At 40.4% G+C, this 230,686-nt stretch carries 212 protein-coding genes, 1 tRNA gene, 6 pseudogenes and 1 riboswitch (2 of these 220 only partly in view); of the genes and pseudogenes, 30 read left to right on the forward strand and 189 right to left on the reverse strand.

Going from position 1 to position 230,686, the window contains the following annotated elements; translation table 11 throughout:
• The 7 genes in view from ACQRBH_RS00260 to pap are tightly spaced (at most 47 nt apart) and all read right to left on the reverse strand, a layout consistent with a single transcriptional unit that may run on beyond the window.
• Positions 1-333 carry the start of a nucleoside kinase gene (locus ACQRBH_RS00260; protein ID WP_427742217.1) on the reverse strand. It extends 1,335 nt beyond the left edge of the window, so only the first 333 of its 1,668 coding nucleotides appear in the window; the start codon lies at positions 331-333; its stop codon lies beyond the left edge, outside the window.
• Between the two features lie 28 nt (positions 334-361).
• On the reverse strand, positions 362-1,150 hold the full coding sequence (locus tag ACQRBH_RS00265; RefSeq protein ID WP_235231868.1) for a Nif3-like dinuclear metal center hexameric protein: 789 nt from the start codon (positions 1,148-1,150) through the stop codon (positions 362-364).
• A gap of 26 nt (positions 1,151-1,176) precedes the next feature.
• Complete coding sequence (locus ACQRBH_RS00270; protein WP_235231867.1) at positions 1,177-1,881, reverse strand: tRNA (adenine(22)-N(1))-methyltransferase; 705 nt, start codon at positions 1,879-1,881, stop codon at positions 1,177-1,179.
• 13 nt (positions 1,882-1,894) lie between these two features.
• Positions 1,895-3,010 (reverse strand): RNA polymerase sigma factor RpoD, encoded by a 1,116-nt coding sequence (gene rpoD, locus ACQRBH_RS00275; RefSeq protein WP_235231866.1) that lies wholly within the window; start codon positions 3,008-3,010, stop codon positions 1,895-1,897.
• A gap of 39 nt (positions 3,011-3,049) precedes the next feature.
• Positions 3,050-4,825 (reverse strand): DNA primase, encoded by a 1,776-nt coding sequence (gene dnaG, locus ACQRBH_RS00280; RefSeq protein WP_235231865.1) that lies wholly within the window; start codon positions 4,823-4,825, stop codon positions 3,050-3,052.
• 47 nt (positions 4,826-4,872) lie between these two features.
• The gene (locus ACQRBH_RS00285) at positions 4,873-5,880 is read right to left on the reverse strand and encodes a deoxyguanosinetriphosphate triphosphohydrolase (RefSeq protein ID WP_235231864.1); all 1,008 of its coding nucleotides are present in this window, start codon (positions 5,878-5,880) and stop codon (positions 4,873-4,875) included.
• 15 nt (positions 5,881-5,895) lie between these two features.
• On the reverse strand, positions 5,896-7,413 hold the full coding sequence (gene pap / locus ACQRBH_RS00290) for a polyphosphate:AMP phosphotransferase (RefSeq protein WP_427760561.1): 1,518 nt from the start codon (positions 7,411-7,413) through the stop codon (positions 5,896-5,898).
• Positions 7,414-7,575: 162 nt separating this feature from the next.
• Between pap and ACQRBH_RS00295 the strand changes: the two genes are divergently transcribed.
• Positions 7,576-8,970: an MATE family efflux transporter gene (locus ACQRBH_RS00295; RefSeq protein WP_427760563.1), complete on the forward strand. Its 1,395-nt coding sequence runs from the start codon at positions 7,576-7,578 to the stop codon at positions 8,968-8,970.
• Positions 8,971-9,054: 84 nt separating this feature from the next.
• Here ACQRBH_RS00295 and ACQRBH_RS00300 read toward each other — a convergent pair.
• The 5 genes from ACQRBH_RS00300 to ACQRBH_RS00320 all read right to left on the reverse strand — a co-directional run bounded on the left by ACQRBH_RS00300 (position 9,055) and on the right by ACQRBH_RS00320 (position 13,162).
• A tRNA-Leu gene (locus ACQRBH_RS00300) sits at positions 9,055-9,139 on the reverse strand.
• Positions 9,140-9,207: 68 nt separating this feature from the next.
• Positions 9,208-9,750, reverse strand: coding sequence for a DUF5662 family protein (locus ACQRBH_RS00305; protein ID WP_427742223.1), 543 nt, complete (start codon positions 9,748-9,750; stop codon positions 9,208-9,210).
• 24 nt (positions 9,751-9,774) lie between these two features.
• Positions 9,775-10,434, reverse strand: a complete 660-nt coding sequence (locus ACQRBH_RS00310) for a TraX family protein (RefSeq protein WP_427742225.1) — start codon at positions 10,432-10,434, stop codon at positions 9,775-9,777.
• A gap of 1 nt (position 10,435) precedes the next feature.
• Positions 10,436-12,130 carry an alpha-amylase family glycosyl hydrolase gene (locus ACQRBH_RS00315; RefSeq protein WP_427760565.1) on the reverse strand — a complete coding sequence of 565 codons (1,695 nt, stop codon included), beginning with the start codon at positions 12,128-12,130 and terminating at the stop codon, positions 10,436-10,438.
• Between the two features lie 27 nt (positions 12,131-12,157).
• The gene (locus tag ACQRBH_RS00320; RefSeq protein WP_427760567.1) at positions 12,158-13,162 is read right to left on the reverse strand and encodes a sugar ABC transporter substrate-binding protein; all 1,005 of its coding nucleotides are present in this window, start codon (positions 13,160-13,162) and stop codon (positions 12,158-12,160) included.
• Between the two features lie 212 nt (positions 13,163-13,374).
• Between ACQRBH_RS00320 and ACQRBH_RS00325 the strand changes: the two genes are divergently transcribed.
• Positions 13,375-14,304 (forward strand): DDE-type integrase/transposase/recombinase, encoded by a 930-nt coding sequence (locus ACQRBH_RS00325; protein ID WP_427760569.1) that lies wholly within the window; start codon positions 13,375-13,377, stop codon positions 14,302-14,304.
• A 247-nt stretch (positions 14,305-14,551) separates the two neighbouring features.
• Positions 14,552-14,842 carry a DUF1292 domain-containing protein gene (locus ACQRBH_RS00330; RefSeq protein ID WP_427742228.1) on the forward strand — a complete coding sequence of 97 codons (291 nt, stop codon included), beginning with the start codon at positions 14,552-14,554 and terminating at the stop codon, positions 14,840-14,842.
• On the opposite strand, the gene ACQRBH_RS00335 is transcribed toward ACQRBH_RS00330, so the two are convergent.
• From ACQRBH_RS00335 to purF, 17 genes are all read right to left on the reverse strand, one after another.
• Positions 14,825-16,666 carry an ATP-dependent helicase gene (locus tag ACQRBH_RS00335; protein ID WP_427760571.1) on the reverse strand — a complete coding sequence of 614 codons (1,842 nt, stop codon included), beginning with the start codon at positions 16,664-16,666 and terminating at the stop codon, positions 14,825-14,827. The genes ACQRBH_RS00330 and ACQRBH_RS00335 overlap by 18 nt on opposite strands.
• Positions 16,667-16,675: 9 nt before the next feature.
• Positions 16,676-18,136, reverse strand: coding sequence for a glutamate--tRNA ligase (gltX, locus tag ACQRBH_RS00340; protein ID WP_427760572.1), 1,461 nt, complete (start codon positions 18,134-18,136; stop codon positions 16,676-16,678).
• 2 nt (positions 18,137-18,138) lie between these two features.
• On the reverse strand, positions 18,139-18,879 hold the full coding sequence (locus tag ACQRBH_RS00345; protein ID WP_427742235.1) for an SIR2 family NAD-dependent protein deacylase: 741 nt from the start codon (positions 18,877-18,879) through the stop codon (positions 18,139-18,141).
• A 69-nt stretch (positions 18,880-18,948) separates the two neighbouring features.
• Entirely contained in the window at positions 18,949-19,413 is a 465-nt protein-coding gene (locus tag ACQRBH_RS00350; RefSeq protein WP_427742236.1) for a threonine/serine exporter family protein, read from the reverse strand.
• Entirely contained in the window at positions 19,413-20,645 is a 1,233-nt protein-coding gene (locus ACQRBH_RS00355; RefSeq protein WP_427760574.1) for a GNAT family N-acetyltransferase, read from the reverse strand. Before ACQRBH_RS00355 ends, ACQRBH_RS00350 begins: the two co-directional genes overlap by 1 nt.
• Before the next feature lie 120 nt (positions 20,646-20,765).
• On the reverse strand, positions 20,766-21,515 hold the full coding sequence (locus ACQRBH_RS00360; protein WP_427742240.1) for a hypothetical protein: 750 nt from the start codon (positions 21,513-21,515) through the stop codon (positions 20,766-20,768).
• A 91-nt stretch (positions 21,516-21,606) separates the two neighbouring features.
• Positions 21,607-22,761, reverse strand: coding sequence for a glycine/sarcosine/betaine reductase complex component C subunit alpha (gene grdD / locus ACQRBH_RS00365; RefSeq protein WP_235231850.1), 1,155 nt, complete (start codon positions 22,759-22,761; stop codon positions 21,607-21,609).
• 12 nt (positions 22,762-22,773) lie between these two features.
• Positions 22,774-24,312, reverse strand: coding sequence for a glycine/sarcosine/betaine reductase complex component C subunit beta (gene grdC / locus ACQRBH_RS00370; protein WP_347375862.1), 1,539 nt, complete (start codon positions 24,310-24,312; stop codon positions 22,774-22,776).
• Positions 24,313-24,414: 102 nt separating this feature from the next.
• The gene (grdA, locus tag ACQRBH_RS00375; RefSeq protein ID WP_235231848.1) at positions 24,415-24,876 is read right to left on the reverse strand and encodes a glycine/sarcosine/betaine reductase complex selenoprotein A; all 462 of its coding nucleotides are present in this window, start codon (positions 24,874-24,876) and stop codon (positions 24,415-24,417) included.
• Positions 24,877-24,936: 60 nt separating this feature from the next.
• A complete protein-coding gene (trxA, locus tag ACQRBH_RS00380; RefSeq protein ID WP_235231847.1) occupies positions 24,937-25,254 on the reverse strand; it encodes a thioredoxin TrxA in 318 nt (105 codons plus the stop codon).
• A 117-nt stretch (positions 25,255-25,371) separates the two neighbouring features.
• Entirely contained in the window at positions 25,372-26,316 is a 945-nt protein-coding gene (trxB, locus tag ACQRBH_RS00385) for a thioredoxin-disulfide reductase (RefSeq protein WP_235231846.1), read from the reverse strand.
• A 32-nt stretch (positions 26,317-26,348) separates the two neighbouring features.
• The gene (gene grdB, locus ACQRBH_RS00390; protein WP_427742241.1) at positions 26,349-27,659 is read right to left on the reverse strand and encodes a glycine reductase complex selenoprotein B; all 1,311 of its coding nucleotides are present in this window, start codon (positions 27,657-27,659) and stop codon (positions 26,349-26,351) included.
• Positions 27,660-27,676: 17 nt separating this feature from the next.
• Entirely contained in the window at positions 27,677-28,957 is a 1,281-nt protein-coding gene (locus tag ACQRBH_RS00395; protein ID WP_235231844.1) for a glycine/sarcosine/betaine reductase component B subunit, read from the reverse strand.
• A gap of 72 nt (positions 28,958-29,029) precedes the next feature.
• Positions 29,030-29,416, reverse strand: a complete 387-nt coding sequence (locus ACQRBH_RS00400; RefSeq protein WP_235231843.1) for a GrdX family protein — start codon at positions 29,414-29,416, stop codon at positions 29,030-29,032.
• A 178-nt stretch (positions 29,417-29,594) separates the two neighbouring features.
• Positions 29,595-29,706, reverse strand: a riboswitch (glycine riboswitch).
• Between the two features lie 272 nt (positions 29,707-29,978).
• Entirely contained in the window at positions 29,979-31,343 is a 1,365-nt protein-coding gene (locus tag ACQRBH_RS00405) for an alanine/glycine:cation symporter family protein (RefSeq protein WP_427760576.1), read from the reverse strand.
• Positions 31,344-31,576: 233 nt separating this feature from the next.
• On the reverse strand, positions 31,577-33,010 hold the full coding sequence (purB, locus tag ACQRBH_RS00410) for an adenylosuccinate lyase (protein ID WP_427742244.1): 1,434 nt from the start codon (positions 33,008-33,010) through the stop codon (positions 31,577-31,579).
• 39 nt (positions 33,011-33,049) lie between these two features.
• On the reverse strand, positions 33,050-34,477 hold the full coding sequence (gene purF / locus ACQRBH_RS00415) for an amidophosphoribosyltransferase (RefSeq protein WP_427760578.1): 1,428 nt from the start codon (positions 34,475-34,477) through the stop codon (positions 33,050-33,052).
• Positions 34,478-34,686: 209 nt separating this feature from the next.
• On the opposite strand from purF, the gene ACQRBH_RS00420 reads away from it, so the two are divergent.
• The 3 genes from ACQRBH_RS00420 (at position 34,687) to ACQRBH_RS00430 (ending at position 37,087) form a co-directional block, all read left to right on the forward strand.
• Positions 34,687-35,502: a transporter substrate-binding domain-containing protein gene (locus ACQRBH_RS00420; protein ID WP_235231839.1), complete on the forward strand. Its 816-nt coding sequence runs from the start codon at positions 34,687-34,689 to the stop codon at positions 35,500-35,502.
• A 97-nt stretch (positions 35,503-35,599) separates the two neighbouring features.
• On the forward strand, positions 35,600-36,286 hold the full coding sequence (locus tag ACQRBH_RS00425; RefSeq protein ID WP_235231838.1) for an amino acid ABC transporter permease: 687 nt from the start codon (positions 35,600-35,602) through the stop codon (positions 36,284-36,286).
• A gap of 15 nt (positions 36,287-36,301) precedes the next feature.
• Positions 36,302-37,087 (forward strand): amino acid ABC transporter ATP-binding protein, encoded by a 786-nt coding sequence (locus ACQRBH_RS00430; RefSeq protein WP_235231837.1) that lies wholly within the window; start codon positions 36,302-36,304, stop codon positions 37,085-37,087.
• 34 nt (positions 37,088-37,121) lie between these two features.
• Here the strand turns inward: ACQRBH_RS00430 and ACQRBH_RS00435 are convergent, their stop codons facing one another.
• From ACQRBH_RS00435 to ACQRBH_RS00445, 3 genes are read right to left on the reverse strand one after another with little or no spacing between them, the layout of a single operon-like run.
• On the reverse strand, positions 37,122-37,898 hold the full coding sequence (locus tag ACQRBH_RS00435) for a hypothetical protein (RefSeq protein WP_235231835.1): 777 nt from the start codon (positions 37,896-37,898) through the stop codon (positions 37,122-37,124).
• Positions 37,873-39,156, reverse strand: a complete 1,284-nt coding sequence (locus ACQRBH_RS00440; RefSeq protein WP_427742248.1) for a DUF5716 family protein — start codon at positions 39,154-39,156, stop codon at positions 37,873-37,875. Before ACQRBH_RS00440 ends, ACQRBH_RS00435 begins: the two co-directional genes overlap by 26 nt.
• A gap of 19 nt (positions 39,157-39,175) precedes the next feature.
• Positions 39,176-42,466 (reverse strand): DUF5717 family protein, encoded by a 3,291-nt coding sequence (locus tag ACQRBH_RS00445; protein WP_427760580.1) that lies wholly within the window; start codon positions 42,464-42,466, stop codon positions 39,176-39,178.
• Between the two features lie 130 nt (positions 42,467-42,596).
• Between ACQRBH_RS00445 and ACQRBH_RS00450 the strand changes: the two genes are divergently transcribed.
• Complete coding sequence (locus ACQRBH_RS00450) at positions 42,597-43,694, forward strand: pyridoxal phosphate-dependent aminotransferase (RefSeq protein ID WP_235231828.1); 1,098 nt, start codon at positions 42,597-42,599, stop codon at positions 43,692-43,694.
• 78 nt (positions 43,695-43,772) lie between these two features.
• On the opposite strand, the gene ACQRBH_RS00455 is transcribed toward ACQRBH_RS00450, so the two are convergent.
• From ACQRBH_RS00455 to ACQRBH_RS00495, 9 genes are all read right to left on the reverse strand, one after another.
• Positions 43,773-44,117: a cupin domain-containing protein gene (locus ACQRBH_RS00455; RefSeq protein WP_235231827.1), complete on the reverse strand. Its 345-nt coding sequence runs from the start codon at positions 44,115-44,117 to the stop codon at positions 43,773-43,775.
• Positions 44,118-44,211: 94 nt separating this feature from the next.
• Positions 44,212-46,197: an FtsX-like permease family protein gene (locus tag ACQRBH_RS00460; protein WP_427760582.1), complete on the reverse strand. Its 1,986-nt coding sequence runs from the start codon at positions 46,195-46,197 to the stop codon at positions 44,212-44,214.
• On the reverse strand, positions 46,190-46,957 hold the full coding sequence (locus ACQRBH_RS00465) for an ABC transporter ATP-binding protein (protein ID WP_427760584.1): 768 nt from the start codon (positions 46,955-46,957) through the stop codon (positions 46,190-46,192). The genes ACQRBH_RS00460 and ACQRBH_RS00465 overlap by 8 nt, the downstream gene beginning before the upstream one ends.
• Before the next feature lie 119 nt (positions 46,958-47,076).
• On the reverse strand, positions 47,077-48,084 hold the full coding sequence (locus tag ACQRBH_RS00470) for a sensor histidine kinase (RefSeq protein WP_427760586.1): 1,008 nt from the start codon (positions 48,082-48,084) through the stop codon (positions 47,077-47,079).
• 8 nt (positions 48,085-48,092) lie between these two features.
• Complete coding sequence (locus tag ACQRBH_RS00475; protein ID WP_427760588.1) at positions 48,093-48,758, reverse strand: winged helix-turn-helix domain-containing protein; 666 nt, start codon at positions 48,756-48,758, stop codon at positions 48,093-48,095.
• A 160-nt stretch (positions 48,759-48,918) separates the two neighbouring features.
• Positions 48,919-49,542 (reverse strand): cell wall hydrolase, encoded by a 624-nt coding sequence (locus tag ACQRBH_RS00480; protein ID WP_235231822.1) that lies wholly within the window; start codon positions 49,540-49,542, stop codon positions 48,919-48,921.
• Positions 49,543-49,754: 212 nt separating this feature from the next.
• A complete protein-coding gene (gene carB / locus ACQRBH_RS00485; RefSeq protein ID WP_235231821.1) occupies positions 49,755-52,952 on the reverse strand; it encodes a carbamoyl-phosphate synthase large subunit in 3,198 nt (1,065 codons plus the stop codon).
• A complete protein-coding gene (locus tag ACQRBH_RS00490; RefSeq protein ID WP_235231820.1) occupies positions 52,952-54,022 on the reverse strand; it encodes a carbamoyl phosphate synthase small subunit in 1,071 nt (356 codons plus the stop codon). Before ACQRBH_RS00490 ends, carB begins: the two co-directional genes overlap by 1 nt.
• Before the next feature lie 201 nt (positions 54,023-54,223).
• Positions 54,224-55,423 carry a transglutaminase domain-containing protein gene (locus tag ACQRBH_RS00495; protein ID WP_235231819.1) on the reverse strand — a complete coding sequence of 400 codons (1,200 nt, stop codon included), beginning with the start codon at positions 55,421-55,423 and terminating at the stop codon, positions 54,224-54,226.
• Between the two features lie 129 nt (positions 55,424-55,552).
• On the opposite strand from ACQRBH_RS00495, the gene ACQRBH_RS00500 reads away from it, so the two are divergent.
• A complete protein-coding gene (locus ACQRBH_RS00500) occupies positions 55,553-56,818 on the forward strand; it encodes a peptidoglycan-binding protein (RefSeq protein ID WP_235231818.1) in 1,266 nt (421 codons plus the stop codon).
• A gap of 162 nt (positions 56,819-56,980) precedes the next feature.
• On the forward strand, positions 56,981-57,787 hold the full coding sequence (locus ACQRBH_RS00505; protein ID WP_235231817.1) for an IclR family transcriptional regulator: 807 nt from the start codon (positions 56,981-56,983) through the stop codon (positions 57,785-57,787).
• 231 nt (positions 57,788-58,018) lie between these two features.
• On the opposite strand, the gene ACQRBH_RS00510 is transcribed toward ACQRBH_RS00505, so the two are convergent.
• The 12 genes from ACQRBH_RS00510 to ACQRBH_RS00565 all read right to left on the reverse strand — a co-directional run bounded on the left by ACQRBH_RS00510 (position 58,019) and on the right by ACQRBH_RS00565 (position 69,048).
• On the reverse strand, positions 58,019-58,603 hold the full coding sequence (locus ACQRBH_RS00510) for a methyltransferase domain-containing protein (RefSeq protein WP_235231815.1): 585 nt from the start codon (positions 58,601-58,603) through the stop codon (positions 58,019-58,021).
• Between the two features lie 821 nt (positions 58,604-59,424).
• Entirely contained in the window at positions 59,425-60,279 is an 855-nt protein-coding gene (locus ACQRBH_RS00515) for a DMT family transporter (RefSeq protein ID WP_235234326.1), read from the reverse strand.
• Positions 60,280-61,155: 876 nt separating this feature from the next.
• Positions 61,156-62,187, reverse strand: a complete 1,032-nt coding sequence (rseP, locus tag ACQRBH_RS00520; RefSeq protein ID WP_427760592.1) for an RIP metalloprotease RseP — start codon at positions 62,185-62,187, stop codon at positions 61,156-61,158.
• 8 nt (positions 62,188-62,195) lie between these two features.
• On the reverse strand, positions 62,196-63,338 hold the full coding sequence (locus tag ACQRBH_RS00525) for a 1-deoxy-D-xylulose-5-phosphate reductoisomerase (protein ID WP_427742265.1): 1,143 nt from the start codon (positions 63,336-63,338) through the stop codon (positions 62,196-62,198).
• Positions 63,339-63,390: 52 nt separating this feature from the next.
• A complete protein-coding gene (locus tag ACQRBH_RS00530; protein WP_347375868.1) occupies positions 63,391-64,197 on the reverse strand; it encodes a phosphatidate cytidylyltransferase in 807 nt (268 codons plus the stop codon).
• Positions 64,190-64,912 carry an isoprenyl transferase gene (locus ACQRBH_RS00535; RefSeq protein ID WP_235233115.1) on the reverse strand — a complete coding sequence of 241 codons (723 nt, stop codon included), beginning with the start codon at positions 64,910-64,912 and terminating at the stop codon, positions 64,190-64,192. Before ACQRBH_RS00535 ends, ACQRBH_RS00530 begins: the two co-directional genes overlap by 8 nt.
• A 120-nt stretch (positions 64,913-65,032) precedes the next feature.
• Complete coding sequence (gene frr / locus ACQRBH_RS00540) at positions 65,033-65,584, reverse strand: ribosome recycling factor (RefSeq protein WP_427742266.1); 552 nt, start codon at positions 65,582-65,584, stop codon at positions 65,033-65,035.
• Positions 65,585-65,602: 18 nt separating this feature from the next.
• The gene (gene pyrH, locus ACQRBH_RS00545) at positions 65,603-66,298 is read right to left on the reverse strand and encodes a UMP kinase (RefSeq protein ID WP_427742268.1); all 696 of its coding nucleotides are present in this window, start codon (positions 66,296-66,298) and stop codon (positions 65,603-65,605) included.
• Between the two features lie 87 nt (positions 66,299-66,385).
• Positions 66,386-67,729 (reverse strand): MATE family efflux transporter, encoded by a 1,344-nt coding sequence (locus tag ACQRBH_RS00550; protein ID WP_427760594.1) that lies wholly within the window; start codon positions 67,727-67,729, stop codon positions 66,386-66,388.
• Between the two features lie 144 nt (positions 67,730-67,873).
• Positions 67,874-68,128, reverse strand: coding sequence for a hypothetical protein (locus tag ACQRBH_RS00555; RefSeq protein WP_235233111.1), 255 nt, complete (start codon positions 68,126-68,128; stop codon positions 67,874-67,876).
• A gap of 61 nt (positions 68,129-68,189) precedes the next feature.
• The gene (locus ACQRBH_RS00560; protein ID WP_427760596.1) at positions 68,190-68,672 is read right to left on the reverse strand and encodes a GNAT family N-acetyltransferase; all 483 of its coding nucleotides are present in this window, start codon (positions 68,670-68,672) and stop codon (positions 68,190-68,192) included.
• A 13-nt stretch (positions 68,673-68,685) separates the two neighbouring features.
• Positions 68,686-69,048, reverse strand: a complete 363-nt coding sequence (locus ACQRBH_RS00565) for a VOC family protein (protein WP_235233124.1) — start codon at positions 69,046-69,048, stop codon at positions 68,686-68,688.
• Positions 69,049-69,147: 99 nt separating this feature from the next.
• Between ACQRBH_RS00565 and ACQRBH_RS00570 the strand changes: the two genes are divergently transcribed.
• Positions 69,148-70,269: a glycerate kinase gene (locus ACQRBH_RS00570; RefSeq protein WP_427760598.1), complete on the forward strand. Its 1,122-nt coding sequence runs from the start codon at positions 69,148-69,150 to the stop codon at positions 70,267-70,269.
• A gap of 66 nt (positions 70,270-70,335) precedes the next feature.
• Here the strand turns inward: ACQRBH_RS00570 and ACQRBH_RS00575 are convergent, their stop codons facing one another.
• A complete protein-coding gene (locus ACQRBH_RS00575; protein ID WP_427760600.1) occupies positions 70,336-71,223 on the reverse strand; it encodes a YitT family protein in 888 nt (295 codons plus the stop codon).
• Between the two features lie 354 nt (positions 71,224-71,577).
• On the opposite strand from ACQRBH_RS00575, the gene ACQRBH_RS00580 reads away from it, so the two are divergent.
• Entirely contained in the window at positions 71,578-72,084 is a 507-nt protein-coding gene (locus tag ACQRBH_RS00580; RefSeq protein WP_427760602.1) for a hypothetical protein, read from the forward strand.
• 58 nt (positions 72,085-72,142) lie between these two features.
• Here ACQRBH_RS00580 and ACQRBH_RS00585 read toward each other — a convergent pair whose 3' ends face one another.
• From ACQRBH_RS00585 to ACQRBH_RS00675, 19 genes and pseudogenes are all read right to left on the reverse strand, one after another.
• Entirely contained in the window at positions 72,143-72,466 is a 324-nt protein-coding gene (locus ACQRBH_RS00585; RefSeq protein ID WP_427760604.1) for a hypothetical protein, read from the reverse strand.
• A 31-nt stretch (positions 72,467-72,497) separates the two neighbouring features.
• Complete coding sequence (locus tag ACQRBH_RS00590; RefSeq protein WP_427760606.1) at positions 72,498-73,061, reverse strand: N-acetyltransferase family protein; 564 nt, start codon at positions 73,059-73,061, stop codon at positions 72,498-72,500.
• 18 nt (positions 73,062-73,079) lie between these two features.
• Positions 73,080-73,337, reverse strand: coding sequence for a TfoX/Sxy family protein (locus tag ACQRBH_RS00595; protein WP_427760738.1), 258 nt, complete (start codon positions 73,335-73,337; stop codon positions 73,080-73,082).
• Between the two features lie 46 nt (positions 73,338-73,383).
• Positions 73,384-73,734: a desulfoferrodoxin family protein gene (locus tag ACQRBH_RS00600; RefSeq protein ID WP_427760608.1), complete on the reverse strand. Its 351-nt coding sequence runs from the start codon at positions 73,732-73,734 to the stop codon at positions 73,384-73,386.
• Between the two features lie 148 nt (positions 73,735-73,882).
• The gene (locus ACQRBH_RS00605) at positions 73,883-75,496 is read right to left on the reverse strand and encodes a recombinase family protein (protein WP_002323152.1); all 1,614 of its coding nucleotides are present in this window, start codon (positions 75,494-75,496) and stop codon (positions 73,883-73,885) included.
• Positions 75,497-75,607: 111 nt separating this feature from the next.
• Positions 75,608-75,817, reverse strand: coding sequence for a hypothetical protein (locus ACQRBH_RS00610; RefSeq protein ID WP_002303258.1), 210 nt, complete (start codon positions 75,815-75,817; stop codon positions 75,608-75,610).
• A 988-nt stretch (positions 75,818-76,805) separates the two neighbouring features.
• Positions 76,806-78,020, reverse strand: a complete 1,215-nt coding sequence (locus ACQRBH_RS00615) for an XRE family transcriptional regulator (protein WP_002323151.1) — start codon at positions 78,018-78,020, stop codon at positions 76,806-76,808.
• A gap of 127 nt (positions 78,021-78,147) precedes the next feature.
• On the reverse strand, positions 78,148-78,618 hold the full coding sequence (locus ACQRBH_RS00620) for a GyrI-like domain-containing protein (protein WP_002303261.1): 471 nt from the start codon (positions 78,616-78,618) through the stop codon (positions 78,148-78,150).
• Positions 78,615-78,857: a DUF3781 domain-containing protein gene (locus tag ACQRBH_RS00625; RefSeq protein WP_002587847.1), complete on the reverse strand. Its 243-nt coding sequence runs from the start codon at positions 78,855-78,857 to the stop codon at positions 78,615-78,617. The genes ACQRBH_RS00620 and ACQRBH_RS00625 overlap by 4 nt, the downstream gene beginning before the upstream one ends.
• A gap of 545 nt (positions 78,858-79,402) precedes the next feature.
• Positions 79,403-79,933 (reverse strand): dihydrofolate reductase family protein, encoded by a 531-nt coding sequence (locus ACQRBH_RS00630; protein ID WP_002303421.1) that lies wholly within the window; start codon positions 79,931-79,933, stop codon positions 79,403-79,405.
• Between the two features lie 181 nt (positions 79,934-80,114).
• Positions 80,115-80,771, reverse strand: coding sequence for a hypothetical protein (locus tag ACQRBH_RS00635; RefSeq protein WP_002303420.1), 657 nt, complete (start codon positions 80,769-80,771; stop codon positions 80,115-80,117).
• 260 nt (positions 80,772-81,031) lie between these two features.
• A pseudogene (gene dfrF / locus ACQRBH_RS00640) lies at positions 81,032-81,527 on the reverse strand (trimethoprim-resistant dihydrofolate reductase DfrF).
• 394 nt (positions 81,528-81,921) lie between these two features.
• A complete protein-coding gene (locus tag ACQRBH_RS00645; protein WP_427760610.1) occupies positions 81,922-82,065 on the reverse strand; it encodes a helix-turn-helix transcriptional regulator in 144 nt (47 codons plus the stop codon).
• An 83-nt stretch (positions 82,066-82,148) separates the two neighbouring features.
• Positions 82,149-82,964, reverse strand: coding sequence for an MBL fold metallo-hydrolase (locus tag ACQRBH_RS00650; protein ID WP_427760612.1), 816 nt, complete (start codon positions 82,962-82,964; stop codon positions 82,149-82,151).
• A 16-nt stretch (positions 82,965-82,980) separates the two neighbouring features.
• The gene (locus ACQRBH_RS00655; protein WP_427760614.1) at positions 82,981-83,526 is read right to left on the reverse strand and encodes a DUF2812 domain-containing protein; all 546 of its coding nucleotides are present in this window, start codon (positions 83,524-83,526) and stop codon (positions 82,981-82,983) included.
• Positions 83,516-83,842 (reverse strand): PadR family transcriptional regulator, encoded by a 327-nt coding sequence (locus ACQRBH_RS00660; protein ID WP_235233100.1) that lies wholly within the window; start codon positions 83,840-83,842, stop codon positions 83,516-83,518. The genes ACQRBH_RS00655 and ACQRBH_RS00660 overlap by 11 nt, the downstream gene beginning before the upstream one ends.
• Positions 83,843-84,048: 206 nt before the next feature.
• A complete protein-coding gene (locus ACQRBH_RS00665; protein WP_427760616.1) occupies positions 84,049-85,707 on the reverse strand; it encodes a glycoside hydrolase family 13 protein in 1,659 nt (552 codons plus the stop codon).
• Between the two features lie 12 nt (positions 85,708-85,719).
• Positions 85,720-86,685, reverse strand: a complete 966-nt coding sequence (locus tag ACQRBH_RS00670; protein ID WP_427760618.1) for an aldo/keto reductase — start codon at positions 86,683-86,685, stop codon at positions 85,720-85,722.
• Positions 86,682-88,652 (reverse strand): glycoside hydrolase family 127 protein, encoded by a 1,971-nt coding sequence (locus tag ACQRBH_RS00675; protein ID WP_427760620.1) that lies wholly within the window; start codon positions 88,650-88,652, stop codon positions 86,682-86,684. Before ACQRBH_RS00675 ends, ACQRBH_RS00670 begins: the two co-directional genes overlap by 4 nt.
• A 75-nt stretch (positions 88,653-88,727) precedes the next feature.
• Between ACQRBH_RS00675 and ACQRBH_RS00680 the strand changes: the two genes are divergently transcribed.
• Positions 88,728-89,408 (forward strand): YesL family protein, encoded by a 681-nt coding sequence (locus ACQRBH_RS00680; RefSeq protein WP_427760622.1) that lies wholly within the window; start codon positions 88,728-88,730, stop codon positions 89,406-89,408.
• On the opposite strand, the gene yicI is transcribed toward ACQRBH_RS00680, so the two are convergent.
• From yicI to ACQRBH_RS00710, 6 genes are all read right to left on the reverse strand, one after another.
• Complete coding sequence (gene yicI / locus ACQRBH_RS00685; RefSeq protein ID WP_427760624.1) at positions 89,405-91,762, reverse strand: alpha-xylosidase; 2,358 nt, start codon at positions 91,760-91,762, stop codon at positions 89,405-89,407. The two genes, ACQRBH_RS00680 and yicI, sit on opposite strands and share 4 nt — an antisense overlap.
• 124 nt (positions 91,763-91,886) lie before the next feature.
• Positions 91,887-93,173: an ABC transporter substrate-binding protein gene (locus tag ACQRBH_RS00690; RefSeq protein WP_235233094.1), complete on the reverse strand. Its 1,287-nt coding sequence runs from the start codon at positions 93,171-93,173 to the stop codon at positions 91,887-91,889.
• Between the two features lie 22 nt (positions 93,174-93,195).
• Positions 93,196-94,035: a carbohydrate ABC transporter permease gene (locus ACQRBH_RS00695; RefSeq protein WP_235233093.1), complete on the reverse strand. Its 840-nt coding sequence runs from the start codon at positions 94,033-94,035 to the stop codon at positions 93,196-93,198.
• Positions 94,035-94,913, reverse strand: coding sequence for a carbohydrate ABC transporter permease (locus tag ACQRBH_RS00700; RefSeq protein ID WP_235233092.1), 879 nt, complete (start codon positions 94,911-94,913; stop codon positions 94,035-94,037). Before ACQRBH_RS00700 ends, ACQRBH_RS00695 begins: the two co-directional genes overlap by 1 nt.
• Before the next feature lie 236 nt (positions 94,914-95,149).
• The gene (locus tag ACQRBH_RS00705) at positions 95,150-97,255 is read right to left on the reverse strand and encodes a glycoside hydrolase family 36 protein (protein ID WP_427760627.1); all 2,106 of its coding nucleotides are present in this window, start codon (positions 97,253-97,255) and stop codon (positions 95,150-95,152) included.
• Positions 97,242-98,288: a LacI family DNA-binding transcriptional regulator gene (locus ACQRBH_RS00710; protein ID WP_427760629.1), complete on the reverse strand. Its 1,047-nt coding sequence runs from the start codon at positions 98,286-98,288 to the stop codon at positions 97,242-97,244. The genes ACQRBH_RS00705 and ACQRBH_RS00710 overlap by 14 nt, the downstream gene beginning before the upstream one ends.
• Positions 98,289-98,613: 325 nt before the next feature.
• Between ACQRBH_RS00710 and ACQRBH_RS00715 the strand changes: the two genes are divergently transcribed.
• The gene (locus ACQRBH_RS00715; protein WP_427760631.1) at positions 98,614-99,528 is read left to right on the forward strand and encodes an AraC family transcriptional regulator; all 915 of its coding nucleotides are present in this window, start codon (positions 98,614-98,616) and stop codon (positions 99,526-99,528) included.
• A gap of 75 nt (positions 99,529-99,603) precedes the next feature.
• On the opposite strand, the gene ACQRBH_RS00720 is transcribed toward ACQRBH_RS00715, so the two are convergent.
• The 19 genes and pseudogenes from ACQRBH_RS00720 to ACQRBH_RS00810 all read right to left on the reverse strand — a co-directional run bounded on the left by ACQRBH_RS00720 (position 99,604) and on the right by ACQRBH_RS00810 (position 116,277).
• Positions 99,604-100,338: an ABC transporter ATP-binding protein gene (locus ACQRBH_RS00720; RefSeq protein ID WP_427760633.1), complete on the reverse strand. Its 735-nt coding sequence runs from the start codon at positions 100,336-100,338 to the stop codon at positions 99,604-99,606.
• A gap of 6 nt (positions 100,339-100,344) precedes the next feature.
• Positions 100,345-102,594, reverse strand: coding sequence for an FtsX-like permease family protein (locus ACQRBH_RS00725; RefSeq protein WP_427760635.1), 2,250 nt, complete (start codon positions 102,592-102,594; stop codon positions 100,345-100,347).
• Positions 102,569-103,849: an MFS transporter gene (locus ACQRBH_RS00730; RefSeq protein ID WP_427760637.1), complete on the reverse strand. Its 1,281-nt coding sequence runs from the start codon at positions 103,847-103,849 to the stop codon at positions 102,569-102,571. The genes ACQRBH_RS00725 and ACQRBH_RS00730 overlap by 26 nt, the downstream gene beginning before the upstream one ends.
• An 89-nt stretch (positions 103,850-103,938) precedes the next feature.
• Entirely contained in the window at positions 103,939-104,565 is a 627-nt protein-coding gene (locus tag ACQRBH_RS00735) for a TetR/AcrR family transcriptional regulator (protein WP_427760639.1), read from the reverse strand.
• Positions 104,566-104,639: 74 nt separating this feature from the next.
• Positions 104,640-106,696, reverse strand: a pseudogene (locus ACQRBH_RS00740) (ATP-binding cassette domain-containing protein).
• Positions 106,671-107,555 carry a MerR family transcriptional regulator gene (locus ACQRBH_RS00745; RefSeq protein ID WP_427760641.1) on the reverse strand — a complete coding sequence of 295 codons (885 nt, stop codon included), beginning with the start codon at positions 107,553-107,555 and terminating at the stop codon, positions 106,671-106,673. Before ACQRBH_RS00745 ends, ACQRBH_RS00740 begins: the two are co-directional and overlap by 26 nt.
• A 95-nt stretch (positions 107,556-107,650) precedes the next feature.
• Positions 107,651-108,556 (reverse strand): ABC transporter permease, encoded by a 906-nt coding sequence (locus ACQRBH_RS00750; protein WP_427760643.1) that lies wholly within the window; start codon positions 108,554-108,556, stop codon positions 107,651-107,653.
• Positions 108,499-108,880 (reverse strand): annotated as a pseudogene (locus ACQRBH_RS00755) (hypothetical protein); the annotation flags it as partial. The gene ACQRBH_RS00750 and the pseudogene ACQRBH_RS00755, both read right to left, overlap by 58 nt.
• Positions 108,873-109,106, reverse strand: coding sequence for a hypothetical protein (locus tag ACQRBH_RS00760; protein ID WP_347375891.1), 234 nt, complete (start codon positions 109,104-109,106; stop codon positions 108,873-108,875). The pseudogene ACQRBH_RS00755 and the gene ACQRBH_RS00760, both read right to left, overlap by 8 nt.
• Entirely contained in the window at positions 109,096-109,641 is a 546-nt protein-coding gene (locus tag ACQRBH_RS00765) for a GNAT family N-acetyltransferase (protein WP_427760645.1), read from the reverse strand. The genes ACQRBH_RS00760 and ACQRBH_RS00765 overlap by 11 nt, the downstream gene beginning before the upstream one ends.
• 66 nt (positions 109,642-109,707) lie before the next feature.
• Positions 109,708-110,265, reverse strand: a complete 558-nt coding sequence (locus ACQRBH_RS00770) for a flavodoxin domain-containing protein (RefSeq protein WP_427760647.1) — start codon at positions 110,263-110,265, stop codon at positions 109,708-109,710.
• Positions 110,266-110,428: 163 nt separating this feature from the next.
• Entirely contained in the window at positions 110,429-111,367 is a 939-nt protein-coding gene (locus ACQRBH_RS00775; protein WP_427760649.1) for a DMT family transporter, read from the reverse strand.
• A gap of 25 nt (positions 111,368-111,392) precedes the next feature.
• On the reverse strand, positions 111,393-112,490 hold the full coding sequence (locus tag ACQRBH_RS00780; RefSeq protein ID WP_427760651.1) for a radical SAM protein: 1,098 nt from the start codon (positions 112,488-112,490) through the stop codon (positions 111,393-111,395).
• A 19-nt stretch (positions 112,491-112,509) separates the two neighbouring features.
• The gene (locus tag ACQRBH_RS00785; RefSeq protein ID WP_427760653.1) at positions 112,510-113,133 is read right to left on the reverse strand and encodes a TetR/AcrR family transcriptional regulator; all 624 of its coding nucleotides are present in this window, start codon (positions 113,131-113,133) and stop codon (positions 112,510-112,512) included.
• Positions 113,134-113,348: 215 nt separating this feature from the next.
• Positions 113,349-114,362, reverse strand: coding sequence for a permease (locus ACQRBH_RS00790; protein ID WP_427744208.1), 1,014 nt, complete (start codon positions 114,360-114,362; stop codon positions 113,349-113,351).
• A gap of 51 nt (positions 114,363-114,413) precedes the next feature.
• On the reverse strand, positions 114,414-114,626 hold the full coding sequence (locus tag ACQRBH_RS00795; protein ID WP_235233073.1) for a (2Fe-2S)-binding protein: 213 nt from the start codon (positions 114,624-114,626) through the stop codon (positions 114,414-114,416).
• Positions 114,627-114,700: 74 nt separating this feature from the next.
• Positions 114,701-114,931 carry a thioredoxin family protein gene (locus tag ACQRBH_RS00800; RefSeq protein ID WP_427760655.1) on the reverse strand — a complete coding sequence of 77 codons (231 nt, stop codon included), beginning with the start codon at positions 114,929-114,931 and terminating at the stop codon, positions 114,701-114,703.
• 9 nt (positions 114,932-114,940) lie between these two features.
• Positions 114,941-115,879, reverse strand: coding sequence for a CobW family GTP-binding protein (locus ACQRBH_RS00805; protein WP_427760657.1), 939 nt, complete (start codon positions 115,877-115,879; stop codon positions 114,941-114,943).
• An 80-nt stretch (positions 115,880-115,959) separates the two neighbouring features.
• Positions 115,960-116,277, reverse strand: a complete 318-nt coding sequence (locus ACQRBH_RS00810) for an ArsR/SmtB family transcription factor (RefSeq protein ID WP_235233070.1) — start codon at positions 116,275-116,277, stop codon at positions 115,960-115,962.
• 176 nt (positions 116,278-116,453) lie between these two features.
• Between ACQRBH_RS00810 and ACQRBH_RS00815 the strand changes: the two genes are divergently transcribed.
• From ACQRBH_RS00815 to ACQRBH_RS00825, 3 genes are all read left to right on the forward strand, one after another.
• Positions 116,454-116,777: an ArsR/SmtB family transcription factor gene (locus tag ACQRBH_RS00815; protein WP_427744202.1), complete on the forward strand. Its 324-nt coding sequence runs from the start codon at positions 116,454-116,456 to the stop codon at positions 116,775-116,777.
• Positions 116,778-116,870: 93 nt separating this feature from the next.
• Positions 116,871-117,923, forward strand: coding sequence for an ACR3 family arsenite efflux transporter (gene arsB, locus ACQRBH_RS00820; RefSeq protein WP_427760659.1), 1,053 nt, complete (start codon positions 116,871-116,873; stop codon positions 117,921-117,923).
• Between the two features lie 66 nt (positions 117,924-117,989).
• Entirely contained in the window at positions 117,990-118,370 is a 381-nt protein-coding gene (locus ACQRBH_RS00825; protein WP_427760739.1) for a hypothetical protein, read from the forward strand.
• Positions 118,371-118,380: 10 nt separating this feature from the next.
• On the opposite strand, the gene ACQRBH_RS00830 is transcribed toward ACQRBH_RS00825, so the two are convergent.
• From ACQRBH_RS00830 to ACQRBH_RS00960, 27 genes are all read right to left on the reverse strand, one after another.
• Positions 118,381-118,905 carry a YgjV family protein gene (locus tag ACQRBH_RS00830; RefSeq protein ID WP_427760661.1) on the reverse strand — a complete coding sequence of 175 codons (525 nt, stop codon included), beginning with the start codon at positions 118,903-118,905 and terminating at the stop codon, positions 118,381-118,383.
• Between the two features lie 292 nt (positions 118,906-119,197).
• On the reverse strand, positions 119,198-121,030 hold the full coding sequence (locus tag ACQRBH_RS00835) for an ABC transporter permease (RefSeq protein ID WP_427760663.1): 1,833 nt from the start codon (positions 121,028-121,030) through the stop codon (positions 119,198-119,200).
• A gap of 15 nt (positions 121,031-121,045) precedes the next feature.
• Positions 121,046-121,531 carry a hypothetical protein gene (locus tag ACQRBH_RS00840; protein ID WP_427760665.1) on the reverse strand — a complete coding sequence of 162 codons (486 nt, stop codon included), beginning with the start codon at positions 121,529-121,531 and terminating at the stop codon, positions 121,046-121,048.
• Positions 121,494-121,709 carry a response regulator transcription factor gene (locus ACQRBH_RS00845; RefSeq protein WP_427760667.1) on the reverse strand — a complete coding sequence of 72 codons (216 nt, stop codon included), beginning with the start codon at positions 121,707-121,709 and terminating at the stop codon, positions 121,494-121,496. The genes ACQRBH_RS00840 and ACQRBH_RS00845 overlap by 38 nt, the downstream gene beginning before the upstream one ends.
• A gap of 203 nt (positions 121,710-121,912) precedes the next feature.
• A complete protein-coding gene (locus ACQRBH_RS00850; protein ID WP_427760669.1) occupies positions 121,913-122,104 on the reverse strand; it encodes a hypothetical protein in 192 nt (63 codons plus the stop codon).
• A 10-nt stretch (positions 122,105-122,114) separates the two neighbouring features.
• Entirely contained in the window at positions 122,115-123,494 is a 1,380-nt protein-coding gene (locus ACQRBH_RS00855) for a sensor histidine kinase (protein ID WP_427760671.1), read from the reverse strand.
• On the reverse strand, positions 123,482-124,144 hold the full coding sequence (locus tag ACQRBH_RS00860) for a response regulator transcription factor (RefSeq protein WP_427760673.1): 663 nt from the start codon (positions 124,142-124,144) through the stop codon (positions 123,482-123,484). Before ACQRBH_RS00860 ends, ACQRBH_RS00855 begins: the two co-directional genes overlap by 13 nt.
• A gap of 9 nt (positions 124,145-124,153) precedes the next feature.
• On the reverse strand, positions 124,154-124,897 hold the full coding sequence (locus ACQRBH_RS00865; RefSeq protein WP_427760675.1) for a lantibiotic immunity ABC transporter MutG family permease subunit: 744 nt from the start codon (positions 124,895-124,897) through the stop codon (positions 124,154-124,156).
• Positions 124,898-125,069: 172 nt separating this feature from the next.
• Complete coding sequence (locus ACQRBH_RS00870; RefSeq protein ID WP_427760677.1) at positions 125,070-125,630, reverse strand: ABC transporter permease; 561 nt, start codon at positions 125,628-125,630, stop codon at positions 125,070-125,072.
• Complete coding sequence (locus ACQRBH_RS00875) at positions 125,623-126,336, reverse strand: lantibiotic protection ABC transporter ATP-binding protein (protein ID WP_427760679.1); 714 nt, start codon at positions 126,334-126,336, stop codon at positions 125,623-125,625. The genes ACQRBH_RS00870 and ACQRBH_RS00875 overlap by 8 nt, the downstream gene beginning before the upstream one ends.
• A 103-nt stretch (positions 126,337-126,439) precedes the next feature.
• Positions 126,440-127,186: a GNAT family N-acetyltransferase gene (locus ACQRBH_RS00880; protein ID WP_427760681.1), complete on the reverse strand. Its 747-nt coding sequence runs from the start codon at positions 127,184-127,186 to the stop codon at positions 126,440-126,442.
• Positions 127,187-127,234: 48 nt separating this feature from the next.
• Entirely contained in the window at positions 127,235-127,873 is a 639-nt protein-coding gene (locus tag ACQRBH_RS00885; protein WP_427760683.1) for a GyrI-like domain-containing protein, read from the reverse strand.
• A gap of 7 nt (positions 127,874-127,880) precedes the next feature.
• Entirely contained in the window at positions 127,881-128,231 is a 351-nt protein-coding gene (locus ACQRBH_RS00890; RefSeq protein ID WP_235233058.1) for a TIGR04076 family protein, read from the reverse strand.
• Between the two features lie 34 nt (positions 128,232-128,265).
• Complete coding sequence (locus tag ACQRBH_RS00895) at positions 128,266-128,697, reverse strand: DJ-1/PfpI family protein (RefSeq protein ID WP_427760685.1); 432 nt, start codon at positions 128,695-128,697, stop codon at positions 128,266-128,268.
• Complete coding sequence (locus ACQRBH_RS00900) at positions 128,694-129,614, reverse strand: helix-turn-helix transcriptional regulator (protein WP_427760687.1); 921 nt, start codon at positions 129,612-129,614, stop codon at positions 128,694-128,696. Before ACQRBH_RS00900 ends, ACQRBH_RS00895 begins: the two co-directional genes overlap by 4 nt.
• 117 nt (positions 129,615-129,731) lie before the next feature.
• Positions 129,732-130,364 (reverse strand): GNAT family N-acetyltransferase, encoded by a 633-nt coding sequence (locus ACQRBH_RS00905; protein ID WP_427760689.1) that lies wholly within the window; start codon positions 130,362-130,364, stop codon positions 129,732-129,734.
• 7 nt (positions 130,365-130,371) lie between these two features.
• Positions 130,372-131,220 carry a GTPase RsgA gene (gene rsgA, locus ACQRBH_RS00910; RefSeq protein WP_427760691.1) on the reverse strand — a complete coding sequence of 283 codons (849 nt, stop codon included), beginning with the start codon at positions 131,218-131,220 and terminating at the stop codon, positions 130,372-130,374.
• Position 131,221: 1 nt separating this feature from the next.
• A complete protein-coding gene (locus ACQRBH_RS00915) occupies positions 131,222-131,854 on the reverse strand; it encodes a TetR/AcrR family transcriptional regulator (RefSeq protein ID WP_427760693.1) in 633 nt (210 codons plus the stop codon).
• A 211-nt stretch (positions 131,855-132,065) separates the two neighbouring features.
• On the reverse strand, positions 132,066-132,338 hold the full coding sequence (locus ACQRBH_RS00920) for a hypothetical protein (RefSeq protein WP_427760695.1): 273 nt from the start codon (positions 132,336-132,338) through the stop codon (positions 132,066-132,068).
• Positions 132,339-132,353: 15 nt separating this feature from the next.
• Entirely contained in the window at positions 132,354-132,509 is a 156-nt protein-coding gene (locus ACQRBH_RS00925; RefSeq protein WP_427760697.1) for a hypothetical protein, read from the reverse strand.
• Between the two features lie 727 nt (positions 132,510-133,236).
• A complete protein-coding gene (gene tsf, locus ACQRBH_RS00930; protein ID WP_347376641.1) occupies positions 133,237-134,169 on the reverse strand; it encodes a translation elongation factor Ts in 933 nt (310 codons plus the stop codon).
• Positions 134,170-134,227: 58 nt separating this feature from the next.
• Positions 134,228-134,974, reverse strand: a complete 747-nt coding sequence (gene rpsB, locus ACQRBH_RS00935) for a 30S ribosomal protein S2 (RefSeq protein WP_347376642.1) — start codon at positions 134,972-134,974, stop codon at positions 134,228-134,230.
• Between the two features lie 198 nt (positions 134,975-135,172).
• Positions 135,173-136,390 carry an NlpC/P60 family protein gene (locus ACQRBH_RS00940; protein ID WP_427760700.1) on the reverse strand — a complete coding sequence of 406 codons (1,218 nt, stop codon included), beginning with the start codon at positions 136,388-136,390 and terminating at the stop codon, positions 135,173-135,175.
• Between the two features lie 196 nt (positions 136,391-136,586).
• Complete coding sequence (locus tag ACQRBH_RS00945) at positions 136,587-137,660, reverse strand: coiled-coil domain-containing protein (protein ID WP_427760701.1); 1,074 nt, start codon at positions 137,658-137,660, stop codon at positions 136,587-136,589.
• Positions 137,661-137,821: 161 nt separating this feature from the next.
• Positions 137,822-139,321 (reverse strand): glutamate synthase subunit beta, encoded by a 1,500-nt coding sequence (locus ACQRBH_RS00950; protein WP_427760702.1) that lies wholly within the window; start codon positions 139,319-139,321, stop codon positions 137,822-137,824.
• 12 nt (positions 139,322-139,333) lie between these two features.
• Positions 139,334-143,869: a glutamate synthase large subunit gene (gene gltB, locus ACQRBH_RS00955; protein ID WP_427760703.1), complete on the reverse strand. Its 4,536-nt coding sequence runs from the start codon at positions 143,867-143,869 to the stop codon at positions 139,334-139,336.
• Between the two features lie 128 nt (positions 143,870-143,997).
• Positions 143,998-144,939: a CPBP family intramembrane glutamic endopeptidase gene (locus tag ACQRBH_RS00960; RefSeq protein WP_427743945.1), complete on the reverse strand. Its 942-nt coding sequence runs from the start codon at positions 144,937-144,939 to the stop codon at positions 143,998-144,000.
• Positions 144,940-144,986: 47 nt separating this feature from the next.
• Between ACQRBH_RS00960 and ACQRBH_RS00965 the strand changes: the two are divergent.
• Positions 144,987-145,211: pseudogene (locus ACQRBH_RS00965) on the forward strand (hypothetical protein); the annotation flags it as partial.
• On the opposite strand, the gene ACQRBH_RS00970 reads toward ACQRBH_RS00965, so the two are convergent.
• The 8 genes from ACQRBH_RS00970 to ACQRBH_RS01005 form a co-directional block, all read right to left on the reverse strand.
• Complete coding sequence (locus tag ACQRBH_RS00970) at positions 145,109-145,600, reverse strand: prolyl-tRNA synthetase associated domain-containing protein (protein ID WP_235232890.1); 492 nt, start codon at positions 145,598-145,600, stop codon at positions 145,109-145,111. The pseudogene ACQRBH_RS00965 and the gene ACQRBH_RS00970 overlap by 103 nt on opposite strands.
• Positions 145,601-145,616: 16 nt before the next feature.
• Positions 145,617-146,171 carry a helix-turn-helix domain-containing protein gene (locus tag ACQRBH_RS00975; protein ID WP_235232884.1) on the reverse strand — a complete coding sequence of 185 codons (555 nt, stop codon included), beginning with the start codon at positions 146,169-146,171 and terminating at the stop codon, positions 145,617-145,619.
• Positions 146,172-146,249: 78 nt separating this feature from the next.
• Complete coding sequence (locus ACQRBH_RS00980) at positions 146,250-147,167, reverse strand: tRNA dihydrouridine synthase (protein ID WP_427743958.1); 918 nt, start codon at positions 147,165-147,167, stop codon at positions 146,250-146,252.
• Positions 147,168-147,238: 71 nt separating this feature from the next.
• Positions 147,239-148,471 carry a [Fe-Fe] hydrogenase large subunit C-terminal domain-containing protein gene (locus tag ACQRBH_RS00985; protein WP_427760704.1) on the reverse strand — a complete coding sequence of 411 codons (1,233 nt, stop codon included), beginning with the start codon at positions 148,469-148,471 and terminating at the stop codon, positions 147,239-147,241.
• Positions 148,468-149,127, reverse strand: a complete 660-nt coding sequence (locus ACQRBH_RS00990) for an ABC transporter ATP-binding protein (protein WP_347376646.1) — start codon at positions 149,125-149,127, stop codon at positions 148,468-148,470. The genes ACQRBH_RS00985 and ACQRBH_RS00990 overlap by 4 nt, the downstream gene beginning before the upstream one ends.
• Before the next feature lie 13 nt (positions 149,128-149,140).
• On the reverse strand, positions 149,141-150,640 hold the full coding sequence (locus ACQRBH_RS00995; RefSeq protein ID WP_427743943.1) for an FtsX-like permease family protein: 1,500 nt from the start codon (positions 150,638-150,640) through the stop codon (positions 149,141-149,143).
• Positions 150,641-150,684: 44 nt separating this feature from the next.
• On the reverse strand, positions 150,685-151,464 hold the full coding sequence (locus tag ACQRBH_RS01000; protein ID WP_427743942.1) for a zf-HC2 domain-containing protein: 780 nt from the start codon (positions 151,462-151,464) through the stop codon (positions 150,685-150,687).
• Entirely contained in the window at positions 151,464-151,943 is a 480-nt protein-coding gene (locus ACQRBH_RS01005) for an RNA polymerase sigma factor (protein ID WP_427760705.1), read from the reverse strand. Before ACQRBH_RS01005 ends, ACQRBH_RS01000 begins: the two co-directional genes overlap by 1 nt.
• A gap of 206 nt (positions 151,944-152,149) precedes the next feature.
• Here ACQRBH_RS01005 and ACQRBH_RS01010 point away from each other — a divergent pair, with 206 nt between their 5' ends.
• From ACQRBH_RS01010 to folK, 5 genes are all read left to right on the forward strand, one after another.
• On the forward strand, positions 152,150-153,490 hold the full coding sequence (locus tag ACQRBH_RS01010; RefSeq protein WP_427741788.1) for a bifunctional folylpolyglutamate synthase/dihydrofolate synthase: 1,341 nt from the start codon (positions 152,150-152,152) through the stop codon (positions 153,488-153,490).
• Positions 153,491-153,506: 16 nt separating this feature from the next.
• Positions 153,507-154,064, forward strand: coding sequence for a GTP cyclohydrolase I FolE (gene folE, locus ACQRBH_RS01015; protein WP_427741790.1), 558 nt, complete (start codon positions 153,507-153,509; stop codon positions 154,062-154,064).
• Positions 154,065-154,129: 65 nt separating this feature from the next.
• Entirely contained in the window at positions 154,130-154,621 is a 492-nt protein-coding gene (locus ACQRBH_RS01020) for an HD domain-containing protein (RefSeq protein ID WP_427741966.1), read from the forward strand.
• Positions 154,618-155,439 (forward strand): dihydropteroate synthase, encoded by an 822-nt coding sequence (gene folP / locus ACQRBH_RS01025; protein ID WP_427760706.1) that lies wholly within the window; start codon positions 154,618-154,620, stop codon positions 155,437-155,439. The genes ACQRBH_RS01020 and folP overlap by 4 nt, the downstream gene beginning before the upstream one ends.
• Positions 155,432-156,247: a 2-amino-4-hydroxy-6-hydroxymethyldihydropteridine diphosphokinase gene (gene folK / locus ACQRBH_RS01030; RefSeq protein ID WP_427741791.1), complete on the forward strand. Its 816-nt coding sequence runs from the start codon at positions 155,432-155,434 to the stop codon at positions 156,245-156,247. The genes folP and folK overlap by 8 nt, the downstream gene beginning before the upstream one ends.
• Here the strand turns inward: folK and ACQRBH_RS01035 are convergent.
• The 15 genes from ACQRBH_RS01035 to ACQRBH_RS01105 all read right to left on the reverse strand — a co-directional run bounded on the left by ACQRBH_RS01035 (position 156,242) and on the right by ACQRBH_RS01105 (position 169,767).
• The gene (locus ACQRBH_RS01035; RefSeq protein ID WP_427741792.1) at positions 156,242-157,585 is read right to left on the reverse strand and encodes an MATE family efflux transporter; all 1,344 of its coding nucleotides are present in this window, start codon (positions 157,583-157,585) and stop codon (positions 156,242-156,244) included. The two genes, folK and ACQRBH_RS01035, sit on opposite strands and share 6 nt — an antisense overlap.
• Before the next feature lie 115 nt (positions 157,586-157,700).
• The gene (locus ACQRBH_RS01040; protein WP_427741967.1) at positions 157,701-158,693 is read right to left on the reverse strand and encodes a LacI family DNA-binding transcriptional regulator; all 993 of its coding nucleotides are present in this window, start codon (positions 158,691-158,693) and stop codon (positions 157,701-157,703) included.
• Positions 158,587-158,823, reverse strand: coding sequence for a hypothetical protein (locus tag ACQRBH_RS01045; RefSeq protein WP_347376658.1), 237 nt, complete (start codon positions 158,821-158,823; stop codon positions 158,587-158,589). Before ACQRBH_RS01045 ends, ACQRBH_RS01040 begins: the two co-directional genes overlap by 107 nt.
• The gene (locus ACQRBH_RS01050; RefSeq protein WP_427760707.1) at positions 158,813-160,081 is read right to left on the reverse strand and encodes a DNA repair protein; all 1,269 of its coding nucleotides are present in this window, start codon (positions 160,079-160,081) and stop codon (positions 158,813-158,815) included. The genes ACQRBH_RS01045 and ACQRBH_RS01050 overlap by 11 nt, the downstream gene beginning before the upstream one ends.
• Positions 160,082-160,212: 131 nt before the next feature.
• Positions 160,213-160,833, reverse strand: a complete 621-nt coding sequence (locus tag ACQRBH_RS01055) for a metallophosphoesterase family protein (RefSeq protein ID WP_235232869.1) — start codon at positions 160,831-160,833, stop codon at positions 160,213-160,215.
• Between the two features lie 6 nt (positions 160,834-160,839).
• On the reverse strand, positions 160,840-162,750 hold the full coding sequence (locus ACQRBH_RS01060) for a BMP family ABC transporter substrate-binding protein (protein ID WP_427760708.1): 1,911 nt from the start codon (positions 162,748-162,750) through the stop codon (positions 160,840-160,842).
• Between the two features lie 126 nt (positions 162,751-162,876).
• Positions 162,877-163,323, reverse strand: coding sequence for an Rrf2 family transcriptional regulator (locus tag ACQRBH_RS01065; RefSeq protein ID WP_347376746.1), 447 nt, complete (start codon positions 163,321-163,323; stop codon positions 162,877-162,879).
• 30 nt (positions 163,324-163,353) lie between these two features.
• Positions 163,354-164,286, reverse strand: a complete 933-nt coding sequence (gene cysK / locus ACQRBH_RS01070; RefSeq protein WP_427741796.1) for a cysteine synthase A — start codon at positions 164,284-164,286, stop codon at positions 163,354-163,356.
• 166 nt (positions 164,287-164,452) lie between these two features.
• A complete protein-coding gene (pdxT, locus tag ACQRBH_RS01075) occupies positions 164,453-165,013 on the reverse strand; it encodes a pyridoxal 5'-phosphate synthase glutaminase subunit PdxT (RefSeq protein WP_347376748.1) in 561 nt (186 codons plus the stop codon).
• Between the two features lies 1 nt (position 165,014).
• Positions 165,015-165,890 carry a pyridoxal 5'-phosphate synthase lyase subunit PdxS gene (gene pdxS, locus ACQRBH_RS01080; protein ID WP_427741799.1) on the reverse strand — a complete coding sequence of 292 codons (876 nt, stop codon included), beginning with the start codon at positions 165,888-165,890 and terminating at the stop codon, positions 165,015-165,017.
• A gap of 119 nt (positions 165,891-166,009) precedes the next feature.
• Positions 166,010-166,423 (reverse strand): RrF2 family transcriptional regulator, encoded by a 414-nt coding sequence (locus ACQRBH_RS01085; protein ID WP_235232863.1) that lies wholly within the window; start codon positions 166,421-166,423, stop codon positions 166,010-166,012.
• 11 nt (positions 166,424-166,434) lie between these two features.
• Entirely contained in the window at positions 166,435-166,947 is a 513-nt protein-coding gene (locus ACQRBH_RS01090) for a GNAT family N-acetyltransferase (RefSeq protein ID WP_235232862.1), read from the reverse strand.
• 30 nt (positions 166,948-166,977) lie between these two features.
• Positions 166,978-167,667, reverse strand: coding sequence for a tRNA (N6-threonylcarbamoyladenosine(37)-N6)-methyltransferase TrmO (gene tsaA / locus ACQRBH_RS01095; RefSeq protein ID WP_427760709.1), 690 nt, complete (start codon positions 167,665-167,667; stop codon positions 166,978-166,980).
• A 4-nt stretch (positions 167,668-167,671) separates the two neighbouring features.
• Positions 167,672-168,502, reverse strand: a complete 831-nt coding sequence (locus ACQRBH_RS01100) for a deoxyribonuclease IV (protein WP_235232860.1) — start codon at positions 168,500-168,502, stop codon at positions 167,672-167,674.
• Positions 168,503-168,531: 29 nt separating this feature from the next.
• A complete protein-coding gene (locus tag ACQRBH_RS01105; RefSeq protein ID WP_235232859.1) occupies positions 168,532-169,767 on the reverse strand; it encodes a threonine/serine ThrE exporter family protein in 1,236 nt (411 codons plus the stop codon).
• A gap of 205 nt (positions 169,768-169,972) precedes the next feature.
• On the opposite strand from ACQRBH_RS01105, the gene ACQRBH_RS01110 reads away from it, so the two are divergent.
• A complete protein-coding gene (locus tag ACQRBH_RS01110) occupies positions 169,973-170,359 on the forward strand; it encodes a BlaI/MecI/CopY family transcriptional regulator (RefSeq protein ID WP_427760710.1) in 387 nt (128 codons plus the stop codon).
• Between the two features lies 1 nt (position 170,360).
• Entirely contained in the window at positions 170,361-172,154 is a 1,794-nt protein-coding gene (locus tag ACQRBH_RS01115) for a BlaR1 family beta-lactam sensor/signal transducer (RefSeq protein WP_427760740.1), read from the forward strand.
• Between the two features lie 30 nt (positions 172,155-172,184).
• Here the strand turns inward: ACQRBH_RS01115 and ACQRBH_RS01120 are convergent, their stop codons facing one another.
• Both ACQRBH_RS01120 and ACQRBH_RS01125 read right to left on the reverse strand, forming a co-directional pair.
• Positions 172,185-174,383: a DUF6070 family protein gene (locus ACQRBH_RS01120; RefSeq protein WP_427760711.1), complete on the reverse strand. Its 2,199-nt coding sequence runs from the start codon at positions 174,381-174,383 to the stop codon at positions 172,185-172,187.
• A complete protein-coding gene (locus ACQRBH_RS01125; RefSeq protein WP_427760712.1) occupies positions 174,334-176,370 on the reverse strand; it encodes a penicillin-binding transpeptidase domain-containing protein in 2,037 nt (678 codons plus the stop codon). Before ACQRBH_RS01125 ends, ACQRBH_RS01120 begins: the two co-directional genes overlap by 50 nt.
• 204 nt (positions 176,371-176,574) lie before the next feature.
• Here ACQRBH_RS01125 and ACQRBH_RS01130 point away from each other — a divergent pair, with 204 nt between their 5' ends.
• Complete coding sequence (locus ACQRBH_RS01130) at positions 176,575-177,813, forward strand: amidohydrolase family protein (protein ID WP_427760713.1); 1,239 nt, start codon at positions 176,575-176,577, stop codon at positions 177,811-177,813.
• A 59-nt stretch (positions 177,814-177,872) separates the two neighbouring features.
• Here the strand turns inward: ACQRBH_RS01130 and ACQRBH_RS01135 are convergent, their stop codons facing one another.
• The 18 genes and pseudogenes from ACQRBH_RS01135 to ACQRBH_RS01220 form a co-directional block, all read right to left on the reverse strand.
• Positions 177,873-179,411, reverse strand: coding sequence for an alanine/glycine:cation symporter family protein (locus tag ACQRBH_RS01135; RefSeq protein WP_427760714.1), 1,539 nt, complete (start codon positions 179,409-179,411; stop codon positions 177,873-177,875).
• 75 nt (positions 179,412-179,486) lie between these two features.
• The gene (locus ACQRBH_RS01140) at positions 179,487-180,476 is read right to left on the reverse strand and encodes a sugar phosphate isomerase/epimerase family protein (RefSeq protein ID WP_427760715.1); all 990 of its coding nucleotides are present in this window, start codon (positions 180,474-180,476) and stop codon (positions 179,487-179,489) included.
• Between the two features lie 45 nt (positions 180,477-180,521).
• Complete coding sequence (locus ACQRBH_RS01145; protein WP_427760716.1) at positions 180,522-181,664, reverse strand: Gfo/Idh/MocA family protein; 1,143 nt, start codon at positions 181,662-181,664, stop codon at positions 180,522-180,524.
• A 17-nt stretch (positions 181,665-181,681) separates the two neighbouring features.
• Positions 181,682-182,626 carry an ABC transporter permease gene (locus tag ACQRBH_RS01150; protein ID WP_427760717.1) on the reverse strand — a complete coding sequence of 315 codons (945 nt, stop codon included), beginning with the start codon at positions 182,624-182,626 and terminating at the stop codon, positions 181,682-181,684.
• 31 nt (positions 182,627-182,657) lie between these two features.
• Positions 182,658-184,175: a sugar ABC transporter ATP-binding protein gene (locus ACQRBH_RS01155; RefSeq protein WP_427741809.1), complete on the reverse strand. Its 1,518-nt coding sequence runs from the start codon at positions 184,173-184,175 to the stop codon at positions 182,658-182,660.
• 68 nt (positions 184,176-184,243) lie between these two features.
• Positions 184,244-184,981 carry a sugar ABC transporter substrate-binding protein gene (locus ACQRBH_RS01160; protein WP_427760718.1) on the reverse strand — a complete coding sequence of 246 codons (738 nt, stop codon included), beginning with the start codon at positions 184,979-184,981 and terminating at the stop codon, positions 184,244-184,246.
• A gap of 5 nt (positions 184,982-184,986) precedes the next feature.
• A pseudogene (locus tag ACQRBH_RS01165) lies at positions 184,987-185,133 on the reverse strand (ABC transporter ATP-binding protein); the annotation flags it as partial.
• A gap of 282 nt (positions 185,134-185,415) precedes the next feature.
• Positions 185,416-186,873 carry an AAA family ATPase gene (locus ACQRBH_RS01170; protein WP_427760719.1) on the reverse strand — a complete coding sequence of 486 codons (1,458 nt, stop codon included), beginning with the start codon at positions 186,871-186,873 and terminating at the stop codon, positions 185,416-185,418.
• A complete protein-coding gene (locus tag ACQRBH_RS01175; RefSeq protein ID WP_427760720.1) occupies positions 186,870-187,877 on the reverse strand; it encodes a hypothetical protein in 1,008 nt (335 codons plus the stop codon). The genes ACQRBH_RS01170 and ACQRBH_RS01175 overlap by 4 nt, the downstream gene beginning before the upstream one ends.
• A gap of 49 nt (positions 187,878-187,926) precedes the next feature.
• Positions 187,927-188,145 carry a helix-turn-helix domain-containing protein gene (locus tag ACQRBH_RS01180; protein WP_039909435.1) on the reverse strand — a complete coding sequence of 73 codons (219 nt, stop codon included), beginning with the start codon at positions 188,143-188,145 and terminating at the stop codon, positions 187,927-187,929.
• Between the two features lie 144 nt (positions 188,146-188,289).
• Entirely contained in the window at positions 188,290-189,870 is a 1,581-nt protein-coding gene (locus tag ACQRBH_RS01185; RefSeq protein WP_427760721.1) for a recombinase family protein, read from the reverse strand.
• A 217-nt stretch (positions 189,871-190,087) separates the two neighbouring features.
• Positions 190,088-190,867: an ATP-binding protein gene (locus tag ACQRBH_RS01190; RefSeq protein ID WP_427741837.1), complete on the reverse strand. Its 780-nt coding sequence runs from the start codon at positions 190,865-190,867 to the stop codon at positions 190,088-190,090.
• A 13-nt stretch (positions 190,868-190,880) separates the two neighbouring features.
• Complete coding sequence (locus tag ACQRBH_RS01195; protein WP_427760722.1) at positions 190,881-191,480, reverse strand: Mu transposase domain-containing protein; 600 nt, start codon at positions 191,478-191,480, stop codon at positions 190,881-190,883.
• Positions 191,481-192,301: 821 nt separating this feature from the next.
• Positions 192,302-192,688 (reverse strand): IS66 family insertion sequence element accessory protein TnpA, encoded by a 387-nt coding sequence (tnpA, locus tag ACQRBH_RS01200; RefSeq protein ID WP_427741839.1) that lies wholly within the window; start codon positions 192,686-192,688, stop codon positions 192,302-192,304.
• A gap of 387 nt (positions 192,689-193,075) precedes the next feature.
• On the reverse strand, positions 193,076-193,396 hold the full coding sequence (locus ACQRBH_RS01205; protein WP_427760723.1) for a hypothetical protein: 321 nt from the start codon (positions 193,394-193,396) through the stop codon (positions 193,076-193,078).
• A gap of 16 nt (positions 193,397-193,412) precedes the next feature.
• Positions 193,413-194,249, reverse strand: a complete 837-nt coding sequence (locus ACQRBH_RS01210) for a hypothetical protein (protein ID WP_427760724.1) — start codon at positions 194,247-194,249, stop codon at positions 193,413-193,415.
• A gap of 31 nt (positions 194,250-194,280) precedes the next feature.
• The gene (locus tag ACQRBH_RS01215) at positions 194,281-194,931 is read right to left on the reverse strand and encodes an ABC-2 transporter permease (protein WP_427741841.1); all 651 of its coding nucleotides are present in this window, start codon (positions 194,929-194,931) and stop codon (positions 194,281-194,283) included.
• On the reverse strand, positions 194,928-195,632 hold the full coding sequence (locus tag ACQRBH_RS01220; protein ID WP_427741842.1) for an ABC transporter ATP-binding protein: 705 nt from the start codon (positions 195,630-195,632) through the stop codon (positions 194,928-194,930). Before ACQRBH_RS01220 ends, ACQRBH_RS01215 begins: the two co-directional genes overlap by 4 nt.
• A gap of 332 nt (positions 195,633-195,964) precedes the next feature.
• Here ACQRBH_RS01220 and ACQRBH_RS01225 point away from each other — a divergent pair, with 332 nt between their 5' ends.
• Positions 195,965-196,291 (forward strand): helix-turn-helix domain-containing protein, encoded by a 327-nt coding sequence (locus ACQRBH_RS01225; protein ID WP_427741843.1) that lies wholly within the window; start codon positions 195,965-195,967, stop codon positions 196,289-196,291.
• Between the two features lie 177 nt (positions 196,292-196,468).
• On the opposite strand, the pseudogene ACQRBH_RS01230 reads toward ACQRBH_RS01225, so the two are convergent.
• From ACQRBH_RS01230 to ACQRBH_RS01255, 6 genes and pseudogenes are all read right to left on the reverse strand, one after another.
• Positions 196,469-197,072, reverse strand: a pseudogene (locus ACQRBH_RS01230) (CHAP domain-containing protein); the annotation flags it as partial.
• Positions 197,073-197,159: 87 nt separating this feature from the next.
• Complete coding sequence (locus ACQRBH_RS01235) at positions 197,160-197,405, reverse strand: response regulator (protein WP_427741970.1); 246 nt, start codon at positions 197,403-197,405, stop codon at positions 197,160-197,162.
• A 426-nt stretch (positions 197,406-197,831) separates the two neighbouring features.
• Positions 197,832-198,161: a DUF1648 domain-containing protein gene (locus ACQRBH_RS01240; protein ID WP_427741844.1), complete on the reverse strand. Its 330-nt coding sequence runs from the start codon at positions 198,159-198,161 to the stop codon at positions 197,832-197,834.
• A 48-nt stretch (positions 198,162-198,209) separates the two neighbouring features.
• Positions 198,210-198,866 (reverse strand): DUF1648 domain-containing protein, encoded by a 657-nt coding sequence (locus tag ACQRBH_RS01245; protein ID WP_427741845.1) that lies wholly within the window; start codon positions 198,864-198,866, stop codon positions 198,210-198,212.
• Positions 198,856-199,134, reverse strand: a complete 279-nt coding sequence (locus tag ACQRBH_RS01250) for a metalloregulator ArsR/SmtB family transcription factor (protein ID WP_427741846.1) — start codon at positions 199,132-199,134, stop codon at positions 198,856-198,858. The genes ACQRBH_RS01245 and ACQRBH_RS01250 overlap by 11 nt, the downstream gene beginning before the upstream one ends.
• A 118-nt stretch (positions 199,135-199,252) precedes the next feature.
• Complete coding sequence (locus ACQRBH_RS01255) at positions 199,253-199,579, reverse strand: helix-turn-helix domain-containing protein (protein ID WP_427741971.1); 327 nt, start codon at positions 199,577-199,579, stop codon at positions 199,253-199,255.
• Between ACQRBH_RS01255 and ACQRBH_RS01260 the strand changes: the two genes are divergently transcribed.
• A complete protein-coding gene (locus ACQRBH_RS01260; RefSeq protein ID WP_427741976.1) occupies positions 199,520-199,648 on the forward strand; it encodes a hypothetical protein in 129 nt (42 codons plus the stop codon). The genes ACQRBH_RS01255 and ACQRBH_RS01260 overlap by 60 nt on opposite strands.
• Positions 199,649-199,819: 171 nt before the next feature.
• Here the strand turns inward: ACQRBH_RS01260 and ACQRBH_RS01265 are convergent, their stop codons facing one another.
• From ACQRBH_RS01265 to ACQRBH_RS01330, 14 genes are all read right to left on the reverse strand, one after another.
• A complete protein-coding gene (locus tag ACQRBH_RS01265) occupies positions 199,820-200,692 on the reverse strand; it encodes an ATP-binding cassette domain-containing protein (protein ID WP_427760725.1) in 873 nt (290 codons plus the stop codon).
• 4 nt (positions 200,693-200,696) lie between these two features.
• The gene (locus tag ACQRBH_RS01270; protein WP_427741849.1) at positions 200,697-201,368 is read right to left on the reverse strand and encodes a hypothetical protein; all 672 of its coding nucleotides are present in this window, start codon (positions 201,366-201,368) and stop codon (positions 200,697-200,699) included.
• Entirely contained in the window at positions 201,368-202,432 is a 1,065-nt protein-coding gene (locus ACQRBH_RS01275) for an ABC transporter permease (RefSeq protein WP_427760726.1), read from the reverse strand. Before ACQRBH_RS01275 ends, ACQRBH_RS01270 begins: the two co-directional genes overlap by 1 nt.
• A gap of 96 nt (positions 202,433-202,528) precedes the next feature.
• On the reverse strand, positions 202,529-203,719 hold the full coding sequence (locus tag ACQRBH_RS01280; protein WP_427760727.1) for an ATP-binding protein: 1,191 nt from the start codon (positions 203,717-203,719) through the stop codon (positions 202,529-202,531).
• On the reverse strand, positions 203,707-204,381 hold the full coding sequence (locus ACQRBH_RS01285; protein WP_427760728.1) for a response regulator transcription factor: 675 nt from the start codon (positions 204,379-204,381) through the stop codon (positions 203,707-203,709). The genes ACQRBH_RS01280 and ACQRBH_RS01285 overlap by 13 nt, the downstream gene beginning before the upstream one ends.
• A gap of 418 nt (positions 204,382-204,799) precedes the next feature.
• Positions 204,800-205,084, reverse strand: coding sequence for a helix-turn-helix domain-containing protein (locus tag ACQRBH_RS01290; RefSeq protein ID WP_427760729.1), 285 nt, complete (start codon positions 205,082-205,084; stop codon positions 204,800-204,802).
• A gap of 155 nt (positions 205,085-205,239) precedes the next feature.
• A complete protein-coding gene (locus ACQRBH_RS01295; protein ID WP_427760730.1) occupies positions 205,240-206,151 on the reverse strand; it encodes a glycosyltransferase family A protein in 912 nt (303 codons plus the stop codon).
• Positions 206,152-206,275: 124 nt separating this feature from the next.
• Positions 206,276-206,605, reverse strand: a complete 330-nt coding sequence (locus tag ACQRBH_RS01300; RefSeq protein WP_427760731.1) for a hypothetical protein — start codon at positions 206,603-206,605, stop codon at positions 206,276-206,278.
• 155 nt (positions 206,606-206,760) lie between these two features.
• Entirely contained in the window at positions 206,761-207,933 is a 1,173-nt protein-coding gene (gene rlmD / locus ACQRBH_RS01305) for a 23S rRNA (uracil(1939)-C(5))-methyltransferase RlmD (protein WP_427760732.1), read from the reverse strand.
• Positions 207,934-207,957: 24 nt separating this feature from the next.
• The gene (gene rsmH / locus ACQRBH_RS01310; RefSeq protein WP_347376760.1) at positions 207,958-209,007 is read right to left on the reverse strand and encodes a 16S rRNA (cytosine(1402)-N(4))-methyltransferase RsmH; all 1,050 of its coding nucleotides are present in this window, start codon (positions 209,005-209,007) and stop codon (positions 207,958-207,960) included.
• Between the two features lie 42 nt (positions 209,008-209,049).
• A complete protein-coding gene (locus tag ACQRBH_RS01315) occupies positions 209,050-210,420 on the reverse strand; it encodes an MATE family efflux transporter (protein ID WP_427741860.1) in 1,371 nt (456 codons plus the stop codon).
• Positions 210,421-210,457: 37 nt separating this feature from the next.
• Entirely contained in the window at positions 210,458-211,321 is an 864-nt protein-coding gene (locus ACQRBH_RS01320) for an EamA family transporter (protein ID WP_427760733.1), read from the reverse strand.
• 61 nt (positions 211,322-211,382) lie between these two features.
• The gene (gene metF / locus ACQRBH_RS01325; protein ID WP_427741863.1) at positions 211,383-212,243 is read right to left on the reverse strand and encodes a methylenetetrahydrofolate reductase [NAD(P)H]; all 861 of its coding nucleotides are present in this window, start codon (positions 212,241-212,243) and stop codon (positions 211,383-211,385) included.
• A complete protein-coding gene (locus tag ACQRBH_RS01330) occupies positions 212,240-212,452 on the reverse strand; it encodes a hypothetical protein (RefSeq protein ID WP_427741865.1) in 213 nt (70 codons plus the stop codon). Before ACQRBH_RS01330 ends, metF begins: the two co-directional genes overlap by 4 nt.
• A gap of 324 nt (positions 212,453-212,776) precedes the next feature.
• On the opposite strand from ACQRBH_RS01330, the gene ACQRBH_RS01335 reads away from it, so the two are divergent.
• The 3 genes from ACQRBH_RS01335 to ACQRBH_RS01345 all read left to right on the forward strand — a co-directional run bounded on the left by ACQRBH_RS01335 (position 212,777) and on the right by ACQRBH_RS01345 (position 216,622).
• Positions 212,777-214,558 carry an ABC transporter ATP-binding protein gene (locus tag ACQRBH_RS01335; protein WP_427760734.1) on the forward strand — a complete coding sequence of 594 codons (1,782 nt, stop codon included), beginning with the start codon at positions 212,777-212,779 and terminating at the stop codon, positions 214,556-214,558.
• A 48-nt stretch (positions 214,559-214,606) separates the two neighbouring features.
• Positions 214,607-215,107, forward strand: coding sequence for a methylated-DNA--[protein]-cysteine S-methyltransferase (locus ACQRBH_RS01340; protein WP_427760735.1), 501 nt, complete (start codon positions 214,607-214,609; stop codon positions 215,105-215,107).
• A 66-nt stretch (positions 215,108-215,173) separates the two neighbouring features.
• The gene (locus tag ACQRBH_RS01345) at positions 215,174-216,622 is read left to right on the forward strand and encodes an aminoacyl-histidine dipeptidase (protein WP_427741868.1); all 1,449 of its coding nucleotides are present in this window, start codon (positions 215,174-215,176) and stop codon (positions 216,620-216,622) included.
• 398 nt (positions 216,623-217,020) lie between these two features.
• On the opposite strand, the gene ACQRBH_RS01350 is transcribed toward ACQRBH_RS01345, so the two are convergent.
• A protein-coding gene (locus ACQRBH_RS01350) for an InlB B-repeat-containing protein (RefSeq protein WP_427760736.1) crosses the window boundary here: on the reverse strand, positions 217,021-230,686 show its 3' portion. Its footprint extends 10,235 nt past the window's final position; 13,666 of the gene's 23,901 nt are visible here — the last part of the coding sequence; the start codon falls outside the window, past its right edge; it ends in the stop codon at positions 217,021-217,023.

The following is a 230,686-nucleotide window of genomic DNA, read 5'->3' on the forward strand; positions in this document are numbered from 1 at the left end:
CGTACAATAATACCCTTTGCTGACAGAATAGTGAATCCTTACTTTTTTTATTGTGTCCACCTCTGCTACATCATAGATGGCTTTCACCAGCATTAAACTCATACTTCTCTTATACGTCTTGTGTCCAATAGGGTCTCCAGTCGTCTCAAATCGTATGATGCAGTCTTCTTTCAGCGTTTTGAAAAGTTCCTGCAATCTTCCGTTCACAAACACAAGAACAATATCATTCTCATATTGCTCCTGCCATTCTTCCGCAATCTGCCGATAAGTCGTCCCAGACTCATACTGCCGGATTTCATCTCCAATCTGAACGTTATACATTTCCTTTTCCATTGCGCGCCTCCTTTTTGCTCACTAAGCTCTATACCATTTGAAAAGGATGCCGGACAGGTGCGGCTATCACTTCCACTCCCTCCAGATTCTTTTCCAGATATTGTTTCATATCCTCTATAAATATATGTTCTATTCCATAATGTCCAGCATCAATCACAGCAAGTCCCTGTGCATTTGCGTCAATTCCCTCATGATGTCCAATATCACCAGTAATCAATACATCTGCATTTCTTTTCAACGCTTCTGGAATTACACTTTTTCCTGAGCCCGGACAAATAGCAATTCTCTGCACCTTCTGTCCAAGCTCTCCAAATACTTTCACTTCGTTTAACTGAAAAGCTTCTTTCACTTTCTGGCAACAAACCTGCAAAGTAATTGGAGATGTAAGTTCTGTAATTCTTCCAATTCCTTCCAGCAGATTTGTTTCAGGGTCTTCTGCCGTAACTTCCAGAACTTCTGCCTCTTTAAACTGCATTTTTTCTCCAGATAACGCTGCCATTCCCTTTACATCATAATTCGTATGCATCGCATAATAGGATATGTCATTCTGAATTAATTTTATGATACGTCTTCCAATAAAATCTTGATTATTGATTCTCTTCAAGCCACTAAAAATTAACGGATGGTGGGTTATCAACATATCTGCATGGTATGCAGAAGCCGCATCAATCACTTCATCTGTTGCATCCAGCGCCACATAGATACGCTGTACTTCCTTGTCATCTCTGCCAGCCAAAAGTCCCACATTGTCCCATTCCAGTGCATACGCTCTGGAATAAGCATTTTCAATGATTTTTATAATCTCTTTGCAAATCATCGTTGTATCTGCCCCTCCTTGAATAATCACTTTTTTTCGCGAAAATATCCCAGCGCCTGATCAATCAGGATAATTTCTTTTCGCATCTCTTCCATTCGAGCGGCTGCACTCTCACTGTTTTTTCTTTTTTCCAACTGACGAAATATACTTTCTCTGATTGCCATCTCCCTGTGAAGGTATTTTTCCAAGACAGGATGTCTCTGCTGCAGCAAGCATCTTCCATAAAGACATTCACACCTAGTGTAAGGCTGAACTTCCCCATGAACCACCTTCATCATAGGGTAGAACTTTCCATCTTCCTCCACCATATCTTCCGCAATAATCTTAAGATGGTTCGTGGCCAGATATTCTCGAACCCTCTGTATCTCAGACTGTGGCTGAAGAATACAAGTATATAGTTGATCAACAACATCTTTTCCTTCTTCCAGGATCTTAATCACAAGTCCTCCACCCATGCCAGCCGCTATCATAGTATCAACTTCACCTGGATCTACCGCTTTAAGTCCATCTGATAATCTTGTCTCGATCTGATCTTTCAATCCATGCCCAATAATATGCATCCTTGCCCGTTCCAATGGACCTTTGTTAATATCCAATGCTATCACTTTTGATGCAATCTTTTGCTCAGTCAAATAAATAGGAATATAACCATGATCAGTTCCAATATCTGCAACAGAGGCGCCCTCTGTCACAAGACTTGCAACTGCATAAAGTCTTTTTGATAGTTCCATAGGCGCCTCTTTCTTAATCCAAATAATCTCTTAATTTTCTGCTGCGGCTTGGATGACGCAATTTGCGAAGTGCTTTTGCCTCAATCTGACGAATACGTTCACGAGTAACATCAAATTCTTTTCCTACTTCCTCCAATGTACGTGCACGTCCATCATTCATACCAAACCGTAATCTCAATACCTTTTGCTCTCTTTCTGTCAGCGTAGAAAGTACTTCATCCAACTGTTCTTTTAACAGAGTCTGTGCTGCCGCCTCCGCAGGTACTGGCACATTGTCATCCTGGATAAAATCTCCCAGATGACTGTCTTCTTCCTCTCCAATCGGAGTTTCAAGAGAAACTGGCTCCTGCGAAATCTTCAGAATCTCACGAACTCTTTCTACAGGCATGTCCAACTCAGCTGCTATCTCTTCCGGCGTAGGTTCACGTCCTAATTCCTGCAGCAACTGTCTGGACACACGGATTAATTTGTTAATAGTCTCTACCATGTGAACAGGAATACGAATTGTTCTTGCCTGATCGGCAATTGCTCTGGTAATTGCCTGACGAATCCACCAGGTCGCATAAGTACTGAACTTAAATCCCTTCTGATAATCAAACTTTTCGACAGCCTTGATCAGTCCAAGATTTCCTTCCTGAATCAAATCAAGGAATAACATTCCACGTCCAACGTATCGCTTGGCAATACTTACGACCAATCTAAGATTCGCCTCTGCAAGGCGCTTTTTGGCATCTTCATCTCCATCTGCCATTCTTCTTGCCAGCTCTACCTCTTCTTCCGCAGTCAGAAGCGGCACCTTTCCAATCTCTTTCAAATACATACGTACTGGGTCTTCAATACTGATTCCGTCCGGAACAGACAGATCAATCTTCTCGACATCCACATCATCCTCTTCCGAAATCAGAAGATCCACATCATCAATATCATCGTCATCATCGCCACTGATACGCAAAACATCAATATTATTTGCTTCCAGATATTCAAATATCTTCTCCATCTGTTCGGATTCAAGATCCATATCCGAGAAGAAATCATTAATTTCCTGCACTTCCAGAATACTCTTCTTCTTTTTTCCCAGCGCTACCAGCTCTTTGAGTTTCTCTTCAAATTTTGCTATATTTTCTTCCATGTAGTGCCCATCCTCTCATTGCTTGTTTATATTTTATCCTTAATTAATAGAAATATGCAGTTTTTGGAGGTCCTGCAGTTCCCTTTTCGCATCCATCAACCGTTGTAATCCCTTGATATCCGTAGGGTCAAGCTTTTTTGTTGCTTCCTCAATACTATGGTTCTTCACCCGAACAACGGTTTCCTGCAACGCTTTTTCCTGCTCTTTTACGGTTGTCAATTCCTTAATCTTCGTATGGAATAGACTTGCAACCTCCCGGTGTTCTTCTTCATCCGTAAAATGATTCATAATCTTTGCCGGATTTACATCCTGATCTTCATATTGCTGATAAAGGAGTTCTGCCACCGTTCTATATATATCTCCGGTAAAATCTTCCGGAGTTATATACTTTTTAATCTGTTGAAATATAGATTCATCCTCAATCAACCACGTCAGAAGAATCTTCTGTGACTTGACAATTCCATTTTCCTTACCTTTTTCACGATTCTGTGAAGACTTCGGCCGCTCCACCGGTTTGGCAAGTCCTGTCTGAATTGCCATCTTTCCGACCAGTTTCCGCAAATCTTCAAAACCTACATGATAAGCTTTTGCTACCGCTTCTATGTAATTGTTCCGCTCGATCTCTTCATCAAATTCCGTCAGCTTTTTAGCTGCTTCCTTCATAAAATCTGTCTTTCCCTCTGGAGAATTCATATCATAATTTTTTTCCAGAACTTCCAGGCTGAACATGAATCCATTTCTTGCCTTTTGAATCCGTTCTTCAAAAGCCTCTGCTCCAAGATTTTTAATAAATTCATCTGGATCTTTATATGGCTCCATCCGAATAATTCTGGCTGTAATTCCTACATCCCTTAGAATTGGCACTGCACGAAGCGCAGCCTTTGTTCCAGCTTCATCACTGTCATAAGTAAGGTATACCTCCTGCACATACCGCTTAATCAATGATGCATGTCCCGGAGTCAATGCAGTTCCAAGCGACGCCACTGCATTCGAAAAGCCAGCCTGATGAAGAGAAATCACATCCATATATCCTTCACAGAGCAGAAAATATGGCTTTTTGGAACTTCTGGCCCGATTCAAGCCATATAGATTACGGCTCTTATCAAAAATCATCGTCTCCGGCGAATTCAGATACTTCGGCTTCGCGTCTCCCATGACTCTGCCGCCAAATCCAATAACTCGATTGTTGACATCCATAATCGGAAACATTACCCGATTCCAGAACTTATCATAAACGCCCTGCCTTTCGTCAACACTGATCAAACCTGCTTTCGCAATCATCTCTGTCTGATAGCCCTTTGATCTTAAATATCGATAAAGATCATCACTATATTTGTTGGAATATCCCAGTCCAAAAGCCTTAATAGTATCATCACTTAACTTTCTTTTCTTCAGATAATCGAGTGCCTGCGCCCCCTGACTATTCTTCAGCTGAACATAATAATACTGCGCTGCCGCTTTATTGATCTCCAGCAAAATCGCCTTTGTGTCAGCACGTTCTCTTGCCTCTTTGGAATATTCCTGCTCAGGCAGTTCTACTCCTGCCCGGTCTGCCAGATATTTCAATGCTTCTACAAAAGAATAATTTTCATACTCCATTAGAAATGTAAATACGTTCCCTCCGGCGCCACATCCAAAGCAATAATACATCTGCTTCTGTCTGCTTACCGAAAAAGACGGTGATTTTTCATTGTGAAAAGGACAAAGCCCAAAGTATGAACTACCTTTTTTCTGTAGCTTCACATAACTGGAAATTACATCTACAATATCATTTTTTGATCTTACTTCTTCAATTAGTTCATCGGAATAATACATAATTTAAGCCCTCATATATAATATTCGACAAAAGCATCCGATTTCCTTTAAAATTTCCAAGATTCCGGTACAAAATATTCTTCAAATTTTTTAACTGCATATGTATCAGTCATTCCTGCTATATAATCACAGACTACCTGTTCCTCTCCCGCCTCGCCTTTTTCAAGCATATCCAAAAACTGCAGTGGCAAAAGTTCCAAATGGTGAATGTAATATTCATACAGATCCTCCACCATACGAATCGCCTTCTCTTCTTCTCCTTTGGCCTTTGAATTCAAATATACATGCTCAAACATGAATTTACGCAGCCCATTTGACGCTTCCTGAATCTCTTCAGACATACAGATCCTTGGCTGATCCATACTATTGGTAATCACATCATGAATCATTGTATTCAATCGTTTTTTTGTAGTTGCACCCAGAATTTTACGATATTTTTCCGGAATATCTTCTTCTCTTAAAATATTTCCCCGTATCGCATCATCAATGTCATGATTAATATACGCAATCTTATCAGACAACCGTACAATCTGTCCCTCTAGTGTATGCGGTGTTCCACTGGTTTTGTGATTGCGGATTCCATCCCTCACTTCCCAGGTCAGGTTCAGTCCCTGTCCCTCTTTTTCAAGTATTTCTACAACCCGAACGCTCTGCTCCTGATGTTGAAACCCCAAAGAGCAGACCTGATTCAATGCGCGTTCTCCGGCATGACCAAATGGTGTATGGCCCAGATCATGTCCAAGCGCAATTGCTTCTACCAGATCTTCGTTCAGACGAAGTGCTTTTGCAATCGTTCTTGCATTCTGCGAAACCTCCAGCGTATGAGTAAGTCTGGTTCGATAATGATCTCCTTTGGGAAGAAGAAATACTTGTGTCTTTTGTTTTAATCGACGAAACGATTTGCAATGCAGAATCCGATCACGATCTCGTTGAAATACCGGACGAATATCACATTCTTGTTCCGGTCTGTCTCTCCCCACAGAATCCTTACTTAAGGCCGCATATGGGCTCAAATATTCTATTTCCCGAAGTTCTAACTGTTCCCTGATCGTCATGTATCTGCCACCTCTTTATCTCTTTTTTTCCTTTAATCGAGTTTCAATTGCATTCACCACAGTTTCTAATACTTTAATTCTTGCATAATATTTACAATTTCCTTCTACTACAATCCAAGGTGCATTGGGTGTGGAAGTACGAATCAACATTTCATTTACAGCTTCTTCATACTGACTCCATTTTTCTCTGTTACGCCAATCTTCATCCGTTATTTTCCATTGCTTTTCTGGATTCGCCTGTCTTGCTTTAAACCTTCTCTCTTGTTCATCCTTATCAATCTGCATCCAGAATTTTAAGACAATTGCACCTGAATTCGTAAGATCCAATTCCATATCATTTATTTCTTTATAAGCCCTCTGCCATTCCTGTTTTGTGCAGAACCCTTCAATTCGCTCCACCATAACTCTTCCATACCAGGTCCGGTCAAATATCGTTATATGTCCTGCCTTTGGCATATCCGTCCAAAAACGCCATAGATAATGATGTGCTTTTTCTATATCATTTGGAGATGCGGTTGGATGAACCACATATCCTCTTGGATCCATTTTTTCTGTCAGGCGCTTGATTGCCCCTCCCTTTCCTCCAGCATCCCAGCCTTCAAATGCAAGTACTACCGGAATTCTTCTGCGATATAACTCACTGTGAAGCTTTTCTATCTTCTTCTGTAGTTTTTCCAGGCGCTTTTTATACTCCTCTTTTGTATAAGAAAGGCTTAAATCTGCTTTTGCTAGAATTGATTCCTTTAATTTTTTATCTTTTTCCGATTCATTAACCCGGAATTCCTCTTTTTGTCCCCTTTCTTCTGTTTCCTTTTTCACTTTCTGTTCTTTGATTCTTTCTTCCAAAGTCTGGATTACAATTGCATAAATCTTTGCTGTTGCAAACTTCCGATCAGTTGCTTCAACAATGTGCCATGGCGCATATTCTGTATCTGTGCGCATTAGCATCTCCTCATTCATTTTCTGATATTTTTCAAATTCTTTATTTCTCTTTAAATCTCCTTTGCTCACACGCCATGAAGTCTCTTCTGAACTCAACAATTTATCGAATCTTTTTTTCTGCTCCTTTTTCCCAATTGCCAGAAAAATTTTAATAATTACCATTCCATCTGCAGTTAATTGTTCTTCGAATGAACAAATCGAATGATATGCATCCTCAATTTCTTTTTTCTTCATTTTTTTGTCAAAGCGATCCACCAAAACCTTTCGATACCAGCTGCTGTCATAGATTGCAATTCTGCCCTTCGCCGGCATCTTTGTCCAGAACCTCCATAAAAAAGGATGCATACGTTCTTCTTCTGTCTCATTCTTCACAGCATATACTTCAAATCCTCTTGGATCAAGTGCCTGAATCAATTGCGCTATCTGCACTCCTTTTCCAGATGCTCCATACCCTTCAAAGGCAATCATAACGGGAATCCCTAACTCTTTGCATTCCCGCTGTAATTTCCCAAGTTTCGATTCATATCCCAACATCTTTTCTTTATATTCCGTCTTACTAAGACTCTTCGTCAAATCTATTTTTTCCAACATATTTTCTCCTCCTTGCACAACCAAGAATGCCAATATTTCTAAGATTTCTAATTCTTTTATTATTATACACTATTTGCCAAATATATATTGGTTTTTCGCAAAATATGGATGTTGTTTTTCTTTTATAATGCTATAATTTTCCTATAAAGGAGTGTTTATATCATGTCAAAAACAAATTTGGGGAAAAATCAGATAACAGAAGGGATTATCTGGAAACAACTATTAATCTTTTTCGTTCCTATTGCAGTTGGAACGTTGTTTCAACAATTATATAATACTGTGGACGCCATCATTGTGGGTAGATTTGTAGGAAAAGAAGCTTTGGCTAGTGTCGGAGGATCAGCTTCGGTCATCTCTTATCAGGTGGTTGCATTTTTTACTGCTCTATCTACTGGTGCAACCGTAATCATCTCACAATTCTATGGTGCATGTGATTCCAGGAATCTTCACAAAGGCTTACATACTTCATACGCCTTTGCAATTATTGTAAGTATCATAATCTCTATTGTCGGATGGTTTTCTACTCCATGGCTCTTAGGAATTATGAACACCCCATCAGATACAATGGACGATTCTGTTTTATATTTAAGAATTTATTTTCTTGGAATTATTGCTACACTAATATACAACATGGGATCTAGTATTATGCGGGCTATTGGTGATTCCAGACGGCCTTTATATTATCTGATCATCTGCTGCGTCCTGAATATAACAATGGATCTTCTTTTTGTGGTTGTATTGAAAATGGGGATTGCTGGTGCCGCTATTGCCACTATCTTGTCTCAGGGGACAAGTGCAATTCTGGTAACGAGATCACTCATGACTTCTTACAATATGCTGAAATTAGAACTTCGTTCCATCCGTCCCACTCTATCAATCCTAAAATCAGAACTTCGCATTGGACTTCCGGGAGGACTTCAGGCTTGCACTTATGGACTTACAAACATGATCATTCAATCTGCCATCAATGGTTTCGGCACCGATACCACTGCTGCATGGGCGGCTTTCGGAAAAATGGATCTCATTTTCTGGGCAATCAGCGGAGCACTGGGCACTTCCGTTACCACCTTCTCCGGACAGAATTATGGTGCAGGGAAAATGAACCGTGTATACAAAAGTGTACGCATAAGCCTTGGAATGTCCCTGGCCATCTGCGGAACAATCCTGGCATGTCTGATGATATTCGCCCGCCCATTATTCCATCTCTTTACCACAGATGAGAATGTCATTGAGATTGGAGTATATATGTTGCTCTATATTGTTCCAAGCTACAGCATCTATATATTTGTAGAGATAATATCCGGTGCCCTTCGCGGTATGGGAGATGTACTGATTCCATCTCTGATAACAATTGGCGGTGTCTGCGGCGTAAGATTGCCTTGGATTTTAATCATGACACCAATCCATCATAGTATATCCACCATTCTGATCAGTTATCCTCTCGCTTGGGCATCCAAAGCACTTTTGCTGATTCCCTACTATTTCTATCGCAAGCGGAAGATGAGGTGCAAGACATCCGGGGGATGTCTGCTCTGCGCCGACCGGAGCAAAGCGTAGATCTTGAACCTCGGGTTCAAGGGAGGCTTCGGCTCCTAATACAAAAAGGTCCAACCCATAGGGTTGAACCTTTTTGTATTAAGATGCGGAAGATGGGACTTGAACCCACACGACTGCAATAGTCACAAGATCCTTAGTCTTGCTCGTCTGCCAGTTCCGACACTTCCGCAAGTAGCGTCTTTATCAACTGCCCGAAGATTATAATACTACACTATACTACAAAAGTCAACAACTAATTTAACTTTTTTTCTTTAACACATGATGTCTTATGTAATAGAATGTTTTTTCTTCTCCTTCATCTGCCAACATCCTCAATAATGAATGTAACAATCTTGCTGTCTCAGGATGGATCATCTTACCTAGTCTCGCAGCACCTTTCTCATAATACTCCAACGGATGCGAATCCTTATAATTCTCGCCCTGATAAGTCTTAGACGCTGCAATCCTGTCTACAAACATTTCTACTACATACTTCACAGGCATCTTAAGCCCAACAATACCTTCTTCTGGATTCACGCTATAATCAATCCAATATTCGTAATGATGTTTATTTCTTCCCTTGTGATGGAGCCATGCCTGCGAATATCCGGTTGCTTCCCGTTCTGCATTATTAGGGCTTCGATTTCCTTGATAATACCAACATCCTACCAAAAATTCTGTTGGCGTATATTTGGACAGATCATGGAGTAATCCTTGTTTATAGAGTCCTACTTTAAAACAACCTTTCATAACCAGCCATTTATGGTGATTAATCGTCTTCAAATGTTGCAAAGCTTTCATATCTCTTTACTTCTCTTTCTTTCATCATCCAATCAATCTTTTCATCAAAAATAACAGGAACAAGTGCATTGGATAGAAAATGTAAAAAAAGTATTTTATTCCTTTTCCTCGTTCTCCATTATATAATGCAATAGGAAACATCGCAATAGCTCCATATTTCTGCAAGTTCCCTTTCCAGAGAAAGTTCCACAAAATTCCCCCTGCCAGTTTCAATCTTTTATTCTGACGAAACAAATAAAAAACCAAAATCAAAAGAATTCCCTTAAAACTATAATCTGTCTTCAAACATACAGCCGCCCACATCACCAATAATACTTCAACCACTTTCGTCGGCCATTCACCTGCCATTTGCAGCACATACATCATAAGCACGCCTAAAAGTAAAGTAAAAAAAACATTCTGATGAGTGAATTCCAATATTGTTTCACGAAAAGCAAGATCATAGGGAATCTCCGAGATTACAGCAAAAGTTCCAAGCCTTATCATATATTGATATAAGTCATGCGTATGAAAAAACCCTTCCACTAACAAAAAGCAAAATATTGGAAAGGACACTCTTCCTATCTCCCTCATCAACATACATTCTGGAAAAAGGACTGCACCCGTATGGTCTATGACCATTGTAATAATTGCAATCCATTTTAATTGATAAGATGTGAGTCTAATTTTCTGTACCAATCTCATGCTATTTCCTGCCTATAACCAGCATAATAGTCCTTTCTGCTACTTCGACCAGTCTCTGATTATCCAAAAGTTCTGGTTCTTCTAAAACTCCTTCACTGGTTGAAGCTATTTTATACCATTTCTTTCCTGACGACAATGCCGGTAAAGCAAATGGATGTTCCTGCCAATGCATATTGTATGCCACAAAGCAGTCTTCTCCTCCGACAGCAGCGCCACTATAATAAACTCCTAATTGCCTGCTGGAAACCTCCGACGGAACTCTCCATGCACTCTCACCATGATAAGATACATCAGGGACTCCACAACTGACTTGATCAATTCCCCGCATTTCTTCTTCCGGCCAGAACGCTGGATATGCTTTCCGTATTTCGATCAATTTCTTTACAAAATCGTGCAATTCTTTTTTCTTTTCTAACTTACTCCAATCTAACCATCCCACTGGATTATCCTGACAATACACATTATTATTGCCTTTTTGTGTATTTTCAAATTCGTCGCCCGCCAGAATACAAGGTGTTCCTTGTGCAAAGAGCAACAAGAAAAATGCATTTTTTATTTGTTGCTGACGTAATTCCAGAACAGCCTTTTTACGAGTCACACCTTCCACACCACAATTCCAACTGTAATTGTATTCCGGACCGTCCTGATTATTTTCTCCATTCGCTTCATTATGTTTTCCATCATAGGATACCAGATCATACAAAGTAAATCCGTTCTGATTCGTAATATAATTATAAGTTCTGTCTCCCAGAGAATTATGCCGCAGCCAATACATAACTTCAGGAATCATTCCTTCATCACTTTTCAAGAATCGTCGCATCACCGTCTGAAATCCGGTCTGATGTACCATAATCTTTGTTTTCTTCAAAATCGGATCCGCACAGATACCCTCCATGGGTGCCGAAGATGGATTTAGTATGAATCCATCTACATGATATTCCATCATATAATATCTTAGACATTCTTCCATCATCTGTTTTGGAACATTACCAGAAAACGGCATTTCCAACACAACTTCTATTCCTTCTCTATGGCAGGATTTGACCATATCTTTTAATTCATTTACAGCATCTTTTGAATAGGCATAAGCACCCTTTGGTGCAAAACAATAAGCATCCCCATATCCCCAGTAATTACAATATTGAAGATTTTCTTCAAAATCATATACCGGCATACACTGAATCTGGTTGATTCCAAGTTCTTTCAGATAAGGTATTTTTTCAATCACTCCCCGAAATGTCCCTTTGGCCTTTACCTTAGATGAAGAATGTTTTGTAAATCCTCTTACATGCAGGCTATATGCAATAATACTATGATACGGAAGCTGCAAAGGCGCATCACCTTCCCAGTCATATTCTTTGATATCCAGCTTTCCTCGCACTTCATGCATCTGAACATCTCTTGCCTGCCCCCATTTTTCGCGTCCTGCCAACGCTTTTACATATGGATCAACAACAATCTCCCCATCCATCTCATAATTATATTCATATTCAGATGGGTCAATATCTTCCAGCGCAATATATCTTACTTCCCCAATCGATTTCTTCATTCCAAAAGACATACAGGGTTTCTTTTCTCCTGCATGGTATAACAATAACTGACACTCCTTCTCCTGTGGTACTGCCACCGAAAAATTCATGGTATTTCCTATCATCGTAACTCCTAGTGGTAAAGGTCTTCCCTGTATCTCTTTCATGCTTTATCCTTCCTGTCGTCTATATTTTTACTGCCACCCATCTACGCCATACATATCAACGTTATCTTTATCAATCATAAATACATCTTCATAGGTCTCTTCTTCGTATTCATTTCCTTCTAATATGTCAATTCCAACCTGAGCTGCTGTTTTTCCCATATTAATAGGAGATTGTGCTGCTGTTCCTGCTATCTGACTTTCTGATTTCTTCAGCTCCTTCTTTATGTCAGGAGAACCATCTACACCATAGATGATTACCTTGTCAAGTCCCGCCAGATTCACAGCCGTCTTCGCTGCAACTGCCAATTGATCATTTCCACACATAATAGCCATTACATCAGGATATTCATCTACAATCTTTTCCGCAGCATCCAAGGCCTTTTCAAATTCTCCATTCGTATCGGCTCTGGCAACAACTTCAAATCCCTTCTCGGCTTTTGCGATTGCTTCTTCAAATCCTGTAATTCTATCATTAATTGAATTCTGTGTCGGACATTCTAAAATAGCAACTTTTCCTCCATCCGGGCATCTTTCGATCAGATCTTCCCCGCAAATATATCCCGCTTTTTCATTATCCGACCCTACATATGCGTCTACATAATCCATCTCTTTTACTTGTGTGTCAACATTAATGATTTTGACATCTGCATCTTTCAGCTTTTCCAAAGATGGAGTAATCGCTTCCCAATCCACTGGGCAAAGGAAAATAGCATCAATGCCTTCCTCTATCATCTCTTCAATCTGGGTTGCCTGAAGTTCTGGATCCGATCCCGGGTCTTTCGTGATTAACTGATATCCTTCATCTTCAATTGCTTCTCTCATTGCTGCCTCCAGCGTTATAAAATATGGATTTTCCATATCGATTGCCGTAAAGCCAAATACATATGTATCTTCTTCTGTCTCTTCACTATCCTGTGTCTCTTCCGTAACAGCATTGTCCTCCGGAGTACCTACATTCTTCTTGCAGGCGGACAATGCGAAAATGCATATGAGCATCACTGATAATACTCTTAACATTCTCTTTCTCATCATAATAGTTTTCCTCCTTATGCATATGTTCGCATATTTAATATACATTTTACAACATTTTTACTTGTTTGGCTACTGTTTTCATTTTCTTGTATTTCCTCCAAAACTGTTGGGATACAATAGATAGGTAACAAATAAAAAACAAGGATTCACTTCGATATGATATATTGGAGTTGACGAAAAACCAATGATCTTAACGAAAGGGGAATCCTTGTATGTCAAGTTTATCACACTCAAAATATCATCGTCAACGTATTGTTAAATATGCGCAGAAACATTCTGTAACAGAAACGGCAATCCGTTACCGTGTGAGCCGTAAAACGGTTTATAAATGGATTTCACGGTACGACGGAACCTTAGCAAGCCTGGAGGATCGAAGTCACAGACCCAAGACTTCTCCAGGAAGTCATACGGAACAGGAGCTTCGCCAAATCCGGCGCCGACTGAAAAAATACAAATGGACAGATCTGCTTCTGGCATATCAGGATTTAATAGAGAAAGATGGATATACCCGAAGCTATGGAGGTTTCAAACGAGTTGTAAGGCGTTTAAAGGCTTTAAAACCAGACAAAAAGAAGAAAAAGAAACGCAAACTGAAACCGTATCAACGAGCCGATTATCCAGGGCAGAAAATACAGATAGATGTAAAATATGTGCCATCTTACTGTGTGACAGATGGAAGAAAGTATTACCAGTATACGGCAGTAGATGAGTGTAGCAGATGGACATACCGAGAGATGTATGATGAGCATAGTACCTATAGTTCAAAAGATTTTTTACTCAAACTAATACAGCACGCACCGTTTCCGATTCGAGAAGTTCAGACGGATAATGGATGTGAATTCACAAATCGGCTGTTGGTGATTAAGAGCAAACACCTCACCATGTTTGAGAAAGCGTTGGAGGAACTGGGAATCTTATATCACCGGATCCAGATAGCAACCCCAAGACATAATGGGAAAGTGGAGAGACAGCATCGTCAGGATGAAGCACGGTTTTATAAGCAAATGCGGATGTATAATCTGGAAGATGGACGAAAACAGCTTGCAGTATATCAGAAGAAATCAAACAACTATATAAAAACGTGTTTAGGAATGAGAAGTCCGAATACCGTTGTAAGAATGTATCAAAATGTTATGTTTTAGAGTAGCCAAGGGCGACAGCATAGAGTGCTGCCGCCGTGAACCAGTATATCATGAAGGATAATGTCAAGGTCAGGTAGTATTCCCTTTGGGAATCTCCACCTTTCCCTTGACATTATCTGAGGGGTGAAGTGTTACCAATCATTGACACCTATACATTTCATTTTCTTGTATTTCCTCCAAAACATCCTTGCATTTTGTATGCTCCTTTGGTACAGTTAAAGTATCTATAAATAAAGGAGATTATGCTATGGATGAATACATGACAGTTGAGCTTACTCTCGACAACGATGAAGTCGTTGAATGTGCCATTCTAACATTATTTGAAGCGAGCGGCAAAGAATACATCGCTCTTCTTCCTCTTAATGAAAATGGCGAGACAGAAAACGGCGATGTATATCTTTACCGTTATATTGAAAACGAAAGCGGCGAACCAGAGCTTGAGAATATCGAAGATGATGACGAATATGAAATTGCTGCTGACGCTTTTGACGAATGGATGGATACACAGGAATTTGAAGAGTTAGACGACGAGGAGTAGTTCCTCGACAAAACGGGAAGGATTGATATCCTTTCCGTTTTTTTCTTTTACATAACTAATAATCAGCTTTCTTTTGGCACGTGTCATAGCTACATAAAATAATCTTCGTTCTTCTTCTATATCATCAGGAGTCTTTGCTTTCTTATATGGTATACTTCCTTCATTACTTTCAATAATAAAAACAGAGTCATACTCCAGCCCTTTGGCCCCATGGATTGTCATGAGAGCAACACCCTCTTTACTCTCCTTTTTTTCTCTCTGCTTTTCCAACATCTCCCGATAATTATCTACATGAACAAACCATTCTCTGATAGTCTGAAACTCTCTGGAATTCTGTTGTATCTCATCCAGAACAGTCATGATTTCCTCTAAGGATATCTTTCTATATGCGGCGTATTCTTTTAAGAATTCATCATATCCCATACTTTTTCGAATATATTGAATCGCAGCAAATGGCGTCTTATTCTGAATCATCTTCATATCCCATTCCAACTGGTCAATTCGATCCATCATCCAATCCTTATCACAATAGAAATTTCGTAATGATTCATAACTAATTTTATCCCCACTTAAGCTGTCACGACCAATATAACGTTTTGGACGGTTGGCAACCTGAAGAAAATATTTTCGGTCATAATCTCCTTGTGACAAATGGAAATAACTACTGATATCGATCCCTACAAAATGATCATAAATATTATTCAGATATTCTTTCATCGTAAAAGGTATCTGATACTCCATCAGTGTTTCAGAAAGCGCCCTTGCATCTAAATTCGTCCGATACAACACAGCAATCTGATGATAAGGAATCCCCTGGGCAACATACTCTTTTATCTTCTCCAACACATATTTACTCTCTTCAACCGGATCTTTTACCTCCTGAACATGTATAGTCTCTCCCGGTTTTTTCTTGGAAATGATTTCTTTCTCATAACGTTCCTGATTATGTGCAATAACGCGCAATGCACCTCTTACGATATGCGCGGTTGAACGATAATTAATATTTAAAAGGATTTGTTTCGATTCTGGATAATTTTTTCGGAATTCCATCATGATACCAGGTTTTGCACCTCTGAATCCATAGATAGACTGGTCATCGTCGCCTACCACAAACAAATTATTTTCCGGTTCAGCAAGCATCCTGACAACATCGTACTGTGCCTGATTTACATCTTGAAATTCATCCACAAGAATATAACGGAATTTTTTCTGCCATTTTTCTAAGATATCTGGCCGACTTCGAAAAAGATCCCGACACATCACCAGCATATCTTCAAAATCAATTTTTCTTAATTTTCTTTTTTCTTTCTCATATGACTGATACAGTTCCCGAAATCTGTTTGTCCCATAACGAGAAGATTCATAGGATTGAATATCATAACAATTATTTTTCACATTTCCTATTTCTATTGCCAATTCTTCAAGAATATCTTTCTCCTCTTCCGCATCTGATATTTCTCCCCAATCCATAGATACCGCAATTTGCTTAATGAGCTGAATCTTTTCTTCCTCCAACAATAAATTAGCCTGATTCAGTCCATAGGCCCACTTCAAAATTCCGTAATAAATCCCATGAAATGTACCAAAAGTCACCGGTACCCCTGATGTTCCTATAATTTGTCGGAAACGGTTCTTCATCTCATTTGCAGCATACTTTGTAAAGGTAATGACCAGAATTTCTTCTGGTCTTACCTTATACTTTGTAATCAGATATTCTATTCTTTTCGCTATGGTAAGAGTTTTCCCGGAACCGGGACCGGCAAGAACCATACATGGTCCATTCTTATGGGCGACCGCCTCAGCCTGAGCCTGATTTAAACTCATAGATTCACCTTATTTGCTTAATAACTCAATTCCTTTCCTGATTCTCTTAAGAGATTCTTCTTTTCCAAGGATTTCCATAATCTCTGTTGCTCCGCCAGGAGTACTCTGCTTTCCAGATACTGCCGTTCTGACCGGCCACATCACAAAACCTGTCTTCACACCTTTTTCATCCACATAACCTTTTAATGTGGCAAAGAGAGCATCATTGCTAAAGTCCTCCTGCTCTTCAAGAATTGGAAGAATCTCCTGAAGGACCTCAAGTGAATTTTCTTCATTGGTTTTCATCTTTTTATGGCAATACATAGTAGTGTCATAATCCGGCAACTCTTCAAAGAAGTCAATCTGTTCTTTAATATCTGGGAAAATTTCGATTCTAGTCTTTACCAGAGCTGCTATTTTCTTCAGATCATAATCTTTTGTCACAACTTCTCTGATATATGGTTCTGCCATATGATAAAATTTATCAAAATCCATGGATTTTAAATATTCACCATTCATCCATTTTAATTTCACGATATCAAACACCGCCGGCGACTTACTCATATGATGATAATCGAATTCCTTCACCAATTCTTCCAACGAGAATATCTCCTGATTGCCAGATGGACACCATCCCAACAATGCAACATAATTCACAACTGCTTCTGTAACAAATCCCTGATTGATCAAATCCTCATATGAAGAATGTCCACAACGCTTGCTCAGTTTTTTATGATTCTCATCAGTAATTAATGGACAATGTACATATGTTGGAATCTCCCATCCAAACGCCTCATAAATCTTGTTATATTTCGGCGCAGATGACAAATATTCATTTCCACGTACAACATGCGTAATTCCCATCAAATGATCATCAATAACATTAGCAAAATTATATGTCGGATAGCCGTCTGATTTGATCAAGATCAAATCTTCTAATTCCTCATTTGGAACTGTAATGTCACCATAAATATCATCATGGAAAGTTGTTGTCCCCTCCGTCGGCATATTAAACCGTATAACGTACGGCTTACCGGCTGCCAGATTCGCTTCTACTTCCTCCTTGCTTAATCCCAGACAATGCTTATCATATACAACAATTTCTGTTCCACCATCAGCAGAAACACTGCTCTTTAATAAATCCAGTCTCTCTTTGTCACAAAAGCAATAATATGCATCTCCCTGTTCGATCAACTGCTTGGCATATTTCAGATAAAGACCTGATGCATTACGTTCACTCTGCACATATGGACCTACTCCTCCATCTTTATCCGGGCCCTCATCATGAATCAAGCCTGTCTCCGCTAATGTATGATAAATGATCTCCAGCGCACCGTCTACAAAACGCTCCTGATCCGTATCTTCAATCCTCAGCATGAAATCTCCACCTTCATGCTTTGCAATCAAATAAGCGTATAGCGCTGTTCTTAAATTTCCTACATGCATTCTCCCTGTAGGACTTGGTGCAAATCTTGTTCTTACTTTACTCATGATTATCTTCCTAATTCCTTTCGTATTTTTTCTAATGTATCATCTACTCTTGCATGAATTACAATATCTGCATATTTATCAGAAAAATGAGGCTCTTCATTTACTAAAATCAGCTTACTTCCATCGTAATAATCTATCAGCTGACTACAGAGATATGAATTGAGATTCGTTCCAAGCACCAGCAATACATCTGCTTTCTGAATCTCTTCTGCCGCTTTTGTAATAACTGCATTGTCTACCATCTCACCGAACAAACATACCTTAGGACGAATTGGCGTATTACAATGCTCACACAACGGAACTCTGGCAGAATCTCTGACATATTCCATAGAATACTTGCGTCCACAATGCGGACAATAATTATCATATACACTACCATGCAGATTAATTACATTCTTACAACCAGCTCTTCCAGGAAGGCCAAAAATACGCCTGGTAATAATTGACTGAAACAAACCTGCTTTTTCCAATTCCGCCATCTCATAAAACCCTTTTCCTGGCGGTTTATCTAAATGACTTAACAACTCATTTCGATAAAACTCAAAAAATTGATCTTTTCGGGTGGAGTAAAATGCGCTCGAAAACAATTCTTCACAAGAATATCCGTATTTTAACTCAATATCATAAGACTCATCTCCGTCTCGAATTGCCGGATAATCACTCTCGATCAACATACCAAAACCACTTAAAACAGTAGTATACTTGCTTTCTTGCAATATCTTCAGTAAAGTTCTTTCCAACATGTAGCATCCCTCCCTCTTATTACATAACCTGGAATACATATTTATTGTAGCACAACCCTTTAACTTCCATCAACCTTTTCTAAGCCGTCTGAATTTTCTTTCTCTCCAATAATTCGCCTGAAATACTTCTCGTGGTATAGATACAATCAAGACAATTCCCAGTACCATGGCAAATGCAATTTTCAAAGATTCCATCCCCTTCTGTACTGCCAGTCCCAACTGATTAGTTACCAAATAATAAGCTGTAAAATATACTCCTGCTCCAGGTACCATTGGAAAAATTCCTGATACAAGAAATATCGTAATTGGACATTTCATCTTGACTGTCAGCATTCTCGAAATCAAGACTACCACCAGTGTTCCAAAAAACGAAGCTACTGCCGGAGAAGAAAATTCATGAACAATCAGATACATAAGCCACCCGGCAGCTCCCGTCATTCCGCAGCATAGATAAAAACGCTTGGGAACATTAAACAATATAGCATATCCAATAGTACCCATAAAAGCACACAATATATTAATCAGAATTCCCATTATATCATAAGTCCTCCTCCCATGTTATTGTAAATACTGAGCGTCAATCCTACACCTACTGCTATATAAACAAACGTAAGCAACGCATCAATCATACGCACTGTTCCGGACAGAAAATCACTGTCCGCTATGTCTCGTATTGCATTCACAAATGCCAGTCCCGGAACCAACGGCATGATTGAACCGATAATCATTCCTTCCAATCTGACTCCCCCTAGAAAAGGAAGATGAATCGCAATGATTGCCATCAAAGTAATAATCGCTCCTCCCACAATATTCACGATCATCTTAGACATATTATGTTTCTTTCCAACCAATACCCATAAATACAACAGACATCCAATGCAGAACGCAATCACACTCTCTCGCAGCGTAGCTCCTAATAAATATCCAAAAAATCCACTGCCCATACCAGCCGCAAGCACTTGAAAATACCACTTCTTAGCAGGCATTTTATCAATCACTTTCAAACGTTCAGATGCTTCATCTATTCCTACATTCCCAGCAGTAATCTCTCGAGACAAATCATTAACTTCTGCCACAATTCCAAGATGCGAAGCAGACAAAGGTACCTGCTTTACCTTTGTATATGCCTCTTCCATATCATTTTCCGCAGTGACAAAGATTGCATGGCTCAAGGTAAAAATATCAACTTGATCAACATGAAAACGATTACAGATTCTGGTAATTGTCTCTTCCACACGAAATATCTCCGCTCCATTTTTCAAAAGAATTCTTCCAGCTTCCAGAGCAAGATCGACAACTTTCTTAACATTTACTTCCGACTCAAGCTGCTTCTTCAAATAAATCATATCTGTGAGCATAATACCATCTTCATAAATCGGTTTTTTATAATTCTTTACAAAAAAATCAACAATAATATGGGAATTAACAAATCCACATTTTTTATAAAAATCTAACGTCTTCTGACAATTACCTGTTCCTACATACATAGTATCGCACTGTGAACTATAATGCTCACACAGAAAAAGTATCATATTTTTTCCATAGCCTTTTCCTTGGTCTTCTTCTCTGGTCGCTATGTTCTTCAATTCACATTTACGATTTTTCAACAGCATTACCACACAGACTGTCTTGACCTCCCCATACTCCTTCAATATAAACATCTCGCCCTCATCCAGATACTTCTCGATCATCTGTTCTTCCGGGTCAGCCATCAGCAACATATCCATGTATTTTTTCTTATTGTCTACAACCTGTTGAATATTCATTTTTGCACCTCTATCAATTAATCCAACTTATTATAGCACCTACATTCTGAAAATTATAGTATAATTTTACATAGTTTTAGGGATGCTTTCTGAGTTCTTCTCAAAAAACATCCCTAATCTCTATCTTCCTGCCGGATAACAGAATACTTCTCCTGTTTTCAAATATAAGATTCCGCAAGAACTATAATAATTTGGATTTCCTTCTGCTACTTCTATGTAGAATAGTGACGTTAGATTATCAAATGCACCTGGTTCTATGTAAGTAATATTCCCCGGAATATAGATTTCCATTGTCTCTGCTTCCAATCCTTCGGCCACAGATTTCGCAATTCCAGTACATTTATTGTTATTTGGAAATGCCAAAACTCCATCGGCAACCGGCATATCTTCGTACCCAACAATCAAGCCATTCTCATCACACAAAAACCCATTAATATTGATGTAACTGTTACTTACGTCCACCTCTTCTTCTGGTATTTCATCCAAAATTCCCACTGGAAGAGCTTCATCTGGCAGTGATTCCTGATAGCTTTTTTCAACAGGATCCGTCGATATTGCAGTGGGTTTTACTGATATTTTAGGTATTTCACTAATATTCAGATTTACCACATCGGCAAATCTTGGCGAACCAGTGTGTGTCTGTTCTCTGATAACCATTGAAATTTTATTCGTTGACATTGCATCTACAGCATGCGTCATCGTACTATTCATTCCTTCGACCGTTGGAAGCTCTGCGCAGACTTGTGCCTGATTCATTACCCCAACAGTTAAAGCACTCCAAAATAAAATACTGATAATTGCACTTATTATTCTCTTCCATGGAACATAAATATGAATGCCTGGATATCTTAATTTCAAAACCGCTTCCATAACTATTAACACCTCACGGTTTTATTATAAATCCATCTGTTCCTAAAAAGAAAGTGGCATCTTGACACATCAAGATGCCACAATACAATTATTATTGAATATATCCAGCTTTTTTAAGCTCTTCTTCTGCCTTTGCAAGATTTGCATCAGACACTCGAATGATTGGTCCGGTACATCCCATTCCACTCTCTGCATAGATATTGATCTTCCACAATGCTTTCACTGCATCTTCCAGATCCATAACCTCAATTCCAGGTATCTGTGCTGTTACGATCTCTTTTGGTGGTTCTTTGACTTCTTCTGCTGCTCCTGCCGGTTTCTGAGATGCTTTTAATGCATCCAGGATGTCCTTTAATCCAGCCTTCTGAGCTGCCGCAAATTCTTCTTTTGCTACTTCAAAGACTTTTCCTCTTACCAGCTGTGCTGCATATCGGATCGCATTTGCAATGACCGGTGCTCCACTGGCTCTGGATACGATCATGACTAACTGTTCATATCCTTCTCCAATGCCTGGCCCATAGCCATATCCTGTTGCTTCAAAGCTTCCGCCTGTATTTGCAGATGAAAGCATCTTCACAAGGATATTTCCTGTCAGGGAATCCGTTACCATGATGTCCGGTGATGCCTGAAGCACATCATTTCCTCTCATCACACATCCGCCATCTGCTCTGGATGACTCTGCAAATGTAATGTCATATCCCTGTTCTTTTAACTGTTTCAGGGCTTTCTCTGTCTGACGTGCGCCGTCTACATTCAGGATTCCTACTGACGGAGCGGCATTTCCACATGCTTTTGCAGTAATGATTCCATAGATTGCATTCTTGATCATACCTTCAATACGGTCTGTACTGGAAGTTCCGGTCGTGTTCGCAATATACATCTCTTTTCCCATCGCTGGTGTTACACAGCGTCCAACCGTTGATACACCGATCGGGAATGGGAAGTGCATGGTCACTGCAGCATCCACTTCTTTATTCTTCAGCATCTCTTCCATCTTATCATGGCCTTCTTCATCATTCGCCACTTTGACGGTCGTTACGCCTTCTGCCTCTAATGTACCAATGTAATATACATCGATTCCATCTTTTGCTGCCGCCACTGCTGCAGCCATGGAGTTCTCTTCTCCGTGCTCGCTTCCCATTCCTGTGAGGGCAACCTTTGGTCTCTTGCCAAAGCTTCCTGTTTCCAGTCCCTGTGCCATCTCCATGAATGTCTCAGCGATCATCTTTTCAATATTTTTTGCCATATCAAAGCCCCCCTATTCTGCCATCAGGGTAGCTGCAAAGTCTTTCATTGCTTTTGCGATCAGTCCCTTAACCTCTTCTTCGGATACACCTGCAGCAGCTTCTTCTTCTGCCTTTGTATTTCCGTGAATTACGAAGGATACACCGTCAAATAAGTTTGTCATACGTCCAAGGAACAGACTTCCTTTTCCGATGATCATTGCATTCTTAATCTTTCCTTCCAGGATATCTTCACGTGCAAATCCTACATATGGTACTCCTGAAGGAATATGGCCCTGGGTAGGAGCCCATCCGGTAAGACCATGGTCTTTTGTAAAGGATGCCAGTTCTTTTCTGTCAAGCTCGCCTCTCTTTACTGCCAAAGCTGCGATCATCTTGTAGTTTGCAAGCGGAACATCTCCTGCTCCTGCCGGTTTTGTGATGTCCGGATTCTGCATCTCTGGTGAGAATTTATCGATATCTGTAATCTTCATTCCAACTCTGTCAAGTGGATCAGCTACCAGACTTCCGATTACGTTCTGTGGTGCGGAACCTGTTCCCACACTGTGACGTCCAAGCATTCCAAGGTCGATTTCTGGGTTTACACCATCATTTTCAGAAATGACAACTGCAAATCCTCCCAGGCAGTCCTCAAGGATCGGAAGACCTTTCTTCACATGGTCTTTTCCATTCATACCAAGTTTTGCTGTACATCCGCCAGCAGTAACTACTACCGTCTTGTATGCACCGGATTTTACAAGTGCTGCTGCTTCAATCAATGCATGCGTCGGAGCTGCACAGAATCCTCTTGCGTCAGAACCTGTTGCATTCACAAGACCTGCAACTTCAGCTGCAGCCTTTGCAAAGTTACCGCCACCGCGCTGATTCATATCACCACATGCCTCTTCCGCACAGTCGATTACATACTCTACATCTGCTTTGTCAATTCCTGCATTACGTACTGCATAGAGAAGTGCCAGTACACTGGATGCCTTGCTCATCAGGTTCTCATGCATTACGTGTGATGACAAGTTCACATCGATATCATGAGCAGGCTTGATACATCCAACCAGTTTGTTTTCAAAATATAATGCTTCTGCATGGTCATCATTGATCAATGCTTCGATCTCTGCGATCTCCACACCTTCCTCGATCTTCTCTACGATATCATCAGAGATGATCGGGTCTGCTGCAAATGCATCTTTATATTTTGCAACGAATTCTTTGTCAAGTTTTACAACTTCGAACATATCACATGCCTGAACAAGGAACAGGAATTCTTCCTCTGGCATGATCTCGCCATATTTTCCGTAGCGCTCTGCGCCTTCTTTTTTCTTATCATAATATGGGAACTCTACCTCAGCCAGCTCATCTGGATGTACATTTCCAATATATGTCTGGTTTGGCCAGTAAGAAACTGCATCCTCATAAGAGCGGAGATGTCCTGGGAGTTCTTTTAAATATTCAGACTCTGGATTTACGATTCTCTCGGTTGTCTGAGTTGTTCCGTTATATAAAACCATATCAGGAGTATGTGCCAATACATAGCTTGCTCCTTTGATTACACTATTCATGGGTTTTCCACCTTTCTTTTTTCTTGCTTTGACGAAATTCATAGAAAAAAGAGGCAGTACCCTAGTGGGTACACACCGGGTCTGCCCCTTTTTAAGCATCGATTAAGCCTGTTCTCTGATAGCTTCCATCTCACTAACGATGTCGTCTACGTCAAGAACCATTTCCATCATACCAACCTGCTCGTCATATACTGCTTCATCAAATTCTTCTTTGATTTCAGGTTCACATACGTGATATACCGTGAGTCCAAGCTGGACCCCTGTCAATGGACCTGCAAAAGTAGGATCGCCTAATGTTACAGTCTCAGCTGCAAGACCTGCAGCTTCGCCTTCAGCTGCTCCAAGAACTACTACTAAGTTCTCTGCGCCGTATTCTTCAGCGAATTCCTTTACTCTCTTCTGATTCTCTAAGTCCATTGCGCCTGCGCTCGTTCAGACGAAACATTCCGTTGATGAAAATACGATCTCAGCACCAGCAGTCTTTACGCATTCAGCGATAGCTGGTCCCGGAATTCCATCACGGTCTCCGATAATTATTGCTTTTTTCCCTTCTAAAATAGCCATAATTATGCTTTCTCCTTTCTTAAGTGGTAAAAAACATGTTATATGATCAAGAAATATCTCTTAGATATATTTCTGAATCATCGCTTCAATACTTTCCGGTGTTGCTTCTTCCTTTACAACTTCGTCGATCTTCTCTCCGTCTTTGTAAATAGCCATAACCGGAAGGCCAAGAATCTTCTGACTGATTGCCAGACGACGTGCCTTTGTTGTGTTCAGAGATGTGAATTTTAATTTATCTCCATATGTTTCAGCAAACTCGTGTACCTTTGGCATCAGAGCCTGGCATGGAACACATCCATCTCCATAAAAATCTACAAATACATAACCTTCTGCCTCTAATACTTCAGCCTGAAAGTTTGTCTTATCCAAATCTAACATTGGTATCATCCTCCTTTTATTATGTTGCTTTTTATATAACCCGGAAGAACCAAAAGGCGTCACTATATGACCATGCGCCGCTTCGCACCGCGATTTACTTTTCTCCGGCTATATAATCTAGAAGTAATCAGACATGCTTCTTTCTACCTGAACAGCTGCGATTGCTCCATCAGCTGCTGCAGTTACAACCTGTCTTAAACTCTTGACACGAACATCACCTGCTGCATATACACCTGGGATGTTTGTATGCATATCAGCATCCGTCTTGATATATCCACGTTCATCCATGTCAATGATTCCTTCAAATGGTTTGGTATTCGGAACAGTACCGATAAATCCAAACACACCGAACATTCCGTCTTCTTCATCAGCTTCTACTGTAGTGATCTCGCCAGTCTTTACATTCTTCACTTTCATCCACTGAAGGATATCATCTCCTCCAACTTCTTCAACTACAGAATCCCACATAAAGTTAAGTTTTGGATTCTTGAATGCTTTTTCCTGAATAGATTTTGCAGCACGAAGTTCATTACGTCTGTGAATGATCGTAACTTTTCTTGCAAATTTTGTAAGATACATAGCTTCTTCTACAGCGGAATCTCCACCACCTACTACATATACTTCAAAATCTTCGAAGAAGTTTGCATCACATGTAGCGCAATAGGAAACACCTTTTCCTGTGAATTCAGCTTCACCTTTACATCCGATCGGACGTGCATGAGCACCGGTAGCAATGATTACATTTCTTCCTTTGTACTCTTCTTTTGCGCTCTTCAGGACTTTGATCTCGCCCTCAAGTTCTACTTCTTTGATTGTATCAGACACACGCTCTGCTCCAAATTTTGCAGCCTGCTCTGTCATTCTTGCAATCAAGGATGGACCTGATTCGCCTTCTACGATCTGTCCCGGATAGTTTTCTATCTCATCTGTAATTGCAATCTGTCCGCCATCCTGACCTTTTTCAATAATCAGAACAGAAAGACGGCTTCTTCCTGCATACAGTCCTGCTGCTAAACCAGCAGGACCTGCACCCAGGACAATAACATCATAAATCTTATCCATTTTTGTTATTCTCCTTTAATATAAGGTAACACCTAGTCGAAAATTGTCTGATCGTCTACTTCTGTTGTAAGAGCATTCAAAGCTTTTTCAACAATACGACGACGAAGTGCTTTTTCCTCATCTTTATCCAGTGCTGGATTTCCAAGAGGATGTGGAATTGCGATAGCCGGAACGATTCTGTTCGCACCAACTGTCATAGAAATAGGAGTTACTGTACAGATATGTACAACTGGGATACCAGCTCTCTCTATCTCTTTAACCATCGTTGCACCGCAACGAGTACAGGTACCTCAAGTAGAGGTAAGGATTACTGCGTCTACACCGTCAGCCAGTAATTTCTGAGAAAATTCTGCTGCAAATGCTTTTGCTGAAGCAACGGCTGTACCATTTCCTGTTGTTGTGTAGAACAGGTGATGCAGTTCTCCAATAATTCCTTCTTTTTCCATGTCACGAAGTACATCAACCGGCAATACACGGTCAGAGTCTTCGTTTGCATATACTGGGTCATATCCACCATGAGCGGTTTCATATGTCTCTTCGGTAAGATCCATAACACCAGCGATATCATACTCACCATAGTGAGATGCACTTGAACTTTCAATATGATCTGGATTTCCTTTTGGTACAATACCACCAGAAGTAACCAGAGCGATCTTAGCATGAGCAAGATCTTTTACTGCCGGATTCGGAGCTACTCTATCGAAGTCAGGCATTGGATATTCTGTAACAAACGGTTTGTCAGCCAATTTCTTGATAAGCATCTTAACAGCTCTCTGAGATCCTCTTTCTTTTTCAAAGAAGTTCACACGAACACCATTTGGAATATATCCTTCTTCACAAGAAGCGCCAATCGGCTCACCTTTTCCAACTTTTAATGCAAGAGGAGCTAATTTTTTAATAGCATCTCTCATACCTGCTGCACTGTTCTTTGTAGATACAATATATACCTTATCTTTGAACATATCAGCACCTGGATTTTCAACATACATACCAGTTACAGCCGGAATTCCAAGTTCTTCCTGAACTGCTGCTGCGATAGTTCCGCAAGCAACACCATAACGTCCAGCGTTAAATGCAGGACCAGCAACGAATACATCTGGATTCTGCTCTTTTACCATAGCGAGGATATCAGCTTTTGCTTTATCAAGGTTCTCATTAAAGTAAGAGTCACCACAAACGATTGTAGCAATAATCTCTGCTTCATCCCCAAAATTCTGTGTCAATGCCATACCCGGTCCAACGATCTCGCCAACACGAATCTCAGCCGGATAATCTGCTTTCTCTTCTCCACCAATCTGTGCAAAGAACTGATTGATGTAATGAACAACTTTTAATTTAGCCATTATATTATCCTCCCTTCCTATCTTGCGCTCAGCTTATTGAAACCGGTCTCATTAGTTGCACCTGTGAGTACCTGAAGCTCAACTTCCAGAGATCCATCTTCGCGAAGTGTCTCTTCACTTGCTCCGGCAATCTTGGTTACATAATCCAAAGTTCCAATTACTTTATCAAGTTTTGGCAGGATAATTACCTGGTTTGCATTTCCGCCAGTTACTACTGCATCTGCAGCTGCATCAGCATCAGCCAATGACTGAGACTTTCCATCACGTCCAGCATATTCATCTGTAATGATTACAGTTTTAACACCTTCAGCTTCGATCTTCTTACAGTTCATGATAAGGTCTGTATCTGGGTTACCAAATCCTTCCTGAGATACAATAACGCCATCCAGATCCAACATCTTACACAGCTTAGCTGTCCAATCAGAAGAACGCTGTTTATCTGCCAGGTATACATTTTCATTTGTGATGATCTGGCATACAAAGTTTAATGTTTTTCCGTGCTGTTCAAACAGATCATGTACAACTGGATTGTTCAAGTGTACATATGTAGGGTTTTTATCACAAGCAGACACACAGTTACCAGATACGATTGCACCGTCCATAATCTCTGTTGGGCTTAAGATTGTAGGAACGATTTTCTTTGCATCCACACCATATACATATGTGTCATGTAATAATCCCTGACTCTGAAGCATCTGAACATATGCAACTCTTGGAAGATCTGGATATTTTTCCATACCTTCTTTAATTGTGCATGTCTCATATACTTTTGTCTCATCAGGTGTCAAGTCACGAGCTAATTCCCCAATATAAACTGCAACTCTGAATCCTGCGAAACGAACAGCCTTCTCATAATCATGCTGTTTGATTCCATCAACTGGTTCACATACCATTACCAGGTTCAAGGTCTTTGAGAAAGGTGTATAGTCAGCTCCCGGACCTGTCATATCAATGATACCTTCCTGGAAACCAACGATCTTACCTGCTGTTACTACAGCCATTCCTTTTAATGCATAAGTTTTTCCTTCACCAACTGTATCAACCTTAGAGATAACGCCTGGGAAGATTCCCCCTCTTCCTTCAACTTTAACTCTTGGTTCGATTACGTCTTTAACTGGTGTAATTCTTACTGACTCACCTGGTTTTGCAATGTCAAATGATACGCTCTTAATCTTCTCATCCTCAAGAGCGACAGCCTTAACGGCTTCTTCGGATACATAAAGGATTCCGTCTTCAATCTTAGACTCAGCTGCGAACTGAATATCCTTAATGTAAATGTGTCCCATTTCTAATCTCACTTGTAGTTCCCTCCTTCAAGAAATTTGATATTATTGTGTAAGCTTTAACGCTTTTACAACCTCACTTATGACCTACCACGCATCAGCCGATGCCATTCCACTTTCCAGCAAGGTCCAGTCAATCAACTGAAAATCGTCATATACCGAAGCTTTATATTTGTCTGATTTAAACTCAAACTTCTGGCACGCTTGTATGGCGTTTTCAATCAACGTAAGAGACCTCTCGTCGATCTCCCCCTTTCCCTCCGTAATCATTATGGATTTGTATGGTGTTTCATTAGGCTTCACGCTCCCCGACAATGGATGCGTCAGAAGCAAATGACCTTCGTGGATTCTGTCTCTGACTTCTTTTAGAATCTCTTCGTAAGAAATCTCCTTGTATTCTACGTTGTGCGTCTCCTTAAGCTTATCAAAAACCAGTGGATTATTCGTTATAATGATGTATTTCTTTTGATTCACGTTCCACTTTCTCCTTTCAGTCAATCTGCCAGCCCATATGAAAAATCATACTAAATGCATAGCAATTAAAAAAGGACGATTCAAACACAACCATGTGCGTAATCGTCCTTTTCTGTCTTTTGCCCTGATAATGTATTCCTTATAAAGCTTTATCATACAGCACAAGATTCAGAATGTGGTACATTCTCCAGTCCTTTTGCCTGAAAGTTTCGCCTCATATACATTCACCACTTTATATAAGGTTTGCCTCTTCGGCGGTCAAAAACCTGACTCTCTCTTGGAAAATATCATCCCACTCTTATATTTTATGTATAGACATTTTCAATATATTCTCATTCAATACTCGACATGATTTATCGAATTCCTGAATATATTCAATTGCCTATATCTATAATAGCGTATTGTTATTTTTTTTGCAACCGCTATCTTAAAATTAAATTATTTTATGCACATTGCACCAATATTTACTTCTTTTTTTGTTGATTTTGTCCTTTGCAATTATTGAAGCTTTCTATTCTTATCAACAAAAATTCTCATTACTTTCTATAGAAATAACGAATAGTTATTTATTCTTTTTATTTTTAAAGTAATCATTATGCACTTCTTTAATCACTCCGCTAAGTGCAAACAGTGCAAGAATGTTCGGAATAACCATCAGGGAGTTGAAACAATCCTGCATTGTCCATACAAGCTCAACCTCTGCAAGTGATCCAAGGAACACGCAAACCGCCACAACCACAGAATACACTTTTACTGCTTTTGCTCCAAAAAGATACTTGATATTGGCCTGTCCAAAGAAATACCATCCAAGGATAGTAGAAAAAGCAAAGAACAACATACATACAGCAATAAAGATATCTCCACCTTTTCCATATAATGTTGAGAATGCATACTGGCTTAACTCTGCTCCGGTAAGTCCAGTCGGAATAGAATGTGTTGTAATAATTACGAGAGCTGTCAGGTTCAGAATTATGAATGTATCAATAAACACACCGATCATAGCCACAAACCCCTGCTCTACCGGATGATTTACTTTTGCCACGGCATGAGCATGAGGTGTTGAACCCATACCAGCCTCATTAGAGAACAAACCTCTTGCAACACCCTTTGTCAGTGCAAGCTTGATTGTTGCACCAGCCGCACCACCGACAACCGCAGACGGTGCAAACGCACCTACAATAATAGATTTGAACGCATAAGGAATCTCTTTAAAATTATAGATAATGACAATCAATGAACCTATAATATAAAGTGCTGCCATAGCCGGAACAATCATCTCAGTAATCTTAGCAATACGTCCCATGCCTCCAACAAACACAAACAGAGCTACAACTGCAAGAATAGCACCCATAACCCATTTTGGGATTCCAAATGCTGTATTCCATGCTGCCGCAATAGAATTGGACTGCACAGCATTACCCATGAAACCAAGCGCAAGCACAATCAGGATTGCAAATGCACCTGCAAGGAACTTGCCAAATGGTCCTTGAAATGCTGCACGAATATAGTAAACAGGACCACCTGTCACAACTCCGTCATCACCAATCTTCTTATATTTCTGTGCCATAACTGCCTCTGCATAGATTGTTGCCATTCCAAGGAATGCTGCAATCCACATCCAGAAGATTGCTCCCGGTCCACCGACTGCAAGCGCCGTTGCCGCACCGGCGATATTACCAGTACCTACCTGAGCCGCAATGGCTGTAGCCAGTGCCTGGAAAGAAGACATACCATCATTTCCTGCCTCACCTTTTTTACCGAAAAGTCCACCAAATGTTCTTCTCATTCCCTCGCCGAAGCCCTTTATCTGAATGAATCCGAGCTTCACAGTAAACCAGATACCGCCACCCAAAAGTGCTACGATCAGAATGTAGTTTGAAAGATAACTGCCAATAGTTGAAAAAATGTTATTTAATGCTGCCTCCACAACATGACCCCCTTCATTGTATTGATATTTTGAATAACATTATTCGATGTGTCTATAATATCACTCACCTCTTTTTTCTTCAATAATTGCAGAGAATTTTGAAGAATTTTCGTCACTTTTGCCATTTTATGACTTTCGTCAGTCATTACCCAACAAAAAAACGGCGTAAACACGCCGTTTACGCCATTTAAGATTTTTCAAAAAAACACTTGATTTTTTATTTTTTGGTAATATTAAACATTGATTTCCGCAGTCATACCAAGGACATCCTCATTGGCATCCAGAACCGGTTTCACAACATTTTCAAGGAACGCTTCTACCTGCACAGATGCACGACCTGTATATTTTGCCGGATCCATTGTTTTCTTCAGCTCATCCAATGTCAGATTGAATGCCGGATCAGCCGCAATCAGTTCGAGAAGATTATTATCCAGCCCTTTTTCTTTCACATTACGGCCTGCTTCCATTGACAACTCACGAATTCTTTCATGAAGTTCCTGTCTGTCGCCACCAGCTTTCACAGCATCCATCATAATATTCTCTGTTGCCATAAACGGGAGTTCAGACATAAGTCGTTTCTCAATCACCTTTGGATATACCACCAAACCATCTACTACATTCAGGCACAGATCAAGAATACCATCAATTGCAAGAAAACCTTCCGGTACGCTGAGACGCTTATTAGCAGAATCATCCAGAGTTCTTTCAAACCACTGTGTTGCGGAAGTGACAGCCGGATTCAGTGCATCAATCATAACATATCTCGAAAGCGAAGCAATTCTTTCACTTCTCATTGGATTTCTCTTATATGCCATTGCAGAAGATCCTATCTGTGTCTTCTCAAATGGTTCTTCCACTTCTTTCAAATGCTGAAGAAGTCGGATATCATTCGAGAACTTGTGTGCACTTGCCGCAATGCCTGCAAGAACGTTTAATACTCTGGTATCTACCTTACGAGAATATGTTTGTCCGGATACTGGGTAGCACGCTTTAAATCCCATCTTCTCTGCGATCATCGGATCAATTTTATCAATCGTCTCCTGGTCGCCATCAAACAATTCCAAGAAACTTGCCTGTGTTCCAGTGGTTCCTTTAGAGCCCAGTAATTTAAGACTTCCTTTTACATATTCCAAATCTTCAAGATCCATCATAAACTCTTGCATCCAAAGTGTTGCACGTTTTCCAACAGTTGTCGGCTGAGCCGGCTGAAAATGTGTAAATGCCAGAGTCGGAAGGTTCTTATATTCATCAGCAAATTTCGCAAGTTCTGCTATTACATTAATCAGCTTTGTTCTCACCAATTCCAAAGCATCAGACATTAAAATGACATCTGTATTATCGCCAACATAACAAGAAGTAGCACCCAAATGAATGATCCCCTTTGCTTTAGGACACTGCTGTCCATACGCATATACATGCGACATAACATCATGACGCACAATTTTCTCTCTTTCTTTTGCTACATCATAGTTGATATCATCTGCATGAGCTTTTAATTCTTCAATCTGTTCTTCTGTAATTGGCAGTCCCAATTCCTTTTCTGTTTCTGCAAGAGCGATCCAAAGTCGTCTCCATGTTCTGAACTTTTTATCTGGCGAAAAGATGTATTGCATCTCCTTACTAGCATAACGCTCAGAAAGCGGGCTTTGATATCTGTCATTACTCATAATCTGATTCTCCTTTTCTTTTTCCTTGTTACAGATCTACTACTCAAATGCCAGGGAAACATCTTTCCCCGGTACTTTTACTGGATATTTGCCGGTAAAACAAGCATCACAATAGCTCAGATTCCCTACCATATCCTTTAATTTGTCAATCTCCATATATCCCAGTGAATCCGCCCCTATCATCTCACGAATCTGTTCTGTCGTATGTGAATGGGCAATCAGCTGTTCATTAGATGGTACATCGGTACCAAAATAGCAAGGATACAAGAATGGCGGCGAACTGATCCTGACATGAACTTCTTTCGCCCCTGCTTTCTTCAACATTTTAATAATATTGGCACTGGTAGTTCCTCTTACAATAGAATCATCTACCATAACAATTCTTTTCCCCTTGACTACTTCTTCGATAACATTCAGCTTGATTTTGACACTGCTGACTCTCTCACTTTGTTTTGGTTTAATAAAAGTCCTGCCGACATAACTGTTTTTATGAAATGCCATTCCGTAGGGAATTCCAGACTGTTCCGAATATCCTTTTGCAGCTACCAGACCAGAATCTGGCACACCAACTACCAGATCCGCATCCACAGGATAAGACTCTGCCAATGCTTTTCCCGCAACAATTCTCGAATGATAAACATTTACGCCATCCATACAGCTATCTGTTCTGGCAAAATAAATATATTCAAAGATACATCTTGCCTGTTTCGCAGGATGAATTGCCATCGACATGTCGGATTTGATTCCTTTTTTCGTAATGCTTACGATTTCACCCGGTTCCACATCTCTGACAAATTCGGCCCCAACTGCCGCAATCGCGCAACTTTCAGAAGCCAAAAAATAAGTATTATCTCTTTTTCCGATACAAAGAGGTTTGAAACCATATGGATCTCTTGCACCAATCATCTTTCTCGGAGAACTTACTACCAATGCATAAGCACCTTCTATTTTTTTCATGGCCTTTTTTACTGCATCTTCGGCATTCTTCGTCTTCAGACGTTCTCTTGCAATATGATATGCAATCACTTCAGAATCAATGGTTGTCTGGAAAATAGCCCCCGTATATTCCAATTCATGCCGAAGTTCCACTGCATTCGTCAAATTACCATTATGTGCAATCACCAAAGTTCCTTTTACATAATTCAAAACCAGCGGCATAGCATTCTCTGCCCTTGTACCTCCAGCTGTTGAATAGCGGACATGACCAACCCCAAGATTACCATGTAATGCTTCCAATGATTCGGCATCAAAAACATCATTTACCAGACCAAGTCCTTTTTTAAAATGTACTTTTCTTTCCCCATAAGTATCCGTCACAGCAATACCACAGCTTTCCTGTCCTCTGTGCTGCAACGCAAAAAGCCCATAGTATACATCAGAAGCAACATCGCTTCCGTCCATATCATAGGCTCCAAAAACTCCACATTCCTCTCCCATACCTGTCGTAACTTTTTCAAAGTTATCCATGAATGTAAGCTCCTTACTTATTCTTTTTTTATACCCAAATCATACAAAGTACTGTATCAATGCACTTGACATGCAATACCAGTATAATACAAGGTGTTCAGAAAAGCAATCTCTCTTCTTTAAAAATCCTGTTGACTTTAGTCTGCTAACTTGATAATATTGTAACGTAAAAGAAATATAATTTAACAATAATATTGAGGAGATGTACTATGAAAAAATTTATTGCATTCACGTTATCATTAATCATGGTTCTGTCCTTGGCAGCTTGTGGTTCTTCTGATTCTAAAGAAGACAGCAAGGAGTCAACAGAAAGCCAAAGCGATTCTGATTACGTAAAAGAAAAGGGAACATTGGTCGTAGGTATTACAAATTTTGAACCAATGGATTACAAAGAAGAAGGCAGCGATGAATGGGTTGGTTTTGACGCTGACATGGCAAAAGCATTTGCAGACAGCCTTGGAGTTGATGTTGAATTTGTTGAAATCGACTGGGATAACAAGATTATGGAGCTTGATGGCAAGACCATTGACTGCGTATGGAACGGTATGACATTAACAGACGAAGTTACAAGTGCAATGGAATGCTCCAATGCATACTGCAAAAACGCACAGGTTGTTGTAGTTCCTTCTGATAAGGCAGATCAATATCAGGATACCGACAGTCTTGCTGATCTCGCTTTCGCAGTTGAAACAGGAAGTGCCGGTGAAGAAGAAGTTAGTGCTTTGAATCTTGAGTATACAGCAGTTGCATCTCAGGCAGATGCTCTGATGGAAGTATCTGCAGGAACATCTGATGCTGCTGTTATCGATTTACTTATGGCAGCTGCTATGATCGGAGAAGGAACAAGTTACGAATCCTTAACTCATACAGTAGAACTGAACAGTGAAGAATACGGTGTTGGTTTCCGTAAAGGATCTGATCTGGCAGAAGCACTGAATGAATTCTTCGCTTCCAGCTATGCAGATGGCAGCATGATGGAATGTGCTGAGAAATATGGTGTAAAGGATGCCATTCTTGAACAATAATCAAAATAATAATGTAATGTATATTCATAGAGGGCGGTTTTCCCCGCTCTCTATTTTTCACTAGAATCATTACATAAAGAGAAAGCAGGATAATCCTATGGAACATATAATGGAACAGATGCCGGTTGTCATCAACTCACTAAACATCGGCTTTTTACAAACTTTAAAACTTTTCTTTGTAACATTGATCGGGGCATTTCCTCTGGGTCTGATTATTTCTTTTGGCTCTATGTCCCATTTTAAACCTTTGAGTTATCTTACAAAGTTGATTGTCTGGATCGTACGTGGTACTCCACTTATGATTCAGTTGCTTATAATATATTATTTTCCTGGACTTGTATTACACAATCCAATCTGGGGCAGTGGTGAAACCGGCCGTTTTCTCGCTGCATCCGTTTCTTTCATTATAAACTATGCTTGTTATTTTTCCGAAATATATCGCGGCGGTATACAAGGTGTTCCTGTAGGCCAGGAAGAAGCCGGTCTTGTACTTGGAATGACTAAAACTCAGATTTTCTTCAAAGTAAAGTTATTACAGATGATCAAACATATTGTTCCGCCAATGTCCAATGAAATCATTACTTTGGTAAAAGACACTTCACTGGCCCGAATCATTGCATTGCAAGAGATCATCTGGGCTGGCCAGGCCTTTATGAAAGGCTCACAAGGAATTTCTGGTGTTATTTGGCCATTGTTCTTCACAGCTGTCTACTATCTGATTTTCAACGGCGTTCTTACTGTTTTGCTTGGGCGTCTGGAAAAGAAACTGGACTATTTTAGATAAAAGGGAGGTCATACAATGGCTATTTTAGAAGTTGAACATATTTGCAAATCTTTTAATAACACAGAAGTATTGAAGGACATCAGTTTTTCTCTGGAAAAGGGGCAAGTCGTATCCATCATTGGTTCATCCGGCAGCGGTAAGACCACTCTTCTGCGTTGTCTGAACTTTTTAGAACAACCAGACAAAGGTATTATCCGTGTAAATGGAGAAACATTATTTGACTATGCGGATCCATCTACACAAAAAGAAACCGCAATTCGAAAAAAACGGCTTCATTTTGGTCTTGTTTTTCAGTCATTCAATCTCTTTCCACAGTACACTGCTCTGGAAAATGTTATGCTGGCCAAAGAATTATTAGCCAAAGAGCAGCCTGATTACAAAGCAAAGAAAAAGGAAATCCACGAAGAGATCAAATCACAGGCCGAAAACCTTCTCATTCAAATGGGTCTGGAAAATCGTATGGATAATTATCCTCATCAATTGTCCGGAGGACAATGCCAGCGTGTCGCAATTGCCCGCGCATTAGCACTTCAGCCTGATATTCTCTGCTTTGATGAACCAACTTCCGCACTGGATCCAGAGCTTACCGGAGAGGTATTGAAAGTAATCAAAGAACTTGCAGACAAGAACACTACAATGATTATTGTCACACATGAAATGGCATTTGCAAGAGATGTTGCCAATCAGGTGATTTTCATGGACGATGGATACATTCTCGAACAGGGAGATCCTTACGAAGTATTCGAACACCCTAAAGAAGAACGTACAAAACAATTCCTGTCTCGATTTACACAAGGATAACACAACAGGCACCTTTTTCAGGTGCCTGTTAATTTTATACTGTTTTCTTATCCGTTCTGCGATATTCCTTTTTCCACTGTACCAGCTGTTCTTCCGGCATATCTATATCAATTTCCTTTTGCACTTCTTTCATCTCGTCTCTCAAAAGAGAATTCACACTCAGGTAAATAGGATTTCCTGATAACATTTTCACATATTGATCTTCCGGCATAAAACGATAACAGCAATAAAGATATGCCTTCAACAGATCTGATTCCTCGCATATTCGATAGGCTTCCTGATACATCCTGGCAGCTTCCTCATATAAAAACAGATGTCCATAAGCCGCTCCCAGACATGCATACACCTTACCATAAAACATCTTGGGCACAGAATCATCCCACTCCTGATTGATGATAGACTGATATACCAGTATCGCAGTTTCATATTCTCCACTATTTTGCAAACTGTCTGCTTTATACTTTGTTCGTTCTACATCTTTCTGGTTCTGAAGATGTTCTAACAAACTCTGGATCTTATTAATATCCGCCGCTGCATAAATCGTTGATTCTCTCAAAATTGTCAACACAAATTGCTCCATCGAACAGTTCTGCCTCAATTCTTCGCGCAGCTTATCAGCCAGCTCTTTCATATCTAATTCAGTGTCAATCCAATTACAAAGCTGTCTGTTTATAATCGTATAATCAATCAGATACAGATTGTTGCATATATAATAGCACAGTTCCTCTATCGTATAGATTCTCATATGAACTCTGGATATCTCGTATGGTTGTTTTGCTTTTTTTCTATGACATAGAATTAAACTGCCCATTGATTCCTCCTAAATGTAATATCTTCTCTACCTGAAAACCGGACGACAGGAAAAATTCTCCAAATCCGACATCTTTAAATGTGAGCTTACAGGTACGTTCATCCATAAACATTGCTTCAATCTGAATTCTCAGAGAATAATCTCTTCTTTCAGGGAGACCTTCCAGCGAAACCGTTTCAACCTGAAGTTCTTCTCCTGCCAATGTCTCTACGTGAATTTCGATATCTGAGGTATCTTCCAGGATCACATCCCATTGTCCATCTGCTTCATACCAATGGGTTCCCCATGAGACAATTGGATACCAGCCTTCCTGACCATTCACCCGCATACGCAGACATATCTGCTCCGTCATCTTGGTTTCATCCAGATAGACCGGTCCCTCATCATAATCAAGACATTTTCGGATTGATGTATAGCACGCTCCTTTACTGTACAAATTATTGCCTAGGAAAGCTCTCCTTCCATTACAAAGTACTTTCAAAGAATTCGGATACCAATTATTCTCAAATCCCTCTCCCGTCAAATATACGGAAGATACTACCTTTTTCTCAAATACGCTCTGAATAAATGTCTTAAATCGCTCATCCGCATCTTTTGCTTTATCAACATTTAGTACCGGATAGATTGCTTCCAGCTCCTTCATACGCGCATTTGCCACTTCATCAACTGTCACGAACATATCTTTTCCTCTGCCACTGATTGCATTCAGTTTCCGCAGCATATAAGCCCGTATCTCATGCGCATCACAATAGAATAATGCTGATTCATACTGCCACAACTCTTTTGGTTGATAAAACATATAATGACAAAAACTCTCTTTATAATCCTGAACACATACTTTTTCTTTCGGAACGCCAAGATGCTGACCAATTCCTTTCATCATTTTTGACATATCAATATTCGTAAACGGAACTGTAAACGTTATAAATTTGATATCTTCAAATTCTTCCAGTGTCAGACTAACAAACTTGGCGAGGAGCCATACTGCATCGTGATTACGTGCACCAACTCTTACTTTTTCTCGATGTACCGCCTTATTATAAAGATCGGTTATCGTACATCCCTCATTGATTGCCGCAAGCCTCTTCGCCTCTTTTCCATAAACCCAATGTTCTTTATAATATCCTAATACCAGAGGAATCTGATAATTATCTACGGAAACTTCCAGTGTCTCAGGTTCTTCTTTGTTCTCGTCGTAATAACTGATCTGGCAATTCTTTTCATTTAGATCATAGCCCAGAATACTGCCTTTTTTCATTATCATATCCTCCTCTCTCCTAATAAATCTTAAATAAATGTTCTGCCATAATTTCTTCTTCCTGGTACTCTATCATCGCTTTTCTGCGCGATGCAGGCGCCATCTTAGTCATATCATTTAACTTTCCATATTTTCCAGAGCCTGCAATTTGATTCTCATTTTTCAACACAGATTTCTCTGTAGTGATATCCTCTTTTTCCCTGCTTTCCGCGAAATAATAACTCACGGATTCATCGTCGTACAGGACAAATTGTTTTACATACAAATTCTCATATACCGGCATCATGGCTTCACTTTGATACCCCAATCCATCACGGTTCCCTTGTTTTACTTTGTAATACAAAGTAACTCTGCTTCCTGGCGCTGACTGATAAGAAATCATTGTCTTATCATACAATTGTACTTCTCTAAGCCATTCTTTCTTATATTGCAGATAAAACGGGAAAACAATCTGTTTCTCGCACATCTCTCTCAATACTTGATGAAGGATTACTTCCAAAGCTGCAGTATAATCTCGTCCGGAATAATACTTTAAAAGCGCAACTTTACAGATATCCGGTAATTCTTCTTTTTTATCACATTCATTTGCAATCATATCAAATACACAGGATTTCAAACTTCGTCCATATACCACATATTCTCTGGATACATAGGCCAGATACGCCTGTTTCAAACGAAAATAGACATTATCAGACATATAGTAATCTTCAAATATCTCTTCTTCCTGAAACAGATTTTCAGAAAATAGCATCTGGGTAATTATACGCTCTCCGACTTTGAATGCAGGGATTCCATATTCCCGTAATACTTTCCAGAGTTTTTTCATATCTCTGGTCGCACCGCAGTAATAATTCGCAAGATACATCAGAGTCACCTTATCATACTGCTGTCTTTTGAACAATTCAATACAAAGATAATTTAAGAACTCATCTTCTTCATAATTATCCTCACGAATCCGTTTACTGCACATGCGAAATACGTCTTTTTCATCAAATGCATTGATTCCTTTAACTTTTATTTTTTCAAACGTCGGCTCTTCCTTTTCATTTTCCTGCTTCCAGATTCCCGTTGATGCTGCATACTTACGACACATATCAAGGAAACGCGGTTCATAAAAGAGCCGTCTTGTCTCATATGCAATAGAATCCGTATAATGACGTCCTTCTACAGATTCCCATACAATCCTTGATTCTTTATCATACAGGAAAATAATTGCACCATCTTCATCGTATGGAACTCTCTGCCGGATTGCTCCATCTTTCTCAATTACAAGAACACAATTCATGTTTGGAACTTTCGTCTTGATCTCATAAGAATAACAGATGTCCCGCATGGCTTCCATCAGTTCTGCCGTCATCTCTTCTTCCTGGCAGAATCTCTTATATAATATTCGAAGAGACTCTGTAATATGGCGCTTCATCAATTGATCCCATGTAAACGCCACCATCTGTTCCCTATAATTCAAGTATAAATCTCCAGCCGTTTCTTCATAGGTTATCAGATTGGCATAAAGAAAAGCTGCCTTTTTATAATTCAGCGAATTCCCATGCATAAAATACAATAGAATTGTCTTTGGAAGTGGTCCTCTGGCATTGTCTTCATCAAGAGTCATCATATAATACTCGTACAACTGCGCGATCTTTAATTCCGCATCAACTGCACGCTGATACCACACAAAATAACGCTTCTGTGTCTTATTTCCTTTAATCAGAAGGGTACAGATAGTATTCAGAATCATTGGCTCATTGTACATCTTATATATACGCTCCAAAATCCGGAACATAGAATCACTGTAGTTCTTCTGCTGACTGGCAAAATTCGACACGTACAATGCTAATTCCTTCGTCATTAAACGGTATTTGGATGCAAAGTTCAGAACCTGCATCTCAAATGTTCCAAGTTTTTTCAACAGTGTCGGCTTCTCCTGATAGCACAAATATGCTTCCAGATAGAATAATACACCGTGTATTCCGTATTCGAACTGTTGCTCTAATACTTCAATTCTTTTATATGCATTCTTATATCTAGGATCAAGATCTAACAACATGCTCAGAAGGACCCATGAATCTTGATGACGCATATAAGTCTTGCCAATCTCATCAAGTACACGCTCTACATGATTCCCCTTACCTCTGACAAGCGCTGTCAGATAAAGATAATAACAATTTGTCACAGGATCCTTTCCGATTGCAAATCTATTATAATTATAATTTTCAAGAATCCATTTTGCTTCTTCTACTTTATTACCCGCAAGATAAATCTGAGCCTGCATCAACTGATAGAGTTCACTCTGCGGCTCTAACTTTCGAAGTGCAGTCATCTTCTCAACTGCACTGTCGATCCAATTTTCCAGCTTAATCCTTCCGCCAATATACCCAACATATTCTTTCAATATCTGCGCAAGCAGAAGTTCCGGTACTCTGTGATTTTCATGATATTCCTGATTCTGCAGAACTTCAATCTCATATTTCAAGGTCTCATAAGGTGTAACAAACTTAAGCGCACCATAATTACGTCCAGCATGCAAACGCTCCGGACGGACTACATATTCAATCTCATGCGCATTCCCCACAAAATCTTCGGTGCTGATTTCCGGCCGGGATACTCGAATAAACCCACCTTCAGTCTCAATATGAATCGGCATATATCCCCAGGTATTCTTCATCAGCGTCAAAGTTCCCTTGGTAGGTTCCGAAATATCCTCAAACAACATACCTTCTCCCGGCAAAGTCAGAAAGATACACTCTTTCTGTTTTATTCCTACCAGGAATTCTTCCATCGCCTGTTCACCAAGTGACCATTTCCGCATATTATCATAAAGATAAAATGTTCTCTCATTTTCATATTTTAATATCTCATAGAATTCTTTGGAACGGAATAATCTTCCCGCCTCAGAAAAATCCTTAATGGCAAGCTTGCGAAAATCATCCGTACTCTGCACTTTACCATAAGACGTCATCACATAAGGCTTCTCAATAATTGCAGTAAATGACAGTTCATACTCTCCGCCGCTGCACACAACTGTGAATTTTCCTTCTTCTACATGTCCGGGACGCAATCCTCTTCCATCATAAGTAAATTCTATTTTTGCAGGATTCCCCTCGAATCCCTGGTCTTTAAAATGAACGCGAAAAGAAGACGGGTAGACCAACCCCCGTATTGTTCCCTCACTATTCGCCTTAATTGTAAAACTCCCCCGATATACTTCCCCTTCTCCTATAATGAGAACCAGATTTGTTTCATCAAATATGACATCAGGTTGTTTGAGCTGAAAGTCTCCTTTGGAAAATTTCTGGATTTTATTTTTCAAGTCTGACACCTGCTTCTTTCGTTGCATTTTTCTAAAAACATACTATAATAAATTATAGCATTGATTGATAAGTAAAGGCAATGCCAGAAACACAAAATCATGAAATTATTATAGAATAGGATGCATAGATATGGAAAAGAAACCAGAATTTCACGGAAGTGATTTAGAAAAGATTGCAGAATATTACCACATTTCCGCCGAAGGAATCGTTAAATTCGGCGCAAATGTCAATCCACTTGGATTATCAGAGACAGTAAAAAAGAAACTGGCCGGTAATCTGGACATCATCAGCAGCTATCCAGACCGAAATTACACCAGTCTCAAAAAAAACATAGGTTCCTACTGTAATGCAGATCCACGGCATATTGTAGTCGGGAATGGTTCTACCGAACTAATCTCCCTTCTGATCAGTCAGCGTGCTCCTCGAAAAGCCCTTGTACTCGGACCTACCTATTCAGAATACGCACGAGAACTTTCCCTGGTCGGTGGAACTCTGGAATACTATCATCTAAAGGAAGAGGATAACTTTTGTCTAAATATTTCAGATTTTTTAAATAATTTAACAAAAGAAATCGATCTTGTAATCATCTGTAATCCAAACAATCCTACTTCTTCTGCTATCAGCATAAATGATATGGAACAGATCATCCACTGCTGCAAAGAGCTCGATATTTTCGTCATGATCGACGAGACTTACGTGGAATTTGCCCCTGAAGGAACCGAAATCAGTTCTATCCCTCTTGTTCCAAAATACGACAACTTCATGGTCATCCGTGGTGTCTCCAAATTCTTCGCCGCTCCAGGGCTGCGTTTTGGTTATGGGCTTACAAGTAACGAAGCATTTCTTCAGGCTCTGATTACCCATCAAAATCCATGGAGTCTGAACAGTATCGGCGCTTTTGCAGGCGAACTTATGTTAAATGACAAAGAATACATCCATGCTACCTATCAGCTGATTGACTCTGAACGTACCAGACTCTACACAGAGTTGAAAAAGCTAGAAGCCCAAGGCACATTAAAAATCTATAATCCCTATGCGAACTTTATCCTGATTCGAATTCTTAAAACAGGTATTACTTCATTTGATGTATTTGAAGCCGCAATCCGCGAACGTATGATGATCCGTGATTGTTCCTCTTTTGAAAGTCTTGAGGGAGAATATGTGCGATTTTGTATCATGATGCCAAAAGACAATGACCGGCTTATGGATATTTTCCGAAATCTATAATTATATATTTAACTTTTGAAGGGAGTAAGTCCTCCGACAACTTACTCCCTTTCACTTAGTCTATGAAAACTACCCATATTATTTTTTAAGTATCAATGCCATAAATGTAAGTTCTTCTGTTCCAGTATTCTTCAGCCCATGTCCATCTCCGTCTTTACACAGGAATAAGTCCCCCGGTTCAGCTGGATACGCTTTACCATTATCATCATACATTCCATGTCCAGACAATATAAAATACGATTCCGTCTCTCCATGATGCTCATGATATCCAATCTCACAGTTCGGAAGAACCGATATCTTCGCATACATCCTACAAGCTTCTCCGACTTCCTCAGAAGAAACCAACTGCTCTCTTGTGATGAACCCTGCTCCTCCATTCACATGCTCTACTTTTACTAATTCTCTTTCTCCGGCTTTTGTCATACTACATGCTCCTCCTTATCGCTATCATCCTAGTTCATTGATGATATGTTCTATATACACAATACAACCTAAGAAAGGGATGTGTCAACAACATCTATTTAACAATTTTGTAGTATTCTCTGGTAGTAATCGTGAATACTCCTGCATAGAATGCAGCGAATACTGCAACGGTAGCGACTGTGCAATGTCGGAATAATTCGACATTGACGAGGTTTAATACTGCCAGTAATTTTGTAATCACACCAAACGCTACAGTGATGTGTATAACTGCCATTACCAGTGGAAGAAAGAATACGATAAGTACCTGACTTCGGATAGAACGTTTGACTTCTGCTTTACTCATTCCTACATTTTGCATAATCTGATAACGTTTGCGGTCATCGTATCCTTCGGAAATCTGTTTGTAATAGATGATAAGTACGGTTGCCATCAGAAACATGATTCCAAGATAGACTCCGATAAAAAACAGTCCGCCGTATAAACCGTAAAAGCTTTTGCGGCTTAATTCACGGCTTTCACAGGATGCATTCGGAATTTCATTTTCAATCCGGCTCTTGATAACATTCATTGCATCTTTGCAATTTTGTTTTTTCCCCTTCAGGTCAAATGATATATCGTAAGAAATGCTGCTTTTCTTGGCAATCCAGTCTGCATCCATTGTACTATCCTGATATACATGATTTAGCACATCCTGAATCTGATCTATATCTGGGAATATCACATAATAGGTTTCATATATCCCGGACTGGTTTTTTGGTTCTACTTTCATGTGTTCCAGTTCTTCTGCTACATGATACTCTTTGTCACCAATTTTAATCGTATCTTTCCCATATATTCCTTTTACATTGTATACAAGGACTTCATCTTTCATGAGACTCCTCTTTTGATTTTCCATCTGATTGAAGTCTTCCAGCGGAATCAGATTTATTTCGCAAGTATTAGCAACCGCATAATTTCCAAATTCTCTCAACTGAAATTCATCGTCTGATCTTGATGCCATTAATTCTTCATTATGATATTGAAGAATATTTTCCAGGCTAACGTCTGCTTTTTTGGTTTCTTCTTCAATAATCTGATCTGCCATATGCTCATTTTCAGGATTGGCAGTCTCGATACTCACTTTACATTCTTTCGGGAATCGTATATGTAAGATATCATCCATTCCTGCATACAGAGATACTGTGGTTGATATCATGACCAGAACCATCGTACTGAGGATACAGATATTGGCCAGTCCGACTGCATTCTGTTTCATACGGTAAATCATGCCGGATACTGCCGTAAAATGTCTGGTCTGATAATAAAATTTTTTATTTTTGCGAAGCATTTTAAGTAATGCAATGCTGCCTGCCACAAACAATGCGTATGTTCCTAAGATTACGCATACAACCGCTGCAAAAAAATTAGTGAGAGCCGTCAATGGTTCTTTTGTTATAATAGCAATATAATATCCAATTCCAAGTGATATCACGCCAAATATTGTCAATAGTAATTTTGTCTTTGGCTCTTTTTCACCCTGCTCACTTCCAAGAAGCAGTTCTATTGGATTCGACAGTTTAATCTGAAGCAGGTTATATCCCAATGTCAGCAAAAATATTCCGACAAAGAGGATTAATGTATTGCGAAGTGAATCTACTGATAAATTGAATTTCATTCCAATGTCGTAGTGCAGGATTTTCAAAAAAATCAGATACATCAATTTGCTGAAAATAATTCCACAGATCATCCCTGCGCCAATGCTGAACACTGCTGTAATCATCGTTTCAATTGTAAGCATCCTTGCTATATGGGGCTTTCCCATGCCCAGTATATTGTACACGCCGATTTCTTTTTTCCGTCTCTTGATCAGGAAACTATTTGTATAGAACAGAAAAATAATTGTAAAAATTATAATAACCCAAACTGCACAATCCAATACTGATTTCAGACTTCCATCTCCAATTTCCGGGTTTTTGGAAAGAGCATCCATAATATAGTACATCATAACCGTCAGAATAGCCGTCAGGATATACGGAACATAGGTCTTTCGGTTATTTTTAATATTTGTCACAGCCAGCCTGGAATAAATGGAGCTACTCATGCCTCTCACCTCCCGTTGTTAACACGGTCAGTGTATCTGAGATCTTTTGATACATTTCCTCATTGGTAAGACTGCCGCGATACAGCTGATGGAACACTTCGCCATCTTTGATGAACAACACCCGTTTTGCGTTGCTTGCCGCCTTCACACTATGAGTGACCATTACGATTGTCTGTCCGTCCTGATGAATGGTCGTAAAAAGATTCATCAGATCATCTGCTGCCCTGGAATCCAACGCTCCTGTAGGCTCATCTGCCAGAATCAACTGCGGCCTGGTAATCAGCGCTCTTGCTACCGCTGCCCTTTGCTTCTGTCCGCCAGACACTTCATAAGGATATTTGTCCAATATTCCCTGAATACCAAGTTTTTCTGCAATCGGCCTTAATCGCTTTTCCATCTCTTCGTACTTTTTGCCAGAAAGTACCAGAGGCAAAAAGATATTATCTTTGAGAGGAAACGTATCCAGAAGATGAAAGTCCTGAAACACGAACCCCAGATTTTGACGTCTGAATGTTGCAATTTCTTTCTCTCTAAGACTTCCAAGATCTCTGCCTTTCAAATATACTTTTCCTCTGGAAGGCTTATCCAGTGCCGCAAGAATATTCAAAAGAGTCGTCTTTCCCGATCCTGATTCTCCCATGATTGCAACATACTCTCTTGGTTCCACAGAAAAATTCACATTCTTAAGTGCCTCCACCTGATTGCCCCCAAAACGAGTCGTATATATTTTCTTTACATTTTTCACTTCCAACAGTGCCATAATCTATCCATCCTTTCTTTGTTCTCTACAAATCTTATTATAAAAAACGGGAAAATGTCCTTCCATCGAATTGAATTACATTTTCCCTGTATAAACTTACATCTTTGTAAGAATGGATTCTATTCGAAGTAGCCTTCATCTCTGGAAAGGCATAGAAACACCTTGGTTCCCTGGTCAACCTCTGATTCGATCCATATGCTGTGCCGAAGCCTGTCCATAACCACTTTACACAGGTACAGACCAATCCCAGTAGACTTTTTATCTGTCCTGCCATTATATCCTGTAAATCCCTTTTCAAACACACGCGGCAAATCTTCTGGCTGAATACCAATTCCAGTATCTTCTATCACAAGGCACTTTCCTTGCTTTGTCTCTTCCATATAAATGGCAATACTCCCCATACTTTTGGTATATTTCAATGCATTTGACAGAATCTGTTCAATAACAAAGAGAAGCCATTTTTCATCTGTAAGAACTTGAATATCTATTGTAGTATAATTTAACTTAATCTTTTTCAAAATAAATGGCTGTGAATATTTACGGACTGCATGTTTCACGATATCATCCAAATCATATGTTTTCAGAGACAAATCCGACGACATATCCTCTACTCTAAGATAAGTAAGGACCATCTCTACATACTGTTCAATCTTGAAAAGTTCCATTTTTATATTTTTAGTCAGAATCTGATCAACTACATCTCCATTTTCATAGGATTGCAGTAAGACATGCATTGCCGCAATCGGTGTCTTGATCTGATGTATCCACATTCCATAATAATCTTCCATCTCCCGCTTGGAAATACGAGCTGTCGATTCCATATCTCTGATCAGATTATCAGAAAGTCGTACAATTCTCTGATAATCATCTTCCAGCATACCTTCCGGCTGTGGCAGATCATCCAGACATTTTCCGTGACTCCTTTCCACCTTTAAAAGTGCCTCATGACGCCTCCGATATCGGAAAAATCCGATTGCTCCACAGAAAACTCCCCACAAAATCATCAATAACACAATATATTGAACCGCATCCAACGGAACATTATATAAGAATAACATTACAATAAATATTCCGACCAGCCCCATATACAAGCATATCTCTCTGGTCCGCTCTCGCAAAAATGACATCACTATCCTCATTGCTCCACCATATATCCTATCCCTTTTTTTGTGCGGATCATATCATCCAGCTCTAATTTCTTCCGAAGCCTGGCAATATTGACCGTCAAAGTATTGTCATCGATAAACTCATCGCTCTCCCAGAGTCTCGTAATCAGATCATCTCGCGAGACGATCTTTCCCCGATTCTCCAGCAGCATCTGCAAAATGCGAAATTCATTTTTTGTCAATTCTAATTCCCGATTCCGATAACTGATCACCGCATCGTTCAAATGCAATACCGCCCCACGATATTCCATCACATTGACCGAACCCTGGAAAGAATACGCCCTTCGCAAGATAGCCTGAACCTTCGCCGTCACTACATTCAGATCAAACGGCTTCTCAATATACTCATCTCCACCCATATTCATAGCCATCACAATGTTCATATTGTCATTGGCTGAAGACAGAAAAATAATCGGCACCTTCGATATCTTTCGAATCTCCTGGCACCAGTGAAATCCATTAAAAAACGGAAGCATAACATCCAAAAGCACCAACTGCGGATCATACTCCAGAAAAACCTCTGTTACATACTTAAAATCCTCCGCACACCGCGTTTCATAATCCCATCTTTCCAAATGATTAGCAAGCGCATGCGCAATCGTCATATCATCCTCAATAATTAAAATCCTGTACATCGTTGTCTTCACTCCTTATCAAACAACAGTGTACAGGATTTTAATATTCTTGTGTATATTTCACATAAAAATTCATAAAATCTTAATTTGGGTACAGGGCATTTTTAAAATGGGGACGTAGTAAAATTGCATTTTACTACGTCCCCATTTTAACATTTTACTAATGAAAGTAATGATCTCCGATTTTGGTTCCACATCCGCCTTTGTCGAAGTACAGGCACCCGCCAACTGGGTTGGCTCCTGCCAGTGCATCTGCTGCAGCCTGTAGGGCTGTTGCGGTGTAACCGCCGGAATTTCTGACTTGGTTGAGCCATCCTGTGGATGCCGGACCGAACTGGCCTGGCTGATAGATGACTTCTTCTATGCTATTGGGATAGCTTCCGCTGTTCACGCGGTTTAGAACAACAGCTCCTACCGCCACTTGTCCTTCGTATGGCTGATTTCCTGCCTCGCAAAATATGATAGATGCCAGAAGTTCTTGCTTCTGCTGCAATTCTTTCGCAGCCTGTGCCTCTCTTTCTGCCTGTTCTTTTGCTTCTTGTTCTCTTCTGGCTGTTTCTTCAGCTGCCATTTGCTGACCCTCTGCTGTAACTTCACTGGCGGAAGCCACGAATTCTTCAGATATTGTCTGCATCGCTGTAGTCTGTATGTCAGCTGTCTCTATCCCTGTTGTATGGTTTGTCTCAGACTGTAAAGAGGCTGCCTGGCTGGTAAACCCCGTTGCCATCAGTGAACATGCTGCCAAAAACACGAACATCGAACTCAGTCTCTTATTTTTTATCATAAATTTATACCCTCCTATTTTGCAATGTATGAACATTGTTTTAATAAAGTATATTCATTTCTTTAAACTTTATTACAATTATTACAAATTTGTTACATAACACAACGTGAGATATATTATCATATTCAAAATAATCTGTCAACAAAAAAGTTGCTTTTACTAAAAAAAGGAACATGCATATCTGCACATTCCTTTTCTTCAAAGCAACCATATTATATTGTCGCAATGTCTATTAATGTCAATTTTTTGATATCTGTATTCTCTAGACTAGTAATCAACGCCTCCGCTGTGTCAATAGCCGTCAGGACGTTGACACCTGTCTCAATCGCATTTCTTCGAATGATAAATCCATCTCTGGAGCGATCAGCACCCTGTGGCGGCGTATCAATGACAAGGTCTATCTTGTGTCCAAGGATAAGGTCCATAAGATTTGGTGATTCCTGTTCAATCTTATTAACTGCATTGGCTCTTACACCAGCTTCTTTCAATGCATCCGCCGTTCCCTTTGTTGCAAAAATCTTATATCCTATCTTTTCAAATCTGCGTCCGATTTCCACAGCTTCTTCTTTGTCGTCATCACGCACTGTAATGATCATATTCTTATGCTTCGGCAATTTAATACCAGCTCCAAGAAATGCCTTATACAATGCCTCGTCAAATGTCTTGGCAATGCCAAGACACTCACCGGTGGATTTCATCTCTGGTCCAAGGCTGATATCTGCACCGCGGATCTTCTCAAAGGAGAATACCGGCATCTTTACTGCAAAATAATCCGCCTCCGGCTGAAGCCCCGGCGTATATCCCAGATCTCTGATCTTATTTCCAATAATCACCTTTGTAGCCAACGGTACGATTGGAATTCCAGTCACCTTACTAATGTAAGGAACGGTACGGCTGGAACGGGGATTCACTTCAATGACATAGACATCCTCTCCCACCACAATGAACTGAATATTAATCAATCCAATTACATGAAGTGATTGCGCAAGCTTCTTCGTATAATCCTCAATCGTACGCTTTGTCTTATCGGAAATGCTCTGTGCCGGATATACGGAGATACTATCGCCAGAATGGATTCCGGCACGCTCGATATGCTCCATAATACCAGGAATCAAGATATCTTCACCGTCACATACTGCATCAACCTCAATCTCTTTGCCCTGTAGATACTTATCTACCAGAATTGGATGATCTTGGGCGATTCGGTTGATAATACCAATAAATTCATCAATATCGTGGTCATTAATTGCAATTTGCATTCCTTGTCCACCAAGTACATAAGAAGGTCTTACCAATACCGGATAGCCCAGTCTGTTTGCAACCTCTTTGGCTTCCTCCGCAGTAAATACAGTTCCACCTGTCGGTCTTGGAATTCCACATTTTTCAAGAATCTCATCAAACAACTCACGGTCTTCTGCAGCGTCTACATTTTCAGCAGATGTTCCTAAAATCGGAACGCCCATCTTCATCAAAGATTCCGTCAGTTTAATAGCTGTCTGTCCGCCAAACTGTACCACTGCTCCATCTGGTTTCTCCAGATCAACGATACTTTCCACATCTTCCGGTGTCAATGGTTCAAAATACAATTTATCCGCAATATCAAAGTCGGTACTAACCGTCTCTGGGTTGTTATTTACAATAATCGTCTCATAACCTTCTTTTGCAAATGCCCACGTACAGTGTACAGAGCAGAAGTCAAACTCAATACCCTGACCGATACGGATCGGACCAGAACCAAGCACCAGAACCTTCTTCTTGCCGGTTGTCTCTTCTACTTCATTCTCACTTCCGTATACGGAATAATAATATGGTGTCTCAGCCGCAAATTCTGCCGCACAGGTATCAACCATCTTATAAGAAGCCGTAATTCCATATTCATGACGCATATCGTGAATCTGACGCTCTGTATTACCGGTCAGTCTTGCAATCACATTATCTGGGAACTCCATACGCTTTGCTTCTCTTAAGGTCTCAGCATCAAGTGTACTGTTCTGCAGTTTCTGTTCCATTTCAACCAGAATCGCAATCTTGTCAATGAACCACTTATCAATCTTGGTAATCGCATGAATCTCATCATAGGTGATTCCCTGACGAATCGCCTCTGCAATCTTCCAGATGCGGCGATCATCCACCACCTCCAGCTCTTCCAGCAATTCCTCTCTGGATAAATGAGAGAAGTCATAAGACATCAGACTGTCAACATGCTGCTCCAGAGAACGGATGGCCTTCATAAGGGCACCTTCAAAATTATCACAGATACTCATGACCTCTCCGGTTGCCTTCATCTGAGTCGTCAGTGTACGTTTTGCACTGATAAATTTATCAAATGGAAGTCTTGGAATCTTTACTACACAGTAGTCAAGCATAGGCTCAAAGCTTGCGTAAGTCTTCTTCGTAACCGCATTCTTAATCTCATCCAAAGTATAACCAAGTGCAATCTTAGCCGCAACCTTGGCAATCGGATATCCTGTTGCCTTAGATGCAAGTGCCGAAGAACGGCTGACACGAGGATTCACCTCGATAACACAGTACTCAAATGTCTCTGGATGCAATGCATACTGTACGTTACATCCTCCTGTAATATTCAGCTCACTGATAATATTCAATGCCGAAGTACGAAGCATCTGATACTCTTTATCTCCCAACGTCTGAGAAGGTGCTACAACGATACTGTCACCGGTATGAACGCCGACCGGATCAATATTTTCCATATTACATACAGTAATACAGTTACCATTGCTGTCACGCATCACCTCATACTCGATCTCTTTCCATCCGGCGATACAACGCTCAACCAGAACCTGACCAACACGAGAAAGACGAAGTCCATTTTCCAGAATCTCTACCAGCTGCGTTCTGTCGTGTGCGATACCGCCGCCGCTTCCTCCCAATGTATAGGCCGGACGCAGAACGACCGGATAACCAATTTCTTCTGCAAATTTAATACCAGACTCCACATCTTCTACGACCAGAGATGCTGCACAAGGCTCCCCAATCTTTTCCATGGTAGCCTTAAATTCCAGACGGTCTTCCGCCTTTTTTATAGTCTCCGATGTTGTTCCAATCAGACGAACCCCATGCTCCTTTAAAAAGCCTGATTCTTCCAGCTCCATTGCAAGATTCAATCCTGCCTGTCCTCCCAGAGTCGGAAGCACACTATCTGGCTTTTCCTTCAAGATCAATTGTTCCACTACCTCTGGAGTCAACGGCTCAATGTATACACGATCTGCAATATCTTTATCTGTCATAATCGTTGCCGGATTAGAGTTCAAAAGAACAACTTCCAGGCCTTCCTCTTTTAATGAACGGCAGGCCTGTGTACCTGCATAGTCAAACTCTGCTGCCTGTCCAATAATAATAGGACCGGAGCCAATCACCAATACTTTTTTTATATCTTTATTTTTAGGCATTATTTTGCTCCTTTCATCATATCCATAAACCGGTCAAACAAATAACCCGAATCCTGAGGACCAGGGCATGCTTCCGGATGGAACTGTACGGTAAAGATATTCTTCCCAACATATGAAAGTCCTTCGTTGGTTCCATCATTGACATTGATAAATGCTTCTTCTGCAACCGACGGATCCAGGCTTGAGCCATCTACTGCATATCCATGGTTCTGTGAAGAAATATACACACGATTATTACTTAGATCCTTCACCGGATGATTGCCACCACGATGTCCATATTTCAACTTATAGGTTTTCCCACCATTTGCCAGAGCCATTAACTGATGTCCCAGACAAATTGCAAAAATTGGAATCTCTGAATCATATAATTTTTTGATTTCTTTGATAATAGATACGCAGGTAGCCGGGTCTCCAGGCCCATTCGATAACATGATTCCATCCGGTTGCGATTCTATGATCTCTTCTGCAGAAGTGTCTGCCGGATATACTGTCACCTCACATCCCCGCTTATTTAAAGACTTGGCAATGTTATTCTTCGCGCCAAAATCCATCAGCGCAACTTTCGGTCCATCACCTTCTAAGACATATTTTTCCTTACATGTGACTTTTGATACTACGTCCCCTACCACATAAGCTTTTAACTTCGGGATGATTTCTTCCAGATCATAATTCTCATTCGTAGTGATCATTCCATTCATGGTACCTTTTTCACGCAATATCTTCGTCAGTGCCCGGGTATCAACTCCCGCGATTCCCGGTATATCCTGTTCTTTCAGGAAATCTTGAATGCTGCCTTCACATCGGAAGTTACTTGGCATTCTGGATAATTCTCTTACGATATACCCGTCCGGCCATGCCTTTTTCGATTCCATATCCGGCGTAATTCCATAATTGCCAATTAATGGATAGGTCATTACAACGGCCTGTCCGGCGTAAGAAGGGTCAGTTAACACCTCAAGATAACCTGTCATTGAAGTATTAAATACTATCTCGCTAATCATGTCTCTTGTTGAACCTATGCTGGTTCCGGTAAAGACGGTCCCGTCTTCCAATATAAGAAATGCTTTCATATATTCACCTTTTCCCTTCCTTAATTTATGCAGGACGAACATCCCTCCGAAACAGCTATAATTCCAAAAAATAAGGCAGTTTGTGCAAGCACAAAACCGCCTTGTTTTATTCTATCACTCTTCGACAATCCTCGTCTCCACAAATTGTAAAAATTATACTACAAATAGATTCATTTTTCAACCACTAATTCTTCTTAAATCTTACTCATACTGCCAATAAATCGTAATCTTATTCAGCTCCGGTTCATCCATATATTGATACTTCACTTCTGTCAGCCCATACCAGGATGCCAGATTCTGCGCTGCCTTGTGAATAATATTTTGAAAAATGTCATCATGTGCCTGACCATATACTCCACTGTCTTTAAATTTCAACACCACTGGATTTCCTTTGGACGAGATGATATCATTCATCTTTTGAAGTATGATTTCCCCATCATAAGAATCATAATACATTCCATTCATCACATAGTAATTACAGTCCATTCTTGTACAAGATGGAAGTTCCACGTCATTATCCGGCGTATGATTTTTCAAAAGTTCCGTATCATCACAACACATATAGTCATAACTAATATTCTGCAGCTGGTTCACTTCTTCACCCTCCGCTGCCTGAAACACTGGATCTCCCCATGTCGTATCCACATAATAATACTCTCCGTTACAACGCACCAGGTTCCATGCATGACTCTGCCCCCCTGTCGTCGTTCCAGTCACATAAGTACAGAATACCCCCAATTTTTCCAACAGATATTGTGTCGCCTTGGAATACCCGGCACACACAGAACGATGGTGCGCAAAAACACTGTAAATATTCTGATTATCAGAAGCTTCTTGATCATAATCCACTGTATTAACAATATATTCATAGACATACAGTATCTTCTGATATTCTGATTCCTCTGCAGATATTCCCGAGAGACAGTCCAACACTGTATCTTCAATCTCCTCTTTCATAACAGTCTTTTCTTCATTATTATATATATAATCCGGCCGCAATATAGTATAGGACTCTTCCTCCTCATACGCAGTTGCTGTTGCCGTCCCATCACACCAGAATATATCAGGATAATCTTTTAAAACATATTGAAATAACTGAATCGTTCTGTCCGCATCTGACCCATGCGTATAAATTTCATCTACATTCTCCTTGATTCCCTGTAGAATTTCCTGATAGATTGCTTGTTCCTCAGCTCCAATTTGCTGATAATAATACTTTTCTCCCAAGCTTTCTTCCAATTCTGCGTCTATCTCCTGATATGGTATAGATACGGTTTTTTTTGCTTCTTTTTGAATATTTAATTTTTCACCTGTTACATATATAATGAACAGCAACATACAAAATACACCGACCACCGTCGTCAATGCATATAGGCATCCTCGCTTCTTTCTTCTTCTCATTCATCCTCCTCAGTCTTACCAATATTCTATTCACATTATATTCATTCTCACAAAAATGTACAATACAAGTAACGCTTTCTTCTCTGATTTCATATGCTAATTGTAATAGATTCTCTATGAGGTACTTTTATGAATGCAATGAATCCCAATCAGTTGGATACACCTGATAAAGGAAAACTACAGATTAATATTACATCTGAAATTAATGCATATCCGATTGCAGATGCCACCATATCCATTTCATATACTGGTGTTCCAGAAAGTCAATTAGAACAATTAAAAACAGATTCCTCCGGTCAGACAGAAGTCATCGAACTAAATACTCCTCCTTTAGAGTATAGTACAAATCCTGCGATTGAAGAACAACCTTATGCAGAATATACATTCCAAGTAGAGGCTCCCGGATACGAACCTGTCAGCATTGCCGGCGCCGAACTGCTTCCAGACGTTACCGCAATTCAAAACATCTCTCTTCGCCCAACTGATACCCCAGAACCATCAGAAGAAGTTTTTGTCATCCCTGCACACACATTATATGGAACATATCCCGCTAAAATACCGGAAGATGAGATCAAACCTATGAATGAAACCGGCGAAATCGTTCTAAGCCGCGTCGTTGTCCCCGAATACATTGTCGTTCATGATGGAAGTCCAAGAGATTCTACTGCACAAAATTATTATGTGAAATACAAGGATTATATCAAAAATGTTGCCTCCAGTGAAATCTATGCCACATGGCCGGCAAATACTATCCGGGCAAATGTTCTGGCAATTATGTCCTTCACTCTGAATCGAGTATATACTGAATGGTACCGAAATCAAGGCTATGACTTCACCATAACTTCATCTACAGCATTTGACCACAAATGGATCCCAGAGAGGAATGTATTTGACACCATCTCCGTAATCGTAGATGAACTTTTTGCTGATTATCTGTCACGTCCAAATGTACGCCAGCCGATTCTGACCCAGTATTGTGACGGAAGGCGTGTTCAATGTCCAAACTGGATGACACAATGGGGTTCGATGTCTCTGGGAGAACAGGGATATACCCCTATTGAAATCCTGCGCTACTATTACGGTGACGACATGTACATTAATACCGCCGAAGCCATCTCAGGCATCCCTTCTTCCTGGCCAGGATATAATCTGGAGCAAGGTTCTTCTGGCCCCAAAGTCCGCCAGATGCAAGAACAACTCAATACCATTGCCAGTGCATACCCTGCAATTCCCAAGGTCACCGCTGATGGCATCTACGGTCCAGCTACCGCTGCTGCCGTACAAAAATTCCAATCCGTCTTCGGATTGCCGGCCACCGGTGTTGTTGATTACAGCACCTGGTATAAAATCTCCGAGGTATATGTAGGCGTATCCAGAATTGCTGAACTTGTATAAAATTGTAATTTATCTATGGAAAACCATCCAATTTTTATTCTATTTTCAGATGCCATATAGTTGACTTTTCACAAAATACAGCATATATTTAAGTTAGATATTCTATATCATGTGTTTCATTACGCATAAGGACACAAGAAGAGGTCGAAAGGAGTTATATCTATGGAAGAGAGAGAGCAAAAAAATACCGAAACGATCAAAATGGTGGAACGTGCCCTGCAAGTATTGGATTTATTAAGAACTTCTAAGTCACCACTTGGTGTTAATGAAATTGCAAAAACATGTAAGCTAAACCCCTCCACTACGTTTCGTATTTTAAAAACATTAGAATTATCGGGGTGGGTATTTCAATTGAATGACAGTCGTTACATAACTGGTCAAAAGATTAGTTTTGTAACAGAGCGCAATAATCTATATATCGCACTGCAAGACGTTGCATCTCTGATCATGCAGCATTATACCAATGAATATAATATGGCAATGAACTTATTGATCCGCAAAGGGACTTCCTGTATTATTCTTCAGCAATCCAGGACGAATAAAATTGTTGATTACGTTCCTCCCATCTATTCTGAACTTCCAATTTATGCCTGTGCAGGAGGAAAGGTTTTCCTTTCAGAACTTCCTATTTCCCATGCCGAAGCAATTATTGAGGCAAGCAATCTAGTTCCTTTGACCAGCCATACAATCACAGACCCGAATCTATTCTGGCAAGAACTTCGCATTACAGCAAAGCGCGGTTATGCTTTTGATAATCATGAGTCTACAGAAGGAGGAAGCTGTGTTGCTGTTCCAGTAAGGGATATTGAAGGAACCGTAATTGCCGCTCTTTCGTTCAGCGGATTTATCGGTGTAGAAGATGTGAGTGAATTAGAAAAATATGTCCCTGCACTTAAAGAAGCATCAAGTTGGATCACTCGTTCCTTATTCTCGTTCGGACCACAGGGAAAATTCATGGAAATACAGTAATAACCAAAGGAAGCCATTCGTATCTATGGCTTCCTTTGGCTATTATTGTTATAGAATCTCAGGTTTTCGCCCTGTCACAGAAGATGACATAATGTATTCTCCTATTGACAGGCTCCGCCCCCAGCGTTGTTCATATTCTTTTGAGACAGGCTTCGTCGTAATCTCCACCTGCTCAAATCCGGCAAACTTTACAATCTTTTCCAATTCTTCAACTGAAGAAGCGCCAGACACTCAGCATGAGTGCATGGCTTCATCTTCCTGCATTTCTTTTGTTAGCTCCTTCATGATCACAATATCACAGATTGATATTCTTCCACCGGGCTTCAATGCACGGAATATCTCCTTATAAACTCGCAGTTTATTATCAGACATATTAATCACGCAATTCGAGATACAGACATCTGCCGTATTATCTGCAACCGGCAGATTTTCAATCTCTCCAAGACGAAATTCCACATTACGAATCTTATTTTCTTTTGCAATAGTTCTGGCACGTGATAACATCTCTGGAGTCATATCCACTCCAATCGCACGTCCTCTTCTTCCCACGATCTTTCCGGCAATAAAGCAATCCAATCCTGCTCCGCTTCCCAGATCCAGTACGATCTCCCCAGGCTGAATCTGCGCTTTTCGATGAGGATTTCCACAACCAAGTCCCATATTCGCTCCCTCGGGAGCCATCGCTAATTCCTCGAATGTATATCCTACATTTTCAGACATATTCTCTGGCGAAATTGTCTCAGTCAGAACAGATTCCCCATACAACTCCAAAGCTATTTTCCCATACTCTTTTCGCACATTATCATGAACAGACACTTTGTATTCCCCTCTCCGCCAGGATCTGTTCCATCCCAACTTAATTACTCTTATCGAATGTATGGTAACACAATATAAAAACGGATGCAAATATCTTTCACTTCGCATCCGCCTTTATATTGACTCATTATCCAATGGTCTGTACCTCTTACTTTCTTTAATTTTTAAAATTCAGTTTACGTTTTTGGTGGCTTGTACCTTCCTTTCATAAACTTCTCTTCCCGATACTTAGCGCCTTATTTTCTCGGAAATCTTTTTTCAACATTGATGTTGATTTTAATAACAAATGATTGTTTACAGCTCGCGTCTGTCTTACAATTCCGATTTGTTATTTTATGATTATATATTATCACCCAAATCAATATTTGTCAATATATTTTTAGTGTTTCCATGTATTTTTTTATTATTTTTCTTTATATGTCGAATTCACTGACAATTAACCCGTTTTACTTTTATATTTCCTCACAAAATAAGAACGGATGCAAAAAACAATTACTTCGCATCCGTTCTTATTTTGACTCACTATCCAATGGTCTATACCTCTTACTTTCTTTAAATTATAAGATTTAGTTTACGTTTTTGGTGGCTTGTACCTTCCTTTCATAAACTTTTTCCGATACTTAGCGCCTTATTTCTCGGAACTTTTTCAACATTGCTGTTGATTCTGATAACAAATGATTTTTATCTGTTTTATAAATCAATTTTGTTATTTTGTAATTAGATATTAACACTAATTGGTATATTTGTCAATATATATTTCAAATTTATTATTAATATTTCTATCCTCATCTAATATTAATATATTTTCTGATATTTCATTGTTAATTATTCTTTTGTATAGAACAGAAAAGTGCGACACCTAGAATCATCATTCCTCCTATTACTTCTCGTATGGTTGGAATTTCTCCCAAAAAGATTAAGGCATATAATATTCCATACACCGTTTCCATTCCTGATATAAGTCCCGCCGTCTGCGCTTTTACTTTCTTTTGTGCATCTACATATAATGTATATGCAAATGCCGTGCACACAAATCCAATAAATGCTACACCTACTATATCTTGCCTCCTCCAGTGTACATTTAACAAAAATAAGGCCGGAATTAACACAATTGCAGCTGTTCCTTGCTCATAAAAACATATTAGTTTACCATCATATTTATCTGAAAAATAACGATTTGCCAAGGTCAAGAATGCATATGTCAAACTACAGATCATTCCCCAGATGATTCCAACTGTCGTCTGATTTCCTATGGAAAATTCAGGAATTGTTATAAATACACCTATCATCAACAGCATTGCTCCAATAACACTCTGTTTATAAAGCTTCTCATGAAAGACTAACGGTTCAAGAAAAGTCAAAAACAGTGGAAATGTCGAGAAAGTAATCGTTCCAATCGCTACAGAAGATACTTGTATTGACTGAAAAAACGTAGTCCAGTGTACTGCCAATATCATACCCGTTACAATTATCAATACATAATCTTTCTTCTCCTTCAACCTCAACGGCTCTCTTTTCATTCGCATCATTAACAATAACAAAACCGAAGAACATGCCACCCTCCCAAAAGCAACCATAACCGAAGGTATCTCTACAAACTGACCAATTACACCTGATAGTCCAAACATCATTACTGCTATATGTAGATTCAAAATTGCTCTCTTATTCGTTTTCATCTTGTCATCCTCCAGAGTCGAATTGTTATGCTCAAAACATCGCAATATTTATATATTATAATGAATAAATATGCATTTTTCAATCTTTATGGGAATTTAGATGAGTTAGTTGGTAATTGGGTGTGTACGGCGCAAGGGAGCTGGATAGGCTGGTCTGTTTCCGGTATCCTTCGCTGAGAATCCATAACAGAAAAAAGAGTTGCAATTTCGTGACCGGACTGATTCACCGAGAAATTTGGATAATTTCTCGATTCAGCAGTCCTTTCGAATTTGGCTGGATGTCAAATTCTCACACGGAATTGCAACTCTTTTTTATGTAACGGATTCTATCGCTTGGCTAGACGGATACAGACCAGCCTATCCAACTCCCTTGCGCCTGACATTCCCAATTACTGAACAAACTCATCTGGAGGAATTTCTAGCGCGAAGCGCAATGGGGAGCGTTGTTTTTATACTATTTATCATTATTTCAATGGAAGAATCAGTTAGTTATTCTGCCAGTTTTTTGACAATATCTTTACTATGATTTTTCCCTCTGCATGACGCGCAGGAATTCTCCCAGATGAGGAAGTTGCGGATTTGGAGTGATGTCAGGCGAGAAGATGGATGGGATGGTTGCCATTCGTTGGACAAGCGATAGAATCCGTTACAGGAAAAGAAGCAGATATTTTGTGCGAAGATTTGGCTTCAAGCCAGATCTGAGAAGGCTGCTGAGCCTCGAAATCATCAAGATTTCGGGGTGAATCAGCCTTGTCACAAAATATCTGCTTCTTTTCCTGTTATGGATTCTTAGCGAAGGACTCCGCAATGGCAACCATCCCATCCATCCTCTCGCCGTACACACCCAATTACCAACTAACTCAACTAAATTCCCACTTAAAAGAACACTCTCCTGATATCATTGAACATTACAAATACCATTAGCACCATCAATAATGCAATCCCGACCAGATGTACATATCCTTCTTTTTCTGGTGGTATTCTTTTTCTTCTGATTGCTTCAACAAACAGGAATACAAGACGTCCGCCATCCAGTGCCGGTAATGGGAGCAGATTCATAACTCCCAGATTCGCAGATAGGAGAATCGCAATATTCAACATCTGAGCAATTACAATAAAGAGGCCATAAGATTTACTCTGCTGATATGTGTTATCCACTACGCTGACTATTCCGACAGGACCAGACAATTGATCCGCTCCAATCTGTCCTGTAATCAGCATCTTTAAGCTTTCAAGAGTCGTACATATCCAGAATTTCACTTCATACACACCATATTGAATCGAAGTAAATATATTTGCCTTTGTATTTCCAGATCCTGTAATTCCTATACGCGTATAACCAGATTCCTCATCCATTTTTGGTGTCAATGTAACGGTCTGCTTCTTTCCATCATGAATATAAGTAATCTCTACATCCTCACCTTGATGAAACTGATTATAGATACTGATTTCTCGGTAGATATTGATTTTTTTGTTGCCCATCTTTACAATGATATCGCCTTTTTGAATTCCTGCTTCTGCCGCGGGATATCCTTGCTCCACTTCTCTGACAACTGGTGGATCATACCCTACCATAGCTGTTAATATTACAGCAAATACAAAAGCAAGAATAAAATTAAAGATCGGCCCTGCTGCAATAACAGAGATTCGTGCCCATACGGATTTATTATTAAAATTATTCGGTGAATCTGTTGCTGCCTCATCTTCTCCCATAGCACAATAACCGCCAATTGGGAAAAGTCTGATTGCATACTTTGTTCCTTTATATTCTTTAGAACACAAAGCAGGTCCCATTCCAATGGCAAACTCTTCTACATCAATTCCATTCTTTTTCGCCAATATAAAATGCCCAAATTCATGAAAGAACACAATGAAACTAAAGATTATAATCGCTAATATAATACCCAAGTTATGAATTACCTCCTGCTGTTAATTCTCTCGTAAGTTGCTGCTTCTGTATCTAATATCTGCTCAAGCGTAGGATTCTCAATATTTTTATGAGTACGCATACAGTCTTCAATAATCTCAATGATCTCGAGATACTTAATCTCACGTTTTAAGAACTGACTGACTGCAAGTTCGTTAGCCGCGTTAAATACAGTCGGAAGAGAGCCACCTTTTCTCCCCGCCTCATATGCCAACTGCAATCCATAGAAGGTATCCATATCCGGTTTTTCAAAGTCTAATTTTCCTAAATTCCAGAAATCAACTCGCTCACCCGGAAGATATCTTCTCTCTGGATAATACAGTGCATATTGAATCGGAAGCTTCATATCTGGCGTCCCAAGTTCTGCCATTATGGCACCATCTACATACTCTACCATAGAATGAATGATGCTCTGTGGCTGTACGACTACCTGTACCTGATCTACATCTACATGAAAGAGCCACTTTGCTTCGATAACTTCTAATCCTTTATTTACCATAGTAGAAGAATCAATCGTAATCTTTTGTCCCATAGACCAATTCGGGTGCTTCAATGCATCCTCTACTTTTATTTCCAACAGATCTTCTTGTTTTTTTCCTCTGAACGGTCCACCGGAAGCTGTCAGCAGAATCTTATGGATTGCCTTATGGTCATTACCTTGCAAAGACTGAAAGATTGCACTGTGCTCACTGTCCACCGGGAGAATCGACACATGCTTTTCTGCCGCCAACGGCATAATAATATGACCCGCCGTTACTAATGTCTCTTTGTTAGCAAGCGCAATATCTTTTCCGGCTTTAATCGCCTCTATGGTAGGGCGAATGCCAATCATGCCTACGATCGCTGTCACTAGTATTTCCATCTCTGATATTGTTGATACTTCAATCAATCCATCCATTCCCGATACAATTCTGGTATTCATATCTGAGACACGCGTACGGAGCTCCTGTGCCTTTTCTTCTGACCAGACCGCAGCAAGTCTTGGATGAAATTCACGAATCTGTGCTTCCAGAAGTTGAATATTGTTTCCCGCTGCCAGGCCAAGGACTTCAATATCTCCATTTTCTCTGACAACTTCCAGTGTCTGGGTTCCAATTGACCCTGTAGATCCTAATATGGCTATTTTTTTCATAGATATCCTCTCTTAATCATTATATGGTAACTTCCATCTTAACAGTATTTTTTTAGATATTTCCAGCAAGAAATGTTGCCAGATAATAAATGACAGGCGCCGTAAAGATTACACTGTCAAAACGATCCAGAATTCCACCATGTCCTGGAATTAATTTTCCATAATCTTTAATGTCATGATTACGTTTAATTGCGGAAGCAGCAAGATCTCCTACTTGTGAGATCATTCCTCCAACTGCACAGATAACCGCATAATGTATCGGATTAGCCTGAGCGCCTCCCCACTGGTTCATCGCCAGGGCAAAAAGAACTCCCAGCAGTGCTGCACCAACAATTCCTCCAATTCCTCCTTCCACAGATTTCTTTGGGCTCAGCTTCGGAGCCATCTTATGCTTACCAATCAACATTCCAACACAGTATGCACAAGTATCACAACCCCAGGAGCTTAAGAATATCAACCAGACCACGACACCTCCATCTGGGAGCATTCTAGTCTGATATACATAAGACAACATAACAGCAACATAGAACAGACCAAAGAAAACTGTCATTACTTGCTCTGCCCTGAAAGTAGGAAATGAAAATACATACACTGCCATTACCAGAACCAGGAAAAGAATGGTAAGCAACATCACATATTGCATATTTCCAGTAAGCAGCATTGCATAATAAGCAGCTGCAGCCAGATATCCAACAAATCCTAATATCTTATTCTGCACATCTACAACTTTATACAATTCTGACAATCCAATCAGACTGATGATTCCCAGAAATGCGAATAACAGATTGCCACCATATCCAACCGTAATAAGTAATACAATTACTAATACGATACCACTTAACAGTCTTGTCTTAAACATCTTCCTTCTGTTCCTCCTTTATTCCTCCATAACGCCGATCTCTGGCATTATATTGTTCAATCGCTTTTTCTAATTCTCTTTTTGAAAAATCCGGCCACGGGACATCTGTAAAATAAAATTCCGTATACGCAAGCTGCCACAACAGATAATTAGAAAGTCTCAATTCTCCGCTTGTACGGATTAAAAGATCGGGATCTGGGATATCATGTGTATCAAGATAGTTTTCAAAGGTCTTCTCCTCAATCTGATCAGGATGTACTTTTCCATCTACACAGTCTCTGGCAAGTTTTCTGACGGCTCGGATAATTTCATCTCTGCTTCCATAATTGATTGCAATCTGGAAATTCAATCCTCCGTTATTCTTTGTTGCTTCTTCCAACTCTTCAATTCTAGTGCGGATATCATCATCCAACCTTGTAATATCTCCAATGACACGAATCTTCATATCATTCTTTGCTGCTGTTTTCAGACAAGTCTTCATATAATTTCTCAGTAGCTTCATCAACGCATCAACTTCATCCTGTGGGCGGTTCCAATTTTCTGTGGAAAATGCATACACAGTCAGATATTTAATTCCCATGCGATATGCCTCTTCACAGATACGCTCAACATTTTTACTGCCCTGCGCATGTCCATAATTCCGTGGCATTCCCTTCGACTTTGCCCAACGTCCATTTCCATCTAAAATAATCGCAACATGCTGCGGTATATTCATAAGATTATTCTCCTTCCACACAAAAAGCGCGCATAGCGGCGCTCTTGCTGATACTTTATATGAATTGAGGGACAGACCCTCTATGCACAGGCTTCGGTTCTGTCCCACTCTCAACTCTTATTAAACAGTCATTACTTCTTTGGATTTTACTTCTACTGCTTTATCTACTTCTTTTACAAACTTATCCGTCAGTTTCTGCAGATCTTCTTCCATATCTTTAATCTCATCCTCAGATACATCAGAACCCTTCAGCTTTTTAAATGCGTCATTTCCATCACGACGGATATTACGGATTGCGACTTTGGAAGCTTCACCTTTTTTCTTAACATCCTTAACCAGTTCTTTTCTTCTTTCCTCTGTTAATTCAGGGAACACAAGACGAATGCAAGTTCCGTCATTTGTTGGATTGATTCCAAGATCAGATACCAGAATCGCTTTTTCAATGACTTTCAGCATGTTCTTCTCCCATGGCTGGATCTGAATCATACGAGCTTCTGGTACAGATACATTGGCTACCTGCTGAATCGGAGTAGGAGAGCCATAGTAATCAACGACGATTTTATTCAACACATTTGGATTGGCACGTCCTGCACGAATAGCTCCCAATTCCCCTTCAAGGTTAGCCATCGTTTTCTTCATCTTATCCTCGTAAACTTTTAATCTTTCATTCATATTGATATCCTCCTATTTTTATACAGTCACTTTCGTTCCTGTAAATGTTCCTTTCATAGTTTCTACGATACTGTTCTCCTCATTCAGTCCAAATACCAGCATCGGCATCTTATTCTCCAGACACATAATAGATGCTGTCAAATCTACTGCCATCAGTTTCTTGTCAATAATCTCCTGAATGGAAATCTCATCATACTTCTTTGCCTGCGGATTGACCTTCGGATCGCTGTCATAGATTCCATCAATCGCCTTAGCCAGCAGCATTGCGTCCGCTTCTATTTCAATTGCATGAAGTACAGCTCCTGTATCCGTTGAGAAATAAGGATGTCCAGTTCCACCAGCGAAAAAAATCACCTTTCCTTCATTCAAAGCTTCTACTGCTGCATCCTTAGAAAACAGTGTCGTGAATGCACCACATACAAATGGAGTGAACACTTCTGTCTTCATTCCGGCATAACGGAAAATATCTGAAACATAAATACAGTTCATAACGGTAGCCAGCATACCAATCTGATCTGCCTTCACACGGTCAATCGTCTCACTGGTTCTGCCTCTCCAGAAATTACCACCACCAGTAACGATCGCAACCTGAATACCATCATCTACCAGCTGCTTGACTTGCTTTGCTACCCCCATACAAGTAGCTTCATCAAATCCCGTCTTTTTATCCCCTGCGAGTGCTTCCCCGCTGAGTTTCAACAATACTCTTTTCATAAGTCTGTGCTCCTTACTTTCAGTTCTGTTATTGCTTTCGCATAATTATATTAAATTATATCATAGGAAGAAAAAAAAAGGAATATGCTACGGCAACATTCCCTTTAATTTGTACTGCTTCATAATCCAAAAATACATAACAATGAGCAATATAGCTGCCAATATCCAGGCAACAGGGCTTGCCAGGCAGATCCCAATATAGCTCTGCCAATGGGATGCTACGCCTGCTGCTATGCTTCTTCCAATCAGTTCTGCAATTCCTGCTGTCATCGGTAATAATCCATAGCCCATTCCCTGAATTCCATTGCGATAGAGATTAACATACACCAGCGGGACAAACGACACCCCGACACATTTTAGATATATATCTACATATCCCATAATTTCGTTCAGGTTCTCCGATACAAAGAGAACCGTCATGTATTTCCCAGCGAAAAACATGAGTGCACCTGTCGCTATGGCATATCCGATGCCCATCCATGTTCCTGACCAGAATCCCTTACGAATTCGAAGAATCTTACCCGCGCCGACATTCTGAGCACAGTAATTGGCCATCGTAGTTCCCAGCGCAATGTAAGCCTGTGTTACAATCTGCTCAATCTTAACCGCTGCTGCAAATCCAGCCGCTGCTACTGATCCAAGACTATTCAGAGCTGTCTGAACGACAATTGTTCCAATAGCCGTAATAGAATATTGAAAAGCCATTGGGAATCCAATCTTCATCTGCCATTTTGCAAGGTCTGTATTCCATCTCCAATCATCCCTACACAGATGCAAAATCGGTACCTTCTTCTTAATATACACAAGACACAAAAGTCCTGACACCCCCTGTGCAATTACAGTTGCATAAGCAGCACCGCCGGCACTCATATGGAACACAATAATAAACACCAGATCTAATACAATATTCAGTCCTGCTGCCAGAATCAAAAAATATAATGGTCTCTTACTGTCTCCAACTGCCCTTAAAATACTTGATAACAGATTATACAATACCTGCGCTACAATTCCGCCACAGATTACCATAATATATTCATATGCCTGATCATACATATCAGATGGCGTATTCATCCAGCGCAGAACATCTTGCATCATTACCATACTAATAATGGTAAGAATTACAGATACAACTGCCGACAATACAGAAGCGGTCACCACTGATTGGCGCATTGCTCTCATATTGCCCGCACCAAAATGCTGCGCCGTAATGACCGTAAAACCAGCCGTCAATCCCTGTAGAAAGCCAATAATCAAAAATACCAGTGTTCCGCAGGAACCAACTGCCGCTAATGCTGCATTTCCAACGAATTTACCAACGATAATGGTATCTGCCATACTATAAAACTGCTGAAATATGTTTCCTATAAAAATCGGCATCGTAAAATTCACAATAATCTTTGCAGGATTTCCTGTTGTCATATCTCTCTTCATAGTCTGCATCCTTCCAAAGTAATCTTATTTTCTCAAAACTCACATCATTATAAAGAATGAAAAAAACGAATGCAATACTATATATCAACAAAAAACTTTGCAAAATCAAGCCGGTTCATCAGCACTTTTTACACTATATACACCTTAATCAAAATCCACATGATATACTTTATCGCTATCATGAATATCTACATAATGTAGATCGAATTGTTCATCCATAATCTCCATGCATCCCTGATAATAGATGGAATCGCTTTTCTTGATCATAAAAATATATGTGCCGTTCTCCTGCGAATCTGCTTCATCGCTGACTTCATCATAAAACTCTCTTCCATCAATCTCTCCCGGATATCCCGCTTTCTTTATCTTTTCTTCAATCAATCTGTATAATTCTTCCATATTTCGCCTCATCCAATCTCTATCACTTAATATCATAAATATCAATGGCTCCAGATATCCTTTAAAACGTCAGTCGCATCTGATACCACACTACATTTCCGTGTACAGATGCAGAGACACCTTCATTTTCAAAGCCAAACTTTGCATAATAACGAATCAGCCTGTCTTTGCAAGTAAGCACCAGTCCCTTTCTTCCCTGTTCTTTCGCATCCTCGATCGCCTGTCTGATCAATACTGCTGCACAGCCTTGATTGCGATATTCTGTGATCGTATTTACTCCAAAGATCATCTGCCAATCACCTGACTCATCATGCATAGAAGCATCTTCATACATCTCATCTGTAAGATCGGGTTCATTCGTCACCATCCCATTGACAAATCCGACCATCTTATCTTCATCAAATAACAGCCAGAAATGATCAGGATAAACTTCCAGGCGGTCTTTTAGATCTTTTTCTGTTGCTGCTTCTGCCGCCGGAAAACATTCTGCTTCTACAGCAGCAATCTTACTCAAATCACTCATTGTTGCATTTCTAATATTCATCGTTTTTCTCTCCTTACATCGGTGTCCCAACTTCTATCAGATTACCGTCCGGATCATAAAATCGAATCACTTTTTGTCCCCAAGTATGCTCCATTAATGGATTTACATACTGTATGGGTTCTTTGTAGTTTTCTAATTTTTCAACAAATCCTTCTATATCTGTCTCCTCAAAATAAAGTTCTGTAGCGTGATTTTTCGGAATGATCTCTTTCTGAATAAATTGCTTCCACACCGATGCATCCTGTAATACCAACCCCTCTGTCAGGATTACATTGCCATCCTGATCCAGAATAACATCCAGGCCAAATAAATCTTTATAAAATTCTATTGATCGTTGAATATCATTTACTACGATTAATACATTCCTAAGCTTCAACTTTATCACCAACACCTTTCTGTCTATTGCATCCCTTTAACCAAAATTGTATAATAAACAACAAAAAAAGTACACCCTTATATGATCGGAGGATATAATATGAAAGTCGTAGTCGCAATTGATTCTCTGAAAGGAAGCCTGACATCTATGGAAGCAGGAATATCCATCAAAGCTGGAATTCTTGCTGCAAAACCAGATGCCAAAGTAGTTGTGAAGCCTCTTGCTGATGGTGGTGAAGGTACTACAGATGCTCTAATTGAAGGATTGAACGGCGAGCGGATCGATGTCACAGTGACCGGACCTCTTGGTAATCCTGTTTCCTGCCACTACGGATATCTGAAAGAGACAAATACCGCCATTATTGAAATGGCATCTGCGGCCGGAATCACCCTTACTGATAAAAAAGACCCTCTACATGCAACAACTTATGGAGTCGGTGAGATGATTAATGATGCTATTACAAAAGGATGCCGGAACTTTATTATCGGAATTGGCGGAAGTGCCACGAACGATGGCGGAATCGGAATGTTAAAAGCACTTGGCTTTGTATTTCTTGATGAAAAGGGAAACGATGTGGGTGAAGGTGGGCAGGCACTTGGCAAAGTTCATACCATTAATATCCAGAATAAAAATCCCCATTTAACAGACTGCCATTTTCAGGTTGCCTGTGATGTAACGAATCCTCTCTGCGGAAACAATGGAGCCACTTATATCTATGGACCACAAAAAGGTGTTACCGATAACATCAAAGAAGAACTGGACCAGGCAATGGCTCATTATGCAGCAGTTACTCGTGTAGCCCTTGGATGTGATTATGAGAAAGCAGAAGGTGCAGGCGCTGCAGGAGGTCTTGGCTTTGCACTGCTAAGCTACCTTCACGCCAAACTCACACCCGGAATCGACTTAATCCTCAATGCCGTAGAATTAGAAAAAGAACTAAAAGATGCAGATATTGTTGTCACCGGCGAAGGTCGTCTGGACCACCAGACAGCTATGGGGAAAGCACCTGTCGGCGTTGCGAAACTTGCAAAAAAATATGACGCCAAAGTCATTGCATTTGCCGGAAGTGTCACTCCTGAAGCAACCGCTTGCAACGAGGCCGGAATCGATGCATTTTTCCCAATTGTACGAGGAATTACAACCCTGAAAGAAGCTATGGATCCAGACTGTGCGAAAGCAAATATGCAGGCAGCTGTTGAACAGGTATTTCGTCTCCTATAATTGCATTCTCCATTATTGCCCCTCTAAATATGTCCCCGTTCTATTAAACAGAACGGGGGCAATAATTTATAATCTCTTTTCAAAATTTCCATCTACAGAGCATCCCTCTGTAAATATCATAAATGCATTAGGGTCAATGCTATGTACGATTTTCTTTATCTGTGCCACTTCATACTTGGATATCATAACAAACAAAATATAGGATGTCTTATTCGTGTATGCACCTTCGCCATCCCAATTCGTAACACCTCGTCCCATTTGCTCCATAATTGCTTTTGAGATACCAACCTTTTTGGTAAATATCATGACACTGGTATTAATATTCTGAATATGTACCCGATCAACGGCCAGAGAAGATACGGTTGCAAATATCAGTGAATAGATGACAATCTCAATGTTAAATAAAAACATACAGATTCCATATACAAAGATATTCATAATGATTGTGACTTTACCAACACTGAAATTCTTATATTTCTTCGAACAGCATAATCCTATGATATCCTGTCCTCCTGCTGATGATCTTCCACGAAGCACAAGTCCACAGCCTACTCCACACACAATTCCTCCGATAATACAGGCTGTGAGATAGTCCTCTACGATAGGAGTCTCAGGAATCGGGATTACAACAAGGAAGGCACTCATCATCCCTACCATAATCATCGTTTTTACAGCAAACTCTTTGCCCAGAATTCGATATCCCATGTACAAAAGCGGTACATTAATTGCAAAATATATGATACCAGTAAGGTTCGCCTGCGGCGGAATCGGAATATGCAATCCTTTCGTAAGGAGCAATCCAAATAACTGCGAGACACCCATAAAGCCTCCGCTATACAATCCCATTGGCACGATCAACATATTAAATCCAAAGCAATAGATCAGATTTCCTATAATGGAATACATATTCTGTATGATGATTTCTCTCTTTTTTGCATCTTGCAGATAGTTCATCTTTTGTTCCCCCTTTTGCATTTATTTTCTGTTCTTAAAATCTTTTTATCTTCATTTGCCATAAGAGCACCTCCTACACATAATTTACCTTAGAATTTTCTGTCAGGCAATGAGACTGTTTTATTTTTTTCATATTTTATTGAAAAATTTTACTTGCAGCGCAAAATTATTTGAGATAAAATAAAAAAGCCGTGTAGCTTAAATTAATGTATGCAAAGCGTGTGAACTTCTTATAAGAAGTCACGCGCTTTTTTTATTCTGTTATAGGGAACTTTTGTTTCCGCAGAATTCTATATTATTCTAAGCAATACATAATTATAGTTCTTACACAATAACCAAAATGGAGGAATCAATATGCCAAGAAACAAAAAACAAGGAATTATCTTTGGAATCATCATGTCCTATGCCATGGCATACGGCATGGAAATCTACAACATCGCCATCAAACAGGGAATCAACCTGACTGCCGGAGGTTTCAGTAACATGACGAATCTCGTTTTCTGGGATGCATTAAAAGAAGCTGCCTACATGGGATTATTCGTCTTCATCTTCTCTAATCTCTGGGGCAATCGTATAGGAGCAGCCTGTGCCGCCAGACATTGTGATCCAAGTAAAGATAACCCCTATATCTGCCAACTGCTTCGCCAGGCAGGAACTGTTGCCATTATGTGTCCGACCATGAGCCTCGTAGCATCTATTCTGTTCAACATTATCCTTGCAGGAGCACCGATTTACCAACTGCCTGCCATCTGGGTCGGAACCTTTTTTAAGAACTTTCCGATGGCATTCTTCTGGAACATGTTTGCAGCGGCACCATTTACACACTGGATTTTTGGGAAATTATTCCCCAACAATTCATAAATCAGCTTTTTACAGGGGCATCATCTGCCCCTGTGTTTCTCTTTTCGTTTCTGTTGCTTCAATTCAAACTTTCATGCTCTACAATATTCCTCAATTCATCCAGTGTTCTTTTACCTAAAAGCAGATTTATATCTAACATAATTATGTTATGAACATCTGCACTTTTCGGATCACTCCTGTCATCAGATGGCAAGCAAGTAGGCATTGCCACAAAATCTCCCCTTGCATTGGCGCCAAATAACGGAAGCCATCCTTCCTTTTCATCCAGAATAGCTATATACACCTTGTCCTCTTCAACGACTACACGGTATTCCATGTCCAGAATGTCCAGATTCCATCCGACAATCGTCTTCTTTCTATTGGAAACGATACTTGTGCACATATAATCTTCCTCCCTTTACTGCTTTTCCTTCTCAGATTCTGCCTCTGATTTCCGCAAAAGTTTTTATTGGCAAAGGATGTGCCGGATGTTCCAAGATGCATTTTTCCATCCACACCATATTATACCATCGTCCAAATTTATATCCGCATTTGTAGAATTCTCCAACCCAGCGATAACCCATATGCTCATGATACTGAACACTGTTCTTCGTAAGATATTCATCTTCTTCGACCGGATATCCGATACAGGCATTTAGATTCACAATATTCTGTAAAGCCAGCACATGTTCCAACGCTTCGTACAATTCTCTGCCAATTCCCTGTTTTCTTGCATCTTTGGAAACATAGACTGTTGTTTCTACTGCCCAGTCGTAGGCTCTTCTCTCCTTAAATGGACCTGCATATGTATATCCCACAATGGTTCCGTTATGCTCAGCAACCAGATAAGGATATCTGCAAAGTGTCTTGCGAATCCGCTCACGGAATACTTCTGCAGAAGGAACTTCATATTCAAAAGTAATGGCAGTATTCTCTACATAATAAGCATAGATTTCCAGTAATTCTTCCGCATCATTTTCCGTTGCAATCCTGATCATGTTATCTACCTCCACTGATTATTGTTTATGCCACTGATAGAATTCCTTTAATTCTGCCTTCTTTTCATCCGATAACTGGGTCTTCTTTACCCCCAGAATTGCTCCTTCCAATGCCATAAGTCTATGTATACAGGCCGATTCATCTATCTGCTGAATTTTCAGCCATGCCTGCTTCGCACCTACAGACTTCAACTCTTCTTCCGTAAAAATCCCCACTTGATTCAACTGTTCTTCAACGACTTTTCCTATATTCGGTAATTTCGATAATTCTCCCATATCGTCATCTCCTATAATACCAACAATTTTCATCTTATTTCTCTTCTTATATTACCATCCTGAACATACCATGCCTGTTACAATAACCATATAAAAGTCCATGCCCTTTCTTACGAAATCTTATGGAAATGTCTTGCTCCGGATATAACTTTACAATTTCTGCTCCTGCCGATGTCACATAAGCGACAAAAGAAATATAATGTCTCTTTGTCATCGGATGGTTCAATGTTACAAGATACTCCTGATCCACCGTCTCCAGATTGATCATATAATCTTCATCACAATTTTCACATTCCTGCTCTGGCAAAGTAATTCCACAGCAGGAAAAAGAGCCTTGTCCGACGGATGTAATGATATTACCACAGACCGGGCATACATAAAAATGCATCTTTTTCATATTTCCTGCTGGATTTTCATTCTTTCTCAAATCTCCTGTTAGCAATTCTGCAATGGATGTCCCCAGTGCCTTTGCCAGATCCTCAATAATCGCAATATCAGGAAGCCCCTTGCCGGTTTCCCTTAGTTAAAAATATTACTCTTGTTGATTACTCAACTTTTCCAATAAATCGGTAATATATCTCAATTTCCTGTATTCTTTCGTTATCCTCATTCGTTGTTGCTTCATGTATGAGGATTTTTTCTATCATGGCATTTAATAATGGTGCTGTCAGTTCCTTTGGTACGGAATATTCCTTGATTAACTCAATCCACTTTTCAGCACCTATCATATCCTGTTCCATTTTACTTAGTTCTTCTCTTAGGCTTGTTATCTGCTGTTCCAGTTCTATCTGTTCTTTTTGGTACTTGCTGGACAACATCACAAAATTTCGCTCTGTTATCTTCTCACAGGCTCTATCTTCATACATTTTCGCAAATAAACGGTCAATCTCATTTTGTCTGTTCTCGGCTTTCTTCAATGTACTTGCCTTTTTCTTCTTTTCCCGTATTCTCTCTGCATTGCCAGCTTTCTGTATCTTGTTCAATACCTTTTCTTCGTCCTGCTGTACTGCCTTAGCCCAATACTGCAAGCGTTCCAATACGGCTTGATACAGCACATCATAACGAATGTAGTGCATAGAACAATTACCTTTGCCAAACTGCCCGTAGTAACTGCAAGCATAATAACTGTAAGGCGTTTTATTTGTCTTATTCGTTCCAAATCTCATAGACCAACCACAATCCGCACACTTGACAAGCCCTGCAAAAATCGGCGTTGCCTTTTCCTTTGTCTGTCTGCGTCTTGATTTTATCTGCTCCTGCACACGATAGAACACTTCCTTGTCAATAATCGGCTCGTGAGTGTTTTCTACTCGAAACCATTCACTTTCGGGCTTACGCACTTTCTTTTTGCTCTTGAACGATACCGTAGACTGCATATTGTGAACACTGTTTCCGATATAAACCTCACTTTTCAATATCGCCTTGACATGAGCAATCGTCCACTCATAACGCTTACTTTCGGGTTTTCCCTCAAAGATATGTGCAAAAGTACCGTATCTTGTAAAATTTAGCCATGACGCTGTCGGAACTTTTTCTGCTCTTAACTGCTTTGTGATTTTTGCACTTCCGTAACCTTGATAGGCTAGGGAAAAGATTTTTTCAATAATCCATTTTGTTTCATCATCAACCAACAGTTTTCCTTTGATGTCAGGGTGTTTCTTATATCCTAACGGAGCATAAGCACCGTAATGAGCCCCCTCCGCAAACTTTGTCTTAAATGCTGATTTGACTTTACGGCTTGTATCTCTTGCCACCCATTCATTGATGATGTTCTTAAATGGTGCAATCTCACTTTCGCCTTTTTCGCTGTCTACACCGTCATCAATCGCTATGTAGCGGACATTATGACTAGGGAAATACAATTCTGTATATTGTCCTGTCATAATATAATTTCTGCCAAGACGGGAAAGGTCTTTCGTTACAACACAGTTGATTTTTCCTGCCTCTATATCCTCAATCATTCTTTGAAAACTCGGTCTGTCAAAATTTGTTCCCGACCAGCCGTCATCAATATATTCATCAATGACATTCAAATGATGTTCTTTTGCATATAAACGCAACATACTTCTCTGTGTGGTAATGCTGGAACTTTCGCCCTGTAATTCATCATCTCGGCTTAACCTAAGATAAAGTGCAGTATTGTAAATCTGTTGTTTCATTGTCAGTTATCCTCCTTTATAACTAACCCGTGTTTACAATACCTGCTTGCAAGTAAAGTATAACACGGGTACTTTTTGTCATTCAATCTATTTCTTACAACTGCACCGATTTTATGCGATTGTCTGCTTTGCTTTTTCCAGCATGACATCAGTTAGAAGTTCTTCCATTGTTTTGCCCTTTTCGGAAAAATGCTCTTTTACTACAATCTTTGTCTTTCCTCTGTTGCCAATGCCACACTTGCCATTTTTCTTTTGAATTGTTTTTACAGCATTATCAATAACACATACCCCCTTTCTGTAAAATCTTTCTAAGCAATTCAACGGCTTTTGTCATAGCCCACAGGAGTTCCACCTCTGCATAGTTCTTATGTAGCCGTACCCATTGCGTGCGACGCTCTTAATGCTCAAGCTGTGGCTGTACGGGAGTATCATTATCTGACAGTACAGGTCATGGCGATAAAAGAGGACAAATCTTTTACAAGAACACAAATAGGTTTTCGCTCGCTCTTGCAGGGGAAAGGTCGTGGCGTATTTGTTTCAACGGCTAGCTGTCTGTCAAACGTATTGAATTACTTTATTCAGTTGTCAAAGAACGATTGAAAGAAAAAAATCGTCTTTCCTATATATCGCGTTGGAAAAGAGGAGAAACGTAACCAAAATCCAAAACTTTTTCCATTATTAGTACAAATGGAACGGTTCATTTTGGCAATCAACGGTTGATTTTCTCCTTTTTCACTACTATCTGTACAGCAAACGTCCATTTGCTAAGTTTAAATGGAAAAATTTTAACTTCTTTTCATGCACCATATAGGGATAGAAAATGTCATTTTGCTAAGTTGATGATGAAAAAAGAATATTTTCCTTTTCACACCCTAACTACCCAAACCATACCGTTACTGCCAACAATAGAATGAAATATTTTCTTTGCACCATATAGGGAACGGAAACCTTAAATTGTTAAGTTGAGAACAAAGTATTTTCATCTTTTCACATCAACACTCAACTGCTAATGCCTGTTTGAATACAAAATGATGATGTTTTTCCTCTTTTCACAGAAGACTGTCCACTAATCACGAATTTCCGTCATTTTTTCAAAACTTTTTTCTTCTTTCACTTCATATAGGGACAGCAAGCCCCGATTTAATGACCTATTTTCAAAAAAAGTTTAGATTTCCTTTTCTCGCACCATATCTGTACGCAAGTAGCCATTTTGTTGCAGATTTAATAAAAAATTTATTTTTCTTCTTTCACTTCACATAGGGAATGAAAACAGCTCTTTGCTGACTAAATCTGAAATTTTTCAATTACATTAAAAAATACCGTCATTCTCTTGTGGAACAGCGGTATCTATACGTTCTTCTATGGTTGATTTCTCTAATTGTAATAAATGTTTATGCTTGTCTTTTAGTTCTGCCTGCTCAATCATATCTTTCAGTATCGTTGTACGATTTTCTCTGTCTAATGCCTGTACCATTTTTATGGTTGGTGCGACTTGTCTTTGTAGCCAATGCAACGCTTTTTGTAAAGTGTAAGGCTCTGGCTTTGTGGTTAAGCGTATCGGCTCTCTGTTTTCCCCTACAAACCATGCCCAATCATCATTTGTTATCCATTGACTTTTTGGCTTGTCGTCCTCTCTGTCAACAAAGCGGACATAATGATTGATGATAGAAAAAGCGGTGCGTTCAGCGTCCCGATAGGTCAGTAAATCTACAACCGCATAATAGGCTCGTTCGTTCTTCATGCGTATTTCAAAACGGTTCTTAATCTCCGTATCTTCAATTTCTGTGCCATTCTTGACATACTGCTCATAATTTTTCTGATAAGCACACATATATAATTCGCTACTTGTTGAACCGAGATATAAGGTTTCTCCTGTATTCTTTGGTAAATCGCTACCGCATTTTTCTGTACCGCTGTAATCTTTCTGCATACGGAAGTAGGAGATACATTCGCCAGCCTTGTATTTTTCCTTTAACTTTGGAATATCCAATATTCCTGCTTTATCATTGATAGCCAAATCAAGCCGTTTCATCACACCACCAGCCGTCATACAATCCAGCATGAAGTCATACCATGAGCGTTCCTGTGCCAGTAGATAACATTCCATTTGCCGACAGCCTTTGCCTTTCAGTTCCAATAAAACACCTAAATGCTCCTGCATGGAACACATGATATTGATGTCGCCAAGTACATATTTGCTTTCATATCCGTATTTTCCATAATCTTCATAAAGCATGTAATTAGATTTCAGTTGTAATACATCACGGATAATCGCCAATGCGTCCGTAGTAGGAAAGCGGACACGAAAGTAATCAATCAATAAGAATAGTGGTTCTTGCGGATTGAAACGCTCAATCTGTTTTTCTATGATTTCTCTTAATTCGTCATTCAATGGCTGTTTTCCTTTTTCAATGCGGTTGTAATATTCACGGCTGATACCACAGGCAACAGCAAGCCTTGTTTGTGTTACTCCGTATTCCTCACGCTTTTGTCTTAGTTCTTCAATAAAGTTTTTATCATTCATTCTTCAATTCCTCCAATCAAAAAAGGCAACTACCATAATTGATAATTGCCTGTCATTAAAAATCTGTATAGAAAAAGCAGTCAATCCTAAGACTAACTGCTTTGTGTGTATGGATATAAAATTGCTTCTAATCTTGAATAGGTATCCAAATTTCAATAACTGAATTATCACTATTCCAATGAAAACGATAATCGTATTTTTCAAAGTGTAGGATAATATCTTTTATAGGAATATACGATGTACTAGGAATAATTTCTTCATAAATCTTGCCATAAGTTTCATATATTTTATCCATAGCACCAATATGCTCCACAACCAAATATTTATAAGACGGTATTTCTTTATACAGAAAGCCCTCTGGGGTAATGGTTCTTTGGGGAATAGAACAGAAATAATAAAGTTTTCCATTTCTTCTTTCCATAAAAGCATATTTTACCCAATTTCCTGATTGTGAAAGATACGCTTTTTTCAAACTACTGTTAAACTTTCTCCAAAACTGTGTACTAATCTGAATATTCTTTTTTTGATAATTAGTCAGTTCTACTTCCTGCCCAATAACTGCAAATGCGTTTAATTCCTTTATAGAAAAATTTATCATTTTACCTTGTGAGAAGTGATAACGGTATAACTGTACGCATTTACCGTTATAATACAATTATCAATCGTTATATACCAGTTTTTTCCTTTTCTTGTGATTTCCGCATTAGAAAGGCTAATTTTTTCTTTGCACCATTCAATTACATTTTCTACATTCAAAGATAAGTTCTTTTTAATTCTAATAACGCCAAGTTCAGTTGTGTGAAGTCTTCCTAAGTTTTCCAGTAATTCATTTTCCATATTTTGATACCTCATTTTTCAGCAAATTTATTTGTATGTTTTATACCCCAATTATAACATTCTCATATCAGCACTACAATAAAAATAATTAAGCACCAATAATCTTATTGAACATCTCCAACCGTAAATCTTTCACACCATCAGTGATAAACACTGAGCTGACAGCAATTACGACAACTACCATAATTGCCTGCACTTAAATTTCTGCAAAAGAAAACGACAATCAATTTCTTATTTTTTGAAATCAACTGTCTTTCTCATATTTACTATTCAATTTTCATAGTGATATAGGTACAATTTATATCACTACTGTAAAAATGGGGTTTTGCCTTATAAATACAGCGTTTTCCGCTTGTTAGTGTATAGTGTTTCTTGTTTTTTGTGCCCCCCTTGTTAGATAACGGGGGCTTTGAACGGCTCGCAAGCTCGCCGAACCGCCGAAGCGAACCGCCCCCTTGCAAGCATGGCGGAAAAATCTTAAGGATTTTCCCGCCAACGTGGTCGGATCGCTCCGTCGGTTTAACAGCTTTTCTGTTTCTCTCTAGTTATCTACGCATATAAATCAAATCGGTTATTCCGTTATAAGTCTGTGTTTTACAAAGCCTTAACTTTATTTCCCTGTCTATGTTGCCCAAAAGACGAACCCCATTTCCTAACAGAGTAGGAATAACAGAAATGTAATATTTATCAATCATATTTTTGCTTACCAACTGCTGAACAAGATTTGCTCCGCCACAAATCCAAATATCCTTTCCTGCTTCTTGTTTTAGCCGTTCCAATAATAAAACAGGATTTTCACTTGTAAAATGAATTTGTTGGGAAGAATTGCACTCTTTATGTGTTAATACATAAGTTGTAAATTTATTATATACCCATTCTTGCGGAGAAAGTTCAGTAACAACCTGATGAGAAGTATTCCACCCCATTAAGACAGTATCTATATCTTTGGTAAATTCTGTATAAGTGTCGATGTTTTCATTGTCATTTCCATGACCATTTAGCCAAGCTACTCCACCATTACCGTCCGCAATATATCCGTCAAGGCTCATGGCAATAAATAAAACTACTTTTCTCATTTTTTCTCTTTTATAAATACAAACAGGAATTTATTTCTCTTTTTTACTCATAAGGGAACAACTGATTGCTACAAATAAACCCATTAAAATCCATGGAAATGCTGCTCTTATAAAATCACTAACCATACTTTATTCCTCCTTAAATTCCAATTTCCTTAGTTCTACAAACTGAAATTTTTGCCTATGAATGTATCTTGTTCTTTATACGCAAACAGGCTTCTGTGTGCATAATCCAATGTCTTGAAAACGGCATTTGAATTAGTCCACAAATATCTTTATTACACCAATAATCAATCAGCCAAATTGCTTTTTCATTGTCGTTTACTACATTCAACGATTCTAAGTATCCTTTTCTTTCTTTCGGTATTTTTCTTTTCAATTCATCATAAGATAACCGTTCAAGCATTTTCTCAGTGCTTTCCCATACTTCGAAAATATATAAATATAATTCTTCCAGATTAAGCTGTTTTGAAAAGTCTGCAATCTGCTGTTTCATGAGTTCATTTCCTGTTGTAATGATAGGTGAATTGATACGCTCTTGATAATTGCCTGCAAAAAATACTTGTTCATCTTCATTTATCACTGTATGCACAACTATATCTTCAATGCGGAAAATATGCCAAATAGAATAAGCAATCGTCTTACTATGATAACCATCAGCGTTTATGAAGGGGATTGAGTTAAAATCTTCTCTGCATAATTCTTCTTTGAAAGATACTAAGGTTTGTATTAACTGACTTCGTAAAGTAAGTAAAGTATCAATACCCCTCTTATAAGTATCTTTCTTTTTTATTTGTGCCTGCATTGTTTTATTAAGTTCAGACCATTCCTTATTCATATTCAATACTCTCTCAAATTCTGATTTTATCGCCCCATACAAATTATTTCGTAAACAATCGGCGTCAGGACAGAGGAAAAAGCAGACTACATTTAGAATGTATCTGCCCATTCCTCTGGACTGCACACCGATTTTTACCAATTGAACCAAATCGCTGCGCCACAGCCTTGGCAGGCCATCGCGCAGCGATTTGGTTCAACTGGAATTTGTCTTACAACAATTTATATATGCATAAAAAGCAATATATTTATGAAAACACCCTAAATCCAAAATTTACTCAATTCATTTTTTCCTTACATAAAATGTTCTCGTATATTTCACTTCCTCACCAAGTGTTTCCCCTATCAAAACTTCAAAATCATTGATATCAAATTCTGGAAAGAATGTATCTCCATCTTCAATATTTAAATCTACTTCTGTGATATACATTTTATCTACTATTTGCAAAGCTTCCTTAAATAGTCCATATCCACCAGATATGTATACATCTCGTCCTTTAGCCAATAATAATGCATCTTCTAATGATTTAACTGAAACTAAATTATCTCCTTGATACTCTGTTGTGGTGGAAACAACAATATTCATTCTATTAGGCAACGGATGACCGATTTCTTCATAAGACTTTCGCCCCATAATAACCACATTACCCGTTGTTAACTCTCTAAATTGCTTTTGTTCTCCCTTTATTTTCCATGGTATATTACCATTCTTGCCTATAACATTATTCTTTGACCTCGCAACAATCAAACCTATCATCTATTTCATCCTCCATAATATGATGTCGTACCTGTGATTCCATCAAGTGCACCACATCTTAACAAACTCAAAATTATCTCGAACTAACCAGCTCGACAAATTCCTTTTTTGTCTTCATCTGCATTATATCATATTGTTATAAGCATTGCCATTTCTTTTCTGCTTTTGAAAAGTTACTTATCAGCCTATGTTTTGTAAAGGGTGATATTCAGCATTTCTCACGCAACAAGCCCTTGACAAACCATAGACTAATAAGTTTTAAGGTAATCAAGCAGAAATGAAATAGTCTGCTGTTTCACGGCAACAAAAAAGAGATACCAACACACTTATGTAGTATCTCTTAGTCTAGTAGCAATATTCTTTTGTTTGCAAGCAGGTAAACATGGGCTGTTTCTTAATATCTTTTTGTTTGGGAAACACCTGTCTCCCATTTTGAGACCGTCTTATCACTTACATTAATTTTATCTGCAAGTTCTTTCTGTGTGATATTTTGCTTTTCTCTTATCTCTTTAATAACCATTCCAGTCACATAACTCATAATAGATCCCTCTTTTCATTTATTATGAGTTCATTGTAAATAATTGCCTTACACATTACAACCTACGATACGTAGAGTTCATTCTACAACCACTCCATCTCAAGCCCAACCTTCAGCTGATGTACCATATCCCCCAGTTCTTCTTTCAGAATCTCGAAGGAATGTTCCCCTGTGCAGTGCCCGGTATAGATCTCTTTCACACCGGTATTCTTAATATGCTGTGCAAGCCTTCGGACTTCTGCCTCTTTTTTGCCAAAGATATGAAATCCTCCGACCAGCGCGCAGATTGTTTTTCCCGGATATGTCGCTTTGATTTCATGAATGATATTCGCAGCTCCTCCATGAGAACAACTGTTAAAGATGACTAAGCCCTGGTCTGTATCGAACACCAGGCTTTGCTCGTGCGAGAAATCATCTGCAGCCCATCCACCATCTGTACGGATGTACATATGATTTTCTCTTCCAATCTCATCCAATCCAGCTGTCTTATGCGGAATCAATGATACACCCTGAAAAAGAGAAGTATCTCCTTCTGCAAAAATGATTCTTTCCTTTTGCTTCTCAAGAATTCCCTTCGGCAACCCTATATATTTATGAAAAATCCATTTCTTCCCATAGCAATTCTCTTTGCTGCCTTTTCTTAGATAGAAACTCGCTTTTTCATTATGTTTAAAAAAAGCGTCCATCCCATCCGAATGATCATAATGAGCATGAGATAAGACTGCATAATCTACATCCTCAATTTCCTTTCCAAGTTCCTTTGCATTTTTCAGGAACAAGTCTGAAGCTCCTGTATCAAGAAGGATGTTTTTCCCCCCATATTCAATATAGATGCTTAAGCCCCATTCCCCACAAAGTCCACCATTTGAAATATTATCTACTAATACTGTTGCTTTCATTTTCCTCTTTCCCTCATTACTTTTTTAAATTCTTCTGATATTCCCAGAAGCGATATCCAAAATAAGCAAACATTCCAAGATAAAGAACGAACAACGCTATATACATTCCAACCACCACTCGATTGCCCAGACCTCTTTGTAAAAACAACTGCGGAAGAATGATCAGAAAAAATATAATAAGCAGCGGAATGATTCTTCCCCGGAAAACTCGCTTCATCATCTCTGTTCTGGAGGCATCGTCACAGAAGATCTCTTCTTCACCATTCATCTTGGCAACCGGTTTACGAAAATAGCTATATCCAAAGAAATCCTGCAGGTATTCCCATCCACAATCCCGGAACATCTGAATATATTCCTCCTTGTGGGCAATCCCTTCTTGATTGTAATCCAGCTGATACACAACATCCTCCGGCTCACACTTCTCAAAATGATATCTTCCAAGTCCCGTCACTTTAATAAACTTCCACCCATTTTTGTGCTGTTCCTGCAGATATCTCTGCTCCCTCTCCCATTCAGGCACTGTAAAATACCGAAACTCCGTCTTCATATTCTTATCTTCCATTCTTCCGCACCTCCATCATATTACGATATAATCTCTCAATTCGCTTCATCTCTAGATCTAATACTTGCTGTCCCAGATCTGTAATAATATAAATCTTTCGCTTCTCTTCTTCTCTTACGAATCGAATCAAACCATCTTTCTCCATCTTAGAAAGACTTCCGTACATGGTACCAGGACTTAACTTCAGTTCCCCAGCAGTCATCTCTTCTACTTTTTGGACAATACCATAACCATGCGACTCTTCTCGAAGACAAAGCAATATATAAAATCCCGTCTCTGTCATCGGTACATATACCTTCCTGATATGAGAATCCATAACACCCTCCATTCCAGTGCGATGTATCGCACTTCGTTATATATTATATATAGCACTGCGATACATATTTGTCAAGAGGGAATTAGTAATTGGTGAGACAAAAGGGAGAAGGTGGGTGTCAGGCGCGAAGAGTCAGAATGGCTAATTGGATATCCAATTAGCCATTCTGACTCCTCGCACCGTACGCTTCCTAACAACAAAACCTACTAAGCCAACAGTACCACTCTTGCCTCGTAAGGTCTTAATAATCCTTCTTTGTGTTGTTTATAGTTTGAAATCAACTCTTTTCCATCTTCTGTGTTCTCGAATAAATCACAGGCAACTTCCTTGTCTGTGAAGTTACAAGCAACGATCATTCTCTGATTTCCAAGTATTCTTTCGTACGCATAGATCTCTTCGCTTTCGTCCAAGAGACTTCCGAATTTACCATATACGATAATCTCATATTTTTTACGAAGAGCAATCAGCTTCTTATAGTAATGGAAGACACTGTTTGGGTCTTTCATCTCATCTTCTGCATTGATCAGCATGTAATTTGGATTTACCTTAAGCCATGGAATTCCGGTGGTAAATCCGGCATTTGGACTCTTATCCCACTGCATTGGAGTTCTGGCATTATCACGTCCGATATTCTTAATGCATTCCATCATCTCTTCTTCTGTGACCAGACCGTTTTCTGTCAGTTCATAAAATGCATTGATGGTCTCGATATCTCTGTAATCTTCCAGATTATCATAATATGCATTGGTCATACCCAGTTCCTCTCCCTGGAATACATATGGAGTACCTTTCATCATATGCAGGCAGGTAGCAAGCATTTTTGCAGAAACTACACGGAACATCGGGCTGTCATTTCCAAATCTGGACACGGCCCTTGGCTGATCATGATTATCCAGATACAGACTGTTCCATGCCTTTCCTTCGAATTCAATCTGCCATTTATTCAACGTATCTTTTAATTCTCTTAACGGAACCTTTTTGTTGGTCCATTTTCCAACGATTGTTTCACCCAGCGATACATGTTCAAAATGAAAGACCATATTTAATTCGTTGGTATCTTCACCGGCATACTGCATTGCATGATCAATTTTGGTATTCAACGCCTCTCCCACCGTCATAATATCATACTTTTGAAGTACCTTCTGATTCATTTCTTTCAGATACTCATGAATTCTTGGTCCATCACATACGAACGGCTGATGATTGCCATATAAGCCATCATCGACTGTTCCATCCGGGAATGACTGATCCTTTGATATCATGTTAATGACATCCATACGGAATCCATCAATGCCCTTCTCGCACCACCAGGTCATCATATCATAGACTTCTTCTCTGACCTTTTCATTTTCCCAGTTCAGATCTGGCTGCTTTTTGGAGAAGCAATGCAGATAATACATATCCGTTGCCTCATCGTACTGCCATGCGGAGCCACCGAAATTAGATCCCCAGTTATTTGGTTCTTTGCCATCTTTTCCTTCTTTCCAGATATAATAATCACGGTATGGATTGTCTTTTGATTTTCTGCTTTCTACAAACCATGCATGTTCATCAGATGTATGGTTTACCACCAGATCCATGACAATCTTAATACCACGTTTATGGGCTTCCTGAAGCATCCGGTCGAAATCATCCATGGTTCCGAATTCTTTCATGATCGCACGATAATCTGAGATATCATATCCATTGTCATCATTCGGGGACTGATATACCGGAGAAAGCCAGATAACGTCTATGCCAAGCTCTTTCAGATAATCCAGATGTTCTGTAATTCCGTTCAGATCTCCGATTCCATCTCCATTACTGTCCGCAAAACTTCTCGGATAAATCTGATAAATAACACTCTCTTTCCACCACTGTTTCATACTCTTTTCCTCCTACAGACTATATTTTTCTATCACATCTTTTTCTAGCTTCAAACTGCTTGCAACAACAAAATCATCCAATTGCTCTGGCCGGGAGACAGCTGCCACCGGCAACGTCTGGAACGGCTGATTCGTAAGCCATGCAATGGAAAGAGCATATAATGATACCCCTGTCTCTTTCCGTAATTTGCACAATGTCTGATACATCTCCAGATTATCCTGGTTCATATAGGCCCTTTTCATATCTTCCGCCATCTTCAACTTTCGGTCTAGTTTATCAAAAAAGCCATGGGCACTGGAAGAAAATGGAATAATCGGCATCTTGCTGCGCTTATGCCATTGATAATAATCTGAATCCATCAACACAAGTGACGGATCCTGATTCATATTTCCTCCCGGATTCACTCTAGCCATACTCCACTGGTTTGACACAGCAGTAAATCCCTGGAGCCCCTTTTCTTCTGCATATGATACAGCCTGCTCAATTCGATATTGCTTATAATTTGAAGCACCATAATATCGAATCTTCCCCTCTTTTACCAGCGATTCCATAATATCGACGATCTCTGTAATATCTACAGATTCATCATCTCTGTGAAGCCAGTAAAAATCAATATGATCAACTCCCAACGTCTGAAGACTTTCCTCCAGATCTGCACGAATTGTCTCTTCTCTTACTCTGGAGATTTCCGGTGCTTTAAAATCGTAATGACCTCCCTTGGTAGCGATGACAATCTTATTATAAGCCTTTCGATCCCGCAGCCAACTTCCAAGATACTGTTCACTGCAATTACCAAGTTCTTCAATCCATTTACAATATACATTGGCAGAATCTATAAAATTGCCACCTACCGCAACATAAGTGTCAAGAATCTCATAGGCCTGCTCTTTCGTCAATTTCTCACCAAAATTAGCTGTTCCGAGGCAGACATTACTGAGATCCAGATCTGTTTCTTTTAAAATTAATTTCTTCATCATCTTCCTACCCTCATCCATACCTGCATCTCTCCATCACTGCGATTATTCCAAAGGAAATACGGCACAGCAGTTACCATGATTTCTTCTCTTTCTTCATGATATACATGATAAAGGGATTCTTCATCTGTCTGAGATTGTTCACGCCATCCCTTTCCTTCAAGAATCAAGCTCTTTCCTCCCAGAGTTCCTTCTGTTACCTTCCACTCACTCTTGGCATCTACTAAGATCTGGTTCAGATATTTCCCGTTATCTGCTTCTTCCAGACAATATACTACTGGTCCACATACTAACGCGGCACGGCCGCCATTATAATGAATCTTACGATTAGCCTGCACCAGTTTCGGCTCCATTTTAAGTTCCAGAGTAATCTGATGATTACCTTTCCAGTTTCTTTTTATGTGTACATAACCATTTTTTTCTGCACAGATATCTTGGCAGACACCATCCACACAGATACTATACTTGTCTTCACTCCATGTTGGAATACGCAATGCGACTGTCATCGGCTCTTCGGTATCCGCACTGATTTCAAGTACCACTTTCCCACTCCACGGGTAATCCGTTGTCTGTCTGATGCGCAACGTATTGCCAGTCAATTGAATCTCCGACTCATTTCCTATATATAGATGGACATAAGTAGTATCTTCATCTGCAGTGTAAATATACTGCCACAGACTCGCTATTGTACGAGCAATATTCGGAGGGCAGCATGCACAGGAAAACCATTTCTGGCGAACCGTTTTTACATGATTACGCTCTGTATTGCCAAGACAAGTCTCTGGGACAACTTCCAATGGATTTACATAGAAGAATCTGTTCCCTTCATAATTCATACCACCAAGAATCGTATTATAAAGTGCCTGCTCCATCACATCTCCATATGTTCTGTCCACTTCATTTTTCAGCATCTTCTGTGCAAAAAACACCAGTCCAATGGACGCGCATGTCTCCGAATAATTCGTATCATTCGGAAGATCATATGCCACCGTGAAAGCTTCTCCAGAATGAGTTGCGCCGATTCCTCCAGTAATATACAACTGTTTTTTTACAATGTTATTCCATATATTTTTACAGGCATCAAAAAGCTCTTTTTCCTTTGTTCTGGATGCAATATCAGCCATCGCGGTATACATATAGACACCTCGCACCGCATGTCCGACTGCTTCCTTCTGCTTACGCACCGGCAGATGGAACTGATTATAATAACTATAAGGGAACTGATTGTACCAGCGATTTGGCTCCTCTACCTTGGCCTGTGTCCACTGGCAGACATGATCTCGCTTCTCAAATTCTTCCTCAAAAAACTGATTCGTACCTCTGGTGTCAATAAAATACTGTGCCAGTTCAAAATACTTCTCATTGCCAGTTACATCATATAACTTTAACAAAGCAATCTCTATCTCCTGATGTCCCGGATAACCGTGCAGCTTTCCTTCTTCTTTTCCAAACATCTCATAGAGATAATCCGCAAGTTTTACCGCCACATCAAACACCTTTTTCTTGCCGGTCGCAAGATAATAGGAGACAGCTCCTTCGATAAAATGTCCTGCACAGTATAACTCATGACACTCCAATATATTGGTCCATTTTTTCTCCGGTGCTTCAATCAGAAAGTAGGTGTCAAGATATCCGCTTTCATCCTGCGCTCTTGCAATAATATCAATCACACTGTCCGCCTGCTCTTCCAGTTTCTCATCCTTGGAAAGCATTAATATATTACCAACAGCTTCCAGCCATTTTGATACATCGCTATCCTGAAATACTTCGCCATAAAAATGTCCCTCTATATCCCCGGCAGCAATGCGGAAATTGTCGATTGCATGACTCGGTTCTGCATCCTCAATACGGTCATTTAATATCTCCCACTGATAGGGAATGACTTTTTCTCTCACTAAATCTATATAATAACTCCAAAATGAGTCCTTGATTTCACATTCATCTTTCTTGAGCAAACGATATTCGCTCATGTCTAAAACCCCCTTCTTGCTTGCATTTCACTCTATCTTTTAGTATAATACCTCACATACAAAGGAGGTATTTTTATGAGTTTTTTCAACATGGACGGCCCGGTATTCCGTTTCTTAAATAAGATGGCAGATCTTTGCATATTAAACCTGATATTCTTACTCTGCTGTCTCCCAGTCATCACGATTGGTGCTTCTTTAACCGCGTTGTATTCTGTAACACTTAAAATGTCTCGTGATCAGGAAGGATATATAGCGCGTAGCTTTTTCAAAGCTTTTAAAGCGAATTTTAAGCAGGCAACTTCTATCTGGATACCGTCTCTTCTTCTGTTATTTATCATGCTTGCAGATATACGTATCTACAGTTCGTCTAATGCAGGAAAATACCAGCCGCTTTTAATTGGAGCATATTTGATATTTATATTAATAACCTTTATGCTCATCTTCGCCTTTCCTGTTCTGGCAAAATTTAAGAACACAACTGGTAATATCATTAAGAATGCCTTTTTAATGGGAATCGGAAGTTTTCAGTGGACACTTTGTATCTTAGTTATCCTGATCGTTCCTGCCGTTCTGACACTGATGATTCCTGCAAACCTCAGCTTTATCTATATGCTTTGGCTGTTATTCGGTTTTGCTTTGATTGCATTGTGCACATCCTATATTTTTGATTATAAGATTTTTCCAAAATATATAAAAGTAGAGCCTTCCGAGTCTTCCGAAGAAGACCCGGATTCTCCTGATATAACTGAAAATTAAAGCTCAACTACTACTTCTTTACTTTCCGGTGTTAATACGATACCTTTTTCTGTGGTCTCTGCTTTTGCACCGGAAATATTTTTTGCTTCTTTTACATTGACAAGAAGATATGTCATACCTTCTGTGATCTCAGATACAGTAACTGTAATCTTATTTCCAGTTCTAGAAGCCTTCGCTGTTAAAACAATATTTCCCTTCAGATCCGTGATCTCACAATCAGCTTCACATCCATCTTTCAATGCATAGAGTTGCAACTGTACATTCTTTGTATAATCATAGTCCGGGCGGTCTTCCTCTGCACCCATGGCAAGGAGTGTATTCTCTCTTACATATACTGGCAGTGAGAAGTAATCGTATGTATCATTCTGCCATGTGCCGCCTTCTCTTGTCTCTCCAGATAACAGATGTGTCCATGTTCCCTTTGGAAGGTAATAGTCAACATTGCCATCTTCACGGAAGATTGGTGCAACAAGAACACTGTCACCAAGCATATACTGCATATCCAGATATCTGACTGCCGGATCATTATCGAATTCCAGAACCATCGGTCTCATAGATGGTACACCAGTCTCATGTGAGTTTACTGCAATACGATAAATATATGGCATCAACCTTGCTTTCAGTTTTGTAAATGCACGGCATACATCTACGGATTCTTCATCAAACAACCATGGTACTCTGTAACTCTTTGATCCATGTAATCTGCTGTGTGTAGATAACAGACCGAACTGCAGCCAACGTTTATATACATCAGGAGTTGCTGTCATCTCAAATCCACCCATGTCGTGGCTCCAGAATGAGAAGCCGGATAATACGAAGGAAAGTCCTCCACGAAGGCTTTCTGCCATAGATGGATATGTTGCTGAGCAGTCACCGCCCCAGTGAATCGGGAACTGCTGTCCGCCAACAGTAGCACTTCTTGCGAAAAGAACTGCCTCGCCTTCTCCACGCTCCTGCTCCAGAAGCTTGAAGACACATCTGTTGTAAAGATTCGTATAATAGTTATGCATGCTCTTCGGATCTGAACCATCGAAGTACTTCACATCAATTGGAATTCTTTCACCAAAATCAGTCTTGAAGCAGTCAACTCCCATATCCAGCAATGTCTTCAATTTTCCAGTATACCATGCAACTGCATCAGGATTTGTGAAGTCTACAAGACCCATTCCCGGCTGCCAGTTATCAATCTGCTTAATACCTTTTCCGTCAGCTCTCTGCACCAGATATCCCTTTTCCATTCCTTCATGGAAGAATGCGGTTCCCTGTGCAATATATGGATTAATCCATACACAGATCTTAAGTCCTTTCTTCTTATAGCGGTCAAGCATACCCTTTACATCCGGGAAGGTTCTTTCATCCCACTCAAAATCACACCAGTGGAATTCCTTCATCCAGAAACAATCAAAGTGGAACACACGAAGCGGAATATCACGCTCTGCCATTCCATTGATGAAAGAACTTGTGGTTTCTTCATCATAATTTGTGGTAAATGATGTTGTAAGCCACAGGCCAAAAGACCAGGCCGGTGGAAGTGCTGGTTTACCTGTAAGATCTGTATAAGTCTCCAGTACATTCTTCATGGTTTTTCCATAGATAATATGATAACGGATTTCTTCTCCCTCTACAGAAAATCCGACATTTTCAACTTTTTCACTTGCAATCTCGAAAGAAACATTGTCACTGTGATCTACATATACCCCATAATTTTTGCTTGTCACATAGAAAGGAACGTTTTTATAAGAAATCTGTGAAGAAGTTCCTCCGTCTTCATTCCAGCAATCTACAACCTGCCCATTCTTAACAAAAGCTGTAAAGCGCTCGCCAAGACCATATACACATTCTCCTGCATCAAGAGAAAGCTCTGTCATCATATATGGTTTATAATCAGCTGCCATATAATTGTCTTCTGGAAATTTTGTCAATGTCTTTCTGTCATACTGCATATATCCAAGGTTACGGAAACCAATACTTGTCAGTACCTTTCCATCTGCCTCAAATGTTACTTTAAAATCTTCACGGTTAACCCTTACTGCCACATTTCCTGCTGTCATTACCGCTTCTTTTTCATTAATCTCTACTTCTGTATCCTGATAATCTTCAAATAGTTCATAACGTGGCTCTTTTTTATCATATCCTTCATAATGATAACTTCTCACGCTGATAATATCTTTTCTGATAGACGTAAATTCTGTTGTAATCGTAGATACATCCAATGCCCCTGCACGATCAGTAATCACTCTTGTCGGAGCTACAACTTTCATACCATGTGGTATTTTTTCTACAATAAACGCCTGTGCGGCATGTATTGCATTTGCTCTTTCATTTTTCTCCCAATAACCTTCTGTAAATTTCATATTAGGCCTCCTAAATAAACTATTTTGTTTAGAAACAAAGTTCCCTATAGTATAAAAAAACAGGGGAAAGCAAAGCTTTCCCCCCTAAAGCAAATTTGATAATTTATTTAATTATTGCTTTTGATTAGTTTCCAGAGCCGTCGATTTCAACCCATTTTTCTTCGATTGTCTTCATCGTCTCTTCTCTTGTAGCCTGTCCGCCTACATATGCCTGCATAGCTTCACCAAATGCAGTATGGAAGCTGTCTGTTGAGTAGATAACTCCAAGTGGAGCACTTCCTTTTTCTTCTACAGATGCATTACCCTGATTGATTACAGCATAATCAGATTCACCATCTACTTCGATTGGAGGAACAACGCCTGCAACGTCTGTGAACCAAGCTTTGCCATAATCAGATGTATACCACCAGTTGATGAAATCAAGAACTGCATCTAAGTTCTCAGAATCTTTGCTGATGCGAAGAGCCTGGTCAGAACCTGTGATAACCTGGCAGTCTGCCGGATCATCAGATACTGGATAACCAGAGAATCCAATGTTGATATCTGGATTAATCTGTTTCACATCTTCTTCAACCCATGCGCCCTGTCCAATCATGATAGCAGCTTCGCCGTTTGCAAATGCAGCCTCTTCTGCACTCAGGTCAGATTCCAGAGGTTTAGCATCTCCGTTTTCTGTAACAAGATCAATAAAGTCAAAGTAGTTCTCAGCAATAATTGGATAATCTTCTAATTTTGCTTCACCATTTTCCATAGCTTCTACAAATGCTGGATAGTCTTCAACAGCAGCGCCTGCAAAGTGCTGGAAGATATGTTTGAATACCCACCACTCAGCATAACCATCTGTAAATGCTGTGATTCCTGCATCATTTAACTTAGCTACACAGTCTTCCAGTTCGGAAACTGTTTCTGGCATCTTCTCAACTCCTGCTTCTTCAAGAAGATCCATGTTGTAAAGTAATCCAAAGTAGTTACCTTTGATTGCGATACCATATACGCCTTCGCCGTTAGCATCTTTCATAGTATCTGCTACAGCTGGAAGCATTGAATCCATCAATGGCTGATCAGACAAATCATAAGAGTACTCTTTGTAAACTTCGATTTCTTTTCCTGATGTTGAAGAAAAGATATCCGGTGTATCACCAGAGTTTAATTTTGCCTTTAACAGTGTCGGGTAATCATTCTGAGTTGTCTCATAGTTGATTGTAACATCTGGCTCAACCGTCTTATACTCTTCAATCAGAGTATTGATAGCGTCAGCATACTCTGGCTGAGAAATGAACATGTAGATCTCTCCTGAGCTTCCGCTTCCGCCTTCGTCACTGCTGTCAGCTTCTTTTTTGCCGCCACAGCCTGCTAACATTGTAGCAACCATAGCAACACACAATAATGCGCTTACAAGTTTCTTTTTCATAATTTTCTCTCCTTTTCTTTTTTTATCCTTTAACAGCACCCGCAACAACACCTTCTACAATATACTTCTGCAGGAATATAAAGATAATGATAGAAGGTAATATTGTAAGTACCATCGCAGCCATCGCATAATGCCACTGTGTATTAAACTGTCCTACGAATGTATAAGCAGCCAATACAAGAGTCTTAGTCTCATTAGAGCTGTTAACCATCAATAATGGTAACAGGAAGTCATTCCAAATCCACATAACATCCAGTACAATTACTGTAAATGTTACTGACTTCAGCAATGGAAAGATAATAGAACGGAATGTTCTGAATGTTCCGGCACCATCAATAAATGCACTTTCATCGATCTCTTTTGGGATCGTTGCCATAAAGTTACTGTAAATAAATGCAGCCATCGGAATACCAAATCCCCAGTACTGAATACCAAGACCAACTCTGCTGTTAGAAAGATGAATTACATTCATAACCTTCAGCAATGTGATCATGATTGTCTGGAATGGAATCAACATAGGTGTTGTGATTAACAATGAAGCAACTGCTGTGTATTTATTCTTTCTTCTGTTTAAAATATAAGCGGCTGAAGAAGCAAATATAATAATACCAACAATACCAATCACTGTGATCATAACGTTGTTAAAGAACAACTTACCATACTGCATCTTATCAATAACGTATGAATAGTTCGCCCATTCAATCTTACTTGGTAACGCAATTACGTCTGACACGACTTCGCCAAATGGTTTTACAGAGTTAATAAACATAAGGAAAACAGGATAAATGTAGCAAACTGCTGCAACCGCCATAAGAATTGTAAGGAGGATTAATTTTAATTTCTTTTTCTGTGATAAACTCATTATAAATCAACCTCCCTGCTTTTCATAATCTTCATAGCCAGCTGTGTAAGTACCAGTACTATCACAAAGAATACCAGTGATTTTGCAGAACCCAGACCATAATTGTTATTCTGGAAAGCTTCACGATAAATATCAAGTGTAGCACTGTATGTAGATCCACCAGGACCGCCTTTTGTCAATGCCAGGATAATATCAAATACCTTTAACGCATTTGTCAGCGACATAAATACACATGTTGTGATAGAAGGTCCAAGCAATGGAAGTGTTACTTTAAAGAATCTCTTCCATGATGTTGCGCCGTCTACTGTTGCCGCTTCAAGTACGTCTGTAGGTACTGCCTGAAGACCTGCAATATAGAGTACAATATAGAAGCCCAATGATTGCCATACACCAACCATTACTATTGCCACGAAAGCCAGATTACTTTCTCCCAGCCAGCTCCAATTGAGGAATCCCCATCCCGTCATTTCGAATAATACTTCGAATCCTTGAGAAAAGATGAATTTCCAAATGAAACCAACGATAATCATACTCATTATGTAAGGTACAAAGAACATACCTCTCATGAGGTTTGCAAATCTGATCTTCTGTACAAGAGCTACTGCAATCGCAAGTGCAAGTACATTAGAGAAAATCATAAAAAGTATAGTATACTTTCCTGTAAAGATCAGACTCTTTATAAACTCCGAAGAACCACTGAAAACTTTCTTGAAGTTATCGAGTCCGATAAATACTGGTTCCTTTGCTATACCATTCCATTCTGTCAATGAATAATAACCACTCATTACAAATGGAATATAGATAGTAATCGTAACCAGAATAATTGCCGGAATTGTGTACAGGACACTCTCCCAGAACTGTTTCTTTTTACGTCCCATTCCAACGTATTCCTCCTCTCTTTGTTTCCTTTGTAACTCTATATCCAATTATACGATTCAACCCTTGGTGTGTCAATAGGTTTTTTAGCAAACCTAACTAAGAATTCGCTTTTTTAGCCTCATTTTATATTCCTTTTGTATACAAAAATATTTATTTTTTTATTATTTTTTTACAAAAAAAGGCACTATTTCGAAGCATTTCGACCCGAAATAGTGTCACTTTTCACGAAATTTTATCAACTTTTCAGTTCAAAAACTCTTGCCGAAGGAACCGCCGGAAGCATCACTGTCAAGATGCCTGTCTGTGCATTCCAATGATAATCGCAATCGCTTTTCATCGGATATGCGCATCTAACTTCCACTTCTCTTCCCTTTAAATGAGCAATAGGAAGCTTCAGATATGATCCGCCGCCTCTGCGCCACACAGACAGATATGTAGCTCTCTCTCCCTTCAGTCCCAGGCTTACCCAGTCATCTGCAAAAGATGAGAAGCCAGTTGGCCAGAATGGAACTGAACATTTAATATCTGAACGGATCTCCTTATAATAATCAAGTCCTTCTTTAACTAAAGCCTTGCGTTCCGGTGCAATATCCACCATATGACCACTCTGATGCACACGCATCAGCATGGCATTGACCATATTGAAGACAGTCTCTTCTTCGTCGCCTTCTATTCTGGGATAAGACCATATCGCAGATTGTTCCATGGTAACACCAAGCGGAGAATTAGCCGCAATCGTTGCATAATTCAGGTATCCTTCCTGATCACTGGTAGACTGAATACTATGCCTCTGAAGCATCGCATAATCCATACGCAGTCCACCGCTGGAACAATTTTCAATAATCAATTGCGGATATTTTTCAAAAATTCCATCCAACCACTGGAGATATGCTCTTTCATGACCAAGCAGTCCATCTCCGACGCTATCCGCATCTATCTCGGTTCCCAGTCCGGGCTCAATATTGTAATCCATCTTAATATAACCAACACCATAGTCATTGACCAGACGATCTATCACTTGCGTTGCATGTTCTCTGACAGCCGGATGTCTGAAATCCAGCTGATATCTGCTTCTATCATATACTCTTTTTCCATGTCTGTGGAAAAAGCAGTCTTCCGGCATATCTTTTACCTTTGGACAATGGATTCCCATAACCTCAAGTTCCAACCATAGTCCGGGAATCATTCCTTTCGTTCGAATATAATCAATGACCTCTTTGATACCATTCGGAAAACGCTTGTCAGACGGGAGCCACTCTCCCACCTCATCCCACCAGTATCCATCTGCATACCAGCCTGCATCAATACAATAATATTCACAACCGATTTCCGCTGCTGCATCAATCAAAGGAATCTCTTTTTCCGTTGTTGGTTCCGCCCACAGACAATTCATATAATCATTAAAGATAACAGCAAGCTTCTCATTATCTTCATTCTCTCTTCTGATTCGACGGCGATATCTCGTAAGTTCCTCTGCCATCTCTTCATTTCCGCCAAGGACTGCTCCAACAGCGGCCGGTACAGATTCAAACTTTTCGCCCGGTTTCAGACACTTGAACCAGTGAGACTGATTTTCTGTTGGGCCGGACAACTGAAGATACAGATGATTCGTCTGATCACTGATCTCCCAATGCCAGGAACCATTCTGTTCAATCTGCCAGAACAGTCTGCTTCCAGTCTCCTCATTGGATACACATCCCATAGGAAGATATTCCTTTGCAGACCAGTTTCCAGTATTCGACACACCAAATGCTTTTGATGAACGAAGTGCCAGATCCGGTTGGGACTGCTCAATACCAAGCTGTGGCAATGTGTATTCCTTCCATTGCACTTCTCTCTGCCAGGAATTATGGATCACTGCTACTTTCATCTTCAGATCTCTCGGCAAAATTCCTTCTTTTTCAAGTCCATTTAGATTAAAAGAAGTCACATATTCCAGAATCTGTTCATCTGTTCCTCGATTTTCAACAACGCTATAACATCTCACCATAGCAATGCCATCGTAGAATTGAAAATGGCTTGTCACATAGATACCTGTCTCTTCATCACATGTAACAAATTCCAGCTTACGCCCGAATATGTTACGTTCATCCTTGTGTGAAACGTATTTCATACGATATCCCGGTGCTGTCACCGTATACTTAGAGCCATGTCTTTCTTCTGGACGGTCAAGTCCTGCAAGTTCTATCTCAACAAGCCGGAATCCCGTCTTCTCATAGTCATCTCTGATAAGCTCTTCCTGAAATGGAAGCTGTGAAAAATGGAGAAACTTTACTTCGTTCTGATCCGTTATCTCAAACACCATATTCAGTCCATTCTCACTAATGTTAATTCTCTGCATTCATCTTATCCTTTCCATTAATAAAAACGCTGTCTCTCTCTATCAGGCAGGTATTAACCTTAATTTCTTTTTCTTCAATTATCTTTCCCTCAAGCAATGAAAGCATGACTTCTGCTGCGATCTCAGCTTTCCTTACACTGTCAATTTTAACAGTGGTTAGCTTAGGTACACTAAGTCTTGCAAACACATCATCGTCACATCCGACAATCGAAATATCTTCCGGAATCCGAATATTCTTTCTATTAAAATATCCCATTGCCTCTGCCGCATTAAAATCTGTGGAAAAGAAAAGTGCTGCATGATGCCCAACATACTTTTCTAATTCCTGGTATGTCGCAATCCTTTCTTCACAAGTCGTTCCCAGCATTACCTCTTCCAGTTCTGCCGTCTCACCAAGAGCTGATTTATATGCTTTCAACGCACCTTGATAGCGCCGGTAATCCGCACCTTTTTTTGCATTGGCGATATAAATAATCTTTCGGATATTTTGCTCCAACAAGTATTCAACAACTTTTTCTCCGCATACCTCATCTGTAGAAGTAATATTATAGCATCCTGTTGTGTAAGGGGTATCTACATCCATATCAATTGATACTACCGGTTTTCCTGTGATTTCTTTAATCTCCTGGTAATATTTGGGGGGCAGGGATATGGAAACCACTCCATCAACGTTCCATCCAAGAATCATTCTCATAACTTCTTGCATATTCTTCGAAGAGCATATCATAATATAATAGCCTTTCTCTCTGAACGCACTTTCCAGTGTACCAATAACAGTTCCGTAAAATGGTCTTTCATAGGGTGACCTCTCCACGAATTCAGGGGTACTGATCAATACTCCTATCATCTTAGACTTTCGGTTTGTCAAAGCATTCAGACCAAATCTTGGCACATAATTTTTTTCCTCCAAAAGATCCTGAATCTTCTTGATCATTTCCGGTGAAACTTTTTTTGTTCTGCCGTGCAACACATTTGAGACCGTTGTTGCACTGACACCTGCTTCTTCTGCTATTTCCTTAATTGTAATCATCATTCTCGCTCCCCGACAAAAAACTATATTAATTATAGTACAAAAAAAACTTCTTGGAAACATTTCTTGCAAACATTTTCATCAGTCGAGAAATATATCATCATGTACAGCAAACCAAAATACAAAGAGTTACGGGACGTTTTTTATTAGATAGAGTTACTGTTTGCTGCACCACTGCAGAAAACTGCTTTGGCATCTGACAAGTTCAGTATACTCTCACGGCATCTGAGCGCAAATGTAATATGGTGATATATTTTTGTACAATAGCGACTTTAAACTTGAGAGTTCTCCCACAATATGTTATAAACAATATAAGGGGGGAAAAGACATGAATACATTTTTTTCTTTAAAAACCGATATTCTTCCACACGTTACTTATCTTGGGCAAACAGTTACACCTGATAACTGGAAGCATTTTCATCGAACAAATTCAGAATATATTCTGTATATTATTGCATCAGGGGAAATGTATCTAAAAGAAAATGGAACTGAATATCCATTAAAGCAAGGAGATATTCTGCTTCTCGAACCCGGCTGCAAACATGCAGGATATAAATTCGCAGGAAGCACTTATTACTTCGTACATTTCAATCCGTCAACTTTCGTAAAGCATGAAAATGCACCAAAAGAGGATATGCAAAACATCATCAAGACATCACTGTACCGTAATTACAATGAGTCCTCAATCTCCGAAGCCCACTATAACGATACGTCCATTATGATCCCTAAATACATGCATATAGAGAATTCGCAGGTATTTTCTCAAATTGTACAACAGGTGATATCTGCCATTCAAAAAGAACAGACTCGTCATATGTATTACAAATCACTTTCTTCCGGGCACATTGTGGAGATGCTGACTCTGTATTCCAGCACATGGATGTTCAACGCATATGGTCATTCACAGTCCAGTATCAGCACTTCTATGTATGACAAAATCAATGAACTGCTGGATTATCTGCATTCTTCCTACAACACAAAAATCACCAGCAGCTCTATTGAACAGCTTCTCTCTGTTAATTTTGATTATCTGAACCGCATCTTTAAGAAACAGACCGGAACTACCATATTCGCCTATCTGAATCAGCACAGACTGGAGCATGCAATGCAGCTGCTTCTGACAACCACTTTGCCGCTGAATGAGATTGCAGAATTGACCGGCTTCTCAGATGAATATTACTTTAACCGGTTCTTCAAGAAGCGTGTCGGGATTACTCCTGCAAAATACAGAAAGGCAGGATAGTCCCCATTCCTGCTTAATCATACAGGATTCGCCAACTTCAATCATTTATTGAAAATGTATAGAAGAAAGCGAAGACTACCACCCCATACCGGCAAGCCATGTTCCAACTCTGTCTTCTCTTTCCTTCCCATAAAGCATCTCTGCAAGTACCAGTTCCCCCTGGATTCTTCCGTCCAACAGATAGAGAATCCTGCCGCACCTTGCTGCGACCTTGCTGTCATGGGTCACCATAAGAATCGTCATACCTTCCCGGTTCAGTCTACAGAACTCTCCCATAACCTCCTGACTTGCACTCTGATTCAATGCCCCTGTAGGTTCGTCTGCATACAAGATCTTCGGTTGATTCATGAGGCTTCGACAGATACATGCTCTCTGAAGCTGTCCGCCGGATACCTCATGGATCCTGCGGTCTGCAAGCTCACAGATTCCCATTTTTTCCAGCAGCAGTTTTGCTCTCTTCTCTGCTTCCTTTTCAGAGTGTTTTCCTCTCCGGAGACGAGTTGCCGGCAGCATGATATTATCGATCAGGTTCAGATTCTTTAACATATTCATCTGCTGAAAGACAAAACCCATTTTCTCCAGGCGAAGTTGTGCCCTTTCATCCTCAGATAGCAAGCCTATCTGTGTTCCGTCAAGCCACACTTCCCCACTATCAAAGCTGTCCATCCCGGATACCTGATAAAGCAAGGTTGATTTTCCAGACCCTGATGGCCCCATGATTGCTACCATTTCTCCATCTTTTATCGTAAAATCTACATCCTTTAGAATTCCATTTTTGCATAAGCCCTTTACAGTTAATATTTCTGGCATGATTCTCTACTCCTTTCCAACACAACACTCATAAGCCTTGATATATTTCACCTCTGACAATCCAATTAAGATCGCACACAGAACTGCAGCCACTGTAAAGCCAGGAATGCATCCACAGACAATCCAAGGGTCAATCTGAAAATGAAATCCTGTCGCTCCCAGAGACTTTAACAATATGCCGGCCACATATTCACCCAGCAGATTCCCGGACAGAACCCCTGCCACAATTCCAATGAACACCACCGGTATATAATGAATGACATAAGATGTTCGGATTACCCTGGCAGCAATTCCAATCGCTTTTTGTAAAGAAATATCATAGCGGTCTCTTGCTATGAAAAGTCGGGTAAATAATATTACCACCACAACAATCACAAGAATTGCCATCAGTATTGCCATCCTTGCTGCCATGCGCACTTCCCGGATCGTCTGTCCATAAGTATCTTCCACATATTCCTGGATATCCACGGTCTGTGCACTAATACCCTGATCCGATGCAATATCCGTATATTCCAGGATCCAGGATTCCTTCTCTACTTGATCTTCCAATGACACATAACAGATGCCCCACATCAGTTCTCCCTCTTTTGGAAGAACGGCCACCTTCGCTGTCTTTCCCCCATTGGTGATATCCGAATAGATGCCACAGATCCGATATTCCCATTTATCATCTTCCACAGACAAAGCAAGCATGTCTCCTACAGACATTCCCAATTCCTCTGCGCAAAGATAAGATAATGCAATCTCCCCTTTTTTCCGTGGTGCTGACCCTTCTGCATAAGTCACTGGGAATATCGTATGATCTCCCTGTTCCACATTCATGTTCTCAGAAGAACCATCCGGCAAAGTAATCCTGCACGTACTTGTATGTAGCGTAACAAAGCGTTTCACCCTCTCATCTTCAGATAAGATTCTCTCTATTTGCTCTGTTTTTCCGGCAATATCGTCTGTCTGTCGGATATCCATACGGATATCTGCATCTCCGATTCCCATATAAGTTACAAAAGCAGAAGAAGAAATGGTACTTAGCAGATTCTGAGGCAATATCATCAGAAATACTCCTAATCCAATCACCAGTACTACGATCAGATTTTGTCCGATCTTTCGCCTTTCCTGCTGTCCAATCAAAGCTTCCACAGCAGATAATCTTTCTATATGTTTTAAAGTTCTTCTGATTGAAAAGAGAATGATTCCTTCTGTCAATAGTATCCCTGTAGAAGCAACCAAAAGTGGAATAACTGTATGTTGGGATGGCCCGTATAACTCTTGCATATGCGACGATACCACCTTTTCTGTCAGAGCTGCAAAAGCCAGCCCCGTCACAGCTCCCAGTCCTGATAAGCCAAGAAATTTTATAAAATAAATCCGTCGGATATCTCTTTTCGAAATTCCAATTGCCTTCAACATTCCAATCTCTTTTCGGTCTTTCTCCAACTGTGTAAGCAGTGTAAAACGAATACAAAGAACAGCAATCAAGACTAGCACAACACTGGCAAGAAGTATGACCAGAATCATCAGTCCATCCGAAAGTGCATTCATCATAAAGATCAAAGGTCTTGTAATTGCCGGACCGTTTGCCTGTAATCCTGCATCTGTATATTCTGTTGCAAAGACTCCCACATCTGCTCCATCTTCCAGAAGGAATTCTATCAGATATTCTTCACTTCCTTTTTTCTGTAATCGCATATAATCCGCTTCACTCACAAGAAAACGTTTCGAAGATGCCATCTTAGAATTCATCTGTGAATCTCTGAGAAAACCTGCAATCTCAAAAGAAGTATCTCCAATCTCCACTCTGTCACCTGTGTGAAGATCATATTCTTGGCGATAGCAGACCGGAACATAGATCTCGCCGTCAGAGACTTCCATCACCTGATTCTCAAGATTCAGCAGAAAATCAAACTTTTTGCTCTGTACACATACACCATTATCCTGTGTACTGTCACTCAAAGACTGGCCGTTTAAAAAAATAGTTCCGTTTTCCAGATTTAGAAAGCGTAACACCTGAAACGCATGGACATCCGGATTCGTTTCTGCAAACCGGGTCAGCTCTTCTTCCGAAATCTCTCCTGTATGCATCTGAAGAAAATCCGGTGTCTGCGCCTCTTCCATGAGTGTATTTACAGAACCCAGCAGGGTAACAGATAAAAAGCAGGTTAGTCCGAACAAGAACGCACTGGCAGCCATAAAGACCCATGTCGTAACAGAAAGTAATCGATTTCCCATAATATCATTCCATATCATTCTTTTTCTCATAACACATTCCTCCTTCTGCCTGCATACCGGCATCTTCCAGCAGACGTACATCCCTGACCGGATATATGGCTAATGCCAGAATACTAAGCATCACCCCCGATATCATGATAACGGCTGCGGCTCCTCGTCCTACACCAATGTTCATCTGCTCTCCAATTCCATCCGCAAGGATCCCGGCGATTCCATAAGCGACTACATATCCGATCTGTGAAAGGAATCCGATCAGGCCCCAGGCTCTTCCTTGCAGCTCATCTTCGATATTCGTGCGCACAAGATAATCCAGACAATTATTGGCGAATGGAAGCATAGCGAAAAACAAGAATCCTGACCCACAGATCAGATAGATATTTTCTTTTATTCCAAAAATTACCATTGAAATCCCTGCAATTACCAGAGAAGCGGACAATACTTTGACATATCCTCTTCTTATCCCACATATTCCCAGAAACAGACTGGAAACCAGCATACCGCTGGCACAGACAGTCTCTCCAACTCCTAATGTTGCACTGTCTGCAAAATCCAGAATTAAGGGTTCTGCCAGAATCTGAAAAGCACCCATAAAACAAGTCATGACAGAAGCCACAAAAATCAAGATCAGAACACCTCTTTTCTCTGCAACTGCTTTCCATCCTATTTTAAACTCCTCAAAAAACGGAGCCCGATTCTCTATAACTGTTCTTTCGATTGCCCTGCGTACCACTCCAGTACAAATAACCGTCAAAAAGAACGTACAGATATCAAGCACTAATAAAATCCGAATGTCCGATACTGCCAGAAGTGCACCAGCAAAAATTGGGGAGATGAGGTATCGTGCACTCCCGGCAAGCCCTACAAGTCCGCTGGCTCTGGAATATTCTTCGGCATCCAGAAGATCTGTAATCGTTGCCCGGTAAGAAGGTTCCAAAAGTGATGCAAATACCGAACTTATTGCTATTCCGATACAGATTTCCGTAAGTCTTGCTCCGCCTCTTTGTATGCAGAAAAAGATATACAAAATTCCAAACGCAGAACATCCGTCACCTATCATCATAAGAAGTCTCCTATCGTACCGGTCCGCCAGCACACCGGCAGGTACACTTAAAATCAATGTCGGCAGAAAGGCAAGCAAGGTAACAATCGCCATCGACGCTGCACTTTTCGTCTGTTGAAATACATAGACTCCCAGACCGAAACTGGTAAGCCCTCCCCCGATAGATGACAGCAATTCTCCTGCCCACAATAATAAGAATCGCTTAAAATTACTTTTCTTTTCCATTAAAAATTCCTCTCTTTATTTCCCTTTACAGACCGACAATCTGTCTATACAGATTTAAAAAAGAAGGAGAACTCACATAATACGCTCTCCTAAAAAACTTTCCTTATGGTATCTTGAAGGCTTCCTTCTTCCATTCCCATCAGGCGTTCCATATTATATATAAAACCATCAATCTTCTGCTCTCTTTTCTCCTGACTTAAACCTTCCATGTTAAGCTCATCAAATGCGGTATTGGCGTAAATCAGGGTCATCTCCACAACCTCTCCGGGATAATCAGTATGACAGATTCCCTGACGCACACCCTCTTCAACCAGTTCAGAAAACAAAGGGGTAATCCCGTCCAGAAGCTGCTGCTGCATCTTCTGATGCATGAGTGCATTCTGCGGACGATGCACCTGTTCCATTACTTCATGACCAATCTCCGATTCCACATTCAATGCCAATATCGCCTTCGTCAGCCGTTCCAAAACAGGCAGCTCTGTGTCTCGGATCACCTTTCCCGCATCTAACATCAGACGATTGGATATCCGCTCAATGACACCGTCCAGGATCTCTTCTTTTGATTTAAAATGATAATAAAGCGTACCTCTGGCAATGCCCACTGCCTCCAGAATATCATTCGTACTGGTATGGTCAAATCCTTTGGTACCAAACAGCTTTTCAGCTGCGTCCAGAATCTCTTCTTTTCTTTCCTCTGCTTCCTTCACTATCCGCATATGACTTCTTCTCTCCTACAGCCTAAGAACCGACTATCTGTCGGTTCTTAGTATACACAGGAAAACTGGATTTGTCAATCTCGTATATATCTCGCAGTAATCGTCTGTCCCTCTTCCATCATCCGAGCAGGTGTCCCTGTAAAAACGACTTCACCTCCCAGTGTTCCTCCATCCGGCCCGATATCAATGATATAGTCTGCCATCTTCATGACATCCGTATTGTGCTCAATGACAATCACGGTATTGCCACGCCGGATCATACAATCAAATAATGCCATAAGTTTCTGAATATCTGAGGCATGAAGTCCAGTCGTCGGTTCATCCAGCACATAGACATTTCCCTTACCGCGCAGTTCCTTTGCCAGTTTCACTCTCTGGCGTTCTCCTCCGCTTAACGTTGACAATGGCTGCCCAAGCGACAGATAAGGAAGCCCTACTTCTAAAAGTGCTTCCAGCTGTTTACGGATCTTCACATGATCTGCGAAAAATTCTGCTGCATCCTCCACACTCATATCCAGCACTTCTACGATATTTTTCTCTTTATACCTGCAATTCAGCGCCTCGTCACTATAGCGCTTTCCCCCACAGCTTTCGCAGACTGTCGTTACCGGATCCATGAATACAAGCTCTGTAGTGATTGTTCCTCTTCCTTTGCATGCAGGACACGCTCCTTTACTGTTGAATGAAAACAGCCCCACATCCTTCTGGCAGGCTTTTGCAAATACTCTGCGGATTTCATCAAAAAAGCCAAGATAAGTACAGGCGGTAGACCTGCCGGTCGCAGTAATTGCACTTTGATCGACTAATACCACCTGTTCTTTATATTGTTTTGCAAAAACATCCCGGATCAGTGAGGATTTGCCAGAACCCGCAACCCCGGTCACGACCGTGAGTACTCCAAGCGGAATATCCACATCCACATGCTTCAGATTATGAACAGACGCGTCACGGATTGGCAGCCATCCGGTCGGTTCCTTTGGATTGATCTTCACAGGAATCTTCTCTTTCATAGCATCTCCTGTTAATGTTCCAGATAAAAGCAATGCTTCATAGCTTCCCTGGAACAAGATCTGTCCTCCTGCTTTACCTGCGAGCGGACCTACATCGATCACCTCATCTGCAATACGGATGATATCCTTATCATGTTCTACCACAAGAACTGTATTTCCCTTATCTCTGAGGCTCTTAAGCAGCCGGATCATACGATGCACATCCCGCGGATGCATCCTCGTACTTGGCTCGTCAAAGATATAGATCATGCCGGTCAGTGAGCTTCCCATATAACGAACCAGTTTTAACCGCTGCGCCTCCCCACCGGATAAGGTAGAAGATTCCCGGTTCATACTAAGATATGGCAACCCTATGTCGATCATACGCCCCAGGGCATCTGTAAATGATCTTACAATGGATTCTGCTCTTGGATCTGTAATCTTCTTTAATTCCTCATAAAGCTGTGAAAACTCCATCTCACACATATCAGCAATATTATATCCGTTGATACGACAGGACAATGCCTCTGGATTCAATCTGGCTCCTTTACAGTCTGGACATACGATCTCATCCATGAATTGATTAATCTTTCTCAGGGTATAGTCATTCTGTTCTTCAGGTCCCTTCATCAGACACAATCGTTTAAATTGATTGTAGACACCTTCCAGCTTTTTATCGATTCGTTCTCCATCTTTTGTACGGCTGCCATATAATAGAAGATTCTGCTCTTCCTCAGAAAGTTCTTTCCATTTCTTATTGACATCAAACAAATCTGGTCTGCGATACAGCTTCCAGTAATATTTTCCCGGTCCGAAAGCCGGCAGATGAAAGATGCCTTCATCATAGGTCTTTTCTTCATTGATCAGCTTATGGATATCCAGTTCCATGATCTTTCCGATACCGGCACAGGTCTTGCACATTCCGTTCGGATTATTAAAAGAAAAGTACGATGCCGGGCCGATATTGGGCATTCCGACATCTGCCGATGGCTCTCTGCGGCAATCGTGTCGAACACGATGCTGGATTTGCCGGAACCAGACACACCGGTAAATACTACAATCTTATTCTTGGGAATCTCCAGTGATACGTTTTTCAGATTGTTCTGCTTCAACCCTTTAATCAAAATATGATCTGCCTGCATAATACTCTTCTCCTGTCTTTTTTACCGGAATCTGTATTTCTGAGAGCCAGTCATTTTCTGTATCCTTATTCCAGACACCATCAATATATTTTTCACGGATATTTCCACAGATTTCGTATCCATTTTCTTCAATGTACTGTAGGATCACTGCATAAGTATGCGGGAATTCATTATAAGAGCCTTTATGATAGATACAGGCTGCCTGGATCTCCGGAAACTCCCTAAACTTCACATAGTCAGTATCCGCCTTTTTCTCTGTGACTGCCTCGCACACCTCGATCAGAATCTGTTCTTCTTTATATCCTGGTTCCAGATAATGGGTAAAGCAGTATTCCGGGAGAGCACATTCACATCCAAGTTCCTCCATCTGTGCTCCCAGAGCTGGCATCAGATCAAACAACGCGTCATAAGATTCCACACGACTCTCCATAGTCGCAGCCACGACCGCCGGAATCTTCTTAATCAGAACCGGTGATTGCAGCGCATCATCATCTCCTGTCAGATATCCGTCTATCATAGCCATCTGCATCGTCAGTTCTGCAATCTTCGACATAATCTCAGCTTTTTTCCGATTTAAGAACGAGACCGTATCAGAACTGTCACCCAATTTTCTAATATCCTCAATGGTAAATCCCGCCTGTTTTAATGCCGTGATTCGGTGCAGAACAGCCATCTGATCCATCGTATAATAACGATATCCGTTTTCTCCATCGACATACGCAGGTGTGAGAAGTCCCTGCTCCTCATAGAAGCGAAGTGTCTTGATGGTAACGTGATTCATCTGTGCAAACATCCCAATCTTATACAGATGACTATTTACTTCCTTTTCTTCACAGTTATGTTCTTTCCGCATTCTCATAATAAATAATTCCTCCTTCAACTTGTTCTGGAATTATTGTACAGTCTCCCCATATGGGGAGAGTCAAGGCCCTTCTTTATCTTTTATGAATCATATTATCCCTTTCTTTTTCCTGCAAGCAGTACATTCATTGCCACATAGATCACTATGGCAATCACAATGGCACTGATCAGGATCACATACATATTGCTTAACGCTACTTTATCACCAAAAAAGTATAGATTACAATTTACGCTGTCACGGATAGCTTCCACTATTTCATCCGGAAATCCCTGATTGCCCATTTCTTCAAACACTCCACGCAAAGCATGGTTACGCAACAGGCTGGTTCCGTATGTACCCGGCAGAAAAGAAATTACTTTCTGCAGCCCTTCCGGAAATTGAGAGATTGGCATATAGGCACCACAGACAAATCCATATCCTGCACGAACGATTGTTCCTACTGCAGAAGCCTGCCCCTGGGTAGATAGTGGGAAATTCACACAGGAAGACAGTGCTGTACCAAATAGTACCAGTAAAACTACATCCAAAAACAGCTTCGCAATATCACCAGCAGTCAGATACCATCCCACATATGACAGATACCCTAGACATACACCTGTAGCAATAAAACAGATCAGCATCGTGGAGATCAAAGTAGACAGATAATAACTCAGAGCCAGCGTGCTGGGTTTTACAGGTGCGATCGTTATATCTCTTCTGGCACCGGTGATCTTATCCTGCACCATAAGAAGGTTAGAACAAAATGCTACTGTCACACAGCTCACAGCCAGCAGGGATGAGACCAGTTCTCCACCGACACAGCCGCCGATCAGTTTATCGGACACAGTAGTTCCTGCCGCTTCCAGGGCACTGCGGAATGTGTCCTCATAGACATTGCTCAAAAATGTGCCATACAGCACCAAAAGAATCAAAGGCGTGATCAGAGAAGTAAAAAACATCCCTTTATCTTTAAACCAATTCCAAAAGTCATGATCCCATATACTTCCGCTTTCCTGCATGCACTAAGTATGCTTCGGATATTCTCTTCTGTATCATTAATGAACGGCAGAATCGGTGTCATCCGTCAGGCAAAGCTCTTTCTCCAGATGAAGATATAGATCACTCATGGCCCCTGTCCCTATCATACACTTTTTCCTTTTTCTGCGAAGGGCCTGTTCTAAAAGTTCCGGTGCATTCACCTTTACAGCAATGTCTTCAAACGCATGATCCATCTGATAACAGGTACTTCTGGCATCGCAATAGATGCAGCCATGAGTACACCCTCTGTATATGTTCATCCCATTCTGGGCAGAAAGGATTCCTTTTGCCTTCACTTCATGCATATTTTTCTCCTTTTCTCTCACAGGGACGTGGTCTGTTACGCTTTGCATGGTGGGCTCTGCATTCATTGCATCTTCCGTGACGGATACATTTTGTTTTGGAGCATGGACAGTTTGCATTTATTTCCATTCTGTATTCCATCGGTATATACTGAATGTCTCCATCGTTCTGCATCTTTCCTGTAATCACAAAACCTAGTTTCCTATGACTTAATCTCTTAATTTTCATCAGCTGACCACTGCTCCTTTGTGATATATGTGAAATGTTCTGTCCGAATATCCCCCATCAATTCGCAGTGTTTATTCTCTTCTGTATGATGGTAGATAAATCCGCACTTTTCCTGACAACGTCTTGACCTCTCATTGCCTTCATAATAACCACACCACATTGCCTTACATCCCAGGCCTTCAAAAGCATGCCGCTGTAATCTTTTTACTGCTTCAGGAATGTAACCATTTCCCCAGAAAGGAACTCCAATCCAATATCCTACTTCGATCTCATCTTCTGCAGCAACTGTATGGGACTGCATTGGTGGTATAAGACCAATGCTGCCAATTGCTTTATTATCTTCCTTCAGGCACACAGCATATGTCTCTGGCGCCGATAAGACAGTTCTTATTATATCAAGGCTGTTTTCAACACTGGTATGGACCGGCCATCCTGCAATTGGACCAACTCTGGGATCTTTTGCATACTCATACAGACTCTCTGCATCTGTATCCTCCCAGGGACGTAAGATTAATCTTTCTGTTATAAATTCCATGCTTCCACTTCCTTCCCCTATGGTTCACTCTCTCTAGATCAATACCAGAACATTTCTTCCAACCTTTTACTTGAATAAACTTTGTTCTATGATATCCAACTTCTTAAAATCCACAAAATCCACTTGCTTTCCATATGTCTCGATCATCGCTCTGACTTCTGCATTCTTTTTATCCTCCGGCAGATTCTTAGCCTTTGTGTAAAGCAGCTTCATCATCGTCTTATGCAGAAAACTCAACTTACTATAATCAATTCCGCCTCTTAAGTGATATAGTTCCGCCTTCTCATACACTTCAGAAGAAAGCTGGTTTTGTAAGGCATTGTGGATATTATTAATATTCTCCACATCTTCTACATCCGCAAGACCGACTGTAACGATAACGAATCTTTTATACGCTGTCTTGCAAATTGCCGGCAGTGTCTCCTTTAATCCTTTTACCCCACCTGCATATAACCCGCCAAGGTAAACGATGACCTCACAATCTTTTGGTATATCAACCTTATCATAAGAAGCCGCCAAAATATCCGTCCTTTTAGACAATTCCTCTGCATACCTTCTGGTTGTTCCATAGTTTGATCCATATATAATGATAGCTTTTGACATCTCATCCACTCCTACTTTCATTTTTCTCTTAATCCCAATCTATGAGCTAATCATCCTCTTAACAATATTGTAACAGATATGCTCTTCCAGAGATATCACACTAATACAGATAATTGTGTCAATTATATAGATATTCTGTTAATATTAACTGGCCTGTTTCTCAAAATGGGCACTGATGAAATAATCATTCACTACGATTCACAATCAGAATTCCACTACAAACAAGGAGCAAAGCTAACAATCCCCTCAAAGTAAAAGCCTGATTTTTTTCACCTAACAATATAGCAGAAAGAATCACTCCAAACATGGGGTTGCTGAATCCAAATACTGCCACTTTACCGACCGGATTATATTTCAGCAGAAGGCTCCATAAGGAATATGCTACTGAAGATATAAGACCTAAATATCCTAATAATAAAGTCGAAGCCGGTGTAAAACCTGTTACATTCCCGCCATTCAGCAGTCCGATTAAAGTCAAAACAATTCCACCAATCAGAAATTGATAACCGCAGAGCGTGAAAGTCTCTTCTTTTTCCGAATACTGCTTTATTAACACGGAAGAAAGTGCCGCTGCGAATGCCGATACGAACATCGCCCCTTCTCCGGTTAAAGACACCTGAAGATCTAATCCTCCACCTTCCAGATTAATAAAAATAACACCTATGAATCCAAGCAGGCAACCGACGAACTTATGAATTGACAATTTCTCAGAAAAAATAAGCGCTGACAGAAAAATCGCAATAAAGACATTGGATGCAGTTATAATAGAAGCTTTTACTCCCGATGTATGTGCCAGTCCCATATAAAAAAACACATATTGCAAAACCGTCTGAACAGACCCAAGTTTTATTACCATCGGCCACGAAGATTTCCTTGGATAAAGGAATTCTCTCTTTATGAAACTTCCTATCAAGATGACCATAATTCCTGCCAGTGTAAATCGATAACCGGCAAATAACAGTTGGGACATTGCATCTGCATCCGATATTTGAAAAAGGCGATATCCAATCTTAATACTCGGGAATGCACTTCCCCAAAGGAAACAACAAATCAGTGCAAATATGCAGACCAAATAGGGCTTTGTAAATATTTGTGACGTATCATTCCATTTTTTCATTTTCATTAACTCTCTCTTTGATATATTTTGATTATAAATCACGATCGAAGTATCTTTCCACCTTCTCTCGATTCTCATACAAAACGCAACCACCAACATGATCATCCAACAATGTTCCATTGCTTTGTAATTCCCTGAATAGACCAGAGTGCAGTGCATCCTTCAAAGATGTGTCTCTTACATTCACATCCGAATATGGGGAAAATGGACATGGTTCTGCGCCTCCATGAGAATTAATATGGAAAAATCCTCTTCCTGCCGCAATACAGCCGCCGGATGATTTTTCATCTCCAGGGAAAGACAAAAAAATCATATCCTGATACTTTTCTCTGATTTCTACAAGACGCTGATTCATATACTCCCGTTCTACATCTCCCGGCGCTAACTCCTTAAGCTCCGGTGACATCGGCACAAATTCTACAAAAAATAAAGCTTTACAATCTCGTTCTTCCAGTTTTTTTATAAATGCATCAGACGTTACCTCTTCCAGATTATCTTTTGTAACCGTTACAGAAGAGCCAAACAGCAGTTTCTCTTTCTGCATTTCTTCCATGGCAGAGAGAACCTTCTCATATACACCTTCCCCTCTTCTGGCATCCGTCTGTTTTTCTCTACCTTCAATACTGAATATTGGAACCAGATTCCTGCATTTTTTTAACATTTTGAAATATGTATCATTCATAAGTGTTCCGTTTGTAAAAATCGGAAATAAAATATTCTGTCTGTCTCCTGCCTTCTCTATAACATCCCTTCGAATCATCGGTTCTCCGCCAGCCAGAAGGATAAAGCTGATTCCCATCTCTTCTGCCTGCTCAAAAATATGATCCCACTCCTGTGTAGAAAGCTGTTCTACGGGTTCCGTATCTGCACAGGAATGAGCCGCCCGGGCATAGCAGCCTGCACAATGCAGATTACAACTGCTCGTTATACTGGCAATCAGAAAAGCAGGAATATGTTCTCCTTCCTTTTCAGACATCGCCCGTTTTCTGGATGCTGCTTTCGCCGCCACTGCAAACCTAGTCATAAAAATACTCTGTGCCGGATTAGTCAAAGTAACTTTTACTGCATTTTTCATGATGTTTTCAACACCAGCTGTCATATATTCCTGTAGATCCATCTTTCCTTCCATCTTTATGTTCCTCCACTTCCTAATCCTTCTTCCGATAGATTCGGAAAAATTCTTCTATCTGCCGGTCAAGTATTTCAAGAGCTTCTTCCTTGTGTTCCGGTTGATTATTGTACATGGACAAAAGTAAATAAATTGGAGAATAGAAATTGAGCGCCGCTGCTTTTGCATCTCCCCGATAGAATACGCCCTGTTCCATCATCTCCTCAAACAACCTTTCCTGATAGGAAATCGCATTTTCCATAAATATCTTCCTGAATATCGTATAGATCTTGGGATTTGTATATTGCTCCATATGGGCAATCCTCCAGAACTTAGAAATATATGAATCAGTAAGATAAAAGACAAATACCTCCCTCGAAAGGTTCTTGAGTCCTTCAAGATCCAATTTTTCATAAAACACAGAAGCGGATGTATATCCGTTATCGTACTGAGGCATTCCCAATGTCTCCGAAAGACCTGATATATGTTCCAAAATCAGCTCCACAATAGAATCAAAGATCTCCTGCTTACTCTTAAAATGGTTATATAACGAAGCATCTTTAATCCCGACTGCATCGGCAATATTCTTTACACTTGTTCCTTTATAACCCTTTTCTGCAAAGAGGGTTAAGGCTTCTTCCGTAATCCTTTCCTTAGTTGTCATCGCTTTCCTCCTGTCTCATAATTCATCGCAAGAAAAAACTAGTAATCACTAGTCCATTTATATTCTAGACTAGTGATTACTAGTTGTCAAGTATTCTACATAAGTTTTTAGTATATCATCTTAGAAGAAATTTTTCCGCCTCACTAATATCCAAGTTTGTGAAACAGTTTTTCTACATCTGATACTTCATACTTTTTCATATCTTAATCCCCGTATTATATCAATAGATATTGAAATATATTGAACAAATATCCAACCACAATAATGCCACCTGTACAAATTCCAACAAACAAGCCTAATAATCTTGGTTTTACCGCCTTTTTAAGCATAATGATGGAAGGAAGGCTAAGTGTCGTAACCGCCATCATAAAACTAAGAATTGTTCCAAGCTGAGCTCCTTTTGCCAGTAATGCCTCTGCAACCGGGATTGTTCCAAATATATCTGCATACATTGGAACACCAACTAACACAGCCAGAATGACTCCAAATGGATTATTACTTCCAAGAACAGTCTGAATGATATGTTCCGGTATCCAGTTATGGATCACGGCACCGACTCCCACACCTACAAGAATATATGGAAATACTTTCCGAAACGTGTCGGTCATCTGCTCTTTTGCATAAATCAATCGATCCTTAACTGTTAAATCCGGTGCTTCAATATCTACTGCACTTGCAGTACGGATAAATTCTTCCACATATTTTTCCATGCGCATTTTTTCAATTAATGTACCGCCAATAACAGCAATAATCAGTCCTACAATCACATAAACAACAGCAACCTTTGCCCCAAAAATGCTCATAAGAAGTACTAAACTTCCCAGATCGACCATTGGTGAAGAGATCAAAAAGGAAAAAGTAACTCCTAAAGGAAGTCCTGCACTTGTAAAACCAATAAATAATGGAATCGAAGAGCAAGAGCAAAATGGTGTTACTGTTCCGAGAAGCGCAGCAATCATATTCGCCCCTATCCCATGAAAACGCCCCAGAATTCTCTTACTTCGTTCCGGCGGAAAATAACTTTGAATGTAAGAAATTACAAAAATCAAAAAGCACAATAACACAGTAATCTTAATTACATCATAGATGAAAAACTGTACACTGCCACCTGCCTTTGTTGAAACATCTACTCCTATCGCAGATAAACTGTTACGAATCACCACATTTAGCCATTTCATTCCCAATACCTGATCTTGAATAAATAGCCCTATCGTTTTTATAGCTTCCATTATTTCCTCTGCCATTTATTTCATCTCACATTCCTCAATTTTATAATCAGCCTATTTTTTACTCAATAAATATTCTCTCATTACAAGTGCAATGTCTTGTGCACAACATTTACCGCTAGGATTCAACTCAGAACATTTACAACTGCAACACGCACCTGTCATTCTTTTGATATCAGCAAGTGTTTTTGCTCCTTGATCCATAGCTGCAATTATCTCTCCCTTAGTCACATTATCGCAATAGCATATAAGTTCGTTATTTTCCATAATCTACTCCATTTCTTATCCTATATAGTATCACTTGAACCATAAGTATTAGTAAATTCAGATTGTAAAAATCCTTATTTCATTATCTTTACTAATTCATCTGGCTTAGCGACCCTGCCTGATACTACTAATTTCCCATCAATCATCACTGACGGTGATGTCATAACCCCCAGTTTTACAATTTCCATTAAGTCTTCTATTTTTTCAACCTCAGCAACACATCCGGTTATCTTTAAAGCCTCTTGTACATTTGCATAGAGCCTATCACATTTTTCACATCCTGTACCAATTACTTTGATATTCATTGTTTCCTCCTAATTTCGCAACTTCATTTCTAAACCAACCTTATCTTCCCACGCCGCAAATATTTTCTTAATAATCGCCGGACCAATTTTAGATATAAATACCAACTGTGATTTTTCACAACTGTCACATTCTTTGAAATCAATTTTACTGCCCACAACATCTACCTGACTCCAGCCTTGTCCTTCGATTTTGAAAAATCCTTTGATGCGATAAACATCTGGAATCATTTCATTCAAAAACGAAACAAGCACATCCTTTTTGATTTCACCTTCAAAGTCCATAAACAGTGTTTTCGGCTTTGTCTCTTCGGAATTGGTGGTTTCTTCTCCTTCTGCCCATTGATAAAGAAGTAAGTCTTCCCTTAAAAATCCATAATCCAGTTCCCCCATATTGCTGATTTCAATTTTGCAAACCGGATTAATTTCTCTGATTTTCTTCCTGAGTTCCTGAATTCTGTCATTATCAACAAGATCTGATTTTGTAATAACAGACAGATGACAATGCTTTAACTGACGATACACTGTCTCCAGATCATCCAATTGCTCCATAAAATTCACAGCATCAATCAAACAGATAACTCCTTTAAAATCATATTCTTTCCCCGAAACTGCCTGTGCTGCCTGAAGTATCTCCTCCACATTAGATGGATCTCCGAGACCGGAACTTTCCACAAATAAATATTCAAAATCCTGTTGTGCCATTTCACTCAGTGCATTTACGAAGTTAAGTTTCAGGCAGGAACAGAAAATCGAACCTCTGTTAATCTCCACCATCTGAATATCATCATTACGCAGAATAGTTCCATCTATTCCCAATTTTCCAAATTCATTCTGAATAATTCCTACCCTGTGTCCTTTTAATTGTTCTAGAATTTTCAAAAGAACCGTTGTTTTTCCTGCACCCAGAAAACCTGTCAATACATATAATTGTGTGTTTGCAGATTCCATTCTTTTTCCTCCTTACATTCATACATTCGAATCTTTCTATTTATTTTATATTTTTTTACCGGCATAAAGCCGGTTATTATCTATTTATTACAATCACAATCTACAATTTTCTGAAATTCATCTGGCACCATTAACTTGCCTATCACTTTATAAATTTCATTCATTTTTTCCAAATTCAAAGAGTAATGCATCCACTTTCCTTCTTTTCGTGAGATAACAACTCCTACATCACAAAGCAGTTTCATATCATGTGATAAAGTCGGCTGTGTAATCTGAAATTCTTCTTGTATTTTACACGCACATAATTCTCCGTTAGACAACATATCAATGATCTTAAGTCTCTTTGGATCAGAAAAAACTTTAAAAATTTTCGAATACTGTATATAATCTATATCCATAATCTTTTCCCTTTTTTAATACATCGAACATCTTCTATGTATGATCATAATATTACTTACAAAGATATTTGTCAATACAAATATAGAATTTTTTCAATTTGATATTGACCTGTTCTAAATAAGGGCATATAATAACAAATAGAAATATTTCTATGATTAAGTAAGGGGTAAGCAATTTGGAACAAAAATATAAAGAATTAGGTAAGATTTTAAAAGCCATTTCAGATCCTAAACGTCTAAAAATTGTTGACATGTTATCATGTGGAGAATTGTGTGCATGCAAAATTCTGGAAGAATTCCATATCACTCAGCCTACGTTGTCTCATGATATGAGAGTATTGATTGAGGCAAATATTATAACGGATCGAAGAGATGGGAAAAATACTTACTACTCCCTGAACAAAGAACAGTTGGATTCATTTTACCAGACTCTCGGACACATTTTTTCAGACAAGGCTGACTGTATATGCCATAAAATCAGTCATTGTGATTGCGATTGAAGCCGATGCTTTTTTTAAGAAACAATCAGCATCGGTTTTCATATAATCATCAAATAGAATAATTTCTATAATTCAATTTAAGGAGGAATGAATATGATAAAAGAAGAAAAAAATACAGATATTAATTTTTTCCAGCGATTCCTGACAGTGTGGGTATTCCTATGCATGATTGTTGGTGTCCTGCTAGGACATTTTGCTCCTGCACTTCCGACACTTTTGAACAAATTTGAATATGCCCGGATTTCTATCCCAATGGCTATACTTATCTGGGTTATGATCTATCCAATGATGCTGAAAGTAGATTTTCAGAGCATACAAAATGTCGGCAAAAATCCAAAAGGTCTATTTGTCACATGGATTGTCAACTGGCTTGTTAAGCCATTTACCATGTATGGATTTGCATCCTTGTTCTTTTTTATAATTTTTAAAGGATTTATCACACCAGAACTGGCAACCGAGTATCTGGCAGGAGCAGTTTTGCTCGGAGCGGCACCTTGTACTGCTATGGTCTTTGTATGGAGTACACTGACACATGGAAATCCGGCTTACACAGTCGTTCAAGTGGCAACAAATGATCTGATTATTTTGATTGCTTTTGTTCCTATTGTAAAGTTCTTGTTAGGTGTATCGAACGTAACAGTTCCTTTTGATACGTTAATCCTCAGTGTTGTGTTATTTGTAGTTATTCCACTAGCCGGAGGTATCCTCACCCGGATATTGATAACAAAAAACAAAGGTAAAGACTATTTTGAAAATATATTTATCCACAAATTTGATTCAGCAACAACCATTGGATTATTACTCACACTCATATTGATTTTTATGGGTCAGAGCGAAGTGATACTTGAAAATCCATTTCATATCGTGCTGATTGCAATACCACTGATTTTACAGACATTTTTCATTTTCTTTATTGCCTATGGAGCCTGCAAGTTACTGAAACTACCACATAACATAGCATCTCCAGCCGGAATGATTGGAGCATCCAATTTCTTTGAATTGGCGGTTGCAGTCGCTGTTGCATTGTTTGGTACAACCAGCCCTGCCGCACTCGCCACAACAGTCGGCGTATTGACAGAAGTTCCTGTAATGTTAACTCTGGTAAAAATTGCGAACAATACTACGCACTGGTTTCCCCAAAAGTAATCTTATGTTTATGGTTTCGCATGAATCACCGGTATTGGAACGCTCGGCAAGTATTCCATCAGGCAGATTGTACCTTTTAAGACGGCATCTGTAATCATCGGCAGTGTCTGGTTTTTATATCATGCCCCTGTGATTCTTTTTTCGAACTATAACAAGGGAAACATCCCCTATTCTTTGCTATGCTTCTTTCTCATAGTAATGGGATTTACGATTACAGCAAATTATCTATGTTTAAAAGCACCGAGTTTTTGGCCCGCAGTATTGATTCATGCCAGTCATAATGTATTTGTGCAGTCTGTGCAGTCAATTTTTGATTCTATAACAGTAACCGGAAAATATACAAATTATTTTACCTCCGAGTTTGGAATAGGGCTTGCAGTCGCATATATAGGAGCAGCAATCGCAGGACTCCTCATCCTCCATATGAAGGAATATTATCATAAATAATAATCAGAGGTTATTCATTAACTTTGTCAAGATTTTTCCATCCATAACGAACAATTGAGATGATCATTGAGCCTTCACTGAAAATCTCATCTAGAATTCCTGCCCATGAACCAACTATGATATCGTATATGATCCACAGAGGAGAATTTACAAACATACCTGCAATTCGTATTTTGCGTGCGTTATATGTATATCCTCCGATGGTTGATGCAATATTTGCTGCAACTAGCAAGAGAGATATCCACCCTGACCAAGTAATAATAAGTGCTGCAATCTGCAATGTACAAATAATCATGCACATTTTTTTGCTACGTGCGAATTCTATCTTACTTCCAAGACAAAATGAACGGAAAGTATTTAAAATATAGCTTATTCCGCCTGTAATCGCTCCTAATAAAAGAAGGTGAGTGGTATAGCACAAATATGATAAAAACTGCACTCTAAACAAATTCTTGTTGGTTTTACATTGGAAAGACATAAAAAACAGCACCGTACCAGCCAGTCCAATCGCCTGTATCCCCACATTACTTTCCATCTGCCGTTTCTCCTTCCGATTAGTTGTTCCAGTTTTTCACAAAATAATCTCATTTGCTCTTATGAAATATTATAATTCAATCCTATATTTTCATCAACATATTAAACAACTCAGAGCAATTGATCCGCCAACTTTTCAAAAATCTCGGACAGACCATACTGTTTCATTTTAATCTCGTTTCTCATATCACTCTTTTCTCCACCTTTCTTCCAATCATTTTCTTATATTATCACCGAACGAAAAAAACAGGCCTTCATCACACGGATTTCGACCTGTTTTACACGGAATTATCTTAATTGGCAAATCGTATTCTGTCGATCAGCGATTCCTTCTTCACCGATTTTTCAATTACAACTACCAGGATGATCTGCACAAATATAAGCAGGGCAACCATAATAAGGGTTACTTCCAGAGGATAATGATAATTTCTGATACTGAACATTCCATGTTCTCTTGCCCATAAGAAAACCGGGTATCCTGCCAGACTTCCGCCGCCGACTGCGACGATCAGAGTTCCAACTGTATAAAATAAGCCTTCGAACTGCAGCATTTTCAAAAGCTGCGAGTCTGTCATACCGACCGCCTGCAGCATACCGATTTCTTTTTTCCTGACATGGACGCTATGAATCATCGTATTGATCATATTCATGATGCAGATCGCACCCAGGATTCCAAGAAATGCATAGCATGCACCTCTTGTCAAAGTCATCGAAGACTTCCACTCATCATAATAGGATTTCCAGGTCTCCATCTGAATTCTTCCATTTTCTTCAATAATCGTCTTCAGCTTTGCTTCTACATCTGCATCATATTTTTTGTTTGCAAAGATACGGTAATACATATTCAGATTATACCCGCTGAAGGAGTGAAGCCCCTCCTCTGCCATGATGAGATAGTTATACCTTGTAAATCCCAGATCATAGTCTCCGATCGCTACAATCTCCAATTGTTTCCGACACTTCTCGCCACCGTCCCAGGTTACGACATCGATAACATCTCCTATGCTCAGGTCCGGATACCAGTGGAGCAGATTCTTATCTATGATTACTTTATTTCCACTCTTTAGCTCCTCGTAAGTGGCATTTCCTTCTATGATACCATCTTCCAGTAACTCTTTCCCGCTTTCAGGAACTCCGAGCATTCCTTCTCTGTTGCCATCAAATGCATCCGATTCCGCATCATTTCCCAGATAACATTCCACAGAATCGATTCCGTCAATCTGTAAAATCTGTTCTCTTAATTCTTCCGTAAGCGGATTGTTTTGCTGCACCTGACTCCACTCCAGTTCCGGATGCTCTTTGTCGTTGTTATCTATGATCGGAGCAATCTGATATTCTCCCATGACTGAATGATCTGCCGCTTCATTTGGATCGGCGCATGACAATACCGTTGCAACCACCATACATAATAATCCTGTAATGGCCATAGAACAGATCGTAATCAAGCTCTTTTTCTTATTACCCGCAAGACAAATCATGGCAAGACGAGTGACGGTAATATCAGAGTATCCTTTTCTGATTTTTTTCTTTGTCTGTTCACTCCGGTATCGCATAGCTTCCACTTCAGAGACCTTCGCAGCGATTCCCATAGGGCGAAGTAGTGACAGGAAAACCGTAAGCATCGCAACTCCGATTGCGAGCAGATAGATCCACAGAACAATCAGCTTAATTTCTCCTCTTTGAATCAGTTCCTGAATCGTAGACATCATCATATTCTCATTCTGGTACAACTTGAAAATACATCCAAATACGTATCGGGCTAACAGAGAACCCGTCAAAAGTCCGAGTGGAACTGCGATTGCGGCAACAAGAAATCCTTCCAGCAAAACGATTCTTCTCAACTGTCCTGTCGTTGCACCGATTGCTTTTATCTTTCCCAACTCCTGCACACGATCCCCCATGGTGATATAGTAAATACTGTAAATCGTAATCATCCCCGCCAGGATAATAATCAGCATAATGCCAACCATAATCGGCAGAAAAGAAGGATCTACGTAATTCGCCCACAAATAATCCTGATTGATTCTGTAATCCTGTTCAGATACATCAAACTGCTCTGCTAACTGTTTGATACTATCTTCGATTTTCTCTGTATCTTTTGCATACTCTGTATCAATCTGAAACAAAAACCGATAACCGATCTAGTTTGACGGTATTTCTTTCTTCAGAAATGCTTTTGAAACCAGCGCTGAATAAGCATTCTGTTCCTTGTTCATTTCTGTATCCGGTAAAAAACCACAAATCACAAAATCCTTTTTCTGTATGAAATCCAGGCTTCCATTGCGATACACCTGATATGGAATGGTAACAGTATCACCGATTTCTCCAGACAGGGAAAGTGCCTCTAATATTCCTTTCGAGACAACAATCTCATTTTCCGCATCCGGCAGCCTTCCTTCCGAAAGTTCCAGCTTATACATATCAATCGCTTCTTCATCCATATAGAGCATGTCAATCTTTGCATCATCAGACGCCATATATCCAAGATCGCTTCTCAGGCCATATCTTTCTACCGAATGATGTGATGCCAGTTTTGCCGCAGTATCTTCCGACACATTTCGAAACAAGGCATGCCACGTAGGATACAGCTCATTGACTGCTGCCTTTTGGCTGTTGATCAAATCCATTTCCATCCGGCAAAGTAATATCACTAATGACAAGGTCGATATTTTCTTTGTTGAATATTGATTGTGCTTCCGATATCGAATAAGTAGAAAACACATGATATCCTTCCTTGCTGAGTTTCAGACTGATTCCCCTGTTTAAGTTTTCATCATCTTCAAGTAATAAAATATTTTTCATCATACTTCCCCATTTATTTTTTCATTCTTTATACTTTCTTTTCTTCTGAACTGCGTTCAGGCACAGTGCAATGCAATTGAGTCCCAGTGCCATCGGCAAATACCAATTGGCTTCGCCCCCGGTAAAACAGTGAGCATGGACCGCACAAGAAAAAACATTTTCACCGTATCAGTTCTACCAATCTCTGAATATGTACTTCCATTATATCAATACAAAAAATATTTCTCCATTGTAAAGATTGTCCCCAGAAGCCCAACACGATGATAACCTCTTGAATAAGCATATTCTGCTACTGTCTCCAGAATACCTCCTTCTCTGCTATACCATATTTTAAAAAAATATTTTAATTGTGTATAGGTAATTATTCCATCCATATGTGTCAATTCTTCAGATATCATTTTTTACTTCTTATTTTGGACAGTAAAGAGGGAAGCAAATCTCCACTTTTGCTCCGCCGGTTTTTTTCGAATTTGTGAGTAATATCCTTCCACCATGGCTCCCGGCGATTGATTTTGCAGAAAATAATCCAATGCCATAATGCACACCGCCGCTTCTGCTTGCATCATCCATAAAAAACTGTTCTGTTCCGTGCAGCAGTGCTTCTTTTGTAAAACCACTGCCGGTATCTTCCACTGTAAATATTAACTCTCCACTCTGCTCTTCGATATAAATATTTATTATTCCGCCTTTCGGTGTATGTTCTGCTGCATTTTTGATAATATTCATAACAGCTCTCACAACCTGGTCGTAAACAATATTTACTGTTTCACTGATATATTGTTCTTCCCAGTTAATGTTCAGATTGAAAACTTCAGAGAGTCCTAATGTTTGTTTTTTGATGTCACCAAGTACATCTTCTGTCCTTATTTTTTCGAATCTATATTGATAACCATCTACGGATTTTGTTACTTCTATTATTGTCTGCACATAGTTTTGTATCTGCAATACACTGCTCGTGATATAATCCATATATTTTTTCTGTTCTTCTGTCATTTCCATTTCAGAAAGAAGTTCTGCATTGCCTCTTATGACCGTAAGCGGGGTTTTTATGTCATGCGCCAATGCAGACATTTGTCTGTTTTTTTCCTGCTCCGTCTTCCATTGTCGTTCTAGGGAATCCTTCAATGCATTTCTCATCTCATCTATAGATGACAGGCAATCATCAATCTCTTTCACCCCGGAATAAGACACCTCATATTCAAGATTCTGATTCTTGATTCTCTCTACCGCATTCATGACCGGTTGCATTTTTCGTTTCATCTTTTTTCCGAAGCTTAGAGATGGTAACAATATCATTGTAATTCCGCTCAGAATAACTATAATCGTCATCAGATTCTGTGGTTCGATAAAATGTTCTCTGAGAAACGCAGACTGATACTGTGGCGTCAGGCTGTACTGCAGAACAACAGATTCGTCCGAACGCGGAATCACCTTATAAAAATAGTCTCCTGATGCGGTTCCATGATTTGCAACGTTCCACGCAATTTTCACCGAATCTTCCGCCATATTTCCTCCAAGTACCTCGCCGTCCTCAGAAAAAATGACATAACGGCAAAGAACCGGTATCATCTCCTCCGTCACTTCATCTGCATTCTGAATCGTATCATAAGCTTCATTGATTTTTCTTTCTGCGTAATTAGCCGGATAAATACCTCCCAGGTTCACAAGAATATTAAATATAAGAGCTGTACATATCCCCAAAGTTAACAAAAGTCCAAGCATAGCCAGTACATACCTCAGAAAGATTCCACTAAGTGTACTGCTTCTTCTCTTTTCTACTCTTCCCATTTATATCCAATCCCCCAGACTGTTTTGATCGGCATGCAAGGAAATTCTGAGAGCTTTGTTCTTATATTTTTAATATGAGTCGTAATTGTACTTTCATTGCTCTCGCTGTCAAATCCAAATACCTGCTCCAGAATCTGTTCTTTTGAAAAAACCTGTCCACGGTTTCTTGCAAGGAACTCACAGATTTCATACTCCGCCTTTGTAAGCGGAATTTCCTTATCATCAACCATCATCTGTTTGAAAGATAGACGAAAGCAGACATGCCCAACGACCATTCTGACAGAATGTTCCCGGTGTTCTCTCCTAAGATGCGCAGCAACTCTCGCCCGAAGTTCCATAACCCCAAAGGGCTTACAGATATAGTCATCTGCTCCCAATGACAAACCATTTACCAGACTGCTTTCTTCTGTCTTTGCTGTAAGAAACAAAATGGGACAGTCAACAAGCTGCCTGATTCTTGAACACAATACGAATCCGTCCATTCCGGGCATCATAATATCCAGCAAAATCAGATCATAAAGATTCACTTTTTCCATATTTATCTCAAGCGGATTGCTTACTTTTGTGACCAGATGTCCATCCTTAATTAGAATTGTTCCTATCACATCAAGGATTGCTGTATCATCATCAACTACTAATATTTTCGCCATATTATCCCTCTATTCTGATATTTTACTTCCTTCCCAGTGGGATGCCCAGAATAAATAATATACCATAGTAATCACTGTAAATACGCAAAATACTGGTATTACAGACTTCATTTCATCGATTGCTCCCGGTTCTCCGAAAGCAGTCTGTAAATATGTGTATGGTAATCTTCCGGTCCATGAAACAGGTATATACTTCCAGACATACATTCCAAGATTCGTGAGCATTAATGCACTGACAAGTCCGGAAATAATTCCTACGCCAATGGACACGCCTTTTCCGAATCGGAAGGCCAAAAGCATTTGCCAGATATATAATGGAATACTGCCACACCACATAACAAATACTGTCATCATATATGTCCCTGTACTTACTGTACTACACCCAAGGATTTTATGAAACCCGAAGCAAAAGATTCCTGCTGCTAAAAATACAGAAAACAGGCTGAATATAAGCAAAAGTATCACCTTAGACAAAAATGCTGTTGTCTTTTTTCGTAAGGTGAGCAGATTCTGGTATGCTCCGGCATTTTGCTCCTGTTCCATGATACATGCAGTAAATATTCCGATCAGAACAGGAAATCCTGCTCCAACTGCCTGGTAGAAAGCAATGATTTTTGTATTCTCATTCCAGGCAGAGACAGCATAATACGCCAGAAACACCCCACTCGTTATAACAGGAATTAAAATATGCGCAAGCGTAATGGACAGCCCTTTCATTTTCAGCAAGTCCGCATGGAGGTTTCTTCTAAGCATTTCTATTTCCCCTCTCTCTTATCAAACCAGTTTAAGAACAAAAAAGTTGCAGCAATGAACCAGATAATGGATATGCAAATCCCCGGGAAAACGGCTCCCGCATCCAAAAGCGGATTGCCTTCTTCTGCTCTGATTCCATTTGGTAATATATGAAGGAGTGGGCAAAGAATCCTCATCGGGATGGATGAAACAAAAAATACCATTTTCCTGTCGGCGCTATGATAACGCCTCCAACCGTGAGAACCAAACATACCAGTAATTCCACAATCATTCCAAAGCGTTCACTTAAAAATAAAAGCAACGGTATCTCCCATAGCTGCGTAATCGTAAGAACCAATACTGCAGCCAAAGCTCCTCCGAACGGAACACAGGTGGCCAATAGAAATCCTCCGAAAGTGGCACCCACAAATATAATCATATCAGACACCAGAATCACACAGCCCATATAGATTATTTTACCCATCACTAATTTTCTTTTGCTGATAGAAAGCGTCATGAGATGATAGTATCTTGTTTTTTTCTCCCGTGTTATGGAAAGATAGCAGATAATGGCAAGCATTCCGGGCAGCAGCAGTGTATACCACCAATTCCAGACACTCTCTGCATATGCATTTGTCATTCCTAATGTAAGTACAAATGCCAAAGCAAATGTAATAATTGGAAATCCCCAGATCAGTACCCGTCCCATTGACTTTCTTGTTTTCAGATATTCTGCTCTCACAATACTAAGCACGACCTTCACCAGCCTTTCTGTTTTCTCTTACAACATTCATAAAGAGTTCTTCCAGATTCTCCCCCTGTTCCACTGGTCCTTCATATCCTAAAATACCATCTGAAATAATTCCCACATGATCGGCTAATAATTGTACTTCCGAGAGAATATGGCTGGAAAGTATGACCGTAATTCCCTGTACCGGGAAGGATTGTATCAGCACTCTGAGTTCTTCGATTCCGATGGGATCTAACCCATTCGTGGGTTCATCTAATATTAGAAGCTTTGGCTCGCCCAGTAACGCCATTGCAATGCCAAGCCTCTGCTTCATTCCCAGAGAAAACTGCCCGACCTTCTTTTTTCCTGTATTTGCAAGAGAGACAATCTTAAGTACCTTATCAATCCTTTTTTCATCCACACCAAGCAGTAATGACCGGACTTTCAGATTTTCCCGTACAGACAAATTCTCATAGACTGGTGGATTCTCGATCAATGCCCCAATTTCAGACAACGACTCCCTGCGCCATGGTTTTCCATCGAAATAAATCTCACCTGCTGTCGGTTTTAAAACACCGGTAATCATTTTCAGAGTAGTTGATTTCCCGGCCCCATTCGGTCCAAGAAGCCCATAGACTTTTCCCTTTTCAATATTTAGCGAGACTTTATTTACAGCCTTCTGTTTCTTAAATGACTTACAAAGATCTTTCGTTTGAAGCATCATTTCCATACTTATACCTTCTTTCTCTCATTTCTATAGAAAGAGGATAACAGAAAAAAATAAAGATTTAATAAAGAACTCCATACCATTCTCGGTATAGAGTTCCTAACTATTATTTTGATAATAATTTTAAAAATCTCTTATCATTCATCTGCTCATTTGTAATATACTCACCATCACAGAACAACGCATAGGTTGTAATCGGTGTTGGTGCATTCTGAGCTTTTTCTCTGCTCTTTATATGAATCGCCTTAAATCTGATATCTTTTTCTTTTGCAAGATTCCCTAAAGCAGGAACATACTTTGCATTATAAGGACACTGATATGTGTAGAAAAGAACATAGCCTTTTTCATCGATATGCGGATGCCTGGCATTTTCCTTAAACTTTGGCGGCTCTGCTTCTTTTTCAAATGGCAGATACCAGAGCTGTACTCCATTGTCTGCTTCATCACAGGGGTCAAATCCTTTATATTTCAAGAACTTAGGATCTGAAAGAAACGGTTTCTTTTTCGCACACGATAATATGCAAAGTCCTTTCTTTCCTTTCTGTTTACTATCTTCCATACAATAATTGAGCAGTTCGTTTGCGTACCCATGTCCCTTGAAAGAACCTGCAACCCACAAACAATCAATATACATATATCCTTTGGCATCAATTGGGTTCCACGCATACTCTGCAGGAATATATTCGATAAAACATTTTCCTCTCTCTTCACTTTTCAAGAAAACCAAGCCTTCATCAAATCGTTCCGAAAGCCATGATTTTTTCGATGTAACCTGTACATCCTTATTATTTGAGATTGCACAGCAGATGTGCTCTTTTTCCAAATTATCTTTTGTAACTTGGATAAATTCCATTTGAAATTCCCTCCCTCAACGCTCTTCAAGTGTCTATATTATTCTATATTAGAATGATTTTTTACATATTGGATGCCTGATTACAGTCTTCCACTTTTCAGGAGCAACCTTTCTTGCATCAGACATATATATCTCATGGTGAAACCTGTCATCGCTAAAGTCATTGCGGTATCCATGATCTTTCAGATATTGATCCATAATTGCAACAGTTGCGGGCTCATCATCAAAAGGTCCGTGATGCATAATCTGAACACACAAACCCTCATCAACTGTAAGGAATTCGGCTCTGGAACAGTCCATTTTCTTCTTCGCAGATGCAGTCTCCACCGCCCAATCAAAATCCTTTTTTGTCACAAAATCCGGAAGTCTTATTACTGATATCCAGTTAAATTCAGCTTTTATACTGTAATCACAGCCATCCACTCCGTCCTGCCACCAAAAACCTTCCAGTGGCGGTACTACATACTCGAAAAATCCTTCTATCTTATAATCTGACTTATAGCTCATCTTCAAAGTATATGCTATCGCATATAATATGCCTACCGCCTGCTTGTACTCGCCACCTTCTTCGTTCGGATTACCTTTTCCTCTTACAGCGATGTAATTTGCCTTCGGAACAGTCACTATTTCCGGCTTGTTCTTTGGCATGTAAAATTCTTTAAATTCTTTCTTGAAATCAAATGCCATTTTCTCTCTACTCCTGATAATATTTACCTTTGTAAAAATTCTCTGCGCCTGTCTTTTCGACTGTCATTCGAAAGCATACACATCCGTCCGGACAAACATATTCCTTCACATTTGCTTCAATTCCTCCAATAAGTGTTAAATCTCCGCCACTTCTAACAGCCTGCATATCACCGTAAAGGATCTGCATCATTTTAGAACATATTCCATAGCCCTGCTCATTCACAGGACAGCCGTAGGTACAGGTGTATTTATCACCTATTTCTTCACCGTTCCTGCATAGGTGTTCTGTATGGTCGCCTCGCAGAAAACCTGTTACCTCTATTGAAAATCTATATTCTTCATCATACCATTTCTTCATTACCTTAGTCCCCCTTATTTCTGCAGACTCTGCATCATAGCAAAAAATTCATCTGCGTTGCCTGTACTGAAATACGCATACCAGTGTTCCAATGTATCTGCCGCAAATAAATCCAGGTATTTGCCAGTGCTACGGTAGCTCCACATATTGCAGCAACCAGTCCTCCGGCTTCCAGGAATTGCTTAACAATCCCAAGAATCGGGGAGTTTTCGGATTCACTCCATCTGTCTGATCCGGGAAGAATCAGCACATTATCTTTATTTGCCTGGACATCCTTTATCGTCAGGTCCGGAACAATCGTAAGACCTCCCATGGATTTCACCGGCTCCTTTGAAAGAGATACTGTTTTCACCGAAATCTCTCTGGCGTCCTTCCTGAAAAACCTTTTTGAATGAAGTTCCGCAAGACAGTAGCCAATTTCCCAATCAGCCATTGTATTCATTACATAAACATATACCGTTGTCATTTTTGACCTTCTTTCCTGTATTTTTCTGCAAGTTCAGAAGCGATACGAAACAGTTTCTCCCTTATAGATTCTGGTTCAAGAACAGTGACCATGTCCCTACATGAAAGTATCCAGGACAACAGCCCCTCATCATCCGCATAATCATGTTCAAATAGAAGATTTCCATCCGGCATCTCTGCAAATGACTCTATACCATATTCTTCAATAAGATGCCATTTCATTGACGGATGAAAAACTGCTTTTACTTTTGCCTGTGGCGGAAACATCTTCTCATTTGATAAATCTGGCATTGGCACTGCACTTCTTTTTTCAAAATTTCTGCCATGCTTAAGCTCTGCCATTCGATTCAGTTTGAACATTCGATAATCGTTCCTTAGCAGACAATATCCATAGATGTACCAGCTTGACCATTTGAAGATCAGAAAATACGGTTCCCTTTCCCTCTCCGTATTACCGCCCGGAGCATAATACTTAAACCTTAAGGTCTTCCCAAGCTCGATAGCATCCTGAATCAGCTCAATCTTTGGTGACAGAGAATCCTTATTCCATGATGACAGGTCGATAAGAACAGACTCATTTCCACTGACAAAATCAGATGATCCAGCCTTGAGCTTTTCCATAAGCCTAACATAATAATGGCTGCCACTTACGCTATCAAGACTTCGAAGACCTGCCATGATCATCTGCATATCCTTCGATGACAGAATCGTTCGATCCATCTTATAACCTTCCATTATGCTGATACCACCGCCTGCACCCTGTGATGTAAAAATCGGAATACCAGCTTTGCATAAATCTTCAATATCTCTGTTTATTGTTCTTCTTGAAACCTCAAATCTTTCTGCCAATTCCGGAGCAGTTATTTTCTCTTCCTGTAAAAGAATAGAAAGAATACCGATAAGCCTATCTATTTTCATATCACTTTCACTTCCTGATTCATCATACCACCTATAACACGACATCTATATGTCATGTTCAATTTATATTATACACAAAAAATAAGGTGTTACATTCAAAATCCTATCTTTTGAAAACTACTCCTGAAATAATTGACCCGGGAGTTTCAATTTTTCTTTTACCGGAAACTCCTTATCAAATGTTTCCACCTCAGCTTTATCCACAAAATATCCCTGTGGTGTCGCATACTCACCTGTAATCCCATCTAAATATCCCGGAATCAATTCCTTACACAAAAAGAAGGAGGCATCTTCGCTTTCCGGCAAACCATGATAACGAATGCCAAATTCACTGGCATAAGTAAAACCACTCTTTCCATAAAAATCAATGTTTCCTTCAAAGCAAACAGCGCCACAGCCAAGCTCCTTCGCTTTTTCCAGAGAGTAATCCAATAAAATCTTTCCATACCCTTTTCTTTTCAGTTCAGGGGTAATGCAGATCGGTCCCATCGTCATGATGGGGATAGTCTTGCCATCATCAGCTTTGATATTTGCTCTCATAAACATGTTCTGGCCGATCATCTTGCCATCCTGTTCCACGATAAAATCAAGTTCCGGAACAAAAGCCGGATCATCTCGCAGCTGATTTAACACATAATGCTCAAAGCATCCCGGACGATATACATTCCAGAAGCTTTCTCTTACCAGATTTTCTACTTCCCGATATTCTTCTTTTTTCTCTAAACGAATAATAATGTTGCCTGTATTCATTTTTTCTTTATCCTTTCCTATTCCTTTTATTGATCTTTGCAATGTTCTTAAATTTTTGCCTTTTCTCAGCCAAATAACCTTGTGTATCTTTCACATACCGATTCTCATTCATCAGTTTCTGATAAGAGCGAAGTCGATCGATCGGTAATTCACCACGCTCTACCGCCTCTTGTACTGCACACCCTGGCTCACTGCCGGAATGAGTGCAATCACGAAAGCGACACTTTTGTGCCAGCTTCTCAATATCCGAAAAAGTCTGATCGATTCCGTCTCCGGCATCCCACATCCCCAGTTCACGCATCCCCGGTGTATCAATCACCATACCGCCGGATGGCAAAAGAGTCAGTTCACGAGAGGATACTTCAATCAGTTTACTATCTGGATTCTCGCACAAATCTCCTTTTGTCAGGACGACAACGGGCACTGCACCACTGTTCCAGGCAATCGCGACATAGCGCTCTAAACGCCTTAGATTAAAATCGTTATTCAAGGACATACACAAAAATACAGTATCAATATTGGCGGCAACGACCTGCTCCTCGTTTTTTTCACCGGCAGCTTTTCGGATAAAGGAGCTTTTTCGCGGAAGGACATAATGAATCACTGCGTTTCCGCCACTTTTGTTCCAGTCAACCATAACAAAATCACCTACTGCCGGATAATCTGATTTTGCCTGTACGTCATAATGGTATCTGCCCGATATTTCTCCCCATTTTTCTCCCTGGGAAGAAATCAGCCGATATACTCCTTTTTCCTGTGAAAGAATTCTCGAAACAGTCAAATCCGCAAAACGTTCGGCCAACTTTTCAACTGTCTCAGACAGACCATATTGTCTCATAATAATCTCATTTCCCATATTACTCTTGTTCCTCTCCTGAATCCTTAACGTGATTCTCAGTAAAGTGTTTTACATGATTGCTGAGAATTGTAGCATAATCCTCACCTTCTCCGCTTTTATCGTACATACTGATAAGAAGAAAAAGTGGGGCGAAATATTCTACTGCAAGCTGTCTGGGATTTTCCTCTTTCAATACCTCTTTCTGAATCAGTTCACGGAACAGATCTTCCATATAGGCAACCGGTCCTTCGACAATACACTGGCTGTAAAGTTCTGCCATTTCTTTATTCCGGTATTGTTCCAAAGTTAACATTTTACGAAAGTAGGATGCAAACTCATCTTCTGTCCAGAACCTAAATTGTTCAACGGTATACTTTTGAATACTCTGCAAAGTAGTATTTTCATAAACATCCGGCTTAGTATCATATGCCTCATCCGGCATATGGTATTCCCTTGCTCTTTGAGCATCAATCTGTATCATTCTTTCTACAATGCAATCAAAGATATCACGCTTGTTTTTATAATGCCTGTATAAAGCACCTTTCGTCATATCGAGTTCCTCTGCAATGGTTCTAACAGAAACAGCTTCATACCCATCTTTTGCAAATAACTGTAATGCTGTCATTAATATCTTTTCCCTCGTATCCACCATATTATATCCCTCCACAATATAGTAACTGAATTCCCTTCTTCGTTGTAGTGAACGGTCGTTTACATTCATTTTAGTGAACGGTCGTTTATTTGTCAAGTATATTATCCCTAAAGAATTTGAATCTGATTTAACAGTACCCATCCTTATTTTCATCTAATCTTAGCATCCTGTTTTGGCAGGAAAGGAGACGGAGTTCCTGTATAGAAAAGTGTCAGTTTATGCATAGCTCTTCCAGCTTTTCGTGCACTTCTACGGCAAATACCCCGGTTCGATCTGTCTGATTCAACAACCATTCATTTTGAAGTTTTTCATGGCTATCCATCTCATTACGATAATCTGCCATGTATCTCTTTGCATCTCTATACTCCTGATCTAACCGCAGGACATCTTCCCTGGCTTTCGTCAATGCGGTATCTATGATTTTCAACGTATGATCAAGATGCTTAAGTTCATCCAGAAATGGTATCGTATCCTGATGTTTCATATATATCCCCACTTTCTAATATCCTTTTTGCGCATATCGGATAAAGAATACCACCAACGTAACCCAATCAGTTTCCTCTATTCCTTCATATATACCATCTTCCACTTCTGATAAATCTACAATTGCAACTTCATCCAGTCTTTTATAGGTCTGATCGATCTGATGACGCATAAATAAACTGATTCCAATAACCATCCTTCCCCAAAAGGGTAATATTGAATAAAAATGTAGAATATCCTAAAATACTATCATAAAATTATGAAGCTGTTGAAATTCTTTTTCTAAAAGGAATGTATTCTTATCAATAAAAAAATACATCTCACTATTTCTCAACTTGTTTAGTAGTGATAAGGAGTTTTTTTACAGATGTACACCTTTCTTGACATAGTATTCTGAAAATAAATCATTTGTTATATCAATCATTTTATTAAATTCTATCGAAAAAACTTCCTCATAGTTTGCTCATCTAAACTGCTAAAATAAACATTTTAATCTTTGGAATTATAAAAATCTCTTACTGGCTGTCCATCCTGATTACACCCCTATTTGATTTTTATATAATTCATTTATTTACCTCATTTTGTAATAAGGTAGTGTCAAAAACTATCTTCTCTAAATACTCCGAAAAGTAAAAAGGATGACTGGGTAGCCATCCTCTTACTATTTTTTCACAGTTTATTCTGCGATGGAATGGGTTTTCAGTCTCCATCCCGACCGCTGAGACAGGTTTTAGGTCTCTGCCCCGACCATAATTAATATCTCTTTTTATAAGTATATTATCCTTTATTATATGTATTCATTCAAAGATATTTTCCATAAGAACAGAAAACCCCTATAAATAGCATAATCACTATTTATAAGGGTCTATCTTCATCATAATTCTAATGCAAAGTTTGCATTATGCGTTCATCTGAGCTGCAACTTCTGCTGCAAAGTCTTCATTCTTCTTCTCAAGACCTTCCCCTGTCTCGAAACGAACGAATTTCTTAAGTGTTACATTTGCACCATTCTCTTTTGCAACTTTTTCTACGTACTTGCCAACTGTAAGGTCGCCATCCTGTACATATACCTGATCAAGCAGGCAGATCTCTTTCATCTCTTTGTTGAGACGTCCGATAATCATCTTCTCGATAATGTTATCTGGCTTCGGTTTCTTGCTCTCCTCGTTTTCTTTCTTAGCCTGTGCAAGCAGGATCTCTTTCTCATGCTCAAGGTAATCTGCCGGAACTTCTTCACGAGAAACATACTTTGGAGACATAGCTGCTACCTGCATAGCTACATTCTTTAAGCAAAGTTTGATTTCGTCATTAACAACATCTGTATCAGCCTCTACCAGAACACCGATACGTCCACCACCGTGGATGTAAGAAACTACACATCCATCTGTAGCAACTTTTTCAAATCTTCTGATATTCAGATTCTCTCCAATTACGGAAATCTTAGCTGTCAAAGCATCTTTTACAGTCATAGATGTATCTTCATTCCAAGCTTCTGCCATGAATGCGTCCATATCAGCAGATTCTGTAGCGATTGCCTGATTAACAACAGCTTTAACGAATCCCTGGAACTCTGCATTCTTAGCAACGAAGTCTGTCTCAGAGTTAACTTCTACGATTGCTGCAACCTTATCATCTTTTACGTCAGCCATAACGATACCTTCTGCTGCGATACGTCCAGCCTTCTTCTCAGCTTTAGCCTGTCCGTTCTTTCTTAAGTATTCTACAGCTGCATCCATATTGCCATCTGTTTCGTTAAGAGCTTTTTTACAGTCCATCATTCCTGCGCCTGTCATCTCTCTTAATTCTTTTACCATCTTAGCTGTAACTGCCATGATTATATCCTCCATTTTATCATCTTATAAAATGTATCATCCGATACAATAAATCAGATTACTCTTCTACTGCTTCCTCAACTGCTTCTTCTACTTCTTCGTATACTTCGTCTTCACCAGTCATTCCCTGGTTTGCTTCGATAACAGCATCTGCCATCTTAGATACGATTAATTTTACTGCACGGATTGCATCATCGTTTCCAGGGATTACATAATCCAGTTCTTCTGGGTCACAGTTTGTGTCCGCGATTCCGATAAGCGGAATACCAAGTGTATGTGCTTCCTGTACACAGATCTTTTCCTTCTTAGGATCTACTACAAAGATTGCATCTGGAAGTTTCTTCATATCTTTGATTCCACCAAGGTTCTTCTCAAGCTTCTCCCATTCTTTCTTTAACTGGATAACTTCTTTCTTAGGCAGTACATCAAATGTTCCGTCTTCAGACATTCTCTCGATTTCTTTCAGACGTGCAACTCTGCTCTTGATTGTCTTGAAGTTTGTAAGCATACCTCCAAGCCATCTCTCATTTACAAAATACATTCCGCAACGTTCAGCTTCTGTCTTGATAGCATCCTGAGCCTGTTTCTTTGTTCCTACGAACAGGATTGTGCCACCATCTGCTGCGATATCAGATACTGCCTGATATGCTTCATCTACTTTTCCTACAGACTTCTGTAAGTCGATGATATAGATACCATTTCTCTCTGTGTAGATGTATGGAGCCATCTTAGGATTCCATCTTCTTGTCTGATGTCCAAAGTGAACACCTGCTTCTAAAAGTTGCTTCATTGAAATAACGCTCATATTTCTTTCCTCCATTTGGTTTTGTTACTTCCGCATATGTGTAAGTCCTTGAAACCGGCTTATTATCAAGCTTTGGCACCATCTCGAACAAACAAATGCGTGATTTTTTGCGACTTTTTTATGATAGCATAAAAGCCCTGCAAATGCAAGGCTTTTTTTATTCCTATATGATCTCATCAACTCATATTTCACAATGTATTACCAGAATCTTCTTACTGCCAGGACAGTCCTGTAATTAGCTGGCGATGTCGTTTTAATACCACCAACCGGATACGGATTACTATTTGATGCGTGAACTACTGTGTTATTTCCTATATAAATCGCCACATGCTGACTATAACAGATTACATCTCCAGGAAGCATCTCAGAATAGCTTACCGCTTTTCCTGCCACCTGAATGGAATCCGTAGTTCTTGGAGTGGAAATTCCAAACAATGCATGTATCTCCTTTACAAAGCCCGAACAATCAATACCATTTGTCAGACTGTTACCGCCATATACATATTTATTACCAATATACTGACATGCCTTGTTGGCAATCTGCTGTCCCAAAGCTGCATTGCTTGGTTTCGAAGTCGTCGTTGAGCCGCTCCCGGTACTTCCAGACGTTCCCCCAGAAGGTTTACTGGTATTCGTATTATTCGAACTACTTACAGAAGAATTAGAATTTCCTGTAGAAGTACTTGTACCGCCAGTCGGGTTGGATGGCTGAGAAGCAGGTTTTGATACTGATGCATTACCGCCTCCCTGCTCTGCCGCAGCAACCACATTCTCTGTTGCCTGCGTCAACTGCTGTACTTCCGCTGCCGCCTGCGCTTTTGCACTCTCCAACTGACTGTCAAAATCTGCGATCTGGCTTCTCATATCCGCCAGCGTTGTTTCAAGTCCTGCCTGCTGAGTGCTCAGGTCAGCTGCCATTGCCTCCATATCTGCCTGTCCAGCTTCCAATTCTACTTTCAGGTTCTCAACTTCCTGCTTTGTATCTATATACTCTTGTAACTTCTTTCTGTCATAACTATGTACATTCTGAATATATTCTGCCTTATTCACCAACTCAGAGAAAGACCTGGACGTTATCAGGGCTTCCAGAAGTGAATCATCACTTTCTTCGTATATATACTGAATCCGAAGCTTCATATCTTCATATTGTGCTTTCTCTTTTTCTTCGGCTTCCTGAAGATCTGTCTCTGCCTGTACAATTCTCTGGCTTTGATTCTCTATATCCTGCTGTAACGCATTAAAATTAACCAAAAGACTAACCAGTTGACTCTGAATATCTCCTGCCTGATCTTCCAATTCACTTTTTTGTATCTCCAGCGCCTGCACTTCATCGTTAGGTTCTGCCATAACAGGCATTACAACTAAAGAACTCATCACAAGAACCGTGATGAGTGTCTGCACATATCTTTTCTTCATACTCTCACCCGTCCTATTAATTATTATCCGCACAAACAAAGGCTCCCTCTTTGTCTATACATACTATTCTCCCTGAGATATCTTAAGGTCAGAATACTACATTATGTGTCAATTTTCAATTATTTTATCAAAAATTCCAAAAATTTACAGCTCAGTTAAAAACTGAGCTGTAAATTAATCTTTATTAATTCGAATATTATCTGCGAACATATACCATACCAGCCTGAACCGGGCCAATCTTAACAACATCTCCTGTATGTGGAGCATGAATCATCTGACCACCTCCAATATAGATACCACAATGGGTAGCTGATGTTACTACATCTCCCGGCTGCGGATTACTTACTCTTGTCCATCCCATGAAAGTCATTGTCGTTCCGATACGAGTATAACTTCCAGTCAGGCAATAGCTTACGAAACCAGAGCAATCAAAACTATTCGGTCCACAAGCTCCCCAAGAATATGGTTTACTAAGCTGGCTGTATGCTCTACTCACAACAGTGCCTCCATTTACGCTTGGTGGCACATTAGATGAACCAGAATTACTTGAACCATTATTTGTATTGCCTGTGTTCGTATTTCCTGTGTTCGTATTTCCTGTGTTCGTATTATTCGCTGCCTGCTGAGCCTGCAATTGTGCCTGACGCTGTGCCTCAGCTTCTCTGGCTGCCGCCGCTTCAGCCGCTTCCTGAATCCGTGCATCAAGATCAGAAACTTCTGCCTGCTTAGAAGCAATCACTGTATTCAGCTCTTCTTCCTGTTCTTCATACTCTGCCTGCATAGTTTCCATTTTTTGCTGGTCTTCTTCCAGAGTTGTCTTCAGATCTGCAATCTCTTGTTTTGTCTCTACGTATTCCTGCAACTGATTTCTATCATATGTATGTACATTCTGTACATATTCAGCTTTATTTACCAGATCAGAAAAATCTTCGGATGTTACAAGTGTCTCAAGTGCTGTAGAATTTCCCTCTTCATACATGAACTTAATACGCTTTTTCATCGCCTCGTACTGTTCCTGCTCTTTTTCCTCTGCCGCCTCCAGATCTTTCTCTGCCTGACTGATCTCTTCACCTTTCGAGATCAGATCTTCTTCCAGATCGCTAAGCTTTGTCATAATACTGTTCAATTCATCCTGCAGAGACTTCACTTCGCTCTCCTTCGCAGCTTTATCTTCCTTCAGATCATCTACCGAAGGAGCAGCCATAACCGGCATTGCAATCATAGAACTTGCAACCACAACAGCTAACAGTCTTGTTCCAAATTTCTTCATAAATCTTATCATCCTTTAACTTATTTTTATACTCTTTTACCCTTATTAACATAGATAATCCTATATCTGGAACCAATTATACCTTAATACGATATTTTTTGCAATATTTTTTAACATTTTTGTAACATCTTAAGAAATATCTTTAAGAACTAACAAGGTATTTACTGTATATTCATATTTGTATATCCCATCAGACTAATATCAACTTCTTGTGCTGCCTCCCGGCCTTCCCGGATTGCCCACACGACCAGCGACTGACCTCTGTGCATATCTCCTGCTGTAAATACATCCTTCATGTTCGTGTGATATTCTCCTGTTGGTGTTGCAACATTCGTTCTTTCGTTTACATTTACACCAAATGCCTTGGTAACGTAACTTTCACTTCCCAGGAACCCGGCTGCGATCAGCACCAAATCTACATCGACAGTATATTCACTTCCTGCTACCTCTGCCATCATCGTTCGGCCCGTCTTTTCATCTTTTTTAGACTCCAGTTTTACAAGAACTGCTTTACATACATTGCCATCTTTGTCTTTCTTGAATTCTTTTACAGTGGTCTGGTATTCTCTGGGATCTTTTCCAAATACAGCGATTGCTTCTTGCTGACCATAGTCTGTCTTGCAGATTCTCGGCCATTCCGGCCATGGATTCATCTCTGTACGTTCATCTGGTGCCTTTGGCATCATCTCTAATTGAAGGACTGATTTGGCACCATGACGCATCGAAGTACCAACACAATCATTTCCAGTATCACCTCCACCTATGACCATAACTCTCTTTCCCTTTGCAGAGATATAAGTTCCATCTTTTAGCTGCATCTTGTTCGCCCAGAGAGCCTTTGTCGTTGACTTCAGGAAATCTACTGCAAAGTAGATGCCTTTTGCATCTCGCCCTGGAACCTTGATGTCTCTTGGATTTGATGCTCCACAACAGAGGATGACCCTGTCAAATTCTTTCAATAATGTTGACGCCTTCTTATCTTTTCCGATATTGCATCCTGTTACAAAAGTAATACCTTCTTCTTCCATAATCGCAATCTTACGGTCAATAATCTGTTTCTCCAGCTTCATATTCGGGATACCGTAACGAAGCAGGCCCCCAACTTTGTCTTCACGTTCATAGACAGTAACACTGTGGCCTCTGCGATTCAGCATATCTGCAGCCGCAAGTCCGGATGGCCCTGAACCTACGATTGCCACTTTCTTTCCAGTACGCACTTTCACTGGTTTTGCCGACGCATATCCTTGTTCATATGCATTTTCAATAATTCCATATTCATTGGCTTTCGTTGATACAGAATCTCCATTCAGGCTGCAGGTACATGCTGCCTCACATAAGGCCGGACACACACGTGAAGTAAATTCTGGAAAATTATTCGTTTTTTTCAAACGATGGTATGCTTCCTCCCAATTCCCATGATAAATCAAATCATTCCACTCCGGTACCAGATTATGCAGCGGACACCCACTGGCCATCCCTGCGATCATCTGTCCCGCCTGACAAAATGGCACACCACAAGCCATACACCTTGCTCCCTGACGTTCCTGTTCTTCTCTGGACAGAGGGGTGTGGAATTCGTTAAAATGCTTGATTCTCTCTTTTGGTTCTTCAGCTATCTTATCCTGTCTTTCATAATCCATAAATCCTGTTGCTTTTCCCACTTTTCTCGCCCCCTATCTTCCATTTTTGATTGCATAGAATGCTTCGATTTTTGCCTGTTCGCTACTCATACCCTGCTCTTCCATCTGTAAAATGGTCTTTAACATACGTTCATAATCAATCGGAATAATCTTCTTGAACTTCGGCAGATATTCTGTAAAGTTATCCAATATCTCTTTCCCGATCTCAGAGTTCGTATAAGATACATGTTCCTCTATCATACTTTTCAGTTCATTTACATCATACTTGGACGATACTCGTTCAATATTGACCATCTGCTTGTTTACATTCATATACAAATCACTGTCCATATCCAGAACATACGCTACGCCGCCGCTCATACCCGCTGCAAAGTTTTTACCAGTTTTTCCTAAGACTGCCACACGTCCTCCGGTCATGTATTCACATCCGTGATCACCCACACCTTCTACTACTGCAGTCACACCGGAGTTACGCACAGCGAAACGTTCCCCCGCAACACCATTGATAAATGCTTTTCCGCTGGTAGCACCGTAGAGCGCAACGTTTCCTATTATAATGTTTTCATTATGTTTATATTGAACACCCTTTGGCGGATAGACTATTAACTTACCGCCAGACAGGCCTTTACCAAAATAATCATTACTGTCACCAACCAGTTCCAGAGTCAGGCCTTTTGGAATAAATGCTCCATATGACTGACCTCCGGCACCTGTACATTTCACAACAAAACTATCTTCCGGCAATCCTTCTGGATATCGTTTTGTAATCTCAGAACCAAAGATTGTTCCAAAAGTACGATTGGTATTGGTAACATCCACTTCTATGATTCTCTTCTGCTTCTTCTCAAGAGACGGGAGTAATTCTTTCACCAGGACTTTTTCATCCAACGTCTTCTCTAATTCAAAATCGAATACTTTCTTTGGGTTAAATGTAACAGGAGTCTTCGTACCCTCATATGGATTATAAAGAATCTGCTGCAGATCCAATGTAGCTGCTCTGTTAGAAGTCGGTTGTTCTTTCGCTCGCAACAGATCTGTGCGGCCTACCAGTTCGTCAATGGTACGTACGCCCAATCCGGCCATATGTTCTCTCAAGTCCTGTGCAATAAAACGCATAAAATTAATTACATATTCCGGTTTTCCGGTAAATCTTTTTCTCAATTCTGGATTCTGGGTCGCCACTCCGACCGGACAAGTATCCAGATTGCACACTCGCATCATAACACATCCCATTGTTACCAATGGTGCCGTTGCAAATCCAAATTCCTCGGCTCCCAAAATAGCTGCAATCGCCACATCCCGTCCACTCATCAATTTACCATCTGTTTCAATGCGGACACGCTCTCTTAATCCATTTTGAATCAAGGTCTGATGTGTCTCTGCCAGACCAAGTTCCCAAGGAAGACCTGCATTGTGAATCGAACTTCTTGGAGCCGCACCGGTTCCCCCATCATATCCGGAGATCAGAATTAATCCGGCGCCTGCTTTGGCAACACCTGCTGCAACGGTTCCTACGCCTGCCTCTGATACTAACTTTACAGAGATTCGCGCATCTTTATTCGCATTCTTACAGTCATAGATCAACTGCGCCAAATCCTCGATAGAATAGATATCATGGTGTGGCGGCGGAGAGATCAGACTTACACCAGGCGTAGAATGACGAGTATTGGCAATCCATGGATATACCTTTCCTCCCGGGAGATGTCCGCCCTCTCCTGGTTTTGCTCCCTGTGCCATCTTAATCTGAATCTCTTTTGCGCTTACCAGATATCTTGAAGTCACACCAAAACGTCCAGAAGCCACCTGCTTAATCGCAGAGCATCTGTCACTGTCAAGACGGTCGATTTCTTCTCCACCTTCACCACTGTTAGATTTACCATGAAGACGATTCATAGCGATTGCCAATGTCTCATGTGCCTCTTTGGAAATAGAACCATATGACATCGCTCCTGTCTTAAATCTTGTAACAATAGAATCTACGCTTTCTACTTCATCTATTGGAATTCCTTTCTTCGGATAATTGAACTCTAATTGTCCGCGAAGATTGATGTGTTCACCTTCTTTATTGACCATTTCCGTGTATTTTTTAAACATCTCATAATCGCCACGTCTGGTAGACTGTTGTAACATATGAATCGTCTGTGGATTATAAAGATGTTTTTCTCCGCCACTCTTAGACTTATGCTGACCCACACTATTCAATGTCAGATCCACTTCCAATCCTAATGGATCAAACGCCTGAGAATGGCGTGCAATATAATCCTTTGCTATTTCTTCTATTCCAATACCACCCACACGGCTTACCGTATCCGTAAAATACTTGCGGATAAATTCTTCTTTTAAACCAATCGCCTCAAAGATCTTTGCGCCCTGATAAGACTGAATCGTGGAGATTCCCATCTTGGATGCGATCTTAACAATGCCATTGATAATTGCACGATTATAGTCATCTACAGCTGCATAATAATCTTTCTGGATCATGTTCGTATCAATCAGAAGCTTAATAGATTCATGTGCCAGATATGGGTTGATTGCACAGGCGCCATAGCCCAGAAGTGTTGCAAAATGATGTACCTCCCGAGGTTCACCGGTCTCCAGAATAATCGCCACCGATGTTCTCTTCTTTGTACGGACCAGATGCTGCTGTAGTCCGGACAACGCCAGCAAGGATGGCATCGCAACATGATATTCATCGACTCCCCGATCAGAAAGGATCAGGATGTTCGCGCCTTCTCGGATTGCACGGTCTACTTCAATGAACAGATAATCAATAGCTTTTTCAAGGCTGGAATTCTTATAATACACTGTTGGAATCTCTGCTACTTTGAATCCATCCTGCTTCATATTCTTTATCTTCAGAAGATCTGTATTGGTAAGAATTGGATTATTTACCTTCAGCATCTTACAATTCTCTTCTTTTTCTTCGAGAAGATTGCCGTCTGATCCAATATAGACGGTTGTAGATGTAACAACTTCTTCACGGATCGCATCAATTGGAGGATTTGTAACCTGGGCAAAAAGCTGTTTAAAATAACCGAACAGGTTCTGATGCTGATCAGACAATACTGCTAACGGTGCATCGATACCCATTGCAGCTGTACCTTCCGAACCATTCATTGCCATGGTCAAGATAGATGTCTTTACTTCTTCATAAGAATATCCAAATGCTTTCTGAAGTCTTTTGCATTCCTCTGCTGTATAAGAAGGAACCTTCTGATTCGGAATCTTCAGGTCTTTCAGCTGTACCATATGACTGTCAAGCCATTCACCATATGGCTGTCTGCTCGCATACATTTCTTTTAACTCTTCGTCATCAATCACTTTTCCTTTTACGGTATCGACCAATAACATTTTCCCTGGATGAAGACGTTCTTTTACAACGATCTTTCTCGGATCAATATCCAGTACTCCAACCTCAGATGAGAGAATTAAGGTATCATCATTCGTAATATAGTAACGAGAAGGACGCAAACCATTTCTGTCAAGCACTGCCCCCATACAATCACCATCACTGAACAGAATGGAGGCCGGGCCATCCCATGGCTCCATCATCGTTGCATAATACTGATAAAAATCTTTCTTTTTCTGAGACATGTTCTTGGTATTCGCCCATGGTTCTGGAATAGCAATCATAACTGCTAATGGCAGATCCATACCACTCATCACCATAAATTCAATTGCATTGTCCAGCATTGCAGAATCAGAACCCGCAGTATTGATTGCCGGAAGAACCTTATGAAGTTCGCCCTTCAGATATTCTGATTCCATATTCTCTTCTCTGGCGCGCATCTTATCTGCATTTCCGCGAATCGTATTAATCTCACCGTTATGTACGATAAAACGGTTCGGATGTGCACGTTCCCAGCTTGGATTCGTGTTGGTACTAAATCGGGAATGCACTAATGCAATCGCAGAGTCGTAATCCTCATTCTGCAGATCTTCAAAAAATGAACGAAGCTGTCCTACCAAAAACATTCCTTTGTAGGCAATCGTTCTGCTGGAAAGGGATGCAACATAAGTATCATCACTGCTCTGCTCAAAAATTCGGCGTACGACATATAGTCGTCTGTCAAAATCAATTCCTTTTGCAATCTTTTTCGGACGTTCAATGAATCCCTGCATAATACATGGCATACATTCTACCGCACGGCTTCCCAGCACATCAGGTCTTACCGGCACTTCTCTCCATCCCAGGAAATTCATGCCTTCCTTTTTGACAATCACTTCAAATATATTTTTTGCCTGATTCTTTTTCAGCTCATCCTGGGGGAAGAAAAACATTCCCACCCCGTAATCTCTCTCTGAACCTAAAAAGATGCCGAGAGGTTCGCAGACTTTGGAGAAAAACTTGTGTGAAATCTGTAATAAAATTCCAACTCCATCGCCTGTCTTACCTTCGGCATCCTTGCCAGCTCTATGCTCTAAATTTTCTACTATCTTCAATGCATTTGCCACTGTATCATGACTTTTTTGGCCTTTGATATTAACGATCGCACCAATTCCGCAGTTGTCATGTTCAAACTGAGAACGATACAATCCAGCTTGATTGCTTACTGTCTGCTCGTTCATATATCTAGTCCTTTCTGTTTTTATTTTTTCCTACTATACTACTTTTCTGTTAAAATGTAAACAATTATTTTTATTAAATTGTCAGATAATTAGATTATTTAATATTTTTACAAAAAAAATCTGGCAGTTTATGCATCTGCCAGATTTTCATTTTTATTCATTTGTTCTTCTATATCCGGTCTCTCATCGATTCTCTGAATCAGTACAAACATCGTTGCTGAAACAGCCGCACACACTACTGTTATAATACCAATTCTCAAGGAATCTTCCACTAACCACTCGTACAGTTTGAACTCCGTTCCAAGTACAGACAACAAATTCATAGCCATATGTGCCACAATCGGCGCCTTCACAGAACCATACTTTTCATAAACATATGCCAGCATCATTCCAAGAATAAATCCGTAGATCATCTGTACCATGTTCATATGCAACAATCCGAATACAATTGAAGAATACAACGCAGCCTGCATAAATGCTCCCTGCTCCCGTAATCGCTTAAAAAGCAATCCCCGGAATACCAACTCTTCACTTATTGGTACTAAGACCGCCAGGGAAATGATCTGCACGAATAATGGAGCTGAATAAAGTGCATCCATCGTCTCCTGATATCCATCACTGACGGAGGGCAGATTCGCAATAAGAATCAAATTATTCAATCCCATACTCAACGATAATGCCAAAACAATCTCCGCCAGATACTTCCAGATTGGAGCTTTCTTGTTCGGAATCACACCTCGTAACTTTTCTGCAACCCTGTCTTTATGAAACAGTACCAGCATCACAGGAATTGTAACCAATGCAGCAATTCCTTCTACAAGTGTCGTCGCATTGATATATTCCTCCAACAGATTCGCATAGAGATTCATCATCTGTGTTTCATCCTGCATTGCACTCATCGCAGCATCATAATGTGCATATATATACGTAAAACTCAATGCCATCATCGCAGCCATACTGACACCGAATCCGATTGCCCATTTTATAACAAGCGGTCCGCACAAATGCCACATTCGCTTTCCATTGCTTCTCGGCGGCATAGGAGGGACCTGTCTATTCTGCTCTTCCATATTGATCCTCTCTTTCATCTATCACTACGTTACCTATTCTACTTCTCATGACCAGAACATGCAATAAAAAAAGTATTAAATTTGTTCATTGGTCGAGACCCCTGGGTAGGCGATGGGTGGAACTTAGGAATGGCAGGATGTTCGAGAGCTGTCGAACAAAAGATAGAATCTATAACTTAATCTTCACAACATCTACATCGAGATCCCAAAGGAATTTATCCAGATCTTTGAATGACAAGAATACGGTCGCGGTATTTTCCAGTGGATGTATTCCCAGGCTCTTGCATCTGCTCAGGTCTTTGTCTATAAAGAATTCTACCGCATGATCTGTATCATTCATAAGTCCAAATGGAGATACACTTCCTTGCTTCAGTCCCAGATATTTTTCCAGACGATCTTCGGAAGCAAAGCTGATATTTCCAGCTCCCAGCTGTCTGCCTAATGCTTTCAGGTCAACCTTCTTTTTTTCATCACAGGTCACAAGAAAATGTCTCTTTCCTTTTGAGTCTCTTAAAAATAGATTCTTACACAGAGTTCCTTTCTCCGGTAATCCTAATCTATCCATATCTTCCATCGTATGTACGGGTTCATGTTCCACGACCTCATACTTGATCTTCAACTTGTCCAATGCGTCATATACACGTTTCTTCTGGTCTTCCATGCTGCAAAACTCCTTTCTAATTCGGATAATGGACTACAATACAGGCAGTCACCATACCCTTTCCTGTGTTTTTGTATATGTATTCATCAAAAGCATTATAAGACGCAGAGTCTCCTGCTTCCAATACATATTCCCTGTCTTTAAAGATCATCGTCAACTGTCCGGCATACACTGTGATGAACTCTCTGGTTCCATTCATCTGCTGATTTCCAGCCATCATACCACCTTCGTCAAATTCCAGGTCAAATATTTCAAAATCCTGCCCGTCCCGAAAACTAAAGATTGGATACAGGCGATATTTTCCCTCGTTTCCAACCAGAGGAATCACTTCTGCTTTCCCTGTTTTTGAAAATGGCATCGGCTTATCTGCTGTAAATGCAGTAACCGGAACTTTTAAGCCAAGAGAAAGCTTGTATACTGTTGAAATCGTCGGATTCACTTCTCCACGTTCAATCTGACTCAGCATACTCTTACTGATTGTGGTAAGTGAGGATACCTGTTCTAAACTTAATCCCTTTTTCTTGCGGATCTCTTTCAAATTCTCTGCAATTAACTGATTCAAATGTTCCAAACAAACGCCTCCTCAAAAATTCCTGTATATGGAATTTTTTTCTATTATATTGCAAATTTATGCAAAAGTAAAGAAAAACTATAGAATCTCACGCACGGCCTCTTCATATTTACTCATACGTTCTGCCTTTTTTATCTTCTTTAGAGGCTTTTCACAATCTGGAAAGAGATGTCCCATATAACACCATATTTCCTTCATCTTGAAAAGTACATTCCTCTCTCCCATATTGAGGCTCTGATATTCATCATATATCTGATCATGGAACTGGCGAAGACGATTCTTGTCCAATTTGTCTCCATCCTCCATCTCACTGACAAGCCCCGGATTGTATATAATTCCTCTTCCCAGCATAATCGTTGATACTTCCGGGAATCTCTGTTCAAGCCGTCTGACATCTTCGGTCCTGAACAGATCCCCATTATAACAAACTGGATTCCGGCTGTTCTTAAGTGCCTCACCAAACACCTCATAATTCGGTGTATTTTTGTAATAATCCTGCTGTACTCTGGGATGGATAATCAACTCTTCTACAGGATACTGATTATATATTGACAACAGCCATTCAAATTCATCAGGCTGATACTTGCCAAGTCTGGTCTTAATTGAGATCTTAACCTTCACATTCGCATAGATCTCATCCAGGAATCGGTCCAACTCTTCTGGCTTAGCAAGGAATCCCGAGCCCCGGCCTTTTGAAACTACCGTCTTCGATGGGCAACCCAGATTCAGGTTGACCTCATCATATCCAAGTTCTTCCAGTTTCTGCGCTGTTCTGATAAAATCCTGCGCATGATTCGTCAAGATCTGGGGAATCGTCCTCATTCCCATATGATTCTCAGGTGCAATTTCTCTCAATTCTTTCGTTGTAAATCCCTTCTTCATATGTGGAGATAGAAAAGGGATAAAATACTTATCCATCGGATGAAAATAAGTATGGTATGCTCTGCGGTAGATATAAGTCGTAATCCCCTCCAAAGGGGCCAGATAATACTTCATCATTTGTCCTCCTGGCAAAATACTGTCGTGCTCTATTGTACCCTATCTTTCACCCCAATTACAACCAACTCTTAATGAAAATCTCTGGTCAGCAGAGAATCTTCCTCCAAAAGTTCTTCCACTGTCTCAAATCCCAGTTCTTCCAGAATCTTTAATACATAGGGATTCTCCAAGGGCGTCTGAAATAACGCTTCATCACTGTATATATCTACCCGTTTTCGGCTTTCTTCTTTCTCAACAATTGCTTTCGGTCCACCTACACACCCGCCGATACATCCCATTCCCTCAAAAAAGTTTGCTTCTGTCTGATTTTCTTTGATCCGTTGGATCATTTCCATACATTCTCTGGTTCCATTTGCCTGCTCTGAACAGACTTGAATCTTACGGTCAGGCTGCAGTTGTTCTGCCATCTCTGAGACAGCCTGACTTACCCCTCCAGTTCTTGCATAGAGCCTTCCCGCCTTTGATGCATGTTCCTTCCACTCGTCTGTCAGTTCTGCCGGATGGATGTCTGCCACCTCAAAGATATCACGGACTTCCTGAAATGTCAGTACATAATCGACAGCATCGTCAATATCCGGCTCCTTTGCTTCTTTCTTTTTTGCAAGGCATGGACCGGCAAATACCGTCAGAGCATCTGGATGAATCCTTTTAATCATACGTCCACACGCAATCATCGGTGATACAGCGCCCGGTACATGAGGCATCAACTCATGATAACTCTTACGTATCATGGCAATCCACACTGGGCAGCAGCAGCTGGTCAACTGATAATCTCCTTTTTGCTTCACATGACTATCAAATTCCAGTGCTTCTTTCAGTGTTAGAATGTCTGCGAATAACGCGACCTCCACCATTCCGGTAAATCCCAGAGCCTTAAACGCAGTCCGAAGCTTTCCCGGTGTCACATCTTCTCCAAACTGTCCGAGAAAAGCCGGTGCAATCATCATATATACTGGTCCTTTTGCCTCTCTTACTGCTTTCATAGCCGGCAGCACATCCTTCCCAGCAACAATGTGATGATCCTTACAGGCTTCGATACATGCCTCACAGCCAACACAAAGAGAGGGATTGATCCATAATTTCCCGGATGCATCCCTCTCAATCGCATCAAAGATACAACTGTTCTGACACGCTCTGTCATAGGCACACTGCTCACATGTACTGACCGGAAGGACGGGTGCATACTTTTCTGGATGCAACAGACAATCCAGATGATATGGATCATATCCGTCCGGCAACGGTTCCTCTAACGATACCTTCCTTTCCAAGAGATCACGATAAAGTTCTTCAAATGTCTTCATACTCTTCCATCCTCAATTCTTATGATTCTGTCACATTGCTTTGCAAGATCCAGATCATGTGTAATCATAAGAATAGTCTGCTCCAATCGTTGGTTAAGTATTCGGAATAAATGCATGATCTCTAATGTATTTTTCTGATCGAGATTACCAGTAGGTTCATCTGCAAGGATAATCGCAGGGCGCGTAATCAGAGCTCTTCCAATTGCGACTCTCTGTTGCTGACCTCCAGACAATTGACTTGGCAAATGCTCTCTGCGCGCCTCGAGCCCTAACATTTTCACAATTCCAGAAAGTCGTTTTGTATTTATTTTTTTCCCATCCAGCAGTAAAGGAAGTAGAATATTTTCTTCTACAGTCAGTATCGGAATCAAATTATAAAACTGATAGATAAGCCCAATATGTCTTCTCCTGAAAACAGCCTGTTCATTTTCATTCAATGCTGAAATATCTGTATTTCCTATCAACACCCTTCCTTCTGTTGCTTTTTCCACGCCTCCCATTAAATGTAACAGCGTAGATTTTCCCGAACCAGACGCCCCAGTAATTGCAATAAATTCTCCTTTTTCTACGTTAAAAGAGACATGGTCCAGAGCCTTCACCTTCGTTTCTCCTGTACCATAAATCTTTGTTAAGTTTTCTACCCGTAATATTGTCATAATACCCCCTTAATCAATCATTTTCATTACAGATATATTGCATATCCAATCTCTTCATTTTTGTCAGACCATACAGCGTAGGCAGCAAAACCACCACCAATACCAGCAATATTTCCGCGACAACAATTTGATACGGCATACTCAATTGGAACTTTACAACCCAAGCATCCTGTGCCGTTTTTACATACACACCTCCAATTGCAATCTCTTTATACTGCTCATGCAGCAGAAAAATACTGAACGGAATCCCAATGACTCCTGTTGCGATCCCGTAAATAGAATTTTCAATGGCTATCATCTTAGCCAATTGCCTTTTTTCCATGCCTAACGACTGATAGACCGCAAATTCTCTTCGTCTCATACGGATATCAGCTGCAATCTTTTGAATCATACTGGTCATACAAAACGCTGTCAGAGCAATCAGCATACCACATTGGAAAACAAGCCGAAGAGGTTCCCCATCTAGCTGAACTCCTGTTATCTTTGTATATTCCCTTCTCCATTGCATGCCAAAACATGCCCATACCATAATACAGCAGATAAGACTTAACATAGCAATGCAGATAGTATACTGTTTTTCATGAAAGAATACATTTTTCAAAGCAATCGCACCTTCCGTTCCCAATATACGATGTTGTTTTTTTAATGTTGTAAGCTTTTGCCCTTCCAGTTTTGAAGGATATCTGCGAATTACCATATCCATAATGGATGCATTTCCGGCTCTTGATGCTGGTATCATACTTGCCAGAGATACTATCAGCAATCCACATAAAAGAATCATTCCTATATCGATTCTGTTTATTATAAATTCCATATCACTTTTCCTTGAGAGCACTTGCTTTTCTATGAAGATTCCCTGAATAAGTCCAAGAAAGATTCCTGACATTCCTTCTATTATTCCTTCAAAAAATATACAATTTGCTTTCTGCCATCTGGTAGCACCCACACTTCCAAGCATACCTAAGTATCTGATTTTTTCACTGACAGAGATTGCAAACACATTATAGATAAACACACTGGAAAAAATGATGATAATTACAATCATTGTAAGTGTCAATGCCCCTGATCCTTGCGCTCCTTCGTAAAATATACCGTATAGTTCTAACAGACTATAATGATAAGTAATATTGTATTTTATTTTTTCATGCCCGATATCTTCATACTGCTCTTCTTCGGGAAGTATGCTCATATTAATCTTTTCTGCAAAACGTTGTGTCCTGCCGATTGCAGATACTCCTGGATGCTTTAATTCCACATCCACACAATTGCCGGCATGCTCTTCACAATTGGACGTCACCGCTATCTGCTTTGTTTTATTCCACGTTGCAATTTCCTGAATCTGTTTTTCCGTCACCTGATGAAATCTGGCATGCCATCCTCCTTCTTTTTCTATAATCTTACCTTCTTCAGCATTGCGAAATGCTGAAGAGAAAAGGACAACAAAGGTTAACGCTGCAACAGACAATGCAATCCCAAGAATTGTCAAAATTGTTCGGTGCTTATTTCTTTTCATATATTTCCATGCCAAAATCCATATTATCTTTACAGACGAATTTTTCATTTTCGTTCTCCACTTCGTATATAAATCGGGTATCCATAATGTTCCTCTTCCAACAAATAATATTGATCTGCTTTCTTTTGAATCTCTGGCGGGGCTTTCTCTACTGACTGCCCTTCTTTCCAGATGATTGCTTTATCACTTTTATTTTTTCCTGTGTAAAAAATAGATGAACAGGTATAGAGGTAATCATAATGCACCGTCTGTGTCATTGGAAATATAAAACTGATCTTTCCATTACAGTCTGAATAAAAGCTGTCTTCTTCATCTTGCCATGGCATCAGATATTGAAAGTGAAGCTCATACCATGCCTCATCATTATCACCATCTGGATTACCATCTATCTGTATCCCATAATCTGTAATATGTGCAAATGGTCTGTCTGTCCGAATCGTACAATAGATATCACCCGTATCAAGCTGATATAATTCTGTAATTTTGACATCTTTTGCTGCAACAGAATTAATCCAGACCGAAAAATATTCTGACCACGCATAATCAATCATCAATACGAGCAGCAGAAAAAGTGCAATCGGGATAATATAGAATGAATTTAATTTTCGCTTCATCTTTTTGGCAAATCTTACAAAACGCTCTTCCTCCTGACGATCTTCCATTGTGACTGGAACTGTTTTCATTGCTTTCTCATAGATATCTCTGCACACCTCACACTTCGAGAGATGATCTTCAATCAGTTTACAGCTTTCCTCACTGCATGCCTCATCTTCATACAGAACCAGCAGATCTTGAATCACATTACAGCTTATCTTATCACTCATTACGATTCCTCCTTGATATGTTCCTGGATCTTTATTTTAGCCCGATGATATGTCACGCGTGCCCATCCTTCTTTTCTCCCAAATATCTCCCCGATTTCCTTATATGACAAATCACCAAACGTCCTTAACATAAACACTTCTTTAAACGGCTCGTTCAGACAATTCATTATCCTGTAAACAGACAACTCCTCTTCTTTCTGGAGCACCAGATCTTCCATCGTTGCATCCGCATACACTTCGGAGATATCTTCGTGAGTCAATCGTTTTTGTTTTTTACAATGTGTCAGATATGTATTCTTTGCGATCTGACAAAGCCAGGTTTTTAGCGAACATTCTCCTTTAAATTTATGGATATTCTTTAACGCTTTATAGAATGTTTCCTGTGTAATCTCTTCTGCAATATCAGGGTTTTCACTCATTGCAAGCAAAAAAAGATATACATCTCTGAAATACAAACGATATATTTCTTCAAAACTCACGATTTCCACCTCCTTTGATTATTAGACTACCAAAAAATGGGATTCGTTACACGTATGAATGTATTTTATTATTATGAACTGAAAAACCTGATATCCGCATCTTTCTTCAGATACATAACAACGTAAAAAGATTCCAGAAACTGGCTTGCCGAAAATGTCCTTTAGTGCTATGATGGATAACAGTAATATGAAAGGAAACGAAGAACGTGACCTATAAAGAAGCAAGGGTATATTTAGACAATATGTCAAAATACGGAAGTGTACTTGGTTTGGATACGATTCGTGAACTGTTGCATGAACTGGGTGATCCTCAGAAAGATCTAAAGTTTATACATATCGCAGGGACTAATGGGAAAGGATCTGTGCTTGCATACACTTCTTCAATTTTAAGTCAGGCAGGATACAAGACCGGACGATATGTATCGCCAACAGTGGTTTCCTATTTGGAGCGGATTCAGATTGATGGAACATGGATATCTGAAGAAGCATTCGCCAGATGTACACATAAGATCCAGGAAGCTATTGCGCGCATGGAGACAGCCGGCAAGAGAAGCCCGACTGTGTTCGAAGCTGAGACAGCAATAGCTTTTTTATATTTCAAAGAAGAGCACTGTGACCTGGTTGTTCTGGAATGTGGACTTGGCGGTGACCAAGACGCTACGAATATTATTGAAAATACGCTGTGCGCTGTATTTACTTCTATCAGCCTTGATCATCTTGGAATTCTTGGTAACACTATAGAAGAGATTGCACAGACAAAATCCGGTATCATAAAATCTGGGTGCAGAGTTGTTTCTGCTCCTCAGGAACCAGAAGTATTGCAGATATTAGAACAACGCGCCAACTCTTTACACTGTCCATTTTACACTGCAGAACGCAATAAAAGAACGATTCTGAATGAAAGCTATTCCGGTCAGACTTTTTCCTATAAAAAGCGAGAACACATCTTCTGTCCTCTCGCCGGAAAATACCAGACCGATAATGCCATCACTGCACTGGAAGTCATAGATGCACTTATAGAACTGGGATATAATATCACAGAAAATGACATTGATACAGGATTTTCCCAGACTTCCTGGCCAGGCCGCTTTACCTGTCTTGGAGAACACCCTCTGTTCTTCATTGATGGGGCACACAACGAAGATGCCGCAAAGCGATTAAAAGAATCCCTTGATACTTATTTCCCAGGGAAGCATCTTATCTATATTATGGGAGTATTCCATGATAAAGAATATCAGAAGCTCGCTGCGATCATGGCTCCATCGGCAAAGTCTGTGCACACGGTTGATCTGCCCAATGCAGAACGTACACTTTCTGCCGGTGATCTTGCAGAAGTGATGAGGACATACTGTTCACCTGACATTCCCGTAGCCTGTGAGCGAAGCATCAAAGATGCTGTGAAAAATGCTCTGTCAGATGCCAAAGCTATGGATCCATCCGATGGAGATAATATCATCCTTGCTTTTGGCTCCCTCTCCTATCTGGGACGGGTACGCGAAGAATACCACCAACTCACGCAACAAATAATAGAAAGAAAAAATAGATGATAGAAGGAAAGAAACTATGATAGATCAAGAAAAAATCAAACAAGCCGTTCAACTCATGCTGGAAGGCATCGGAGAAGATATCCACCGCGAGGGTCTGCGTGAGACACCAGACCGCATTGCGCGTATGTGTGAAGAGCTCTATGGTGGGATGAACGAGGATGCCGGCACACACCTTTGCAAGGTATTTCACGTGGAGAACAGTGAGATGGTGTTAGAAAAAGACATTACTTTCTATTCCACCTGCGAACATCACATGCTGCCATTTTACGGAAAAGTGCATATTGCCTATGTCCCGGACGGGAAAGTAGTCGGACTCAGCAAGCTGGCCCGCACGGTAGAGGTATTTGCAAGACGACTGCAGATTCAGGAACAATTAACCGGCCAGATTGCAGACGCTCTGATGGAACACATGCAGCCGAAAGGTGTGATGGTTATGATCGAGGCGGAGCATATGTGTATGACCATGCGCGGCATCAAAAAACCCGGAAGCCAGACTGTGACGATTGCAAAACGAGGGGAATTTGAGAACAATCCTGTGTTGGAAGAACGATTTTTCCATATGCTGAACCGCTAAAGTTATTTCTATTGGAGGAAACTATGTCTGAGACACAAATAATACCATCTGACTGTCATGATTCCATGCAGCAGGTCGCATTTCTGCGAAAACATCCTTTATACCGTTCCTCTTACCAGCGGCTTGAAGATTTAGAGTATGACCGTATCTTCTGCCGCCATCAGATGACGCATCTTCTGGATGTGGCAAGAATTGCATACATTCATAATCTTGAACGAGGGCTTGGCATCCGAAAGGAACTCATCTATGCTGCAGCCCTTCTGCATGATATCGGAAAATACCGTCAATATGAAGACGGTACTCCACACGAACTCGCAAGTGAAGCGATTGCAGCTACAATATTATCCGACATGCCTGAACCGATCTGCTTTACACCAGAGGAAAAGCAACAAATCCTGACTGCAATCCGCGGCCACCGAAGGCTTCGACAAGATGCCGAACCGCTGGAAGCGCTTCTATATGAGAGTGATAAGGCATCCCGGGCCTGCTACGCATGTCAGGCAGAAGCAGATTGTAATTGGAGTAATAATAAGAAAAATATGGAGATTCTATTATGATTATTGGAGAGAAAAACTTTGATGCTACAAACCATACCTATATTATGGGAATTCTAAATGTAACCCCTGATTCTTTTTCCGATGGAGGAAAATATCAGCATCTGGATGCCGCACTCAGACATGCGGAAGAAATGATCCATGATGGGGCTGATATTCTGGATGTTGGCGGAGAGTCCACACGTGCCGGACATACACAGATTACGGATGCCGAAGAAATCGAACGTGTTGCTCCCGTCATTGAACAGCTAAAACACCATTTCGATATTCCAGTCTCTATTGACACTTATAAAAGTACGGTTGCAAAGGCAGCTCTTGATGCCGGAGCTGATCTGGTCAATGATATCTGGGGATTAAAATACGACGAACATATGGCCGAACTAATTGCCCGTTATCAGGTGCCCTGCTGCCTGATGCACAATCGAAAAGAAGCCTTATATCAGAACTTTATTTCTGAGTTTTTGGAGGATATGAAAGAATGCATCTCTCTTGCAAAAAAAGCAGGAATCGAAGACGATAAGATCATCCTTGATCCCGGAGTAGGATTTGGCAAAACTTATGAATTGAACCTGGATATTATCCGGGAAATTGACTGCATGCAGGAACTCGGATATCCGATTCTTCTTGGAACTTCCCGCAAATCAGTCATTGGACTTACCCTGGATCTTCCTTCTGATGAACGCGAAGAAGGAACCCTTGCTACTACAGTATATGGAATGTTGCACGGCTGTTCTTTCGTAAGAGTTCACGATGTCAAGGCGAATCACAGGGCAATTACCATGATAGAAGCCATCTTGCAAAGGAGTAAGAACCATGGATAAAATCAAGATATCAAACCTGGAAATCTTCGCCAATCACGGGGTATTCCCAGAAGAAAATGTACTGGGTCAGAAGTTTATCGTCTCAGCCATTCTGTACACCAGCACTCGAAAGGCCGGGAAAACCGACGAATTAACCGACTCTATCCATTATGGCGAAGTAAGCCATTTCATCGATCATTTTCTAAAAACACATACGTATAAACTACTCGAGTGTGCAGCCGAAGCCCTGGCAGAAGAATTATTACTCCACACTGCCGGTCTTGAAAAGATTCAACTAGAGATCAAAAAGCCCTGGGCTCCAATCGGTCTTCCACTGGAAACCGTATCTGTTGAAATCGAACGCCAATGGCATACTGCCTATATTGCACTCGGCTCTAATCTTGGGAATAAAGAGCAATATCTAAACGATGCAATTACTGCCTTAAACACGGCTCCTTGCTGTGAAGTAACTAAAGTCTCTTCTTTTCTGGTAACAGAACCTTACGGAATGACCGAACAAGACGACTTTCTGAATGCCTGTCTTGAACTTCGTACACTTCTGCCTCCAGCGGAACTGTTAAGCGAGCTTCACCGTATTGAGCAGGCTGCCGGGCGAGAACGCATCATTCACTGGGGTCCTCGTACACTGGATCTGGATATTATTTTCTATGATGATCTCATCTATGAGACTATGGACTTATGCATCCCTCATGTCGAAATGCACAAACGAGACTTTGTTCTAAAGCCGCTTTATGAGATTGCTCCTTACAAACATCATCCTTGTACCGGCAAGACTGTTCATGAGATGCTGGAATCTCTAACATTATAATTGCATCATCCAGTTTCTTTTCCGAAACACCACAAATGAGATTCCTAATCTGACACATTCCTCCAGCGAAAGGATAAAGTATACGTATGGGATTTCCAGCTTTAGCACAAAAGCAGTGAGAAATCCCAGCGGCACACCGAATAACCATGTTCCGACAAAATCAATCCACATAATATATTTTGTCTTACCGCCACTTCGGATAATTCCACCGCCAAGAATCATATTCTGTACTTTGACTGGTGCTATCAACGCAAATGCGAACAAAATCTGACACGCCAGCATCCTCACATGACTTTCCACCTGATAAATGGAAACATACCAATTACTTAGAAAGATCAAAAGAACCGACAGCAATATAGAAGCGATAAGTCCATATTTCATCAACTTTTTCGACTCCTCATACGCCCGTTCATTATCTCCACTTCCCAAAGTCTTACCGATTATCACTCCCGCTGCCTGTGAGACCCCGCTCAATGCTCCAATCATCAGTACTTGAATTGGTGTCGTTAATGTCATGGCTGCACAAGCTTCTGTCCCTATATGCCCATAGATAACCGCATATATGTTTTCACCAAGTGTCCACAAAAACTCGCAGATCAAGATTGGGAGCAAGATTCCCAAATATTGTTTATACTTTTCAGAAGTCATTTTTAGAGTAAATTTTAATACTAATTTCTGTCCTTTATTTCCATAATATCCCAAGAACAAAACAAGCAATAATACACAATTCACCGATTGGGAGATTACAGTCGCTATTGCCGCACCCTGTACTCCCATTTTAGGAATACCACACTTTCCAAATATCAACACGTAATTCAATCCTGTGTTCATAACTGCCGAACAGATACTCGCATACATCGGAAGTTCCGCCTTTTCCATACAGCGAAGAAGTACTGATGTCAGAGAAGATATGGCTATTGGGAGATAAGTCACAGACACAATCCGAAGATAACCTGCCGCCACCTTTCTCACAGTCTGATCTCTCGTATATATCCTCATGATTATCTGCGGACACATCGCACTCAGCATCGTAAAAAACACCGCCAGAATGACTGCCAGGAACAAGTTGACGCAAAAACAACGACTTACTTCTTCATCGTCCTTCTGACCCACATATTGTGCAATCATGATTCCTGCCACTGCTGCAATCGCTGATACCAATACTGAGAAAACAGATGTGATCTTAGAACTCAATCCAATTCCTGCGATACTGACACTTCCGAGCTGCCCTGTCATCATCTGATCTGCTACCCCAAAGGAAGATTGAAGCAAAGACTGAAGTGTCACCGGAATTGCTATCTTTATCACTGTTTTATAGAATCGATTTTCTGTAAACATAATATTCACCTCACCGTAATTGTAAAGTGAACACCTTATAACCACAATAGGTTAAACGCATAACCAGTTCCAAAAACAGCGCGCATCTTTTGTGCAAATTGTCTTATTTCTCTGATTATCGTGTACTATCACGCACCACCAAAGTTGTCGATAATCTGATTGTTGCCGCTTCTTCTCCATTCTTTAGTTTTTGAAGCATAGAGATTGCCATTTTTGCCCGTGTCTTTCCATCCTGTTTTATAGTCGTCAGTGACGGGCAGACATTCTCACAGATTGGATTATCATCAAATCCTGCGATACTGATTTCTTCCGGGATTCTTACTCCCTGGCTCTGCAAAAACTGCATCAGCTCAACTGCATAGTAGTCTGACACTGCAAAAATTGCCGGATAACTCTTGATCTGCTGCAAATGTTCTTGATAAAACTGCTGTCTTTCCCGCTTCACCATAGGTACAATCATCAATTCTATCTCTCTTTTCATACCTTCCCGAAAACCTTCCAGACGTTCGTGATCCATACAAATATCATTATCAGATATACATAATGCCTTTTCATAACCCTGCTGCCGAAAATATATCCCCATCTGTTTCCCGCCATTATAATCATCTATTGCCAGATTACAAATTCGCTTCGCTTTCTCAAAAAAGCCATCATATACAACAAATGGAATTCGCATCTTTTCTCGTAATTTCTGATAATCCTGCTCACAAAATCCGATGATTATCATTCCTTCCATATTCCACATCGAGGCAAATCTGATGATCTCATTCCAATCTTGGGTTACTTTTATCATCATAAACAAGCCTGAATCTTCTATCTCTCTCGACAGGTGATTCAAAGAAGTGCTAATAAACGCATCTTCCAATACATGACCCTCATATTTTTCATGATCATTTATCACCACCCCAATAATTCCCGAATTATTCTGCGCCAGTAAAATTCCGGCCATACTCGGAATGTATTGTTTCTCTTCTAATAATTGCTGCACTCTTTTCACTGTCTCATCTGATATCTTCTTTGTCTTGCCATGGATCACATTCGAAACTGTCGCCGTACTGACACCCAGTTCTTCCGCTATATCCACAATTCTCACTCTTCCGTTCTCCATGATTTTCTTTTTCGTCACTCCAATCTGTCTCTTCCTTTTTCCGTAAAGCTTCTGGATACCCTTTCAGTGCAGCAAATGGCATAAACTGTTTTGCCCGGTCTTCACGGCTCATTTTTGTTCTAAACGCCACTTTTATGCCCTCCTATCTGCTGGTTCCGTTCTATTGTCGTAGCCCCTGCCTGAAGATTCATTCCTCTTAGAATAGCATTCTTCCCATATCGCTTCTTAATCTCAAGGACTGCTTTTTGCAGACGATGTTCTTGTTCCATTCCTGTAACATCTGTAAACAGATCATACTGCTGATAACATTCATCCACCACATGGTTATAAGTCAGTGTCATTCTCCGAATCTGCTTATACTTATCTACAATCTGCTCATAAAGCCGTATTGTATAAGCGATAATCTGCCGTGCTGAACTTGTGGTAATTGTCATATGAATCGTTCCATGCGCCGGCTTTGACTCTAACCGGTTACTATACCCAACATGCAATGTGATAGAATCCGTCACCAATTCCTTTTCCACCAGTTCCAGACATAACAGATCTGCCATCTCCTGTGCGATTAATTTTCCTTCCTCAAAGCTATAATCTCTTGGCAGTACCTGACCACTGGATATCGAATTTGATCTTGGTCTGTATGCTTTGATATCCGCCATAGTTGTCGTCTCTCTTCCCCATGCATGGTCGATCAGAAGTTCCGCATCAACACCAAACATACGATACAGCATCTCTTCATCTGCCTTTGCGATCTCTTCCATCGTATAGATACCCACACGACCTAAGCTTCTTGCAATTCCCGAACCAATTCTCCAAAAATCAGTAAGGGGCTTATGATTCCACAACGTCTTCCGATATGTCTCTTCATCCAACATTCCGATATGATCTTCTACATGCTTTGCAGTAATATCCAGTGCAATCTTCGCAAGATAAAGATTCGTCCCAATCCCGCACGTTGCTGTTATACCCGTTGTCTTTAACACATCCTTCATCATCTTCATGCTAAGTTCTTTTGCTGTCATCTTATAAAGAGAAAGGTAATCCGTAATATCCATAAACGCTTCATCTATAGAATAAACATGGATATCTTCTTTCGCAATGTATTTAAGATAAATCGAATATATCTTTGCAGAATAATCAATATAAAGCTGCATACGCGGAGGAGCCATGATATATTTTATCCCTTTTGGAATCTCGAATACTCTGCATCTGCCGGGAATTCCTTTTGCTTTCATTGAAGGTGAAACAGCGAGGCAGATTGTCTTTTCTGTACGCTCAGGATCTGCAACTACAAGGTTCGCAGTCATAGGATCTAACTTACGTTCTACGCATTCCACAGATGCATAGAATGATTTTAAATCAATGCAGATATAAACTCGTTCCTGACTCATAACTAACACTAACACTTCTTTTCATTGATCTTTCTACGACCATTTTATCAGAACATATGTTCTTTTTCAAGACAAACATAAAATAAAGACCTCAGGAAAATTTTCCCAAGGTCTTTATCTCACCAAACATCTTATCTTATATGTTCTTCTGGATGTTCATCCTCAAAATCAAATACGCAACGTTCATATGCATTGATCACATGAGTATCTTGATATTTATCATATCTCTTATGCCTTCTTCCATATGATATATGTACATGCCCATGGATAAAATATTTCGGATGAAACCTTTCCATCAATGTATTAAATACCTGAAATCCCTGATGTGGCAGGTCTCGTCCATCATTCAGCTGATAAGCCGGAGCGTGGGTGACCAGAATATCAAATCCCCGCCTTCTCAGCAACTGAAACCATAATTTGCTGACTCTGTGCCGCATCCCCCATTCTGTATACTGATGTTCTCCCTCACGGTAACGCATGGAACCTCCCAAGCCCAGGATGCGAACTCCTTTATATACATAGATCTGGTCTTCTATACATATACAGCCTTCCGGTGGAATCTGTTTGTATTTTTCATCATGATTTCCATGGACATATAATACCGGTACAGATGCGAATGTAGCCAAAAATGAAAGATACCTCGGATTCAAATCCCCACAGGAAATAATCAGATCGATTCCCTCTAGCCTGCTTTTATCAAAATGATCATAAAGGGCAGGAGCCTCTTCATCCGCAAGTGCTAATATTCTCATAATATTCTAACCTTTCGTTATATCGATTCCCTGCTGTGAAATAACAGGTCTGGATGCCTCTTGTAACTCCTCTTCTTTTGGAATAGATCCAACGACATTCTCTGCCAGCCAATCCATAGTAAGAATCTCTTCTGGTGTCAGACTCTTATTTGGATTGTTCTGAACCACTCCTTCCTGAGAATAAAGAACTCCTGAAAATGGATTAAATTCTCCTGTACAGATTGTATTCTTCAGAAGATCTACCAGTCTCTTTGTTCCTATCGGAAGATTCTGGGAACAGATAACATCTACTACTCCCGAAGACATCCCCCACCAGTAGTTAATTGCCTGCATCGTTGCCGGATTATCATCATACTTCCAAGTTCCATCCATAATCGTCTGAATCAACTGCTCATAGAATTTACCCCAATGCCATAATGGCATTGCCAGATTGTGGGGAACTTCTCCATCCAGTCGATAAAGCCCAAAATATCGAGACGCTTCTTCCGGTATTACCATATCCTTTCCAGATACACACATAGGCTGTATCTGTCTGATATTTTCAACAACATTACCTTCCTTCTTCGTTGACCATTCCAGATATACCTTTGCCCGTGGATTGATCATCTTCGCACCCAACGCAAAGGCATTAATATTGGCTATTGCGCCATATATCGGATAATCTGCTATATAAGCAATCTTATTATTCTCCGCCATTGCTCCTGCTATAGCCCCCATCAGGAATTTTGCTTCATGCATCCTGGCATAGTAAGTTCTGATATACCGATGTGAAGTATTTACTGAACAGCTTAAAATACGAATATCTGGATGTGCAATTGCAGCCTTTACACTTGCCGGTACAAAAGAAGGCGTCGTTGTAAACACGATATTGCATCCCTGCTGTATCGCATCTTCGATGCGTTCCTCTATATTATCCAATGTTGTATTATCATAATAAATTGTACTTACCTCTTCCGGGAATTTTTGCTCCAGATGCATTCTTCCTAATTCATGTGCATAGGTCCACGCAGAAGATGTTGCTGTCTTTTCATAGATAAAGGCTACTTTCAATTTTGGTGCACTGATTGGAAGCAGACGGCTTAAAATAGGTTTTTTCTCCTTTCCTGGATCCATCTTAAGATCCACTTCCTTATCTTCTTCTAACAACTTAAACTCTTCCCAACTCTTTGTGACCAATGCTTTCAATTCACTTGTTGTCTTATCTTTTAATGCTTCATATCCATATAAGGTAATAAACGACAAGAAAGCATCTCCTGCTGTGATTGAAAGTTTCTCCCCGCCTTTTGCAGTATACTCTGCATTGAATCTGGAGTATACAGAATTAAAATCTAATCGGTCTTCGTTATTCCATTCTTCATCTTCACCTTTGCCGACCGCTTCTAATAATTTTGCAAATCTTCCTTCCTCAGAAAACCAGATATAATTAATCTTTGTCTTATCATAAAAATCCATATATTCATAATATATCTTATTTTCTTTTTCCTCTGTACGCTTCGGCACAATACGAGTTACAACTGCCGGGGCAGATACAACGCCATAGAACTTCATGACACTGACGCGCTTATTTCCTTCTTCTACATAGAATTTATTCATATATTCGTAAGCCTTGATAGGTTCACGAATTCCTTCATTTTCATGGGCAGTGCTAAGATGTGCCCATTTAATGGCAAATTCTGTATTTTCTCTCAATATCGGCATAAAATTTGACGCAAATGCTTCGCTTCTTCCATAAGTTTTCGTTCCCACAATCTGATCGACCGGAATCTGAACTAATCCCAAAGGCACTTCAGATAATGTACCTTTACCTGGAAGGATGTCATCCAGCACCTCCAGTGTCGGTTTCAGACCACGAAGCATTCGAGATTGATACTCTTTCTTGCCCATTTTATATGCTTTGATGTATTCTTCTATTGCCATAATATCCTCCTAATAATTAGAAATTATCTTTGATATTAACATCATTTCCAACTTATTATATACCATTCTCTAGAATTTCACCAGTATCCGACTTACATAAAAATAGGAAGCATATGCTTCCCATTTTTATATATAATACATATCCTGACTGTATGCATTATGCTCCTGATATTCTCTTTCAAGATCTGCCAGAGTCAGATTTGTAAGTATATTCTCTAACTCTTGATTTACCTTATCAATGACCAATTGCTGAATAGTAATCGATATTCCAACATTTTTACTGTCTTCTGATATTGATTCACTTTCGAAACGATAATCCCCTTCTAAAGCTTCCAGTATCTCAGACACCGTAATCTTACCGGCTTCTCGGCTTAGGAGATAACCACCCTGCGGACCTTTTACACTTTTTACAATACCCGCTCTGCGAAGTGCAGCAAAAATCTGTTCCAAATATTGTGAAGATAGCCCATTTCTCTCAGCAATACTATTCAACGCCACATGATCTGTTTTTGAATTCACCGATAGATCTATCAAAGCTATAAGCCCGTATCTGCTTTTTTTCGAAAATTTCATATTTTTCTACCTGCACATCTTTCAATTCATCTATTCTGTAAACAGTGGTGTAGAATAATATCTGTCGCCTGTATCCGGCAATAATGCTACAATCGTCTTGCCTTTGTATTCCGGGCGTTTTGCCAGCTGAATTGCTGCTGACAACGCAGCTCCAGAAGAAATTCCCACCAGAACACCTTCATATTTTGCAAGAAGTTTTCCTTTCTCAAATGCATCTTCATTCTCAATCTTGATAATCTCATCATAAACAGATGTATTCAATACCTCTGGAACAAATCCCGCACCAATTCCCTGAATCTTATGCGGACCACCTTTTCCTTCTGACAATACCGGAGATCCTGCCGGTTCCACTGCTACCACTTTTACATCTGGATTCTGAGACTTCAGATATTCACCTACACCTGTAAGTGTTCCTCCTGTACCTACCCCGGCAATAAATGCGTCTACTTTTCCGTCTGTATCTTTCCAGATCTCCGGACCCGTTGTACTTCTATGAATTGCAGGATTTGCAGGATTAACAAACTGTCCCGGAATAAAACTATTTGGAATCTCTTTGGAAAGTTCTTCTGCTTTTTCAATAGCTCCCTTCATTCCTTTTGCCCCTTCTGTCAAAACCAGCTCTGCTCCATATGCTTTCAAAATATTTCTTCTCTCAACACTCATGGTCTCAGGCATCGTCAATATAATACGATATCCCTTTACGGCTGCAATGGATGCAAGCCCAATTCCTGTATTGCCTGATGTTGGTTCAATAATGACAGAACCTTCTTTTAATATTCCTTTTTCTTCTGCATCTTCAATCATTGCTTTGGCAATTCTGTCTTTTACGCTTCCTGCTGGGTTGAAATATTCCAATTTCACCAGAACCGTTGCTTCTAATCCTAATTCTTTCTCAATATTAGCCACCTCTACAAGCGGTGTATTTCCAATCAGTCCTAATGTTCCTTTATAAATCTTTGCCATGTCTCTATTCCTTCCTTTTCTTTATTTTCCGTTTTTCCTACTTATTTAATAGGTTTAATAGGATTATATTCCTACTTCTCATATTTGTCAACTATATTTTATAATTATTTTTTCAAAAGCACAAGAAAACCATCAGAAATATCTGTATATCTCTGATGGCTTTTATCTAAGAAATCATATTCAAAAAATATTGATGCACTTTAAGATCATCTGACAGTTCTGGATGAAAGGCAGTCACTAACTGGTTGTTCTGCCTTGCTGCTACAATCTTTCCGTCTACCCGAGCCAGAACTTCTGCTTCGCCAAAAACTTCTGCTATATATGGTGCACGGATAAATGTCATGGGAATCTCTCCTATCCCCCGGAACTCATCTTCCGTATAGAAACTTCCAAGCTGTCTTCCATATGCATTCCGCTTCACACGGATATCCATAGTTGCCAGATGTGTTGCTTCCTCTTCTATATCTTTGGCCAATAAGATTAATCCTGCACAAGTGCCGAATACCGGCATTCCCGCCAATATCTTATCTCTGATTGATTCATATAAGTCTAAGTCATGAAGTAATTTCCCCATTACGGTACTTTCTCCACCCGGTAATATCAGTGCATCAAACTCTTTTTCCAGATCTTTTTTCTGGCGTATCTCAAAATGATCTGCACCAAGCTTATCCAACATCTGTCCATGTTCCGCAAATGCGCCTTGTAAGGCTAAGATTGCTACTGTCATATTATTTTCCTCGCTCTGCCATAAGAAGTTCAATTTCCTGCTCATTGATACCGACCATGGCTTCACCCAGATCTGTGGACAATTCTGCGATTAATTTTGCATCTGTATAATTAGTCACTGCTTTTACAATTGCAGAGGCCCGTTTTGCCGGATCTCCAGATTTGAAGATTCCGGAACCTACGAACACGCCTTCTGCTCCAAGCTGCATCATCAGCGCTGCATCTGCAGGTGTAGCTACACCGCCGGCTGCAAAATTAACCACTGGAAGTTTTCCATGCTCATGCACATATTCTAACAAATCTACTGGAACCTGTAATTGCTTTGCTGCTTCAAACAATTCGTCTTTACGAAGATTCTGAACCCGACGAATCTCCGCATTCATAACTCTCATATGTCTGACTGCCTGAACAACATCTCCGGTACCTGGTTCTCCTTTCGTGCGAATCATAGATGCTCCTTCTGCAATACGGCGAAGTGCCTCTCCCAGATCTCGCGCTCCACAGACAAATGGAACCTTGAATTCTGTCTTATCAATGTGATAAATATCATCTGCAGGAGAAAGGACTTCACTTTCATCGATATAATCAATCTCAATTGCCTCTAATATCTGAGCCTCTACAAAATGACCAATCCTACACTTCGCCATAACTGGAATAGACACCGCTTCCTGAATTCCCCGAATCATCTTTGGATCACTCATACGAGATACTCCACCTGCTGCTCTGATATCCGCAGGAATTCTCTCCAAAGCCATTACTGCACAAGCACCTGCTGCCTCTGCAATTTTGGCTTGCTCTGGTGTTGTAACATCCATAATAACGCCGCCTTTTAACATCTGTGCCAACTGCTTATTTAATTCATATCTGTTTTCCTTCATTCGATATACTACCTTTCCTATATATTTAATATGTTATATAGGAGTATTATACTTACAATTGGCGTTTTTGAAATATCCAGTTTTGCTTTTTTTGTACATGCCACTTTATTATTTTCTTTTTATTTATCTTTATCTTCCATTAGATCTGCCAATGTATAGCGATCTGTATATTCATTGATAACCTTCCACAATCCTTCCCAAAACGGCAATGTTGTACATTCTTCACATCTTGGGCAGCGGTTTGGCCGATCTTCAATACACGCAATTGGTGCCATGCTTCCTTCTGTTGTACGTAAAATATCTCCCACAGTATATTCTTCCGGTTTACGTGCCAACATATAGCCACCATTATTTCCTCGGTAACTTCTTACATATCCGGCTTTTGTCAGAAGCGGCATGATCTGTTCCATGTATTTCAATGTGATATTCTGCCGTTCTGCAATATCTTTTAACCGAATATAGCTTCCCTCATCATGTCTGGCCAGATCAATCATAATTCTTAACGCATAACGTCCTTTTGTTGAAATCTTCACCAAAATCCCTCCTACAGAATTTTCTCAAAAGCAATTCTTGGATCCCCATCTTCACATCCGCCAACTAAACGGATATTACCACACGGGACGAATCCTGCCTTAGTAAGTGCTCTCTGCATCGGAAGATTTCCCGGATGTGTATCAATCCTTACTGCCCGGAATCCGGCCTTCTTCGCCATCTCAAATCCATACTGAAACATCTTTCCGGCAACACCCTTACCTTTAAAGTCATCAGACACACAAACACGATGCATAGATGCATATTCTCCGTCTGTCAACCACTTCCCGTCAATCTGCGCATAAGATGGATCTGGAGTCGTCTGAAATGCAAATACTCCCGCAATCTCTCCATCCTCCACTGCGAGATATGTACAGCCCTCTTTCGCATCCTGTAGCCACACTTCTCTGGAAGGATATCCCTTCTGCCATTGATCGAGCCCCAGACCACGTAATTGTCGTTTTGCCTGTTCTGTAATCTCGCACATCTTATCAATATGCTCATAAGAAGCTACTATAAAATCCATACACACCCTCCTAATCTTATATATATCTATTTAAAAATGTTTCTTTATCTCACATACAGTCAACACTTGCTCTCGTACTAGAAATTTAATCTCCATCCCCGCATACTCCATTCCATATACGCGTTCAGGATCTTTTTGGTAAGCCGGTCTGGGATCCTGGCTGAGAATCTGTTTCAACACCGCTTGTTTTTCCTCAGGAACGATTGCGATCCATTGTTCTGGTATCTCTACTTCAAGTCTATACTCTCTTACTCTCTCCGAGAATCCTCCTCTCGCCATTGGATAACTGTCTACATAAGGAAGATACGGCTTAATATCATAAATGGGAGTCCCATCCAAAAGATCGGCTCCCTTTACATGCAACACAATTCCTAACCCTTCCCTTAATTCTATTTTCTCTAATTCAACACAAGACAGTCCGATAGGATTTGGCCGAAATGGAGAACGCGTAGCGAACACTCCTACTCGCTGATTCCCACCCAATCTTGGAGGTCTTACCGTCGGACTCCATTCCTTTTGTACTGCCTCTGTAAATTCCCACAACAGCCAGAGATGTGAATATCCTTCCATTCCTTTGCATGCATCTGGATTACGATACTCTGGCGTAAAAACAATCTCTGCTTTCGTATCCGCCAGTCCACTCTGGCGGGGAATTCCAAACTTAGACGAAAACTCTGTATGTATATATGCAATCGGTCGTAATGTTAATCCTGCATCCATAAATCTAACTCAACTTCTCTCTGATCATCTGTATCTCTTCTTTGTGTCCCTGATCATCCAAAGGTGTCTCAAGATAAAAAGGAAGTTCCCTTAATAACGGATGTCTTAATACATGTAGCAGCGTATTCATTCCTATCTCTCCCGAACCAATCGTCGCATGTCGATCTTTGTGAGAGCCAAATGGCATCATACTGTCATTCAGATGAATCGCTTTTAAAAGCTCCAGACCAAGGACCTGATCAAATTCTTCCAGAACGCCATCCAGATCATTGACAATATCGTATCCTGCCGCAAATACATGACAGGTATCCAGACAGATACCAATACGCTCCGGATGCTTCACACCATCACGAATTGCTTTCAGATGCTCGAACCTTGCACCAATCTCTGTTCCCTTTCCCGTCATAGTCTCTAATAGTATCGTGATATTCTCTTCACCGGTAATTGCCTGATCAAGACCAGCAATAATATTCTCTATACCTGCCTCTATTCCGATTCCGGTATGGCTGCCCGGATGAAATACCATATTCTCAATTCCAAGCGCATCCATCCTGGCCGTATCTTCCCGAATCACTGTGCATGCGAATTCATACACTTTTTCCTGCGCACTGGCAAGATTCATGGTATATGGCGCATGCGCCAAAAGCGGGCCAAACTGATTGTCCCGCCGTATTTTTTGAAATTTTGCAATCTCTTCATCCGCATATGTCTTAAAATTAGAACCTCTGGGATTGCGGCTGAAGATCTGCATAGTATTTGCTTCCATCTCCACCACATTTTCTGCAGTTTTTGCCAGTCCTTTGGCAATCGACATATGCGTTCCAATTGTCAGCATCTATACCCTCCCTATAAGTCACGTATCTTCTATGAACTCTTACTGATATGATATTCTCTCTTCAATGTGCGCATAATTCCCCTTGAAGCTACATCTACAATGATAAAACCAAATGCAATAGCAAGACAGGTTGCAAGTAAAACAACCGTTTCGCTGAATGCCATCTCCATATCCCTGCTCACACATCCATACATCATATAATACAGATTTGGTCCTGGAATCAACGGAAATACTGAAGCTGTCAAAAAGATGGTAGATGGAGCTTTGTTAATTCTAGACATAATAAATGCATAAAATGCCACGAAAATCGATGCTAAGAGAGTTGCCAGAAAATTACTTGGCTCTAACTCGAATACTACAAGATAAATTGCCCATGTAAAAAACGCACCAACACTGGTATATAATACCTGTCTTCCCTTAATCTTGAACCACCATGCAAAACCAGTACATGCAATCGTACAGGAAATCAACTGAATCGGAATACTGTTATTTAAAATAAATCCTTCCAAAGATACGCCATCCAGCAGGAGCATAGCAAGCGCAATTCCAAACGCAATTCCGGCTGCACCTAAAAACGCATTCATGATATTCAAAGATCCAGAGATAAAGTCTCTCTGCAAAAGGTCACGGATTCCATTCGTCACTCCAAGTCCACTGATCAGAAGCATAACAATTCCAATCATAATCCATTCCGCATGGCTTCCAATTCCAAGTCGCACCAGCAGAATGATAATGACCTCTGATAAGAAAGACAGAATCATATTATATACCATAAGATTACTTTCTCTTTTACTCAGCCATTCGCCAACCACTACGATCATCAATGAGACAATGACTGCAACGATTGCATCCATAAATCCGCATCCAAAGAAAACCGCAAATCCGGTTCCACCCATAACTCCTGCAAAATACTTAACAGCAGGATGCTGCTCTTCCCGATTCATAACCTCCAGATACTTTTCGCGTAATTTTTTCTCATCTGGTTTATTCTGACAGACATAACGGGACAAATTATTCAAATAATCTAAACGATCAAAATTAATATCTGTTGATTCAATATGCCGGATCTGAGTGATAATATCCCCTTCCGGTGTTTCCACTGTTATCTGGATATTACTCGGAATTACAAATACATCATACCGTGTAAATCCATAACTTTTACACATTCTGTACAGACTGTCTTCCAGTCTGAAATTCTCTGCACCGCTTTGCAGCATTGCTTCTCCAATATCAAGAATCCCCTGTAAAATTTTGTTATAATTCATAAAACTACCTCAATAACTATAATTATTTTGCATTTGATAAACACCGACATACGAATCATATACACTGATTTTCCAGAAGTCAAGCCATTTTTTAAAACTTTTCATATGATATTTTTTTCACTATTTATATGCGTAAATTGACATTTTTATCGAAAGAATATATAATGTTTTTATTACATTTGTAATATTTAAGGAGTGATTCAATATGGGAAATTTGCCACAGATCTCAGAAGCTGAGTATGAAGTCATGAAACTTGTATGGAAATACGCGCCGATCAACACAAATGAAATAACGGAACGTCTGACACAGACTACCACATGGAGTCCCAAAACGATACAGACCCTGATCAAGCGTCTTGTCAACAAGGGTGCTCTTTCCTATGAAAAGCAGGGCCGTGTATTTGTCTATACACCTATGGTAAGGGAGAATGAATATATTTGTCAGGAAAGTAATTCTTTTCTGAATCGATATTATGATGGAGATATCACTGCCATGCTGTCTGCATATATAGAAAATGACCAGCTATCTGAAACAGAAATTGATACGCTTCGCTCTCTTCTTTCCAGGAGGTCACAAAAGGGTGGTGATTAACGTGGATAATTTTATGATAAGCTTTTTAATATGCAATGTGTTTATCAACGGTATCATCGGAATTCTTTTGATGGCCAAACGGATATTCAAAAACACTCTGTCCAGCCGAATGCAGTATCATCTGTGGTTCCTGATGCTTGGGCTTTTGGCAGTTCCTTTTATGCCATTGCGTCTAATCGGGGTTCCGCAAATCTTCTCATTGCTCGGCAGCCTGAGAAGCGCTTCATCTTCTGGCACCGGAACCGCCATAGGAGAAACCGTGGGAACCAATCCTACTGAAAATGTAGATTGGATGAATGACTTTACTCTTTCGATAAACAGCAAAACTCCATCCATTGTCGGATACATATTATTGGGAATATGGATTGTAGGCATTTTTGCAATGATCCTATTGGTAATCAAATCCTTTCTCCGTCTACGCGATTTGGAAAACTCTGCACTCCCCCTTCAGAATCAGGAAGTCCGCAGACTATATCGTCACTGTTTAGAAGAAATGGAAATTCGCAGAGAGATTCCTGTATATAGCACCGCATTTTTGACATCCCCGATTATTGTAGGACTTTTGAAACCTTGTATTTATTTGCCGATTCATCTGATTTCTGATTATCATGAATCCGATATGCGGTATATGCTGTTGCACGAACTGCAGCATTATAAGCACCTCGATGCTATCGCCAGTTATCTGATGAATCTTGCCGGAGTAGTATATTGGTTCAATCCTCTTGTGTGGTACGCCCTGAAAGAAATGCGTAATGACAGAGAAGTTGCCTGTGATACCTCCGTTCTAAATATGCTCGAGGAGGACAACTACGAGGATTATGGAAATACCCTGATTAACTTTGCAGAAAAGGTTTCACTTACTCCTTTTCCGTTTACTGCCGGCCTTGGTGGAAACATGAAGCAGATGAAGCGCAGGATTATCAATATTGCCTCTTATGAGAAGCCAACATTTATGAAAAGGTTAAAAGGTATGACGGCATTTTTGCTGACTGCTGTTCTCCTTTTAGGACTTGCACCTTTTATTTCTACATATGCATCGGATGAAAGTTACTACCAGTGGGACTCCTCCTCAGAGAATATTTCCTATGTAGACCTCTCTGCATACTTTAAAGAATATGAAGGCAGCTTTGTTTTATACGATTTGAAAAATGATGCATGGAGCATACACGACAAGGAGCATGCCACTTTGCGAGTTGCGCCAGACTCCACTTATAAGATATATGACGCTTTGTTTGGATTAGAAGAAGGTGTCATTACACCAGAAGATTCCTTTATCGCATGGGATGGAGAAAATTATCCGTTTGAAGCATGGAACGCTGATCAGACCTTGCAGTCTGCGATGAGCTCTTCTGCTAACTGGTATTTCCAATCAATAGATGAACAACTTACATCCGCTGACATTTACAGCTATATTCAGCAAATCAGATATGGAAATGAAAACTTAAGCGGCGATCTCTCCACTTATTGGATGGAATCTTCCTTAAAGATTTCACCTGTGGAACAAGTCGAACTATTAATAAAACTCCATAATAACAGCTTGGGATTCTCTTCTGAAAATATCAATGCTGTAAAGGACTCCATACGCCTTTCCTCTTCTGATGCCGGTACATTTTATGGAAAAACAGGAACTGGACGTGTGAATGGGCAGGATGTAAACGGATGGTTTATAGGCTATATTGAAACTGCAGATAATACATACTTTTTTGCTGCCAACATAGAAGCAGACAGCAACGCTACCGGAGGTAACGCAACTGAAATAACCACATCTATCTTGTCTGATATGAATATTCTGTAATATATATGCAGCAAAGCATTTTCCAAATTATTAGTTTCTAATACGATACAGATATTCCGGGATATCCTGAATGCCGTCACCTAATATTTTATTACTCAAATATTGAAAAGCACCGTCTTCTGAAAACCGTATCGTAAGTTCGTGGGTTATAACTGCGTCGCTGCAAAGTACCGTATCACACACTGCATCCACTGTCAACGTGACTGTACCATCCTCGTTCTTTCGGATATCCGTAACCTCCGGAACAGATGTACCAAAAAAAGTCGGTGTAAAATTTTGACATCCCAATGGGCTCCACGCATATGTATGATTTTCTGTATCATATACTGCATACTCCTGTATCTGTTCTGAAGTGATTGGAATATATTCCATAATCAGATTTTCAAACTCTTCTTTCGGAATTCCGTCCCTATAGCGGTCCTGTGGAAACTCCTCCTGATATTTCATCCGATACAGGGATTCATACATTCCATTATAATCAAGGTCTTCCAGATGATTCATATCCCAATCAGAACACAGAAGATTATTCCCCTGATATCCCAGTTTGGCCACACATTGTCGGGATAACTCTTGCTGCTCCTGTGTCAGTGGCTTTATCCTGATCAGACAGCTTCCATCAACGATTTCTGTAACCTCTGGCGGTTCTGGAACACATAGTTCATAACAAAACCAGCCTTTCTCGGTATATTCCCATTCCTTAATCTTTATGCAGGAAATATACTCTACTCTCATCGTATTATCTTCCAGTGAGACTGCATTGGTACTCAGTACAAACATATCACTGCCGTCAAAAATATATTTTCGCCGTCCTATACTGCCATCCTCACGAACCTCATATATTGCGACCGTTCCGGTTTTTCCCTTTTGACATCTTTTTAAAAATGCATCTGCTTTTTCATAATTCTTCAGATTGGAATACCGTTCTTCTGTCATGACAGGCTCCCCCATTTCTCTAATCTGCTCCTGCGTAGGAAAGCTTCCATCGTCATCACTCATAAGAGAGAGATCCTTTCCATACCATTGTTCCCACTCGTCTACTGTCAGACGGCGGACATGCCAGGTGGCTTCCTGGTTGTCTTCTGAAGGAATGATACGATTCGACACATATTGTACTTTTCCGTCATCCAATGGTCGGATTACTACCTCGTGGGCATACACTTTTGATGTATTTTTCTCTGGGAATACTACATTTACTGTTAGTGTAATCGTTTCATCCTCATTTTCTGCATAGTCTGTCACTTCCGGGTACGGAACTTCCGGCGATTCCAATTCATCCCTTCCTCTGGGTCTGTATTGATAACTTTCCCTTTCAGAATTATAGGTCGTCTTTGACTGTAAGACTTCTCTGCTGATTCTAAAATAAGACAGGATCACCTGTTCAAACTCTTCTTTTGGGATATAGCTGATTGGCTCGGCTTCATAATTTTCATCTATTACATAAGGGGATTCTTCACCATATACTTCTGAATATAGAATATCAAATAAATCATAAAAATTAATATCGCCGACATCCATCTCATTCCAGTCTGACAGGAACAAGTCATTCGAAGCATAGCCAATCGGCATGATATATTGACGATTGAGCTGACGGCACGTTTCATCCAGAGGCTGTACCCTCAGAGCCGTATGACCGGAGGGGCCGTCATACCCGGACATCTGGTACTTTTCAAAGAACAGATAGCCCTCTTCGGTATATTCCCACGTATAGGGAGAATATGTATCAGAACTTGTACATTCTGCCTTGTCATCCCTGAGAACATAATAATCTCTGTTTACTTTTACATCTCCGTCCTTTGTCATCAGAACATATCTTGTAAATCCACCATGATCATCAACCACGATAACGGTTATCTCCGATGTCTCTTTTGCTTCCACCTGTGTACAGAATTCCTCAACCCTTTCTGCACCTGTCATATCAACCTGATTTTCACTGTCTACCGCGATATAGCCATTCTGTCCAAGACGATGTATGATACTGTGCATAACTTTCAGACTTCCTAAAGTACCATCCTTTTCTGCGTTTTCATAGATATCGCGATATGTCTCTGCGATTCGATCCGCTTCTTCGCTGCTATTTTCAGATTCTTTTCCTGTCTGTGTCTGTGTCTCCCGATTGCATCCTGAGATTCCTGATAACACTACGATTCCAAGCAGCACTGTCATTATAAATATTCCAGACCTACCTTTCAAACCATTCTTCCAGAACCTGTCTGTCTTTTTCCACAACATATCCGCTTCCTCCCCTCTCCTTTACATCTTCGACCATACTGACAATCAGAATAGGATTCTCTGCGGTTTCTTCCGCAGTAAATACTGCAAACCATCCCAATTCTGTACCCGTAGTATCTTCCTGTGATTCCTTAAGCTCTGCTGTTCCCGTCTTTCCAGCAAGGATTATATCTTCTCGATGCGCTGCATATCCGGTTCCATTGGGATCATTTACAACCTTCTTCATCCCATCTAATACGACCGTAGCCGTTTCTTTCGAGAATACATCGGGAATCCACGCATCCCCCTTTGCCTCATTCTGATAGATTAAATATGGTCTTATCACATTGCCATCATTACAAAAAGAGGAATAAATACATGCCAGATGCAGTGGATTCACCAGAATCTGTCCCTGGCCGTAGCCACTGTCAGCAAGCTGGACTTCTGTCTCAATACTTTCCGTATTGGAATACTGAGATTCTCCCATTTGAATCTCAAATGGAAGTTCTTCACAAAATCCAAGCCTTTTCAACGAATTTTCCATCTCTTCTGCACCTATTTTCAGTGCTGCTTTTGCAAAATAAATGTTATCCGAATAGATCAATGCATTCTCCAGATTCACAGGCGCATATTCGTGAAGCGTTGTCACATAATAGGATCCCCAGGAAGCATCCTTTTGCCAGCTCAGACCTTCCGACCCGTAATCTTCTGCCGGATCGACCGTACAAGATTCCAAACCAATAGCTGCTACAACAGGCTTCAATGTGGAACCTGGACACCACACCTGCCGGAACCGATTATACAACGGCTGATTCTCATCCTCATTCAGTGCTGCCCATCGTTCATCAGACAATCCTAGAATAAACTCATTATTATCGTATGATGGCGTACTGACCAGCGCCAGCACTTCTCCTGTATCAGGCTGAATTGCCACGGAACAGCCCTTATCCTCCTGGAACTGCTCATATAATGAACTTTGAAGGCCGGCATCTATGGTAAGATGAATAGCCTGCCCGTTCTGAACCAGTGTGCAAGCCAGTTCCTCTTTCTCACTGCCTTCATCATCCACAATGAGAATCCGACAGCCATCCTGTCCTTTTAATTCTTTTTCAAATAATCCTTCCAGTCCACTTTTCCCAATTATGCTGTTGACAGTATATCCCTCTCCTTCATGCTCTTCCAGATCTTCTGCCGTTACATTCTGGACATATCCAATAAGATGTGTAGCTGCCTCCTTCAAAGGATATTCTCGCACTTCTACCTCTGTAATCATAACACCCGGTATCTCCAGAAATGCCTCTTGCGCAATATTTCTCGAAATCGTTTTCACCGGCACAAAGGAATCTTCTTTTACCCATTGTTCTGATAACTTTGCTTCAATCTCATCCGGCTCCATCTCAAGTAATTCTGCCAACTTTTGTATGACATCATTTTTGTCTTGCAGCTTTCCCGGAACGATTCCAACAGAAGATGCTGTTCCCTTCCCGGCAAGAACTTTTCCATTCCGGTCCAAGATAGCTCCTCGCTCTGCCTGAATGATATCTACTCTTACCTGATCTGAAGATGATAATTCCGGAAAAATCAGTGAATCATCCCATATCAGAGCGTAACCACCTTCATTCTTCTTAAAGGTCGCTTCATTTTCAAAACTGATCTGCCCGGCTATCGTTTCGAAAGATGTCTGGTAAGTTACCACTTCCTCCTTCTTGTCATAACTGAGAATCTCTATCACCATATTCTGCACTTCTATTCCCTCATAAATCGCAGAATTACGCCGGATAAAATCTTCTTTGCTGATATTTCCCGATGCCTTTACGTCTATCATTGAGTACATCGCATCGTATTGCTGCTTTGGAATATTGTCCATGTATTCCGCCAGTAGTTCTTCCGGTGTTTTCCTTACCATGACATGATTCACAAATACTACAAGATAGGATACTGCAATAATGATTGCCAATCCTGCTGCCATCATTACAATCCACTTAAAATATCTACGCTTTTTCTTCATTATGCCTCCTTTTTTCTTACAATTGTAAGATTTAAAATCAAAAAAAATATCCTGCCAGTCTACAGTCTGTTTTTCTATATATTACATCTGTAAGACTTGTAAGTCAAGGAAATTATTTTCCCCATATATCTGATACAAGGATAGCTATTCTTATCAATATGCGTTATAATTATGTCAATAAATAAACAAAGGCAGGGAATTACTATGATTATTAGCGCAAAACACATGATTACCGGCGACGGAAAGACCGTTCTTGAAGATCAGGCGGTTGCCATTGAAGATGGCAAGATCAAGAAAATTGGCACCAAAGAAGAACTCATCGCAGAGTTTCCTGAAAAAGAAGTAAAGGATTATGGGGATGCAACGCTTTTACCAGGACTTTGTGATATGCATGTGCATCTTGGCTACTGGTTTTCACAGCCGGACAGCTTCAATTACAACGATCAGCTGATCACATTATTTGCGGTCCAGCATGCGCAGTCCGCTTTTGAACGCGGCATCACCAGTGTACGTGATATGACATCTGCAAGAAAACTGTGTGCGACTTTAAAATTAGCCGCAGAAAAGGGATTTATCACGATTCCAAGAATCACGCATGTTGATAATGGAATGTGCATGACCGGTGGCCATGGATGGGATGATGATATCGCACAGGTGGATGGACCTTGGGAGATTCGTAAGGAGATTCGTCGTCAGGTGCGTGACGGTGCTGAATGGATCAAAATCCTCACAACCCACCGCAGCCACATTCCAGAATATACCCAGGAAGAACTGGATGCAGCTGTCGATGAATGTCACAGAAGAGGAATTAAATGTGGAATTCACGCCGGAACACAGCCAGGTATCCAGATGAGTATTGATGCTGGATTTGATACCATTGAGCATGGTACCTTTATGACCTATGAACAGGCACAGCAGATGGCTGAAAAGGGACTTGCATGGACGCCTACAATCATGGCTTATACATATCTGTATGAGATTACCAAGAAGAATCTGGAAGAATGTGCCGGCAAACCGGTCAATGATCCAGTCATGCAGAAAGAAATGGCCAACTGGGAATATTTCGAACCAGCATACAAGGCTTACCGTGACAATTTCAAGAAATTTTACGACACAGGCGTAACCGTTCTTGCCGGAACCGATATGGTAGTCTATGGTTCTCCTTTGCTGCCACTTCCTAGAGAGCTGCAGTATATGGTGGAATATGGAATCACACCAGTTCAGGCCATCCAGACTGCAACCTCCAATCCTGCAAAAGTGCTTGGTTTTGAAAATGAACGCGGATTGGTCAAAGAAGGCTTGGATGCAGACCTCCTCGTGGTCGTCGGTGACTTAAGTAAAGACATTACTCTTCTAAACGATGTCAAACTGGTAACTCTTGGAGGAAAAAGAGTATTTGAAGATGGCATCCGTTATGTAGGAACACAGAATATGTTCATGTAATTAAAAAATAGCTTTCTCAAGGTTCCATTCCCTGAGAAAGCTATTTTACATTTTAAGTATCATTTCTCTGCCCGTTCATCCCAGAACGTACAGTCTGTTCTTCCAATCACTTCCGAAGTAAATGGCGTCCCATCATTTTTCTTATAATGCTTTGTAGCACGAAGCACATATTTCGCTCCCACATAGACGATCGGAACGTTGAAGAACACGATCAGGATATTTCCAAGATCCGAAAATGCCCATAAGTTTCCCAATTCCAGACCGGCAATATTACACAGAATACCAAATGCTGCTACAAAAAGTGCAATTCCTCTGACTACATTAATGAAGCCTTTATCCTTACGGATTCGATTGGCTGCAATCTCAGAGAAACTGATCATTCCCAGAAGACAGGTATATGCAAACATGCAGAAACACAATGTAATCACAAAGGTCACCAGTGCATTGGCTGCTGTTCCCGGTGTCAGTGTCGCAATAGACTCTGTAAACTTCGGAAGCTTGTCAAGTTCTGCCCAAGCCGCTGCATCCGGTCCATCCCAGCAGTGCGCCATAACTACAACAAACCCTGAAAGTGTGCAGATCACGATGGTATCCAGGAACACCCCGATAGATGCCAGGATACCCTGTTCACATGGATGCTTTGCGTCAGAAGCGGCTGCAGACATGGTGATTGTACCCTGACCAGCCTCGTTCGACATCAATCCACGCTTCACACCTTGTGCCAGGACGGTTCCGAACATTCCGCCAAAGAACGCTTCCGGCTTAAACGCACCGCCAAAAACTGCACGGAAGAAATACGGAACCGAACCAAGATTTAAGAGAATCAGTATCAACACCGTTATGATATAAAGTACCGCCATTACCGGAACCATCTTATCCGTCCACTTGGTTACTTTCTTAATTCCGCCAAAAGCTATGACAGCTGTCAATACAATGATCAACGCTCCCACTGCATAATAAAATGCAGAATCTGTCGCAATCGTTGCTCCTGTTACAATCTCAGCCATTCTTCCCACAGAGGATACCACGTTGAATCCCTGTGCCGGCAGACAACAGAAGGCATATAAGATATAAAGCACGGATAGGAACACTCCAATCCAGACTTTATTTCCCAGAAGTTTTCTTCCATAGAATGGAAGCCCTCCGATAAATTCATCATTTTTCTTCTCTTTAAAGATCTGCGCCAGCACACCTTCCATGTAAGCCACTGCCATTCCAAAAAATGCAGATATCCACATCCAGAATAGGGCTCCCGGTCCTCCCACCGCAATGGCACCCGTAACTCCGATAATATTTCCCGGTCCTACACGCATGGCAGAACTTAACAGGAACGCTGCAAGTGGAGAGATTCCAGTATCAACCTTCCTCTTCTCCGTCATAATCTTAATTCCCTTTTTGAAATAGGTCACCTGCATAAAACCGATTCGGAAACTGAAAAAAATTCCAGAACCCAAAAGCAATATGATTGCAAATGAAAAATTCCCAAGAAGCGGAATCGATGAATACCACTCAAAATTCGTTGGGAAATCCCACAGAAAATCCGATAACGGACCTACAAAGGCAAAAATTCCATTAATTGATTCAAAAATCCCCTGCATACACTAGCCTCTCTTTCGTTTTTTTCATTGTACCAAAAAAGCTGTGTATGGTATAGTTAATTTTTGCTTTTTCTACTATTCGCTCTTTAATGCATCATCAAATGCAATATCAGACGGTTGGAAATTAATACTCTTTACAAATTCACATGCCTCTGTACCGCCATATACTCTTTCCATTCCGCTGTCTTCCCATTCTACTGACAAAGGTCCCTGATAATTTGCTGCATTTAGAACACGAATAATCTTATCAAAATCTACATCTCCATGTCCTGGTGATGCAAAGTTCCATCCACGCTTCATATCTCCGAATGTAAGATGAGAGCCAAGAATACCATTTCTTCCGTCCAGATTAACAAATGCATCTTTGATATGTACATGATATACACGGTCAATGAAATCCTGCAGGAATAATGTTGGATTAATTCCCTGCCAGATCAAATGACTTGGATCAAAGTTAATTCCTAGCGTCGGGCGATAATCAAATGCTTCTAACAGACGTTTTGTTGTCCAATAATCAAATGCTATTTCTGTCGGATGAATCTCTAATGCAAATTTCACACCGCACTCATCAAACACGTCGAAGATAGGTGTCCACAATTCCACCTGTTCTTTATATGCATTCTCAATCATTTCCTCACTAGTCTGCGGGAATGAATACCAATATTTCCATACTGCCGATCCCATAAATCCTGTTACTACTTCACATCCCATTGCTTTTGCTGCACGGGCAGCATCTTTCATCTCCTCGATTGCCCATGCACGGATTTTTTCCGGCTGTCCTGCAAGCTCAGAAGGTGCAAAACCATCCAGACGCGGATCCCACAGATCTCCAACACACTGTCCTGGAAGATGAGCTCCAAGAGCTGTACATTTCAGATTATACTTTTCCAGAGTTGCTTTTACTTCTTCTACATAAGAAGGATCATTTGCAGCTTTGTGGCAATTAATCTGCCCCCATGTCGCAATCTCTAATCCATCATATCCCATCTCACTTGCAGTTTTACAGATTTCTTCCAGAGACATATCTGCCCATTGTCCTGTAAAAATTGTTACTGGTCTTGCCATAATCATTTCCTCCTTTTACTGTCTTCTCTTATTTACAAATTCACTTTAATTAAAATCTACCCATGTATTTCCTGCATCCTGGCTCTTTAAACAGGCTGCAATATATTCAACACCATCCACACCATCTTCTATGGTAGGGTAATCTATCATATCTTCCGTAAATTTACCCTCAGCCTGTGCATTCAGGCAATCGATAAAACTGGAATATAAGTTTGCCATGGCTTCCAGCCACCCTTCTGTATGTCCACTTGGAAGTCTCTGATATTTTGCCGCCTCTGGTTTGATTGCATCATATCCTCTGTGGATTTCTGTGATACTTCCGTCCTCCCGATATACCTGATAGACTTCTGGATTTTCCTGGAACCACAGAATGCTTCCTTTACTTCCATAAATACGCACTCTCAGACTGTTATCATGACCAATTGCCACCTGAGAGGACCAGTAGCATCCAGAAGCGCCATTCTCATACTCTACCAGAACCGTCGTATTGTCATCCAGTTTTCTGTTAGGAACAATTTTTTCCATTTTTGCCAGAACTTTTTTAATCTTCAGCCCTGTCATCCGATATACAGTATTCTCAATATGAGTTCCAATGTCACCAAGGCAGTTTGTCTTTCCAGAAAGTGCAGGGTTGATTCTCCATTCTCCTTGCTTATTTCCACTGATATCTTCTGCTGCCAGCCATCCTTGCGGATATTCACCCATGATAGTGCGAATCTCTCCAATCTCTCCTGCTGCGATGGTAGCACGGATGCTCTTTGCTGTCACATGCCCGGAATATGTATAGGTAACCATAAACTGCAGATTTTTTTCTTTTGCAAGTGCTTCCAATTCTTTTGCTTCCTCTGGTTCCACACAGAGCGGTTTGTCACAGGATACAGCAATCCCTGCATTCAAAAAAGCCTTACATGCATCATAATGTGCATAATTCGGAGTTACTATTACTACAAAATCAATCTTATCCTCACGCGCAGCTTCCTTCTCTGCCATTTCATAAAAATCATGATACAGACGATCTTCTGGCACATTCAACGCTTCGCCTGCTTCCAGGGTCTTTTCCCATGACCGCGAAAAACATCCTGCTACAAGCCTCGCCTTACCGTCAATATTAATTGCCTTACGGTGGGCGTCTCCGATAAATGCATCCAACGCCCCTCCTACCATTCCATAAGATAATACTTTACTCATACGCTATTTCCTCCTTTTTATTTTGAACGTTTACGTACCATCTGTATTCCTACGGCAATCAACAGGATAATACCCTTTACAGAGTCATTCAAAAGAGCATTCATTCCAAGCGCCGTAATAATCTTATCAATCAGAGTAAATGCCATCGTTCCAAAGATAATTCCAGCCATTTTCCCTTTACCACCAGAAAGAGACAGTCCTCCGATTACCACAGCAGAGATAGCATATAATTCAAAACTCTGTCCAGATGTAGCCGGATCAAAAGATGTATCCTTCGCTATCTTTAAAAATGCTGCAACACCTACCAGCGCACCACACATAACAAACATCGCGATTCTGGTCGATACAACTCCTACACCTGCAAGCTGTGCAGCCTTCTCATTACTTCCCAGAGCATAAATATTCTTTCCGAATTTTGTGCTGGTTGTCATATAAATAAGCGCTGCCGCAAGAAGCAAAAAGACAATTGCAAGATTGGGAATCGTGCATACATTTCCATTACCAAACATAAAAAGAGTTTTATAACTTCCCAAAGAAGCATCTACACGGTAACGTGTCTCCCCCATCTCATTCATCATATATTGAGAAAGAGAACGTAAAATCAACATTGTTGCCAACGTTACGATAAAGGATGGCATCTTAAATTTGCCGACCAGAATTCCATTTATCAGTCCGCATATCGCCCCAAGCAAAATTGCGAACAACAGTGCTACTATAATACTTCCGACTTTATTGTACACAATAATTGTCAGACCACCTACAAACACAAAGGAGGAACCGACTGAAAGATCGAAGTCTCCTGTTAAAATAACAAGTCCCATTCCCAGTGCAATTGTTCCCAAAATCGAGCTGTGCAGAAGGATATTCGTAATACTGGTCCATGAGGTTGAACTGCCATTTATAATTAAAAAGGCAATAAATATAATCAAAAATATGACAATAAAGTTATAATCATGCCACAAATTTTTAACACTTCACTTTTCTTCTGCTTTGTCATCTTGCACCTCCGTCTTGTTTCTCCTTAGAATAAACCGCATCCGTTGCATGAAGCATTACTGTTTCTTCATTAATATTCTGTCGGTCTAATATAATCTGAATCTGTCCGTGATAGAAAACAACGCATCTATCCGCGATTTTCTGTATCTCAGGTATTTCCAGAGTATTCACTATAATTGTCTTTCCTTCCTTGGAAAGTCTCAGAATTAACTTATAGATCTCACTTTTTGCACCCACATCAATTCCTTGTGTCGGATTATCAAAAAGAATAATATCTGCCTGTGTATTCAGCCATCTTGCCAGAATAATCTTCTGCTGATTTCCGCCAGACAGACTTGTGATTTTATCCTGATAGCTGCCTGCCTTAATATTCAGTTGCTGCTTTAAATTCTCATATTTATCCAATTCCTGTTTCTTCGATATATGTTGCTTTTTTGAATGAATATTATGCTCTGATATGTACATATTCTCCAGCAGACTCATGTCTGGAAGAATCGAATTTTCTTTTCTGTTGGCTGCAACCATAGCAATACCGTTTTTCATTGCTTTCTGAATCCGGTTATTGACAAGTTCTGTACCATGAATATACAGACTTCCAGATATCTTTTCCCGAGCTCCAAATATTGTCTGCATAAGCTCTGAACACCCAGCCCCCTGCAGCCCTGTAAATCCAATGATTTCCCCTTGCTTAATCGCCAGATTTACATGAGAAAATCCTTCTCCACAGTAATCTTTAAGCTCCAGCACCGTATCTCCAAGATTTCTTTCTTCATACATATGACTCTGTGCCGTATAATTTTCTCCGACCATATACCGGGTAATCTCCTCTGGTGTCGTATCTTTTATACAACCACTTTGGATATATTTTCCATTTCTCAAAACTGTATAGCGGTCTGCAATTTCAAATATCTCTGGCATCTTATGTGATATGAAAATAAAAGTTCTGCCATCGTTTTTCAATCTGCGGATAATCTCAAACAGCTTATCTATTTCTTCGTTATTAAGCGCTGTCGTTGGTTCATCTAATATAAAAAGTTTTGCATCGGCATAGATTGTCTTCGCAATCTCCAAGAGCTGTTTCTTACTCGTATCCAGATTGCCCGCCAACTCCAGCGGATTGATATCAACCCCCAGACTCTTCATGAGTTTCCGAGTCTTTTCTACCATCTCTTTTTTCTTTAGCTTGCCAAAACGATTCTTTAATTCTCTCCCAAGGAAAAGATTCTCATATACTTTTAGATCGTTGATTACATTTAATTCCTGATGAACAAAGGCAATTCCGGCTCTTTCTGCATCCTTGATCGTAATGTGATCCATTACCTTTCCATCGCAGACTATTGTTCCGCTGTCTCTCGTATAGACTCCGCCCAGAATATTCATCAGCGTGGATTTTCCTGCTCCGTTTTCACCGAGAAGTGCATGCACTTCACCTTTTTCAATATTCAGGTCAACTGCATCCAGCACTTTTACTCCAAAGAACGATTTTGAAATATCCGTCATTTTCAGTAATTCCATAGAACCTCCTCGCCTTCCTTTTTATCAGTCTGAGACTGTTCCCAATGGAAACAGTCTCAGATATGACCTTATTTACCTTCGTATGTTCCGAATGGTGTAAATTCTCCAACGTTTTCAGAATCTACAACGCTGACAGGAATAATATAGTTCTGTTCAATATCTGTCTTTCCGTCCAGATAATCTACCATAACTTCTGTTGCTTCCTGAATCATAGCCGGATCATAAGTTACAGAAAAGATATCGAATGTTTCAGGGGTTGCGATTGTCTTATGTGTTCCATCCAATACTGCATACATTTCTGCAAGTCCGGAAGATGCTGCAAGTGCCTGAAGTGAATTCATAAATTCTGCTTTCTTTGTTTCATCCAGTGCAGAACCATTCAAAGATTCCAGTACACCCATTGCAATCTCATCATCATGGGTATAGATCCAGATCTTCTTAGATGTATCGCACTGAGAACTTGAGAACCAGGATTCAAATAACTCTTTTCCCGTATCACGGCTCCAGCCTGTTGCTGCTGATTTTACAACCACTTTGTTAATTTCGTCTTCTGTCCATCCCTGCTCTGTCAGATATGTGCGGAAACCTTTAGAACGAAGCTCTGGTACGGAAGAATTATCACCAATCATCTCATATACATAGTCATCTTTTGTAAGACCATTTTCAATGAATCTCTTTGCCGTCTCATATCCGATTCCTTCGTTGTCACCTTTTACATTAGCAACAACTTTTTCATCAATGATATCACTCTCAATTACACGGTCAAACTGTACAAATGGAATATCTGCAGTTGCAATCTTTTCCAAAGTTGACTGAAGTCCATTGTCGTATGGAAGAATTTTGCCTCCACCAGAATATCCAGCAATTCTTTACGTCCAACCGGGTCAAGAGCCGAAGTCGGCTCATCACAGATCAACAACTTCGGCCGGTTCAAAAGTGCCTGGGCAATTCCAAGTCTGGCTGGTAAATAAGAAAAATGAAGTTCCTCAAGGCAATTAAAGAAACATGATGCCTTTCGTGCCATTAAAACAAAAACATCTGCTTCTAATTTTGAAATTCGCATGCAAAAATCCAACAAATGGCTCTGCATACTTGGTTCAAAACAATCCAATACCTTTCTTATTCTTTCGTTCATAATTTCAGGCCTCCACCTTTCATATATAGTTTTCTTTATTCGGCATCTATAATTCCTCGCAAAGGATACTATTTCTTTACAATAAAACACCTGTAACTATATACTTTATACATCATTAGTTTCTATCAAGCGTTCTTTAATTTCTATAATCTTCGCTTCATCAAAATCATAGTCAAAAATAGAAGCAATAATAATCTGATGATCTGCAAAATCCCTTTTCAAAATATCCATCATCAGCTTAATATTAGCTTGGTCAACCTCTTTTCCACTGGGCGAATCAAGAATAATTGGCAGTTTGATTTTAAGGGTGTCCTCAATTACAGTAATGTATGCAAGCCTAAATGCAAAAGCCGTTTTATGCAAAACTGCCCCTGAAAGTTCTTTTAGGTTTGATGTAAAAAGATACGATGCAGGTATTGTTTCTTTATTACCCAGACCAAGCTCCTCTGCATATTTAATTACATTCTTAGATATGACCGAAACAACACTATTATTATTCCGAGTTATATTATTGATTTCTGTTCTAATTGATTTAATTTCTTTGTCTAGTCGTTTTATTTCCTGATCAATCGCAACCGGATTCATTGGCATTCTCGCTATTCTCTTATCAAATATTTCTAACTGGCTGGCAGATTTATAAAATTCCAGTTGTTCATATTCCTTATCTTTATCCTTTTCAATTCTATCAAGTAATCCAGAAACAGTGGCAAATTCCTTAGATACCATTTTTCTCTTTGCAATCAGCAAATCTATTGCATCATTTAAGCCGACAATATTATTTTCAGTTACTGGAAAAGTTGACCCATCGGGAGCCTGAACAAGCAATTTCATATCAGCAACAAACTTTTTAAACCTTCTATTATCCGATAAGGTATTATCAATTCTACGAAGTTCAGATTTTAATCTCTTTTTGCGCAGAAGGAGCTGATTAACAGTAACATCCGATTCTTCTTCATAACTATCTGTTACTAGCTCTCCTGCCTCTTGATCCAAAGTTTCCCTATACTGTGCAACACTAAACATTTGCTTATACTTCGTCATCTCTCTTGATAGCTGAGCTTCTTTACGGATTAATTCAGAGCAATCACAATCTGACAATCCACGAATCAATTCTTCAATCTTAAAATGAATGCTTCCAATTACAACCCCCCGGTTCAGCAATGTCCATCCTTTTTCTTGATCTACATAAAAAGCCCCTAATAAATTTCCTAAAATGTCCACATTCTCTGTTCCAAAAATAATTGTATGCAAATCATTTTGCTGTTCTGGAAGTACGAACGTTCTTTTTTGATCCTTTACTGTAGCTTCAATCGCAATATCACTATGACGTAGTAATAAAATCTCCCCTACTGTCTCACATTCTATCACTAGTTCCACCTCACAGCGGTCAAACTTAATTTTCCGTGTATTAGGAATGTTGTAACCAAGCGCGTATAACATAAAACGCAGAAGGGTAGTTTTTCCACAACTATTTTTTTCACTGTGAATCAAATTAACACCTTCCGAGAATATAATCGCACGTTCAAAAAAGCCTTCTTTGAGACGAATTGATTTGAAAATCACAGTTTTACCCCCTTCTTAATGTTTTGAATAACAATTCTATTGCGAACTATCCTATACAAAATAATCTGTATTAAACCTTTTTGTATTTCTTCATCCATACCATCTAGTTCAAACTCCAAAAGATAATCTCTCCATTTATTCATCACAAAATCCAAACACTTTTCCGATGGTTTCTTTGTTGTTTGATATGTAGTATAATCACAAAGTACCTTTATGAAAAACTCACAGCGTTCACAACAAGATTCTATAGTCTCCCTATATTGACGGACAATTTCATCATACGCACTGGAATCAAATATATCAGCGAAAGAATTGTCACAATAACCAACATCAGTAGCAACGACCATAATCGGCCATATTAGATCTTTTTTCTTCAATTGAATAGCAGCATCCTTTTTGGTTCCATTTTCAAATACTTCCTCATGCCAAATACTTAACATTTTCTTCCCCAAACCGGGAATATTCAAATTCAAATCACCAATAAAATCATCTACTACTCGTTTAACCACTTTATATCTTTCTATATCATTATCTGTTTCAAAAGGTAATATTTGAATCATAAATTTATCAGTATCTAATGGCTGATTTATATTATCCAAATAACGTCTAATCAGCTCCTGTGAAGACTCAGGTAAAGACAAAAACTCACGGTGAGCATCTCCCCAAAATATACTTCTAGAGGCTTCTTCATTCAAAGGATTGGGCGAATTAGTAATTAATATCAATCGCTGTGCATCAACTTTCTGATTTCCCTCTGATAAAGAAATAAGAGATTTCTCCAAATTTTTTCGGACATTTCGGAAATCTGAACTACTTCGCTCCACTGCTTTAGCTTGTGCCAAAATGTATTGATTATTTTCTAACTCTATTTCGATATCTTCATAGTTGCCCTCTAAGCGTAAAGATTTCAAATCCTCAATATTTTCAATCATAAGTACAATTGCTGCATTTACCTGAAAATCAAATCCAAACACAACAGCATTTGCCCGCCTACTTTTTGCCACAGCTTTTTCCTCCTCCGTGCCTTATCTCACCGTAAAAAAGATATATCATTCAAAATAAACCTACTTTTTCTCCATCCGGCAACATAAAACTCTGCTCAAACGTAATTCCCAACGCATCCGCAATCTCCATCATTTCTTCTGCTTTAACAGTCCCTCGTTGCAACTTCTTATTAAAATTCTGCGGCGACTGCCCAATCCTCCTAGCAAGCTCTGAGATGCTGATATTCATTTTTTCACAAAGTTCCCGAATCATATCAGATGTTGTCATTTTCACTCCTCCTGACATTTCCATTATAAACCACATGGTTGCTAAACACAATCCACATATTCCTCTATATCCACACTAATTCCCCCACGAAAAAAAGGCATCCCACAAGTTCGTCTGAACCTGCAGAATGCCTCCATGCCATGCCTATCTATCCGCTTCTATCTCCACTCCGGACTTAAATTCCACTACTATCCGCTCATCATAAACGGTTACCTTTTCCACCAGCCGCCTGACCAGCTGCTCATCATACTCTATCGGTATATCCTTCTGTTCCTCCAGGAATGCTTTCAACTCTTCGATATGCTTTTTCTGTCCGTCACGCTCTGCATCCTGTGCCAGCACCTTCTGCCTCTGCTCCCGAATGCTGTGGATTTCATCAGCCACAGCGTTGTAATCTTTCTTTCCATTTGCAAGTTTCAGTAGTTTCTGCTGCTGTTCCACCAGCCTGCGGTCAATCTCTGCGATCTTACCACTGCTGTTATTCTCAAACACCTGAAGGATATTCGCCTGCAGGATTGGCAGGAAAGTATCTCTGCTGCCTAACAGGTTATTGATTGCCCTTGCCACCGCCTCCTGTAATTCTGACTCCTGAATCGTCGGCGCATCACATCCTTCCGGTCCGTGTTCTACGCGGGTGCAGCACCGCCACACTGTGGAGCGCTTTCCTCTGTTATTCCACGCAATCCTGCGGTAAATTTCACCGCATTTCGGGCAGTAAACAATGCTGGATAACGCATATTTACTGCTGTAAACCCTTTTCTTCCGGTTTTCCCCGCTGTGCAGATTTGCCCGCCGTACCATTTCCTCTTGCACCTGCATATAAAGGTCACGGGGAATGATTGGCTCATGGCTGTTCTCCACATAATACTGTGGCACGATCCCGTTGTTCTTTACCCGCTTTTTTGTGAGAAAATCCACCGTATATGTTTTCGCAAGCAGCGCGTCCCCGATATATTTTTCATTCTGCAGGATTTTCTTTATAGTCTCCGGTCTCCATTTTTTCTTCCCTGCCCCGGTAAGGATGCCGTCCGCCTCCAGTCCTCTCCCGATCTGCAAAAGGCTGGCGCCTTCCAGGTATTCCCGGTAGATTCGTTTGACTACTTCTGCTTCTTCCGGCTCAATGACCAGATGCCCCTCAGTGTCTTTCGTATATCCAAGGAAACGGTTGTGATTGACCTGTACAAGCCCCTGCTGGTAACGGTACTGCAGGCCGATCTTCACATTCTGGCTTAAGGATTCGCTTTCCTGCTGGGCCAATGATGCCATGATGGTCAGCATGACCTCACCTTTTGCATCCATTGTGTTGATGTTTTCCTTTTCAAAAAATACGGGGATGCCCCTGTCCTTCAGCTGCCGGATATATTTCAGGCAATCCAGTGTATTCCTTGCAAAACGGCTGATGGACTTTGTAATGACCATCTGGATTTTCCCTTCCATACATTCTTCGATCATTCGGTTAAATTCTTCCCGTTTCCGGGTATCCGTTCCGGAGATTCCATCATCTGCGAATATTCCGGCAAATTCCCAATCGGGATTCTTTTTGATAAATGCCGTGTAATGCTCAATCTGCGCTTCATAACTTGTGGCCTGCTCGTCACTGTCCGTAGAAACGCGGCAGTAGGCAGCCACACGGATTTTTTGTCTTTCTTCGTTATTCCTTCCCATCCCCATACGCGGTCTGGCAGGGATAACGGTAACCGTCGGATTTCCAACCATCTGCCTCATATCTAACCCTCACTTTCTATCAGGCTGTAAGCATATTCTGCCTGCATAAATGGATCTCCATATTGTTTCTCCATCGGCTTTATGGAGAAATCCACCGGATAGGTAACCTTTTCTTCTTCCTTTTGTTCCCATATGCATATTCCGCAAGAACTGCGCATCCGTTCCGGAGGAACGGAGCGCCATTCCGCTTGAAACTGAGCAAAGCTCAGCTGGTTGATTAGTTACTGTTGTTTACTCTGAGATCTTTGCCATGGAATTCAAGGCGGTAAGCCTTTGATGTCATTCTGCTGAGACAGGCATCAGCGTAAGTTGAATCCCCAAAAAGCTGATACCATCCCGCTACAGGAATCTGAGAAATAATTATGGTTGCTTTACGGCAGTCCCTGGATTCAATGATTTCGAATAGATCACGACATTTTTCGATATCCAGATCCATCAGGCCAAAATCATCGATTACCATAAGATCATAGGAAGCCATTTCGTTTGAGTATTCGAAGTAGGTTCCTTCTTGACGTGCATGATCAGATTCTTTCAGCAGAGTATTCGCACGGATATATTTTACAGAACGGTTCTGATGCATAGCTGTGATACATAACGCACAGGCTATATGTGTCTTTCCGGCTCCGGCACCTCCGGTCATCAGTAAGTTATTCGGTTCGTCAATCCAGTCGCACTTAGACAGAAGTTCAATGACGTGTGTATTGAGTTGGCGTTCAGGATCATAGATAGAACTGTCCAGATCAGCCGATGGATATTTAAGAGTTGCTTTCTTCATGAGCCGGTTGAATTTTTTGCTCTCGCGCTGATCCCATTCCTGATTTACGATAGCTGCAAAGCGGACTTCAAATGGTTCCAGTCCATTGTTCGTTTCGAGTATCTGCTTCTCAAATGCTTCAGCCATTCCAGACATGCGTAGCTTATACAGTCTGTCCATGAGCACATTCTGATCCTTTGTCAGTTTATCGTTATAAATATAATCTTTTAACCTGTATGCCATTAGTGAGCCCCCTTTACTTGTAATAGTCCTTTCCTCTGATATTTTCATGAGTCAGCAGTGTTCCAGGTGAATGCTCAGGAAGTTCTTTTGCATCCATCTTTTTTAACATCTGTTTGAATGTAAAATATTTACAGGAATTGATCTCTATACATTTACGGGCAGCTTCTTCAGCAACACCTTTCGGGATCACCTTCACTTTATGCAGGATACCGGCACAGGCATTATAAGACTGTTCTTCGTGTTTCGATGATTTAAGAAGCCGGTCAATCAGTTCTGACATGGCAGAACCAATGGCAGAAGCCCAACGGCGGTAATAATTACCATCCTTTGAATTGACTTCTTTGTAATAAAGGTGTTCTGGCGGCATATGTTCATCCAATGTGATATACAGCGGAAACTCTCTATAAGACCGCTTATGCGTGCAGATCAGCCGGTTATACCGATCACAGATCCTAATCTCTGATGCAGTCGCTTTCAGGATTGCAGGCTTACCACAGTAAGAGTACAATACGGAATAGTAGTGGCCGTCATACTCGATGTGGTAGTTGTTAGGGACTTTTAAGACTGCTTTATAATCGCAAGCTGTGTAACATCCGCCTGGCAGTGGTTTCATACATGGTTTGTCATATTTTTCGAAAGCATCCTGTCTTGAGTGTAAACGTCAATGAAAAAGTTTACCACCCGCTAACGAAAAAGTTTACCACTCCGCTAGCGAATTAGTTTACCAGTTGCTACTGAAATTGTTTACCACTTTAGTTCTAATATATGGGAATGCCCGTGGTACAGACATTCCCAGGTTGGCTTAACCGTAGAGTTCGTTTGATACATCCTCATAAGCTTCAGTCATTAAATCATAGTCTTTCTGTAATTCACTGACTGTATGCTCCAAATGCCAAATGTCTTCAATGAGACGGTTATACTCATAGATGATTTCTTCTCTGTTAAGAGAATGCGGAATTCATGGTCAGGTGAGCCGGAATTTGCATTCCCATACCCTGCCCAGCTTTTCTGCCCGTTTTTTAAGTTCCTGCTCCGCCTTGTCAAACGTCTCCCGGTCAATAATCGCCGGGTAATACGCATCCCCGAGGTAATGCCTGGTAAATGGTAAATAGCCGGTACCATTTACAACAGAACTTGAACTTGTTTCCCGTATACTGGGGCATTCCTCAACTGAAACAACACGTATTTACGCAGTCCCTTCAGTTGATATGATGCGTAAAGTGATGGAATCGGGCAATCTGGAAAGTGATGAGAAGCCATTATGGCCAGATGATGAAGCTGAAATGGCACGTATCTGTGGTTTAAGATAAATAATGTTATCCTCATCTTTTTTGCGAGGAAATGAGTAAATATCTCTATATCCAGAAAAGATGAGGATAAAAATATCGTGAGGATAATCCACAGGCGATGATGATCTTTTTCACACCAGCTGCTTCAGCGAGCATGATGAGCCACCTTCAGAAGCCGAGATAACAGCGTATCAGATACCGTGTTTGATATGCCGATCACCATAGTTCCGGTATGTATAACAGCATCTGCCCTAAAGGTATCCGTCATGGAATTCTGCTGATTTGGCAGTGGAATCTCTGCAAAAGTTACGGCAGGTTGCTGTTCTTGCGAAGGTCTGACAGCAGGAAATTCCTTTTCTGCACTAGCGTAAGCTTCTTGTCTCAGCTTACGTAACCAATAGTAATAACTTTTGTCACTGATTCCGTTGTCGCTGAGCCACTGCTTTGCAGTTGTTCCAGCAGGACAGTTGTTGCATTGTTCGATTATTTTAGTCCAGTTTGCAAGCCGGACTTGATGAGTGATTCGATCCATTCATATGCCTCCCTTACTTTAAAAAACTAACTAGTTTTCTGAGTTTTTTAAGTTTTGCATGAATCGGATTTAAATTCAAGGCGGAGGATTTGACGTTTACCACTTTTCTGCATCTTCCAGAATTCTATTTTTAGTTTCGACTGGTTCAGCAATATAAAAATATATAGCACAAAGTGTCTCGATGATCAAAATAATTAAAATCGGAAATAAATAATATTTATGCATTAGAAAGATTCACGTTAATATACATTTAGCGCATATTAAGCATAAAATAAATCAATTTAAATGTACTCCTCCACCAGATATTATGCTAATGTATTATAAATTTCCCAATTAAAATTTCCCTAAACTTTTTCAATTCATCCGGCATTTAAGATTGATTTATGATTAATTAATACTCTCACAAAAAATTTTAAGCAAATTTCTCTCATCTTGTTGTTGTATATTCAGCAAATGTTCAATTTCCCAAAAAGACGAAGTTTTTATATTCTCCCTTTCATTTAGAAATTCCAAATTATTTTCCAAATAACATATTTGTTTTATTTGCGCTTTATAATATTGGTTTACTCCATCATCATCAAAAATATTAATGGTATATGGAATCAATGTTTCCCATCTATGATCATCTTCGTATTTCAAATAATATATAAGATGAATAAATAATATTTTACATTCTTCCTCCATAAACCGAATTTTATCTGTTTCCAACGTATTTATGCAATATTCAAATAGTTCTTTCGTAGAAGAATCTATTTATATCGCCACATATAATATATCTCATCAATATAATATTTATTGCACTAACTATTATAGCATCTTCTAAAATATTACTATTTTTCTTCGCTTGAAATTGCAACTCTTTTTCCAACCCTTTAACTAAGCAATTAGATATTTTATAAATATTTTTTTCTTTTTCCATATCTATATTTTCACACATCTGTACCAAAAAAAATATTTCTCTTTTTTGTATTAAAAAAAATGAATAAATATCCCCACGACTATTTCCTTTTTTCAAAACACTTGAAATCACAAACCCTGCCGAGAAGAAAAATAGCAAAAAGAAAAATTGCCTATACCAAATATCATCATTTTTTAATTTTATATTAATCAGGAGTGAAAACACCATCAGCACACAAGAAACCACCGGCCCCATAATTAAAGCAAATGAAAAACCTCTTTTATAGTGTTTGTACTGTTTTAACGAAACTATATTTTTCTTCACTACTGGCAATAGCCAACCACCTAACATAATTCTACTAAAATTAATTTTCACTTTGATTTTTCTATGTGAAAAAAGCAAAAGTATACCACATATTTCCGCTGCTACAACTGGAAATCCCATCAATAAAAAACTGATTAAATGTGCTAATTCATGTATCAATACGCATACAACATAAGCCCCTATAAAACTCCCTAATGTAGCAATATTAAACTCCCCCATCTCATATTTGAATTCCTTCAAAAAACTTCTTGTCATTTTACCCACTAAAAGAATTATACATATGTATATTGTTATTCCTACTATTTGATATATTCTTTTTTTTATATTACTTTTTTTCATTTATTCCATCCTACACGATTATATAACGATTTTAATTTTTAGAATTCAAACATTTTATGGAAATAGACACAGAACATAACATAACTATAATGCTTAAAATATTAATACTAATCAAAGCACACGTACTTATCACAAATTTTTGATATACCACTTCAATATCCAAAATGTATTTAAGTATCACTAATCCCCATGTTGGTAAAAAAATCATGATTGCCGCCAAAAGGACTTTTATTTTTGCATAAGAAAACTTGTAATAAATCGGGAAGAATATACCTATTATTAGACTAAACACAAAAAATACAATTGACATCTCCGAATAGTTTAATTGAGAAAATACAATATTTAAATATACTCCTACACTTGCCATCCCCTTATAACATATTATAGCAAATATGAACATCAGAATCGCTAATATATATTTCGCCAATACAAGCCTGTTCTTACCAAAGGGCAATGCCAGCATATATAAATTCCCTTTATATTTATCCTCGTTTAAAAAAATATTATTAAAAAGAAAATATATTGAAAAATTTAGAGTAATCATTAATGTATAAATTCCACTATATTGTCCACCACTCTGCTGATTCAAAAAAATAGGAATACCGATTAACACCATTATGGATAGCCAAAAATAATTCCCTGCTAGTTTTATCTCCTTCTCTATCAAAGTTAATATTTTCATGCTTTTCCTCCTTCAGTTATTAAGTTCACCATCGCGGCTTCCACAGTTGATTCCCCCATGAGGAACTCTTGTTTTGTAGCTTCCTTTAAAATTCTCCCTCTATCCATAAGAATAATATTATCTCCTATTTTATCCAGATCTGATGTAATATGCGTAGAAAACAGAATAGTTCTTCCATGTTTTTTTTGATCTATCATTTCTTCGCAAAATAATTGTCGTGTTTTAGGATCTAAACCACTCGTTGGTTCGTCAAATATTAAAATTTCTGCATTATGAGACAGCGCAAGTGCTAAAGCGTATTTCATTTTCATTCCTTGAGAAAGTGTTTCTATTTTTTGTTTTGAGTCCAGCTTATATTTCTTTAAATATCCTTGATACATTTCTTCATCCCAGTTCTGATAGGCTACTGAAATAATTTTTTTCATTTCTTCCAACGTTAAATTTTCATAAAAATATCCACTATCAAATACTATTCCTATTTTTTCTTTGTACTCTTTCTCATGATGTCCAAGCATTAATCCGTCAATAATTATTTCTCCGAAATCATATTGTAAAACTCCTATCACACATTTCAATACGGTTGTTTTCCCTGCCCCATTATTTCCTATAAGCCCTGTAATTTTCCCACGTTCGACCGAAAAGCTAACATTATCAATTTTGAATTTATCGTATTCCTTTTTTAAATTTTTAACACTTAACATATCCATTCTTCCTCTATGCTATCTGTTTACTTCTTTTAATGTTTACACAAATGGCATATTTTTTATCCATTTACATTTTTCAGCTTTCTCTTTTCCAGCCACAATTTCTCTTAGTATGCATGATGAGCAAAAAACCTTTTTTCACACTCACGACATTCCTCTGACAATGCATCTGCCGCTTCTAATTCTTATTATAAAACATTCAACCGTACCTCCTTTTCCTTAATAGTACAGTTGTATTTACTATTTATAAATAGTTTGCGCATATGTAAATTTATTTCTATTGCTATTATTGTTACAATATATAGCAAAGAAATGAGATGAATACCATTATGAAAACAGGACAACGTATTCAAGAAATTCGCAAAGCTCAAGGTATTACTCAAAATCAACTTGCTGAAAAACTCCATGTTTCTCCTAGTTTTATAAGTCGTATTGAAAATGGTTCTTCTTCTCTCACTGTAGATTTTGCCTGTGAAATTGCAGATGCACTTCATGTAGCTCGTCAAGAAATTTTATGCAATCTTTTAATTAATTATCAAACAGAAGAGACTGATTCTATCTCTCAAAAAATTGAACTTAATATCAAAAAATTTCCGACACAAAAGCAAGATGAAATTCTTGCTGTGATAGAATTTCTTGCTTCTCGTTTATCTTGATTTTATCACACTAATATTTTTTTGCATTATATTTTCCATGAAATGTATATTTTAAGGACATGAATTTATTCATATTGATAATATTTCTATGATAAAGCCCCTATACACTATATATACTAAGACACTTTAATTAAGATTTACTAACGCTATCAATCTAGGAAAGAAAGATATTCTTTCCTAGATTGTTTTATATATTGGAACTCCATAACCATAAATAGAAGACTTTCCGATACTGTAACTTCTCCGGTTGACTGCATTACTGCTGTTCCCTTCAATGGTATGCACAACACCATCTACCGTATTTTCCACGATTCTCACATGATCAATACTTCCGTCATTTCCCCAGTCAAAGAAAATAAAATCTCCCGCCGCCGGCGTATAACTTCCATCTTGAAATTGTCCGTTGTTTCGGAACCAGTTTACACCGTCATCACACTTGGCAAACTTCGGTATCACACCGCTTTCAATATAGCCGCATTGATCGGCACACCATGATGCAAAACAAGCACACCATTCCCCCTGCTGCCAAATCCAAACCATCTCCAATATGTCTCCCCACCATTTCCTTCTTGTAACATAGCCACTTGTACAATCGCCTGACTTCCTGTTCCGGTTGGAATCCGTCCAAATGGATAATATCGCAATACATGTGGTACATACTGCTTGTCCCCATAACTGCTCCATCCCAACTTCTTTGTCATCATATCTGAAAATTCGATAGCATTTGCTGCGGTATACCTCCATCTTTTTCTTTTGCCCACGGGATATATCCATTTCCATATAGTGATAGGTAACTCTTTGAAACTATCTCCGAGTTTCCTCCCACTTCACACCGTGCGTGCGACTTTCACCGCACACGGCGTTCCATCTATTCCAGTATATTCTTTATTCTATAAGTGTGAAACAATACCACACATAGCTTACGCTTTTTTTCATTCAGTTTGTATTGCTCACATGAACAATGTGAGAACTGCCGGATTCGTTTGCAAACTTCATAGCCGTCAATCCCCGGAAGCACGATATCCAAAATAATGACATCCGGCTGAATTTGCTTGCAGATACTTACTGCGTCAAGCCCATTATCAATTTTCGTAATATTGTAATAACCTTCTATGTTGAGAGTTTTTCAAGCAAATTTAAAATATCCACCTCATCATCAACAATCATAATTCTATTTTCATTCATTTCATATCCACCTTTCCTACTGTGGCATTCATTTTTATCATTCTAATCTAAAAAGTATATCATCTTGCTCTTAAAGTGTTCTTTGCGTAATCTTAAATTAACCTTAATTGATACCGAGCGTCCTTAATGTCTGTTTTTTTGTACTTATTGAATCCGATTTTGTTTTATTTTCCCAGGGTAAAATAAGCAAGTCAAACCACCTTGATATTCCAAGAATAATCTGAAAAAAGCAAAGATCAGCCACTCCAATACGGAGCAACTGCCTCTGCTTTCATTCTCCCACACCCAGAAACCGATACCCGCTCCCAACCACCGTTTCTATGTACCTATCTCCGATCTTCCGTCTAACTGGCATTTAATGAAAGGCTCTAAAGATAACATAACACTCTACGATCAGAATAAATATACAAAGTCCGTTTATTATCCAATTATATTGAACATCATTCAGAGTTCTTCTCGAATGTGTAAGCAAATATTTTATGTTCTTGTTTCCGCTTAATACCATAATCACGAGTTGCAGTCCCGGAAAGAAGAATATCTCCCTTTTACTTGAAAAATCATCTGCAACACCTCTGGTAAAATGCATAGGTATTATTTCAGGTAGGGAAAAGAACGCAGCTATCGTTACAACAACTCCTATTCCCAAAATAACCCATGAAAATTTTCTAGTGTTTATGAACTTCATTTTCTCCCTTCTTTCTATAATTCATATTCCATTGCCACTCAGCATTTCCTAATATTTTTGAGCGATTTTGTATGTCATCCAAACATCAATAACTATAAGTACAGCTAAAATTCCCGTTACCCACATGAGATAATCAATATTTTTAACCAGTATGCAAATTATAAGGATAATAACACCCACCGCAATAAATGAAATACCGCCGCAGAATTGGCTCTTTTTCCATGCGGTCTCATTTTTCATACTCCACTTGGTACGCAGGCCAATAATCGAATTCATCCGTAATTTCGGCATGACATTTCCCAAGATAATCATAAGTATTCCCCAACCTGCAAAGGTAAGACGGTCAATATTAAGTGAAATCAGGGAAAGATTCTCAATTTTATTAAAATCTGTGTAGAGGAAAAAGAAACTCAACACATTAAAAATAACAAGTGCTATGATTGCCGCAATAATAGTTACTTTCTCATTATTCTTTCCATCCTTTTCTTTCTTTGCAATGTACTTTGTCAGCATCAACATGAATATCCCAAAAACAATCGTAATGGCAGGCACGATAAGAGCCTCATACTTACTTCCCCAACGTGTTACCTGATTATCTATACCATAGTGAGCCGGAATTTGTTCTGGCAAAAAAGGCAATGCGATCATGGTAACTACTAAAGGGAGAAATGTTAAAATGTAACATAGGATTTTTTTAATTTTCATGGTCTTGACCTCCTCTTAAATGATCTATCCAAACAACAATTTCATCAAGAACAGAAAGATTTAATTCGTAATAGATATAATTTTTAAATCGTGTTTCATAAATCAAATCCGCCTTTTTCAACTTGGAAAGATGATATGACAGCGCCTGCGGTGTCATGTTCAGGGCAGCAGCTAATTCGCCAGAATTTATCTTTCCCTCTTTCAGTTTTTCTAATATCTGTCTACGATTCTCATCTGCCAAAGCTGCTAAAATTTCATATACCGCCAACTTATCCGCCTCCCATCTATTTCAACTTTTCTTTAAATAGATTATATCACCACCACCCAAAAAGGCAAGAGGTATTTAAAAAAAATTTAAATACCTCTTACTCACAAACTTATTCATATCAAAAATCGGCAACCAGAAACCTGCGGCAACATATATTACGCTCATTGCCATCGGCACAATTACTACTTATCCCACAAACCGATACCCGCTTCCCAACCACCGTTTCTATGTCCCCCTCTCCAATCTTCCGCCTGAGCGAGTACACCACATTCGCAACCGCCGCCCCACATTGCTCCGGGTCCGCTTTCCAGACCGCTTCGTAGATCTGCTCTTTGCTAAGAACCCAGGACGGATGTTGGGCTAGATAGAGTAAGATACAGAACTCATGGTGGGTGAGAGGGACGGGAATGACATTGTGGTAGACGGTCTGTTCGTTGATGCGGATTTCCAGGTTAGAGAAGGTGAGGATGTCGGAACTATGGGTGGTTTCCTGGGCTTCCGCACCCGGCAGTGAAACCAGGACGGTTTCTGAAACGCTCCCAGAGGGAGCAATCTTCCTCATTATTATTTCTATCGTTCCAACCAATATCACCTCCGCCTATTTCTTCAAATAACAACTACTACTTTTCACTCTTTGTTATAATCGCCCATATCAACAATTCTCCCATGAGTATGAATAGGTATGCTACTTCCTGTTGGTTATATAGATATAGGCATCCTCCAACGTTGCAGATACAGGAATGCAATCAATGTCCGGTTTTTCCTTATTGATCAGTTTTATCTGCAATTCTCCATCTACATACTGTTTAGAAGAAACATGATATTTCTTCTCTAACTCTCTGGCCTGCTTTTCATCCGTAGCCCTGCAGATCCAGATATGCCCCTTTGCTTCATTGATCAATTCCTGCATGGAACCTGCATAAAGAAATGCTCCTTTTTTCATCACTGCAAGCTGATTACAGGTCGCTACCAAATCCTCCACAACATGAGTAGAAAACAAGATAGTACGTTTTTCTGAAAAATCCACCAGCAGATTACGGATGCGGATACGTTCCTCCGGGTCCAGGCCGGTGGTTGGTTCGTCTATGATCAAAAATTCTGGTTCGTTCAGAAGGGCTTGTATCAGTCCAACCCTTCGTTTCATTCCACCGGAAAGCTGGCGCATTTTTTTCCTGCGATGTTCTATCAGACTGGTCTTTTCCAGATAATACCGGATACGTTCCTTACACACTTTTTTCGATACCCCAGCCAGGTCTCCCATATATTCCAGACATTCCTGCACGGTCAGGTTCGAATAAAGTTCAATCTCCTGGGGAAGATATCCGATCTTCCTCTGGATTTTCTCATAATTCCCCTCACTGTATAACATCCCATCCAGCGTAACGGTTCCACCCGTAGGTTTTAACACAGTTGTCAGCACCCGCATTAACGTAGTTTTTCCAGCACCGTTTTCCCCTAGCAGCCCAAACAGCCCTTTCGGGATTTCCAAATCAGCATGATCGATTGCCGTCACTCCATTTTTAAAAGTTACTGTCAAATCATTTATCTTAATACTCATAGTTCTATCCTCTTTTCTTTATTATTTCAGGTAGCATGGCGCCCATGATCAAGATCAAACATACACAGACTATTTTCCCACATATCCACTTTAGATCCCCATTATCTTCTATATTTCTGAATGTATAAGAGAATACATTCCATTTTCCTAACAGCCGATCTCCAATCGTTGAATTTGTTGTGATCCACAGGATTAAGGCACATCCGATCCCCGCCCACATATTACGAAACAAACAAGACAGAGTATGGGATAAAAGCCCCCAGAAAATAAGAGTAACAGCAATAGCTGCCAGATACACCAAAAACATTTTTAGTTCATCTTTTATTACAATTTGTGTTCCATAAAGCGAGAGCGGTTTTTGAATGATACCATACATTCCATAACTTGCCGCTGCAAGAAGGAACAGATAGCCTTCTTGTACCATCATCCTCTTTATGATAGAAAGTGTTCTGTTTTTTACCGGATACAGACGCTCTACTTCCGCCCTTTTACTGACAATTTCCTGTACATAAGTATCTGCACAGAACACGGCCGCAAGTAAGGCCAATGGAGGCTCCAGCGCAACTCCTATTTCATTTGTAAAGCTCACTCCCCGGACTACACATAAAATACTCACGAAAAAAGTGGAATATACGATCTTGTAGAGGGATAAACAGATCTTCACTTCCTTCCCCATTACATCCTCCTCCTTTTCCATAGCTGTATACAGATTAGAATAATTCCTATCGCTGCCAGTATCAGAAAGCTTTGATTCAGCAATACCATCGGCGGCTCCGCAGTGTCAAAGAATCGGCCAGGGAACCGCACCATGATAGCCAGCGGTCTTCCATAATAACCATATACCCCTTCCGCATTTCTGCCGCCGGTATTGGAATACACCATATATAAGATGAGGAACGGTACTGCAGGCAGCGGATTTTTAAACAATAGGGAAATCAAACCATATACACATACGATCATCAGCATATTCGGCAAAATATAAAGACCCGTTGCCGCAAAGAAATCCATCAGATTTACCTCAAAACCGCTGCCTTTTGTAAAGATGCAGCAAGCCGCCCAGAATATGAGATTTAAAATCGCCAGCACAATCAGGCAGACCAAAAAGCCTCCTGCTGCTTTTCCAATCACATACTGTCCCGCCCGAACCGGCTTTGTATGCAATAGCTCATACGTATTTTTTCTGGTATCCTGCCAGAACAGGGCCGCAAGCATGACAGCCGCAAAAAATCCCATATAAAGCCCGGAAAAATCCGCAAATTTTCTGGAAAAATAGTACGAAAAGCGATGAGATTTCAATTTACTCTTAATGTAAGAATTGATTTCTTCCGGTGTTCCTTGATGCAGTTCCGTATCTTCGTAGGCATAAAGTGCGTTGTAATAGTGATATTTTGTTTCCAGATACTCACACGCTTCCTGAATATCCATTCCTTTCATTTCCTCTATCACAGCTTCTGCTTCTTCCTGCCCCATTTCAAACTCGGATACAAGATTCTTCTGTATTCCTTCCTCCCACATTTTCCGTCTATCTTCTTCATTTGTGGGAACATATCCGTCTGTAATATCTGCATCATCAATCGTTGACGGAGTATTCAAAGATATCTCCTTATCAGAGGATACATAAGAAATCCCAAAATAAGGCCGGACATCCTGGAACACCCCCAAAACTACAATAAACACACCGATCCAAAACAATGGCCTTTTCAGAAAGTTTTTAATCTCTCTTCTCATAATGACACTCATAGCCGTCACCTCTTTCTTTTTGATATGTTTATTGTAGATCTCAAATCACAACAAAAAGACAATACAAAAAAGAAACGAAAAAAATTACCGGACCGTTTACACGATCCGGCAAAATATAGCTGTCACTGCAGCCCCGCCCGCCTCACTATTCTCCACCACAAGGCGGCCTCCATGCTTCTCACAATATAGTCTGCTGATATACATTCCCATGCCTGCATGATTCAGGCTGTCTTTTACATTCTGCTGATAAAATGCTTTTGTGACTGTCTCCATATCCCTGTCAAAACCACTTCCGTCGTCCTCCACGCAAATCTTCAGTTCTTGTTGCGTCACGCTGACATTTATTGTTATCTGCTTTTTCGCATACCGCAGAGCATTGGACAGCAAATTTTCTGTCACTTCAAGGATCACTTCCTTGTCTCCCAAAAAGACATCCCCTATTTCTCTCAGTTCCAGAACAACCTGCTTTTCCTTCTCTGCTTCCAGTACCACAAGCTCCGCCTTGATATCATCTTCCAACTCTTTCGCTGTAATCGGTCGGCTTAGAAGCGTCCTTTGCTCCAGGCTGCTCATTTTCCGCATGGTCTCCACAAAATGATCCATGCGCTCGATCTGCTTCCAGCTCTCCGACAGCATTTCCATTGCAGTCTCTGTATCAACGGTTCCATCCGGAAGATAATCCATCAGCATCTCCTGATAGCCTTTCAGGACAGATAAAGGAGAGCGGATATCATGTGCAATCGCTGCCCGGAGAACTCTCTCCTCCTCAACCATTCGCCATAACTCCTGATTGTTCTGGGCAAGCTGTCCCCTCATCCGCTCAAATTCCCCACACAAACGCCCCATTTCATCCTGATTTTCATAAGTGATGTGAAAATCCAGATCGTTTCCTGCAATCCGTTTGGATGCCTGTTCCAGTTCTTCGATGGGCTGTTTCAGCTTATGTTTGTAAAAAAGAAAAACAGATGCGCAAGATGCCACGGCAGATAAAATCAAAGCGATATATGTCTGTAAAAAATCACAAAATTCAGAGATATTACGGTCCGCACTGCTCATATCTGACGAGGATGGCCTGGGAATCTCTGCTCTATAATAACTTTTCTCTCCTCCCTCCCCGTTCACCGCTTCAAAATATTTATCCTGATCTACATAGTTCCACCAGACCTGCTCTTGAGTGTAGGTGGCAATTTCCACAATCACAGCCGATGAGAAAAAGCTGCAGAGCAAACCAACCGACAAATACAAGAGTATCGTTTTTCTGACGGAAAGGTTTCTTATTTTATCCATTTATATCCCATCCCCCATACCGTTTCTATATACTCGTTCTCCGTCTGCAGGCTCATTTTCTTTCGGATTCTTCGTATCAGTTCTGTAACCACCCGGCTGTCTCCCTCTGCATCATATCCGCAGACTTTTTCATAAATTCTTTCTTTATCAAAAACAAGTCCCGGATTCATAGATAGAAATTCAATAATTCCATATTCCAGTTTCGTCAGTTCCAGATCATTCCCATTGATCTGCACAGTTTTTGCCGTATAATCGATCAGGAGTTCACCCTGAAAGCTATACTCTGATTTTGTTTTATGACGTTCTTCACGTTTTAAATGCGCGGTAATCCTTGCATCCAGCTCTTTCAAACTGAATGGTTTTAAAATATAATCATCTCCACCGGACAGTAGCCCATTCACTCTGTCCTGTTCATCCACCCTTGCGGTCAAAAACAAAATAGGACAGGCCACTTTGTCTCTGATTCTGCGGCAAACCTCCATTCCATCAAACTGCGGCATATTCACATCCAATAATATGATGTCCGGATCTACTTCCAACATCTTCATTGCTTCCATCCCATCTTCTGCCGTAAATATAGAATATTTTTTTATCTCAAAAAAGCTCTTGAGCATTTTGAGCATTTCCCTGTCATCATCCACAATCAAAATTTTATACTGCATTTTCTCACCTCAAGAACATTTTAACATGGAATTATCAACAAATAAACAATGAACAAGAATGTGGCATAAACAAGAGCATCACAATTCCATTTTCGATCTAACAAACCTTCACCAGCCTTATTGATATATCTAAACCTCTTTTGCGAAAAGGTACAAACGCATTTTCCGTTTTGCGGAAAAGTTCTGACACCCTCTTAGTTATGCGAAAAGGTGGGGGCTTCTTTTTCAGAAGTTTACCCCACCCTTTTATTCTTCCATGAGTATGAACCGTTCGTCCAAGAAACACACAAATTTTATGTACTCTGATTTCTGCATGAACCGGATTTTTCCCACATATAGGGCTTGTTTCGGGCTATTCTACCACATAATGTACCCTCGAACTGTTTTCAAGCCCGATACTTCGTGAAATCAGACACCACTATACGCAAGTATTATATCCCCTCATCTTTTTCCCTTCTGCTATCCTCTCCGCTTCATCCATCGGGAAGTCTGGTATCTTCTCTAGCAGTTTTAGAATAATGGATTGTTTCATGTCCTCGTCCACATAGGTTCTCACGCTGCCATCCGGCCGCCTTTCTTTCACTGTGGCGAGTTCTTCAATATAAGAATCGTAGTGTGCAATGACTTTTTCTGTTGCCCATCTTTCTCCAGCAACCGCCGCTTTGATGATTTCATAAGTCAATGAATTCTGCTGTTCTTCCATGCCCGTACCTCCACCAGTTTGATTGCTTATAGCATACCATATCTGCGGTCGACTATCTAGTTCTGATCAGTATCTCCGTGGCATTGATGTTTTGTATAATCATTGGCCTATTTAGATGCTGGATTTTCAATCCGTGCAACCTAGCGGTTGTATATCTACTTATTAATTGACATAATTCGGACTGTAGAAGCCATTCCTCCATCACCGTATGACGGGTTTTTTATAAAATCTTTTGATGATTCACTCAAATCTTGATAACGTGTTATTGAATGAATAATCTCGTTCTCCCATCCATATAATCTCGAATTAGATATTGCTTCAATATCTAACAATACATCTGAAATATGCGAGTAATAACTATTGATATGCTTTTTAGTAATATAACGCATAAGTTCAAGCCGCTTATTCATACTTTTTACATTAGCTGAGGCAGGTGCTGTACGATAGTTAATCAACGGTTTTTCGACCATTCCAATGTTTGCTTCTGGTGCAGTTTCTAACATACTTAAAAAGAAATCCCAATCCTCAAATCCAGAACGCATGGACTCATCATAACCGCCACATTGTTCGTAAACTTCTCTACGAAGAATATGCGTTGCCGGACAGCAATTGTGCGATAAAAATGGTACTATATTTCCACCAGTAGGGCGAACCACCGCATCTAAAACTCCAAAAGTATGCATCCAAGATGAAGCCGCAACCATCGATGGATTGTCACAAAGTAAATTACTGACATATTCAATGTATGTAGGTTCAAGCTTATCATCTCCATCAAGGATTAACAGCATTGATGCCTGTGATTTTTTAATTCCGGCATTTCTTGCAGATGATACACCACCATTTTCTTGATAATGTATCACTACCGGAATTAGTAAATCCGTATTTTTTTCAATTTCGTTCAATATGTTTAGAGAGTATTCATCTGTCGAACCATCATCCACGATAATAATTTTTTCAGGTATTAATGTTTGGTTACACAACGACTGTACTGCTTCAAGAATCATAGGGCCTTGATTATAACTTGTTATAACAGCCTCAATATCTGTTCTTTTATCATTTATATTCACTTTATATTTTCTCCTTCAGACTTCTAAATTTGCTGCTCCCACTCAAAATTAATGGATTCTGCTGTTCCTCCATGCCGTACCACTACTATTTTGATTGCTTACAATATACCACATCCAAGTGCATCTATCCAGTAGGCCCTAAGAAAAAGGTCAACAAGCTCACAGGCAGTATGCCACTGCTGCGATAGGCTGAGTCAACAGCAAACCGCTGGTACATGGAAAATCTCCATGCTCCAGCGTTTTGTTTTACAGTACCATATTCATACGTTTTTACTGTTTCTCTTTTGCGAAAAAGTATCCCTTTTGCCAAAATGTATATCACCTGTTCACAAATTTCTATCCCCTGGGGTAAATCAGTTTCCGCATTGTCATTCTGCGGAAACTGAAACACACATCCATTTTTACACCAAAGCTGCGGAAGTCTTTGGTTTACCGGGTTTTTCTCGACAGCCAAACGACTGCTCCACATAGCCAGTATTAACAATTTTGCAAAACCCCATCCCCCCTAAATCTCCCTTATTTACGGGCTTCTTTGCACTTAGTTTTGCCAAATTATTTGTTTCCGCAAACCACAATATCTTGTGTTTTTTACATATTTTCCCGCATCTATTATGCAAGATTTTGTGTCAGTAGACAGACAGTTTCAACATGGTCACAGAACGGGAACATATCAACCGGCTGTATCTTCTCCACCTTATACCCATGCTTCACCATATATTTCAGGTCTCGTGCCAGTGTCACCGGATTACAAGATACATACACAACTTTCTTCGGCCCCATCTGCGCAACCGATGACAGGAATTTCTCATCACTTCCGGCTCTCGGAGGGTCCATGAATACAACATCCACCTTCTGGTGCTTTTTTGCCATATCTACCATGAACTTTCCTGCGTCACCCTGTCGGAATTCTATATTATTCATCTGATTCTCTTTGGCATTCATCCTTGCGTCCCGCACTGCATCTTTATTCAGTTCTATCCCCAGAACATGTTTTGCCTGCTTTGCTGCCACCATACCGATAGTTCCGATTCCACAATATGCATCGATTATGCTTTCTTTTCCCTGAAGGCCAGCATATTCCATGGCGGTCTGATACAGGACTTCTGTCTGTACGGGATTGACCTGATAGAAAGACTGTGGGGAGATACGGAAGGTACATCCACACAGCGTATCCCGGATAAATCCCGGTCCATAGATAACCTTTTCTTTTTCTCCCAGCACCATACTCGTCTGCTTATCATTAACATTCAGAATGATTGTGGTGATCTCTGGATGTTCCTTCCGAAGCGCTTTGATGAAATTATTCTTTGACGGAAGTATTGGTGAACCCAGTACCAGGATAACCATGATTTCTCCTGTCTGGAACCCTCTTCTGACCATCACATGGCGAAGGAGGCCATAGCCGGTATCTTCATCATACGTCTTGATCTTAAAAGATTTCAAAAGGTGCCGGATCGTCCGAATGATCTCCTGGCTCTTTTTATCTTCGATCATACAGTCTTCCACTGCAATCACACGGTGCGTATTGGCCTGATAAGTACCGGAAATAATATTACCGCGTCTGTCCCGGTCAAAAACAGCATGTACTTTATTCCGATAATAATAAGGATCTTTCATGCCGATGATCGGACTTACTTTACAGAATTTCTTCAGAAGCTGTTCTTCCTGTTTCTGTTTCCTTTTCAACTGTTCTTTATAAGGCATTCCCTGATATACACATCCTCCACATTTCTTTGCCACCGTGCATACAGAATCTTGTTTTTTTACTTTCTTTTCTTCCATGTGTTCCCCTTAGCTCTTCCTCTTCTATGCCCGTATTGCCCAACGCATCTTTGTAGAACGTGCACGAGGGTTTCTTGCACATTCTTCTGCGGAAGGACGAATCACATCGTTGGCAATGTCACTGTAGATTCCCATTTTTTTGAAATTTTTAAACGACTTCTTCACAAGACGATCTTCGCCTGAATGGAAGGTAAGTATTGCCACTCTTCCTCCAGGTGCAAGTACATCCGGCAGTTTTTCCAGGAATTCATATAAGACCTCAAACTCGCGGTTTACATCAATGCGCAATGCCTGAAATGTTCTCTGACATGCTTTTTTCACGGCTTCTTTCCGTTCATTTTCCGGGAGAAATCTCAATGCTTCTTCAATTGCTTCTTTTAGTTGAATCGTTGTCTCAGGACATTTTCCTTTTCGCCTCCAAGACATAATTGTCTTGGTAATCTCTTCTGCATATGGTTCATCCGAATTTTCTTCCAACATTCCTTGCAGCTCTTCATCTTCTACTTCCAGCAGTCGTTCTGCTGCGCTGATTCCCTTTTCTGGATTCAGCCGAAGATCCAACGGTCCTTCGAATTTATAGGTAAATCCACGGTCAGGATTGTCGATCTGCATGGATGATACACCGAGATCCGCCAAAATGAAATCAAATTTTCCCACTTCTTCTGCCACTTTATCAATCTCAGCAAAGTTCTGAAGGCGAACCGTCAGAATATCTTCTCCATAACCGGCCTTTCTCAGCCGTTCTGTTGTCTTCACAGACTCAATCGGATCAACATCCAGAGCATAGATATGCCCTTTGCCATCTAGGCATTGTAACATCTGCTGCGTATGTCCGCCGTAACCCAGTGTTGCATCCAGGCCCTTCTGCCCTGGCTGAATCTTGAGGAAATCTAAGATTTCCTTTACACAGATTGAAATGTGCATCCCTGCCGGAGTACTACCCTTTTGGATAACCTTTTCAATCGTATCTGCATATTTTTCTGGATTCAGTTCTTTGTATTTCTCACTATATTTTTTTGGATGTGTCCCAGAATAACGGGGACGTCTCTTATGAACCTTTTCCTGCTGTTCCATGCGTAGGCTCCTTTCCTTCATAACATCTGTGATTTATTGCTGTTATTTTACTTTATTCTGCTCAATCTGTCTATTGCCCTCTACCTTTTTCGCAATCTGTCTGACACACAGATAACATGTTGGTATGATATAACAGCATGCGGTAATCCATGCGGATTGGTCTGTGAAGCAGATTGCTGTATAGCCAAAGCGTTGAACGAACCCCAGACTTACGATACACCGGGCAAACATTTCCGTAACTCCGGAAAAAACTGCCCGTCCAGAATATCCTAATCCCTGTGTGCTCATACGGCACACGTTCAGAATTCCCAGACTCCAGTAAAAATATCCCATGCAGCGCAGATACTTCGCTGCTGCGTCTAATACTTCCACCTCTTCTTTGCTGATAAAGATCATGGATAAGTTCCGTCCTTCAAATATCAACAAAAGTCCTACCAGGCCTCCATACAATACACCAACTGCCACTGTCTGAAGAATCCCCTTTCGAATCCTGTCTACCTTTCCAGCCCCCAGATTCTGCCCACAGAATACGGAGGCGGCTGTTGCGAGAGCATCAAATGGGCACATGGTGAATTGCTTGATCCTTACTCCTGCAGTAAATCCTGAGACACAGACGCTTCCTAAGCCATTATTTGCTGACTGCATGACCATACTTCCAATTGCCGTAATCGAATATTGTAATCCCATCGGAATTCCCATGGCCAGAAGATTCTTTGTAACTGCACCATTCCATCGACAATTCCGGTGTGATAACTTCAGAACTTCCACACGTTTCCATATAAATACCAGACACAAAATACCGCTGACAGCCTGCGCAGTTATGGTCGCAGCCGCTGCACCGGCACATCCTAAGCCAAGCACCATAATACAGAATAAATCCAGCAAAATATTCAATCCTGTGGAAATCGCAAGAAATACAAATGGCGTTCTGCTATCTCCTACTGCCCTCAAAATGCTGGACAATAGATTGTAGAGTAACGTAAATGGAATTCCCAGGAATATAATCAATAAGTACTGATATGCATTCTCATAGATATCCTCTGACACTGACATGATGTGCAAGATTTTCGCACACAAAAGTGCGCAGACCGTTGTGATGATACATGCAAAAAACACGGTCAAGACAGCTGCGTGGAAAATATATTCCCTCATCTTCTCTAATTTCTCAGCGCCAAAGAACTTCGCTACCGGCACACTGAACCCTGCACAGATCCCGATACAAAAACCAAGTACCAGGAACTGCACGCTGCTGGATGCTCCTACACTGGCCAGCGCTTTTGTTCCCAGTACCCTTCCTACAATCGCAGCATCTATCAGATTATATGTCTGCTGCAACAGATTACCAATTAATAGCGGAACGGCGAACTGTAAGATCAATCTTAACGGTCTGCCTTCCGTCATACTTTTTGTCACAATCATTCATCTCTTTTCTCAATCAAATCATTTGGCTCTATCCCACCAGCATTACCAGTGTTCCGCTAACAATACAAAGCAGCCCAAAGAGAGCCTTTTTCGATAATTTTTCTTTAAAAACGATATAAGAAAATATAATAGAAACTACAATACTTAATTTATCAATCGGTACGATCAGGCTGGCTGGTCCAGTCTGTAAAGCCCGGTAATAGCACAGCCAGGAAGCACCGGTTGCAAAACCGGACAGCACAATATATCTCAGCTCTTTTCGGTCCAGATACCTTACATCGTTCTGCTTTTTTGTCACAAACACAACCACCCATGCCATAAGCAATACGACAATCGTTCGAATCGCAGTTCCAAGGTTCGAATCCACTCCAGTAATGCCGACCTTTCCCAGAATAGAGGTCAGACTGGCAAAGACTGCTGATAACAGCGCATAAAAGAACCAGCCTTTCCCTTCTTTTTTCGGTTCTGTCGTTTCCTTTTTTTGGATCATCAGCCAAGTTCCAACACCGATTCCTACAATTCCCATTAATTTATAGATACTAACCGGCTCTCCCAACAGAATGAACGCCAGAATGATCGTAAGAACTGTACTAAACTTATCAACTGGAACTACTTTATTGATATTTCCAATCTGCAATGCATGAAAATAGCACAACCAGGAGGCACCGGTAGCCAGGCCTGACAATACCAGGAACAATAAATTTTTCAACGATAATGTAGTTAATTGATTCTGAGAGCCGACAACAAATACCATCAGCCAGGAGAATATCAATACTACAAATGTACGAACTGCCGTAGCCACATTGGAATCTGTCTTTTTAATTCCACATTTTGCTAAAATAGATGTGATGCCAGCAAAAAAAGCCGAGCCAACTGCAAATCCAAGCCACATCTTTTCTTCCTCCTATGTATCTTTTTCTTTTGTACAAATTATTATATTCTGGCTTTTCATTCTATATAATATGCCGGATTCCTTCGCAGATCTTTCCTGCAACCACCGGATTATTCATAGTATACAGATGAATTCCATCAATATCACTGGTCAGAAGATCAATAATCTGGCTCAATGCATAAGACATTCCTGCATCAAATAATGCTTCTTTATTATCTGCATATTTATCAATAATCTTCTGGAAACGTTCCGGGAAAGACGCTCCGCACATTGTCACCATTCTCTGAATCTGTGCCGCATTGATCACCGGCATGATTCCCGGAATCACAGGCACATCTATTCCGGCTATCCTACAGTCCTCTTCGAATCGGAAGAAACGGTCATTATCAAAAAACAACTGAGATAACAGCACTTCTGCTCCGGCATCTACCTTTTTCTTAAGGTTGCGCATCTCACTGACCCTGTTTTCTGATTCCGGATGGCACTCTGGATAACATGCCCCGGCAATGCAGAAATCACCTTTCTCCTTTAGATAAGCAATCAGATCAGACGCATGCTTGAATTCATCTTTTTCTGGGACATTCGGATTCCGGTCTCCCCGAAGTGCAAGAATGTTCTGCATTCCTTCCTGCATCAATACTCTCGAAAATTCATCAATCTCTGCCTTATCATAGCAAAGACAAGTCAGATGGACCACCGGCTCCACATGATACTCATATTTGATTTTCTTCGCTAATTCAATGGTCCGATTACAGTTAGAACTGCCGCCTGCACCAAATGTCACACTGATAAAATCTGGTTTTAATTCGCACAAGATGGACAATGTCTCATCAATATTTTTTAGTTCTGCATCTTTTTTCGGAGGAAATATTTCAAAAGATAAACTTCTCTTTTTATTTTTATATATATCTGAAATCATCATATTCCCACTCTCCTTTCTGGCTTTATAATCTCAATCCCTTCCACTTCAAAGCAGGTAAGCCACGGATATTCCATACGTTTTACTACTATTTTATCTGATACAATAATTCCTTCCTCTGGATAGAACACATTACCCAGTTCGCTTTGTTCACAGACATATCCATCTTCCTGCATCTCTTCTTTCGCCTTATCAGTAACTCCTACTGACATCTCCTTGCGCGGAGGGGCGCATCAACTGGTAATCTCTTCTATATCCAGCGTCAGGTTCTTCCATCCGAACCGCAGCATATACTGTTTCATTTCTTCATTTAATTCTACCATTATATTTCCTCCTGACATTAATTGAACTCTTTTTTTTATGTTCTGTCAAGAGATACTACAATAACGCTGCTGAATCTCTGAAAAGAAATGATCCCGATTTATTGACACTTTCTGTCAATTATGTTAATAATGAAATTGTTTTTGGATTGGAATATGCAGGAAACACTGCAAACTATTATATATGAATAATTGAATCAGGAAGAAGGAATACATATGGATACCTCTATAGGTAAAGAAAATAATACAAAAAAGAAACCAATCAATTACAATGGATCGAAGCTGGCTGTCTTCGCATCCTATATCCGCCCCCACAAAAAAGGATTTGCCATTGATATGATTCTGTCGGTCATTATCGCATTGATTGATCTGATTTTCCCATATGTCTCAAGATGGTCTATGAACACCCTACTGCCTCAAAATGTTTTTCATACATTTTTTGTCGTAATGGCGATCATGTTTCTTGCATACATCTTGAAAGCTGTATTTAATTATCTGGTGACGATCATCGGCCATACCATGGGAACTCTCGTGGAAGCCGATATGCGGGAAGATGTATTCACACACATGCAGTCTCTGTCTTTCAGTTACTTTGATAAGAATCGTACCGGTGTGTTACTGGCAAGGGTTACCAATGACCTTTTTGAGATCGTCGAACTTGCGCACCACGGTCCGGAGATCATTTTAACCTGCACTCTGACGATTATCGGTGCGCTTGCTGTTCTTCTGACAATTAACATCCCATTAAGTCTCGTACTGCTTCTGTTGATTCCAGCTTGTCTGGCATTTTCCATCCGCCAGCGCATGAAGATGCAGCAGGCCAATATCGAAGTCAAGAAAAAGACCGGCGAGATCAACGCTGCCATCGAAAGTGGAATCTCAGGAATCCGTACTGCCAAAGCATTTGCCAATGAGGACTCTGAAGAAACCAAATTCGCAATTGCCAACCAGCATTTTAAAGAAAGCAAAGTCGGCTATTACAAAGCCATGGGACTGTTTAACGGAGGCGTGGAAGCAACCGTAGGAATCATGCAGGTCGCTGTCATCGCAATCGGCGGACTTCTGATCATGAACCAGAAGATGGATTACGTAGATCTTATTACATTTACCCTATATGTCTCAACCTTTACTGCCCCGGTCCGCAAGCTTGCACAATTTATGGAGATCTACACACAAGGCTCTGCCGGTTTCGCACGTTTTCTGGAAATCATGCGTACTCAGCCACAGATCAATAATAAGGAAGATGCGGTTGAACTAAAGGGCGTAGAAGGCCATATCCACTATGATAATGTATGCTTTTCTTATGATGACGGCACAGAGGTTCTGGAACATGTCAATCTCGATATTGCCCCCGGCGAAACATTCGCACTTGTCGGCTCCTCTGGAAGTGGAAAGACGACATTATGCCACCTGCTTCCGAGATTCTACGATGTCGATTCCGGATCCATCACGATTGACGGTACCGATATCCGGGATGTTACGCAGGAAAGTCTGCGAAAACACATCGGAATCATCCAGCAGGATGTCTTCATGTTTGCCGGCACGATTATGGACAATATACGCTACGGACGTCCGGATGCCTCAGATGCAGAGGTCATGAGAGCCGCCCATCTGGCAGAGATTCACGATGAGATCATGCAGATGCCGGACGAATACAATACCTATATCGGAGAAAGAGGTGTTGTACTCTCCGGAGGGCAAAAGCAGCGAATCTCTATCGCACGAGTCTTTCTAAAAAACCCTCCAATCCTGATCTTAGATGAGGCTACTTCCGCACTGGACAGTGTCACAGAACAGAAGATCCAGCAAAGTCTCGACCGTCTCAGTGAAGATAAGACTTGTATCGTGATTGCACACAGACTTTCTACAATCCGCAACGCAGACCGAATCGCTGTTGTAGAGGGAAAAGGCATCCTGGAACAAGGTTCACGGGAAGAACTTCTTGCAAAAAACGGAGCCTATGCCGAATTAGAGCATGCCCAGGGAATCATCTCCTAGACATGCGTCACTCTAAAGGCACATCCTACTTTCATGGAGGTCTATATTATGCAATATCAGTACAAATACCACTCCCCATTGGGAGATATTACTATGGCAAGTAATGGCGAGGCCATAACCGGATTATGGTTTGACGGGCAGAAATACTTCGGATCCAATCTGTCTGCTGACTCTGTTTGTCAAAAGCTTCCCATCTTTTTGGAAACTTGCCACTGGCTTGACATCTATTTTCAGGGTCAGGAACCAGACTTTACTCCTGCGTTATCCCTTTCCGGCACGGATTTCCGTGTAAATGTGTGGAATCAATTAAAAAAGATACCTTATGGAGAGACAACGACCTATAAACAGATTGCCCAGGCCATTGCCAGACAACAGAACCTTACCCATATGTCAGCACAGGCAATCGGCGGTGCCGTCGGACATAATCCCATCTCCATCATCATTCCCTGTCACCGGGTTCTTGGAAGTGACAAAAGCCTGACCGGATATGCCGGTGGAATCGATAAGAAAAGAGCGCTTCTAACATTAGAAGGGACTTTTTCTGATTGATTGTCTTCAAAAGTCCTTTTTTATGCTATACTATAATTACATTTATTATAAACGGAGGAAATAAAAATGGGAGCTTTATCTAACATTGAACCAAAAGAAGTATTCCACTACTTTGAAGAGCTTAGTAAAGTGCCAAGGGGAACATTTTACACGAAAAAAGCAAGTGATTTCTGCGTAGAATTCGCAAAAGCTCACAATCTGGAATACATACAGGACGAAGTGAACAACGTCATTATCAAGAAGCCGGGAACACCGGGTTATGAAGACAGTGAACCAGTTATTTTACAGGGTCATCTGGATATGGTAACCGAGAAGACACCAGACAGCGATCACGATTTTAAGAATGATCCGCTTGACCTCTTTGTGGAAGATGGTTTTATCGGAGCAAAGAACACCTCTCTTGGAGGAGATGACGGAATCGCAATTGCTTATGCAATGGCAGTTCTTGCAAGTACCGATATTCCTCATCCACCGATTGAAGCAATCTTCACAGTCGATGAAGAAATTGGCATGGGCGGTGCAAAAGCAGTTGATCTGTCTCAGTTAAAGGGAAAGAAATGCCTGAACCTGGATTCAGAGATAGAGGGTGTACTGACAGTCGGATGTGCCGGTGGATTTATTTATGACACCTTTATTCCAATCGAATGGAGTGAAGAAAAAGGAACGAAAATCAAGATCTCAGTTACAGGTCTTCAGGGAGGACACTCCGGTGCTGAGATTCAGAAGCAACGTGGTAACGCCCACAAGATCATGGGACGTGTATTATATACACTTGCAAAAGATTATGACTTTAATCTGATGGATATGCAGGGTGGTACTGCTGCCAATGTCATTGCCATGTTTAATCATGCAGTCATCGTTGTTGATACCGTACAGACGGATGCAATCATAAAAGATACCGCCGAATTAGCGAACAAGATCTCTGCTGAATTCCTTGGTTCCGAACCAGGCCTGACAATTACAGCTGAATCGGTGGAAGAAGGTATCTATCAGTCATTTGACGCTGACACAACTTCTCGTGTGATTCAATATCTGTATGGTATTCCAAACGGAGTACAGTGCTACGACCGTTCTTTCCCACAAGCAGTAGAGACTTCTTTGAACCCAGGAATTGTTGAAACCAAGGACGATGCAGTCAGGGTACGTTTCCAGGTAAGAAGTTCTATGAAGAGCAAACTGGAAGACATGAAGAATCAGCTGGCTATGTGGTGTGAATTAATCGGCGCTTCTTATGAAATCTCCGGTGAATATCCTGCATGGGAATTCGATGAGAATTCAACCCTCCGCCCAATGATGATCGAGCTCTATAAAGAAATGTACGGAACAGATCCACAGGTTGAGACAACCCACAGCGGACTGGAATGCGGCATTCTCTTTGACAAGAAACCAGATCTCGATATTGTATCTTTCGGACCAAACCTTCCAGATGTTCACTCAGTAAAAGAGAGGGTAGACATTGTGTCCACCGAACGTTCCTGGGAATATCTGAAAGCCATCTTAAAAGCATGTAAGTAAATCATATAAAACAAATAAGATGCAGGGATATCAGCAATAGACTGATGTCACCTGCATTTTATTTGTTATACTGTTATTATTTTTATTTCACCTTGGACATTAGACAGACGGTTTCTATATGACTCGTTGCTCTCTGGTGAACACATTACTCTTTTTTTCCATTTCTAATCTCCTCCATATCTTTTGAGTATAAGAAAAGGACACTTACCTCTCAGAAATTCTGAAAAACAAGCGTCCTTTTGATCTTTTCTAACAATATTGAGCTAAAAATGTTACTTTCTTTCTAATGTATCCACTGAAATACACCGGAAAACGGAACTTAATGTGCTTCATGAATCTGCCATCCGGCTGCTCCTGCTCATAAATAATTCTAGTTGCTATTCGAACACAGTTGTTCTTTATCGCATTCTCCATCTTCTCTTTCTGAGGCTCAAAATCGCTACCAAAGACAACAGCATCAGATATACATACATTATTGTCTGTGACGCATCTCCTGTTTTTGCACAGCCTCTTCTGCCTTTACCTTCAGTTCCTAAAGAAACAGTCTCCTTACCGGCCTCATTCGTATCGGATGGTAACCGATAACCATTTACATAGTAAACACCGCCATAGAGTGAATTAATATTCACATTTCCGGTCACATAGATGTATAACGGATTATCCCTGTAGCCGGCATTTCCATTTGCCAGTATCGTCAGATTGTCTGCGACAATATCTTTGCCGGAGACATCGCCCTTTGCTGTAAGGTCGATATCTTTTCCATACATGCCTTCAATATCCAGCCTATCGGAAATATTATGGATGAAAATGTTTTCTGCATGCAGAAGAATCTTGTCCAGATTTGTTCTGACCGGAGCATCTTTCTCACCGAAGTTTCCATCTATTGTTGCCTCCAGACGCTCTCCGCTGATAATTGAGTTCTGATCTTTCATCTTGATGTCACCGCCCACATCCAGTTTGATTTCCTCATCTGCATGGATGCTGTCGATGATAAGATCCTCTTCATTTTCAATGTAAATATTTTCACCATCTGCCTTCAGTTCTTGGATCTTAAGGCTGAGTGGATTCTCTTTTTCTCCAACATCTCCTCTGGTAGAAATATCAAGCTTTTGTGCCTGAATCGCCGGCTTTGTGCTTCCCTCCAGATCACGGATGTCGCCTGTTCCTCGAATCATCACTGTTCCGTTTCCGTCATTGCTCTGGATAGAATCAATGGTAAGGTCATCTGTTGATCTCAGATGTACATCGCCGCCTGCATCTACGGTTACAGTTCCATCCACCGCAAGGGACAGTCCATGGTTGCTCTTGCCAACGTCTCCGCCTGCTGTAAGATCCAGGCTGCCACCTGTCTGAATCGTAGGAATCTCTTCTCTGTCCTTGGCATTATCTACATCGGCTGCCGCATCATCGTAAGCTTTCTGTGCTGCATCCACATCTTTTTGTGCCTTATCAGCCTGTGCTTTCAGCTCATCACGTCTTGCTATCGCATCTTGGAGTTCCTTTCTCGCTTCTTCTGCGATCTCATGTGCCTGATCGTAAGTAGCCTGTGCATCCTCAAGAGCTTCTTTGGCTTCTGCCAATACCTTCTGCGCATCCTTCAGTGCTTTCTCGGCATCCGATAATTTACTTTCAGCATCACTCAATGCCTCTTCGGCTTTTGCCAATGCTTCTTCGGCACCCTTAAGCTTCTGCTCTGCCGCTGCAACTGCCTCTGCATCAACAGGGTCTTGAGTAAGACGATCCTGCAGTTCTTTTGCCGCCTGTTCAGCAAGGTCTTTCGCTTTCTGCTGTGCCTGCTGTGCTACTTCCTCTGCAAGTACTGCAGTATCCACCGCATCCTGAGCATCCTTCAGTGCCTGATCGGCTGCATTCTTAGCTGCCTTTGCTGCATCCAGAGCATCTTTTGCCGCTGTCTCTTTTGCCTCTGCCTCTTCCTTTGCTTTTTCAAGAGGTGGGATAACCAGTTCTTCCTGTACGCGAAGATCTGTGTTAATCTCATCCAGCACATCCTTCGCCTGATTCAGTGCATCCTTTGCATCTGCCTCTTGCTCAAGAAGGTCATCCTTTGCATCCAGAATGTCACCCGGCACTTTCAGTGTGAAGTCTCCATCTGTCTTCACATTTTCCAGTGTTACGTTTCCTGTAAGCTCTTCTATCACTGCACTCTCAGCGATTACGCTTAAGTATCCGCCATCGGCCGCATCCACTTCCAGTGGGTTTTCATCGGTTCCGACTGTTCCACCTGCAGTAACACGAATGTTCTTACCTTTCAGAACTGCCTTATGACCTTCGTCACCTTCGGATACCTCCACAAAGTTTCCATCCACTGCAACTGTCAGATCGCCATTTCCTGCTGTCAGGGAATCTACATACATATCTCCGGTTCCACCATGAGATTTATCTGTATTGCTGACACTCAGATTCTTCTCTGCTGAAACAGTAAGCTTACCGTTCTGTGTATCGATCTGTGCATCCAGGCTGTTCTTTGCATCCAGATCCACATCACCGATTGCATCTACGATCAGCTTATGGCTGATATTCACGATAATTGGAGCTTCATTTGTGCCAATCGTTCCTCCGAGAATACTGCTTGTTCCGCCGGTTGCTCCTGCTGTGATATTCGGAACTGTCTGTCCTTCTGTTCTCTTATCGAGAACAGCACCATAACCTGTATTACCTTCTTCGTCCGTAACTGCTCCGGCTGTCAGATTCACAGTTCCCTTCTGTGCGCTTATCACACCAAGTCCCAGATTGCCGCTCTTCTCAGTAATCTCTATATTACCATTTAAAGCCTCTGCACTTACAAGAGTGTCAGCCTGCGTGTCAAATACATACTGTCCAGTGTAATCCACATAAGCCGTGTAAGTGATTCTTCCGTCTGTCTCCACTTTAAGCTGTGGAGCGGACGCTTTCTCACCGTCTGCTTTCGTCAGGATTTCGTTGGTAATCTCATAGTCTTTTGCAATCTCATCTACCACAAGTCCAATGATAGAATCCTTTGCGCTTAATGTTATTTCATTTGCTGTGATATTCGCAGCGCCATCTGCCTGTACAAGACCGATGATACTTCCACCGGCTGCTGAAATATCCACGTTTCCAAGTGCCTTTTCTCCAGGAGTCAGGTCACTTCTGTTCGTCTCAATAACGCCTACATGCAGATCTCCTGATGTCTGTGTTACTGTAATATCACCATAGTTGCTGATATTGATACCGTCTTTTGTACCGGTAGAGGTTCCGATTTCTACAGTCAGATCAATCGGATCTTCCGGTGTATAGTCCGGTGTATTCTTGTCAGCCTCTGCCTTCATCTGATCCAGAATTGCCTGCTTCTGTTCGTCTGTCATACAGCCATTGAACAGTTCAATACAGGTTGCTTTGCTGATTTCATCTTCATCACTCATTGCGGTCAGGATCACTTTCTTAAGAACCATGGTTCTTTCTTCCTGCGTAAGCATATCTTTTAAAATCTGTGCCTGATATTCTTCCGTTAGTTTTTTCGCCTGGAAAAGTACATCATCTTTCAGCTCTTCATCCTCTGCTGCCTTCGTCAGGACTTCTTCCAGTATACCGCCTGTCAGAATTGCAATCTGCAGATCCAGACGTTTCAGTTCTTCCTCAGTGAGAGTCTCTGCTTCCTCTTCTTTCTTAGATGTGAGTTTTTCCAAAGCTTCTGCTTTCTGCTCTTCAAATGCCTCCTCATCGTTGATGTCAACGCTTACATCTGATTCATCCGGATCCACTGGCTTCAGCACTTCCTCAATAATCTCCTTCTGGTAAAGCCGTTCTACAAATGCGTCATACGCATCCAGCGCGGCATCTGTCAGGCTTTCTTCCAGAAGTTCACGGAAGCTGTCTGTATCCTGTGTTCCAAAAAGCGATACCAGTTTTTTGATCACTGCTGCAAATGCAGTCTCTGCTTCCTGCTTCTCTTCTTCTGTACTGTCTTCTGAATTCATCACAGCTTCATACTCATTCAGAGCCTTTGTGATCGTTTCCGCGATCTCTTCCGGAGTTAAATCTATGATGATTGTCTTCTCGCCATCTTCCAGATTCGGATCCTTATCAAAGTCTTCCGTCAGATCGTAGTGCTGTGCACCGCGGATAAACATATCTTCCACTGTGACAACCTTAAACGGTACCTTCGAATCAGTCACATCCACTACCAGCGGAAGTTCCTTAGAACCAACATCTCCACCAAACTTAAACTCTGAACCATTCTTATAAACATCTTTGCCAAGAATCAAAGTACTTGTAGTTTCTTTCGATCCCTCCGGCTGCAGTACAGCCAGCAGGCTTCCGGACAGGTCAAGTACAACTTTCCCCTGTGCATTCATCGTTTTCTGAATGGTCAGATCTCCGGTTCTGCCATCGGTTGCCTCTGTATCTTTCGTTGTGATGGAAAGTGTTGCATGTCCATTCTCTGTGCTCTGAATATCCGCACTGTGAATGATAACATTTCCATCGGTTGTGTTCGTTTCAAGAACAGATGTATCCTGAAGTTCTACATCCTGCATCGTAATATTGCCGTTCTTGTTCGTAAGTTGGACTTTTGACTGACCGGATAATGTCACATTGCCTGTCGTGATCGTTCCGTCCTCTGTGCTGACATCCAGCACTGCTTCTTTTCCTGTCTCTTCTGAATTGTCACCACCTGTTACCTGAATTTTATCAAAGATTACATTTCCTTCATCCGTAATCTCCAATGTAAATGTAGAGTTCTCTTTAAACTCCATGTTCTTAAATTCTGCATTGCCACCTGTTACTGAAAATTCAACAACTGCCTGCTCTAAAGCATCTCCACCGATGACTGAATCCTTGAATAATACATTTCCGGTAAAATCCACATAAGCTTTTCCGGTGAAATCTCCCACGTAGCTGAATGTTCCGTCTGCATTTTCTACAATTTCCTGGCAGAAAAGAACTTTTGTAACAGAATCTTTACCAAGTGATTCTGCTTTCATCGGGTTATCCGAATCACCATACAGCGTAGTGCTGTCTCCTTTGTTTGCAAGAACAAGCTGATCGGATTTAATCTTGCCATCCATCGTTCCGGTCACATATACGGTTCCATTCTTCGGACTTGTGGTCTGGATAAAGGTATCGCCGCCTTCTACTGTGCCCAGATTGATCCGTGTATCGCCTTCCAGCTCGCTATAGATTCTCAGAGTATCTGCAACAAGTACGGACAGAGCTTCCTTAGAATCTACGTAAGAGGCATCCGGCATAATGAAGAATGCCCGATTCTTCAATTCAGTTCCTGCCGTTGTATTATTGATGATAGACAATAACATGGAAGAGCCATTGGAAAGGCCAAAACCACTCTCCAGCGTTGTGCCTGCCGCGCGGCTTGCACGACTTAATCTGGTTGTCGTAACTTTCTTCAGATGAACGCCATCTTCTTTTTCTTCATATCCATACTGCTCATCAACCTTGGTCAATTCTACCAACTTATTACCTTCGGAGTATCCGAAATAATGTGCGGTATCGTAATTGTAAAGGCTGTATGAAGGCATTGGATTCTCTGTGGTGTCCTCATGCAGTCCATATACACTGGTAAATACATCCTGGGCAAGTTCAATAAAGTATGTAGGTGTGCCCGCGGAAATCGTGGTCGTAAGTTTGCCTGAAGCATCTACCTGATATTCGGAATATGCATCCTGCACTCCGGTTTCACCATACTCATATGCACGGAAGGTTCCGTCCGGTGTCAGGTATGCAACAATATTGCCGTTTGCGTCAAGGTACAGGATCGTTCCTACCGAAAGTCCAAGCTTCTCTGCAACTGTTGTAGTACCGTCCACCTTATAATTATCTACCACTCTTGTGTAGCGGTCAATAATTGCGTAACCATTTGTGTCACGTGATGCTGCAAATGGATCCACTGCATCTTTAAAGTACAGATATGCATCATTCGCTTCCGTATCTTTAATCGGAACGATGATCACTGTATCCTCCAGATACTCTATAACCGGAATGAAGCTGATGCCGTGGATTCTGGTTTTCGTAGTTAAATCTGAATAACATGCTTCCGATAATTTTTCCAGCATTCCTGACGTCAGATATACATAACCATTCGTAACCTCAACCGGTTGTCTTATCAAGTTGCCTAAACTATTGTAAAATATTAGTCCATTTTTAATATCATATCCGCTGATTTGATACTTCTGTACGCCGTTTCCATTTGTAACAGCATGGTAAATCTCATATACTTTATCGCTGTCTGTAAGATAATCATAATGCTTGTTTCCTTCGCTATCCACGAAGTAGTAAGCTGCAATCTGAATATTCTGTTTCAGGTTCGAATCTGCCTCAATGAATGCCGCCAGTGCCTCCATGAAGTCCTTCTCACGAGAGCTGATCTTTCCTTTGTTGCTGTTGAAGAGCTCATTAAGTTTGTTGAACTGCGCGAAGCCGGAGAAGTAAGTATTTATCTCCTCTTTACTAAGCTGAGGAGTATCACTCTTGTTCTTCCAATACAGAGACATATACATTTCCGTGTATACCGGATCACCGTTCTCGTCCAGCTTCTGCTGCATATTCGGAGAAATTCCAATGGTCTCATCCATCATCGAACCAGTGTTATCGGAATTCTGCTGGGTTGCGATAAAGCTGTACTCTCCATTCGGGAACAGTGCAAGTACTCGGTCCGTAATAAGGAGAATTCCCTTTGTATCTGTCGTCTGATCAAGGAAACGATAGTACTTTGCCTCTCCCTGCGAATCGGTTGTCTTCACATAACCGCCGTTCAGATTCTCTCCACTTACTGCTCCGGTTCCGGAAAGTTTGATCGCTGCAGTCGGAATCAGACTGTCACCCTCAAACAGGAAGAATACGTTCCTCAGTGTTGTAAGGATCTGTCCTATCTGACCGTTTGCAGTTGCTGTCAGATAATACCATCCGTTTGCTCCCAGCGTTAATGAATATTTGTATATTCTAGATTTTCCGCTGGAAGAATTGGTTACGTTAACATATACGATTCTGCCATCCCCCTTGAAATATACATTATCATTACCGCTGTACTTATATACAGTAGTCTCTACCGTCTTCGGCAGAATTTCTGTACTATAACCTTCATTATTGCTGACTGCAGCTGCGGTAATATTCAGAGACGTATTATCGTCCTTCTCAATGGTTCCTTCTCTGCTGATAGCACTGGAAGTGTCATCCTCTGTCAGAATCACACGGAAGCTCCATGAAGTCTTATAGCTTACATTGCCGAAGAAATCTTTATATTCTGTCGTTGCACCCAATGTCACCGTTACTGCCACATCAATATTTTCTGTGATGATTGGACGGATGACCGCATAAATGGCATCCCGAATTGCATTCGCATAGGTTTCTCCTGTTGCCGCGGTATCTGTCACCTGACTGAGGATCTGTTCCACATAGCTGTTTTGCAGCATTCCCATTTCCGCGTTCAGTTTGTTTGTTGCTTCTGTTACTGCTTCACTCAGAGTCTGAAGATCTTTCTCAGTTACCGCTGTGATCGTACCCTTGTTGTACAGGTATCCTTCCTCGAAGATGTAATGATTATCTTCGCCTTCGGTTGTAACCTTTACCACATGGTATGAAGTTCTTCCCTGTTCATCAATATCCTCCAGAAGAATCCACGTATGTGTCTTTCCACTACTGTCGGTTTCTGTCTTGATGAAATTACCTGTCACTACAGTATTGGTTCTTTCATCCAGGAATACCTGCTTGTAGAAGACGATGATTCCGTTTGGCAGCAGCCATCCGGTTCCATTCTCCATGCCGGAAGATTCAATGTAGGTAGTTGCACCGTTTACACCGATCTCCATATAAGCAATGCCGTCCTTCATGGTGATTTTCTGGTCGAACTCTGCCCCGCTTCCCGTGATGGTAATAACCGGATTTCCATCTGTATCTGTCGTCACGGAAAGGTTGCTGAAGTCAAAGATTCCGCCGCTGTAATCATCAGTCGCATCATCTGAGATCCGGTTGATCACTCTGACGAGCTTATTTGTCACCTTGTCAACAACTACTGTTGCACCATTCGGAAGCAGATAAGTGTCGTACTTATCCGTCTGCTGTACTTTGTAAGCATCAGATACAAAGGTGATTGCATCCTGTTTATTGACCAGCATACCATCCTTTGTGATCCAGAAATCTGTTTCTTTTCCATCTGCATCCTTAATCTGTACTTCTTTAAATGTATTTCCTTCCGCCGGAAGTGTCACATAATTCATTTCTCCACGCGGAATGGAAATGTAGTAATCATCATCCGTCTCCGGCATATTCGCACATACAACCTTTGGTGCCGCCACATCAATGACTACCGTACTGCCTCTACCGCCAATGACCTCCGCAAGATTCAGTTCTGCCTGAATGCCCGAAGCACTGTTCATCTGTGTCTTTGTCATCCACTCGCGAACCAGGGTAAGCTTAAGATAGATTGCTCCGTCTGCCTGAACCTTTACTTCATTTGGTCTTGCGTTCTGTGCTTTAATTGCAGTTGTTCCGTCATAACTGCTGATATCGAAAACATATGCCCGGAAAGGATTGTTCATATTCTGCCCAATCTGTCCTGCTCCATCAATATACAGCTTATTTGCTGCCACAAAGGAAGCTCCTGTTGTGTAGAGATTGCCGCCATTCATATGGATGGTCAGAACGCCCTCTCCAAGGTCTGTTTCCACACGACCGTTCATCTCATCTGTCTCTTTTCCGTCTGCAAATGTGACATCACCGATTCCCAGAGATGTTACGGTGAGTGCCGGTCTGTCTTCATCTACCGTATAGGTAAATGAATCATTTCCTTCTGCATCTGTACTGATGTCCGGTGCTATCGCACTTTCATTTTTCAGCACCGCATTCATAACAACCAGATCCAGATCTGTGTGATTTGTAATATTCACATTTGGAAGATAACTGTTGGAAATGATCGTACCCTTTCCGGAAATATTTCCAACTGCTGCGGTCATCTTCATGCTTCCACCGTCATCGTTATACAGCTTATTGATCGTAACGGTGTTTCCGTCTTCGTTTACTGTTAAGAATTTCTCTGTCGTTCTGTCTTCCGTAGTCAGTTCACTGTCCAGTCCGGAGTATTTGATACTGTCTTTATCAAAGATATCAATATAGGTTCCCGCTGCTCCGCCGCCTACATGTGCAGTACCGTTGAAAACGATATTTCCTGCATTATTAAACGTTCCTGTCTGATTGGCTTCTGCATCTGAATAGAGGATTACTTCTACCAGCTTATCCACCCATTCCACTACTTTCTTGACAATCTTTTTGATCAGTTTGCCAAGAAGTGGGATCTTACAAAGAACCTTCACTACTTTTTCTACAACAGTCTTAACCTTTGTCCACACATAGTTCACTACTGTGTTTGCAATTGCTGTCGCACTGCGGTCAATTACAGAGCTTGTGAGTTCCGGTGCGCTGGAATCCAGAAGAATATCCTTGCCGGCCAGCTCGCCTTTACCCGTTACCGTAATATTTACGGTGTTGGAGCCACTTATCTCTGATGTCGCATATACTTTTCCTGTGAATCCAACTACCTCTGCATAAGACTCACTCTTGATATTCTGATTGTCAACGGACGCTGCGACTGTAAGAGTCTCGATGCCTCCTACATATGCGTTGTCGATCTTTGTATTCAATGTGTTATTCACATTGGATGTTGCAACCGCTTCTGTTTTGGAACCTGCCGATGCTGTATATGAGATTGCATTTGCATGAATCTTCTGAAGGACGATATATGCACCGATCGTCGTATATTCTCCAAGAAGTCTTGCTTTCTCAGTTGCATTTTCAGCAATCTTTGTACTTACATTCGTTGTTGCAGTAATCTTTGCCGTACTCTTATTCGATGCAACTGCTGCCGATGCCTTTCTGTATGCATACGCGTACATTGTCATGGCCTCTTTTGAGCGGATATCCAGTGTGCCGTATTTTGCTTCGATATCACTTCCGCCGCCTACCGTCGTTGTTACATTTGACGTATAAGTAATGTTGGCACTTGGGCCTCCGCCTGCATAAGCTGCTCCTGAGCTTCCCTTGGCAATACTTTCTATCGAGCTGTCCTCATCACCTTCTGACAGTATCTCAATATTTCCGACAACTGCGGTAATCGCTGCACCATTTCCTACGGTTGCACTCACATTTCTTGTAACGGTATTGGCTGCTGTTGCCGAACAGTTGGTACCTAAACCGTATCCGGAATCCTGTACTCTGCTGTAAAGATCGAGTTTGGACTTGGCTCTTGCAGATACATTGCGCCATGCCTTTACTTTGGAATTATTTCCAAAACCAACCGATACATTCTGACTGTTAACTGTGTTCGTCACAGTAGAAGAACCACCATTTACGATACCCGCATTCAGAAGTCCAATATCCGTAACTGCTTTGATCAAATCTGTTGCAGCAACATTAATGTCATTATAGGATTCTGCTGTTCCGTTAATATATGCCTGTGTATCCGTCTTGCCTGTATAGGTTGCTACTTTGTAGAGTCCCAGGTTTGCACCGCTGACTTTCGTTGAAGTGTTTACCTTAGCCTCGATATCGATCAGAGACTCTGCCTTCACATTGATATCGTCTGTATCCCCTTCTCCTACAGAATAAACCTCGGATCCGCTGCCAATGTATGCTTTCGTGATCTTTCCGTTTGTTCCTTTGCCTGCAGAAGCAGTAAGCTCTACGGAATTTCCGCTTGCAAGTGTAATCGAAACGGTCGGAACAGATCCCTTTGCACGCACTGTCGTTGTTCCTGTTGCAAGAATGTCTACACTCTTTCCGGTTACCCGGCTTCCTCTACCACCAGCGATATAGGCTTCTACCTGATCGTTGGAATCTGTAGTTACATCGACAAATCCAAGACTTACCAGTTCTACGTCTACGGTCTCCTGTGTGGACTCTCCGGTCACCGTTGAAGTAGTCGATGCTTTCACATCCACATCACCGTCTGCTTTTACAACTGCATTTTCAATGTATGCCTTATTTATTGTAGTCGAGGATACATCAACAAGATTTGTCTTTCCGCTTACAGCACTGACATTTACAGTACTCTTGTTGCCGCCTGTTGCTGCGTATCCATCTGCAGTAAGTGTTGAGAGTACTTTTACATATCCGTCTGCATCGATTCCGGTATAAGAATCGTAATCCTTTCCAGGTCCTGAAATATAAGCACTCTGGTTTACCTTAAGCTCTGCTTTTGCTTCACTGACGGCAATATTTATTTTACTTAATGAAATATCTGCAGTTTCTATCTTCGCATCTACGTCTGCGTCGCCGTCCGCACTTACTTCTACGCTACCGGAAGCTTCTATACTGCCCATTCCTCTGATAGAGGCACTTGCACCCGTTGTTGCCTTTGCATGGGCAAGGTTCACCTCTGCGCTCTCATAACTTGCAGACACGCCGTATTCTGGCTGTGTGCTCACAGCATATGCCTTGCTGTAATATGTTGTCTTTACATATACGTTTTGCACATTGGATTTGCTTCCTGCTTTTGTAGTCCACCATGACCCAAAGCTTCCGGAAGCATCGGCATTCATCACGAGCACACCAAGTCCGAGATTAGCCAGCTCTACGTATGGATTTGCTTTGCCTGCATATGCATTGGAAGTTGCATCCACCAATACTGATACATCACCGGCATCCACAGAAACATTGTACATATATGCCTGTACAGTCGCATTGGAGGTTGCTGATACTGTATGCACCTCTCCATTTACAAGGCTTGCATTTACCAGTCCTGCTCCACCTACATCTGCCACTGCTCCGTCCGGAATGTTGCTTCCGTCCTTCTTATTAAAGCTGGAAAAAACCTTCACATCTTTGCCTGTTGCAATCAGGTTTACACCTTCGATATAAGCCTTCTGTTCTGCTTTCAGTTCTGATGTGACAACATTTGCCACGATCTTAATTCCATCTACACTGGCTTCAGCATCTGCCAGTCTTGCCACAGATTGTGCTGTACCTGTCACGGTCACATCTACTCCACCGGTGGCTGTTACAGTTCCGGAACCCTTGATATAGGAGTATGCTTTTACTCCAACAGAGGCCAGTGCTGTATTATTCTTTACAGAGACTGCTTCGATGGAAATGTTTCCGATTCCAAGTCCCGGCTGTCTCGTCTCAGCTTCTGCCCGTGCCTGATAATGATTATCTACTGTTATCTTGCCTGCTGTAATCGCACGAGCAGTATCAATATACGCTTCGAAAGTGCCGTTTGCCAGTGCCTTCAGTACGTTGATACCGATACTGATACCACTTACCTCGCCGACTTTATCCACCAGAGAAGCCTCTGCATAAGAGGTACTGTCTGTCTGAACAGTCAGATTACCGGTCAGATCAATCCCTGCATCTTTCATATAGGAACGGTTGGTTGCTTTCATCTCTGCAATCGCCGTATTCAGCTCCGCTCCTTTACCTGTCAGCTCAAAGGAAGTATTGTCTGCTGCGTTGCCGCCAAGCTGTGCCTTTGCACCTTCTGTCTCACCTTTATTCAATTCAGAAGTCAATGATACGCTGGCTCCATAGAGATCCACGCCGTTTATAAATGTCTCCTGAACCGCACTGATATATGCATTTACTGTATTCGTTGCTACCGACTTAGCTGATGCACTTAATACAGGTGCTACTACTTCTGCATGTGCATACGCTGTTCCTATTGCTCCCACAGTGATACTGCCTGCACGCTTATCAGTGCTTCCGATCGCTCCGCTTCCCTTGATACCTGTGTTCGCTTGTGTCATTACGTCTGCAAACGCAAGGTTCGCTTCACCACCGTAGTAGCTTGCATTTATTCCTCCAAGTGCCGGAGTAAGAACAGCATCCGCCTTGCCCTTCCATGTATTTGTAATGCTGATATTCTTTGCATCAATCTTTCCGGTGCTTTCCAGAAGTGCCTCAAATGTTCCTGCAGCTCTTGCATAGCCTACCATCACACCGACACTTAACCAACCTGCTTTCAAGTTGTCTACGGTAATGGTTGCAACAGAATCTGCAGTATTTTGAATCGTAATATTGCCATTGCCTGTGATCGTCAGATCTGCTGCACTTGCCTTAGCTCTGGAAGTCGCATTACTGAGTGCGGTTGCCGTATTCGCTGTCACACAGGCGATTCCTGCAGATGCACTGAAAATAAATGCCTGTGCCATGGAATTCGGTGTGATCGTCTTCGTTTCGCCTGTCAAGACTCCTTTGTTCTTATATTCCAGAAGAACTCCAAACGGACTGCCCTTTGTATCAACCTGATTCTGTGTAGATTTTACTGTCAGGTTACCTGTTGTTACCTTTGCATTTCCACTCAGAAGTGCTTCCTGAACGGAAGAAAGTGTTGCATATGCCATCGATACATTCGCTGCAATGCCTCCTCCTGCTGCATTAATCACTACTGCATATGCCTTGGTTCTGCCATTTGCACTGATATCGAGTGTATTATTCGCAGTCAGAATTCCGCCTGTTCCACCGACTTTCGCACGGTTCACAGAGCCATTGATGGCAACTGCAAAGTTCAGTGCGACCGCAATGCTTCCTGCACTACCTGTGATCACCGTGGTGATTGCCTCGGTATCATAAGGATCTGTGTCTGTACCTGCATGAATCGTAATATTCGCTGCTCTTACAGTGGTTCCCTCTGTCTCAACCATTGCCACGTTCTCGCTCTTGATCTGAGCGACTGCTACAGTTGCGCCCACTGCTACTGATCCGCCTACAACGGACGTTGCGTATACATTCGTATCTCCATCCATTGCGGATGTGATATCAATGTCTCCTGTCACAATGACATTCGTCTTATTGATCGCTGCATAACTCTTTGCACGGTTAAACCCGAGTGCAACTGTACCATTCACAGCCACACCGCCTATTGCAAGGCCCAGTCCGCTGACATCTGTAGCACCATCCAGCTGATTGTCTATGGTTACAGATTTTACTGTGATGGTTCCAGGTGCAGAAGCACTGGAGGATTCGATTACCTCCTTATCCGGAGTCACACCGATATAAGTCAGCATCACCGGACGGTTCACAGCTACTGCAGCGGAAACGCCGATTCCTGCTACACCTGCTCCCATGCTTACAATGATCGCTCTT

It is taken from the genome of Bariatricus sp. SGI.161 (genome assembly GCF_050313695.1).
GTDB lineage: Bacteria > Bacillota > Clostridia > Lachnospirales > Lachnospiraceae > JAFBIX01.

Bases quoted from the DNA above. Each gene is read 5' to 3' on its own strand.
- frr (WP_427742266.1), bottom strand. From the start codon at position 65,584: ATGAATGAAAGATTAAAAGTTTACGAGGATAAGATGAAGAAAACGATG.
- purF (WP_427760578.1), bottom strand. From the start codon at position 34,477: ATGGATAACTTTGAAAAAGTTACGACAGGTATGGGAGAGGAATGTGGA.
- ACQRBH_RS01100 (WP_235232860.1), bottom strand. From the start codon at position 168,502: ATGCTGACAATTGGAACGCATATGTCGATTGCCAAAGGACTGGCAAAA.
- ACQRBH_RS00700 (WP_235233092.1), bottom strand. From the start codon at position 94,913: ATGGGACGTAAAAAGAAACAGTTCTGGGAGAGTGTCCTGTACACAATT.
- ACQRBH_RS00530 (WP_347375868.1), bottom strand. From the start codon at position 64,197: ATGTTTAAGACAAGACTGTTAAGTGGTATCGTATTAGTAATTGTATTA.
- carB (WP_235231821.1), bottom strand. From the start codon at position 52,952: ATGCCTAAAAATAAAGATATAAAAAAAGTATTGGTGATTGGCTCCGGT.
- ACQRBH_RS00795 (WP_235233073.1), bottom strand. From the start codon at position 114,626: ATGGAAAATAACGAACTTATATGCTATTGCGATAATGTGACTAAGGGA.
- ACQRBH_RS00830 (WP_427760661.1), bottom strand. From the start codon at position 118,905: ATGGAAAGTAATGTGGGGATACAGGCGATTGGACTGGCTGGTACGGTG.
- ACQRBH_RS00455 (WP_235231827.1), bottom strand. From the start codon at position 44,117: ATGACAAAAGCCGGAGAAAGAGAATTAGTAAAAGTAGAGCATGTGAAT.
- ACQRBH_RS00885 (WP_427760683.1), bottom strand. From the start codon at position 127,873: ATGGCATTTGATTTCAAGAAAGAATTTAAAGAATTTTACATGCCAAAG.
- ACQRBH_RS00665 (WP_427760616.1), bottom strand. From the start codon at position 85,707: ATGAAACAGTGGTGGAAAGAGAGTGTTATTTATCAGATTTATCCGAGA.
- ACQRBH_RS00720 (WP_427760633.1), bottom strand. From the start codon at position 100,338: ATGCCAGAAATATTAACTGTAAAGGGCTTATGCAAAAATGGAATTCTA.
- ACQRBH_RS00800 (WP_427760655.1), bottom strand. From the start codon at position 114,931: ATGAATATCAAAGTAATTGGTACAGGATGTGAAAAATGTGATAGGCTC.
- ACQRBH_RS00440 (WP_427742248.1), bottom strand. From the start codon at position 39,156: ATGAAAAAAGGCAGTATTCTGGGCTATGATCTAAATGAAAAGAATTGC.
- tsf (WP_347376641.1), bottom strand. From the start codon at position 134,169: ATGGCAGTTACAGCTAAGATGGTAAAAGAATTAAGAGAGATGACAGGC.
- ACQRBH_RS01035 (WP_427741792.1), bottom strand. From the start codon at position 157,585: ATGTTTACAGAAAATCGATTCTATAAAACAGTGATAAAGATAGCAATT.
- ACQRBH_RS00470 (WP_427760586.1), bottom strand. From the start codon at position 48,084: ATGTCATTTTTGCGAGAGCGGACCAGAGAGATATGCTTGTATATGGGG.
- ACQRBH_RS00960 (WP_427743945.1), bottom strand. From the start codon at position 144,939: ATGGAAGAGCAGAATAGACAGGTCCCTCCTATGCCGCCGAGAAGCAAT.
- trxA (WP_235231847.1), bottom strand. From the start codon at position 25,254: ATGTTAGATTTGGATAAGACAAACTTTCAGGCTGAAGTATTAGAGGCA.
- rpsB (WP_347376642.1), bottom strand. From the start codon at position 134,974: ATGAGCGTTATTTCAATGAAGCAACTTTTAGAAGCAGGTGTTCACTTT.
- ACQRBH_RS00810 (WP_235233070.1), bottom strand. From the start codon at position 116,277: ATGGATATAGATTATATACAGTATTCGAAAATTTTTAAAGTTTTTTCT.
- ACQRBH_RS00450 (WP_235231828.1), top strand. From the start codon at position 42,597: ATGGAAAAGAAACCAGAATTTCACGGAAGTGATTTAGAAAAGATTGCA.
- ACQRBH_RS01060 (WP_427760708.1), bottom strand. From the start codon at position 162,750: ATGGCAATAGAAGAATACATCAAAGCATATAAAATGGGCAAGAAAGAG.
- grdC (WP_347375862.1), bottom strand. From the start codon at position 24,312: ATGAATAGTGTAATCAAAGGAGCAAGCTATGTATTGGCACATACTCCT.
- ACQRBH_RS00695 (WP_235233093.1), bottom strand. From the start codon at position 94,035: ATGAGTTTATCACAGAAAAAGAAATTAAAATTAATCCTCCTTACAATT.
- ACQRBH_RS01265 (WP_427760725.1), bottom strand. From the start codon at position 200,692: ATGAGTATTAAGATAAATGATTTGACAGTAACTTTTAAAAATGGAGTG.
- rlmD (WP_427760732.1), bottom strand. From the start codon at position 207,933: ATGGAAGAAAAGAAAGTAAAAAAACAAGATTCTGTATGCACGGTGGCA.
- ACQRBH_RS00655 (WP_427760614.1), bottom strand. From the start codon at position 83,526: ATGGAAGATAAGAATATGAAGACGGAGTTTCGGTATTTTACAGTGCCT.
- ACQRBH_RS01130 (WP_427760713.1), top strand. From the start codon at position 176,575: ATGATTATTAGCGCAAAACACATGATTACCGGCGACGGAAAGACCGTT.
- ACQRBH_RS00420 (WP_235231839.1), top strand. From the start codon at position 34,687: ATGAAAAAATTTATTGCATTCACGTTATCATTAATCATGGTTCTGTCC.
- ACQRBH_RS00670 (WP_427760618.1), bottom strand. From the start codon at position 86,685: ATGATGAAGAAATTAATTTTAAAAGAAACAGATCTGGATCTCAGTAAT.
- ACQRBH_RS00785 (WP_427760653.1), bottom strand. From the start codon at position 113,133: ATGACAACTAAGGAAAGGATTACGGAAGAAGCCTTAACCCTCTTTGCA.
- ACQRBH_RS00715 (WP_427760631.1), top strand. From the start codon at position 98,614: ATGAATACATTTTTTTCTTTAAAAACCGATATTCTTCCACACGTTACT.
- ACQRBH_RS00430 (WP_235231837.1), top strand. From the start codon at position 36,302: ATGGCTATTTTAGAAGTTGAACATATTTGCAAATCTTTTAATAACACA.
- ACQRBH_RS01345 (WP_427741868.1), top strand. From the start codon at position 215,174: ATGGGAGCTTTATCTAACATTGAACCAAAAGAAGTATTCCACTACTTT.
- folE (WP_427741790.1), top strand. From the start codon at position 153,507: ATGATAGATCAAGAAAAAATCAAACAAGCCGTTCAACTCATGCTGGAA.
- ACQRBH_RS01280 (WP_427760727.1), bottom strand. From the start codon at position 203,719: ATGGATAAAATAAGAAACCTTTCCGTCAGAAAAACGATACTCTTGTAT.
- ACQRBH_RS00865 (WP_427760675.1), bottom strand. From the start codon at position 124,897: ATGCTTAGAAGAAACCTCCATGCGGACTTGCTGAAAATGAAAGGGCTG.
- ACQRBH_RS01125 (WP_427760712.1), bottom strand. From the start codon at position 176,370: ATGAAGAAAAAGCGTAGATATTTTAAGTGGATTGTAATGATGGCAGCA.
- gltB (WP_427760703.1), bottom strand. From the start codon at position 143,869: ATGAACGAGCAGACAGTAAGCAATCAAGCTGGATTGTATCGTTCTCAG.
- ACQRBH_RS00570 (WP_427760598.1), top strand. From the start codon at position 69,148: ATGAAAGTCGTAGTCGCAATTGATTCTCTGAAAGGAAGCCTGACATCT.
- ACQRBH_RS01155 (WP_427741809.1), bottom strand. From the start codon at position 184,175: ATGGAATTACTGAAAATGACGGATATTTCAAAATCGTTCTTTGGAGTA.
- ACQRBH_RS00590 (WP_427760606.1), bottom strand. From the start codon at position 73,061: ATGATCAGGATTGCAACGGAAAATGATGCGGAAGAATTACTGGAAATC.
- ACQRBH_RS00645 (WP_427760610.1), bottom strand. From the start codon at position 82,065: ATGAGTTATGTGACTGGAATGGTTATTAAAGAGATAAGAGAAAAGCAA.
- ACQRBH_RS00775 (WP_427760649.1), bottom strand. From the start codon at position 111,367: ATGAAAATGAAAAAATGGAATGATACGTCACAAATATTTACAAAGCCC.
- ACQRBH_RS01285 (WP_427760728.1), bottom strand. From the start codon at position 204,381: ATGCAGTATAAAATTTTGATTGTGGATGATGACAGGGAAATGCTCAAA.
- ACQRBH_RS00635 (WP_002303420.1), bottom strand. From the start codon at position 80,771: ATGAATAAGGAATGGTCTGAACTTAATAAAACAATGCAGGCACAAATA.
- ACQRBH_RS00315 (WP_427760565.1), bottom strand. From the start codon at position 12,130: ATGAAAGAGATACAGGGAAGACCTTTACCACTAGGAGTTACGATGATA.
- ACQRBH_RS00575 (WP_427760600.1), bottom strand. From the start codon at position 71,223: ATGAACTATCTGCAAGATGCAAAAAAGAGAGAAATCATCATACAGAAT.
- ACQRBH_RS00875 (WP_427760679.1), bottom strand. From the start codon at position 126,336: ATGGAAATGATGCTTCAAACGAAAGATCTTTGTAAGTCATTTAAGAAA.
- ACQRBH_RS00560 (WP_427760596.1), bottom strand. From the start codon at position 68,672: ATGAATATTAGAAATGCAACAATGAGTGATTTGAGTAAGATTGCTGCT.
- rsgA (WP_427760691.1), bottom strand. From the start codon at position 131,220: ATGGGAAATGAGATTATTATGAGACAATATGGTCTGTCTGAGACAGTT.
- ACQRBH_RS00780 (WP_427760651.1), bottom strand. From the start codon at position 112,490: ATGGAAGGAAAGATGGATCTACAGGAATATATGACAGCTGGTGTTGAA.
- dnaG (WP_235231865.1), bottom strand. From the start codon at position 4,825: ATGTATTATTCCGATGAACTAATTGAAGAAGTAAGATCAAAAAATGAT.
- ACQRBH_RS00805 (WP_427760657.1), bottom strand. From the start codon at position 115,879: ATGGAATCTGCAAACACACAATTATATGTATTGACAGGTTTTCTGGGT.
- ACQRBH_RS00840 (WP_427760665.1), bottom strand. From the start codon at position 121,531: ATGGATTTGATCAACAGCCAAAAGGCAGCAGTCAATGAGCTGTATCCT.
- ACQRBH_RS00980 (WP_427743958.1), bottom strand. From the start codon at position 147,167: ATGAAGTATTATCTGGCCCCTTTGGAGGGGATTACGACTTATATCTAC.
- gltX (WP_427760572.1), bottom strand. From the start codon at position 18,136: ATGAGTAAAGTAAGAACAAGATTTGCACCAAGTCCTACAGGGAGAATG.
- ACQRBH_RS01220 (WP_427741842.1), bottom strand. From the start codon at position 195,632: ATGTTAAGTGTTAAAAATTTAAAAAAGGAATACGATAAATTCAAAATT.
- ACQRBH_RS01090 (WP_235232862.1), bottom strand. From the start codon at position 166,947: ATGGATTTTATAGTAGCTTCTTATGAGCATATTGATAAGATGTGCGAG.
- ACQRBH_RS01145 (WP_427760716.1), bottom strand. From the start codon at position 181,664: ATGAGTAAAGTATTATCTTATGGAATGGTAGGAGGGGCGTTGGATGCA.
- ACQRBH_RS01040 (WP_427741967.1), bottom strand. From the start codon at position 158,693: ATGGAGAACGGAAGAGTGAGAATTGTGGATATAGCGGAAGAACTGGGT.
- ACQRBH_RS00595 (WP_427760738.1), bottom strand. From the start codon at position 73,337: ATGGGAGAATTATCGAAATTACCGAATATAGGAAAAGTCGTTGAAGAA.
- yicI (WP_427760624.1), bottom strand. From the start codon at position 91,762: ATGAAATTTACAGAAGGTTATTGGGAGAAAAATGAAAGAGCAAATGCA.
- ACQRBH_RS00500 (WP_235231818.1), top strand. From the start codon at position 55,553: ATGAATGCAATGAATCCCAATCAGTTGGATACACCTGATAAAGGAAAA.
- pap (WP_427760561.1), bottom strand. From the start codon at position 7,413: ATGTTGGAAAAAATAGATTTGACGAAGAGTCTTAGTAAGACGGAATAT.
- ACQRBH_RS00990 (WP_347376646.1), bottom strand. From the start codon at position 149,127: ATGACAATATTACGGGTAGAAAACTTAACAAAGATTTATGGTACAGGA.
- ACQRBH_RS00435 (WP_235231835.1), bottom strand. From the start codon at position 37,898: ATGGGCAGTTTAATTCTATGTCATAGAAAAAAAGCAAAACAACCATAC.
- ACQRBH_RS00585 (WP_427760604.1), bottom strand. From the start codon at position 72,466: ATGTGCACAAGTATCGTTTCCAATAGAAAGAAGACGATTGTCGGATGG.
- ACQRBH_RS01270 (WP_427741849.1), bottom strand. From the start codon at position 201,368: ATGGGGAAGGAAGTGAAGATCTGTTTATCCCTCTACAAGATCGTATAT.
- ACQRBH_RS00945 (WP_427760701.1), bottom strand. From the start codon at position 137,660: ATGAAGAAATTTGGAACAAGACTGTTAGCTGTTGTGGTTGCAAGTTCT.
- ACQRBH_RS00725 (WP_427760635.1), bottom strand. From the start codon at position 102,594: ATGAGAAAAAGAATGATATGGAATGATATTATGGGAAATCGATTACTT.
- ACQRBH_RS01135 (WP_427760714.1), bottom strand. From the start codon at position 179,411: ATGCAGGGGATTTTTGAATCAATTAATGGAATTTTTGCCTTTGTAGGT.
- ACQRBH_RS00855 (WP_427760671.1), bottom strand. From the start codon at position 123,494: ATGGGAAGAGTAGAAAAGAGAAGAAGCAGTACACTTAGTGGAATCTTT.
- rpoD (WP_235231866.1), bottom strand. From the start codon at position 3,010: ATGGAAGAAAATATAGCAAAATTTGAAGAGAAACTCAAAGAGCTGGTA.
- ACQRBH_RS00525 (WP_427742265.1), bottom strand. From the start codon at position 63,338: ATGAAAAAAATAGCCATATTAGGATCTACAGGGTCAATTGGAACCCAG.
- ACQRBH_RS00305 (WP_427742223.1), bottom strand. From the start codon at position 9,750: ATGAAAGCTTTGCAACATTTGAAGACGATTAATCACCATAAATGGCTG.
- ACQRBH_RS00515 (WP_235234326.1), bottom strand. From the start codon at position 60,279: ATGAAAACGAATAAGAGAGCAATTTTGAATCTACATATAGCAGTAATG.
- ACQRBH_RS00355 (WP_427760574.1), bottom strand. From the start codon at position 20,645: ATGAATATTCAACAGGTTGTAGACAATAAGAAAAAATACATGGATATG.
- ACQRBH_RS00995 (WP_427743943.1), bottom strand. From the start codon at position 150,640: ATGAAAAGAAATAAGCACCGAACAATTTTGACAATTCTTGGGATTGCA.
- ACQRBH_RS01140 (WP_427760715.1), bottom strand. From the start codon at position 180,476: ATGGCAAGACCAGTAACAATTTTTACAGGACAATGGGCAGATATGTCT.
- ACQRBH_RS00750 (WP_427760643.1), bottom strand. From the start codon at position 108,556: ATGCAGGAAAGCGGAAGTATATGGGATCATGACTTTTGGAATTGGTTT.
- ACQRBH_RS01210 (WP_427760724.1), bottom strand. From the start codon at position 194,249: ATGAAAAAAAGTAATATAAAAAAAAGAATATATCAAATAGTAGGAATA.
- ACQRBH_RS00310 (WP_427742225.1), bottom strand. From the start codon at position 10,434: ATGAGATTGGTACAGAAAATTAGACTCACATCTTATCAATTAAAATGG.
- pdxT (WP_347376748.1), bottom strand. From the start codon at position 165,013: ATGACAGTAGCAATCTTAGCCTTACAAGGCGCATTTGCGGAACATGGA.
- ACQRBH_RS00900 (WP_427760687.1), bottom strand. From the start codon at position 129,614: ATGAAAATAGATAGGCTTATCGGTATTCTTTCTATTCTTTTACAGGAA.
- ACQRBH_RS01260 (WP_427741976.1), top strand. From the start codon at position 199,520: ATGGTGGGTGAGAGGGACGGGAATGACATTGTGGTAGACGGTCTGTTC.
- ACQRBH_RS00790 (WP_427744208.1), bottom strand. From the start codon at position 114,362: ATGGAAGCTATAAAAACGATAGGGCTATTTATTCAAGATCAGGTATTG.
- ACQRBH_RS00535 (WP_235233115.1), bottom strand. From the start codon at position 64,912: ATGAATATACCGCAGCATGTTGCGATTATTTTAGATGGAAATGGACGT.
- ACQRBH_RS01120 (WP_427760711.1), bottom strand. From the start codon at position 174,383: ATGTTGTGGAAAAAGACAGACAGGTTCTGGAAGAATGGTTTGAAAGGT.
- ACQRBH_RS01195 (WP_427760722.1), bottom strand. From the start codon at position 191,480: ATGAAACCACTGCCAGGCGGATGTTACACAGCTTGCGATTATAAAGCA.
- pdxS (WP_427741799.1), bottom strand. From the start codon at position 165,890: ATGAAGGAAAACAGATATGAATTAAATAAGCAGTTGGCACAGATGTTA.
- ACQRBH_RS00925 (WP_427760697.1), bottom strand. From the start codon at position 132,509: ATGCGTCATCAGATCGATCAGACCTATAAAAGACTGGATGAAGTTGCA.
- ACQRBH_RS01290 (WP_427760729.1), bottom strand. From the start codon at position 205,084: ATGGAAGAACAGCAGAATTCATTGACTTATGAAATCATCAAAGCGGCG.
- ACQRBH_RS00730 (WP_427760637.1), bottom strand. From the start codon at position 103,849: ATGGAAAAGAAAAGTAATTTTAAGCGATTCTTATTATTGTGGGCAGGA.
- ACQRBH_RS00880 (WP_427760681.1), bottom strand. From the start codon at position 127,186: ATGGAATTTATCCAAGTTACAAAAGATAATTTGGAAAAAGAGCACATC.
- ACQRBH_RS01105 (WP_235232859.1), bottom strand. From the start codon at position 169,767: ATGAATTATAACAAAATTTTACAGGGGATTCTTGATATTGGAGAAGCA.
- ACQRBH_RS00270 (WP_235231867.1), bottom strand. From the start codon at position 1,881: ATGGAACTATCAAAAAGACTTTATGCAGTTGCAAGTCTTGTGACAGAG.
- ACQRBH_RS00660 (WP_235233100.1), bottom strand. From the start codon at position 83,842: ATGGATTCTCATATCAGGAAGGTATATGTACCGATGACAGAGACGGGA.
- ACQRBH_RS00345 (WP_427742235.1), bottom strand. From the start codon at position 18,879: ATGTTGGAAAGAACTTTACTGAAGATATTGCAAGAAAGCAAGTATACT.
- ACQRBH_RS00850 (WP_427760669.1), bottom strand. From the start codon at position 122,104: ATGATATCTGAAGAATTGACACATATGGATGGAATAATTACCTATACA.
- tnpA (WP_427741839.1), bottom strand. From the start codon at position 192,688: ATGGATCGAATCACTCATCAAGTCCGGCTTGCAAACTGGACTAAAATA.
- ACQRBH_RS00890 (WP_235233058.1), bottom strand. From the start codon at position 128,231: ATGAAGAAATGGTATGATGAAGAATATAGATTTTCAATAGAGGTAACA.
- rsmH (WP_347376760.1), bottom strand. From the start codon at position 209,007: ATGGAACAGCAGGAAAAGGTTCATAAGAGACGTCCCCGTTATTCTGGG.
- ACQRBH_RS00620 (WP_002303261.1), bottom strand. From the start codon at position 78,618: ATGATAAATTTTTCTATAAAGGAATTAAACGCATTTGCAGTTATTGGG.
- trxB (WP_235231846.1), bottom strand. From the start codon at position 26,316: ATGGATAAGATTTATGATGTTATTGTCCTGGGTGCAGGTCCTGCTGGT.
- ACQRBH_RS00920 (WP_427760695.1), bottom strand. From the start codon at position 132,338: ATGAAACATCAGGATACGATACCATTTCTGGATGAACTTAAGCATCTT.
- ACQRBH_RS01225 (WP_427741843.1), top strand. From the start codon at position 195,965: ATGAAAACAGGACAACGTATTCAAGAAATTCGCAAAGCTCAAGGTATT.
- ACQRBH_RS00615 (WP_002323151.1), bottom strand. From the start codon at position 78,020: ATGAATGATAAAAACTTTATTGAAGAACTAAGACAAAAGCGTGAGGAA.
- ACQRBH_RS00860 (WP_427760673.1), bottom strand. From the start codon at position 124,144: ATGGCGAAAATATTAGTAGTTGATGATGATACAGCAATCCTTGATGTG.
- ACQRBH_RS01245 (WP_427741845.1), bottom strand. From the start codon at position 198,866: ATGAAAATTAAAAAAATCCTATGTTACATTTTAACATTTCTCCCTTTA.
- ACQRBH_RS01110 (WP_427760710.1), top strand. From the start codon at position 169,973: ATGGGAAATTTGCCACAGATCTCAGAAGCTGAGTATGAAGTCATGAAA.
- ACQRBH_RS00895 (WP_427760685.1), bottom strand. From the start codon at position 128,697: ATGACAACGGTATATGTTTATGTAATGAATACAATGGCTGATTGGGAA.
- ACQRBH_RS00425 (WP_235231838.1), top strand. From the start codon at position 35,600: ATGGAACATATAATGGAACAGATGCCGGTTGTCATCAACTCACTAAAC.
- ACQRBH_RS01320 (WP_427760733.1), bottom strand. From the start codon at position 211,321: ATGTGGCTTGGATTTGCAGTTGGCTCGGCTTTTTTTGCTGGCATCACA.
- folK (WP_427741791.1), top strand. From the start codon at position 155,432: ATGGATAAAATCAAGATATCAAACCTGGAAATCTTCGCCAATCACGGG.
- ACQRBH_RS00295 (WP_427760563.1), top strand. From the start codon at position 7,576: ATGTCAAAAACAAATTTGGGGAAAAATCAGATAACAGAAGGGATTATC.
- ACQRBH_RS01020 (WP_427741966.1), top strand. From the start codon at position 154,130: ATGCAGCAGGTCGCATTTCTGCGAAAACATCCTTTATACCGTTCCTCT.
- pyrH (WP_427742268.1), bottom strand. From the start codon at position 66,298: ATGAAAAGAGTATTGTTGAAACTCAGCGGGGAAGCACTCGCAGGGGAT.
- ACQRBH_RS00465 (WP_427760584.1), bottom strand. From the start codon at position 46,957: ATGGCACTGTTGGAAGTGAAAAATGTAAAGAAAATATATACGACTCGT.
- ACQRBH_RS00580 (WP_427760602.1), top strand. From the start codon at position 71,578: ATGCCAAGAAACAAAAAACAAGGAATTATCTTTGGAATCATCATGTCC.
- cysK (WP_427741796.1), bottom strand. From the start codon at position 164,286: ATGGCAAAGATTTATAAAGGAACATTAGGACTGATTGGAAATACACCG.
- ACQRBH_RS00285 (WP_235231864.1), bottom strand. From the start codon at position 5,880: ATGACGATCAGGGAACAGTTAGAACTTCGGGAAATAGAATATTTGAGC.
- ACQRBH_RS00360 (WP_427742240.1), bottom strand. From the start codon at position 21,515: ATGGAAGCGGTTTTGAAATTAAGATATCCAGGCATTCATATTTATGTT.
- ACQRBH_RS01185 (WP_427760721.1), bottom strand. From the start codon at position 189,870: ATGAGGCAGATGGTTGGAAATCCGACGGTTACCGTTATCCCTGCCAGA.
- ACQRBH_RS00985 (WP_427760704.1), bottom strand. From the start codon at position 148,471: ATGAAGACATTTGAAGAACTTTATCGTGATCTCTTGGAAAGGAAGGTA.
- ACQRBH_RS00735 (WP_427760639.1), bottom strand. From the start codon at position 104,565: ATGCGGATAGTGAAGGAAGCAGAGGAAAGAAAAGAAGAGATTCTGGAC.
- ACQRBH_RS00555 (WP_235233111.1), bottom strand. From the start codon at position 68,128: ATGGAAGAATTATACAGATTGATTGAAGAAAAGATAAAGAAAGCGGGA.
- ACQRBH_RS00905 (WP_427760689.1), bottom strand. From the start codon at position 130,364: ATGAATACAGGCAACATTATTATTCGTTTAGAGAAAAAAGAAGAATAT.
- ACQRBH_RS00940 (WP_427760700.1), bottom strand. From the start codon at position 136,390: ATGAAGAAAAGATATGTGCAGACACTCATCACGGTTCTTGTGATGAGT.
- ACQRBH_RS00350 (WP_427742236.1), bottom strand. From the start codon at position 19,413: ATGGGAATTCTGATTAATATATTGTGTGCTTTTATGGGTACTATTGGA.
- ACQRBH_RS00675 (WP_427760620.1), bottom strand. From the start codon at position 88,652: ATGAGCGAATATCGTTTGCTCAAGAAAGATGAATGTGAAATCAAGGAC.
- ACQRBH_RS00970 (WP_235232890.1), bottom strand. From the start codon at position 145,600: ATGGAAGACCAGAAGAAACGTGTATATGACGCATTGGACAAGTTGAAG.
- ACQRBH_RS00710 (WP_427760629.1), bottom strand. From the start codon at position 98,288: ATGATGATTACAATTAAGGAAATAGCAGAAGAAGCAGGTGTCAGTGCA.
- ACQRBH_RS00480 (WP_235231822.1), bottom strand. From the start codon at position 49,542: ATGATAAAAAATAAGAGACTGAGTTCGATGTTCGTGTTTTTGGCAGCA.
- ACQRBH_RS00705 (WP_427760627.1), bottom strand. From the start codon at position 97,255: ATGCAGAGAATTAACATTAGTGAGAATGGACTGAATATGGTGTTTGAG.
- ACQRBH_RS00505 (WP_235231817.1), top strand. From the start codon at position 56,981: ATGGAAGAGAGAGAGCAAAAAAATACCGAAACGATCAAAATGGTGGAA.
- ACQRBH_RS00495 (WP_235231819.1), bottom strand. From the start codon at position 55,423: ATGAGAAGAAGAAAGAAGCGAGGATGCCTATATGCATTGACGACGGTG.
- ACQRBH_RS00650 (WP_427760612.1), bottom strand. From the start codon at position 82,964: ATGAAAGCAACAGTATTAGTAGATAATATTTCAAATGGTGGACTTTGT.
- ACQRBH_RS00770 (WP_427760647.1), bottom strand. From the start codon at position 110,265: ATGAAAGTAGGAGTGGATGAGATGTCAAAAGCTATCATTATATATGGA.
- ACQRBH_RS00745 (WP_427760641.1), bottom strand. From the start codon at position 107,555: ATGAGAATGCGGAAAGAACATAACTGTGAAGAAAAGGAAGTAAATAGT.
- ACQRBH_RS00475 (WP_427760588.1), bottom strand. From the start codon at position 48,758: ATGTACAGGATTTTAATTATTGAGGATGATATGACGATTGCGCATGCG.
- ACQRBH_RS01180 (WP_039909435.1), bottom strand. From the start codon at position 188,145: ATGACAACATCTGATATGATTCGGGAACTTTGTGAAAAAATGAATATC.
- ACQRBH_RS00765 (WP_427760645.1), bottom strand. From the start codon at position 109,641: ATGGAATTTATAACAGAAAGATTAATCTTACGTCCCTGGGAGGATACA.
- ACQRBH_RS01190 (WP_427741837.1), bottom strand. From the start codon at position 190,867: ATGGCATACAGGTTAAAAGATTATATTTATAACGATAAACTGACAAAG.
- ACQRBH_RS00600 (WP_427760608.1), bottom strand. From the start codon at position 73,734: ATGAAAAAGATGCATTTTTATGTATGCCCGGTCTGTGGTAATATCATT.
- ACQRBH_RS00265 (WP_235231868.1), bottom strand. From the start codon at position 1,150: ATGATTTGCAAAGAGATTATAAAAATCATTGAAAATGCTTATTCCAGA.
- ACQRBH_RS00550 (WP_427760594.1), bottom strand. From the start codon at position 67,729: ATGAAGAGAGATATGACAACAGGAAATCCTGCAAAGATTATTGTGAAT.
- ACQRBH_RS00630 (WP_002303421.1), bottom strand. From the start codon at position 79,933: ATGAGAAAAGTAGTTTTATTTATTGCCATGAGCCTTGACGGATATATT.
- ACQRBH_RS00320 (WP_427760567.1), bottom strand. From the start codon at position 13,162: ATGATGAGAAAGAGAATGTTAAGAGTATTATCAGTGATGCTCATATGC.
- ACQRBH_RS00625 (WP_002587847.1), bottom strand. From the start codon at position 78,857: ATGGAAAATGAATTACTGGAAAACTTAGGAAGACTTCACACAACTGAA.
- ACQRBH_RS01240 (WP_427741844.1), bottom strand. From the start codon at position 198,161: ATGAAGTTCATAAACACTAGAAAATTTTCATGGGTTATTTTGGGAATA.
- ACQRBH_RS00460 (WP_427760582.1), bottom strand. From the start codon at position 46,197: ATGAGTAGCTCCATTTATTCCAGGCTGGCTGTGACAAATATTAAAAAT.
- folP (WP_427760706.1), top strand. From the start codon at position 154,618: ATGATTATTGGAGAGAAAAACTTTGATGCTACAAACCATACCTATATT.
- ACQRBH_RS00490 (WP_235231820.1), bottom strand. From the start codon at position 54,022: ATGAAAGCATTTCTTATATTGGAAGACGGGACCGTCTTTACCGGAACC.
- ACQRBH_RS01340 (WP_427760735.1), top strand. From the start codon at position 214,607: ATGCAATATCAGTACAAATACCACTCCCCATTGGGAGATATTACTATG.
- ACQRBH_RS01065 (WP_347376746.1), bottom strand. From the start codon at position 163,323: ATGAAATTTTCGAAAAAAAGCAGATACGGGCTTATAGCTTTGATAGAT.
- ACQRBH_RS01275 (WP_427760726.1), bottom strand. From the start codon at position 202,432: ATGAGTGTCATTATGAGAAGAGAGATTAAAAACTTTCTGAAAAGGCCA.
- ACQRBH_RS01000 (WP_427743942.1), bottom strand. From the start codon at position 151,464: ATGAGTGATAAGATAAGCTGTAATGTGATTCAAGATCTGCTGGTTCTG.
- ACQRBH_RS00915 (WP_427760693.1), bottom strand. From the start codon at position 131,854: ATGGTGGATACGAGGGAAAAGATATTAATGACAGCATTACAGTTATTT.
- grdD (WP_235231850.1), bottom strand. From the start codon at position 22,761: ATGGCAAAAAATATTGAAAAGATGATCGCTGAGACATTCATGGAGATG.
- ACQRBH_RS01055 (WP_235232869.1), bottom strand. From the start codon at position 160,833: ATGAGAATATTAGCACTTGCGGATGAAGAGGCTCCTGCCCTTTATGAT.
- ACQRBH_RS01335 (WP_427760734.1), top strand. From the start codon at position 212,777: ATGGATACCTCTATAGGTAAAGAAAATAATACAAAAAAGAAACCAATC.
- ACQRBH_RS01330 (WP_427741865.1), bottom strand. From the start codon at position 212,452: ATGTCAGTAGGAGTTACTGATAAGGCGAAAGAAGAGATGCAGGAAGAT.
- arsB (WP_427760659.1), top strand. From the start codon at position 116,871: ATGATAAAAGAAGAAAAAAATACAGATATTAATTTTTTCCAGCGATTC.
- ACQRBH_RS00760 (WP_347375891.1), bottom strand. From the start codon at position 109,106: ATGAAAATTAAGAGATTAAGTCATAGGAAACTAGGTTTTGTGATTACA.
- ACQRBH_RS01215 (WP_427741841.1), bottom strand. From the start codon at position 194,931: ATGAAAATATTAACTTTGATAGAGAAGGAGATAAAACTAGCAGGGAAT.
- ACQRBH_RS00680 (WP_427760622.1), top strand. From the start codon at position 88,728: ATGAGTTTTTTCAACATGGACGGCCCGGTATTCCGTTTCTTAAATAAG.
- tsaA (WP_427760709.1), bottom strand. From the start codon at position 167,667: ATGGATGCAGGATTAACATTACGACCGATTGCATATATACATACAGAG.
- ACQRBH_RS00605 (WP_002323152.1), bottom strand. From the start codon at position 75,496: ATGAAACAACAGATTTACAATACTGCACTTTATCTTAGGTTAAGCCGA.
- ACQRBH_RS00325 (WP_427760569.1), top strand. From the start codon at position 13,375: ATGTCAAGTTTATCACACTCAAAATATCATCGTCAACGTATTGTTAAA.
- purB (WP_427742244.1), bottom strand. From the start codon at position 33,010: ATGAGTAATGACAGATATCAAAGCCCGCTTTCTGAGCGTTATGCTAGT.
- ACQRBH_RS00845 (WP_427760667.1), bottom strand. From the start codon at position 121,709: ATGATGAAAAATATTTTATTACTTGAAGATGATGAAAACTTAAACAGG.
- ACQRBH_RS01050 (WP_427760707.1), bottom strand. From the start codon at position 160,081: ATGAGTCAGGAACGAGTTTATATCTGCATTGATTTAAAATCATTCTAT.
- metF (WP_427741863.1), bottom strand. From the start codon at position 212,243: ATGATGATTTCAGATATATATAAAAATAAAAAGAGAAGTTTATCTTTT.
- ACQRBH_RS00335 (WP_427760571.1), bottom strand. From the start codon at position 16,666: ATGAGTTTAAATCAGGCTCAGGCTGAGGCGGTCGCCCATAAGAATGGA.
- ACQRBH_RS00330 (WP_427742228.1), top strand. From the start codon at position 14,552: ATGGATGAATACATGACAGTTGAGCTTACTCTCGACAACGATGAAGTC.
- ACQRBH_RS00690 (WP_235233094.1), bottom strand. From the start codon at position 93,173: ATGAAAAAGAAACTTGTAAGCGCATTATTGTGTGTTGCTATGGTTGCT.